At 65.8% G+C, this 192875-nt stretch carries 171 protein-coding genes and 1 pseudogene (1 of these 172 cut by a window edge); 87 read left to right on the top strand and 85 right to left on the bottom strand.

Annotation, left to right across the window (positions count from 1 at the left end):
- Positions 1-160: 160 nt before the first annotated feature.
- From WFK98_RS25665 to WFK98_RS25595, 15 genes are all read left to right on the top strand, one after another.
- On the top strand, positions 161-1624 hold the full coding sequence (locus WFK98_RS25665; protein WP_336802298.1) for a hypothetical protein: 1464 nt from the start codon (positions 161-163) through the stop codon (positions 1622-1624).
- Positions 1625-1635: 11 nt separating this feature from the next.
- Entirely contained in the window at positions 1636-2154 is a 519-nt protein-coding gene (locus WFK98_RS25660; protein ID WP_336802297.1) for a phage major tail tube protein, read from the top strand.
- Positions 2155-2174: 20 nt separating this feature from the next.
- A complete protein-coding gene (locus tag WFK98_RS25655; RefSeq protein ID WP_336802296.1) occupies positions 2175-2636 on the top strand; it encodes a hypothetical protein in 462 nt (153 codons plus the stop codon).
- Between the two features lie 138 nt (positions 2637-2774).
- On the top strand, positions 2775-4805 hold the full coding sequence (locus tag WFK98_RS25650) for a phage tail tape measure protein (RefSeq protein WP_336802295.1): 2031 nt from the start codon (positions 2775-2777) through the stop codon (positions 4803-4805).
- Between the two features lie 2 nt (positions 4806-4807).
- Positions 4808-5209, top strand: a complete 402-nt coding sequence (locus WFK98_RS25645; RefSeq protein WP_336802294.1) for a phage tail protein — start codon at positions 4808-4810, stop codon at positions 5207-5209.
- A complete protein-coding gene (locus WFK98_RS25640; RefSeq protein ID WP_336802293.1) occupies positions 5206-5433 on the top strand; it encodes a tail protein X in 228 nt (75 codons plus the stop codon). The genes WFK98_RS25645 and WFK98_RS25640 overlap by 4 nt, the downstream gene beginning before the upstream one ends.
- Entirely contained in the window at positions 5430-6419 is a 990-nt protein-coding gene (locus tag WFK98_RS25635; protein ID WP_336802292.1) for a phage late control D family protein, read from the top strand. Before WFK98_RS25640 ends, WFK98_RS25635 begins: the two co-directional genes overlap by 4 nt.
- Before the next feature lie 181 nt (positions 6420-6600).
- Positions 6601-7416 (top strand): DNA adenine methylase, encoded by an 816-nt coding sequence (locus tag WFK98_RS25630; protein ID WP_336802291.1) that lies wholly within the window; start codon positions 6601-6603, stop codon positions 7414-7416.
- Positions 7417-7615: 199 nt separating this feature from the next.
- Entirely contained in the window at positions 7616-8497 is an 882-nt protein-coding gene (locus WFK98_RS25625) for a carbohydrate ABC transporter permease (protein ID WP_336802290.1), read from the top strand.
- On the top strand, positions 8494-9321 hold the full coding sequence (locus WFK98_RS25620) for a carbohydrate ABC transporter permease (protein WP_336802289.1): 828 nt from the start codon (positions 8494-8496) through the stop codon (positions 9319-9321). Before WFK98_RS25625 ends, WFK98_RS25620 begins: the two co-directional genes overlap by 4 nt.
- Before the next feature lie 4 nt (positions 9322-9325).
- A complete protein-coding gene (locus WFK98_RS25615) occupies positions 9326-10111 on the top strand; it encodes an enoyl-CoA hydratase/isomerase family protein (protein WP_336802288.1) in 786 nt (261 codons plus the stop codon).
- A gap of 2 nt (positions 10112-10113) precedes the next feature.
- Positions 10114-10890: an SDR family NAD(P)-dependent oxidoreductase gene (locus WFK98_RS25610; RefSeq protein ID WP_266336975.1), complete on the top strand. Its 777-nt coding sequence runs from the start codon at positions 10114-10116 to the stop codon at positions 10888-10890.
- Positions 10891-10921: 31 nt separating this feature from the next.
- Positions 10922-12037 carry a hypothetical protein gene (locus WFK98_RS25605; RefSeq protein ID WP_336802287.1) on the top strand — a complete coding sequence of 372 codons (1116 nt, stop codon included), beginning with the start codon at positions 10922-10924 and terminating at the stop codon, positions 12035-12037.
- On the top strand, positions 12037-12948 hold the full coding sequence (locus WFK98_RS25600) for an SMP-30/gluconolactonase/LRE family protein (protein WP_336802286.1): 912 nt from the start codon (positions 12037-12039) through the stop codon (positions 12946-12948). The genes WFK98_RS25605 and WFK98_RS25600 overlap by 1 nt, the downstream gene beginning before the upstream one ends.
- Before the next feature lie 52 nt (positions 12949-13000).
- On the top strand, positions 13001-14206 hold the full coding sequence (locus WFK98_RS25595; protein ID WP_336802285.1) for a CaiB/BaiF CoA transferase family protein: 1206 nt from the start codon (positions 13001-13003) through the stop codon (positions 14204-14206).
- Between the two features lie 231 nt (positions 14207-14437).
- On the opposite strand, the gene WFK98_RS25590 is transcribed toward WFK98_RS25595, so the two are convergent.
- The 5 genes from WFK98_RS25590 to WFK98_RS25570 form a co-directional block, all read right to left on the bottom strand.
- Positions 14438-15250: a carbohydrate ABC transporter permease gene (locus tag WFK98_RS25590; protein WP_266336979.1), complete on the bottom strand. Its 813-nt coding sequence runs from the start codon at positions 15248-15250 to the stop codon at positions 14438-14440.
- A 12-nt stretch (positions 15251-15262) separates the two neighbouring features.
- Complete coding sequence (locus WFK98_RS25585) at positions 15263-16165, bottom strand: carbohydrate ABC transporter permease (RefSeq protein ID WP_336802284.1); 903 nt, start codon at positions 16163-16165, stop codon at positions 15263-15265.
- 143 nt (positions 16166-16308) lie between these two features.
- Positions 16309-17532, bottom strand: a complete 1224-nt coding sequence (locus WFK98_RS25580; RefSeq protein ID WP_266336981.1) for an ABC transporter substrate-binding protein — start codon at positions 17530-17532, stop codon at positions 16309-16311.
- A gap of 119 nt (positions 17533-17651) precedes the next feature.
- A complete protein-coding gene (locus WFK98_RS25575) occupies positions 17652-18521 on the bottom strand; it encodes a sugar phosphate isomerase/epimerase family protein (RefSeq protein WP_420909595.1) in 870 nt (289 codons plus the stop codon).
- A gap of 95 nt (positions 18522-18616) precedes the next feature.
- Positions 18617-19639, bottom strand: a complete 1023-nt coding sequence (locus tag WFK98_RS25570; RefSeq protein ID WP_336802283.1) for a Gfo/Idh/MocA family protein — start codon at positions 19637-19639, stop codon at positions 18617-18619.
- 235 nt (positions 19640-19874) lie between these two features.
- Here WFK98_RS25570 and WFK98_RS25565 point away from each other — a divergent pair, with 235 nt between their 5' ends.
- From WFK98_RS25565 to WFK98_RS25555, 3 genes are all read left to right on the top strand, one after another.
- Complete coding sequence (locus WFK98_RS25565; protein ID WP_336802282.1) at positions 19875-20906, top strand: LacI family DNA-binding transcriptional regulator; 1032 nt, start codon at positions 19875-19877, stop codon at positions 20904-20906.
- 87 nt (positions 20907-20993) lie between these two features.
- The gene (locus tag WFK98_RS25560; protein WP_336802281.1) at positions 20994-22214 is read left to right on the top strand and encodes a putative DNA modification/repair radical SAM protein; all 1221 of its coding nucleotides are present in this window, start codon (positions 20994-20996) and stop codon (positions 22212-22214) included.
- A gap of 2 nt (positions 22215-22216) precedes the next feature.
- Entirely contained in the window at positions 22217-23656 is a 1440-nt protein-coding gene (locus WFK98_RS25555; RefSeq protein ID WP_336802280.1) for a UdgX family uracil-DNA binding protein, read from the top strand.
- Here WFK98_RS25555 and WFK98_RS25550 read toward each other — a convergent pair whose 3' ends face one another.
- The 12 genes from WFK98_RS25550 to WFK98_RS25495 all read right to left on the bottom strand — a co-directional run bounded on the left by WFK98_RS25550 (position 23657) and on the right by WFK98_RS25495 (position 35324).
- Positions 23657-24433, bottom strand: coding sequence for an SDR family NAD(P)-dependent oxidoreductase (locus tag WFK98_RS25550; RefSeq protein WP_336802279.1), 777 nt, complete (start codon positions 24431-24433; stop codon positions 23657-23659).
- A 39-nt stretch (positions 24434-24472) separates the two neighbouring features.
- Positions 24473-25477 carry an ABC transporter ATP-binding protein gene (locus tag WFK98_RS25545; protein WP_336802278.1) on the bottom strand — a complete coding sequence of 335 codons (1005 nt, stop codon included), beginning with the start codon at positions 25475-25477 and terminating at the stop codon, positions 24473-24475.
- A gap of 21 nt (positions 25478-25498) precedes the next feature.
- Positions 25499-26329 (bottom strand): carbohydrate ABC transporter permease, encoded by an 831-nt coding sequence (locus WFK98_RS25540; RefSeq protein WP_266336989.1) that lies wholly within the window; start codon positions 26327-26329, stop codon positions 25499-25501.
- Between the two features lie 18 nt (positions 26330-26347).
- On the bottom strand, positions 26348-27220 hold the full coding sequence (locus WFK98_RS25535; RefSeq protein ID WP_336802277.1) for a carbohydrate ABC transporter permease: 873 nt from the start codon (positions 27218-27220) through the stop codon (positions 26348-26350).
- Between the two features lie 124 nt (positions 27221-27344).
- Complete coding sequence (locus WFK98_RS25530) at positions 27345-28658, bottom strand: ABC transporter substrate-binding protein (protein WP_336802276.1); 1314 nt, start codon at positions 28656-28658, stop codon at positions 27345-27347.
- Between the two features lie 264 nt (positions 28659-28922).
- A complete protein-coding gene (locus WFK98_RS25525; protein ID WP_336802275.1) occupies positions 28923-29879 on the bottom strand; it encodes a sugar-binding transcriptional regulator in 957 nt (318 codons plus the stop codon).
- Positions 29876-30550, bottom strand: a complete 675-nt coding sequence (locus tag WFK98_RS25520) for an HAD family hydrolase (protein ID WP_336802274.1) — start codon at positions 30548-30550, stop codon at positions 29876-29878. The genes WFK98_RS25525 and WFK98_RS25520 overlap by 4 nt, the downstream gene beginning before the upstream one ends.
- A 161-nt stretch (positions 30551-30711) precedes the next feature.
- Positions 30712-30894, bottom strand: coding sequence for a hypothetical protein (locus WFK98_RS25515; RefSeq protein WP_336802273.1), 183 nt, complete (start codon positions 30892-30894; stop codon positions 30712-30714).
- Between the two features lie 74 nt (positions 30895-30968).
- Positions 30969-31964, bottom strand: coding sequence for a GntR family transcriptional regulator (locus WFK98_RS25510; RefSeq protein ID WP_336802272.1), 996 nt, complete (start codon positions 31962-31964; stop codon positions 30969-30971).
- A gap of 17 nt (positions 31965-31981) precedes the next feature.
- Complete coding sequence (locus tag WFK98_RS25505) at positions 31982-33517, bottom strand: sugar ABC transporter ATP-binding protein (RefSeq protein ID WP_336802271.1); 1536 nt, start codon at positions 33515-33517, stop codon at positions 31982-31984.
- Between the two features lie 2 nt (positions 33518-33519).
- Positions 33520-34494: an ABC transporter permease gene (locus WFK98_RS25500; protein ID WP_336802270.1), complete on the bottom strand. Its 975-nt coding sequence runs from the start codon at positions 34492-34494 to the stop codon at positions 33520-33522.
- Positions 34491-35324 carry an ABC transporter permease gene (locus WFK98_RS25495; protein WP_336802269.1) on the bottom strand — a complete coding sequence of 278 codons (834 nt, stop codon included), beginning with the start codon at positions 35322-35324 and terminating at the stop codon, positions 34491-34493. The genes WFK98_RS25500 and WFK98_RS25495 overlap by 4 nt, the downstream gene beginning before the upstream one ends.
- Between WFK98_RS25495 and WFK98_RS25490 the strand changes: the two genes are divergently transcribed.
- Entirely contained in the window at positions 35323-35595 is a 273-nt protein-coding gene (locus WFK98_RS25490; RefSeq protein WP_336802268.1) for a hypothetical protein, read from the top strand. The genes WFK98_RS25495 and WFK98_RS25490 overlap by 2 nt on opposite strands.
- Positions 35596-35740: 145 nt before the next feature.
- Here the strand turns inward: WFK98_RS25490 and WFK98_RS25485 are convergent, their stop codons facing one another.
- The 3 genes from WFK98_RS25485 to WFK98_RS25475 all read right to left on the bottom strand — a co-directional run bounded on the left by WFK98_RS25485 (position 35741) and on the right by WFK98_RS25475 (position 38147).
- Positions 35741-36787: a substrate-binding domain-containing protein gene (locus WFK98_RS25485; protein WP_336802267.1), complete on the bottom strand. Its 1047-nt coding sequence runs from the start codon at positions 36785-36787 to the stop codon at positions 35741-35743.
- 286 nt (positions 36788-37073) lie between these two features.
- Positions 37074-37331, bottom strand: a complete 258-nt coding sequence (locus tag WFK98_RS25480; protein ID WP_336802266.1) for a hypothetical protein — start codon at positions 37329-37331, stop codon at positions 37074-37076.
- A 114-nt stretch (positions 37332-37445) separates the two neighbouring features.
- Positions 37446-38147: a hypothetical protein gene (locus tag WFK98_RS25475; protein WP_336802265.1), complete on the bottom strand. Its 702-nt coding sequence runs from the start codon at positions 38145-38147 to the stop codon at positions 37446-37448.
- 278 nt (positions 38148-38425) lie between these two features.
- On the opposite strand from WFK98_RS25475, the gene WFK98_RS25470 reads away from it, so the two are divergent.
- The 4 genes from WFK98_RS25470 (at position 38426) to WFK98_RS25455 (ending at position 42535) form a co-directional block, all read left to right on the top strand.
- Complete coding sequence (locus WFK98_RS25470) at positions 38426-39148, top strand: response regulator (RefSeq protein WP_336802264.1); 723 nt, start codon at positions 38426-38428, stop codon at positions 39146-39148.
- The gene (locus WFK98_RS25465) at positions 39145-40458 is read left to right on the top strand and encodes a sensor histidine kinase (RefSeq protein WP_336802263.1); all 1314 of its coding nucleotides are present in this window, start codon (positions 39145-39147) and stop codon (positions 40456-40458) included. The genes WFK98_RS25470 and WFK98_RS25465 overlap by 4 nt, the downstream gene beginning before the upstream one ends.
- A gap of 96 nt (positions 40459-40554) precedes the next feature.
- Positions 40555-41376: an inositol monophosphatase family protein gene (locus WFK98_RS25460; protein WP_336802262.1), complete on the top strand. Its 822-nt coding sequence runs from the start codon at positions 40555-40557 to the stop codon at positions 41374-41376.
- Positions 41377-41491: 115 nt separating this feature from the next.
- Entirely contained in the window at positions 41492-42535 is a 1044-nt protein-coding gene (locus WFK98_RS25455; protein WP_336802261.1) for a cupin domain-containing protein, read from the top strand.
- A 260-nt stretch (positions 42536-42795) separates the two neighbouring features.
- Here the strand turns inward: WFK98_RS25455 and WFK98_RS25450 are convergent, their stop codons facing one another.
- The 7 genes from WFK98_RS25450 to WFK98_RS25420 form a co-directional block, all read right to left on the bottom strand.
- Positions 42796-45234: a transketolase-like TK C-terminal-containing protein gene (locus tag WFK98_RS25450; protein ID WP_336802260.1), complete on the bottom strand. Its 2439-nt coding sequence runs from the start codon at positions 45232-45234 to the stop codon at positions 42796-42798.
- Between the two features lie 73 nt (positions 45235-45307).
- Positions 45308-46381 (bottom strand): ABC transporter ATP-binding protein, encoded by a 1074-nt coding sequence (locus WFK98_RS25445; RefSeq protein WP_336802259.1) that lies wholly within the window; start codon positions 46379-46381, stop codon positions 45308-45310.
- A gap of 12 nt (positions 46382-46393) precedes the next feature.
- Positions 46394-47230, bottom strand: a complete 837-nt coding sequence (locus WFK98_RS25440; RefSeq protein ID WP_266337008.1) for a carbohydrate ABC transporter permease — start codon at positions 47228-47230, stop codon at positions 46394-46396.
- Between the two features lie 3 nt (positions 47231-47233).
- On the bottom strand, positions 47234-48166 hold the full coding sequence (locus WFK98_RS25435) for a carbohydrate ABC transporter permease (RefSeq protein WP_266337009.1): 933 nt from the start codon (positions 48164-48166) through the stop codon (positions 47234-47236).
- A 226-nt stretch (positions 48167-48392) separates the two neighbouring features.
- Positions 48393-49655, bottom strand: coding sequence for an ABC transporter substrate-binding protein (locus tag WFK98_RS25430; protein ID WP_266337010.1), 1263 nt, complete (start codon positions 49653-49655; stop codon positions 48393-48395).
- 32 nt (positions 49656-49687) lie between these two features.
- On the bottom strand, positions 49688-50863 hold the full coding sequence (locus WFK98_RS25425) for a PLP-dependent transferase (protein WP_266337011.1): 1176 nt from the start codon (positions 50861-50863) through the stop codon (positions 49688-49690).
- Complete coding sequence (locus WFK98_RS25420; protein WP_266337012.1) at positions 50860-51606, bottom strand: FadR/GntR family transcriptional regulator; 747 nt, start codon at positions 51604-51606, stop codon at positions 50860-50862. The genes WFK98_RS25425 and WFK98_RS25420 overlap by 4 nt, the downstream gene beginning before the upstream one ends.
- Before the next feature lie 326 nt (positions 51607-51932).
- Between WFK98_RS25420 and WFK98_RS25415 the strand changes: the two genes are divergently transcribed.
- From WFK98_RS25415 to WFK98_RS25400, 4 genes are all read left to right on the top strand, one after another.
- Positions 51933-52211, top strand: coding sequence for a GNAT family N-acetyltransferase (locus WFK98_RS25415; RefSeq protein ID WP_266337013.1), 279 nt, complete (start codon positions 51933-51935; stop codon positions 52209-52211).
- Between the two features lie 28 nt (positions 52212-52239).
- A complete protein-coding gene (locus WFK98_RS25410) occupies positions 52240-53613 on the top strand; it encodes an FAD-containing oxidoreductase (protein ID WP_336802258.1) in 1374 nt (457 codons plus the stop codon).
- A gap of 197 nt (positions 53614-53810) precedes the next feature.
- Positions 53811-55742 carry an autotransporter assembly complex protein TamA gene (locus WFK98_RS25405; RefSeq protein ID WP_336802257.1) on the top strand — a complete coding sequence of 644 codons (1932 nt, stop codon included), beginning with the start codon at positions 53811-53813 and terminating at the stop codon, positions 55740-55742.
- Positions 55742-60052, top strand: a complete 4311-nt coding sequence (locus tag WFK98_RS25400; RefSeq protein ID WP_336802256.1) for a translocation/assembly module TamB domain-containing protein — start codon at positions 55742-55744, stop codon at positions 60050-60052. The genes WFK98_RS25405 and WFK98_RS25400 overlap by 1 nt, the downstream gene beginning before the upstream one ends.
- 381 nt (positions 60053-60433) lie before the next feature.
- Here WFK98_RS25400 and WFK98_RS25395 read toward each other — a convergent pair whose 3' ends face one another.
- The 7 genes from WFK98_RS25395 to WFK98_RS25365 form a co-directional block, all read right to left on the bottom strand.
- The gene (locus WFK98_RS25395; RefSeq protein ID WP_336802255.1) at positions 60434-61255 is read right to left on the bottom strand and encodes an SDR family NAD(P)-dependent oxidoreductase; all 822 of its coding nucleotides are present in this window, start codon (positions 61253-61255) and stop codon (positions 60434-60436) included.
- A gap of 50 nt (positions 61256-61305) precedes the next feature.
- The gene (locus tag WFK98_RS25390; RefSeq protein ID WP_336802254.1) at positions 61306-62289 is read right to left on the bottom strand and encodes a sugar phosphate isomerase/epimerase family protein; all 984 of its coding nucleotides are present in this window, start codon (positions 62287-62289) and stop codon (positions 61306-61308) included.
- 41 nt (positions 62290-62330) lie between these two features.
- Entirely contained in the window at positions 62331-63095 is a 765-nt protein-coding gene (locus WFK98_RS25385; RefSeq protein WP_266337019.1) for an SDR family NAD(P)-dependent oxidoreductase, read from the bottom strand.
- 44 nt (positions 63096-63139) lie between these two features.
- Positions 63140-64252: an ABC transporter ATP-binding protein gene (locus WFK98_RS25380; RefSeq protein WP_336802253.1), complete on the bottom strand. Its 1113-nt coding sequence runs from the start codon at positions 64250-64252 to the stop codon at positions 63140-63142.
- Positions 64253-64259: 7 nt separating this feature from the next.
- Complete coding sequence (locus WFK98_RS25375) at positions 64260-65162, bottom strand: carbohydrate ABC transporter permease (protein WP_266337021.1); 903 nt, start codon at positions 65160-65162, stop codon at positions 64260-64262.
- Positions 65155-66084 (bottom strand): carbohydrate ABC transporter permease, encoded by a 930-nt coding sequence (locus WFK98_RS25370; RefSeq protein WP_336802252.1) that lies wholly within the window; start codon positions 66082-66084, stop codon positions 65155-65157. The genes WFK98_RS25375 and WFK98_RS25370 overlap by 8 nt, the downstream gene beginning before the upstream one ends.
- Positions 66085-66154: 70 nt before the next feature.
- Positions 66155-67420: an ABC transporter substrate-binding protein gene (locus WFK98_RS25365; RefSeq protein WP_266337023.1), complete on the bottom strand. Its 1266-nt coding sequence runs from the start codon at positions 67418-67420 to the stop codon at positions 66155-66157.
- Between the two features lie 152 nt (positions 67421-67572).
- Between WFK98_RS25365 and WFK98_RS25360 the strand changes: the two genes are divergently transcribed.
- Together WFK98_RS25360 and WFK98_RS25355 are read left to right on the top strand one after the other, a co-directional pair.
- Positions 67573-68775: an ROK family transcriptional regulator gene (locus WFK98_RS25360; protein ID WP_336802251.1), complete on the top strand. Its 1203-nt coding sequence runs from the start codon at positions 67573-67575 to the stop codon at positions 68773-68775.
- A gap of 55 nt (positions 68776-68830) precedes the next feature.
- Entirely contained in the window at positions 68831-69946 is a 1116-nt protein-coding gene (locus tag WFK98_RS25355) for an ROK family transcriptional regulator (RefSeq protein ID WP_266337025.1), read from the top strand.
- On the opposite strand, the gene WFK98_RS25350 is transcribed toward WFK98_RS25355, so the two are convergent.
- From WFK98_RS25350 to WFK98_RS25325, 6 genes are all read right to left on the bottom strand, one after another.
- Entirely contained in the window at positions 69943-71247 is a 1305-nt protein-coding gene (locus tag WFK98_RS25350; protein ID WP_336802250.1) for an ROK family transcriptional regulator, read from the bottom strand. The genes WFK98_RS25355 and WFK98_RS25350 overlap by 4 nt on opposite strands.
- A gap of 62 nt (positions 71248-71309) precedes the next feature.
- Positions 71310-74333 (bottom strand): alpha-mannosidase, encoded by a 3024-nt coding sequence (locus WFK98_RS25345; RefSeq protein ID WP_336802249.1) that lies wholly within the window; start codon positions 74331-74333, stop codon positions 71310-71312.
- Positions 74334-74385: 52 nt separating this feature from the next.
- Positions 74386-75228: a carbohydrate ABC transporter permease gene (locus WFK98_RS25340; protein ID WP_266337028.1), complete on the bottom strand. Its 843-nt coding sequence runs from the start codon at positions 75226-75228 to the stop codon at positions 74386-74388.
- Positions 75225-76124 carry a carbohydrate ABC transporter permease gene (locus tag WFK98_RS25335; RefSeq protein WP_266337365.1) on the bottom strand — a complete coding sequence of 300 codons (900 nt, stop codon included), beginning with the start codon at positions 76122-76124 and terminating at the stop codon, positions 75225-75227. The genes WFK98_RS25340 and WFK98_RS25335 overlap by 4 nt, the downstream gene beginning before the upstream one ends.
- Before the next feature lie 130 nt (positions 76125-76254).
- Positions 76255-77553, bottom strand: coding sequence for an ABC transporter substrate-binding protein (locus tag WFK98_RS25330; RefSeq protein ID WP_336802248.1), 1299 nt, complete (start codon positions 77551-77553; stop codon positions 76255-76257).
- Between the two features lie 314 nt (positions 77554-77867).
- On the bottom strand, positions 77868-78725 hold the full coding sequence (locus tag WFK98_RS25325) for a LysR family transcriptional regulator (RefSeq protein ID WP_336802247.1): 858 nt from the start codon (positions 78723-78725) through the stop codon (positions 77868-77870).
- 145 nt (positions 78726-78870) lie between these two features.
- Between WFK98_RS25325 and WFK98_RS25320 the strand changes: the two genes are divergently transcribed.
- The gene (locus WFK98_RS25320; protein ID WP_336802246.1) at positions 78871-80412 is read left to right on the top strand and encodes an MFS transporter; all 1542 of its coding nucleotides are present in this window, start codon (positions 78871-78873) and stop codon (positions 80410-80412) included.
- A gap of 213 nt (positions 80413-80625) precedes the next feature.
- Here WFK98_RS25320 and WFK98_RS25315 read toward each other — a convergent pair whose 3' ends face one another.
- Positions 80626-81465 carry an SDR family NAD(P)-dependent oxidoreductase gene (locus WFK98_RS25315; RefSeq protein ID WP_336802245.1) on the bottom strand — a complete coding sequence of 280 codons (840 nt, stop codon included), beginning with the start codon at positions 81463-81465 and terminating at the stop codon, positions 80626-80628.
- Between the two features lie 183 nt (positions 81466-81648).
- On the opposite strand from WFK98_RS25315, the gene WFK98_RS25310 reads away from it, so the two are divergent.
- The 5 genes from WFK98_RS25310 to WFK98_RS25290 are packed head-to-tail and all read left to right on the top strand — an operon-like array spanning position 81649 to position 87168.
- Positions 81649-82662 (top strand): BMP family ABC transporter substrate-binding protein, encoded by a 1014-nt coding sequence (locus WFK98_RS25310; RefSeq protein ID WP_336802244.1) that lies wholly within the window; start codon positions 81649-81651, stop codon positions 82660-82662.
- A 17-nt stretch (positions 82663-82679) separates the two neighbouring features.
- The gene (locus tag WFK98_RS25305; RefSeq protein WP_336802243.1) at positions 82680-84170 is read left to right on the top strand and encodes an ABC transporter ATP-binding protein; all 1491 of its coding nucleotides are present in this window, start codon (positions 82680-82682) and stop codon (positions 84168-84170) included.
- A 49-nt stretch (positions 84171-84219) separates the two neighbouring features.
- Positions 84220-85248 carry an ABC transporter permease gene (locus WFK98_RS25300; RefSeq protein WP_336802242.1) on the top strand — a complete coding sequence of 343 codons (1029 nt, stop codon included), beginning with the start codon at positions 84220-84222 and terminating at the stop codon, positions 85246-85248.
- A complete protein-coding gene (locus WFK98_RS25295) occupies positions 85245-86174 on the top strand; it encodes an ABC transporter permease (RefSeq protein ID WP_336802241.1) in 930 nt (309 codons plus the stop codon). Before WFK98_RS25300 ends, WFK98_RS25295 begins: the two co-directional genes overlap by 4 nt.
- 40 nt (positions 86175-86214) lie before the next feature.
- On the top strand, positions 86215-87168 hold the full coding sequence (locus WFK98_RS25290) for a nucleoside hydrolase (protein ID WP_336802240.1): 954 nt from the start codon (positions 86215-86217) through the stop codon (positions 87166-87168).
- 164 nt (positions 87169-87332) lie between these two features.
- Here the strand turns inward: WFK98_RS25290 and WFK98_RS25285 are convergent, their stop codons facing one another.
- Positions 87333-88292 carry a bifunctional helix-turn-helix transcriptional regulator/GNAT family N-acetyltransferase gene (locus tag WFK98_RS25285; protein ID WP_336802239.1) on the bottom strand — a complete coding sequence of 320 codons (960 nt, stop codon included), beginning with the start codon at positions 88290-88292 and terminating at the stop codon, positions 87333-87335.
- A gap of 422 nt (positions 88293-88714) precedes the next feature.
- Here WFK98_RS25285 and WFK98_RS25280 point away from each other — a divergent pair, with 422 nt between their 5' ends.
- The 6 genes from WFK98_RS25280 (at position 88715) to WFK98_RS25255 (ending at position 94976) form a co-directional block, all read left to right on the top strand.
- Complete coding sequence (locus WFK98_RS25280; RefSeq protein ID WP_336802238.1) at positions 88715-89578, top strand: amidohydrolase family protein; 864 nt, start codon at positions 88715-88717, stop codon at positions 89576-89578.
- A complete protein-coding gene (locus WFK98_RS25275) occupies positions 89575-91101 on the top strand; it encodes a sugar ABC transporter ATP-binding protein (RefSeq protein ID WP_336802237.1) in 1527 nt (508 codons plus the stop codon). The genes WFK98_RS25280 and WFK98_RS25275 overlap by 4 nt, the downstream gene beginning before the upstream one ends.
- Positions 91098-92084: an ABC transporter permease gene (locus WFK98_RS25270; protein ID WP_336802236.1), complete on the top strand. Its 987-nt coding sequence runs from the start codon at positions 91098-91100 to the stop codon at positions 92082-92084. The genes WFK98_RS25275 and WFK98_RS25270 overlap by 4 nt, the downstream gene beginning before the upstream one ends.
- Positions 92081-93094 carry an ABC transporter permease gene (locus WFK98_RS25265; protein ID WP_336802235.1) on the top strand — a complete coding sequence of 338 codons (1014 nt, stop codon included), beginning with the start codon at positions 92081-92083 and terminating at the stop codon, positions 93092-93094. Before WFK98_RS25270 ends, WFK98_RS25265 begins: the two co-directional genes overlap by 4 nt.
- Positions 93095-93132: 38 nt before the next feature.
- Positions 93133-94134, top strand: coding sequence for a substrate-binding domain-containing protein (locus WFK98_RS25260; protein ID WP_336802234.1), 1002 nt, complete (start codon positions 93133-93135; stop codon positions 94132-94134).
- A 92-nt stretch (positions 94135-94226) separates the two neighbouring features.
- Positions 94227-94976 (top strand): SDR family NAD(P)-dependent oxidoreductase, encoded by a 750-nt coding sequence (locus WFK98_RS25255; protein WP_266337044.1) that lies wholly within the window; start codon positions 94227-94229, stop codon positions 94974-94976.
- A 159-nt stretch (positions 94977-95135) separates the two neighbouring features.
- Here WFK98_RS25255 and WFK98_RS25250 read toward each other — a convergent pair whose 3' ends face one another.
- Entirely contained in the window at positions 95136-96161 is a 1026-nt protein-coding gene (locus tag WFK98_RS25250; protein WP_336802233.1) for an aldo/keto reductase, read from the bottom strand.
- Positions 96162-96467: 306 nt separating this feature from the next.
- Here WFK98_RS25250 and WFK98_RS25245 point away from each other — a divergent pair, with 306 nt between their 5' ends.
- Entirely contained in the window at positions 96468-97505 is a 1038-nt protein-coding gene (locus WFK98_RS25245; RefSeq protein ID WP_336802232.1) for a LacI family DNA-binding transcriptional regulator, read from the top strand.
- Positions 97506-97507: 2 nt separating this feature from the next.
- On the opposite strand, the gene WFK98_RS25240 is transcribed toward WFK98_RS25245, so the two are convergent.
- The gene (locus WFK98_RS25240; RefSeq protein ID WP_336802231.1) at positions 97508-100372 is read right to left on the bottom strand and encodes an FAD-binding and (Fe-S)-binding domain-containing protein; all 2865 of its coding nucleotides are present in this window, start codon (positions 100370-100372) and stop codon (positions 97508-97510) included.
- A gap of 95 nt (positions 100373-100467) precedes the next feature.
- Between WFK98_RS25240 and WFK98_RS25235 the strand changes: the two genes are divergently transcribed.
- The 4 genes from WFK98_RS25235 to WFK98_RS25220 all read left to right on the top strand — a co-directional run bounded on the left by WFK98_RS25235 (position 100468) and on the right by WFK98_RS25220 (position 103927).
- Positions 100468-101355, top strand: a complete 888-nt coding sequence (locus tag WFK98_RS25235; RefSeq protein WP_336802230.1) for a LysR family transcriptional regulator — start codon at positions 100468-100470, stop codon at positions 101353-101355.
- 196 nt (positions 101356-101551) lie between these two features.
- Positions 101552-102745: an amidohydrolase family protein gene (locus WFK98_RS25230; protein WP_266337049.1), complete on the top strand. Its 1194-nt coding sequence runs from the start codon at positions 101552-101554 to the stop codon at positions 102743-102745.
- 31 nt (positions 102746-102776) lie between these two features.
- Positions 102777-103361 carry an amino acid synthesis family protein gene (locus WFK98_RS25225; protein ID WP_336802229.1) on the top strand — a complete coding sequence of 195 codons (585 nt, stop codon included), beginning with the start codon at positions 102777-102779 and terminating at the stop codon, positions 103359-103361.
- Positions 103358-103927, top strand: coding sequence for an amino acid synthesis family protein (locus WFK98_RS25220; RefSeq protein WP_266337051.1), 570 nt, complete (start codon positions 103358-103360; stop codon positions 103925-103927). Before WFK98_RS25225 ends, WFK98_RS25220 begins: the two co-directional genes overlap by 4 nt.
- Before the next feature lie 160 nt (positions 103928-104087).
- Here WFK98_RS25220 and WFK98_RS25215 read toward each other — a convergent pair whose 3' ends face one another.
- Positions 104088-105230: a CaiB/BaiF CoA transferase family protein gene (locus tag WFK98_RS25215; protein ID WP_266337052.1), complete on the bottom strand. Its 1143-nt coding sequence runs from the start codon at positions 105228-105230 to the stop codon at positions 104088-104090.
- Positions 105230-106408 carry an acyl-CoA dehydrogenase gene (locus WFK98_RS25210; RefSeq protein ID WP_336802303.1) on the bottom strand — a complete coding sequence of 393 codons (1179 nt, stop codon included), beginning with the start codon at positions 106406-106408 and terminating at the stop codon, positions 105230-105232. The genes WFK98_RS25215 and WFK98_RS25210 overlap by 1 nt, the downstream gene beginning before the upstream one ends.
- A 203-nt stretch (positions 106409-106611) precedes the next feature.
- On the opposite strand from WFK98_RS25210, the gene WFK98_RS25205 reads away from it, so the two are divergent.
- The gene (locus tag WFK98_RS25205; RefSeq protein ID WP_266337053.1) at positions 106612-107502 is read left to right on the top strand and encodes a LysR substrate-binding domain-containing protein; all 891 of its coding nucleotides are present in this window, start codon (positions 106612-106614) and stop codon (positions 107500-107502) included.
- A 4-nt stretch (positions 107503-107506) separates the two neighbouring features.
- On the opposite strand, the gene WFK98_RS25200 is transcribed toward WFK98_RS25205, so the two are convergent.
- Together WFK98_RS25200 and WFK98_RS25195 are read right to left on the bottom strand one after the other, a co-directional pair.
- The gene (locus WFK98_RS25200) at positions 107507-108022 is read right to left on the bottom strand and encodes a MarR family winged helix-turn-helix transcriptional regulator (RefSeq protein WP_277614103.1); all 516 of its coding nucleotides are present in this window, start codon (positions 108020-108022) and stop codon (positions 107507-107509) included.
- 39 nt (positions 108023-108061) lie between these two features.
- A complete protein-coding gene (locus WFK98_RS25195) occupies positions 108062-108694 on the bottom strand; it encodes a cysteine hydrolase family protein (RefSeq protein ID WP_266337054.1) in 633 nt (210 codons plus the stop codon).
- Positions 108695-108996: 302 nt separating this feature from the next.
- Here WFK98_RS25195 and WFK98_RS25190 point away from each other — a divergent pair, with 302 nt between their 5' ends.
- From WFK98_RS25190 to WFK98_RS25160, 7 genes are all read left to right on the top strand, one after another.
- Complete coding sequence (locus WFK98_RS25190; RefSeq protein WP_266337055.1) at positions 108997-110328, top strand: extracellular solute-binding protein; 1332 nt, start codon at positions 108997-108999, stop codon at positions 110326-110328.
- Between the two features lie 138 nt (positions 110329-110466).
- Positions 110467-111399, top strand: coding sequence for a sugar phosphate isomerase/epimerase family protein (locus tag WFK98_RS25185; RefSeq protein ID WP_336802228.1), 933 nt, complete (start codon positions 110467-110469; stop codon positions 111397-111399).
- Between the two features lie 104 nt (positions 111400-111503).
- Positions 111504-112349 carry a carbohydrate ABC transporter permease gene (locus tag WFK98_RS25180; RefSeq protein ID WP_442907479.1) on the top strand — a complete coding sequence of 282 codons (846 nt, stop codon included), beginning with the start codon at positions 111504-111506 and terminating at the stop codon, positions 112347-112349.
- A complete protein-coding gene (locus WFK98_RS25175) occupies positions 112349-113221 on the top strand; it encodes a carbohydrate ABC transporter permease (RefSeq protein WP_336802226.1) in 873 nt (290 codons plus the stop codon). The genes WFK98_RS25180 and WFK98_RS25175 overlap by 1 nt, the downstream gene beginning before the upstream one ends.
- A 2-nt stretch (positions 113222-113223) precedes the next feature.
- On the top strand, positions 113224-114309 hold the full coding sequence (locus WFK98_RS25170; RefSeq protein ID WP_336802225.1) for a Gfo/Idh/MocA family protein: 1086 nt from the start codon (positions 113224-113226) through the stop codon (positions 114307-114309).
- Positions 114309-115151, top strand: coding sequence for an NAD-dependent epimerase/dehydratase family protein (locus tag WFK98_RS25165; protein WP_336802224.1), 843 nt, complete (start codon positions 114309-114311; stop codon positions 115149-115151). The genes WFK98_RS25170 and WFK98_RS25165 overlap by 1 nt, the downstream gene beginning before the upstream one ends.
- A 13-nt stretch (positions 115152-115164) precedes the next feature.
- Positions 115165-115974, top strand: a complete 810-nt coding sequence (locus tag WFK98_RS25160) for an SDR family NAD(P)-dependent oxidoreductase (RefSeq protein WP_336802223.1) — start codon at positions 115165-115167, stop codon at positions 115972-115974.
- A gap of 106 nt (positions 115975-116080) precedes the next feature.
- Here WFK98_RS25160 and WFK98_RS25155 read toward each other — a convergent pair whose 3' ends face one another.
- Complete coding sequence (locus WFK98_RS25155; RefSeq protein WP_336802222.1) at positions 116081-119236, bottom strand: efflux RND transporter permease subunit; 3156 nt, start codon at positions 119234-119236, stop codon at positions 116081-116083.
- Entirely contained in the window at positions 119236-120315 is a 1080-nt protein-coding gene (locus WFK98_RS25150; RefSeq protein WP_336802221.1) for an efflux RND transporter periplasmic adaptor subunit, read from the bottom strand. Before WFK98_RS25150 ends, WFK98_RS25155 begins: the two co-directional genes overlap by 1 nt.
- Positions 120316-120483: 168 nt before the next feature.
- Here WFK98_RS25150 and WFK98_RS25145 point away from each other — a divergent pair, with 168 nt between their 5' ends.
- Positions 120484-121137, top strand: coding sequence for a TetR family transcriptional regulator (locus tag WFK98_RS25145; protein WP_336802220.1), 654 nt, complete (start codon positions 120484-120486; stop codon positions 121135-121137).
- Positions 121138-121152: 15 nt separating this feature from the next.
- Here the strand turns inward: WFK98_RS25145 and WFK98_RS25140 are convergent, their stop codons facing one another.
- The 5 genes from WFK98_RS25140 to WFK98_RS25120 form a co-directional block, all read right to left on the bottom strand.
- The gene (locus WFK98_RS25140) at positions 121153-121329 is read right to left on the bottom strand and encodes a hypothetical protein (RefSeq protein ID WP_266337064.1); all 177 of its coding nucleotides are present in this window, start codon (positions 121327-121329) and stop codon (positions 121153-121155) included.
- 109 nt (positions 121330-121438) lie between these two features.
- Positions 121439-122599, bottom strand: coding sequence for a glycosyltransferase family 4 protein (locus WFK98_RS25135; RefSeq protein WP_336802219.1), 1161 nt, complete (start codon positions 122597-122599; stop codon positions 121439-121441).
- Positions 122592-123881, bottom strand: coding sequence for a lipopolysaccharide biosynthesis protein (locus WFK98_RS25130; protein ID WP_336802218.1), 1290 nt, complete (start codon positions 123879-123881; stop codon positions 122592-122594). The genes WFK98_RS25135 and WFK98_RS25130 overlap by 8 nt, the downstream gene beginning before the upstream one ends.
- Entirely contained in the window at positions 123868-125022 is a 1155-nt protein-coding gene (locus tag WFK98_RS25125; protein ID WP_336802217.1) for a glycosyltransferase family 4 protein, read from the bottom strand. Before WFK98_RS25125 ends, WFK98_RS25130 begins: the two co-directional genes overlap by 14 nt.
- Positions 125022-126014 carry an NAD-dependent epimerase/dehydratase family protein gene (locus WFK98_RS25120; RefSeq protein ID WP_336802216.1) on the bottom strand — a complete coding sequence of 331 codons (993 nt, stop codon included), beginning with the start codon at positions 126012-126014 and terminating at the stop codon, positions 125022-125024. The genes WFK98_RS25125 and WFK98_RS25120 overlap by 1 nt, the downstream gene beginning before the upstream one ends.
- A 412-nt stretch (positions 126015-126426) precedes the next feature.
- Here WFK98_RS25120 and WFK98_RS25115 point away from each other — a divergent pair, with 412 nt between their 5' ends.
- The 3 genes from WFK98_RS25115 to WFK98_RS25105 are packed head-to-tail and all read left to right on the top strand — an operon-like array spanning position 126427 to position 130459.
- Positions 126427-127920: a GumC family protein gene (locus WFK98_RS25115; protein ID WP_336802215.1), complete on the top strand. Its 1494-nt coding sequence runs from the start codon at positions 126427-126429 to the stop codon at positions 127918-127920.
- A 45-nt stretch (positions 127921-127965) separates the two neighbouring features.
- Complete coding sequence (locus tag WFK98_RS25110; RefSeq protein WP_336802214.1) at positions 127966-129438, top strand: oligosaccharide flippase family protein; 1473 nt, start codon at positions 127966-127968, stop codon at positions 129436-129438.
- A gap of 4 nt (positions 129439-129442) precedes the next feature.
- Positions 129443-130459: an NAD-dependent epimerase/dehydratase family protein gene (locus WFK98_RS25105; protein WP_336802213.1), complete on the top strand. Its 1017-nt coding sequence runs from the start codon at positions 129443-129445 to the stop codon at positions 130457-130459.
- Here the strand turns inward: WFK98_RS25105 and WFK98_RS25100 are convergent.
- Both WFK98_RS25100 and WFK98_RS25095 read right to left on the bottom strand, forming a co-directional pair.
- Positions 130444-132099 (bottom strand): glycoside hydrolase family 44 protein, encoded by a 1656-nt coding sequence (locus WFK98_RS25100; protein WP_336802212.1) that lies wholly within the window; start codon positions 132097-132099, stop codon positions 130444-130446. The genes WFK98_RS25105 and WFK98_RS25100 overlap by 16 nt on opposite strands.
- Entirely contained in the window at positions 132096-133031 is a 936-nt protein-coding gene (locus tag WFK98_RS25095; RefSeq protein WP_336802211.1) for a glycosyltransferase family 2 protein, read from the bottom strand. The genes WFK98_RS25100 and WFK98_RS25095 overlap by 4 nt, the downstream gene beginning before the upstream one ends.
- Before the next feature lie 216 nt (positions 133032-133247).
- Here WFK98_RS25095 and WFK98_RS25090 point away from each other — a divergent pair, with 216 nt between their 5' ends.
- The gene (locus WFK98_RS25090) at positions 133248-134588 is read left to right on the top strand and encodes an O-antigen ligase family protein (RefSeq protein WP_336802210.1); all 1341 of its coding nucleotides are present in this window, start codon (positions 133248-133250) and stop codon (positions 134586-134588) included.
- A 101-nt stretch (positions 134589-134689) separates the two neighbouring features.
- On the top strand, positions 134690-135685 hold the full coding sequence (locus WFK98_RS25085; RefSeq protein WP_336802209.1) for a glycosyltransferase family 2 protein: 996 nt from the start codon (positions 134690-134692) through the stop codon (positions 135683-135685).
- On the opposite strand, the gene WFK98_RS25080 is transcribed toward WFK98_RS25085, so the two are convergent.
- The 3 genes from WFK98_RS25080 to WFK98_RS25070 form a co-directional block, all read right to left on the bottom strand.
- The gene (locus WFK98_RS25080; RefSeq protein ID WP_336802208.1) at positions 135643-136605 is read right to left on the bottom strand and encodes a DUF6492 family protein; all 963 of its coding nucleotides are present in this window, start codon (positions 136603-136605) and stop codon (positions 135643-135645) included. The genes WFK98_RS25085 and WFK98_RS25080 overlap by 43 nt on opposite strands.
- Entirely contained in the window at positions 136602-137762 is a 1161-nt protein-coding gene (locus WFK98_RS25075; protein ID WP_336802207.1) for a Gfo/Idh/MocA family protein, read from the bottom strand. Before WFK98_RS25075 ends, WFK98_RS25080 begins: the two co-directional genes overlap by 4 nt.
- A 103-nt stretch (positions 137763-137865) precedes the next feature.
- A complete protein-coding gene (locus WFK98_RS25070; RefSeq protein WP_336802206.1) occupies positions 137866-138363 on the bottom strand; it encodes a GAF domain-containing protein in 498 nt (165 codons plus the stop codon).
- 412 nt (positions 138364-138775) lie between these two features.
- On the opposite strand from WFK98_RS25070, the gene WFK98_RS25065 reads away from it, so the two are divergent.
- Complete coding sequence (locus WFK98_RS25065) at positions 138776-139873, top strand: linear amide C-N hydrolase (RefSeq protein WP_336802205.1); 1098 nt, start codon at positions 138776-138778, stop codon at positions 139871-139873.
- Between the two features lie 142 nt (positions 139874-140015).
- On the opposite strand, the gene WFK98_RS25060 is transcribed toward WFK98_RS25065, so the two are convergent.
- The 8 genes from WFK98_RS25060 to WFK98_RS25025 form a co-directional block, all read right to left on the bottom strand.
- Entirely contained in the window at positions 140016-141227 is a 1212-nt protein-coding gene (locus tag WFK98_RS25060) for an ROK family transcriptional regulator (protein ID WP_336802204.1), read from the bottom strand.
- 59 nt (positions 141228-141286) lie between these two features.
- Positions 141287-142054, bottom strand: coding sequence for an SDR family NAD(P)-dependent oxidoreductase (locus WFK98_RS25055; protein WP_336802203.1), 768 nt, complete (start codon positions 142052-142054; stop codon positions 141287-141289).
- Between the two features lie 24 nt (positions 142055-142078).
- Positions 142079-142906 carry an ATP-binding cassette domain-containing protein gene (locus tag WFK98_RS25050; RefSeq protein WP_336802202.1) on the bottom strand — a complete coding sequence of 276 codons (828 nt, stop codon included), beginning with the start codon at positions 142904-142906 and terminating at the stop codon, positions 142079-142081.
- Positions 142903-143952, bottom strand: a complete 1050-nt coding sequence (locus tag WFK98_RS25045) for an ABC transporter permease (protein ID WP_266337083.1) — start codon at positions 143950-143952, stop codon at positions 142903-142905. Before WFK98_RS25045 ends, WFK98_RS25050 begins: the two co-directional genes overlap by 4 nt.
- A 2-nt stretch (positions 143953-143954) precedes the next feature.
- Positions 143955-144920 carry a substrate-binding domain-containing protein gene (locus WFK98_RS25040; RefSeq protein WP_336802201.1) on the bottom strand — a complete coding sequence of 322 codons (966 nt, stop codon included), beginning with the start codon at positions 144918-144920 and terminating at the stop codon, positions 143955-143957.
- Positions 144921-144988: 68 nt separating this feature from the next.
- A complete protein-coding gene (locus WFK98_RS25035; RefSeq protein WP_336802200.1) occupies positions 144989-146656 on the bottom strand; it encodes a ribulokinase in 1668 nt (555 codons plus the stop codon).
- A 418-nt stretch (positions 146657-147074) separates the two neighbouring features.
- Positions 147075-147743, bottom strand: coding sequence for a response regulator (locus tag WFK98_RS25030; protein WP_266337369.1), 669 nt, complete (start codon positions 147741-147743; stop codon positions 147075-147077).
- Positions 147740-149962, bottom strand: coding sequence for a sensor histidine kinase (locus tag WFK98_RS25025; protein ID WP_336802199.1), 2223 nt, complete (start codon positions 149960-149962; stop codon positions 147740-147742). Before WFK98_RS25025 ends, WFK98_RS25030 begins: the two co-directional genes overlap by 4 nt.
- 509 nt (positions 149963-150471) lie before the next feature.
- On the opposite strand from WFK98_RS25025, the gene WFK98_RS25020 reads away from it, so the two are divergent.
- The 4 genes from WFK98_RS25020 (at position 150472) to WFK98_RS25005 (ending at position 152283) form a co-directional block, all read left to right on the top strand.
- The gene (locus WFK98_RS25020; protein ID WP_266337087.1) at positions 150472-150759 is read left to right on the top strand and encodes a hypothetical protein; all 288 of its coding nucleotides are present in this window, start codon (positions 150472-150474) and stop codon (positions 150757-150759) included.
- A gap of 87 nt (positions 150760-150846) precedes the next feature.
- Positions 150847-151614: a hypothetical protein gene (locus WFK98_RS25015; RefSeq protein ID WP_336802198.1), complete on the top strand. Its 768-nt coding sequence runs from the start codon at positions 150847-150849 to the stop codon at positions 151612-151614.
- Positions 151615-151667: 53 nt separating this feature from the next.
- Positions 151668-151826, top strand: coding sequence for a hypothetical protein (locus tag WFK98_RS25010; RefSeq protein ID WP_266337089.1), 159 nt, complete (start codon positions 151668-151670; stop codon positions 151824-151826).
- A 136-nt stretch (positions 151827-151962) separates the two neighbouring features.
- A complete protein-coding gene (locus WFK98_RS25005) occupies positions 151963-152283 on the top strand; it encodes a thermonuclease family protein (protein ID WP_336802197.1) in 321 nt (106 codons plus the stop codon).
- A 98-nt stretch (positions 152284-152381) separates the two neighbouring features.
- On the opposite strand, the gene WFK98_RS25000 is transcribed toward WFK98_RS25005, so the two are convergent.
- The 4 genes and pseudogenes from WFK98_RS25000 to WFK98_RS24985 all read right to left on the bottom strand — a co-directional run.
- Positions 152382-152921, bottom strand: coding sequence for a hypothetical protein (locus WFK98_RS25000; RefSeq protein WP_336802196.1), 540 nt, complete (start codon positions 152919-152921; stop codon positions 152382-152384).
- A 498-nt stretch (positions 152922-153419) separates the two neighbouring features.
- On the bottom strand, positions 153420-154418 hold the full coding sequence (locus WFK98_RS24995; RefSeq protein ID WP_336802195.1) for a HupE/UreJ family protein: 999 nt from the start codon (positions 154416-154418) through the stop codon (positions 153420-153422).
- Positions 154415-155266 (bottom strand): peptidylprolyl isomerase, encoded by an 852-nt coding sequence (locus tag WFK98_RS24990; RefSeq protein ID WP_336802194.1) that lies wholly within the window; start codon positions 155264-155266, stop codon positions 154415-154417. The genes WFK98_RS24995 and WFK98_RS24990 overlap by 4 nt, the downstream gene beginning before the upstream one ends.
- A gap of 197 nt (positions 155267-155463) precedes the next feature.
- Positions 155464-155970: pseudogene (locus tag WFK98_RS24985) on the bottom strand (DUF3604 domain-containing protein); the annotation flags it as partial.
- A gap of 548 nt (positions 155971-156518) precedes the next feature.
- On the opposite strand from WFK98_RS24985, the gene WFK98_RS24980 reads away from it, so the two are divergent.
- From WFK98_RS24980 to WFK98_RS24895, 18 genes are all read left to right on the top strand, one after another.
- Complete coding sequence (locus WFK98_RS24980; RefSeq protein WP_336802193.1) at positions 156519-157079, top strand: transcription termination/antitermination NusG family protein; 561 nt, start codon at positions 156519-156521, stop codon at positions 157077-157079.
- Positions 157080-157540: 461 nt separating this feature from the next.
- Positions 157541-158575 carry an NAD-dependent epimerase gene (locus tag WFK98_RS24975; protein WP_336802192.1) on the top strand — a complete coding sequence of 345 codons (1035 nt, stop codon included), beginning with the start codon at positions 157541-157543 and terminating at the stop codon, positions 158573-158575.
- A gap of 23 nt (positions 158576-158598) precedes the next feature.
- Positions 158599-160341: an ABC transporter ATP-binding protein gene (locus WFK98_RS24970; RefSeq protein WP_336802191.1), complete on the top strand. Its 1743-nt coding sequence runs from the start codon at positions 158599-158601 to the stop codon at positions 160339-160341.
- Positions 160338-161468 carry a hypothetical protein gene (locus tag WFK98_RS24965; RefSeq protein ID WP_336802190.1) on the top strand — a complete coding sequence of 377 codons (1131 nt, stop codon included), beginning with the start codon at positions 160338-160340 and terminating at the stop codon, positions 161466-161468. The genes WFK98_RS24970 and WFK98_RS24965 overlap by 4 nt, the downstream gene beginning before the upstream one ends.
- A gap of 7 nt (positions 161469-161475) precedes the next feature.
- Positions 161476-162279, top strand: a complete 804-nt coding sequence (locus WFK98_RS24960; protein ID WP_336802189.1) for a glycosyltransferase — start codon at positions 161476-161478, stop codon at positions 162277-162279.
- Positions 162279-163499, top strand: coding sequence for a hypothetical protein (locus tag WFK98_RS24955; RefSeq protein ID WP_336802188.1), 1221 nt, complete (start codon positions 162279-162281; stop codon positions 163497-163499). The genes WFK98_RS24960 and WFK98_RS24955 overlap by 1 nt, the downstream gene beginning before the upstream one ends.
- The gene (locus WFK98_RS24950) at positions 163496-164626 is read left to right on the top strand and encodes a glycosyltransferase family 4 protein (protein WP_336802187.1); all 1131 of its coding nucleotides are present in this window, start codon (positions 163496-163498) and stop codon (positions 164624-164626) included. The genes WFK98_RS24955 and WFK98_RS24950 overlap by 4 nt, the downstream gene beginning before the upstream one ends.
- A gap of 24 nt (positions 164627-164650) precedes the next feature.
- The gene (locus tag WFK98_RS24945; protein ID WP_336802186.1) at positions 164651-165241 is read left to right on the top strand and encodes a sugar transferase; all 591 of its coding nucleotides are present in this window, start codon (positions 164651-164653) and stop codon (positions 165239-165241) included.
- Positions 165238-165879 carry an acetyltransferase gene (locus WFK98_RS24940; RefSeq protein WP_336802185.1) on the top strand — a complete coding sequence of 214 codons (642 nt, stop codon included), beginning with the start codon at positions 165238-165240 and terminating at the stop codon, positions 165877-165879. The genes WFK98_RS24945 and WFK98_RS24940 overlap by 4 nt, the downstream gene beginning before the upstream one ends.
- A 3-nt stretch (positions 165880-165882) precedes the next feature.
- The gene (locus tag WFK98_RS24935) at positions 165883-167058 is read left to right on the top strand and encodes a DegT/DnrJ/EryC1/StrS family aminotransferase (RefSeq protein WP_336802184.1); all 1176 of its coding nucleotides are present in this window, start codon (positions 165883-165885) and stop codon (positions 167056-167058) included.
- 323 nt (positions 167059-167381) lie between these two features.
- The gene (locus WFK98_RS24930) at positions 167382-169310 is read left to right on the top strand and encodes a polysaccharide biosynthesis protein (RefSeq protein ID WP_336802183.1); all 1929 of its coding nucleotides are present in this window, start codon (positions 167382-167384) and stop codon (positions 169308-169310) included.
- A gap of 179 nt (positions 169311-169489) precedes the next feature.
- Complete coding sequence (locus WFK98_RS24925) at positions 169490-169969, top strand: hypothetical protein (RefSeq protein WP_336802182.1); 480 nt, start codon at positions 169490-169492, stop codon at positions 169967-169969.
- 82 nt (positions 169970-170051) lie between these two features.
- A complete protein-coding gene (locus tag WFK98_RS24920; RefSeq protein ID WP_336802181.1) occupies positions 170052-170885 on the top strand; it encodes a tyrosine-protein phosphatase in 834 nt (277 codons plus the stop codon).
- The gene (locus WFK98_RS24915; RefSeq protein WP_336802180.1) at positions 170875-171642 is read left to right on the top strand and encodes a polysaccharide biosynthesis/export family protein; all 768 of its coding nucleotides are present in this window, start codon (positions 170875-170877) and stop codon (positions 171640-171642) included. The genes WFK98_RS24920 and WFK98_RS24915 overlap by 11 nt, the downstream gene beginning before the upstream one ends.
- A gap of 38 nt (positions 171643-171680) precedes the next feature.
- On the top strand, positions 171681-174053 hold the full coding sequence (locus tag WFK98_RS24910; protein ID WP_336802179.1) for a GumC family protein: 2373 nt from the start codon (positions 171681-171683) through the stop codon (positions 174051-174053).
- A complete protein-coding gene (locus WFK98_RS24905; RefSeq protein WP_336802178.1) occupies positions 173941-175200 on the top strand; it encodes a tetratricopeptide repeat protein in 1260 nt (419 codons plus the stop codon). The genes WFK98_RS24910 and WFK98_RS24905 overlap by 113 nt, the downstream gene beginning before the upstream one ends.
- Positions 175181-176491, top strand: a complete 1311-nt coding sequence (locus tag WFK98_RS24900) for an O-antigen ligase family protein (protein WP_336802177.1) — start codon at positions 175181-175183, stop codon at positions 176489-176491. Before WFK98_RS24905 ends, WFK98_RS24900 begins: the two co-directional genes overlap by 20 nt.
- A 318-nt stretch (positions 176492-176809) precedes the next feature.
- Positions 176810-177079, top strand: a complete 270-nt coding sequence (locus WFK98_RS24895; RefSeq protein WP_336802176.1) for a DUF7662 domain-containing protein — start codon at positions 176810-176812, stop codon at positions 177077-177079.
- Between the two features lie 610 nt (positions 177080-177689).
- Here WFK98_RS24895 and galE read toward each other — a convergent pair.
- The 10 genes from galE to WFK98_RS24845 form a co-directional block, all read right to left on the bottom strand.
- The gene (gene galE, locus WFK98_RS24890) at positions 177690-178682 is read right to left on the bottom strand and encodes a UDP-glucose 4-epimerase GalE (RefSeq protein ID WP_336802175.1); all 993 of its coding nucleotides are present in this window, start codon (positions 178680-178682) and stop codon (positions 177690-177692) included.
- A 742-nt stretch (positions 178683-179424) separates the two neighbouring features.
- Positions 179425-179901 (bottom strand): MucR family transcriptional regulator, encoded by a 477-nt coding sequence (locus tag WFK98_RS24885; protein ID WP_336802174.1) that lies wholly within the window; start codon positions 179899-179901, stop codon positions 179425-179427.
- Positions 179902-180537: 636 nt separating this feature from the next.
- Complete coding sequence (locus WFK98_RS24880; RefSeq protein WP_336802173.1) at positions 180538-180777, bottom strand: hypothetical protein; 240 nt, start codon at positions 180775-180777, stop codon at positions 180538-180540.
- Between the two features lie 298 nt (positions 180778-181075).
- Positions 181076-181363 carry a DUF2293 domain-containing protein gene (locus WFK98_RS24875; protein ID WP_336802172.1) on the bottom strand — a complete coding sequence of 96 codons (288 nt, stop codon included), beginning with the start codon at positions 181361-181363 and terminating at the stop codon, positions 181076-181078.
- Positions 181364-181733: 370 nt separating this feature from the next.
- Positions 181734-182177, bottom strand: a complete 444-nt coding sequence (locus tag WFK98_RS24870; protein ID WP_336802171.1) for a hypothetical protein — start codon at positions 182175-182177, stop codon at positions 181734-181736.
- A gap of 708 nt (positions 182178-182885) precedes the next feature.
- On the bottom strand, positions 182886-183176 hold the full coding sequence (locus tag WFK98_RS24865; RefSeq protein WP_336802170.1) for a hypothetical protein: 291 nt from the start codon (positions 183174-183176) through the stop codon (positions 182886-182888).
- Entirely contained in the window at positions 183176-183358 is a 183-nt protein-coding gene (locus WFK98_RS24860) for a hypothetical protein (protein WP_336802169.1), read from the bottom strand. The genes WFK98_RS24865 and WFK98_RS24860 overlap by 1 nt, the downstream gene beginning before the upstream one ends.
- 190 nt (positions 183359-183548) lie before the next feature.
- Positions 183549-184085, bottom strand: coding sequence for a hypothetical protein (locus tag WFK98_RS24855; RefSeq protein WP_336802168.1), 537 nt, complete (start codon positions 184083-184085; stop codon positions 183549-183551).
- A 1072-nt stretch (positions 184086-185157) separates the two neighbouring features.
- The gene (locus tag WFK98_RS24850) at positions 185158-185514 is read right to left on the bottom strand and encodes a hypothetical protein (RefSeq protein WP_336802167.1); all 357 of its coding nucleotides are present in this window, start codon (positions 185512-185514) and stop codon (positions 185158-185160) included.
- A 71-nt stretch (positions 185515-185585) separates the two neighbouring features.
- On the bottom strand, positions 185586-185909 hold the full coding sequence (locus WFK98_RS24845) for a hypothetical protein (RefSeq protein ID WP_336802166.1): 324 nt from the start codon (positions 185907-185909) through the stop codon (positions 185586-185588).
- 473 nt (positions 185910-186382) lie between these two features.
- Here WFK98_RS24845 and WFK98_RS24840 point away from each other — a divergent pair, with 473 nt between their 5' ends.
- The 3 genes from WFK98_RS24840 to WFK98_RS24830 all read left to right on the top strand — a co-directional run bounded on the left by WFK98_RS24840 (position 186383) and on the right by WFK98_RS24830 (position 189711).
- A complete protein-coding gene (locus WFK98_RS24840; protein ID WP_336802165.1) occupies positions 186383-187609 on the top strand; it encodes a hypothetical protein in 1227 nt (408 codons plus the stop codon).
- A 462-nt stretch (positions 187610-188071) separates the two neighbouring features.
- The gene (locus tag WFK98_RS24835; RefSeq protein WP_336802164.1) at positions 188072-188386 is read left to right on the top strand and encodes a helix-turn-helix transcriptional regulator; all 315 of its coding nucleotides are present in this window, start codon (positions 188072-188074) and stop codon (positions 188384-188386) included.
- An 11-nt stretch (positions 188387-188397) separates the two neighbouring features.
- Positions 188398-189711, top strand: a complete 1314-nt coding sequence (locus tag WFK98_RS24830; protein ID WP_336802163.1) for a type II toxin-antitoxin system HipA family toxin — start codon at positions 188398-188400, stop codon at positions 189709-189711.
- Positions 189712-189780: 69 nt separating this feature from the next.
- Here the strand turns inward: WFK98_RS24830 and WFK98_RS24825 are convergent, their stop codons facing one another.
- Positions 189781-190206, bottom strand: coding sequence for a hypothetical protein (locus WFK98_RS24825; RefSeq protein WP_336802162.1), 426 nt, complete (start codon positions 190204-190206; stop codon positions 189781-189783).
- A gap of 415 nt (positions 190207-190621) precedes the next feature.
- On the opposite strand from WFK98_RS24825, the gene WFK98_RS24820 reads away from it, so the two are divergent.
- Entirely contained in the window at positions 190622-190906 is a 285-nt protein-coding gene (locus tag WFK98_RS24820; RefSeq protein ID WP_336802161.1) for a hypothetical protein, read from the top strand.
- A 144-nt stretch (positions 190907-191050) separates the two neighbouring features.
- On the opposite strand, the gene WFK98_RS24815 is transcribed toward WFK98_RS24820, so the two are convergent.
- Together WFK98_RS24815 and WFK98_RS24810 are read right to left on the bottom strand one after the other, a co-directional pair.
- A complete protein-coding gene (locus WFK98_RS24815; RefSeq protein WP_336802160.1) occupies positions 191051-192871 on the bottom strand; it encodes a DUF6538 domain-containing protein in 1821 nt (606 codons plus the stop codon).
- Positions 192868-192875: the final stretch of a DUF3604 domain-containing protein gene (locus WFK98_RS24810; protein ID WP_336802159.1), read on the bottom strand. 1477 nt of this gene lie beyond the right edge of the window; 8 of the gene's 1485 nt are visible here — the last part of the coding sequence; the start codon falls outside the window, past its right edge — the gene reads right to left on this strand; its stop codon occupies positions 192868-192870. Before WFK98_RS24810 ends, WFK98_RS24815 begins: the two co-directional genes overlap by 4 nt.

Here is a 192875-nt window from a genome sequence, read left to right as displayed (position 1 = left end):
GACGAGTGTATCAAGGGGCTCGACAAAAGCCCCTCGAACAGGTTTCATCAGCGCGTCGAAGCCCCTTTGAACCGATGCCCCGGAAGCTCTTCCGGGGCATTTTGCTTTTCCCGCACCGCCATTCTCAGCCGGACCTTTCCTCCGGCCGGGATCTTCGCTCATGGCGGCTCTGACCAAAAACCACGGCGTGCGCTTTATCGATGCGGGCGAAGATGCCCGCACGGTGGTCGTGCCTGATTTCTCCACCATCGGCCTTATCGGCCATGCCGAAGACGCGGACGAGACGCTCTTTCCGCTGAACAAGAACGTCCAGATCTTCGGCGACGAGGTTGAGAAGATCGAGAAGCTCGGCCTCATCGGCGATCTGCCACCGGCGATCGACGCGCTGCTGGCGGAGGGCATTAACCCCTCCGTGATCATCCGACGCGTCGCCAAGGAAACGACGGCCAATGCCCAGCTCGGCGCCATCATCGGCGATCCGTCGACCCGCACCGGGATCTGGGGTTTTCTCGACGCGAAGAGCGAGACCGGCGTTAAGCCCGGCCTCCTGGTCGCGCCGGGCTATACGGGGGCGATCCTGACCGGCGTGATGTCGGTCAATGTCACCGCTGGCGGAACCGGGTACGTCACGCCGCCTGCCGTTACCTTCGCCTGGACAGGCGCCACCGTGCTGCCCAAGGGCACGGCCGTGGTGAACGACGCCGGCGCCGTGACCGGCGTCACCATCACCGACGCCGGCTTCGGCGGAACCGGCTCACCGACGATCAGCTTCGGCGGCCCCGGCACGGGCGCGACCGCGACGGCCGTCACCGGTTCGATCGCCAACCCCGTCGCCAAGACGCTGTCGGCCATCGCCAAGCGCCTGCTGGCGATCGCCGTCATCGACGGCCCCAATCTCGGCCGTACCGAGGCCGCTCTCTGGGCCGAGAAGCTCAAGAGCGACGACGGCCGCTATCTCTACGCCGTCGACCCGGCGGTCCGGCGCTTCGAGGCCGGCGAGGATGGCGTCGAGAGCATTCTGACGCGCCCGAGCGCCATCTCGACGGCCGCGCTCTTCGCCAAGCGCGACCGGGCGCGCGGCGGTCCCTACTGGAGCCCGGAAAACCAGAGCTTCTCCGGCATCGTCGGCACGGCGCGGGCGGTCTCCTACTATGATGGCGAGGTCGACCACGACGCCAATTTCCTCGTCTCGGCCGGCGTCAACACCATCATCGAAGGCAAGGAGCTGTTCGGCTCCGAGACGCTGTCGAATGACACGAACTGGCGCTTCGTCAACAAGGTGCGGACCGAAAACGCGATCCGCGCGAGCCTCCCGGCGGCCGTCCGGAAGTGGCGCGGCGAGAACTTCACGGCGCACAACGCGCTGATGATCGTCAAGACGATCGAGTTCTTCCTGGACGAGCTCGTCAGCCTCGGCGTCGTCGTCGGCTACACCCGCTATTTCGATCGCGGGCTCAATCCGAACGCCAACATGCGCCAGGGCATCCTGCGGATCGAGCTGCCGCACGAGAACACGCCCATCATCTCCGACCTGCAGATCGGCATGCGGCCCTACATCGCCGCCTTCGACATCCTCGCCGAGGAGATCCAGCAGGCCCTCGGCACCCTCTCGATCGCGGCCTAAAGGAGGCTCCCATGGAATTCGTCCGCAAGGCCGGCAACCTCTACTGCGAGGGAACCAATCTCTGGCTCCAGCTCGCGTCCTACAAGCTCCCTTCGCCCAAGGTGAAGACGGAGAGCCATCAGCCCGGTGGCGGCATCATGGAGATCGAGGTTCCTGTCGGGGCCATCGATCCGCTCGCCCTGGGCTTCAATACCAAGTCGGCCGACCCGCGCATTCTGGGCGTGCCCGGCATGAGCCTGTCGGAATCACGGCTCTGGACGATCTACGAGGAGCTTGTCGACGAGCGTTCCGCCACCAAGCGTGAGCGCATCATCACGCTTCGGGGCGTTCTCAACGAGGCGAGCCCCGAGGAAATGGCCGGCCGTGGCCTCAAGGGCTACGAGCATTCGATCGGCTCGATCACTGACTATGAGGATGTGATCGAGGGATACGGAATCGTCGCCCGCTTCAACTACTGGCGCAACGAATGGCAGGGCTACGGGGTCAATTCTGACAACCGGTCCAACCAGATCCTGCGCATTTCCGGCTGACGCCAAAGAGGACCGAGCCTATGGAAGCACTCCCGCCGCCGATCGCCACGACGCCCGAGCTCACCCCGGTCCGGCCGCCGCCGGGCTCGCCCGACTTCAAGGGCTCGACCGGCGCTCCGACGTTGACAGCCCAGCCGCCGGAGGCCCCGTCGCAGGCGCCGCAGCCCATGACGGCGCTGGAGTTTCTGGATCCCGGCCGGCGGATCAAGACCGTCCCGCTCAAGCACCCGTTTCACTGGGATGGCAAGAAAGTCGGCAGCGTTTCGGTGCGGCGCCTCGCGACGGCCGAGGTCGCCAGCTGGCGCGAACGCGTCGCCGCCAACCAGGCGGACAGCTACGACCTCTACGCGATGATGACCGGCCTTCCTGCCCCGGTTCTGCGTGGGCTCGACAGCGACGATGGCGACGAAGTCCTGGCGGCAGCCTTCGATTTTTTGCCCCGCTGGCTCCAGCAGGAAGAGGCCGCATCGCCGGCGACCTAGCGCTTTGGCGCAGCTACGTCGCGGCCGTCAGCCGATCGCTCGCGACGCCCTACGCGCAGGCGCTGGACCTGCCCTGGGACGAGCTCCTCCTGCTGCACGCGGAAGTGCGGCGCATGGCCACCGAGGACGTAACCAGCCATGTCTAACCTCGACGTCGCATTGCGCATCAAGCTGCTGGCGAACACCGGCCCCGGCCGCAAACGCGCCATCAGCGACCTCCAGGGCATCAAGAAGGCGGCCGACAGCATCGGCAAGGGTCGCGGCGGCGGCAATCTTGAGGCCGGCCTCGACAAGGTCGAGCGCAAGGCGCGTCGTACGCGCAAGGCTGTCGCCGAGGTCGGCGATACGGCTGGCCGGGTCAAGCGCGTGGATCCCTCGACCAACATGGTCAAGGGGTTCGATGCGATTGAGCGGAAAGCGCGGCAGACGCGCCGTGTTATCGACAATGTCTCTCGCGCTGGTGCGGGCACCAATAGCCAAGTCCGCACGACTGGCGGCGCCTTCGATTTTCTGGCCGGAACCGCCGGTCGCGCCTTCACCGCACTGGCGGCTTTCGCCGCTCCGCTGGCCATCATCCGCGGTCTCTCGGACATTGAGGAAAAGCTGACCGCCGTCGAGCGGCGCTACGCCTCGATCGCCGTCACTGCTGAACAGCGGGATCCGGCCTATGTCGCCAAGATGCGAGCGAAGGACACCGAGGTCGGCAAACGCTATGGGCTGCGGCCGGAAGATATCTTGCCGATCCGAAACGATTACGCGGCCGCAGGCATCGATCCTACAGCCGCCGAAAAGCTGATTGATCCCTCGTCGCGGGCGATGAAGGCGATGGATGCCAGTCCCGGCAATATTTCTCAGACGGTCATTTCCGGCATTCAGAACCTTGGCATCACGCCGGAACAGATCCCGCTCTACCTGGACATGATCGCCAAGGGCACCAAGCTGGGGCGATTCGAAGCCGACAGCGTCGCGAAGTTCATGCCGACGTTCGCCTCGAACTATGCCAGCCTTGGCTATACCGGGCTTGATGCGGCCGCCGAGATCAACGCCATGGCGCAGGTGGTCCGAATGACCGCTCCGAGCGCCGATGCGGCCGGCACCAATCTGCAGAACTATCTCATGAAGCTCACCGCCCCGGATTCGGTGAAGAACTTCAAGGAGAAGGGCGTCGACATCGAGGCCATCATGAAGAAATCCCGCGCGAACGGGACGAGCTTCGTGGCGGACGCGCTTGCCAAGACCTGGGAGGTCACCAAGGGCGACACATTTTCGATCGGCGAGCTCTTCGGCGACATGCAGGCCAAGCAGGCGCTTGAGCCGCTCCTCCGGAACCGCGAGCTGTTGGAGCAGTGGAAAAAGATAATCCGGGAGGAATCGGGGGGCACCCTAGACGAGGATTGGAAGTTTCTGCGCGCGACGCCTGCCGAACGTCAGGCCCGCTACGAGGCGGTCGCGGGCCAAGGGTCGGACAAAGTCGCCCAGAGCACACAGCCCGCCATAACGTTCTGGAAGTGGCTGAAGGCCGAGTTGCTTAACCCTGGCGAAGCAGCGCGTCAGGACCGCCTCGACACCTACACCTCCGAGCAGAAGGCCGGCCTAGAGGCGCGTATCCAGAAGCTCGAAGCGGAGCGCAGCCAGATCTTCAACCAGATGGAGGCGGCGGCTCAGCCGGATCCTTTGACGGGTATGGTCGGCGGTCTCGGCGGCGGTGAGCCGCTTGGCCCGCTGCAGGACCGCCTCGGGAGCATCAATGACGAGCTGCAGCAGCTGAAGGGCGATCTCGACGCGCTGCGGACCATCGGCGAGGGGGTCGGCAACGCACTGGATCAGGGCCTGAAGGCCACCGCGCCCAAGTCCATCGACACGATGAATGGCATCGTCAACCAGCTGAAGAGCATCGGCGACGTGACCATATCGCCGACCGTCATTCCCCGCATGGGTGGACCGCTTCCGGCCACACCCGGCGGCGTCAACGTCGCGCCAATGTCGGTGAAGCCTTCCGGCAGCGCGCCACCTCCCGCAACGACCCTGAAACGCGGCGCGGCGCTCGGCGGAGGCCAAACGAACCACTTCCACATCGGCTCGACCGATCCCAAGGCGGCGGCGAATGAGATTGAGCGCAAGCTGGCGCGGCTCGGAAATAGCGCGGGCTTGCTAGTGGATACGGCCTGATCATGACGACACTCGCCTCCCTCGGTCCCCATGTCTTCCGGGTCGTCGGCCTGAACTTCAACCAGGTCGAAACGGCGACGGAAGCGGTATGGGCCGAGTTCGCGCGCTTCGGCCTGGCCGATGGCGCTCAGTTCACCGGCATGCGCCGTGCCAGCTCGACCATCCAGGGCGTGCTCTTCCCCGACGCGATCGGCGGCCTCTCCGACTACGATGCCATCCGGAATACCCAGCGCGCCGGCCGGCCGGTGCCGCTGATCCGTATGGGCCGCGCCTTTGCGGCCCGTGTGCTGGGCACTGTCACGATCGAGCGCGTCTCCGACCTGGAGGACTGGATTGGTCCGAGCGGCGCTCCCCAGCGCCTCGCATTCACCATCGACCTGAAGAGCTATGGGACCGGTTCATGAGTGATCGCTACACCGTCCGGCGCGATGGCCTCCGCCTCGACCAGGTCGCGCGCGAGGCGCTCGGGAGCTGGACCAACGGCATTGTCGAGGCGACCCTCGATCGCAATCCAGGCCTCGCTCTTCTGCCGACGATACTGCCGGTCGGCACCGTCATCGATCTGCCGCCCCGGCCGGCGGCCGACCCTGTTCGCAAGAAGGTGGCGAAGATCTGGGGCGAGGCATGACGCCGTTCCTCCAGATCCTCAAGGGCGGCGCCGATCTCATGCCTAGCATGGCGCCATATTTCATCCGCGCCACGATCACCGACGCGGTCGGCATCGAGAACGACACGCTGGAGATCGAGCTCGACGACGAAGGCGGCCAGATCCCGCTGCCGGCGGAAGATGACGAGCTCACCGTGCTCGCGGGCTACCGCGAAACGGGGGTCTCGCTGGCCGGCGTCTTCAAGGTTCAGGGATGGAGTGTGACCGGCGGCGGGGGCGACGCCGAGGTGTTCGCGATGACAGCTCGCGCGGCATCGCTGACTCAGAAGGGCAAGGCCGGCGGGAATCGGCATTGGGACCAGAAGACGCTGAAGGACGTCTTTGCCGATATCGCTGCTGACCTCGGACTGAGCCTGTCGATCGACCCGCTACTCGCATCACGCATCCTGCCGTGGCTTGCCCGCTGGGAGGCTTCGCCGATCGATTTCGCGACGCGATTGGCGGCCGAGCACGGCGCGGCTGTGAAGCCCGCCGGCGGCCGGCTTTCCGTCGTCGAACGAGGTAGCGGGCGTGGCGCCTCGGGCGCGCCGTTGCCCGTCATCCGCGTCAACAGGATCGGCTCTCTCGGCTGGCAGGCCGAAGGGGAGCCGCGACCGCGCTTCTCCGACGTTGTCGCGAGCTACCACGATCCAAAGGACGGCAAGCGCAAGACCATCAAGCACTCGACCGGGCGAAAGGGACCGGTCCACACCATCATCCATCCGCGTGCCAGCGAGGACGAGGCGAAGGAGGCCGCTGCGAGCAAGGCTCGCGATCTCACCATGCAGACCGGCTCAGCCAGTTTCACCGTGACCTACGATCCGGCCTATTCCGCCGGCGCCATTGTCGAAGCCAGCGGCTTCCGCGATGGCGTCGATGGCCGCTGGGTCTCGGAGACGATCGAAACCTCGTTCGAAAAAGACGGCGGCGCCATCAGCGTCATCAGCTGCAAGGCGCCGCCGGCATGAGAATGGAGAGCACCACACTTCGCTCCTCATGACCGAGGAGCGGGCGGTCTGAGGCGTCACCGCTTCAGACGACGGGTCCAGGCGCCAACCATGATCCCGTCCGACGCCAAAGAACTCAACGCCGCGCCCGCCGCTGCTGTGCACAGCCTGCGGAGCGTCGCAGATTCGGACCACTATCGATATGGAGTTTCCCGAGTTCCGCACCGTTGATCCGGTGCGACCCGTCGCCGGCTACATCGGCGGCAAGAAGCAGCTGGCCCGCCGCATCATCGGCGAGATTGAGGCCGTGCCGCATGTTCTCTACGCCGAGCCGTTCGTTGGCATGGGCGGCGTCTTCCTGCGCCGGCGGCTAGTCCCAAGGGCAGAGGTGATCAACGACGCGTCGGCCGACGTGGCGACCTTCTTCCGCATCCTGCAGCGGCACTTCCAGGCCTTCATGGACATGCTGAAATGGCAGGTGACGAGCCGGGCTGAATTCGAGCGCCTGGCGCGCCAGGATCCAGTCACGTTGACCGACCTGGAGCGCGCGGCGCGCTTCCTCTACCTGCAGCGCCTTTCCTTCGGCGGCAAGGTCGCCGGGCGGACCTTCGGCATCGATACGCAGGGACCGGCCCGGTTCGACGTGACCAAGCTCGCCTCGATGCTGGAGGCCGTGCATGAGCGGCTGGCGGGCGTCTGGATCGAGTGCTTGCCCTGGCAGGGCTTCATCGAAAGATGGGATCGGCCCGGCACGCTGTTCTATCTCGATCCGCCCTATCTTGGCACCGAGCATTTCTACGGCCGGGGTCTATTCGAGCGAGCCGAGCATGCCGAGCTCGCGGAGCGTTTGAAGAGGCTTCAAGGCCGCTTCATCTTGTCTTTGAACGATCATCCTGAGGTGCGGGATCTCTACGCTTGGGCGAAGCTGACGCCAGTCTCCCTCAGCTATCAGGCCGGCGGAGCCGATCACACTCGGCCTGTGAAGGAGCTGATCATTTCAGGCGTGGCGGGAGCGTGATATGAGGGCAAAACCAGCAGCCGGAATTGCTCTCATTTCAAGTGTCCACGATTCTCATTTCAAGTGTCCGGCTACACCGGCGGAGCAGGCCGTCTCACCCTCGCCCCGGCCCTCTCCCGCAAGCGGGAAAGGGAGAAGGCCGCCGCCGACGTTCCAGTCCCGCCGGCACACTCAAGAAAAACCCGGAAATGAATCTTCCATGATGAAACGCGATCGCTGGCTCACCTGGATCTTCGTGACGCCGGCCGTCCTGCTGGTCGCGGTGCTGATGTACTACCCGATGATCGGCACGGTCATTGAGAGCCTCTACTCGACCTCCTTCATCAACCCGACGCCGAAATTCGTCGGCCTCGCCGTCTACGGCAAGATCTTCGGCAGCGCCGATTTCGGCCAGATCGTCTGGAATTCCTGCGTCTGGACGCTCGCCGTCGTGGTGCTGCAGAACGGCTTCGGCTTCCTCTGCGCGCTGCTCCTGAACCAGAAGCTGCCGGGCCAGGGGCTGATGCGCTCGCTGATCCTGCTGCCCTGGGTGCTGCCCGGCGTCGTCGCCGCCATCCTGTGGCGCTTCATGTACGACCCGCAGCTCGGCCTTATCAATTCGTTCCTGATTTCCGCCGGCTTCGGCGACCAGGGCCTCGCCTGGCTCGCCGACTCGTCGACCGCCATGGCCGCCGCCGTCATCGCCGCCGTCTGGAAGGGCTTTCCGTTCTCGACCGTCGTCTTCCTGGCGGCGCTGCAGAATGTCGAGGCCGAGCAGATCGAGGCGGCGAAGATGGACGGCGCCAGCGCGCCGCGCCGGCTCTGGCACGTCGTGCTGCCGTCGATGCGCGAGGTGATTGCCATCAACTTCATCCTCACCACCATCCTGACCTTCAATTATTTCGACATGATCTGGGTACTGACCCGCGGCGGGCCGCAGAATTCGACGCATATCTTCCCGACCAAGATCTACGAGCTCGGCTTCGGCCAGTTCCGCTTCGGCGAGGCGGCCGGCTATGGCGTCGTCTCGATCGTCGTGCTGGCGCTCCTGATCACGCTCTACTTCATCACCCAGCGCGGCGGCCGGAGGGTCCAGGCATGACCCCCTCGCGTTCCTCCCGCCTGCTGCTCCTGTTGCTGCAGCTCGGCCTCTGCGTCGTCATCCTGCTGCCCTTCTTCTGGATGGTGTCGGTGTCGCTGAAGCCGGCGGCCGAACCCTTCGCGATCCCCGCCCGGCTCTGGCCGGAAAACCCGACCTTCGAGAACTACCTGACCGCGTTCCGGCCGGAGTTCCGCACCTACTTCCTGAATTCGGTCGTCGTCTCGCTGTCGACGGTAGTGATCACGGTGACGCTGGCGCTCTTCGCCGCCTATTCGTTCACGCGGACGCAGATGCGGCTGCTGTCGCTGCTGATGGTGCTCGTCATCGTGGCGCAGATGTTCCCGGCCAGCGCCATCATCATCCCGATCTACAAGATGATGAAGGCGGCCGACCTCCTGAACACCTACACCTCGCTGATCCTCGCCTATGTGACCGTGACGCTGCCGGTGGCGATCTGGATGCTGCGCGGCTTCCTCGCCCGGCTGCCGGTGGCGCTGGAGGAGGCGGCGGCGATCGACGGCGCCGGTCCGTTCCGGATCTTCTTCCTGATCATCCTGCCGCTCTGCAAGCCGGGCATCGTCGCCACCGCCGTGTTCGTGCTGATCGTCACTTGGCAGGAGTTTCTATTCGCGCTGTCCTTCACCTCGACCAAGGACATGCGCACGCTGCCCGTCGGCATGAACGACTTCATCGGCCAGTACGGCATCCGCTACGGCGAGCTGATGGCGAGCTCCGTGCTGATCTCGGTGCCGGTCATCGCCATCTTCTTCCTCCTTCAGCGCCAGTTCGTGGCCGGCCTCACCGCCGGCGCGGTGAAAGGCTGATCCGATGTCAGACCCGCTCGTTCTTCGCGACGACCTCGAGCCCGGCATCGTCCGGCTCACCTTCAACCGACCCGACAAGCTGAACGCGCTGTCGACGCCGCTGATGCGCGAATTCGAGGCGCATCTCGACGGCCTCGCCGCCGATCCCGCCGTGCGCGTGGTCATCCTCGCCGGCGCGGGTGAGAAGGCCTTCGTCGCCGGCGCCGACATCGCCGAATATCGCGGCAACCGCCGCGCCGAGTTCATCGCCTATCAGCTCGAAAGCCGGCGCATCTTCGACAAGCTCGAGGCATTGCCCAAGCCGACCATCGCGGCGATCCGCGGCTATGCGCTCGGCGGCGGCTTCGAGATCGCGCTCTGTTGCGACGTCATCCTCTGCGCGGCGAGCGCGCGCCTCGGCCTGCCGGAGGGGCTGCTCGGCCTGTCGCCCGGCGGCGGCGGCACGCAGCGCCTGACCCGCGCCGTCGGCCGGATCGTCGCTTCCGACATGATGCTCGCCGCCCGCCGCATCACCGGCGAACGCGCGTTCCAGCTCGGTCTCGCGGCCGAATGCGTCGCCGACGAGGCGCTGGCCGAGACGGTGCTCGGCCGTGCGCGCGCCATGCTCAAGGTGGCGCCGCTGGCCCAGGCCGAGATGAAGCGGCTGATCCGGCAGGGGCCCGACGCGGCGCTGCCGGTGGCGCAGGGCTTCGAGCAGGAAGTGCTGTTCCGCCTCTACGGCACGGCAGACGGCCAGGAGGGCATCGACGCCTTCCTCGACAAACGAGATCCGGTCTTCAAGGGAATATGACGATGCGTGGAAGCGAACTCTCCGGACGGGTTGCCGTCGTCACCGGCGCGGCCATGGGCATCGGCCGCGCCTCCGCCGAGGCCCTCGCGCGGGAAGGGGCTGCTGTGGTGGTGGCCGACATCGACGAGGAAGCGGGCGCCGCGACGGCGGCGGGCCTACGCGGCACCGGCGCCGAGGCGATCTTCGTGCGCACCGACGTCTCTGATATGGCCGACATGCAGGCGATGGCGGCGGCGGCGGTGAAGGCCTTCGGCGGCATCGACATCCTCGTCAACAACGCGGCGCGGGCGATCGGCGGCGTCGTCGACGAGATCGACGAGGACAGCTGGAACACGGTCATCACGACCAATCTCTCCAGCGTCTGGCGCGGCATGCGCGTCTGCGTCCCCGAGATGCGCAAGCGCGGCAAGGGCGCCGTCGTCAACATGTCGTCGGTGCAATCGCTCGCCGGCTTCAAGGGCTGGGCGGCCTATGCGGCGGCGAAGGGCGGCATCAACGCGCTGACCCAGCAGGCGGCGATCGACCTCGCCCCGCACGGCATCCGCGTCAACGCGGTGGCGCCCGGCACGATCATGACGCCGTTGAACGAGAAGATCTTCGCCACCCATCCCGATCCGCAGGGGCTGATCGCCAGCTGGAACAACGCCCACCCGCTCGGCCGTTTTGGAGAAGCGCCGGAAGTTGGCGAAGCGGTCTTGTTCCTGGCTAGCGATCGGGCTTCCTTCATCACGGGAGAAATCCTGCGCGTCGATGGCGGCCTCGTCGTCCGGGGCGAATGACGCGCGGCAATCATCACGGGAAGGAAGCGGAATGAACCCAAGCGATTTCCATACGATCGAGGCCAGGGGCGTCAAGGCGACGCTCGACCTGCGTGGCGGCCATGTCCGCGTCTTCGCGACCGAGCAGGACGGTCGGACGATCGAGCCGCTGCACACGGCTCCCTGGGTCGACGACAAGGCGATCTACGAGGACGAGAGCCTCGACGCCAATCTCCGCTTCCTTTCCGGCGACTTCTTCTGCGCGCCGTTCTCCGCCAGCGATGTCGAGCCGGCGCCGCCGCATGGCTGGCCGGGCAATTCGCGCTGGACGCTGCTCGGCGTCGAGGCGCATCCCGAGGGTGGCCAGGTCGCGCGCTACGAGCTCGACAAGCGTGTGCTGGGCGCGCGGCTGATCAAGGAATTCACCGTTCGCGACGGCCATCCCTTCCTCTATCAGCGCCATGTCTTCATCGGCGGCGAGGGCGCGATTCCCGTCGCCAATCACGGCATGACCCGCTTCGACGGCGGCGGCCGGCTGTCCTTCTCGCCCAAGCTCTTCGCCACCACGCCGGCGACCGCGATCGAGCCCGATCCGGCCAAGGGCCGCTCGCTGCTCGCCTATCCCGCGCGCTTCACCGACCTCGCCAAGGCGCCGCGCGCCGATGGCGGCACGGCGGACCTGACCGCCTATCCGTTCGGCTCGAAGCACGAGGACTTCCTGTCGCTGATCGAGGATCCGAACAATCCGCTCGGCTGGGCCGCCGCCATCCGCCCGGACAAGCGCGATATCTTCCTGACGCTGAAGAACCCGGCCGACTATCCGATCACCATGATGTGGTTCTCGAATGGCGGCCGCGACTATGCGCCGTGGAACGGTCGCCATGTCGGCGTGCTCGGCCTCGAGGAAGGCCGCACCTATGCCGGCCATGGCCACAAGGCGTCGATCAGCCCCAATCCGTGGACGGAAGAGGGCATCCCGACGGCGCTGACGCTCGACTCGGCCGGCGAGGTGGAGGTCCGCAACGTCATCGGTGGCGTGGCGCTGCCCGCCGGCTGGAGCCGGGTCGCCTCGGTCGTGGCGGGGGCAGCCGAACTGGTGCTGACCGACGATGCCGGCGGCAAGGCGACGGTGCCCTATGACGCCCAATTCCTGGCGCGGGGCGCCTGATGTCGGCGGCAGCCATCCAGCACGCCTTCTCGACCGGCGGGGCGACAGTCCTGCCGGCCGACCGCGCCAGCGTGCTGTTCGACGGGATCTTTTCCAGCCCCCGCCTGCAGCATCCCGAAGGGATCGCGGTCGGGCCGGATGGCTGGATCTGGGTCGGCAGCGAGAACGGCCAGATTCTCCGCATCGCGCCGGACGGGTCCGCCATCGAGGAGGTCGCCTCGACGGGCGGCTTCCTGCTCGGCCTCGCCTTTGACGGCGACCGGGCCCTGTTCGCCTGCGATTCCCGGCATAGCGCGGTGTTCCGTCTGGATCTCGCCGACCGTTCGCTGAAGCGATTTACGGCGCCCGGCATCCAGGTTCCGAACTATGCCGTGGTCGATCGGGCGCGCGGCCGGCTCTATGTTTCGGACACGCGCGCGCCGAGCGATCCGGGGCCGTCGATCTGGTCCTATGATCTCGACAGCGGCGTGGGCGCCGTCTGGCATGGCGGGCCGTTCGACCATGCCAACGGCATGGCGCTCTCGCCCGAGGGCGACGCGCTGTTCCTGTGCGAGACGTTCGCGCGCCGCGTCACCCGCATCGTCATCGCGGCGGACGGGTCGGCCGGTGCGGCGATGACCTGGTCGGATGATCTGCCCGGCCTCCCGGACGGGCTCGCCTTCGATGATCGCGGCGCGCTGTTCGTCAGCTGCTACGAGCCGTCGCGCGTGCTGCGCGTCGCGCCGGGTGGCGGCGCGGCCGAGGTCTATGTCGAGGACGCGACCGCGCACGTCCTCGCCCATCCGACCAATATCGCCTTCGACGGCGCGCGGATGTTCACGGCCAATCTCGGCCGCTGGCACGTCACGAAGATCGAAACGGACACGTCCGGCACGCCGCTCTGGCGCCGCTCGGCGATCGCGACCGACTAACCCTGGCCGTCCGCCGGGCGGGCGGCCAAACGACGAGTGTGAGGAACCGACCATGACCGCCGCCAAGGCTCTGCAGGACGTTACCGTCCTGGATCTCAGCCATCTCCTGCAGGGCCCCTTCGCCACCCAGCTGCTCGCCGACATGGGCGCGAACGTCATCAAGGTCGAGCGGCCGGGGCAGGGCGACCTGTTCCGCACGTTGACCTTCAACAATCGCTGGGTCGGCGGCACGGAGAGCCCGAACTTCCTCGCCTGGAACCGCAACAAGCGGTCGCTGGCGCTGGACCTGAAGGCGCCGGAAGCGAAGGAGATCCTCTACAAGATCGCCGAGACGGCCGATGTCGTGGTGCAGAATTTCCGCCCCGGCGTGCTGGAGCGGCTCGGCTTCGGCTATGCCGATTTCGCCAAGGTCAACCCGCGCATCATCTATTGCTCGGGCTCCGGCTATGGCGACAGCGGCCCGTATCTCGCGCGTCCCGGCCAGGACATGCTGATCCAGGGCCTGACCGGCATCGCGGCGGCGACCGGCCGTGGCGACGGCCCGCCGGTTCCCGTCGGCTCCGGCTTCTCCGACCAGGTTGGCGCCATGAACATGGTCTATGGCATTCTTTCCGCGCTCTACTGGCGCGAGCGCTCCGGCGAGGGGCAGGAGATCAAGGTCGATCTGCTGTCGGCTATGCTCGCCCATCAGGGCCAGGAAATGCTGATGGCGATGAACTTCCAGCAGGACTTCGTACGCCCGAAATCCGGCATCGGCCATCCCGGCATGGATGCGCCCTTCGGCGTCTATCCGACCCTGGACGGCTGGGTGACGGTGGCGATGAGCCCGTTCAAGCGCTTCGTTGGCGTGCTCGGCGACGACAGCCTGCTCGTCTACGACAACCCGAAGGACCTGTTCGACAAGCGCGACGAGATCTGGGGCAAGCTCGCGGCGCTGACCAAGGGCTGGACGACAGCGGAGCTGATGCAGGCGCTGCTCGCCGTCGACATCTGGTGCGGCGAGGTGAAGACGCATCTGCAGGCCGAGCAGGACCCGCAGGTCAAGCATATCGGCGCGATCACGAGCTACGAGCACCCGACCGCCGGCACGGTGAAGGTGGTGGCGCCGGCGGTGAAGATGTCGAAGACGCCGGCCGAAATCGAGCGCCCGGCGCCGCGCATCGGCGAGCACTCGCGCGAGATCCTCGGCGAGTTCGGATTTGATACGGCGACGGTCGATGGCTGGGTCGCGAAGGGTTCGGTCGCCGAGGCGAAATAGGGGGCGGTCAGGGGACCGTTCTCACCTCTCCCAGCGGGAGAGGTCGACGGCCGCAGGCCGGCGGGTGAGGGGATGCGATCTCTCCGGCCAAGCCTGAACCCCTCACCCGGAGCTTCGCTCCGACCTCTCCCTCATGGGAGAGGTGAGGCTGTGGTTTTCAGCCCCATCGCCGAGCCAAACAAAAAAAGGCCCCGCTCAGAACCCGAGCGGGGCCTCTTTGTTTGGGTGACCTTACTTCAGCGCGCCGGCGGTGAGGCCGCTGACGATCTTGCGCTGCAGCAGCATGAAGATGACCACGATCGGCGTCACGTAGATCACGGCATAGGTCATGATGCCGTTCCAGTCCGTCGTATTCGGGCCCATGAAGTTCATCAGGCCGACGGTGGCGGTCTGCAGCTCCTCCTGCGAGATCATCGTGCGCGAATAGACATACTCGCCGAAGGACTGCAGGAAGATTAGCACCGAGGTGACGAGGATGCCGTTGCGGGCGAGCGGCACGATGATGCGGAAGAAGGCGGTGATGCGCGATGCGCCGTCGACGCGGGCGGCTTCCTCGAGCTCCTTCGGGATCTGCATGAACGAGGTGCGGCAGAGCACGATGTAGAGCGGCAGCACCTTGGCAGTCTGGGCCAGCACGACCGCGAAGCGCGGCGTCGCGATCAGGCCGATCTGGTTGAACAGCACGAAGATCGGCGTCGCCATCAGCGACGGCGGCAGCACCTGCATCATCAGGATGAGGAACAGGACGATGTCCATCCAGACATTGCGGACGCGGGCGAGCGCATAGGCGCAGCCCGTGCCGAAGAAGGCGGCCAGCGCCGTGGTTCCCGTCGCGATCAGCAGCGAGTTCCACAGATAGGTGTCCATCTTCTTCTCGACGAACACCTTGGCGAAGTTGAACTGCGGGTCGCTCGGCCAGAAGCTGGGCGGGAAGGTGAAGGTCTCCGACGACGGCTTGAAGGCGGTCAGATACATCCAGTAGAGCGGGAACAGGTAGATCGCCAGGAAGCAGAGCGCGATGGCGAGGAGGACGTAGCGTTTCATGGGTCTCTCTCCTCAGGCCTGATGCTCTTGGCGCGTCGAGCGCACATACAGGAAGGCGACGACGATGACGAAGCCGAGCATCAGCACCGAGACGGCGCTGCCGGTGGCGATGTCGTAGTTCTGGAACGAAAGCTGCCACGACCAGTACTGCGCGACGTTCGACGAATTGGCCGGGCCGCCCTGGGTCAGCGAGGCGAACAAATCGAATTGCTGCAGCGTGAAGATGATGCCGAGCGACAGAACGGCGCCGATGGTCGAGCGCATCATCGGCAGCGTCATGTAGAAGAACCGCTTCCATGCGCCCGCGCCGTCGAGCGCCGCCGCCTCATACATGTCCTTCGGGATGCCGGCGAGGCCGACCGAGAGCAGGATCATGTTGAACGGAATGCCGAGCCAGATGTTGGCGAGGACGACCGAATAGAGCGACAGCGCCGGGGTCGACAGCCAGAAGATCTTTTCGTTGATCAGGCCCGACGACATAAGGAGGTAGTTCAGCACGCCGAAATCGCCGGCGAAGATCCACTTCCACACCGCGCCGGCGACGAGCGCCGGGATGATCCAGGCGGCGAGGAAAAGGCCGCGCAGATAGGTCGCGCCGATGAAATCCTGCTGGAAGAACAGCGCCAGGCCGAAGCCGATGGCGAGCTGGAAGATGATGCAGAGACCCACGAAGACCGCGGTGTTCCACATGATCGGCCAGAAATCGGGATTGGAGAACAGCGTGTCGTAGTTGGCGAGGCCGACAAAGGGGCGGATCAGCGAGGCGAGACTGAACATGTCCACCTCCTGGAACGACATCGCGATGTTGTAGACCAGCGGGAAGGCCGAGAAGACCAGCAGATAGGCCAGCGCCAGAAGGGCCAGCACGCCGTCGAAGCCTCGACCGTCGCGAACGCTGCGCAAAAGAGCTGACATCGGCTTGCTCCCAAAAGGACGAACTATGGTGAAACGCGGGGGAGCACCGGCCTCCGCAGGAAAAGGGCGGATCGCGGGCGCAGGAGGAAACGGGCCGGAGGCGCGGGACATGGTCCCGCCTCTCCGGCCCGGTATCAGCTCGATTACTTCTTGATGACGGCGTCGATCTTCGCCTGGGCCTCGGTGAGGGCCGTCTTGGCGTCGGTCTTGTGCGTCAGCGCCTGCTGGATCGCGGTCGAGATCGGCGTCGAGATCTTGGCCCAGTCAGGCGAGGGGCCGCGGGCGCGGGCGTTCTGCATCGATTCGACGAAGATCGCGTAGGCGGCCGGCCACTTCGGGTCCTTCACCTCGACCGGATAGGACGGGACGAAGCCGAACTCGTTCCAGACGCGCGGCATCTGCGAGTAGAGGTACTCGAGGAAGAGGAAGGCTTCCTTCGGGTGCTTGGTCTTGGCGAAGATGGCGTTGTTGCCCTCGCCGAGCGCGGAGGCCGGCTTGTCGCCGACGTTCCAGACCGGCAGCTTGGCGACGCGGAAGTCGAACTTGGCGTCCTTCGACATGCGCGGCAGCTCCCACGGACCGGAAATGCCCATGGCGGCGTTCTGCGCGTTGAAGGTGGCCATCGAATCGTACTGGCCGCGGATCAGCGTGTCCGGCGAGGCGATCTTCTCGTCGATGATCTTCTGCCAGAGCTCGAGCGCCTTCACCGCGCCGTCGGCGTCGATGTGGTCATAGTCCGCGCCGGCCGACTGGGCCCAGGGCAGGAACTGGAACGTGCCCTCTTCGTTGCCGTTCGCCGAGAAGGCGAGGCCGTAGACGTTCTTCGCCGGGTCGGTCAGCTTCTTGGCGGTCTCGTAGAGCTCCTGCCAGGTCTGCGGCGGCTTGTCCGGATCGAGGCCGGCGGCCTTGAACATGTCGGCGTTGTAGTAGAGCGCGAGGGTGTTGGAGCCGCGCGGCAGGCCGTAGATCTTGCCATCCCAGGTGATGGTCGAGAGCGGGCCGGGATAGATCTTCGAGGTGTCGACGATCTTCGAGTCGGCGAGGTACGGCGTGATGTCGAGCAGCGCGCCCTTCGACGACAGGAACTGCATGTTCGGATTGTCGACATAGCCGATGTCGGGGGTCGTGCCCGTCGCGACGGCGCGCATCATGTCGTTCGCCCAGTCGGCGAATTCGACGCGCTTGATGTTGATCTTGATGTCGGGATGCAGCTTCTGGAACTCGTCCGCCATCACGTAGACGTAGCCCGGGTCCGCCTGGCGATCGATCGTCCAGACGTTCAGCTCGACCGGCTCCGCCGCAGCGGCAGCGGTCAGGGCCATCATGCCCGCCGCGCTCAACAGGATCTTCTTCGCAATATTCGCCATCGGTTTCCTCCTTGGTGGCGATGTCTCGAACCCACGCTCCTCCTGCGTGGCGGGGCAGGGCCCCGGGGCAGTTCCCGCCGGCGTGCCGGCGGGGTTGGGAGTGTCCGGCCGCTGAGGGATCAGGCCGGATTGGCGATGAAGGAAAGGCCGCCGCGGGCTTCCTTCAGATAGTTCAGCGACTTGACCTGGCCAGTGATCTCGAGCTCGTTGCGGTAGACCGGGTCGTGCCAGCCTTCGATGTCGATGCAGCCCTTGTAGCCGGCGAGGCGCAGCTCGCTGATGACACGGGTCCAGTCGCTGTCGCCGAAGCCCGGCGAGCGCATCTGCACGAAGGGATGCTTGCCGAACACGCCGCTCTCGCGGATGACGTCCCAGCGGATGGTCGCGTCCTTGCCGTGGACGTGGAAAATCTTCGGCGCCCATTTGCGGATCTGCGGGATCGGGTCGATCAGATAGACCATCTGATGGCACGGCTCCCACTCGAGGCCGATATTGTCGTCCGGCGTCTCGTTGAAGATCAGTTCCCATGCGTCGGGATTGTGCGCGATGTTCCAGTCGCCGGTCGCCCAGTTGCCGTCCATGGCGCAGTTCTCGAAGGCGAGGCGGACGCCCTTGTCGGCGGCGCGCTTGGCCAGCTCGCTCCAGACCTGCTTGTAGCGCGGCAGGCTCTCCTCGATCGACTTGCCGCGGATGCGGCCGGTGAAGCCGGCGATCGTCTTGGCGCCGAACAGGTGCGCGTTGTCGATCAGCGTCTTCCAGCCTTCCAGCGTCTGCTGGTCGATGTCGGTGGTCTCGAGCGGATTGCCGAACATGCCGAGCGTGTCGATCTTCACGTCGGCGTCGCCGATCGCTTCCTTCAGCTCGGCGGCGAGCTTCGGAATGTCCTTGCCGCCGATGGTCTGCCAGAAGAACGGCTCGATCGACTCGAAGCCGAGCGGCAGGATCTGCCTGACGTAGGCGGCCGGATCGGGGAGGTTCCCCTTGATCATCGTACCGATGCGGATGTCGAGAAGCGGATTGGTCAAGGCATCAATTCCCTGGAGCGTTTAGGCCGTGCGTCGCGGGGGGCGCGGGCCAGCAAGGTTCAGATCGTGATTTCGACGCGGCGTCCGGTTTCGGCGCTTTCGATGGCGCCGAACACCATGGCGAGACTGTTGATGTTCTGGTGGCCGACCGTCTCCGGCTCCGGCCCGCCGCGCGTCGCGGCGATGAAATCCTGCATGACCCCAAGGTGGCCGCCGGTCCGGTCGGACTCTGCGAGTGGAGGAATCTCGCTGGCGGCCACCTCGGAAAACAGGCCGTCGATCGCCTGGCCGGCGACCTCGGCACGAATGTCCTGATGCCCGTCCCAGACGAGCGTTCCGCGGGTGCCGACGATGCGCCAGGCCGATTCCCAGCTGGTCATCAGCCCGTCGGCGCACCAGCTGCCGCGGTAGTTGAAGATGACGCCGTCGCCGAACTCGAAGATCGCCGCGGCCGAGGAGCCCTGCTTGTACCAGGAGTTCTTCGGGTTCCATTCGCGGCAATAGACGGCTTCCGGCACGTTGGCCGACATGAAGCGGGCGGCGTCGAAGGTGTGGATCGCCATGTCGAGCAGCAGCACGTGGTCCATCGTCTCGCGGAAGCCGCCGAAATGCGGCGCGAGGAAGAAATCGCAATGGATCGAGGTGACGTCGCCGATCGCGCCGGCCTCGATGGCGTTGCGGATGCGGCGCACGCCTTCGAGATAGCGGCGGTTCTGCACGACGACATGCAGCTTGCCGGCGGCCCTGGCGCGGGCGATCAGGTCGCGCGCTTGGTCGAGCGTCTCGGCCATCGGCTTTTCGGAGAGGACATGGCAGCCGGCGGCGAGCGCCGTCGAGACGATGTGATGGCGGGCGCCGGGGATGACGACGTCGAAGACGACATCCGGCTTGGCCTCGGCGATCAGGTCCTCGATGTTGGTGGCGATGACGATGTCGCCGAGCTCGAACTCGGCCGCGCGGGCACGGGCCGCGTCGGGATTGATGTCGGCGAGGCCGACGATCTGGAGGTTGTCGATGGTCTTCGCAGCGGCGAGCCAGGCACGGCTCATCGCTCCGCAACCGATCAGTACGGCACGTTGCATTCCGGTATTCCTCCCACGGCCAGTTCCTCGATCATTGCACCGCAAACGTTTACGGTGCGATGCAATAAGGCCGTAAACGTTTACGATGACACCAAATTGAGGTACGCTTGTCAAGCGCGGCAATCGTGGCAACCCGCGGTCGATGTTGATCGACCGGGTGCACGCGCCGGCTAAAATGATGTACGCAAGGCGTTCCGCGCGAGCGGATCGACCGGGCGAGGGAGGAGGCGCTCCGTTGAGCATCAAGGAACTGGCGCAGCAGCTGAACATCTCGATCGGCACGGTTTCGCGCGCCCTGAACGGCCGCGCCGACGTCAATCCGGAGACACGCAAGCGGGTGCTCGCCGCCGCCGACGCGATGGGTTATGTCGCCAACCAGTCCGGCCGCAGCCTGCGTCAGGGAACCACCAACGTCATCGGCTTCACCATCGAGACCAATGTCGAGACCAGGACGCAGGGCGACACCTTCTTCATGAGCGTCTTCGACGGCGTGCAGATGGTCTTCGCCCGCCACAAGCTCGACCTCGTCGTGCTGCCCTGTGCTTCCGAGGACGACCCGTTCGACCATGTCCGCCGCGTCGTCTCGCGCCAGTTCGCCGACGGCCTGATCCTCTCGGCGACCCAGCGCCAGGATCCGCGCATCGATTATCTGATCGATCGCGGCATTCCCTTCGTCACGCTCGGCCGCAGCCTGTCGGGCGGCGAGCATTCCTGGATCGACATGGATTTCGAGGGCATCGCGGCGCAATCGGTCGCCCGGCTCGTCGCCGGCGGCCATCGCCGCATCGCGCTCGCCAACACCGAGCGCGGCATCAATCTGAGCTTCGTCTTCGAGGAGGCCTACCGCGCCGCGCTCGCCGCGCACGGCATCGCCTACGATCCCGACATCGTCATCCGCGGCGAGATCACCGAGCTCGGCGGCTACCGGGTCTGCGACCGGCTGCTGGCGTTGCCGGAGCCGCCGACGGCCGTCGTGCTGGTCAATGAGAGCCTGGCGATGGGCTTCTATCGCCGCCTGCTCGATGCCGGCCTCACGCCGGGCCGCGACATGGCGATCATCGGGCTGCGCCAGAGCCCGCAGTCGCGCTTCCTGTCGCCGGCGCTGACCTGCTACCGGCTGTCGCTGCACGACGTCGGCGTCGAGCTGGCGCAATCGCTGCTCGCCACCATGCCCGCCTATCGCGACCATTATCCGCAGGGCGTCACGCAGAAGATCTGGCCGATGGAGCTGGTGCCGGGAGAGAGCGACCCGCCGCTGCGGACCTGACACCCTCCCTCCCGCGATCGGCGGCCCCCTTGCCGTCAACGGGTTGTCACCCTAGAACATATCATGAACATATGAGAGGTGGCGGCGATGGAATTGCTGGAAAAGCTCGGGATTCTGGCGGATGCGGCGAAGTATGACGCGTCCTGCGCCTCGAGCGGCACCGATACCAGGCACGCGGCCGCCGGCAAGGGCATCGGCTCGACCGAGGGCATGGGCATCTGCCATTCCTATGCGCCGGACGGTCGCTGCATCTCGCTCCTGAAGGTGCTCCTGACCAATGCCTGCAATTTCGATTGCCTCTATTGCGTCAACCGCGCCTCGTCCAACGTGCCGCGCGCCCGCTTCACCATCGCGGAAATCGTCAAGCTGACGCTCGATTTCTACCGCCGCAACTATATCGAAGGCCTGTTCCTCTCCTCCGGCATCATCCGCAATCCCGACTACACGATGGAGCAGGTGGTGGCGGTGGCGCGGTCGCTGCGGGTCGAGCACGGCTTCCAGGGCTACATCCACCTGAAGACGATTCCCGAGGCGAGCGAGGCGCTGATCACCGAGGCGGGGCTCTATGCCGATCGGCTGTCGATCAATGTCGAGCTGCCGACCGAGCAGGGGCTGGCGGCACTGGCGCCGGAAAAGAGCGTTCCCTCGATCCGCCGCACCATGGGACGGCTGCGGCTGAAGCTCGACGAGGCGAAATCGGAACAGCACCTGAAGCATGCGCGCCGCTTCGCGCCGGCCGGCCAGAGCACGCAGATGATCGTCGGCGCCGACGCATCGACCGACCGCTCGATCCTCGATCTCTCCGCCAATCTCTATGGCTCCTACAGGCTGAAGCGGGTCTATTACTCCGCCTTCAGCCCGATCCCCGATGCGAGCCGCAAGCTGCCGCCGGCCGCTCCGCCCCTGATGCGCGAGCATCGGCTCTACCAGGCCGACTGGCTGCTGCGCTTCTACGGCTTCGAGGTGTCGGAGATCGGCGGCCAGGGTGGCATGCTCGACCTCGATATCGACCCGAAGCTCGCCTGGGCGCTCGCCCATCGCGACCGCTTTCCCGTCGATCTCAACCGCGCCGGCCGCGAGGAGCTATTGCGCGTGCCGGGGCTCGGCGCCAAGACGGTGGAACGGCTCATCTCCGCCCGCCGCCATCGCACGCTGCGCAGCGACGACCTCGCCCGGCGGCGCCTGCCGCTCGCCAAGCTGATGCCCTTCGTCGTGCTCGGCGACCACAAGCCGTCCGGCCTGCTCGATTCGGAACACCTGCCCGCCTTGCTGCGGCCGAAACCGGTGCAGATGCAACTGCCGTTCTAGCCATGCACCGGATCGCGCTTGCAGGACCGACCGATTTCGAGGGCTGGCGTGATGCCGCGCGGCGGCTGGCGCGGCAGGGCGTCGATCCGGCCGAGGTGGTCTGGAGCGTGGCCGGCGAAAGCGTCGATCTCTTTGGCGCGGTGTCTTCAGAACCCACGGCAGCGCCGCCGGAAGGGCCGGCCTTCGCGGTGCCGCGCGGATTTCTCGATCTCGCCGAAACCGCGATCCTGCATGCGGATCCCGAACGTTTCGCGCTGCTCTACAAGATGCTTTGCCGGATAAGGACTGATCACGACGCGCTCGAGGACAGCGTCGATCCGCTCAATGTCCGTCTCAATAGCCTCGCCAGGGCGGTGCGGCGCGACATTCACAAGATGCATGCCTTCGTCCGCTTCCGCGCCGTCGAGACCGAGGCGGGCGAATGCTTCATCGCCTGGTTCGAGCCGGAACATCACATCGTTGAGGCGGCGGCGCCCTTCTTCGTCCGCCGCTTCGCCTCGATGCGCTGGTCGATCCTGACGCCGGAGCGCAGCGTGCATTGGGACGGCGAGGTCCTGCGCTTTTCGGAGGGCGTCGATCGCTCGGCCGCTCCCGGCGAGGACGCGCTGGAGGATCTCTGGCGGCGTTACTACGCGGCGATCTTCAATCCCGCCCGGCTGAAGGTGCAGGCGATGATGTCGGAGATGCCGCGGAAATACTGGCGCAACCTGCCCGAGGCCTCGCTCATTAAACCGCTGATCGACCAGGCGGAGCGAAGGAGCGCCGAGATGGTTCAGTCAGCCGCGACACCAGAAAATCCGAGACCGCAGCGGCCCGCGCCCGCTTCACCGGCCGAAGCGCCGGCGGCTGCCGGCTCGATTGAGGCGCTGCGCGACGAGGCGGCGGGCTGCCGGCGTTGCCCGCTCTGGGCGTCGGCGACGCAGACCGTCTTTGGCGAGGGGCCTGAGGACGCCGGGATCGTGTTTGTCGGTGAGCAGCCGGGCGATCAGGAGGATCTCGCCGGGCGCCCCTTCGTCGGGCCGGCCGGACAGGTCTTCGACGCCGCGCTGCGGGAGGCCGGCATCGACCGGACGCGCGTCTATGTCACCAATGCGGTGAAGCACTTCAAATTCGTGCCGCGCGGCAAGCGCCGGCTGCACCAGAAGCCTGATGTCGCTGACATCGTCGCCTGCCATGACTGGCTGGCGCAGGAACTGGCGATCCTCAGGCCGCGCCTGGTCGTCGCGCTCGGGCTGACGGCGGTGCGGAGCCTGACCGGAAAGACGATGACGCTGGCCTCGGCGCGCGAGCAGTTACTGACGACCCGGAACGGCGCGACGCTGCTGGCGACGATCCATCCGTCCTTCCTGCTGCGCCTGCCCGACCAAAACGAAAAAGCGCGCGAGTACGCGCGCTTTCTGGACGATCTCAAGCGGGTGGCCGCGTTGGCGCAATCGGCCTGACTACCAGCAGGTATAGCCGCCGTCGGCCGAGACGATCGAGCCGGTCATCAGGCTGGCCGCGTCGCTGGCGAGGAAATGCACGACCGAGGCGATCTCGTCGGTCTCGCCCATGCGGCCCATCGGCGTGCCGCCGAGCCAGGCTTCCGCCATCTGCGGGTTTTCCTTGAGGACGTTGGCGGCCAGCGGCGTGTTGATATAGGTCGGCGCCACGGCGTTGACGCGCACGCCGCGCGAGCCCCATTCGGCCGCCAGCGACTTGGTCAGGTGGTGCACGGCCGCCTTCGAGGCGTTGTAGGACGCCTGCTCCTGCGGCTTGTTGACGATCAGGCCGGACATCGAGCCGATATTGACGATCGAACCGCGGCCGGCTTTCAGCATGTGGTTGCCGAAGGCACGGCAGCACCAGTAGGTGCCGTTCAGGTTGACGTCGATGACGTTCAGCCAGAGTTCGTCGGCGACCGTCTCGGCCGGCACCATGCTGCGGGCGATGCCGGCATTGTTGACGAGGATGTCGATCCTGCCGTACCTGGCGACGACCTCGTCGGCGACCTGGTTGACGCGGGCCGAGTCGGTCACGTCCATCACCACCACGTCCACGTCATGGCCCTTGGCTTTCAGGGTGGCCTGGCCGGCCTTGGCGACCGCCTCGTCCCGGTCGGCGATGATCACCTTGGCGCCGGCTTCGGCCAGCGCCTCGACGGTAGCCAGGCCGATCGACTGGCCGCCGCCCGTCACGAGCGCGACCTTGCCGTCGAGCCGAAGCTTTTCGAAATACATTCTTTTCCTCCTGAGAATTCGCCGTGGGGCGACGTCAAGCTACTGAACGATCACCTTGCCGTCACGGTCGAACCGGTGGATATGCGTCGAATCCGGTGTGAGAAAAACGCGTTCGCCCGGCTTCAGCGCCAGTTCGCCGACCGCCCGCACGGTGATGTCGCCGATCTCCGGCACCGTCACGTAGAGGAAGGTGTCGCTGCCGACATGCTCGGCGACGCTGACGACGCCGTCCCACTCGCCCGATGTCTGCGAGGTCGCGACATGCTCCGGCCGGATGCCGATTGTCGTCGCGCCGCGCTTTTCCGCCGCCGCGCCGGTGACGAAGTTCATTTTCGGCGAGCCGATGAAGCCGGCGACGAACAGGTTGTGCGGATGCTCGTAGAGTTCGAGCGGCGAGCCGACCTGCTCGATCTGGCCGGCGTTCAGGACGACGATCTTGTCGGCGAGCGTCATCGCCTCGATCTGGTCGTGCGTCACGTAGATCGCCGTGGTGCCGAGCGAGTTCTGCAGCCGGGCGATCTCCAGCCGCATGTTTACACGCAATGCCGCATCCAAATTCGAGAGCGGCTCGTCGAACAGGAACGCCTTCGGTTCGCGCACGATGGCGCGGCCGATGGCGACGCGCTGGCGCTGGCCGCCGGAAAGCTGGCCCGGCCGGCGGTCGAGATAGGGGGTGAGGTTGAGCACCGCCGCCGCCGCCTCGACCTTCTGCGCGATCTCGGCCTTCGGCATCCCGGCCATCTTCAGCCCGAAGCCGATATTGCTGCGCACGCTCATATGCGGGTAGAGCGCGTAGGACTGGAACACCATGGACAGGCCGCGCTTCGCCGGCGGCAGGTCGACGACGTTGAGGCCGTCGATGCGGATGATGCCGCGCGTGACGTCCTCGAGCCCGGCGATCAGCCGCAGCAGGGTGGACTTGCCGCAGCCGGACGGGCCGACGAAGACGACGAACTCACCGTCCTCGACGGTCAGGTCGACATCCTTGATGACGTTGACGCTGCCGAAGGTCTTCTCGACGCCAACCAGTTCGATCTTGCCCATGGTGTTGTTCCCGTGACCGGATTACTTGACGGCGCCGAAGGTGAGACCGCGCACCAGCTGCTTCTGGCTGAACCAGCCGAGCACCATGATCGGCGCGATGGCGAGCGTGGAGGCGGCGGAGAGCTTGGCCCAGAACAGCCCTTCCGGGCTCGAATAGGAGGCGATGAACACGGTCAGCGGCGCCGCGTTGACGGTGGTCAGGTTCAGCGTCCAGAACGCCTCGTTCCAGGCGAGGATGATGTTGAGCAGCACGGTCGAGGCGATGCCGGGGATCGCCATCGGCGTCAGCACGTAGAGGAGCTCCTTGCCGATGGTGGCGCCGTCCATGCGCGCCGCCTCGAGGATGTCCTTCGGGATCTCCTTGAAATAGGTGTAGAGCATCCAGACGATGATCGGCAGGTTGGCCATGAACTCGATGAAGATCAGGCCGCCATGCGTGTCGAGCAGGCCGGTGTCGCGATAGATCAGGTAGATCGGCACCAGCACGCCGACCGGCGGCATCATCTTGGTCGAGAGCATCCAGAGCAGCGTGCTGCGCGTCCGCTTGGTCGGCGCGAAGGCCATCGCCCAGGCGGCGGGAATGCCGATCAGGAGCCCGAGCGCGGTCGAGCCGAGCGCCAGGATGATCGAGTTCATCGCGTGATGGATGTAGTCGCTGCGATGCTGGACGATGCCGTAGTTCTCGGTCGTCCAGTGGAAGAACAGGAATTGCGGTGGCGTCGAGAAGGCGTCGAGCTCGGTCTTGAAGCTGGTCAGCACCATCCAGAGAATCGGGAAGAAGATGATGAAGCCGGCGAGCCAGCCGCCAGCCGTGGCGGTGATCCTGCGGGTCGTCGTGATGCGTCTGGCCATGATCGAGCGTTCCGATGCTTAGGCGTCGAGGTTCTTGCCGATGAGGCGGACCAGGAAGATGGCGACAATGTTGGCGAGGACGACGGCAACGATGCCGCCGGCCGAGGCGCCGCCGACGTCGTATTGCAGCAGCGCCTGCGCATAGACGAGGAAGGCGATGTTGGTTGTCTGCAGGCCGGGTCCGCCGCCGGTTGTGACGAAGATCTCGGCGAAGACCGAGAGCAGGAAGATCGTCTCGATCAGGATGACGACGGTGATGGCGCGGGCGAGATGCGGCAGCGTCATGTAGATGAAGAAGGACAGCGCCGGCGTGCCGTCCATCTCGGCCGCCTCCTTCTGCTCCTCGTCCATCGACTGCAGCGCCGTCAGAAGGATCAGCGTGGCGAAGGGCAGCCATTGCCAGGCGACGATCAGGATGATCGAGAACAGCGGCACATTGGTGAACCAGTCGATCGGCTGCACGCCGATCAGCGTCGCGATCCAGGCGAACAGCCCGGAGACGGGATGCATCAGCAGGTTCTTCCAGACCAGCGCCGACACGGTCGGCATGACGAAGAACGGCGCGATCACCATCAGGCGGACGATGCCGCGGCCGAGGATCGGCTGGTCCATCAGAAGCGCCAGCAGCACGCCGCCGACCACCGTGATGACGAGCACCGAACCGACCAGGATCAGCGTGTTGAAGAGCGCCGTGAAGAAGGCGGGGTCGGTGAGGAAATACTGGTAGTTCAGCAGGCCGATGAAGCTTTCCTGGCCGGGGTCGAGCAGGTTGTAGCGCAGGAGCGAGAACCAGATCGTCATCGCCAGCGGCACGATCATCCAGAGGAACAGCAGGATGATCGACGGCGCCGAGAGGATGCGTCCGAGAGTAGTCGACTGCTTCGTGGCCACGGCCTTCGCCCTTGATCCGTTTCGATCTGCCCTAAAAAGGTCCACCCGGCCGAGGTCGGGTGGCAGTCCTTGGGAGGCCCGGAGCCCGGCCCGCGGAACGGGCCGGGCGAGCACGGAGCGCGGGCTACTTGATGTAGCCGGCCTTGGTCATTTCCCGGGTTGCGGTCGCCTGGGCGGCGGCGAGCGCCGCGTCGACCGTCGACGAACCGGCGAGCGCTGCGGAGAATTGCTGGCCGACCGCCGTGCCCAGCCCCTGGAATTCGGGGATGGCGACGAACTGCACGCCGGTATAGGGCACCGGCTTCACCGTCGGATGGTTCGGATCGGCCGAGTTGATCGAGTCGAGCGTCATCTTCGCGAAGGGCGCCGCCTTCTGGTATTCCGGATTGGCGTAGAGGGAGGCGCGCGTGCCGGGAGGCACGTTCGCCCAGCCTTCCTTCGAGGCGACGAGGTTCAGATAGTCCTTGCTGGTAGCCCAGCTGATGAACTTCTCCGCTGCGTCGGCCTTCTTCGAGCCGGCCGGCACCGCCAGCGACCAGGCCCACAGCCAGTTGGCGTTCTTGCCGAGGCCCGTATTCGGCGCGAGCGCGAAGCCGACTTTGTCGGCGACCTTCGAATCCTTCGGATTGGTCACGAAGGAGGCGGCGACGGTGGCGTCGATCCACATGCCGCACTTGCCGGAGTTGAACAGCGCTAGGTTCTCGTTGAAGCCGTTCGAGGCCGCTCCCGGCGGTCCAGCTTCCTTCATCAGGTTGACGTAGAAGTTCAGCGTGTTCTTCCATTCCGGCTGGTCGAACTGCGGCTGCCATTTCTCGTCGAACCAGCGGGCGCCGAACGAGTTCGACATGGCGGTCAGGAAGGCCATGTTCTCGCCCCAGCCGGCCTTGCCGCGCAGGCAGATGCCATAGACGCCATTATCCTTGTCGGTGATCTTCTTGGCGGCGTCGGCGACGAAGTCCCAGGTCGGCTGCTCGGGCATCTTCAGCCCGGCCTTGTCGAACAGGTCCTTGCGGTACATCACCATCGAGCTCTCGCCGTAGAACGGCGCCGCGTAGAGCTTGCCGTCGAGCGACAGGCCTGCGCGGATCGGCGGCAGCAGGTCATCGACGTCGTAGTTGGCGCCGAGATTGTCGAGCGGCACCAGCCAGCCCTTCTTGGCCCAGATCGGCACCTCGTAGGTGCCGATCGTCAGCACGTCGAACTGTCCGGCCTTGGTGGCGATGTCGGTCGTCACCTTCTGGCGCAGCGTGTTTTCTTCCAGCGTGACCCATTCGAGGTCGATGTCGGGGTTCTTCGCCTTGAAGTCGTCGGTCAGCGACTGCATGCGCACCATGTCGCCATTGTTGACGGTGGCGATGGTCAGCTTGGTGGCGGCCGCGGCCTGGCCGATGGCCAGGATGGAAGCTGCGCCGAGAAGGGCGCCGATCACAATTCTCATGTCATCCTCCCAGATGCGCTGCGAGCAATTGCTACAGCGATGATCATACGCTCAATCCGAAATTGCAGGCCTGTCAATGGCAATTCGTTGCCGCAGGGCAGCGAAGCCGGCTTGCCGTCGAGGGCGCCAAGCTGCCGCAGGGGAAGTTTCGGGAGGAATTTCAAAGGGCAGGCCGGATGCTGCGGTGCGGCATCGGCTGGATACGGTCCGGTCCGGGCCTGCCGGCGCCGCAACCCGCGAAGGCGGGGCGAAAGGCGGCCTTGCTCAGCCGAGATCGAGCAGGGTCTTCGCCGTCGTCTCGTTGGTGATCAGGCCGTTGATGATGCGGCCACGCAGCGCGGCATGGATCGCCAGCACCTTGCCGGGTCCCATGGCGCAGCCGACGACCAATCGGGTGGCCGGCACCTCGCGCGGCACGCTGGTCAGCCTATCATTGGTGCCGCCGGCGATGATCTGGCCCTGGGCATCAAAGGCCCAGCCGGTGACTTCGCCGACCGCGCCGAGCCGGTGCATTTCCTCGAGTTCCGAGGCCGAGATGAAGCCGTCGATGAAGAGCGGCGCATTCTCGTCCATCCGGCCGATGCCGACGAGCGAGACATCGGCCGCCTCCGCCAGTTCGCAGATGCGCCGCACCGGCTCCAGCCGCATCAACTGGTCGCGCTCGCCGCGCGTCGGCATGACGACGGGCAGCGGCATGGGGAAATGCGGGGCCTGGACGAGGTCGGAAAGGCGCGCCAGCACGTCGAAGAAGCTGGCCGAACCCTGCATCGAGATGTGGCCGACCAGCGAGACGAGGCGGTGCTGCGGGCAGGCGAGGCGGGGGATCTGCTCGACGGCGGCGCGGAGCGTTCGTCCGGTTCCGAGCGCCACGACGATCGGCTCGGTGGCGCGCAGGCGCTGCTCGAGGAAGTCGGCGGCCGCCTCGGCGATGCCGACGACGGCGTTCTCCGAGCCGGGGTCGGATGGCACGATCTGGCAGTGGCCGAGGCCGTAGCGCTCGGTCAGCCGTGCCTCCAGCTCCATGCAGGCGGCGATGGGATGATCGAGGCGGAAGGTGATCAGCCGCTCGGAAAGCGCCAGCGAGACAAGGCGCTGCGCCGTCGGCCGCGACACGTTGAGCTTCCGGGCGATCGCGTCCTGTGTGTTGCCGGCGATGAAGTAGAGCCAGCCCGCGCGGGCGGCGTCATCGAGGCGGGAGCGTTCCGGATCGGTGGCGGTCATGGCGGGATTGCTTCTGATAGATGCGGCAGGAGGTCCGCCATCCTCTCGACGATTCGGTCGGCGCCGGCGTCGAGCAGCATGCCGCCTGCTTCGCGCCCGGTATAGTGGCTGCCGCCGACAAATCCCCAGACCGTCATGCCGGCAGCCTTGCCGCCGATGACGCCGCTGACGCTGTCCTCGATGACGAGGGTCCGATCCGGCCGTGCGCCCATTTTCTCGGCGGCGAACAGGAAGAGGTCCGGCGCCGGCTTGCCGCGCGCGACCATCGTCGTGTTGAAGACATTGGCGTCGAAGAGCTCTCCAAGCTCGGTCAGGCCGAGCGACAGGCGGATGCGTTCCGGCGTGCTCGACGAGGCGATGCAGCGCGGCGTGCGGAGGCTGCGGAGCAGCCGGGTCGCATCGGGCATGACCCGCAGCGCGGTCCGGTAACGGGCGATGAGGAGCGCATTGAGCTCGGCGGGGAAGCTTGCCGGCAAGGGGTGGCCGGTGCGGCGCTGGTAGTCCGTCTCGACGACGCTGAAGCTTCGGCCGAGGAAGCGCTCGAATACCTCGTTCAGATCCAGTTCGACGCCGTGCCGGGCGAGGGTCTCCCGCAGGCAGCCGCAGGCGATGATTTCGCTGTCGACGAGAACCCCGTCGAGATCGAAGACGACCATTTGGAACGCCGACACGACCCTGCCTGCCTTGGCTCGAGAGCGGAGGCTTGCAGCAGAGCATTAAATCTCATGGAGAGCAATTGTTCATTGAAAATGCGGCGGCAGGCCGGAATCGGGGGCATTCGGGCCCGCCGCCTCGGACCGGCGCGGTGTGCAGGCGCACCGGTCCGAACCGATCAGCTGTCGCGGCCAGGGCGCGGTGGCGCGCCGGATGGCGGCGCCTTGGCGGGATCGGGCCGCGCGGGGTCATGCGGCTCCGCCTGCTTGCCGGGATCGTCGCCCTGGATATCGGGGGGGCGGTGCGGGTTGCCGAAGCTGCTGTTGCCGCCGGGCTTGTCCTTGTCATAGGGCGTCGACATGGCATGTCTCCTTGGTTTCCCTGCGGGGAAAACACGCGGGCGCGGTCCGGGTTCCCGCCCGGCCGGCGAAAGCCTCAGCCGACGGCGATGAGGAAGGGAACGGGCCGCAGCGGCGCCAGCCGGTCGCCATTCGCCAGCCGCTCCTTGTTGGGGCCGAGCGAACGGCGCAGATGCTGCTCCAGCGCCCGCTGGGCCCGGGCCGGTTCGCCGGCGATCAGGCAATCGAACACGGCGAGGTGCTCGGCCAGCATCTCCTCGGCGTCGGGCAGGATCTGGTAGGTGTCGTGCATGGCGATCAGCGGCAGCTGGCTGCGGTGGATCGCCTCGCGCAGCTGGCTGTTGGCGCAGCGCTGGACGGTGTCGACATGCAAGTCGTGCTCCAGCCGTTCCAGAAGCTCGGCCGAGCGCTTGCCGGACTGCACGGCGCGGATGCGCTCGCGCTTGGCGACGAGGTCGCGGCGGTGCAGCGTCGGCCAGGCCTGCTCCAGCGCCAGCGGTTCGAGCAGCCAGCGCATTTCAAAGTGCTCGTGCATCCGCTCCGGCGTCAGCGGTCCCGCATACCAGCGCTGGTTGCTGTCCTGGGTGACGAGGCCGGCGCGGTCGAGCGCCGTCAGCACCTCGTGCGCCACCGTCCGGCTGACGCCGTAATGCTCGGCCAGCAGGCTCTCGTTGAGCTGGAAGCGGCCATAGGGCAGGCAGCAGGCGACGATGTGCTCGACCTCGGGATAGATCGTCGCGCGGCGGTTGCGCGCCGTCGGCTGCAGGGCGCGGGCATCTGGCAGGACGAGGCCGGCCTCGACCAGGTCGAGGCGGAGCGGCGTCGCGCTGTCATCGGCGCCGATCATCAGGCCGCGGCCGCCGAAGCGCGTCACCAGGCCCTCGTCCTCGAGCCGCCGCAGCGCCGCGCCGGCGGGGATGCGGCTGGAGCGGAACGCCCGCGCCAGCGCCGTCTCGCCGACCACCAGCCCGGCCGGCAGCGTGCCGTCGACGATCTGCCGGCGCAGCGCCCGGTAGATCACCTCGTAGAGCGGCAGCCCGGCCTCGTCGGCCTGCGCATCGGCCGGCATCATCGCCTGTCCCTCTCAGTTCAAGCGTGCGCCGCGCCGGCGGCCACCGGCGACGTCTCCTCGCCCGCATGGATGAAGCCCATGATCTCGCGGCTCATCGGCTCGTAGCGATGCGAGTTCTCGATCGTGCCGGCGAGGGTGAAGTCGCGCATCACCAGGATGCGATCGGCCAGCGTGATCATCTCCGGCATGTCGCTGGAGATCAGCAGTACCGAAAGCCCCTCGCGGGTGATCTCGCCGATCAGCTCGTGGATCGCCGTCTTGGTTTTGATGTCGATGCCGACCGTCGGCTCGTCGATGATCAGGATCTCGACGCCTGCCGCCAGCCACTTGGCGATCGACACCTTCTGCTGATTGCCGCCGGACAATTTGCCGACGGCCTGCTCGATCGAGGGCGTCTTGACCTCCAGCTTTTCCACCAGCGGGTGGACCAGCTTGCGCTCGGTCGCGCGGGTGACGAGGCCGAGGACGGAAGCGATCCGCCGCCAGACGGTGATCGCGACATTGGAGCGGATCGGATGGGCGAGGATCAGCCCTTCCGCCTTGCGGTCCTCGGAGATGTAGCCGAGGCGGTGGCGGCGGATGGCGGTCGGCACGTCGGGTATCGTGACGGGCTGGCCGTTCAGCCGCAGTTCGCCCGAAACGACCTTGCCGTCGCCGATCAGCGCCCGTGCCAGCTCGGTGCGGCCGGCGCCGACGAGGCCGTAGAGGCCGAGGATCTCGCCCTTGTGCAGGCGGAAGCTGACTCCCCTGTGGCCGAAGGAGGTGGTGACGTCCTTCGCCTCCATCACCACCTTCGAGCGGTCGACGTCGCGCGCGCCCATTTCGGCGACGCGTTCCTCGCGGCCGATCATGGCGGAGACGATCTTGCCGCGGTTCATGCTGGCGATCGGCTCGCCAGCTGCGGCGACGCGGCCGTCGCGCAGCACAGTGACGCGGTCGGAGATCGCCATCACCTCTTCGAGCTTGTGCGATACGAAGACGATCGCCTTGCCCTCCGCGCGCAGGCGCCGCACCACGGCGAACAGCGCGTCGGCCTCGTGGCCGGTGATCGAGGCGGTCGGCTCGTCGAGCAGCAACACCTGCGCTTCCAGCGACAGCGCTTTGGCGATCTCGACGATCTGCATCTGCGCGACCGAGAGATGGCGAACCTCGGTGCGGGTGTCGATCGTGGGATCGATCATGTCGAGGAATTTTCGCGCCTCGGCATGGACTCGGTCGAAGTCGATGACGCCGTTTCGGGTGGGCGGCCGCTCGATCATGATGTTCTCGCCGACGGTGAAGCGCGGGATCAGGTTGCGCTCCTGGTGCACGGCCGAGATGCCGGCGGCGATGGCGTCGCGCGGCGAGGTGAAGTCGACCGGCTTGCCGTCGACGAGCAGGCGGCCGCGATCCGGCCGGTACAGACCGGTGATGATCTTGATCAGCGTCGACTTGCCGGCGCCGTTCTCGCCCATCAGGGCGTGGGTCTCGCCGGGCAGGATCTCGAACGAGACCTCGTCGAGCGCGGTGACGCCGGGAAAGTCCTTGCCGATGCCTTCGATGGTGAGCCGCATGATCAGGCGCCTCCCGCGCGGACGGCGCGCAGCCGGTTGAGGCCGACGGCGGCGAGGATCAGGGCGCCGAGCAGGAACTGCACCCAGTAGGGATCGACCTTGGCCAGCACCATGCCGTTCTGGATGATGACGATCAGCACCACGGCGAGCGCCGTGGCGGCGACCGAGATGTGGCCGCCCGTCAGCGCCGCGCCGCCGATGATCGGCGCCGCGAACGACATCAGCAGCCAGTCGGCGCCGATGGTTGGCTGCGCCGAACCGAGCTGCGCCACGGCGAGGATTGCGGCAGCGCCGGCGAGCAGGCCGGACAGGGTGTGCGCCATGACGATGACGCGGTCGCGCGGGATACCGGAAAGCTCGGCCGCCTGCGGGTTGCCGCCGACGGCGAGCAGTTGCCGGCCGGGCACGGTGCGGGCCAGGAAGAAGGCGAGCGCGATGGCGATCAGGACCGGCGGCAGCAGCAGGTAGGGCAGCGCGTAGAAGCGCTCGGTGCCGAAGGCGACGAAGCTTGCCGGCAGATTGTAGAACGGGATCGACTCGGTGATGCCCAGGTTGATGCCGGTGAAGGCCGAGGCCGTGGCGAGCGTGATGATGAAGCCGTTGATGCCGGTGCGGACCGTCAGCAGGCCGTTGATCAGGCCGCCGGCGGCGCCGATGGCGAGGCCGCAGAGGACGGCGACGGGAACCGGGAAGCCCCACTTCTCCATCATGCCGCCGACGGCGATGGCGACGAGGCCGCCGAGCGCGCCGACCGACAGGTTCATCTGGCCGACGGCGAGCGTCAGCATCTGCGCGAAGGCGACGATCAGCACGACGCAGAACGAGCGCAGCATCACATAGAGATTGAATTCGGTCAGGAAGGCCGGCGACAGCACGGCGAGCGTGACCAGGCCGATGGCGATGGCGACGGCGAGCGCCGACCATTCATTGGCGAGGAAGCGTTGGCCGAAGGTCGTGTTGCGGGTCATGGTGCTCATGCGCTTTTTCCTGACGCGCGGCGGCCGGCATCCTTGCGGCCCAGGCTGCGACGTTCGGCATAGATGCCGCGATAGCGGTCCAGCATGACGGCGGCGAGCAGGATCAGGCCGAGGAAGAGCTGGAGCCAGAAATTGCCGACCTGCATGACGAGCAGGCCGGAGCGGATGGTGGTGACGAGGAAGGCGCCGAGAATGGTGCCGACCACGGAGACATAGCCGCCGGCCAGCAGCGTGCCGCCCAGCACTGGCGCGAGGAACGAAGGCAGCAGCCAGTCCTGGCCGATCGACGGCATGGCGGCGCCGAGGCGGATCACCAGCATCAGGCCGGCCGATGCGGCGAGCGCGCCCGACAGGGTGTGGGCGATGATGATGGCGCGGCCGACCGGCACGCCGGAAAGCTCGGCCGCGCGGGCGTTGGCGCCGGCGGCGAGGATCTCGCGGCCAAGCGCCGTGAAGCGGAACAGCACGACGAGGGCGGCGCCGAGACCGAGCGCGATGAACAGCAGCGGCGAGATGAACTTCCAGCGCATGCGGCCGAAGGCGGCGATCTCCGGCGGCAGCACATTGAAGGTCTGCGCCTTGGAGAGGATCAGCATGGCGCCGAGGAACAGGCTGGCGCTGGCAAGCGTGATGATAAAGGAATTGACGCCGGAGCGGACGATGACGAAGCCGTTCAGCCAGCCGAGGAAGGCGCCGAGCAGCAGCGCCAGCGCCATGGCGACCGGGATTGGCAGGCCGAGCGTCTGCATCATGTAGCCCGACGCCATCACCGCACAGACGCCGATCGAGCCGATGGCGAGATTCATGCCGCCGGTGGCGAGCACCACCATGGTCGAGAAGCCGATGACGACGTCGACGGCGAGCGAACGCGACAGCGCGAACAGGTTGAACGACGAGACGAAGCCGGGCGCGAGGCTGGGTGAACAACACCCAGAACAGCACGATGATGGCGGCGAGGCCGATCAGGTTCGACTGTTCCGCCAGCCAGGAAGGCCGGGCGCGGGAATCGGAGGAAACGGCAAGGGTCATGGTGAAGCCATGTGTGAGGTGGCCACTTCACCTCTCCTACAGGGAGAGGTCGACGGCGCAGCCGGCGGGTGAGGGGTTGGGACGTCTCCGGAGAGGACGTATTCCCTCACCCGGACCTTCGGTCCGACCTCTCCCCATGGGAGAGGTGAATCAACCCGGCGCCGGCCGTGAATCCGGCAGCACGCGGGTCGGCCTTGAGGCCGACCCGCGGAACCGCTTACTTGCAGGTGAGATACTTGTCCTTGAAGGTGGACTGGATCTCGCCCGTGATCTTCTTCAGGTCGTCCTTGTAGGTGCCGACATTGTCGTTCGAGATCAGAAGCGTGCCCGAGTCGATGAAGTGCTCGGTCTGCGGCGTCTTGATCCACGGCGCGTCGGCCTTGACCGTGCAGGTGCCACTGGCGATCAGGTCAAGCACATAGGCGCCGACATAGCCCTGGCCATACGGGTTCTGCGCCATCGTGCCGGCGACGAAGCCGTCCTTGATGCCGTCGAGGACGATCTGGTCGTCATCGATGCCGACCAGCTTGATGCGCTTGTCGCCGAGATTGCGCAGCGACTTGGCGGCGACCACCGACGGGATGTAGGCGGTCGAGACCATGCCGTCGATCTCGTCCTTCTGGGCGCCGAGCAGGGCGTTGATCTTCTGGTCGGCCGCTTCCTGCGCATCGGTGTCGGTGATGTGCTGGACGATGGTGACCGCGCCGTTGGTTTCCTTGACGGCCTTCTCGACCGCGTCCATGCGCAGCTTGGTGTTCGGATCGACGAGCAGGCCGGCGAGATGCACGATCTTGCCCTTGCCGCCCATCGCCTTGATCAGCGCCTGAGTGCCGAGATAGGCCGAGTTGAAGACGTCGGTGCCGAGGCAGAACGACATCTTGGTCGGGTCCTGCGCGCAGCCGGCAAGCGCCGCGGCCGGGATGTTGTTCGCGGTGAGTTCCTCGACGGTCTGGTTGATGCCGACGGCGTCGCCCGGGAAAATGCCGAACGCGGTGTAGCCCTGGGTGACCAGGCTCTCGACCAGTTCGGTCTGCAGGTTCAGCTTCCACTCGGCCGGAACCTTGAAGTCGACGGCGGCGATGCCGAAGTCCTTCGCCGCGTCCTTGCCGGCCTGTTCCCAGGGGGCGAAGTACGGATGCGGGCCGCCCGGAATGAGCGCGATCTTGTTGTCGGAAGCATGCGCGGCGCCGGCGGCGAGCCCGAGCAGGGCGGCGGCAAGCATCGGCAGGACGCGCGAGCGCGCGCCACGGTGGCGTTGATTCATGATGTCCTCCCTCGGCGACAGCGCGGCCTGCTCCTCCAGTCCACGTTCGCGGAAGCGATGTAAGCACGAACGCATATCGCGTGCAATATGCCGTGCGTGGGGAGGCTTCCCGGGCGGCTTCCGGGTCTTGGGGCGGCATAAAAAATGGCCCCGCCCCTGGGGTTCAGGGCGGGGCCGCATTGGGGAGGTCAGATTTGGAAGTCAGTTTCAGTTCGTCAACGCGGCAATCCGGAAAGCGTTCCCGGACGTGGGCGGCCAGGGCGCGTGCGGAGCGCCCGTTCGCCGATCAGTTGCTGGCGGGATGCGGGTTGAAGGCGCCGAGGCCCTCGCTGCCCTGGTGGGCGACGCCGATGACCTGGCCCGGCACGACGCCGAGAAGCTGGCTGCCATTGGCGAAATGGTAGGTCTGGCCGCCCTGCAGGGTCAGCGTTCCGGACGAGGCGTTGACATTGATCACGGTGCCTTCGGTCTCCTCGGCGGCGATCGCGGCGGCGCCGGAGGCGAGGAAGGCAAGGGAAGCGGCAGCGAGGATAAGCTTGCGCATTTGGTATTCTCTTTGTTGGACGTTCGTTCGGGCAGGTTCGGACGCGGCGCGAACCACCGGGGGGAGTGGTTCGCGTTCTGTCCGCGTCCGTGGGGGGCGAGGTTCGGTGTCGGGTTACTCGGCCGGGCCCGCGTCCGGGCCGGCGTCCGGGCCGCCGTCGTCAGGCGCGTCATTGCCGCCTGGGCCGGGGCCGTTCATGTCGTCGGGGCCGCCCTGCGGGCCGCCGCGATCCATCGGGCCGTGGCCGCCGTGCGGACCATGGCCGTGCGGGCCGCGACCGGGGCCGCCCGGCCCCATCGGCGGACCGAAGCGCAGATCGGCGTTGGCGAGCTTGGTCAGCTGCTCGGGGGTCAGCTTGGCCTTGAGCGCGTCGATCGCCTTCGACAGCTCGGCAGCCTTGGCGGCGCGGTCGGTTACGTTCTGGATCAGCCGTTCCTCGCGGGCGAAGGGGGCCGGCTCCGCATTGGCGTCGGGGACGACGGCCGGGCGAGCCGGCGGCTGGAACATGGCCAGCAGTGCGTTGGTATAGTCGCGCCAGGCGTCATGCTGGTCGGCGCGGATGCCGATCAGCGTCTCGGCCGCGTTGAGGTTCTGGGCGAGCCACATCTGCATCCGCTCGCCGCGCGGACCGCGACGGCCCTGTTCGCGACCGTGATCGCGGCCATGCGGACCGCGGCGCATATCGGGCTGGCCGCGTTCGGAATCCGAAGCCTGGGCGACCTGCTCGTTCTTGGCCGGCACCTGGGCCTGCGTGGCGGCGATCGCCGAGACGCTGGCGACCGTGACGACGGCGAAAGCTGCGAGAGCGCGTTTCATGGATGTCCTCCAATTGGGTTGCTGAACGCAGGCCGAAACTAGGAAGCCGCCGTTTCCTCGCTAGGTCGTTTCGTTGCCGAGCATGTCCCGCTTCGGCATTCTTGTTACAAACTGTTGCTGCCGGGCGCTTTGTGACGATCGGTTACGAAAATCTCGCCCCGGGCGGGAATCGAGCCGGTACAGCTTCTGGCAACGCGAGATAGCGCGCTGGCGGACAATGTCCCGCCGGCCCCATGGACAGGTTCGAGAGAGAACGCTTCAAGAGACGGGACGACGAGATGCCAAACCCGCCGCACATACTGGTCGTCGACGACGATCTTGAAATCCGCCGGCTGCTCGGCCGCTATCTCGACGGCCAGGGCCTGCGCGTCACGCTGGCCGCCGACAAGCGTGAGCTGGAAGAAAAGCTCGCCACCCAGCAGATCGACCTGATCGTGCTCGACGTCATGCTGCCGGACGGTTCCGGCCTCGATATCTGCCGCCAGTTGCGCGATCGCAAGCCGCATATCCCGATCATCCTGCTGACGGCGTTGAAGGAGGATGTAGACCGCATCATCGGGCTCGAGATCGGCGCCGACGACTATCGCGGCAAGCCGTTCAACCCGCGCGAGCTTCTGGCGCGCATCCGCGCCGTGCTGCGCCGTTCGGGCGAGATGGTCGAGACGGCGACGGCGACCGCCAGCTATGGCTTCGCCGGCTTCGTCGTGTCGCCGGCGACGCGCGCCGTGGTCGATCCGGATGGCGCCGAGATCGCGCTGACCGGCGCGGAGTTCGACCTGCTGATCGTCTTTCTCGACCGTCCCGGCCGCGTGCTGTCGCGCGAGCAACTGCTCGATCTGACCCAGGGTCGCGAGGCGGATCCGCTCGACCGCTCGATCGACGTGCTGATGAGCCGGCTGCGCCGCAAGCTCGGCGACGACGGCAAGTTCCAGATCTTCAAGACCGTGCGCAATGGCGGCTACCAGCTGGCGGTCAAGGTCGAGACGGAGGCGCCGGCGTGAATTCGCTCCGTCTCAAGATCGGCCTGCTCGTCATCGGCGCCATCGTTGCCGTCGTCGGCCTCGCCACGCTCGTCGCCGTCAGCGTCATCGGCCGGCCGGGGCCGGAGCGCTCGCTCGGCCCGGCGGCGATCCAGATCGACCTGATCGCCCAACTGGTCGAGCGCCATCCCGAGGATTTTCGCGAAGGCGAGGTGCAGCGCGGCACGATGCGCGGCAAGGATCTCGGCCTGCGCATCCGCGAGAAGCCGGCGCGCGGTCCCGAGCATGAGGGGCTGACGCAGGCGCTGCGCGAGGTGCTGGTGCATATCGGCCGCCCGCGCGACGTGATCGTGACGCAGCCCAGGCCGCACGCGCCGCCGATCGTCTCGATACCGATCGACGACCTCGGCTACATCGCCGTGCCGCTCTCCAACACGGCGCCGCCGCAGGCTGGCTGGGTCATCCTGATCGGCTGGATGCTGGCGATCATCGTCGGCGCCGCCGGCATCGCGCTGGTGATCGCCTACCGCCTGACCCGGCCGCTGCAGATGATCGAATCGGCGATTGCCTCCGTCGGACCGGATGGCGTGCTGCCGCCGCTGCCGGAGACCGGCTCGGCCGAGACGCGCGCCACCGCTGGGGCGCTCAATCGCCTTTCGGCCCGGCTGAAAAGCGCGATGGAGAGCCGGATGCGCCTCGTCGCGGCGGCGGGCCACGACCTCAGGACGCCGATGACGCGGATGCGGCTCCGCGCCGAATTCCTCGACGACGACGAGCGCCAGAACTGGCTGAACGACCTCGACGAGCTCGACCGGATCGCCGACAGCGCCATCCGCCTCGTGCGCGAGGAAGTGGAGGCGGGCGGCCACGAGCCCTTGAAGCTCGACGAATTCGTCCGCCGCCTCGCTACCGAGCTGGCCGTGCAGGGCCAACGGATCGAGGTCGGCGTGCTGGAAAAGGCCGAGGTGGCGGCCGCGCCGCTGGCGCTGACGCGGGCGCTGCGCAACCTGATGATCAACGCGGCGACGCATGGCGGCGGCGGCACGATCAGCGTGCTGCGGCTGAGCGACGTCGCGATGATCCGCATCGTCGACCATGGGCCGGGCATTCCGCCCGAGATGATCGAGCGCGCTTTCGAGCCGTTTTTCAGGGTCGATCCGGCCCGCCGCCAGTCGGTTCCCGGCGCCGGTCTCGGCCTCGCCATCGCCAAGGAAATCGTCGAGCGTCTCGGCGGGCGGATCGTCATCCGCAATGGCGATGGCGGCGGGCTGGTGCAGGAAATCAGCCTGCCGCTGGTGGTCGCGCCGACGAAGATGGATGCGCCGGTCTAGAGCCGCTTCGCGCGGAGCGGATTCAGCCTGTTGCATCCGCTTCATGGGCCTGTGCTACCGTTCGGGCGGAACCACGCCTGAACGGACCCAATCACAGTGACCCTTTCGATCGAAGACCGCACCGCCCGCTTCACCCTGGCCCAGGAGATCGCGCGCGAGGCGGGCGCGCTGGCGCTCGGCTATTTCGAGCGCCTCTCGACGCTTGCCGTCGAATTCAAGCATGGCGGCCAGGATGTCGTCAGCATCGCCGACCGTGAGGTCGAGGTTCTGATTCGCGCCCGCATCGCCGAGGCCTTCCCGGAGGATGGCGTGCTCGGCGAGGAGGATGGTCTCGTCGAGGGCAAGTCCGGCGTGCTCTGGGTGGTCGATCCGATCGACGGCACCAGCCCGTTCCTGAACGGCCTGTCGCACTGGTGCGTGTCGATCGCCGTCGCCTTCGCCGGCGAGGCCGAGATCGGCGTCATCTACGCGCCGGTCAGCGACGAGTTCTTCGCCGGCGCCAGGGGTCTCGGCGCCTTCCTGAACGGCGCGCCGATCGCGGTGGCGCCGACGCGTTCCATCGAGGACGGCCTGCTCGGCTTCGGCAGCAATCACCGCATTCCGCCGGAAGATGTCGGCCGCTTCGTCACCGTTCTGCTGGAAGCCGGCGGCATGTTCTATCGCAACGGTTCCGGCGCGCTGATGCTCGCCTATGTCGCCTGCGGCCGGCTCGTCGGCTACTACGAGCAGCATATCAATTCCTGGGATTGCCTGGCCGGGCTCTGCCTGATCAAGGAGGCCGGCGGCTGGCACAACGACTTCCTCGCCGGGGAGGGCATGCTCGAGGGCAACCGCATCGCCGGCGGCGCGCCGCAGATGAAGGCCGGCCTCGTCGCCCTGCTGGAAAAGGCCGGTGCCTCGACCGAGACGATCGCCTGAATCGCGAGCCGCCGCGCAGGCTCGCTGGCCGGCGCGGCGTCTCTGGTCAAGGCGGCCGCCGCATCCTATTGGTGTAGGCACGCTTCGGTTTCCCTGCACCTCCAAGGAGTCGCCTGTGGTCGAAACGACATTGTCCTTCAAATACCGTCTCGAAAAGGAGACGCCGCGGCTGGGGCCGGGCGGCGTCACGCGCGGCGCTTCCGTGCACGAGTTTCCGGCGAGCGTCGGCATTGCCGGCGTGTCGATGCGGCTGGAGCCGGGCAGCATGCGCGAGCTGCACTGGCATGCCAACGCCGCCGAATGGGGCTATGTCGTTTCCGGCAATTGCCGCACCACGCTGATGCGCCCCGACGGCAGCTCGGCGATCGACACCTTCGCGCCCGGCGATGTCTGGTATTTCCCGCGCGGCTGGGGCCATTCGATCCAGGGGATAGGGCCGGGCGAGTGCCATTTCATCCTGATCTTCGACAATGGCGACTTCTCCGAGGACCACACCTTCTCGATCACCGACTGGCTATCGCGCACGCCGCCCGACGTGGTGGCGCAGAGCCTTGGCATCTCGCTGGAGGACGTGGCGAAGCTGCCGAAGGGCGAGGCCTATTTCGCCCAGGGCCCGGTGCCTGACGACGCCTCGTTCATCTCGGCGCCGCGCAAGGAACCGGAGCTGGTCACCGTCCATCGCTATCCTCTGATGGCGCAGGTGCCGCGCCGGGTGCCGGGCGGCGGCGTGCAGCGCACGGTGACGGTCGACGAGTTCCCGATCTCGACGACCATGGCGGGCTCGGTGCTGGAGATCCAGCCGGGCGCGCTGCGCGAGCTGCACTGGCATCCGAACGCCGACGAGTGGCAGTATTTCATCGAGGGCACAGCCGAGATGGCGGTGTTCCTGGCCGAGGGCAATGCGGTCATCGAGCAGTACGAGGCCGGCGATATCGGCTATGCGCCGATGGGGTCGGGCCACTACATCAAGAATACCGGCCCCGGCGTGCTCCGTGTGCTGATCGGCTTCAACAGCCCGAAATATGAATCGAACGAGCTGTCGACCTGGCTCGCGACCAATCCGCCGGCTGTGCTCTCGACCAATCTGGGCCTGCCGGCCGAGACGGTGGCGAAGCTGCCGAAGGAAGAGCACTTCTTCGTGCCGAAGCGCGCCGACTGACGCGGTTTTCCGAGGCGTCGGTCGGAGAGACCGGCGCCGTTCCGCACCCCACGCTCGCCGTCATCCCGGACGCAGCGAAGCGGAGATCCGGGATCCATTCAGCCGGGTTGCCGCCTCTTCACCTCTCTCAGGGGGAGAGGTCGGACCGCAGGTCCGGGTGAGGGGCTACGCCCTCTCCCGGATGGGTCCCTAGGCATTCACCCGCCGCACTTCGTGCGTCGACCTCTCCCGGTGGGAGAGGTGAAAGCGGGTTTTCCCTCCTACACGCCCGGCCCCGAGGCCTCGCGCAGGTAGCGGACCGGCCGCTCCGGCGCGAGCGCCAGGGCGGCGCGGACGATCGCCTGCGCGTCGATGCCGTGGTGGCGGTAGAGATCGGCGATGGTGCCGGTCTGGCCGAAATGCTCGACGCCGAGCGAACGAGTGCGGTGGCCGCCGACCGAGCCGAGCCAGCCGAGAGTCGCCGGATGGCCGTCGAGCACCGTGACCAGCGAGCAATGATGCGGCAGGTCGGCGAACAGCCGTTCGACATGCGACTTGGCATGGACGAGGCCGCGCTCGCGGGCACGGCCCGCCGCCGTCCAGCCGGCGTTCAGCCGGTCGGCCGAGGTGATGGCGAGCAGGCCGATGTCGCGGCGGTCCTCGGCGAGCAACCCGGTCGCCTCGATCGCCTCGGGCGCGACGGCTCCGGTATAGGCGATGACGACCTCGGCGTTCGGGCCGGGCTTCCTGAGCCAGTAGGCGCCGTCGACGATGGCGCGTGACAGTTCCTCGTCGATGGTGCGGGTCGGCTGTTCGAGCGGCCGGGTCGACAGGCGCAGATAGATCGAGCCGCCGGTCTGGTCGCGCAGCCAGGTGCGCTCGTCCGGGTCGCCCTCGCCATTGCGCTGGATGTAGTCGAAGCCGAAGCGGAGGATGGTGGCGAGCTCGTCGACGAAGGCCGGCTCGAAGGCGGCCAGGCCGTCCTGCGCCATGCCGATCAGCGGCGTGCCGATCGACTGGTGCGCGCCGCCTTCCGGCGCCAGCGTGATGCCGGACGGCGTGGCGACGAGGATGAAGCGCGCATCCTGGTAGCAGGCATAGTTCAGCGCGTCGGCGCCGCGATAGATGAACGGGTCATAGAGGGTGCCGATCGGCAGCAGCCGCTCGCCATTGATCGAATGGCTGAGGCCGAGCGCCGAGAGCATGAGAAACAGGTTCATCTCGGCGATGCCGAGTTCGAGATGCTGGCCCGACGGCGAGAATTCCCAGTTGAAGGTCGAGGGAATGCGTTCCGACTTGAAGGTGTCGGCCATGTTCTCGAGCGCGAACAGGCCGCGCCGGTTGACCCAGGGACCGAGATTGGTCGAGACGGTGACGTCCGGCGAGGTGGTGACGATGCGGTTGGCAAAGTCGGAATCCTCGCGCGAGATCTCGTTCAGGATCTGGCCGAAGCCGGCCTGGGTCGAGAGCTCCTTGCCGCCGACGCCGGGTGCCGGCAGTACGGCCGGCACGTCGATATGCGGCGCGACGGAAGCCGGCTTGCGCTGGTTGAACGGCACGGCGTCGAGGAAGGCTTGCAGCTTGGCAGGCTCGGCCGAAAGGCCTTCAAAGTTCTCCCATTCATGGCCCGGACGGACGTTCATCGCGGTGCGGAACGCGTCCATCTGGGTCGGGTTCATCAACCCGGCATGATTGTCCTTGTGGCCGGCGAGCGGCAGGCCGAAGCCCTTGATCGTGTAGGCGATGAAGCAGGTCGGCCGGTCATGCTGGCCTGCCTTGGCGAAGGCGTCGAGCAGCGTCGGCAGGTCGTGGCCGGCGAGGTTGGTCATCAGCCGGGCGAGTTCCGCGTCGCTGCGCGCCTCGATCAGCCTTGTCACCGGGCCCTGATCACCGATCTCGTCGAGGAGGCGCTTGCGCCACGCCGCGCCGCCCTGGAAGCAGAGCGCCGAATAGAGCTGGTTCGGGCAATTGTCGATCCAGTCGCGCAGGCGCTCGCCGCCCGGCTCCTGGAAGGCGGCTTCCAGCAGCACGCCATACTTCAGGACGACGACATCCCAGCCGAAGTTCTGGAAGATTGCCTCGAAGCGCTGCCAGAGGCCCTCGCGGACCACGGCGTCGAGGCTCTGACGGTTGTAGTCGACGATCCACCAGGTGTTGCGCAGGCCGTGCTTCCAGCCTTCGAGCAGGGCTTCGAAGATGTTGCCCTCGTCCATCTCGGCGTCGCCGACGAGCGCGATCATCCGGCCTTCGGGATGCTCGCCGCTCCAGCCCTTGGCGCGGACATAGTCCTGCACCAGCGAGGAAAACAGCGTCTGGGCCACGCCGAGGCCGACCGAGCCGGTCGAGAAATCGACGCCGTCAATGTCCTTGGTGCGCGACGGGTAGCTTTGGGCGCCCTTGTAGCCGCGAAAGTTTTCCAGCTTTTCGCGCGTCTGGCGGCCGAGCAGATACTGGATCGCGTGGAAGATCGGGCTCGCATGCGGCTTGACCGCGACGCGGTCCTGCGGGCGCAGCACGTCGAGATAGAGCGCCGTCATGATCGTCGCCAGCGAGGCCGAGGAGGCCTGGTGGCCGCCCACCTTGATCCCTTCCGCATTGTCGCGGAGGTGGTTGGCGTTATGGATGGTCCACGCCGCCAGCCAGAGGATCTTCTTCTCCAGCTCCGCCAGCATGGCGAGGCGGTCCGGGGTTGGCGAAGACGGGGTAGGGGCGGTCGGCATGGACGATCCTCCATCGATCCAGAAATTCAGAATGGACCGGGCCGTTCGCCCGGTCCAGTGTCGCGTGCAGGGATCAGCCGATCCGCGATCCGCTCGCCGTATCGAACAGGTGGATGCGTTCGACCGGGAACTGGACATGCACGGTGTCGCCGCGCTCGGCGAGGCCGCGCTCCAGCGAGAACGCCTTGACGTCGCTGCCGAAGGCGCTGGCGTGCAGGATGGTGCCGAAGCCGGTGGGTTCGACCAGGTCGATCGTCGCGGCGATGCCGCCGGGAAGATCCTTGCCGACCAGAACATGCTCGGGACGGATGCCGAGCGTCACCTTGGTGCCGTCGGCCGTCGGCGCCGCGCCGGCGAGCGGAACGACGACGCCCTGCGCCAGCTCGACGCTGCCGCCATTGGCGGCGCGATAGACGCCCTCGAACATGTTCATCGCCGGCGAGCCCATGAAGCCGGCGACGAACAGATTGGCCGGACGGTCATAGAGGTCGAGCGGGCTGCCGACCTGCTGCACGATGCCGGCGTTCATGGCGACGATGCGGTCGGCCAGCGTCATCGCCTCGATCTGGTCATGGGTGACGTAGATCGAGGTGGCGCCGAGGTCCTGGTGCATCTTCTTGATCTCGCCGCGCATGTGCTCGCGCAGTCGCGCGTCGAGATTGGAGAGCGGCTCGTCGAACAGGAACGCCTTGGGCTGGCGCACGATGGCGCGGCCCATGGCGACGCGCTGGCGCTGGCCGCCGGAGAGCGCCTTCGGCCGGCGCTCCATCAGCGGTGTCAGGCTGAGCTTCTCGGCGGCGCCGGAGATCGCCTTGGCGATCTTGTCCTGCGCGATCTTCCGAAGGCGCAGGCTGTAGCTCATGTTGCCGGCGACGGTCATGTGCGGATAGAGCGCGTAGGACTGGAACACCATGGCGATGTCGCGGTCCTTCGGGTCGAGATTGTTGACGACCTTGCCGCCGATCTTGATCTCACCGGAGGAGATGTCCTCGAGGCCGGCGATCATCCGCAGCAGGGTGGACTTGCCGCAGCCGGACGGGCCGACCAGCACGACGAACTCGCCGTCCTTGATGGTCAGGTCGACGCCGTGCAGGATCTTGACGTTGCCATAGGCCTTGCGGACGTCGGTGATATCGATGGATGCCATTGCGATGCTCCGTCAGCCCTTGACCGCGCCGGCCGTGAGGCCCTGCACGAGGTAGCGCTGGATGAGAAGGAAGAAGAGACAGGCGGGGATCAGGGCGAGCACGCCCGCGGCCATCATCTGTCCGAAATCGACCGAGAACTTCGAGACGAAGCTGAGCAGGCCGACCGGGAAGGTGCTGGCGTCGACGCCCGAGATCAGCATCAGCGCGAACAGAAGCTCGCTCCACGCCGCCGTGAACACGAAGCCCAGCGTCGCTGCCATGCCCGGCAGCGTCAGCGGCAGGATGATCTGGCGGAACGCCATGAAGCGGGTGGCGCCGTCGATCATCGCGGCTTCCTCGAGATCCTTCGGGATGCCGTCGAAGAAGGACTGCATCAGGAAGGTCGCGAACGGCACGTTGAAGGCGACATAGACCAGGATCAGGCCGGAGAGGCTGTTGGTCAGGCCGAGCGGCGACAGCATCTTGAAGATCGGCGCGATCAGCATGACGAGCGGGAACATCTGCGTCAGAAGCATCAGTCCGACGATCCAGATCTTGCCGCGGAAGGTGAAGCGCGACAGCGCATAGCCGCCGATCGAGGACAGGATGGTGACGATGAAGGCGGTCGACACCGACACGATCATCGAGTTGCGGAAGAACAGCGGGAAGTCGCTGTGCGTCAGCACGAAGGCGAAGTGGTCGAGCGTCGCCCGCGACGGCCACATCTTGACGCCCTCTGAATAGAGAAGGTCGTTGGGCGTGACCGAGACCTTGACCAGCCAGAACAGCGGGAACAGGGCGAAGGCGATGTAGACGAGGATGGCGAGCCGATGGGCGACCGTCATGCCGATGCGCTTGGAGCTGGTCATGGTCTAGCGCTCCTTGAGCAGCGTCTGGCGCAGGAACACGATCAGCAGCGAATAGACCATCAGCAGCAGCAGAAGCACCATTGCGATGGCCGAGGCATAGCCGAAATCGAGCCTGCGGAAGGCCTGGGTGAAGATGTAGCTGGCGACGATCTGGGTCTTGTCGGCCGGGCCGCCATTGGTCATCACGACGATCAGGTCGGCGAAATTGGCGATCCAGATCGTGCGCAGCATGACGGTGATGGCGATGGTCGGCGCCAGGAAGGGCAGGGTGATCGAGCGGAAGCGCTGGAAGGGCGTCGCGCCGTCGATGGCCGCCGCCTCATAGAGGTCGCGCGGGATCGACTGCAGCGCCGCGAGCAGCGTGATCGCGAAGAACGGGATGCCCCACCAGACATTGGCGATGATCGGTCCCCACATGGCGAGGTCCGGATCCGACAGGATGTTGTTGGGGGCGCTCAGGATGCCGAGCGCATAGAGCCAGTGCGGGATCGGGCCGACGACCGGATTGAACATCCAGGCCCAGTTCAGGCCGGACAGGAAGCTCGGCACGGCCCAGGGCAGGAAGCAGAGCGCCTGGGCGAGGCCGCGGCCATAGAAGGGCTTGTCGAGCAGCAGCGCCAGGATCAGGCCGAAGGCGAACTGCAGCGCCACCGAATAGCCGGTCCAGTAGACGGTGTTCTTCAGCGCCAGCCAGAAGGTCTTGTCCTTGGCGAGCGCCCGGAAATGATCGAGGCCGATGAAGCCGCCGGAGAACGGATCGAGCAACGTCATGTCGCGGAAGGCGTAGGAGATGCCGATCGCGAGCGGCACCAGCATGACCGTGACGATCAGGATCAGCGCCGGGGCGGAATAGAGATAGGGCTCGCTCGCATTGGCGAGCCGCCGCAAGAACGGTCGTCGATCTCGCCCATACGGGGCGCTCACGGCCTCTGTCATCGGAAGTCGATCCCTTTGGTCTCGTCGCAGCCTGCTGGACCTCTCTTGGTGGAGGTCGCAGTCGCGGAAATGGGTTTCGGGAGGCGCATGTCGCCCCGGCGAGGGGGGAGCCCCTCCCGCAACCGTGTCTGCCGGGTGCCGGCCTTCCCGCGCGGGGAAGGCCGGTCCGACGGTCGTGCAGGGCCCGGGCCTCAGGCCCGGACGGATGCCGGCAGTGCTGCTCGCCTTACTTGGTGGCGAGGAACTTCTGCTGGCTCTTGGTCAGGTAGTCGGCCCACTGCTGGCCCAGCTCCTCCGGCGTGATCTCGCCGAGCAGCGCCTGCTGGCTGGTCTTGATCACGAGCGAGTCCTTGAAGAAGGCGAACTCGGGCAGGTAGGTCGGCATGACAGTCGGGACGACGTCCTTGTCCGAGAGCTCGGCGAACCAGCCCTTGAACTGCTCGCTGGCATAGAACGGATCGGTCTCGGCCGACTTGCGGGCCGGGAGCGCGCCGGTCTTCTTGTTCCAGGCGATGTTGCCTTCCTTGCCCTCGAGCGTCGCGAGCAGCTTCCAGGCCGCGTCCTTGTTCTCGCTGGTCGAGAACATCGACCAGCCGGCATAGCCGATGGTCGGGAAGGTCTTGCCATTCTCGCCCTTCGGCATGGTCATGATGCCGTAGTCTTCCGGCTTCATGCGCTCGGCGATGGCGATGAGGGCGTCCGGATCCTGATCGAGCATCGCGCAGGTGCCGGAGTAGAAGCCGGCGACGATCTCGTTGAAGCCCCAGTTGACGCTGTCCTTCGGAGCATAGCCCTTCTTGTACAGATCGGTGAAGAAGGTGAGGCCCTTGACCCAGCCGGCGTCGGCGAAGGTCGACGTGCCGTCTTCCTTGAAGAAGGTGTTGTCGCCATTGGCGGTGGCGCCGAACATGACCCAGCCGTTCAGGCCGCCGGGGCCGCCGCGCATGCAGTAGCCGGCCTTGCCCGGCAGCGCGGAGACCTTCTTGGCGGCCTCCTCGAACTCGGCCAGCGTCTTCGGCACGTCGGTGACGCCGGCTTCCTGGAACAGCTTCTTGTTGTAGAACATCGCGCGCAGATAGAAGCCGTAGGGCAGCATGTAGGCGGTGTTCTTGACCGAGCGGCCGAGCTCGAGCGCGCGGTCGTTCAGGTCGGCGCTCTCATCCCACTTGGCAAGGTAGGGCTCGAGGTTCTCCAGCATGCCGCGGTTGGCATAGAGGGAGAGCCAGGTGTCCGGCATCTCCATGACGTCGGGCGTCTCGCCGGCCGCGACCATGGTGGCGAACTTCTCGAAGGCCTGGCCCCACGGCAGCGAGATGATCTCGACCGTCGTGCCGGGATTGGCTTCCTCGAACGTCTTGACGATGCCCTTCAGCGTCTCGGTGCGCTCGGGGCTGGTGATCACCTCGACCAGCTTCAGCTTGGTGTCGGCGAGCGCCGACCCGGCGAGCAGCGCCGTCATCACGGCGGCTGCGGCGATCTTCTTGAACATTATTGGTCTCCCTCTTCTTGTTAACTGCAGTCTTACGCAAGCCGGGCGGAATCGATGGCCGCGGCGAGATCGTTCCAGAGCGCGTCGGCCCCCTCGAGGCCGACATGCAGGCGAACCATGTTGGCGCTGACGCCGAAATCGATCGCCGAGTTGGGACCGGCGGCCTGTACCCGCACGACCTGCGCCGGCACGACGAGGCTCTCATGGCCGCCCCAGCTGACGCCGATCTTGAACAGGCTGAGCGCGTCGGTGAACTTGGCGATGTCGACGGCGCCCTCGCGGAAGGTGAACGAGAACAGGCCCGACGTGCCGGACAGGCCGGCCGGCAGCTGGTTGCCGAGGCCGGGATGCTCGACCGAGGCAACGGCGTCGTGATCGAGCAGGCGGCGCGCGACATGCAGGGCGGCGGCTTCATGCGCCTTCATGCGGATCGGCAGGGTGCGCAGGCCGCGGATGAGCAGCCAGGCGTCGAACGGCGACAGCTTGCCGCCGAGATAGGGCAGCGTGCCGGAGCGGATCCTGCCGATCATCTCCTTCGAGCCGACGACGACGCCGGCGACGACGTCGCTGTGGCCGCCGAGATATTTCGAGGCCGAGTGCAGCACGAGATCGACGCCGAGCTTGATCGGCTGCTGGAAGACGGGCGAGGCCCAGCTATTGTCGATCGCGGTGATGACGCCGTGGCGCTTGGCCATGGCCGCCAGCGACTGGACGTCGTGCGTTTCCATCGTCCAGCTGGTCGGGCTCTCCATGTAGAAGAGCGTGGCGCCCGGCAGCGCAGCCTCGACCGCCGCCTCGTCGCGGCCGTCGACATAGGTGACGGAGACGCCGTAGCGCGACAGCAGCGTCTCGAACAGGCGGTAGGCGTCCGGATAGACATGGCGGACGCAGACGACGCGGTCGCCCGGCTTGACGAAGGTGATCACGGTCGACGAGATCGCCGCCATGCCGCTGCCGAAGGCGAGGCCGTCTTCGGCGCCTTCCATCGCGGCAACCTTCTCCTCGAAGATGCGGACGGTCGGGTTCAGGCCGCGGCTGTAGGTCGGGCGGACCTTCAGGCCCTTATAGGTCTGCTCCATCTCGGCATAGGACGAGAAGGTGAAGAGCGAGGTCTGGACGATCGGCGGCACCACCGCCTCATAGGCGTTGACGTCGTCATGCGCGGCGACGAGGGAGGCGAGGTCGAAGGCCGCTGTACTGTCGTTCATTTCTGTACCTTGTCGGATTGTGGGGCGGTGTCCTGCGACATCTCCCGAATGTCTTCCTCGACGATCTCCAGGATCGTCAGGGTCTCTCGGCGGGCGCGCTCGGCGTCCTGCGCCGCGATCGCTTCGAACAGCGTGCGGTGATAGGGGAAGGAGCGGCCGGCGAAGTCCGGCCGGTCGAACGGCTTCGACCAGAAGCGCTCGAACGCCTCGCGCATCTGTTCCAGCAGCTGGCCGAACATCGGATTGTGCGAGGCGTCATAGACGGAGAGGTGGAAGGCGAGGTCGTACTTGCCCGAGGTGCCCTCGGCGAGATGCACCTTTTCCATCGCCACCAGCCTGTCCTCGATGATTTCGAGATCGGCCTTCGAGCGCCGCAGCGCCGCCAGCGCGCCGGCCTCGGCTTCCAGCCCGCGCCGGATGTCGAGCGTCGACAGCAGGCCCTCGCGCAGCGTGCCGGCATCAATCGACAGCGGCATATGGATGGTGTCGGAGGAGATGCCGCGCAGCAGGTAGGTGCCGCTGCCCTTGCGCGATTCCATCACGCCCAGCGCCTGGAACTGGCGGATCACCTCGCGGACGGTCGAGCGTCCGACGGCCAGCGACTGCATCAGTTCGCGCTCGGTCGGCAGGCGTTCCCCCGGCCGCAGGCCCGACTGGGCGATGTAGTCGGCCAGCGCTGTCATGACGGTCTTGGCGCGATCGGAAGCGGGGAGCGGCGACAGGCCGGGAACGGAAAGCGTCATGCCCGCACCCGACGGGGTGCGAGGTACGCAGCATCAAGAAACCGGCTCGCCTGAATCACGCGATCGTCCCCGTTGCGCCGCCCGGAGGCGATCCAAATTGGTCTGACATCTGATCATTTCTACAAGCGCGCCGTTTCGTCAAGAGCCGCATTTTCGGCAGTTTGATGCCTGTTTGGGCAGCGCATTCGGATCTGCAACCCTGCGGTGTCGCGGCCGGCGAGCACAAAATTCCGGCTTTGCCGGCAAAACTGCGTGAATCTGCGGCTTCTGGCGGGGGCCCGGACCTGCTAGCCTCTGCCCGCGCATTTTGCGCCGGGCGGGCGACCATGAGTGACAAGCCGAAGCTTCTCATCACGCCGACGCGGTTCGAGATGGAGGTCGACGGTCATGTCGCCTTCATTCTCTACCGGATGCAGGGCGACGTCATCGAACTCGTCCACACCGAGGTGCCGCCGGAACTGGCGGGGCGCGGCATCGGCACGAAGCTGGTGCGCGCCGTGCTCGACGACATCCGCGCGCGCGGCGCCAAGCTGCATCCGCTCTGCCCCTTCGTGCACGCCTATATCGCCCGCCATTCCGAATATGCCGATCTCGTCACCGACTGAAGCCGAAGCCAGCCGACCGGAGATACGCATGCCCGCCTACGACGCCATCATCATCGGCACCGGCCAGGCCGGTTCCCCGCTTGCCGGCCGGCTGACCGACGCCGGCATGAAGGTCGCCATCGTCGAGCGCAACCTGTTCGGCGGCACCTGCGTCAACACCGGCTGTACGCCGACCAAGACGCTGGTCGCCAGCGCCAAGACGGCGCAGATGGCGCGGCGCGCCGCCGAATACGGCGTCCTCCTCGACGGGCCGGTCAGGATCGACATGAAGAAGGTCAAGGCGCGCGCCGACGCCGTCTCCGGCGCCTCGCGCGACGGCATCGGCAAGTGGCTGGAAGGCATGGCGAACTGCACGGTCTTTCGAGGCCATGCGCGCTTCGTCGACCGCAACAGCGTCCGGGTTGGCGACGACGTGCTGACGGCCGACAGGATCTTCATCAATGTCGGCGGCCGCGCCATCCTGCCGGCCATACCGGGCCTCGCGGAGGTGCCGCACCTGACCAACAGCACGATCATGGATCTCGACGTCGTCCCCGAGCATCTGCTGATTCTCGGCGGCAGCTATGTCGGGCTCGAATTCGCGCAGATCTATCGCCGGTTCGGCGCGAAAGTGACCGTGTTCGAGCCCGGGCCGCGCCTGATTCGCCGCGAGGACGAGGATATTTCGCGCGCAGTGGCGGATATTCTGGCGGCGGAGGGCATCGACGTCATCGTCGGCGCGGCGAACCTCGCCGTCGGCCGCTCGGGAGGCGGCATCGTCGTCAGCCATGACGGCTCGAACGGCCTCAAGGCGGTTTCAGGCTCGCATCTTCTGGTCGCCACCGGACGGCGTCCGAACACCGACGACCTCGACGCCGACAAGGCCGGCATCGCGCTGGACGCGCATGGCTACATCATCGTCGACGACGCGCTCCGCACCACTGTCGACGGCATCTGGGCGCTGGGCGATTGCAACGGCCGCGGCGCCTTCACCCATACCGCCTACAATGATTTCGAGATCGTCGCCGCCAATCTGCTCGACGACGACCCCCGCCGCGTCACCGACCGCATTCCCGTCTACGCGCTCTATGTCGATCCGCCGCTCGGCCGGGTCGGGCTGACCGAGACGGAGGCGAAGAAGACCGGCCGGCGCCTGCTCGTCTCGACGCGGCCGATGACCCGCGTCAGCCGGGCCATCGAAAAGGGTGAAACCCAGGGTTTCATGAAGATCGTGGCCGATGCCGACAGCGGCGAGATCCTGGGCGCGGCCCTGCTCGGCACGGGCTGCGACGAGGTCGTGCACTCGCTGATCGACGTCATGTATGCCCGCCGGCCTTACCAGCAGGTGCGCCGCGGCGTCCATATCCACCCGACCGTGTCGGAGCTCCTGCCGACCATGCTGGCCGAATTCCGGCCCGCCTGACGCTGCAGCCGGCGGCCTTTCCAGCGGTTGCATAAATCGCGTCTTGCGAACGCACGGTGGTGGCGTGACGGCGCATGTATGGTAAATGTTAAGGATAGTCTCATAGAGACAGGAGCGTAGTGGCCGCGTAGCGTACCGGCGATGTGTAGGGTGCAATACCGTTGACAGTCTCTCCTTTCTCGCCGCGCGGGAAGCGCATGCGGCGCGGGTTGCACCGGACCCTGGCCTCGACGCTCGTTCTCGTCCTGGTCGGCTCCAGCGCCGGCTACGCGCAGGAGAGCGGCTTCTTCGACGGCATCCGTTCCTTCTTCGGCAAGACCAAGGAAGAGCCGGTCGCCGACGCGGTTCCCTACAAGCCGACCGTCAACGTCATCGACGCGCCGCGCGCGCTGCGCAAGGCGGTCACGGCCGCCTCCAACCTCCAGTCGATGCGGAAGTCGCCGCCGTCCGGCGCCGCCGGCCTGCTCCGTCGCGCCCGCGCCGACATCGACCAGATCACCGCCGCGCTCTACGCCAATGGCTACTATGCCGGCACCATCCACATCACCATCGCCGGCCGTGAGCTCGACGCGCCCGACATCTTGCAGGCGATCGAGGCGGCCCGCCCGGCCGGCCCCGTTCCCGTCCAGGTCGACGTCACGCCCGGCCCGCTGTTCCATTTCGGCGAGATCACGCTGGTCGACGCCGACCATCACCGGCCGCTGGCGATGGCGCCGACGCTGAAGAGCCTGCGCATCCTGCCCGGCGAAGAGGCGAAGTCGACCACCATCCTCGACGCCGAGGGCCGGATCACCGACTTTTATCGCAAGGAAGGCCACGCCTTCGCCAAGGTGGTCGACAAGGACGTCGTCGCCGACCACGCCAGCAACCTGGTCAATGTCACCTATGTCGTCAGCCCCGGCCCGGCGGTCGCCTTCGGCCAGGTCACGGTTTCCGGAACCGAGAAGGTCCGACCCTCCTTCGTGCAGGAGCGGGTGCGCATCATTCCGGGCGAGATGTTCTCGCCGCAGCGCCTTGCCGACACGCGAAAGTCCCTGCTGAAATACGAGGCCTTCTCCGGTGTTCGCATCCGCGAGGGCGACAAGCTCGACGCCAATGGCCGCCTGCCGGTCGATGTCGAGGTGACCGAGCGCAAGCCGCGCTATGTCGGCTTCGGCGCCAAATACTCCTCGACCGACGGTTCGTCGATCAACGCCTTCTGGGGCCATCGCAACCTGTTCGGCGGCGCCGAGACCCTGCGTCTTGATGGTCAGGTTTCGTGGTTTGGCGGCAATTCCAGCGCCGTGCCGGATGCCAATCCGCTCGGCTACCGTTTCGCCGCGACCTTCGGCAAGCCCGGCATCCTGACGCCGATCGACGACCTCGTCGCCCAGGCGGCGGTGCTGCGCGAGGTGACCGACGCCTACGTCCGCGAGGCGGCGACGCTAACCGCCGGCGTGCGCCGCAATTACACCGACCAGTTCTCTGTGCAGGTCGGTCTCGATCTCGAGCAGTCGCACACGCAGGATTCGACCGGCACGCGCGACGACACCATCGTCGGCATACCGATCGACGTCGCCTACGACACCACCGACAATGCGCTCGATCCCTCCAAGGGCATCCGCGCCTCCGGTACGTTCGAGCCCTTCGCCTATCTCGGCCAGGCCAGCGCCGGGCCTATGATGTTCAAGGGCTCGCTCTCGGCCTATCGCGCCTTCGACGAGGACAAGCGCTACATCTTCGCCGGCAAGATCTCGGCCGGCACGATCTTCGGCGCCGACCTGCTCGACGTGCCGCCGCAGCGCCGCTTCTATGTCGGCGGCGGCGGTTCGCTGCGCGGCTACGACTATCAGTCGGCGAGCCCGCGCAACGCCCAGGGCGACATCATCGGCGGCTTGAGCTTCGTCACCGCTTCGGTCGAGGCGCGCGTCAAGGTCACCGACACCATCGGCATCGTGCCGTTCGTCGATATCGGCTCGGCGTCGGAGGGCTCGGTGCCCGACCTGAACGACCTTCGCTATTCCGCCGGTCTCGGTCTGCGCTATTATACCGGCATTGGCCCTGTCCGGCTCGATGTGGCGATCCCGCTCAATCCCGAGCCAGACGATGCCGGCTACGGCATCTATATCAGCCTTGGACAATCGTTCTGATGCCCCGCGCCCTCACCATCCTGCGCTGGTTCGGCGTCGGTTTCATAGCCGTCCTGATCACGCTCGTCGCCCTGTTCGGCTTCCTGCAGACCGGCCCCGGCCTGCGGACGCTGGAAAATCTCGGCAGCCGGCTCGCCAGCAGCGACGGCCTGACGGTCAAGATCGAGGGCCTGTCCGGCTTCGTGCCGTCCGACATGACCATTGCGCGGATCTCTGCCGCAGACGCCACCGGTCCGTTCGCCGAGGTCGAGAATCTGCATCTCGCTTGGCATCCGCTGTCGCTGCTTTCCGGCAAGGTCTCGATCGCCGATCTCGCCGCCGATCGCGTCTCCGTCTCGCGTACGCCCGTGCTGCCGCCTCCGCCGCCGAAGCCCGCCGGCAGCAGCAGCGGCATTCCGTTCATCCGCGTCGCGCTCGACCGGCTTGATATCGCCAGGATCGAGCTCGGCGAGCCGGTGCTCGGCATGGCGGCGACCCTCAATCTGCAGGCCTCGGCCCGTCTGGTCGACCCCGCGGAGGGCCTGTCGCTCGATTTCGCGGTGCTGCGCGAGGATGCGCCCGGCGAGATCAAGGGCCGCGCCCGCTACGCCCCGGGCGACGGTACGGATTCGCTCTATCTCGACGTGACGGCGAGCGAGCCGGCCGGCGGCCTGGTCGCCCGGCTGGCGCAGATCGAGGGCCTTCCGGCGCTCTCGCTCTCCGTCAAGGGCAACGCCCCGCTCGACAACTGGAATGGCAGCATCGCGCTCGACGCCGGCGCCACCGGCCATCTCGGCGGCACCGCCGCCATCAAGCAGGTCGATAACGGCCGCCGCATCATGCTCGATCTCGCCGGCGACGTGGCCGGCCTGGTGCCGGCTACGGTGCGGCCGCTCTTCGCCGACCAGACCACGCTGATGGGCTCGGCTATCGTCGAGCCGGAGGGCCGCATTGCCATCGAAGGGCTGAATGCTACCGCTGCCGGCTTCGGCCTGGCGCTGGTCGGCAAGCTCGACACGACGGCCAAGACAGCCGACGTGAAGCTCGATCTCGTCGGCGGCGATCCCTCCCGCTTCGCCGCCTTCGCGCCCGGCGTCACCTGGTCCGGCTGGCGTCTGAATGCGGCGGTGACGGGCGCTTTCGCGACGCCCTCCGTCGACGCGACCCTCACCGCCAGCGACCTTTCCGGCGCCGGCTATGGCGCGCGCGACCTGCAGGTCGTCGCCAAGACGACGCCGGCGACCGGCGGCGGTCTCGCCTTCACCGTGGATGGCAGCGCCGGTGGCCTGTCGGCCGAGGATCCCAAGGTTTCCGCAGCACTCGGCCAGACGGCGAAGCTCTCGGCCGCCGGTTCGCTCGGCGACGCCGGCCCCGTGCTGACCGACGCCAAGGTGACGCTGGAACCGCTCGACCTCGCCTTCACCGGCTCGGCCGCGCCCAAATCCGTCCAGGGCGCGCTGCGTCTCGAGCGCTTGAACCTCGCCGCCTTCTCCGGTCTCGCCGGCCGGCCGCTTTTCGGCAGCGCCGTGCTCGACGCCAAGATCGACGCCGATCCGTCGACCCGCCGCATCGCGCTCGACCTCGACGGCACGTCCCGGTCGATCCATACCGGCATCGCCCCGGTCGACGACTTCTTCGCCGGCGACAGCCGGGTCAATGGTTCGGTGTCGCTGGCCGAGGACGGCCGCATCGCCGTCAACGGGCTGACGCTCGCCGCCAAGGGCCTCGACGTCGCCGTCGATGGCGGCATCGAGAAATCCGCCGCCGACCTGACGGCGCGTGTGAAGCTCGCCGACCTGAAGGCGCTCGATCCGCGCGTCTCCGGCGCCGCCAATGCCGATCTCCGCTTCACCGGCGGTCTCGACGCGCTCGGCCTGGCCGGCAAGGTCGCGATCCCGTCCGGCGTCGCGATGGACAAGCCGATCGAGAATCTGACGCTTTCCGTCGATCTGACCGACCTGACGGGCCGCCCCGGCGGCACGATCGCGCTCGACGGCAAGCTCGCCGGCAAGCCCGCCAAGGGCGGCGCCAAGCTGACCTCGCTCGCCGATGGCGGCCGTCGCCTCGACGATCTCGACCTCGCGATCGGCGGCGTTCGCGCCAAGGGCGCCGCGGCGCTCGCCGCATCCGGCCTCGTGGACGGCAAGATCACCATCGCCGCCTCCAACCTCGCCGATCTCTCGGCGCTGATCCTGACCGACATCGCCGGCCGCCTCGACGCGACCGTCGTGCTCGACGCCTCGAACGGCGCCCAGCGCGTCGCCGTCGATGCGAAGGCGGAGGGCGTCGAGGTCGCCGGCAACCGCGTCGACCGGGCCGACATCAATGCCCGCATCGTCGATCTCTCCGGCACGCCGGTGATCGACGGCAAGGCGGTTCTCGCCGGCGTCCGCGCCGGCGGCCAGGTCATCGAAAGCGCGACCGTGACGGCGAAGAGCGCCGGCACGGCCACCGACGTGACGCTCGACACGGCGCTGCTCGGTTCCAGCATCAATGCCAAGGCGCGGATCGCGCCGGCAGGCGGCGACACCAACATCCGCCTCGACGCGTTGAAGATCGCGCGCGCCGGCACCAATGTGACGCTGTCGGCGCCTGCCAACATTACCATCGCCAAGGGCGGCGTCTCGATCGACAAGCTGGCGCTGGTGACCGGCGACGGTCGCGCTACCGTCAGCGGCAAGGCCGGCGAGACGCTCGATCTCAATGTCGACCTGCGCAACCTGCCGCTGTCGCTCGCTTCGCTGGCCGCGCCGACGCTCGACATGAAGGGGTCGCTGAGCGGCTCGGCGCGCGTCACCGGCAAGGCTTCCGTCCCCGCCGGCGAGTATGATCTCAAGATCGCCAAGCTCACCAATGCCGACATCGCCAAGGCAGGCCTTGGCCCGTTCGACATTTCCGCGCGCGGAAGACTGGGCGGCGGCCGGGTCGGCGTCGAGGCGACGATCAACGCGCCCTCCGTCTCCGGCCTGACGATCAACGGCTCGGTGCCGATCGCCGGCGGCGACATGGACCTGAAGATCAAGGGCGCCATCGACCTCGCCATCGCCAATACGGCGCTTGCCACCTCGGGCGGCAATCTGCGCGGCAAGGCTGTGATCGACGCGGCGCTCGGCGGCCCGACCTCGGCGCCGCGCGCGTCGGGCAACGTGCGGGTCTCGGGCGCCAGCTACAATGACTCGTTGAACGGCATCTCGCTCTCCAACATCGAGGCGGTGCTGACCGGCTCGGACCGGGCCGTCAACGTCACCTCCTTCACGGCGCAGACCGTCCAGGGCGGGCGCATCGTCGGCAAGGGCAATATCGCGCTCGACCCGGCGCAGGGCTTCCCGGCCGCCATCGAGGTGACGCTGCAGAAGGCGACGCTGGTCAATAGCGACCTGATGCGACTGGTCTCCGACGGCAAGATCACCGTGCAGGGCCCGGTCGCGACACGGCCGAAGATCGTCGGCCAGATCAATGTCCGCAGCCTCGACATCAACATCGCCGATGTGCCGTCCGGCGGGCTGGATCCGCTCTCCGTCCGCCATGTCAATGCCGGCAAGCAGACGGCGGCGAAGGGCGGCATCCGCGCCAAGGCGCAGGCTCGCGCTGCAGCAACGGCCAAGAAGAAGACGCAGCCTGCCAGCCCCTTCGTCGCCGATCTCGACCTGCGAGTCTCGGCCCCGAACGGCGTGTTCGTGCGCGGCATGGGCATGGACGCCGAATTCGGCGGCGACCTGACGCTTCGCGGCACGACGGCCGACATGGTGACGATGGGCGGCTTCACGCTGAAGCGCGGCCGCTTCAGCGTCGTCGGCCGCCAGCTCACCTTCACCGAGGGCACGATCACCTTCAACGGCAGCCTCGATCCGGAGCTGAACCTCAAGGCCGACACGTCCGGCGGCGACGTCACGGCGAGCATCGTCATCGGCGGCAATGCCTCGGCGCCCGAGGTGAGCTTCACCTCGACGCCGACCCTGCCGCAGGACGAGGTGATCGCCCGGCTGCTGTTCGGCCGCTCGATCAGCACGCTGACGGCCGGCCAGGCGTTGCAGGTGGCGCAGACCGTTGCGCAGTTCTCCGGCGGCGGCCCCGGCGTGGTCGATTCGATTCGTCGCTCGCTCGGCGTCGACACGTTGAGCATCGGTACGGATTCAACCGGCAAGGGCGGCCAGATCGGCGCCGGCAAGCGGCTGAACGACAAGATCTATGTCGGCGTCCAGCAGGGCACGACGCCGGATTCGAGCAAGGTCACGGTCGATGTCGACCTGACCCGCAACATCCGCATCCAGGGCGCGGCCGGCGCCGACGGCTCCAACGAACTCGGCATCGGCGCGCAGTGGGATTATTGAGGGGCTTTTTCACCTCTCGCCGAGGGAGAGGTCGACGCCCGGAAGGGCGGCGGGTGAGGGGTTGCGGCCTTACCGGATAGGCTTGCTACCCATCCAATCCTCCGCCGTCATCCCTGCGAAAGCAGGGATTCATGCCGGCGCTGCGTCGGAGCTTTGCGTGATGAGGCCTCGGCCGAATGGATCCCGGCTCGGAGGCCGGGATGACGTCGAGCGTGCGGGCGGCGGCGGTGCGTTTTTGCCCGCGAAGAAACCCTCACCCCAGCCCTCTCCCGCTCGCGGGAGAGGGGGGCTTGCCCGCGCTGGCCTTTCAACCTCCAGCGTCGATGCGAGACGCCGGCCGAAACCCTCGCCCGCTTGCGGGAGAGGGCAGGGTGAAGGTGCTTAGCCCGGGAACAGCGTCAGGCCGCCGTCGACGCGGATCACCTGGCCGTTGATGAACTTCGAGCCATTGCCGGCGAGGAAGGCGACGGCGTCGGCGATCTCGGACGGCTCGGCGTAGCGGTTGAACGACTTGCCGGAGGAATCCATCTTGGCGGGGTCGACGACGCGGGTCGCCTGGAAGCGGGCCGACTTGGTCGGGCCGGGGCTGACGGCGTTGATGCGCACGCCTTCCTCGTAGAGCTCCTTGGCGAGGCAGCGCGTGTAGTGCACGACGGCCGCCTTCAGCGTCGAATAGACCACCTCCGGCGAACAGCCCATATGAGCCGCCGCCGAGGCGATGTTGATGACCGAGCCGCTGCCCGCGGCTACCATCGGCGGCACGAAGGCCTGGCAGACCAGCATCGTGCCGATCAGATTGTTGTTGGTGAGGACGGTGATGTCCTCGAACGAGATGTGGAGCGCGTCGTTCGGCTTCGGCTTGTTGCCGGAAGCGCCGATGTCGCCGCCGGCGCAATTGACCAGCACGTTGACGGTGCCGAGCTTGGCCTCGATCTCTTCCTTCATCTTGCTGACGGCGGCGGGGTCGCCGATATTGCCGGTGACGGCGACGGTGCGCACGCCATGCTTGGCGATCTGTTCCGCGACCTCGCCGAGATCCTTCGCCTCGCCATACTTGGCCGGTCCCGTCCATTCGAGGTCGTGGATGGCGACGTCGGCGCCGAGGCTCGCCAGCTTCTCGGCCATGGTGCGGCCGAGGCCGCGGCCCGAGCCGGTGACGAAGATGACCTTGCCGGATAGTTCTCTGCTTGTTTCCTGGCTCATTCGCGAGCTCCTTCTGGATCTTGTGTTCGAAGTGACGAGTTGGAAATCGGTCAGCGCATGACGCCGAGGGCCTGCATGTTGGCGACGCTCCTGCGGATCATGTCGAGCTCGTACTGGACCAGCGCGCCGTCCTCGCCGCGCTCCCAGGGGGTGCGGTAGTCGGCGTCGTCGGGAAGCCGGTTGCGTCGCGCCGCCTGCAGGCAGGCGGCGAGCGAGCGGGCCGAGCGCGGCGGATAGCCGTTCCACCAGTCCGCCGTCAGCAGCCGCACATGGCGGACGTCGAGCGCGCCCGGCTCCAGCACGGCGGTCAGCTTCGGATGATGCTCGGCCAGGATCGCCAGCACCTCGGCGAACGGCACGACACCGTCGCCAATCGCGCAGCGGACGAGGCGAAAGCCCTCGTCGGTGAACTGGACGTTGTAGTCCTTGAGATGGACGTGCCGGACCCAGGGCGCGATGCGGCGGGTGAAGTCGAGCGGAGCCTCGCCGACCGGCAGCGTGTTGCCGGTGTCATAGCAGAGCCCGACGCCGCCCTCGACCTCCTCGCAGAAGCCGACCAACTCGTCGCTGGTGAAATCCTGGTGGTTCTCGATCACCAGCGTCCGGCCCTCGGCCGCCGCCCGCGGCGCATAGAGCGCGAGCGCGGCATGCACGCCGCGCACCAGCTCGTGCCATTTGTCGCCCCAGGCGTTGCGGTCGCCGCACAGCACCGAGGTCAGGCAGACGCGGATCAATTTGGCGTCCAGCCGCTCGGCCGAGCGGAAGGCGCTGTCGAGCGGGCCCTGGTTCAGCCCGCTGCTGATCACCGGCGTCATGCCGAGCGCGGCGAGCCGGGCCTTCAGCGCCGCGACCTCGCCGTCGTCGAGGCGGGCGATCCACGGCTCGAAGATCTCCAGCGTCTTCGCGCCCAGTTCCTCGGCGAGCTCGATGAAGCCCTCCAGCCCGCGCCCGTCCGGATTGGCGCGCGGCGTGCCGTGTCCCTGCAGGCCGAGATAATAGGTCAAACCATAGGGATTCAGTCCGACTTGCAGCATGGCGCTTCCGATCCGGCGATGGGGGAGAAGGGGCGTGGCCGTCAGATCAGGCCGCCGTCGACGATGATGGATTGCTTGGTGATCATCCGGCTGTCGTCGGCGCCGAGGAACAGCACGGTGCGGGCGATCTCGTCGCCGTGCAGCACGGTGCGGATGCATTGGCGGCTGACCAGCGCATCGACGCTTTCCGGCGTCTTGTACCAGAGCGCGTATTGCTTCTCGGTCATCACCGCGCCGGGTTCGATCGCGTTGACGCGGATGTTGTCGGCGCCGAAGGCGCGCGCCAGGCTGCGCGTCAGGCCGAGCACGGCCGCCTTGGCGGTGGTGTAGGCCGGCATGTTCGGCGCGCCGCCGCGCCAGGCGATCGACGAGAAGTTGATGATCGAGCCATAGCCGAGCGCCCGCATCTGCGGCCGCACCGCCTGCGCGGTAAAGAATTGCGGGCGCAGATTGATCGACTGCGCCCAGTCCCAATATTCCTCCGTCACGGCGTCGATCTCGTGCCGGTCGTCATTCGCCGCGTTGTTGACGAGGACGCCGATCGGCCCGAGCCTGCGCCCGACCTCGGCGACCGCCGCCTGGGTCGCGCCGATGTCGGCGAGGTCGCAGCGGAGGAAGAGCGGCTGGTGCGCCGCGCCGCCGAGTTCGTCGGCGAGCGCGCGGCCCGCCTCCTCCTGGATGTCGACGAAGGCGACCCTGGCGCCGGTTCCGGCAAAGGCGCGGACGATGTCGGCGCCGATGCCGGAGGCCCCGCCGGTGACGAAGACGACGCGCCCGGAAAGGCTGGGGTAATTCGCGAAGGTCATGGAAGGCTGGCTCGTCGGAAGCTTCTGGTCGGATGCGGTTCTTGTCAGATCAGAGTCTTGGTGGCCGGGTCGAACAGGCAGGCATGCGACATGTCGATGCCGAGCGTGATCGTCTCGCCCATGCGCGGCGCCTCGTCGGGGTCGAACCGGCCGACCACCTCCAGTTCGCCGAAGCGCATGAAGCCGATCGTCTCGGCGCCGGTCGGCTCGACCATCTCGACGGGGGCATCGACCTTGGCGACCGACGGCTTGGAAGACTTCAGCTCCGGCGAATAGCGGAAGATGTGTTCGGGGCGGACGCCGAGGATGACGTTGCGGCCGGCGATCCGTCCGGCGACGCCCTCCTGCAGCGCCAGCGTCGCGGTGCCGCCGCCCGCCGCCCTGAAGGCGACGGCCGGCCTGCCGTCCGCGTCGGTGGTGATCTCGGCCGGGATGAAGTTCATGGCGGGCGAGCCCATGAAGCCGGCGACGAACATGTTGGCCGGCCGGTCATAGACCGCCTGCGGCTCGTCGAACTGCTGCACCTGGCCCTGGTGCATGACGGCGATGCGCGAGGCGAGCGTCATCGCCTCGACCTGGTCGTGCGTGACATAGATCGTCGTCTTGCCGACGCGGTGGTGCAGCTTCTTGATCTCGGTGCGCATGTCGACGCGCAGCTTGGCGTCGAGGTTGGAGAGCGGCTCGTCGAACAGGAAAAGCTTCGGGTCGCGGACCAGGGCGCGGCCCATGGCGACGCGCTGGCGCTGGCCGCCGGAAAGCTGGCCCGGCTTGCGGTTCAGGAGCGGCTCGATCTGCAGCAGCGCCGCGACCCGCTTCACCGCCTCGTCGCGCTGCGGCTTCGGCACGCCGCGGCTCTCCATGCCGAAGGTGATGTTCTCCCGCACGGTCATGGTCGGATAGAGCGCGTAGGACTGGAACACCATGGCGATGTCGCGGTCCTTCGGCGCCACCGAATTGACCAGCCGCTCGCCGATGCGGATCTCGCCGCTCGAGACGGTCTCCAGCCCGGCGATCATGGCGAGCAGGGTCGACTTGCCGCATCCGGACGGGCCGACCAGCGCGATGAACTCGCCCGCCTTGGCCTCGATGTTGATGCCCTTCAGGACTTCCACGGCCCCGAAGTTCTTGCGCAGGTTGCGGATGGTCAGGGACGACATGCTGGCCTCACTTGATTGCGCCTTGGGTCAGGCCACGGACGAAATATTTGCCGCCGAAGAAGTAGACGAGCAGCGGCGGCAGGGCGCCGATCAGAACGGCGGCGCTCATCACGTCATAGGCGCGGACATTGGTGCCGCTCGCCGTCAGCGCGACGAGGGCGGCGGTGATCGGCTGTTCGCGGCCGGAGGTGAAGACGACGCCGAAGAGATATTCGTTCCAGATGCCGGTGAACTGCCAGATCACGGTGACGATCAGGATCGGCGGCGACAGCGGCAGGATGATCTTGCGGAAGATCCGCCAGAAGCCGGCGCCGTCGATGCGCGCCGCCTTGATCAGGTCGTCCGGGATCGAGACGTAGTAGTTGCGGCAGAACAGGGTGGTGAACGAGATGCCCTGGATGACGTGGACCAGGATCAGCCCGTAGGTCGAGTTGGTCAGGCCGAGCTTGCCGAGGATGAAGGCCCAGGGCATCAGCGCGATCTGGCCGGGCATGAACACGCCGAGCAGCATCAGCGTGAACAAAGTCTCCGAACCGCGAAAACGCCATTTCGACAGCACGTAGCCGTTGAGCGCGCCGAGCGCCGTCGACAGGATCGTCGCCGGCACCGCCATCCAGAGCGAGTTCAGGAAGTTGCGCCGCATGCCCTCGCAGGTGCCGCCGATGCAATAGGTGCTCCAGGCGTCGGCCCAGGCGGTCAGCTGGAAGCTGCGCGGGAAGGCGATCAGGCCGTTCTGCGCGATCTCGGGCTGCTCGCGGAACGAGTTGAAGACGAGGATGACCAGCGGCGCCAGGTAGATCAGGGCGAAGAAGGTCAGGAGCGCGTAGATGATGGTGCGGCTGACGAAGTGCCGGCGGCCGGCGATCGCCGCCTCGCGGTCATGCACCGCGGCGATGGTGGCGTCAGTCATGGCGGCTCTCCTTGCGGCGGCGCCAGACGACGTAGAGCGAGTAGGGCACCAGCACCACCGCCAGCGCCGCCAGCATCATCATCGCCGCCGCCGCGCCTTCGCCGATCTGGCCGCGCTGGAACATCAGGTCGTAGACATAGATGGCCGGGAAGGTGGTCGAGATGCCGGGGCCGCCGCGCGTCAGCGCCGCGACGAGATCGAAGGTCTTGATGGCGAACTGGATCTGGATCACCGCCACCGCCAGGAAGATCGGCGCGATCACCGGCAGGATCACCTTGCGATAGGTGCGGAAGGTCGAGGCGCCGTCGATCTGCGCCGCCTTGACGAGGTCGGGATCGACCGATCGGAGGCCGGCGAGGAAGAGCGCCATGGCGAAGCCGGAGCTCTGCCAGATGCCGGTGATGATGATGGCGTAGATCGCTGTGTTGCGGTCGGAGGCGAGGGCGAAGTTGAAATCGGTCCAGCCGAGGCTGCGGACCAGCATCTGGATGCCGTCGACGGGATTGTAGAGCCAGCTCCACACCGTGCCGGTGACGATGAACGAGACGGCGAGCGGATAGAGGAAGATCGTCCGCCACATCGCCTCGCCGCGCACGCGCTGGTCGATCAGGATGGCGAGCAGCAGGCCGATGGCCATGGCGCCGACGATGTAGAAGGCGGAGAACAGGAACAGGTTGCTGTAGGCGATGTTCCAGCGCCGGTTGCTCCACAGCGCGGCATAGTTGTTGAGGCCGACGAAATCGTAGCTCGGCAGCAAGGACGAGTTGGACAGCGAGATGTACAGCGTCCAGAGCGTGAAGACGAAGATGTAGACGAAGGACGCCGCGAGAGACGGCACGAGTACAAGTACGGGCGAAGCCTTGGTCAGGCGCTCGCGCCATGTCGGCCCGACCTGGCCGCCATCCACTTCTGCTGTCGACATTGCTGACCCTGCCAATCGGAACGAAGGGGCCGGGCGCGCCGCCATGGCGCCGCGCCCGGAGACGGGTTCGTTACAGCTGGGCCTCGACAGCGTCCGCGATGGCAGTCGCGGCCTGTTCCGGCGTCATGGCGGGGGTGTTCACGAACTCGGTGACCTGGTCCATGATCGCGCCGCGCAGCTTCTGCGGGATGGTCATGTTGTGGGCCATCGAGCGCACCAGGGTGCCGGCTTCGATCGACGCCTGCAGGTCCTTCAGCGACAGCTGCTGGCAGGGGTTGAAGCCGTTCGACAGGTCGACGTCCATGCGGGCCGGGATCGAACCCTTGGCCTGGTTGAACGCGGTCTGGAACTCGGGCGACAGGATCGTCTTGGCGAGCAGCTGCTGGCCGGCGATGTAGTCGGGGTCGGTCTGCTTGAAGAAGACGACCGAGTCCGAGTTCAGGATGAAGCCGGGCTTGCCCCAGTCGGTCGGCGCCTGGCTGCAGGTATAGTCCGTGCCTTCCTTGAAGCCGGCCGCGGTCAGCAGGCCGATGGTCCAGTCGCCCATGATGTGGAAGGCGGCGTCGCCGCGGCCGACCATCGCCGACATGGTGTCCCAATCACGGCCGACCATGCCGGGATCCATGTATTTCGACGTCATCAGGCGGAGCTGGGTCAGCGCCTTGACCATGCCTTCGCTGCGCAGGGCGTCGACGTCGCCTTCGACGAAGGCTTTGCGATAGAGGTCGATATCTTGGCCGTAGACGACCACTTCGAACACGGTCGAATCGGTCCAGTCGGCGGTCGAATGGGCGATGCAGATCTTGCCGGCCGCGACCACCTTCTCGCAGGCGGCGTTGAACTCGGCCCAGGTCTTCGGCACCGCGTCGACGCCGGCTTCCTTCAGCACCTTCGGCGACGACCATAGCCAGTTGATGCGGTGGATGTTCATCGGCGCGGCGACCCAGTTGCCGGTCGGCTTCATCACCGCGATCAGTTCGGGGGCGACGACCTTTTCCCAGCCCTCGGCATTGGCGAGGTCATCGAGATTGGCGGTCATGCCGGTGGCGTTCCACTCGGCGATCTCCGGCCCCTTGAGCTGGACGGCCGGAGGCGCGTTGCCGGCGATCACGTCGGCGCGCAGCTTGGCGAGGGTGTTGGCCGTGTGGCCGGCGATCGAGGTCTGTTCCCACTTGCCGCCGGCGGCGGTGTACATTTCGCCGAGCTTGGCGACGGCGGCGGCATCGGAGCCGGTCGCCCATTGATGCAGCAGGTTCGTCTTGGGTTCGGCAAGAGCCGTACCGCTCAGGAGAGCGAAGGACAAAAGTCCAGCGCTCACCTTCCAAGTGAAGGTCATGGTTCCTCTCCCTAGGTGTCGCGCCCGATACTTACGACCGGTTTGCGCAGGTACTTGTTTTTGTGGCTTTCAGTCCGTCTCCCCGTGATCTGACGCCCTATTTGTTCTAGGTTGAACTTATTAGGCTGTCAACGCGCCGGCAAAATCCGAGAATGATTGAAGATAGACTAAAATCTCTTCTGGATGACCCTGCGGATGGCACGCCTTCGGCGCGGATCGTCCGCCTCCTGAGCGAGCGCGGCACGTTGAGCGCGACCGAGATCGCGCGGCTGACCGGCCTCGCCAAATCGACCGTGTCGATGACGCTCGCGGGGCTGCGCCGCTCCGACATCGTCATCGAGAGCGACCATGGCGAGACGGTCCGCGGTGCCGGTGTCGGGCGGCCGGCGACGGCGCTGACGCTCAATCCGAAGGTCGGCACCTGCGTCGGCGTGCTGTTCGGGCTGGAGGCGATCCAGCTGATCGTCGCCGACGTCTCGCACCGGGTGATCTCCGACCGCAAGATCCAGATCGAGCCGGACTATTCGCCGTCGGAGGCGGCGGCGGTGACGCGGCGGCTGGTCGACGAGGCCTATGAGGAGCACGGGCTCGCGCCGGAGGGGAGGCTCGGCGTCGGCGTCGCAGTCGCCGGCCCGATCAATCCGATCGACGGCAAGGTGCTGCGCGCGAGCGGCGTGCCGACCTGGGCCGGCACCGACATACGCGCCGCCTTCGGCCCCGTCCTGAAGAGCCCGATCTTCGCCGACAACGAGAGCAATTGCGCCGCGATCGCCGAGATGATGTGGGGCGCGGCGATCGGCGCCGAGGACTTCGTCTTCTTCAAGATCGATCTCGGCGTCGGCGGCGCCATCGTCAATCGCGGCCGCGTCATCACGGGAATTGCGGGCGGCGCCGGCGAATTTGGCCACATGATCATCGATCCCTCGGGTCCGCTCTGCCGGTGCGGCAATCGCGGTTGTCTGGAGCTCTATGCCAGCGCCCGCGATGCCGTGACTTTGGCCGAGCGGCGGCTGGGGAGGCCGGTCGGTATCGACGGGCTGGTGGCGCTGGCGCGGGAAGGCGACGAGGACAGCCGGCGCAAGATCGTCGCGATGGGGGAGGCGGCGGGCAAGGGGCTTGCGATCATCGGCACCGCGCTCAATCCCGGGCTGGTCGTGCTCGGCGGTCAGTTGTCGCGCGCGGGCGAGATGCTGCTCGGGCCGTTGTCGGAGAGCTATGAGCGCCACACGCTGGTGAAGCGGGCCGGCGTCGCGCCGGAAGCGCGGACACGCTTCGTCACCGGCGTCTTCACCGACAACGATGCCTGCCTCGGCGCCGTCGGCCTTGTGCTGCGTCATCACGGCCGACTGGGCTGAAACCGGAAAAGCCGGGTGGAATCCGGCGCGCTTCGTGCGAAAACGGATCATGCCGATGGATCGTACCCCCACCACGCCGCTTAGAACCCGCCTCGCGCCTGCCGCCGAACGGGCGGGCCACCAGCCGGCCGGGCAGAATCTGGTGCACGCCGCCGACCACAATCTGCGCGTGACGCTGGAGGCGCTGCGCCGGAACGGGCCGATGAGCCGGCTCGAGCTCGCCAGCCTGACGGGGCTGACCGTTCCCGGCATCACCAACATCGTTCGCCGGCTCGTCGCCGACGGCCTGGTCCGCGAGGATCCCGAGGAAGGCGCGCGCGCCAATCGCTTCGGTCTGGTCGCCGAGGGGGCGGTGGCGCTCGGCATCGATGTCGCTGAAGAGATCGCGCGCCTCGTCGTGATCGATCTCGCCGGCCATGTCGTGCTGCGTGACGAGCGGCCGGTGGCGGAGGGCGACTCTGCCGAGACGGCTCGGGTGATCGTCGAGCTCGCATCGGCCGCGCTGGAGCGCCTTGCCGAGCGGACGACCGCGCGGGTGATGGGCGTCGGGCTGACGGCGCTTGATTGTGCCGAGGCGGTGCGGACGGCGCTGGCGCCGCTGCCCGTCATCGTCGAGGCGGACACGATCGCGGCGGCGCTCGGCGAGCGCCAGTTCGGCGCGGCGGCGGCGTCCGACAGCTTCGTCTACGTCCTGCTCGGCCGTTCGGCGCGGGCCGGCATGATCATCGGCGGCTCGGTCTTCAATGGCGTCGACCAGAAGGCCGGGCGGGTCGGCGCGATGCGAACCGGCGAGGACGGACGGGTGCTCGACGAGGCGGCCTCGACGGCGGCTTTGCGCGGGCTGGAGGGGGAGGGCCCCGACCACCCCGCAGTCGCGCGCTGGATCGAGGACGCGAGCGACCATTTGATGGATTCGATCATCGCGATCTCGGCTTTCATCGCGCCGCGCGTCATCTTCATCGGCGGGCGGTTGCCGCCGGCCTGGATCGACGCGCTGGTGCGCCGGCTCGGCGCGCGACGGCAGGAACGGATGATCGAGCCGACCCAGCCCTACTGGCTGCCGGAACTGGCGCGCGGCTCGCTGGACGAGATGGCGGTGCTGACCGGCATCGCCGCCATGCCGTTCCTGGAATTCCTGCTGCCGGATCCGCGCCGGCCGTTCCGGCCCTAGGGGCGTTCGGGCTCGGCCGGGACGATGCTGCGCAGATAGGGGCGGTCGGGCCTCGTATCGTCGCTGCGCAGCGGCGAGCGGGTCAATTGCGCGGGATCGGCGGATTCGAGCCGCAGCGCATGTGACAGCGGCATGGTCGCGGCGCCGAGCGCCGCCGCATCCTCCGATCCGGCGGCGCGGTGGATGCGCGGTGTCGGCCGGAGGTCGCGCGACAGCGCCTCGCGGACATAGCCGAGCAGCTCGTCGATGATCGTCACCGGAATGCGGCCGCCGATCAGCACGGCGTCGGGATTGATCAGGAGGCCGATGTCGATCGCGGCTTCGGCGATGTGTCCGGCCGCCATCCTGAGCCAGGCGGTCAGGAGGCGCTTGCCGCGCGCGTCCAGCGTCAGCAGGTCCTGCGGCCGCTCGACGGCGATGCCGTGGCTGGCGAGGTAATCATAGAGGATGAACAGCGACACCACCTGGCCAAGCGGCTGCACGCGCTGGCCGGCCGGCGCGTCCGGCAGCGCCACGGGCAGCCAGCCGATCTCGCCGCTGATGCCGGTGGTGCCGTGATAGCAGGCGCCATCGAGCACGAGGCCGCCGCCGAGGCCGGAGCCGAAGAAGATGTAGAAGAAGCTGCGGATCTCGACGCCGAGGCCATAGGTCAGCTCGCCGATCGCCGCCGCCGTGGCGTCGTTGTCGATCAGGATCGGATGATCTGTGATGCGGGCGAAGCGATCGCGCACGTCGACGCTGCGCCAGCTCCGGTAGGCCTCCGGCATGCCGATGAAGGGGATTTCGCCGAGCCAGTCGGGGAAGGCGACGCCGATGCCGGCAAGCCGCGTTTCATCGATGGCGTGGCGGCGGCGAAACGTCTTCAGCGCCTCCTTCATCTCGGCGAAGAACTCGTCCGGCAGCATGTAGCGGGTTTCGCGATGGATGCGGTCGCGCACCGTGCCGACGGCGTCGACGGCGACGATCGTCAGGTGGTCGCGGCCGAGGCCGACGCCGACGGCGAAGCAGCCTTCCGGGTTGATCTCGAGCTCGATCGCCGGCTGGCCGCGCATGCCGTAGCGCCGCCGCGCCTCGACCACCAGGCCGTCGTCGATCAGCTTCTCGGTGATGCGGGCGACCGCCTGCTTGGAGAGGCCGGTGCGGGCGGCGAGCTCGGTGCGCGAGATCGGCGCCTGCCAGCGGATGGTCCGCAAGATGACGGCCTGGTTATGGCTTGCCGCCAGGCCGGAGTTGGAGCCGGCGAGATCGCCCGGAGTCTTCAGGGATTTCATCAGGATGTCGGAGCCGCCGGGGGAGATCATGGTTGATCGTCCGCCGGCGGATAGAGAGCAAGGGAGGCTTGCTTGTCAAGGATGGCCGTGGCCTACCTCTGCTTGAGAAGCCAGCTGCGGACCTCGAACGGCTTCAGGTCCGGTCCGGCGGCGCGATCGACGGCCTCTTCGAGGATGTTGACCGGGCCGGAGAGCAGCCAGCCGTCCTTCGGCACGATCTCGAAGCGGCCGCGACCGCCGGCCGGCTCGTAGACGCGCAGCACCAGCGCGTTGCCGTCTTCGCTCGCCTTGAGGCCGCCGAGGCCGGCGGCGATGCCGGAGACGGCGATCGGCGCCTGCGTGCCGGTCGCGACGTTCGACGCGCGGGTCGCCAGCAGCGGCTGGTTCAGGTCGAGCGCTTCCTCGCGCACGCCGCCCTCGTTCCAGGATCCGGCATGCGGCATCAGCGAATAGACGAAGCTCTGCTCGCCTTCGTCCGCCAGCGGATCGGGGTAGATCGGCGCGCGCAGCAGGCTGAGGCCGAGCAGGTTGCCCTTGATGCTGTGGCCATACTTGCCGTTGTTGAGCAGCGCCACGCCGAACCCCGGCTCCGACAGGTCCGCGAAGCGATGCGCCGGCACCTCGAAGCGGGCCTCGTCCCACGACGTGTTGTTGTGGGTGGAGCGGCGGACGACGCCGAAGGCGCATTCGAAGGTGGCGAAGTCGGAACGCACGTCGACCGGGGTCTGGGTGCGCAGCAGGACGCGGCGGTCGTGCCAGTCGAGATCGGTCTTGATGTCGAGGCGCGGCGCGTTGGCCCAGAGCTGCAGCGTCTGGGTGATCGTCGAGTCGCGGAACTTCCGCACAATCCGGATCGCGGCGCGGTGCGGCGTGTCCTCGACCACCTCGAAGCTCTCGAAGGAGGTCAGTTCCAGGCCGTGGGCGGCGTAATCGTCCTCGAGGTCCCAGGCATCCCAGTTGCGGGGCTTGTCCATCGGATAGACCCAGAGCTGGTTGCCGCGTCCCGCCAGCGCCTCGCGCCCGTTGCGCTTGTCATAGAGGCTGGCGAGCGTGCCGTCCGGGTTGAGCGTGACGCGGATCAGGCTGTTTTCCAGCTTCTGCTTCGAGACGCTGAGGCCGGCGGTCGGCGCCAGGTTCTCGTCGCCGATGACGCTGATGCCCAGCGCCGGCACGGTCGCGTCGAGCGCGATCGGCTTGCCGTCGACCTCGACGCGGACCGGGCGGCCATGCAGGTCGGGATTGACGACGACGAGCGCGTTCCGGGCGTCGCCCTTCGGCAGCCGGCCGACCAGCGCGGCGAGGCCATCCTTCTGAGCGGCAAGGCCGGTCGCGAGCGCCTCGCCGAGTTCGCGCTCGGCATCCTCGTAGATCTCGCGGATGCCGGAGCCGGGCAGGATGTCGTGGAACTCGTTCTTGAGCACCTTGCGCCAGGCGTTTTCCAGGCTTTCCGGCCGGGCGCCGCCCAGCAGGTTGGCGAGCGAGGCCACCGTCTCGGCGGTGATCAGCGCGCGCTCTGCATGGCGGTGCAGGCGCTTGGTGTGGCTCTGCGTCGTCAGCGTGGCGCGGTGCAGCTCGAGGTAGATCTCGCCCTGCCAGACCGGCACTTCGGAAGCGGGGACCGCGTGCATGCGGGCGAACACGTCCTCGACGCGGACCGGCTTCAGCGAGGGCACGGCCGGGAAGTCGGCGAGCTGGGCCTGCCGCTCCAGCATCTCCGGCGTCACGCCGCCGCCGCCATCGCCATAGCCGACCGCGAGCAGGCTCTCGTCATGGATGGCCTTGCCGCGGAAATTGCCCCAGGTGCCGAGGATCGCCTCCGGCTCGGTCGAGCCGTTATAGCCGCGCACCGGGTTGTCGAAGGTGTGGGCGAGCACGCGGCTGCCGTCGAGGCCTTCCCATTGGAACAGGTCATGCGGGAATTTGTTGGTCTCCGACCAGTTCACCTTGATGGTGAAGAAGGAGTCCATGCCGCCCTGCTGCAGCAGCTGCGGCAGCGCCGGCGAGAAGCCGAAGCAGTCCGGCAGCCAGCAGACGCGGTGGCGGACGCCGAACTTCTCCTCGAAATAGCGCTGGCCGTAGAGGATCTGGCGCACGAAGCTCTCACCGGTCGGCATGTTGGTGTCGGGCTCGACCCACATGCCGCCGATGGTTTCCCACTGGCCGCTCTTCACCGCGGCCTGGATCTCCTTGAAGAGGGCGGGGTCGTCTTCCTCGATCTGCGCGTAATAGGCGGCGGTCGACTGGTTGAAGACGAAGTCGGGGAAGCGCTCCATCAGGCGCAGCGCCGTGTTGAAGGTGCGGCGCGCCTTGCGGCGGGTCTCGTCATAGGGCCAGAGCCAGGCGAGATCGATATGGGCATGGCCGGTGATGCCGAGATTGCCCTGCTGCGGATAGCGCGCCTTCAGGCCCTTCAGCCTGTCGCGCAGGTCGTTCAGCGCGCGCTGGACGCTGGCGCGGTGATCCTGGCGCAGGCCTTCCGGATTGGCCTTGAGCGGCGGCAGCTGCCAGATCTTCTGCTGGCCGTGCTGCGGCGCCGTGCGGGCGACATAGTCCTGCGTCGCCGACGGCCAGTCGAGCGCCGCGAAGGTCTGCTCGGCGGCGGTGATCAGGTGCGGCACCACCTCATGGTCGCCGAGGGAGTGCGAGGCCTCCGACACCTGGCGCAGCAGCAAGGCGAGCTCGTGCACCGGCTGGTCGATCCAGGCGAGATGCGCCCGCGTCAGGCGCGGCTCGCGCACCGGCTCGCCGAAGGGCAGGCGGGCGACGGCGTCGACATGGATCCTGAAGCGGCGGCCGGGGACGGGGAATTCCTGGTGGAACGGGTCGAGGCCGAAGCGCTTTTCGGCGCCGTCACCCTCGGGCGTCAGCGTGATCAGGCTCTCGCCGCCGACATCGATCAGCAGGCGCGTATCCTCGAGCGACCAGTGGTCGGGTATCGCGGCGGCGGCGTCGAAGGTGACGGTGCCGTCCTTCTTGGGCCAGAAGCCGCCCATCGCGATCGGCGCGCCGTTGAACTGCCAGCCATCGACCGCCACAGTCTCGCGCTCGCGCCAGAACCCCAGTTCCTCGACGCGCACGTCGATGCGGGCGAGCCGCTGCTGGAGGGTCAGGGACATGGGGAATTCTCCGTCTCAGATAGGGATATGGGGGAAATCGGTCGGATCGGGGTCAGCCTTTGACGGCGCCGGCGGTGAGCGCGCCGACGATCATGCGCTGCAGAAGGAGGAAGGCGACGATCGCCGGCACGACGGCGACGAGACACGCGGCGGCGAGCACCTGGGTGGTCGAGGCGTTGGAGGTGCCGGAGAAGTTGAAGATCGCGACCGAGATCGGCAGCTGCGCGTCCTTGTTCAGAAGCAGGAACGGGATCAGGAACTGCGACCAGTTCAGGATCACGATCAGGATGAAGGCGGAGGCGAGGCCGGGGGCGGCGAGCGGCAGCGTGATGCGCCAGAAGGTGCCGAAGCGGCTGCAGCCATCTATTGCCGCGGCTTCCTCGAGCGATTTCGGGATGTTGTCGATCGCGCTCTTCACCAGCCAGGTGCACATCGGCACGCTGACGGCGATGTAGACCATGGTGACGCCGAAGTGGCTGTTGATGAGGCCGAGCGCGCTCATGTAGCGGTAGAGCGGCACGAGGATCACCAGCGGCGAGATCATCTGGAAGGCGAGGATGACCATCATCAGCGCCGACTTGCCGGAAAACCAGAAGCGCGAGAACGCATAGGCCGCCGGCGCCGCAACCAGCAGGCAGCCGAGCCCGCCCAGCGCCGACAGCTTCAGCCCGTTCCAGAGATAGAGCAGGAAGGTCGGGTCGGAGAGGATCTGGGCGAAATTGTCGAGCGTCGGCCGCTTCGGGATGAAGCGGCTGGCGCCGAGGAAGACTTCCTGCCGCGTCCGGAGCGACAGCGACAGCAGCCAGGCGAGCGGCGTCAGGAAGAAGGCGGCGATCAGGATCGCCGACAGATAGGTCAGGGCGTCGCCCCATTTCTCGCGAGCTTCGGCGGTCATTCGGAGGCCTCCCGGCGTGGCAGGAACGACGCGTAGACGAGCGCCAGGACAAGGCTGATCACCAGCATCAGCACGGACAGCACGCTGCCGCCGGCGAGGTCGTAGTTGCGGAACACCGTGTTGAAGGTGAACAGCGACAGCACCTCGGTGGCGCGGCCGGGGCCGCCGCCGGTAAGCGAGATGATCGCGTCGAAGGTGTTGAGGGTCTGGATCGTCACGAGGATCGAATTGACCAGGATGGCGGCGCGCAGCTGCGGCAGCGTGATGAAGCGCAGCTTCTGGCTGCTGCTGGCGCCGTCGACGCTGGCGGCCTCGTAGAGCGTCGGATCGATCGCCTTCAGCGCCGCGTAGAACACGATCATCGAGAAGGCGGTGCCGCGCCAGACATTCGAGATGACGGCCGACAGCATGGCGATGTTCGGATCCGAGAGCCAGGCGACCGGCGAGATGTGCATCATCCGCAGCACGCTGTTGATGGCGCCGAACGGCGCCTCGCTGAACAGCATCTGCCAGATCAGGCCGTTGGCGATGCCGGGGATGACCCAGGCGATCAGCACGATGGTCCGGAGCGCCACCATGCCCCTGAGCTTGCGGCGCTCGCCGCGCATGACGATGAGCGCGATGGCGAGGCCGAGCACCTGCTGGCCGATGACGCTGGCGAAGGTGAAGACGAAGGTGGTCTTGAGAATGTCGAAGAGCGACGGGTTCCCGAGCATCGCGGCGAGCGTCGTCAGCGTGTAGCGCTCGTCGCCGCCGACGAGGCTGGCATTGGTGAGCGCCAGGCGGAACACGTCGAGGATCGGGTAGAGGTAGAAGACGCCCAGCATCACCGCGACGGGCACGAGCCAGGTGAAGGGGTTGGCTTCGAGGCGGCGCCAGAGGCCGGGGCCGGCCATGGGGCGTTGCGCGGCGCCCAAGGCGCCCGCCGTTGTCGTCGGCATGTGGTTGCTCCCTGAACTCCCCCGAGAACGCGGGGGGAAAGGGCCCTGCCCTGAGGGAGGGGCAGGGCCCGTTGCCAAGTACCGGTCAGAGGCGGGCGTAGGCGGCCTGGACTGCGGTATTGGCGGCGTCGAGAGCCGCTTCCGGCGTCTTGGTGCCGGAGAGGACGTCACCCATCATGATCTGGATCTGGTTCGAGATCTCCGGGTAGATCGGCACGCCCGGACGGGCCTGTCCGTTGACGAGCGCCTTGGCGAAGGTCTCGTTCGCCTCGGTCTTGAAGACGTCGTACTTGCCGTAAAGGGCGGCGGCGGTCGGCAGCTGCTGCTGCAGCGCGTTGCCGGGGCCCGCATAGATCTCCTTGATCACGGCCGCGCACATGGCGACCTTTTCCGGATCGTTGGAGAAGGCGCCGAAGGTCCAGCCGCCGGTGCCGGTCGAGCGCTGGTCGGCGGTCGGGCCGGGGATCTCCGAGAAGGTCCACTTGGCGAACTCTTCCGGCTCCAGCGTGTTCTTGAGCTGACCGTACTGCCAGTTGCCGCCGATGAAGAGCGCCGCCGTGCCGGCCGCAGCCGCCGCGTTGAACTCGTCATAGTTGACGATGGTGGCGACACGCTTCGGCGCCGCGCCGGAATCGACCAGGTCCTTGAAGTAGTTGACGGCCTTCAGGAACTTCTCGCGGTTCTCGCCCTCGGCGAAGATCGGCTTGCCCTTGTCGTCGACGAGCTTGCCGCCCTGGGCCCAGAAATTGGCGAGCCAGTCGAAGGTGGTGCCTTCCCAGCGGCCGCCATTGAACAGCACGCCTTCGCCGCCCTTTTCCTTCGAGGCGATGGCGGCGGCCTTGAGCTCGGCCCAGTCCTTCGGCGCGTCGGGAACGATCTCCTTGTTCCGGTAGAGCACGCGCAGGTCGGTGTTCCACCACCAGGCGTAGATCTTGCCGTCCGGGCCGGTGATGCCTTCGCGGATGAACGGGAACAGGTCGGCGACTTCTTCCTTGGTGAAGTATTCGTCGAGCGGCTTCAGCACGTTGGCGCCCTTGAACAGGGCGAGAACGAAGCTGTCGACGGCGGCGCAGTCGGGGCCGTTGCCGGACTTCGCCTGCTCGAGCATGCGGGCCTGTTCCTGGCCGATATTGTCGGACATGCGCTCGAGGTCGATGCGCCAGCCCGGGTGGCGCTGGATGAAGTCGCCGAACAGCTTCTGGTAGCCCTCGGCCCAGACCGGATCGGTGCTGGTCGGGCCGTCATTGGTCAGGCGCAGCGTGAAGGACTTGGGCGCATCGGCGGGGCCGACGCGGTCCTTGGTGACGAGATTGTCGGCATGGGCAGAGACGGCGACGAACGCGGCGGCGGATGCCAGCAACGCGGTGCAAAGGCGCAGGCGCATCTTGAAATCTCCCGTGGGTGTTTCCTCGAACGGACGGCTGTTCGCGCCGTCTCTTTTCTCTCGGTCCGCTTCTCATGCGGGCGGCCAAGACGAATTAAATCACATCGATTTTATGCCGACAAGAGGGCTCGCGATGCGCGGCTACGCCTTCGGGGCAGGGTGGGATGAGCGTGCATAACTGCCGGTGAGTTATGGTCAAGCTGCTGTGTTGATTCGTGTTTTCAGATCGAGCGCACGCGCGTGCGCCATCGGCGACCGCATCGGGCGATAGCGCGCCAGCGTGCATCGGGAAGAATATTTCCCGGTGGTCGGGCTCAGCCCGCCGTGACGCGATGCTCGCGGAACGCGGCGGCGAGCGTGCGCAGCGCCCCGCGCGACTTGGCGTCGGTCAGCGTCGAATGCAGTACGATTTCGGAAGGTGGCAGATCCGGCAGGCCGAAACGCTGGCCGATCTCGACGGTCCCGGCCGGCGCCAGCCGGCAGGAGAACGCGCCGATGGCGAGCCCGGCCGAAACCGCAGCCGTCACCATCGATGAACTGCCGCCGAGAAACACCTCGGTCCAAGGAATACTCCGGGCGTCGAGGGCGCGGGTGGCGATGTCGCGCACGCCGCAGGAGGGGGCCAGCGCCGCGAGCCGCACCGGCTCGCCCTGCCGGTGTTCGAACTGCGGCACGGCGAACCAGCCGAAATGCTCCGGCCCGAGCACCTCGCCGTCGCGGCGGTCGTCCTCGCGGCGGATGATGGCGGCGTCGAGCTCGCCGCGGTCGAAGGCGTCGAGCAGGGTGCGCGAATTGTCGAGCCTGACCTCGATGGTCAGGCCGGGATCATGCGCGTTGAGCCGCGCCAGCAGCGTCGGCACTTCCGGGCCGGCGACATGCGCGGCGATGCCGAGCGTGAAGCGGCGGCGGCAATCGGTGAGGCCGGCGACGGCGCGCTCATGCGCGGCCAGGAAGTCACGGGCGCCGTCGAGAAACAGCGCGCCCTGGGCGGAAAGGCGCACCGAGCGCGGCGTCCGCTCGATCAGGCGCTGGCCGATCCGGTCCTCGAGCCGCTTCAGCTTGACGCTGATCGCCCCCTGCGTCGTCCCCAGCGCCTCCGCTGCGCGGGTAAAACTCTGGAAGTCGGCGATGGCGACGAAGGCCTGAACCGACTCGACATCGAGGATGGTCATGGCAGGCATCCGGCTTTGTTGTCTCTGAAATAGTTATCCATCCGGTTCTGTAATCGTCAAGCGCCCGCTAAGGTCCGGCCCGAATCCCCGCGTCGCGACCCGGCCCTCCCGCCGCAGCCGTTGCGCCCTGTCGAAAGCCGGAACCATGATCCAAGATCCGTCCCCGTCGCGGCGCAGCCTCGTCGCGCTCGCCGCCGTCTGCCTGTCCTCGCTGATGTTCGGGCTGGAGATCTCAAGCGTGCCGGCGATCCTGCCGACGCTGGAGCAGGTGATGCATGCCGATTTCATCGAGCTGCAGTGGATCATGAACGCCTACACCATCGCGGTGACGACGGTGCTGATGGCGACGGGCACGCTCGCCGACCGCTATGGCCGCAAGCGCATCTTCCTGATCGGCATCGCCGCCTTCAGCCTCGCCTCGCTGATCTGCGGCCTGACGACAAGCGTCTCGGTGCTGATCGTCGCCCGCTTCGTCCAGGGCTTGAGCGGCGGCGTCATGCTGATCTGCCAGGTGGCGGTGCTGTCGCACCAGTTTCGCGACGGCCGGGCGCGCGGCATGGCGTTCGGCTGGTGGGGCATCGTCTTCGGCATCGGCCTCGGCTTCGGGCCGATCGTCGGCGGCGCCATCGTCGCGGTCTGGAGCTGGGAATGGGTGTTCCTCGTCCATGTCGCGCTCGGCCTCGTCACGCTCGGGCTGGCGCTTGCCGGTGTCGAGGAATCGCGCGATCCCGAGGCGACGCATCTCGATCTCGCGGGCATCCTGACGCTGTCGGTCGCCGTGTTCGCGCTCGCCTTCTTCATCACGCAGGGCCCCGATCTCGGCTTTGCCAGCCCGTCGGCGCTGGCGATCCTCGCCGTGGCGATCGCGAGCTTCCTCGGCTTTCTCGTCGCCGAGAGGCGCAGCCCGCGGCCGATGTTCGATTTCTCGGTGTTCCGCATCCGCCCGTTCTCCGGCGCGGTGATCGGCTCGGCTGCGATGAATGTCAGCTTCTGGCCGTTCATGATCTACCTGCCGATCTGGTTCCAGGCCGGCCTCGGCTATGACAGCGTCGCCGCCGGCACGGCGCTGCTCGCCTACACGCTGCCGACCCTCGTCGTGCCGCCCTTGGCCGAACAGCTGTCGTTGCGCTATCGCGCCGGCCTCGTCATCCCCGCCGGCCTCTTCCTGATCGGCGCCGGCTTCCTGGCGATGAAGTGGGGTAGCGGCGCCGAGGCGGCGAGCTGGCTCACCATGCTGCCCGGCTGCGTGCTGGCCGGCATCGGCCTCGGCTTCACCAACACGCCCGTCACCAACACGACGACCGGATCGGTCGCCGCCAACCGGGCCGGCATGGCCTCGGGCATCGACATGAGCGCGCGGATGATCTCGCTCGCCATCAACATCGCGCTGATGGGCTTTTTGCTGGTCGAGGGCGTCCGCGCCTCGCTCAAGGCGGCGTTGCCGGCGGGCATTGATCCGGCGGCGCTTCGCCGGTTGGCGCAGGAGGTCGCGGCGGGAACGGCGATCCCGCCCGAAAGCGGCGTGTCCGCAGCGGTCGTGCATCAGGCGCTGACCGACGGCTTCGGCTGGATCCTGCTCTATGGCGGCATCGCCGTCTGGCTGCTGGCGCTCGCGAGCTATCTTGTCTTCGGGCGCGGCAGGGCGGACGAGGCGCCGTCCTGCGCGACGGGGCCGGCTAGGCCCTGAGGGGTTCGCGTGGAAAAGGCCCTCACCCCAGCCCTCTCCCGTACGCGGGAGAGGGGGCTCGCTTGCGCCTGCCCGTCATGCCGCGCAGCTGATGAAGATCGCAGCCCAAAAGCCCTCGCCCGCTTGCGGGAGAGGGTTGGGTGAGGGGCTTGCTTGCGTCGCCTCAGCTGGGATGGCGGCGAGGTGGCGAACCGGCCTTGTTTCGAACCCGCCTCAGTAGGGCGTCTCGCCGGCGTCGGCGTTGACGGCCTGGCCGCGCACGAGAATGGCGTCGTCGCCCAGCAGGAACGAGGTGACGCGCGCCACCTCGACCGGCTGCAGATGGCGCACCAGCTGCGCCGACAGCATCTTGTCGAAGATCGCCGGCGCCGGCTCGGCGGTGAATTCCGAATAGGCTTCCGAGACTTCCTTCAGCATCGGCGTCGCCACGCCGCCGGGGCAGACGCAGTTGACGTTGATGTCATAGGGCGCGAGCGCTTCCGACAGCATGCGGGTCATCGAGATGACGCCGGCCTTCGAGGCGCTGTAGGCGAGCGATTCGACATGGCCCTTCTTGCCCGCCTCCGAGGCGATCGAGACGATCGCGCCCTGGATGTCGTGCTCGATCATGTGGGCCGCGACGAGCCGCGAAATGTCATAGGCGCCGAACAGGTTGATCTCGAACTGCCTCTGCCAGTCTGAGCGCGAGATGGCGAGCGGGTCTGAATGCAGCACGATCGCTGCGCAGTTGACGAGGCCGTCGACGCGTCCGAGCAGGTCGATCGCCTTGGCGACGCCGTCCGCGACCGAGGCTTCGGAGGCGACGTCCATCGCGATGCCGAAGCAGCCGCCGGCCGCCCCGCCCAACGCCTCGACGGTTGTGTCGACATTGTCCTGGCGGAGGTCGGCGATGACGACGCGCGCTTCCTGCGCGATCAGCAGCTCGGCGATGGCGCGGCCGATGCCGCCCGAGCCGCCGGTGACGATGAAGCCCTTGCCGGCATGCACGGGGAACACCCGGCTCTTGCGCAGCGGAAGCGCCTTGTCGGGGCGGCGGGTCACGTATTTCGACATCGGCAATCCAATCGTCGGCAAGGGGCGGCCGCCCATGCACAGGGCTGGGACGGGGCAAGTCACTGGGACAGCTAGGCTATCACCTGCGCGGAGAATAGGCAGGATCCCGGGGTGGTCAATCGCAGTTGTGGCGTCTGGAACGAGTCGATATCTTCCCGCCATTCCACATTGAGGAGATGCGAGATGAGGCTTCGGGGTCTTTTGGCTGGCGCGGCTGCGCTGATGGCAGTGTCGGCGGCCAACGCGCAGGACGCGAAGCCGCTCGTCGTCTTCGTCTCGCCCAATCCGGTCGGCGTCAACGACTTTCTGAAGCTCGCCAAGGCCGGCACCGAGAAGGCCGCCGAGGCCAATGGCGCCACCGCCAAGGTTTATGAGAGCACCGACCCGACCACCATCCGCCAGAACCTCGACGCCGCCGCCAGGGAAGGCGCCAAGGTGATCGTCGCCGTCGGCTTCGAGTTCAACGACGTGCTGCCGGAAGTGGCGAAGGCCTATCCGGACACCAAGTTCCTGCTCGTCGACAGCTGCCCGCAGACGCCGGTCGCCAACATCCACTGCTCGGTCTTCCGCGAATATGAGGCGGTCTTCCTCGCCGGCGCCGAGGCGGCGCTCACCAGCGAGACCGGCAAGGTCGGCGCCATCGGCGCGCTCGATATCCCCTTCATCCATCGCTACACCGACCCCTTCAACGAGGGCGCCAAGCATGTGAAGCCGGAGATCGAGATCGCCCCGTCGCTCTGGATCGGTGGCAACAATCCGTTCTCGGATCCTGCCCGCGGCCAGCAGCGCGCCAGCGTCATGGTCTCCGACAATGTCGATCGCGTCATGGCGGCCGGCGCCGGCTCGAATGGCGGCATCTTCAAGGCTATGGAAGACCTGCCGGGCGCGGCGGCCTTCGGCGTCGACACCAACCAGTGCCCGCAGGCGCCCGGCCTGATCATGGACAACGTCCAGAAGCGCACCGACACGGTCATCGAGAAGGGCGTCGCCGGCCTGTTCAAGGGCGACCAGCCGGCCTTCGCCACCTACGGCCTCGCCGAAGGCGGCATGACGCTGACCAGCCTGGAGCCGGGCCTCGACGCTTCGGGCTGCCTGATCGCCAAGCTGCCGGATGTCGTCGCCAAGGTGAAGGCGCTGCGCGACGAGGTCGTTGCCGGAACGGTGAAGGTCGCCGATCCGATGCAGCTCGCCAAGTAAGGCGGTTACACTTCGGTATGTCGACGATCGAGCTCGAAGCCAGAAGCATCGTCAAGCGCTACGGGCCTCTCGTCGCCAATGATCATATCGACCTCTCCGTCCTGCGCGGAGAGGTCCACGCCGTGATGGGCGAGAACGGCGCCGGCAAGTCGACGCTGATGTCGATCCTCTACGGCATGCAGGCGCCCGACTCCGGCCAGATCCTCCTGCGCGGCGCGGAGATGCACTACCGCTCGGCGCTGGACGCGATCGGCGCCGGCATGGGCATGGTCCACCAGGCGTTCAAGCTGTTCAATTCGCTGACCGTCTGGGAAAACGTCGTCTATGGCATGGAGCCGACCCGCTTCGGCTTCATCGACCGGCGCGAGGCGGCGAAGCGGGTGGCGATCCTCGCCGAACGCTACCGCCTGCGGGTCGATCCGAACGCCGTCGTCGGCCAGCTCTCGGTCGGCGTGCGCCAGCGCGTCGAGATCCTGAAGGCGCTTTATCGCGACGCCCGCGTGCTGATCCTCGACGAGCCGACCGCCGTGCTGACGCCGCAGGAGCGCGATGGTCTGTTCGACATCATCCGCAACCTGACCGCTGACGACCGCACCATCCTGTTCGTCACCCACAAGCTGCACGAGGTGATGGCGATCACCGACCGCGTCACTGTGCTGCGCGACGGTAAGGTGGTCGACCGCATGGTGACGTCGGAAACCTCGGCCCGCGAGATCATCCGCGCCATGACCGGCCGCGCCGTCAACCTGACGGTCGAGAAGCGTCCCGCCACGCCGGGCGCCGTCGTGCTCGCGGCGCGCGGCCTGACCGTCGCCACCGATGGCGGCAAGCCGGTGGTCGATCATGTCGATCTCGCGATCCGCGCCGGCGAGATCGTCGGCATCGCCGGCGTCGCCGGCAATGGCCAGACCGAGCTGATCGAGGCGCTGACCGGCCTGCGCATCCCCGATGGCGGCAGCGTCGCCATCAACGGCGCCGACGTCACCCGCGCCGATGTCGAGCGCCACCGCGACGCCGGCCTCGCCTATATCCCGGAAGATCGCGCCACGACCGGCACCGCGCTCGCCGCCTCCGCCGCCGACAATCTCGCCATGGGTTTTCAGGCGAAGCCGCCGCTTTCGAATGGCCGCCTGCTCGACGCCGGCGCCGTCACCGCCCATGCGAAAAGGCTGATCGAGCGCTTCGGCGTCAAGATCGGCTCGGAGCAGCTCGCCGTCGGCACGCTGTCGGGCGGCAATCTGCAGAAGGTGGTGGTCGCGCGCGAGCTTTCGCATGCAGCCCCCCTGCTGATCGCCGAGCAGCCGACGCGCGGCGTCGATGTCGGCGCCATCGAGTTCATTCATGGCCAGCTGGTCGCCGAGCGCGATCGCGGCAGCGCCGTGCTTCTGGTCTCGGCCGAGCTGACCGAGATCCTGGCGCTCTCCGACCGCGTGCTGGTGATGTTCGACGGCCGCATCCTGGCCGAATTGCCGCGGACCAGGCCGACGAGGAAACGCTCGGCTTGCTGATGGCCGGCCGCGTCGGCGAAGCCAGGCCGACCGACGGATCGGAGGCCGCATGAGCGAGCGCAGCCTGCGGGACATCCGCTTCCCCCGCATCCCGGCCGTGCCGCTGGCGATCGGCATCGGCATTCTGATCGGCGGCCTGCTGGTGCTGGCCTCGGGCGGCGACCCAATCGCCGCCTATCGCGAGATCGTCATCGGTGCCCTGGCACCGTCGAACTGGCCGAACACGCTGAACTGGGCGGTGCCGCTGGTCGGCATGACGCTGGTGGCGGCGCTGCCGCTGCGCGGCGGCATGGTCAATCTCGGCGGCGACGGCCAACTGGTGATCGGCGGGCTCGTGGCGGCGCTGGCCGCGCTCTACCTGCCGTTGCCCGGGCCGCTGCTGATCGCAGCCAGCATCCTCTGCGCCATGATCGCGTCCGGCCTTTACGCCTCGCTCGCCGCCTGGGGCGAGACGCGCTTCGGCATTCCGATGCTGATCTCGACCTTGCTGCTCTCCTATCCGGCGATCGGCATCGCCTCCTATCTCGTCGGCTTCCCGCTGCGCGACATGGCGACCGGCCTCGCCCAGACCCGGATGATCCCGGATGCGGCGCGGCTTCCCGTCATCTCCGGCCCGCTCAATATCGGCCTGGTCCTGATGGCGATCGTCGCCATCGCCGTCGTCTTCTATGACCGCCGCACGGTGGGCGGCTACGAACTGCGCATGCGCGGGCTGAATGCCAAGTTCGCCGGCTATGGCGGCGTCCGCCTCGCATCGCAGCAGGTGCGCGTGATGTTTGCGAGCGGCGCCATCGCCGGCCTCGTCGGCGCCATCCTCGTGCTCGGCTCGCTCTATCGCTACCAGGATGGCGCGCTGCTGACGCCGGGCTACACCTGGTCCGGCCTGATGGCAGCCCTCTTGGCCGGTGGCGCGCCGCTCGGCGCGATCTGCGCTGGCCTGTTTTTCGCGGGCCTGCAGACGGGCGGCTTCGCCATGCAGCGCGAGACGGCGATCCCGCGCGTTCTGACCATGATCCTGCAGTCCGTCATCATCCTGTTCCTGGCGATCCGCCACGGCGTCGGCAGGAAGTCGTCATGAGCCTGATGAGCTTCATTACCCCGTCGCTGGTCAATTCGGCGGTCCAGTCGATCACGCCGATCCTGCTGGCGGCGCTCGCGGGCACGCTCTGCGGCCGCGTCGGCGTCTTCAACATGGCGATGGAGGGCCAGCTTCTGGTCGGCGCGTTTGCCGCCGTCGTCGGCTCCTACGCCACCGGCAGCGCGCTCGGCGGCGTGCTGTTCGCCATTGTCTTCACCGTGCTGTTCTCGCTGATCCTCGCTTATGGCGCGACGGTGTTCAAAGGCGATAGCGTCGTCATCTGCATCGGCATGAACCTGCTCGCCTCGGGCCTCACCGCCTATCTTCTGCGGCAGATGTTCGGCGTATCCGGCACCTTCTCCGATCCCGGCATCGTCGGCCTGACCAAGATCCGCATCGACGCGATCAACACCATCCCCTGGATCGGCTGGATCTTCTCGCGCCAGACGGCGATCACCTGGCTCGCCTGGATCCTGACCGCCGCCGTGACGATCATGATGTTCCGCACGCCGCTCGGCCTGCGCCTGCGCGGCGTCGGCGAGGATGCGAGCGCCGCCGGCACCATGGGCATCGACGTCACGCGCTACCGCGTGGCTACCGTCCTCTTCGCCGGCGGTTTGACCGGCCTCGGCGGCGCCCAGCTCTCGCTCGGCACGGTCAGCATCTTCTCCGAGGACATGAGCGCCGGCCGTGGCTGGATCGCCGTCGTCGCCGTCATGCTCGGCCGCAATCATCCGCTCTGGGCAGCGCTCGCCTGCGTGCTGTTCGGCGTCGCCGACGCGCTCTCCGTTCGCCTGCAGAGCCAGGGCCTGCCCAACCAGCTGACCGACGTCGTGCCCTATGTCGTGACGCTGCTGGCGCTGGCGCTCAGTCACCGCAAGCGGCTGAAGCGCCGCGCCGCCGAGACGATCACCGCGCACGCCTGATCCCTCGCGTGCCCCTTCCAAGCTTTCAAGGAACTTCGCCATGACCGAAACCTGCCGCATGATCCTCGATGTCGACACCGGCGTCGACGACGCCATGGCGATCTTCTACGCGGTCCGCCGCCCGGGCATCAGGCTCGAGGCGCTGACCACCACCTTCGGCAACACCGACACGGTGATCGCGACCGAGAACACGCTGAAGATCCTGGAGCTGCTCGACCGTCCCGAGATCCCGGTGGCGCAGGGCGTCGGCCGCTCGCTGATCCGCCCCTACAAGCGCATGGCCGATCACATCCACGGCTCCAACGCGCTCGGCGATGTCGAACTGCCGGCGCCGAAGATCAAGGCGACCGACGAGCACGCCGCCGACCTGATGATCCGCATGATCAAGGAGAATCCCGGCGAGATCACGCTCTGCCCGGTCGGCCCGATCACCAATGTCGCGCTCGCCATCACCAAGGCGCCCGAGATCGCCAAGCTGGTGAAGCAGATCGTCGTCATGGGGTCGACGGTGCTGCATCCGGGCATCCATGGCCCGATCGCGCCGATGGTCGACGCCAATTTCGCCAATGACCCGGAAGCCGCGCACATCGTGCTGCAGGCCGGCGCGAATGTGACGCTGGTCGGCATGGACGTCACCATGACGACGCTGCTCTCGACCGAGATGATGAACGAGATCAGCCGAGAGGGCGATCACGCGGCGCAGACGCTGATGAAGATCACGTCCTTCTATGTCGACGCCTACAAGACGATGTATCCGGGCATCCAGGGCTGCGGCCTGCACGATCCGCTGGCGGTCGCCGTCGCCGAGGATCCGACGCTGGTCGGGCTGGAGCGCATGTATGTCGACATCGAGCTGAACGGCGAGCTGACGCGCGGCTCGACGGTCGCCGACCGTCGCCGCACCGCGATCCCGTTCCACAACGCCAATGTCGCCATGACCGTCGACCGCGCCCGCTTCGAGGCCGATTTCATGGCGCTGATGAAGGGCCGCTGAGGGGGCCGTTGCCCTGAACGACTGCTGTCACCTCTCCCATGGGGAGAGGTCGACGGCCGCAGGCCGGCGGGTGAGGGGTTCAGCCCCATCCGGAAAGGCCTCAACCCCTCACCCGGCTCTTCGAGCCGACCTCTCCCCATGGGAGAGGTGAGGGGCGGTCAGCCCTACGCCTCCGAACTCGGCCTCCGCCGCGAAAACTGCTGCTCGGTGGCTTCGACGCCCCATTGCGTGCCGCGCTCTTCCTTCGCGAGTTCGAAGCCATGCGCCTCGTAGAGCCGGCGGGCCGCGTCCAGGCCTTTCAGCGTCCAGAGCTGCGTGGCGGCAAAGCCGGCCTTGTCGCAGAAGGCGACGGCCTCGCCGAGCAGGCGGCGACCGACACCGCCGCCACGGCAGCCCTCGTCGAGGATGAACCAGCGCAGATGCGCCTGGTTGTCGCCGAGGTCCTCGCCGTCGATGGCGATCGAGCCGATGATGCGGCCATGGCGCAGCGCCGCCCAGGCCTGGTTGCGCGGATTGCCGAGCCGGCCGGCGAATTCGGCGGCGCCCGCCGCGACCGTGCTTTCGAAGAACTGTCCGAAGCTCCAATGCCGCGAGTAATGCGCGGCATGCATCTCGGCCACGCGGCCGATCCATCCCGGCCGGTAGCCGGTGACGATCTCGATGGGCGCATCGGCGGGTTCCCCGACGTCCGGATGCCGGGCGGCCAGCCCGCGTGCATAGGCGGAGAGCCCCTGCGCCACGGCCTGATGCTCGGCCGGGTTCAGCTGCCCGAGGGCGGCCATGACCTGATCGCGGGCGAAGGCATGGATCCCGGCAACGGTTTGCGTACCCTTCGCGGTCAGGACCAGCGGCTTGATGCGGCCATCCCCGGCGCCGGCCGCCTCCATCAGTTCGCCGGCGCCGACGAGCTTGCCGACCATCCGGCTGATGCTGGATTTTTCCAGCCGCAGCACCTGCACGAGCTGGGCGGCGGTCATCGAACCCCGGCGCTCGATTTCCAGCAACGCATGCACGGCGGACGCCGAATAGGCGGTTCCGGCGAGCGTCGGATCCATGAAGCCGAGCTCGCGGACGATGCGGCGCGAGGCGGAACGGATTTCATCGACCAGGACGGCAGTGGACACGCGGGAACCCCGTTGTGATTATAGTTGCATTATACAACTATATGCCCAGTTCCTGTCCAGCGGCTCGTTCGCCGGGATGGGCCTGTATCGGCTGTCGGCGCGGCTTGCGATTCACGATGAGCAACGTTTCCATTTATCGCCGAAGTCCTGCTCCGTTTTCGCCAAGGCGCATTTTTAGGCGGAAGCGGAGGCGTATGAACGGTTTGTTGGATATCCGCGCAAACAGGGGAGTTTGAAATCCCTGTTGTGTATGACGAATGTCGCTTGACGTGCGCGGCATGGCATGTTGACGTTTACATGAGGAAAGGGCGCTGGGTGGAGGCGCCTTTGCGGCATTGAGGAATGCCGTTGGACGGGGAGGGGAAGCGCGTGCGCAAGGACGGCGGAGCTATTGTCGTGGCCATTCGGGCGAGAGGCATCTGATGCCGCGCGGTCCGATTGTCGATACGCATCTCCATCTCTGGGATCCGAAGAAGCTGCGCTATGCCTGGCTTGACGGCAATCCCGTGCTCGATCAGGCTTATGGGCTCGACCGCTATGCGGCAGCGACCGAAGGGCTCGATGTCGAGGCCATGGTGTTCCTGCAGTGCGAGGTCGATACCGCCCAGTACGAGCGGGAGGCCGAGTGGGTCGCCGGTCTCGCCAAAATCGATCCGCGTATAAAAGGCATGGTGGCTTGGGCGCCGCTGGAGAAGGGCCGCGCCGCCGCGGCCGATGTCGAGCGTCTGGCGCGGCACGACATCCTGCGCGGCATCCGCCGCATCATCCAGTTCGAGCCCGATCTCGATTTCTGCGTGCGGCCGGATTTCATCGAGGGCGTGCGCACGCTCGCCGATTTCGGCCTCTCCTTCGACATCTGCGTCGATCACCGGCACATGGCGAACGTGCTGAAATTAGCGGCTGAGATCCCGGAAGTGCCGATGATCCTCGATCACATCGGCAAGCCGGCGATCAAGGACGGGGTGATGGAGCCGTGGGCGAGCCAGATGCGCGAACTGGCGAAGCTCCCGCATGTCAGCTGCAAGATCTCCGGCGTCGCCACCGAGGCGGACCACGCCAACTGGACCGGGGACGAGCTGAAGCGCTACGTCCAGGTCGCCATCGACGCCTTCGGCTTCGACCGCGTGATGTTCGGCGGCGACTGGCCGGTCGCCGTGCAGGCGATCGAGTATCGTCGCTGGGTCGCCATCCTCGACGATGTGCTCGCTTCCGCTACCGACGTCGAGCGTCAGAAGTTCTGGCGCGACAATGCCGTCCGCTTCTATCGCCTGGAGACGGCTCGATGACGAATGCTGCGCCGCTCGTTTCCGCGCGCGGCATTTCCAAGTCCTTCGGCGGCGTCGAGGTGCTGCGCAACGTCGATCTCGACCTGATGCCGGGCGAAGTGCATGCCCTGCTCGGCGAGAACGGCGCCGGCAAGTCGACCTTCGCCAAGATCCTGGCCGGCGTGCACCGGCCGACGCGCGGCACGATCGAGCTCGGCGGCAAGCCGGTCGAGATCGGCTCGCCGATCGGCGCCCAGCGCCTCGGCATCACGCTGATCCACCAGGAGCCGATCTCGTTCCCGGATCTGTCGGTCGCGGAAAACCTCGTCATCGGCCAGGTCGGGGCCAAGCCGCTCGGCCGCGTCCGCTGGGCCGAGCTGGCGAAGGAAGCCCGCCGGCTGATGGGCCTCCTGAACGTGCCGATCGACGTCACCGTGCCGATGCGCGGCTTGTCGATCGCGGACCAGCAGATGGTCGAGATCGCCCGCGCGCTCGCTTCCGACAGCCGGCTGATCATCATGGACGAGCCGACTGCGGCGCTGACGCCAAAGGAGGTCGAGACGCTGTTCACGATCGTCCGCCGGCTGCGCGAAGAGGGCCGCACGATCATCTTCATCTCGCATCGCCTCGAAGAGGTGCGCGCCATCTGCGACCGCGTCACCATCTTCCGCGATGGCGACAAGATCGAGACGGCGACGACGGCGAGCCTCAGCGATGCTGACATCATCCGCCGCATGATCGGCCGCCCCGTGGCGGATTACCTGCATCGCGGTACCAGCCATGTCGGCGAGGTGGCGCTCTCGGTGCGCAACCTGACGCTGCCGGGTCGGTTCGAGAACATCTCCTTTGACATCCGCAAGGGCGAGATCGTCGGCCTTGGCGGACTGGTCGGCGCCGGCCGAACCGACGTGGCGCGCGCGGTCTTCGGCGTGGCGCCGGCGACCTCGGGCGTCATCGAGATCGACGGCAAGCCGGTTTCGATCAAGGAGCCGACCGACGCGATCGGCCTCGGCATCGCGCTGGTCTCGGAAGACCGCGCCATCGCCGGCATCTTCCGCTCGCTGCCGGTCGAGACCAACATCACCGCCGCTGTGCCGAAGCGGATCGCGCCCAGGGGCATCATCCGCCGCGCGGTCGAGAAAGCGCTGGCGAAGCAGTCGGTCGACAAGCTCTCGATCCGGCTTGCTTCCGTGCGCCAGCCGATCGGCGAGCTTTCGGGCGGCAACCAGCAGAAGGCGATCCTCGCCCGCTGGCTGCTGGCAGAGCCGGATATCCTCATTCTCGACGAGCCGACGCGCGGCATCGACATCGGCGTCAAGGCCGAGTTCTACGACATGATCGGCGCGCTCGCCGCCGGCGGCCGCGCCATCCTGCTGATTTCCTCCGAACTTCCCGAGTTGCTCGCCTTGTCCGATCGCATCCTCGTCATGTCCGAAGGCAAGCTGACCGCCGATATCCCGCGCGCCGAGGCGAGCCAGGAGACAATCATGCACGCGGCCGTGCCGCGTTCCGGCCGCCACACGGTTTCGGGAGCGGCGGCATGAACGCAATTGCCCACCTGTTCCGTGCCCGCGAGGCCGGCATCCTCGTCATGCTCGTGCTGTTCGTGGCTGTCGTCAGCCTGATCCAGCCGCGCTTCTTCTCGGTCGAGACGCTGCGCATCGTCCTGCTCGCCGTGCCGCTGATCCTAGTCGCGGCGATGGGCCAGATGATGGTTCTCGTCGCCCGCCACGTCGATCTCTCGATCGGCTCGATCCTCGGCTTCTCCGCCATCGCCGCCGGCATGATTTTTCGCGATCGCCCGGAGCTGCCGCTGTTCGTCGGCTTTGCCGTCGGCGTGTTGTCGGGCGCGGCGCTCGGTTTCGTCAACGGCCTCGTCGTGACGGTGTTCCGCCTGCCGTCGATCATCGTCACGCTCGGCACGCTCAGCCTCTATCGCGGCCTGCTGTTCATCCTGTCCGGCTCGAAGCAGATCGACCCGAACGACATTCCCGAGCCGCTGATCCGCATGGCGCAGACCTCGCCGATCGACATTCCGTGGATCGTCATCATCGCCTTCGGCGTCGCCTTCGCCACCTGGCTGTTCCTGACCTACAGCCAGATCGGCCGCCAGATCTACGCAATCGGCTCCAATCCGGTGGCAGCCCCCCTGCGCGGCATCCGCGTCATGCCGGTGACGATCCTCGTCTTCACGCTCTCGGGCGCGCTCGCCGGCCTCGCCGGCCTGATCTATGCGGCGCGCTTCGGCTATGTGAATCCCGGCATCACCGGCGTCGGCTTCGAGTTCACCGTCATCGCAGCGGTGGTCATCGGCGGCGTCTCGATCAATGGCGGCGTCGGATCGGTGCTCGGCACCGTGCTCGGCGTGCTGCTGCTCGGCTCCGCCCAGGTGGCGCTGCCGATTCTCGGCGTCTCCGGCTTCTGGCAGAACGCCATCTATGGAGGCATCATCCTGATCGCCCTCGTCATCGACCGCACCGTCCGCCAGGGCGGGCTGCGCGGCCTGCTTGCCCGAGGTGGCGCATGACTTCCGTCGACAAGACTTCCGCCGCCCCTGGGCGCGTCATCGTTCGCGAGGCGGCCGCGGCCCGGCCGCGCTGGCAGGTCTGGCTGATCCGGCCGGAAGTGGTGACGCTGCTGCTGCTCGTCATCGCCGCCATCGTGGCGACCCGGCTGTCGCCCTTCTTCGCCGATCTCGGCTTCATCCTGGAAAGCTCGACCTATTACATCGAGTTCGCCATCGTGGCGCTGGTGCTGACCATCGTCATCATCTCCGGCGAGATCGACCTTTCGCCGGCCGCCCAGATGGCGCTGTCCGCCTGCCTGTTCGGCACCGCCTTCAAGGCGGGCGCGCCGATCCCGGTCGCGATCGGCGTCAGCCTGCTGTCCGGCCTGGTGATGGGCCTCTTCAACGGCTTCTTCGTCACCGTGCTGCGGCTGCCCTCGATCATCGTCACCATCGGCACGTTGATTCTCTATCGGGGGTTGGCGCAGGTCTTGGCCGGCGACAAGTCGATCAGCGGCTTCCCGTCATGGTTCGTCGGCATCGATTACCGCATGGTCGGCATCGTGCCGGTGCCGGTCCTGATCTTCATCGCCGCCTCGATCCTGCTCGGCCTCTTCCTCGGCATCACCATCTATGGCCGCCAGATCTACCAGATCGGCACCAGCGAGATCGCCGCCATCCATGCCGGCATCCGCGTCCGCCGGATCAAGATGGGCCTGTTCATCGCCTCGGGGCTCACGAGCTCGATCGCCGGCCTGATGGTCGCCTCGCGCCTCGGCTCGGTCCGTTACGACCTCGCCACCGGCGGCGAGCTGACCATGGTGCTGATCGTCATGCTCGGCGGCACCTACATCTTCGGCGGCAGAGGCTCGATCCTCGGAACGTTCCTCGCCGCCTGGCTGCTGGTCATCATCGCCACCGGCATGACCGTCGCCAACATCGCCATCAATGCGCAGCTCACCGTCATGGGCCTGCTGCTCATCGTCTCGATCATCGCGACCAACGCGATCTATGCCCGTAGCCAGCGCTAACGGGAAGTTGACACAGCACTAACAGGGAGGAACTGAAGATGCTGAGAAGAAACCTGATGCTCGCCGTCGCGCTCGGTGCGACGCTTCTGTCCGGCGCGGCCCAGGCCGCCGACCCGGTCTCGATCGTCTACATCCCGAAGAACACGGGCAATCCGTACTTCGATTCGATCATCAAGGGCTTCGAGGACGGCTGCAAGACGCTCGGCTGCGACTTCACCACCGTCGCCCCGGCCTCGGCCGAGGCCACCTCGCAGATCCCGTTCGTCACCGCGCAGATCCAGCGCGGCGTCAACGTCGTCGCGATCTCGCCCAACAGCCCCGATGCGCTGAACCAGGTGTTCGACCGCGCCCGCGGCAAGGGCACGATCATCCTGTCGGTCAATTCCGACATGCCGGGCAACGAGGCGCACCGCGACGCCGCCATCCTGCCGGTCGATTTTACCAAGACCGGCCCGTCGCAGGTCGAACTGCTCGGCAAGCAGATCGGCTATGAGGGCGAGATCGCCATTCTCTCGGCCACCACCGACGCACCGGACCAGAACGTCTGGATCGCTGCGATGAAGGAAACCCTCGAGAAGGATCCGAAATACGCCAAGATGAAGCTGGTCACGATCGCTTACGGCGATGACGATCCGCAGAAGTCGACCACCGAGACCGAGGCGCTGCTCGCCAACTACCCGAACCTGAAGGGCATCATCTCGCCCACCACGGTCGGCGTCGCGGCCGCCGCCCAGGTCGTCGAGACGGCCAAGAAGGCCGACAAGGTCAAGGTCGTCGGTCTCGGCACGCCGAACCAGATGCGCCGCTTCATCGAAAACGGCACGGTCGAGGCGTTCCAGCTCTGGAGCCCCTACAACCAGGGCCTGCTCGCCGCCAACTTCGCCGTCGGCGTCAAGAACGGCTCGATCAAGAACGAGGCAGGCACGGTGTTCGAAGTGCCGGGCCTCGGCAAGGTGACCGTCGAGAAGGACAGCGTGATCAAGACGCAGGCCGACCTGACCACCTTCGACAAGAGCAACATCGCCGACTTCAACTTCTGATCCTTCGGCCGATCCCTCGTGCCCGCGACGCGCCTCAAGCCGTCGCGGGCATTTTCTTGCCGATCCCCGTGCGCGGACCTTCGGAGACCATCATGAACCGTTATGATTTCGACAATCGCGTCGCCGTCGTCACCGGCGGCGGCCAGGGCATCGGCCGTGAGGTCGCCGAGCGCATCCTCGCCGGCGGCGGCAAGGTCTCGATCTGGGACCGCGATGCCGCGCTGCTCGAAAAGACCGTCGCCGAACTCGGCGCGGATGTCGCGGAAGGCCGCGTCGTCGACATCGGCGATCTCGCCTCGGTCGAAAGCGCGACGCGGGCGACGATCGCGGCGCAGGGCCGGATCGACATCCTGATCAACAATGCCGCGATCGTCGGCCCCAACATGCCGACCTGGGAATATCCGCCTGAGGCCTTCATCGACGTCGTGCATGTCGGCCTGACCGGCACCTTCCATTGCTGCCGGTCGGTGGTGCCGCACATGATCGAGCGGAACTATGGCCGCATCGTCAATCTAAGCTCGATCGCCGGCAAGGAGGGCAATCCCAATGCGGTCGCCTATTCCGCCACCAAGGCGGCGGTGCTGGCGCTGACGAAATCACTCGGCAAGGAATTGGCGGGCAAGGACATTTCGGTCAATGCCGTGACGCCCGCGATTGCGAAGACGGCCGGCGCAATGGGCCAGTCGCCCGAACACATCGCCTATATCCTGGCGAAGATTCCACGCGGGAGAATGCTGGAGCTTTCGGAAGCCGCCTCGATGATCTGCTTCCTGGCGTCGGAGGAAAACTCCTTCACCACCGGCGCCACCTTCGATCTCTCCGGCGGCCGCGCGACCTACTGAGGCGACGCTCCGGCTTTCCCTCTCCCGCGAGCGGGAGAGGGAAGGGTGAGGGGCTTGCTTCTTCTGGCTTCGTTGGGGTGGGGCGGATCTTCGCGAAGACCCTCACCCCAGCCCTGTCCCGTGAACGGGAGAGGGAGCCCGCCTGAGTCAGGCGACGCCCTACGGCGTCGGAGCGTCGGCGCGGATCAGGCCTTCGTGCTTCAGTTCAGCCCAGAGATCGGTCGGGATGTCGAGGCGGACCAGGTCGAGATTGGTCGTCACCTGTTCCGGCTTGAAGGCGCCTGGAATGACCGAGGTGATGGCCGGATGGTGCAGCGGGAACTGCAGGGCCGCCGCCGGTAGCGGCACGTTGTGGCGCTGGCAGACCTCGGCGATGCGGCGGGCCTTCTCCAGCACCTCCGGCGTCGGATCGAAATAATTGTACTTGGCGCCCGGCACCGGACCGGTGGCGTAGAGGCCGGACGAGAACACGCCGCCGATGATGATGCCGACGCCGCGCTCGACGCAGAGCGGCAGTTCTTCCGTCAGCGTCTCCTGTTCGCCCAGCGTGTAACGCAGCGCCAGCAGGAAGAAGTCCATGTCGAACAGTTCGAGGAAGCGCGGGATCAGGCCGAGTTCATTGATGCCGGCGCCGATCGCGCCGATGTGGCCGGCAGCCTTGAGATCGGCGAGTGCCCGAAAACCGCCATTGGCGAGCTGGGCGAAGCCGGCCTGCACCATCGCTTCGGAGCCGCGATGCCACCAGTCGAGATCGTGGATCACCAGCGTGTCGACCCGGTTCATGCCGAGGCGCTGCAGGCTGTCCTCATAGGCGCGCATGACGCCATCATAGCTGTAGTCGAAATAGTGATCGAAATGCAGGCCACCGGACCAGAAGCCGGTATCGAACTCGTCCGGCTTCCGGAGCGGCGCGCGCAGGATACGGCCGACCTTGGTCGAGAGGATCAGCTCGCCGCGCTCCTGCTTGTACAGGAAGCGGCCGACGCGGTGCTCGCTCTGCCCGCGGCCATACCAGGGCGCGGTGTCGAAGTAGCGGACGCCCGCGTCCCATGCCGATTTCAGCGTCGTCTCGGCATCGGCGTCCGATACCTTGGTGAACAGCTCGCCGAGCGGCGCGGCGCCGAAGCCGATCTGCGGCAGCATCACGTCGGTGCGGCCGAGTTGGCGGCGCTTGAATGGATCCATCGTCTCTCTCCCTTTCGCGGCCCCGCCTGCCGAGCCTGACCGCGCCTCACGCCTCGTATCGGCCTGGGGCAGTCATGCGTCATCCTCCCGGAGCAGGCGAGTCGACCCATAGAATGGCAGGATTGTGTGAACGTCAACACGGGCGCTGGGGCGTGGATCCGATATCCATCAATTCACATCAATCGGTGTGATATTCCTTGCTTGTCCTTGGGGGCGATGGCAGCTTGTCGGGACGAGGAAACGCGCATGGGGTCGCCCGATCCATGCCCCTGATCCGCAAGAAGACAGGGTAGGGATGTAAACGTTATGTCAGGGAAACTACCGGGTGGCCGACGCCAGCCGACCATTCACGAAGTGGCGGCGACGGCCGGCGTCTCGATTGGAACCGTGTCGCGGGTCGCGAGCGAAAGCCCGCGCGTGGCGCCGGAGACGCGGGCCCGCGTGCTGGCGGCGATGGCCGAGCTCGGCTACCAGCCGAACGCCGCGGCGCGCGCCATGCGCACCAACCAGACCATGACGATCGGCTTCCTGATTCCTGACATGACCAACCAGGTGTTCGCCCGCGTCGCGCAGGGTGCGGAGACCGTGCTGGCGCCTGAGGGCTACATGCTGTTCGCCTTTTCGTCGAACCGCTCGCCGGCGCGCGAGATCGAGTTCCTGCAGGCCGCCCGCCAGCGCCAGATGGACGGGCTGATCGTGACGCTGTCGGACGAGACGGCAACCGGGACGATCGAGGAGATCGGCCGCATGGGCGTTCCGGTGGTGGTGCTCGATCGCGAGATCCCGGTCGAGGCCGACGTCGTCTATAGCGAGCACATGCAGCCGATCGAGACGGTGGTCGAGCAATTGCTGCAGCTCGGCCATAGGCGTATCGGCCTGATCACCGCTTCGCACAATATCCGTCCCGGCCGCGACCGCGTCGCCGGCTTCAAGCGCGCGCTGGAAAAGGCCGGCGTGCCGATCGACGAATGGCTGATCCGCGCGCGGACGCAGAGCGCCGAGCGCGGCATGGCCGAGACGCATGACCTTCTGACCGGCGCCAATCCGCCGACCGCCATCCTCGCCGCCGGCAGCGACATCTTCTATGGCGCGCTGAAGGCGGTTCGCCTGCTCGGCCTGTCGATCCCGGACGACATTTCCTTCGTCGGCGCCGACGACGCGCTGCTCGGCGAGTTGGTCTATCCGCCGATTACCGTCATCGACCGCGATATGGTCGATGTCGGGAGGCAGGCGGCGGGCCTGCTGCTCGAGCGGCTGAAAGGGCTCGACGTGCCGCCGCGCCGGATCATGCTCGGCAGCGACGTGCTGCTGCGCAGTTCGATTGCCGCGCCCAAAATTCGCTGACCTCAGGCGGCCCTCAGGCCGGCGGCGATCGCGGCCATCGGATGCGACGCCTTCGTCTCCGACAGGCGACCGACCTGGCAGCGGCAGGAAAAGCCGGTGGCGAGCACGGATGTTTCGTCGGCGAGCGCCGGCGCCCACGAGGCGTCGAACAGCGCCCGGCTCACCGCCTGCTGGCGCTGCTCGTGCCCGAACAGGCCCGACATGCCGCAGCAGCCGGTCTGTGTCGGCCGCACCGCGAGGCCGACAGCCGCGAACACTTCCTGCCATTGCTTGAGCGCCTGCGGGACCGCCGAGGCCTCGGTGCAATGGACCATCAGCTTAGGCGCGCGCGCGCTCGATGATGCCTTCGGCCAGGGATCGCCGGCCGTGAGGCGCTGGCGCAGGAATTCCTGCACCAGCAGTACCTGCGGCATGGAAGGCGCCACCTCGCGGAACTCGCTGCGGGTCATCAGCACGAAGGCGGGATCGACGCCGATCATCGGGCGACCGGTCTTCTCCAGTTCGTTGAGCGCCGCGATCTGTCGGCTGGCCAGTCGCGTGAAGCGCTTGCGCATGCCCTTCACATGCGCCGCCTTGGAGCCGGGCGGCAGCGTCACGATGACCGGCCGGTAGCCGAGCGCCGCTAGCCCGTCGCAGACCGCGGCGACCGCTTCCGTGTCGAAGGTGGCGGTGAACGCATCCTCCAGCACCAGCACGACCTCTTCGTGGGTCGGGATCGCATCGTCGTGGCGGAAGACGGGATGACCGAGCTGGCGGAGCCCTCGTGCGGAAATCGTCGGCAGGTCGACGAAGCCGAGCAGCGGCGCCGCCAGCCGGTAGGCCAGCGGGGCCAGGCGGCGGGCGAGCGGCCGCGTCGCCGCGATGAACGGCGCCAGCGCCTCGACGGCCGCGGCGGCGTGGTCGCGCAGCGGCCGGCGCCGCGTTGCGTGATAGGCTTCGAGGAAGCGCGATTTCAGCATCGGGATGCTGACATGGGCCGGGCAGGCGCTGCCGCATGCGTTGCAGCCGAGGCAGCTGTCGAGCGCGGCATGGGCGTCGGCCGCGATCTTGTCGCGTTCGGCTTCGCCGGCCGCCTCGGCCTGGCGCCAGCGCCGCACGATCTCGGCGCGCCCCTTGGGCGACTGCGTGAGGTCGCGCGTCGCCTTGAAGGACGGGCAGATCGGCACCGTCTTGCTGTAGTTGAGGCAGGAGGCGTTGCCGTTGCAGTGGAAGGCCGGTTCGAACGGCAGGTCGGCCGGTGCGTTGCCCCGGCGGAACGGCATGTCGACGATGCCGATCGGCCGGCGTGAGACGGTGACAAGCTTGCCGGGATTGAAGCGCTCCTGCGGGTCGAAGGCGTGCTTGATCCGCTGCAGGGCGGCATAGGCGACCGGGCCGACATAGTCCGGCAGGTAGGCGCCGCGAATGCCCTTGCCGTGCTCGCCCCAGAAGATGCCGCCATGCCGCGTGCAGAGCGCGTAGACGGCGTCGGAGATGGCCTTGAAGGTCGCCTGGTCGGCCTTGTCGTCGAGGTCGAGGGCCGGGCGGACATGCAGGCAGCCGACATCGATATGGCCATAGATGCCATAGCGCAGGTCGTGCTCCTTCATGATCGCGTCGAAGCCCTCGACGAAGGCGACGAGGTTTTCGACCGGAACGACGCAATCCTCGACGAATGCGACCGGGCGGCGGGCACCCTCGCGCTTTCCGAGCAGGCCGACGGCGGCGGCTCGGGTCGACCACAGCCTGGCGCTGTCGGCGGCGTCGCGGGCGCAATAGCTGCCGATGACGCCGGGAAGCGTCGCCGCGTCGGCGGTCAGCCTGCCGACGGCGGCGTCGAGCGCATTCGCGTCCTCGCCGACGAACTCGACGAACAGGTAGGAGATGCGGTCGTCCGCCTCGCCGCGGATGGCGGGCGGCAGGCTGTCCATCAGGCCGGCTTCGCGGGCGAGCCGCTGCACCCAGTCGTCCATGATCTCGATCGCCAGCGGCTCGTGGCGGAGCAGCGGCGTTCCGGCGGCCAGCGCGGCGGCGAAATGGTCGAAGCCGATGACGACGAGGCGCTTGTGCCGCGGCAGCGGCGTCAGCTTCAGGCGGATGCGGGTCGCCAGCCCCAGCGTGCCCTCGGCGCCGAGCAGCAGCCGCCACCATTCGAGCCGGTCCGGCGCCGGGCGGGCGCGCTCAAGGTCGTAGCCGGTGAAGCGCCGTGAGATCCGTGGCGTGTTCTCGATCAGCGCGTCGCGGCCGGCGTCGCAGGCCGCCGCCACCGCCTCCAGCATCGGCGCGGCCCAGTCGGGCGGGGCGGCGAGGCTGTCGAGGACGCGGCCGCCATCGACGACCAGTTCGAGGCCGAGCACGTTGTCGCTGGTCTTGCCGTAGATGCGCGAGCCCTTGCCAGAGGCGTCTGTGCTGATCATGCCGCCGATGGTGCAGCGGTTCGAGGTCGAGGTGTTGGGCGCGAAGAACAGGCCAGTATGGGCGATCGCGGCATTCAGTTCGTCGAGCACGATGCCCGGCTCGACCTCGACCCAGCTCTCGGCCTCGTTCAGCGCCAGGATGCGTGTCATGAAGCGCTGGAAATTGACGATGATGCCGCGGTTCAGGCTCTGGCCGTTGGTGCCGGTGCCGCCGCCGCGCGCGGTGATCGGCATGCGGCGGAACTCGTCTCGGTCGGCGATCGCCAGCAGGGTGGCGACATCGGCGGCGTCGCGCGGCGCGACGATCAGGTCGGGCTCGATCTCGTAGACGCTGTTGTCGGTCGACATGGCGGCGCGGGCGGCATGGTCGTGCGCGATCTCGCCGCGAAAGCCGGCGGCGCGGAGCGCGGCGTCGAAGCTGGTGAAGGACGCGACGGCCGGGGGCGCGGCCGCGAGGGCGGTTCGGGACATGGGAAGGCCTTTCGAGAGCCGCCATTGAACCATGCCGCCGGCCTTCGTAACATTGGAATGAAATGAAGAAACATTCGAAAATTTCGAACATTGGAATGCGCCACTTCCGCGCCGCGCTGGCGCTGGCCGAGGCGCAGTCCTTCACGCGCGCCGCCGACATGCTGGGGATCGTGCCCTCCGCTCTCACCGAGACGATCAAGCAGATCGAGGCGGATGGCGGCGTCCGCCTGTTCGACCGCGACGCGCGGCCGGTGACGCCGACCGAGGCGGGTCGGGAATTCCTCGTCGCCGCGCGCCGCGTCGTCTCCGATTTCGAGGCGGCGCTGCACGATTTGCGCCGGGTCGGCGGCGTCGAGCGTGGCGCGGTGACCGTGGCGGCGGCGCCTTCCGTCGTGCTGTTCCATCTCGCGCCGGCGCTGACGCGCTTCCGCGCCGCGCATCCGGCCGTCGAGGTCACGGTACATGACGACATCGCTGAGCGGGTCGGTTCGCTGGTGCTGGAGCGGGTGGCGGATTTCGGCATCGCCGAGCCCTGGCACGTCACCGATCAGCTTTCCTACGAACCGTTCCATGTCGATCCGTTCGTGCTGGTCTGCCATCGCGATCATCCGCTCGCCGGGCGCGCCGCCGTCGATCTCGCCGAAATCCCGGCCGGCGAGGTGATCTCGCTCGATCAGCATACCGGCACCGGCAAGCTGATCGCGGCCGCGCCCGAAATCCCGCCCGCCTTCCGCGCCGGGCCGCTCAGGGCACATGGCACGATCGCGCAGCTGACGATGATCTCGCAGGGCATGGGCGTGGCGCTGATGCCGAAGCTCGCCGCCTCTGTGCTGCAGAGCCCGGCGGTGCGCCGGGTGGGCTTGCGCGACGTCTCTTTGCGCCGCACGCTCTGCATCGTCACCAGGGCCCGGATCGGGCTCTCGCCAGCGGCTGAGGCGCTGCTCGATTGCCTCCGGCCGCTCGGATCGATCGATCAGGACTGATTTTTCGAAGAATGGGCGTCGGCGAGGACGAAATCGCCGCGATCGCGTCCTTCAATTCCGTCCGTCCTCGTTCAAAGCGGAGCAAGGAAGGTCTTGTTGTTAATGGAGATTGAGCTCGGATTATTGTTTGAACTCATATGAATTTCCGTGTAGTGGACGAAGGCTGCCTGACCAAATGCACGCATGGAGAAGCGCGATGTCCCACGATCCCGTCTCGGCGCAGCCGAAGGGCAAGCTCGTCATTCGCAACATCGGATTGGTGCTGAGCGGCGCCATGGAGAATCCGATCCTCGATGCGGATACGATCATTGCCGTCGACGGCAAGATCGCGGCCATCGGACGCGCCAAGGATCTCGACGTGGACCAGGCCGATCAGGTGATCGACGCCAACCAGGCGGTCGTGGCGCCGGGCCTGATCGACAGCCATGTCCATCCCGTCGCGGGTGACTGGACGCCGCGCCAGAGCCAGCTGAACTGGATCGACAGCACCATGCATGGTGGCGTGACCACCATGATCTCGGCCGGTGAGGTGCATACGCCCGGCCGTCCGACCGATATCGTCGGCCTGAAGGCGCTCGCCATCGCCGCGCAGCGTACCTTCACCGCCTTCCGTCCCGGCGGCGTCAAGATCCATGCCGGCGCGCCGATCATCGAGCAGGGCATGGTCGAGCAGGATTTCAAGGACCTCGCCGACGCAGGCGTGCGTCTTCTGGGCGAGATCGGCCTCGGCAGCGTCAAGGATGGCGAAACGGCCGGCAAGATGGTCGCCTGGGCGCGCAAATACGGCATCCAGTCGACCATCCACACCGGCGGCCCCTCCGTTCCGGGCTCGGGCCTGATCGGCGCCGACGTGGTTCTGGCGGCCGGCACCGACGTCGTCGGCCACATCAATGGCGGCCACACCGCGCTGCCGGATCGCGAGATCCGCTGCATCTGCGAGGGCTGCAAGGCCGGCCTCGAGATCGTTCACAACGGCAATGAGCGCGCGGCGCTGTTCGCGCTGCGCACGGCGCGCGAGATGGGTGAGATGGAGCGCGTCATCCTCGGCACCGACGGCCCCGCCGGCTCGGGCGTGCAGCCGCTCGGCATCCTCCGCATGGTGTCGCTGCTCTCCTCGCTCGGCGATGTGCCGGCCGAGATCGCGATCTGCTTCGCCACCGGCAACACGGCGCGCATGCGCAGCCTCGACTGCGGCCTGATCGAAGTCGGCCGTCCCGCCGATTTCGTCTTCCTCGCCAAGGCGATGCATTCGGCCGGCCGCGACATGCTCGACAGCATCCAGCTCGGCGACCTGCCGGGCGTCGGCATGATCGTCATCGACGGCATCGTCCGCTCCGGCCGCAGCCGCAACACGCCGCCGGCCGAGCGCCTGCCCTTCGTCTGCAACTGATCCACGCGTCCGCCCACCCCAGGAGCTTCACATGACCGATGTCGTCGTCCGGAAATTCCTTCTCCGCATCGAGGAGATCTTTCACGAGGGCGGACCCGTTTCCGCCAATCCGCCGCGTCGCGGCACGATCATGGCGGTCATCAAGAACCCCTATGCCGGCCGTTATGTCGAAGACATCACCGGCCTGATGGAAGACCTGAAGCCGCTCGGTCTGCAGATGTCGAAGCGCCTGCTCGAAGCGCTGGGCGGCGATGCCTCCGCGATCGAGGGCTATGGCAAGGGCGCCATCGTCGGCGAGGGCGGCGAACTCGAGCACGGCGCTCTCTGGCACGTCCCCGGCGGCTACGCCATGCGCGAACTGCTCGGCGAAGCCAAGGCGATCGTCCCCTCGACCAAGAAGGTCGGCGGCGTCGGCGCGGCGATCGACATTCCGATCACCCATGTCAACGCCTCCTATGTCCGCAGCCATTTCGACGCGATCGAGGTCAACGTCCCCGACGCGCCGCGTGCCGACGAGATGGTCGTGATCCTCGCCATGACCACGGGCTCGCGCGTGCATGCACGCGTCGGCGGCCTGGCCGTGGCAGACATCAAGGGCGAGGACGGCCTGCGATGAGCCGCGTGATCCGCAAGATCGTCACGACGCTCGAGGAGACCCTGATCGAGGGCGATGTTGTTCTGCCGGCCCCGACCCGCAAGGTCTCGGCCGTGGCCGTCGTCTCGAACTCGGCCTCTGGCCACTATGTCGAGAATCTCGATGAGCTGATCGCGCTTGGCGAGGAACTGGGCGACCTGCTGCCGCGCCGCGCCGTAGCCCTGCTCGGTATCCCCGGCGATCAGGTCGAGAGCTTCGGCAAGGCGGTCATCGTCGGCGCCGAGGGCGAGTTCGAGCATGCCGCCGCCATCATGCACCCGAAGCTCGGCGCGCCCTTCCGCGCCGTGCTCGGCAAGGGCGACGCGCTGATCCCGTCGGCCAAGAAGCGTGCCAAGATCGGCGCCGTCATCGACGTGCCGCTCGGTCACAAGGACCATGCGCGCGTGCGCAGCCATTTCGATGCGATGGAGATCCGCATTCCGGATGCGCCGCGCGCCAACGAGATGGTCGTCGCGATCGCGATCACCGATTCCGGCCGGCCGCTCGCCCGTGTCGGCGGCCTGCGCAAGGAAGACATCGGCCAGTAGGCTGGTCTGGCATAGCCTCCATGGTCAGGGGTCGCTGCGCGAGCAGCGGCCCTTTTTTGTTGTGCGGGAGCTTGGGGCGGATGTTGCCCGCAGACCCTCGCCCGCTTGCGGGAGAGGGTTGGGTGAGGGGCTTGCCTTGATGCTCACCGAGCCGTTCGCCTCACGCCTTGGCGGCGATCTCCGCCCGGATTTCGTCGCCATGCTCGTCGAGGCGCGGCGAGCGCTTCGACAGCGCCAGCTCGCCGCCCGACATGGTGATCGGCGTGCGCACGCCGGGAATGCCGTCGACATTGATCCGCATGCCGCGCGCCAGCACCTGCGCGTCGGTGAAGACGTCCTCCAGCGTGTTGATCGGTCCGGCCGGCACATGCGCCACCGCGAGCTTCGCCAGCAGCGCGTCGCGCGGCCACTTTGCCAGCTCGGCGCCGATCGCCTCGGTCAGCGCGACGCGGTTGGCGACGCGGCTCGCATTGGTGAGAAAGCGCGCATCCGTCGCCAGTTCAGGCCGGCCGATCACCTCGGCGAAGCGGGCGAACTGGCCGTCATTGCCGACGGCGAGGATCAGGTGGCCGTCGGCGACCGCGAAGGTCTGGTAGGGCGCGATGTTGGGGTGCGCATTGCCGAGGCGGCGCGGCGGCTTGCCGGTGGCGAGGAAATTCATCGCCTGGTTGGCGAGCACGCCCACCGAGGTGTCGAGCAGCGCCATGTCGATGTGCTGGCCGAGCCCGGTGCGCTCGCGCTGCGCCAGCGCCGCCTGGATGGCGATGACGCTGTAGAGGCCGGTGAAGATGTCGGAAAACGCCACGCCGATCTTCTGCGGCTCACCTTTGGGGTCGCCGGTCAGGTCCATGATCCCTGCCATGCCCTGAATGAGAAAGTCGTAGCCGGCCCGCTCTCGATAGGGGCCGGTCTGGCCAAAGCCGGTGATCGAGCAATAGACGAGGCGGGGATTGATCGTCTTCAGGCTCTCATAGTCGAGCCCGTATTTGACGAGGCCGCCGACCTTGAAGTTCTCGATCACGACATCGGCGTCGCGGATCAGCGCCCGCACCATTTCGACGCCTTCCGGCGTGCGGAAATCGGCGGCGATCGAACGCTTTCCCCGGTTGCAGGCGTGGAAATAGGCCGCTGATTTCTCGCCGCCATCCTCGATGAAGGGCGGGCCCCAGGTGCGCGTGTCGTCGCCCTCGGGGCTTTCGACCTTGATCACGTCGGCGCCGAGATCGGCCAGCGTCTGGCCGGCCCAGGGGCCGGCCAGGATGCGCGCCAGCTCGATGACTTTCAGTCCCTCGAGCGGCTGCATCAGAAGAAGGCCTGGATGCCGGTCTGGGCGCGGCCGAGAATCAGCGCGTGCACGTCGTGCGTGCCCTCATAGGTGTTGACCGTCTCAAGGTTCTGGGCGTGGCGCATGACGTGATATTCGATCTGGATGCCGTTGCCGCCATGCATGTCGCGGGCCTGGCGGGCGATGTCGAGCGCCTTGCCGCAATTGTTGCGCTTGACCAGCGAGACCATCTCGGGCGCCGCCTGGCCTTCGTCGAACAGCCGGCCGACGCGCAGCGACGCCTGCAGCCCGAGCGCGATCTCGGTCTGCATGTCGGCAAGCTTCTTCTGGAAAAGCTGCATGCCGGCAAGCGGCTTGCCGAACTGCTTGCGGTCGAGGCCGTACTGGCGGGCGCGGAACCAGCAATCCTCGGCGGCGCCAAGCACGCCCCAGGAAATGCCGTAGCGGGCGCGGTTCAGGCAGCCGAACGGCCCCTTCAGCCCGGCGACGTTCGGCAACAGCGCGTCTTCCGGCACTTCGACGTTGCTCATGACGATCTCGCCGGTGATCGAGGCGCGCAGCGAAAGCTTGCCGCCGATCTTCGGCGCCGAAAGGCCCTTCATGCCCTTTTCGAGGATGAAGCCGCGGATGGCGCCGTCATGCGCCTCGGACTTCGCCCAGACGACGAAGACGTCGGCGATCGGCGAGTTGGAGATCCACGTCTTGGCGCCGTTGAGGACATAGCCGCCCTCGGTCTTCTTCGCCGTCGTGATCATGCCGGCCGGATCGGAGCCGGCGTCGGGCTCGGTCAGGCCGAAGCAGCCGATCCATTCGCCGGTCGCGAGCCTCGGCAGGTACTTCTGCCGCTGTGCCTCGCTGCCATAGGCGTAGATCGGGTACATCACCAGCGACGACTGCACGCTCATCATCGAGCGATAGCCCGAATCGATGCGCTCGACCTCGCGCGCCACCAGGCCGTAGGCGACATAGGAAGCGCCGACGCCGCCATATTCGGCCGGCACGGTGACGCCGAGCAGGCCGGTCTCGCCCATCTCGCGGAAGATCTCGGGATCGGTCCGTTCGTCGAGATAGGCCTTTTCGACGCGCGGCAGCAGGCGATCGGCGGCGAAGGCCTTGGCCGTGTCGCGGATCATCCGCTCTTCGTCCGTCAGTTGCGCTTCGAAATGAAACGGGTCGTCCCAGACGAAGCGCGACAGAGCGGGCTGGTCCTTCGGCTTCAGGGTCGGCTTCTGTTCGGACATGGTTCTCACCTCTGGCGGTTTGGCGGACGGCGCGCGGCCTGCGGCAGGGCGCGCCTCCGGAAGGATCGCCGTGAAACTAGCAAATCCCTGCGCGCCGCGATAACAAGCCTTTCCGTGAAGTTGATGAGCGTGGCTCATAGGAGTTCGGGAGGAAATCCATGCGCGAAGGCTATATCCCGACGATTTCCGAGCTGCAGGCCTTCTCCGCCTGCGCGCGGCTCGGCACGACGACGCGCGCGGCGCAGGCGCTGAACCTGACCCAGAGCGCCGTCAGCCGCTCGGTCGGGACGCTGGAGGAGCGGCTCGGCGTGCGGCTTTTCCTGCGCGTGAAGCAGCGGCTGATCCTTTCCGACGCCGGCCGCGCGCTCAACCGCGAATCGGACCGCCTGCTTGACGAGTTGCGCCAGGCGGCGATGACGGTGATGGCGTTCGGCGGCCATGCCGACGTGCTGCGTCTCGCCGTGCTGCCGACCTTCGGCTCGACCTGGCTGGTGCCGCGGCTCGCCGCCTATCGGGCGATCGCGCCGGATCTCACCTTCGACATTTCGGCGCGGCTGGAGGCGGTGGATTTCGAGGCGGACGGCTTCGATGCCGCGATCCAGCGCGGCGACCATCGCCCCGGCGGCGCCCATGCCGACGTGCTGATGCCGGAAGAACTGGTGGTGCTCGCGGCGCCGGCGCTGCTCGGCGGCCGGCGTGTGCTGCCGGACGAGGAACTCTCGCGCATGCCGCTGCTGCAGCAATCGACCCGGCCGACGCTCTGGCTCGACTGGTTCCGGGACGCCGGCCTCGACAGCCGCACCATCCTGCGCGGCGCCCGCTTCCAGCATTTCGACATGGTCGTGCATGCGGCGGTCGCCGGTCTCGGCGTCGCGCTGGTTCCCGAGGTGGTGGCGCGGACGGCGCTGGCGGCGGGCGACCTGGTGCTGGCGTCCGAGCGGCGGCTGACCGGCGACCAGCCCTATACGCTGATCTATCCGCACCGCAGCCAGCAGAGGGAAGGCTTCATGCGCTTCCGCGACTGGCTGCTGCGGCAGGTCGATCGGTAGGCGGTCAGTCCTCGCTGATCCGCTGCAGGAGTTCCAGCAGCAGGGCCTGTTCGGCGGCGGAAAGTGGCGCCAGCAGCCGGTTGCCGGCCTCGTTGCTCTTGGCGAGCCGGTCGAGCGTGTAGTCGACGCCCTTGTTCGTCAGCGTGATGATCACCATCCGCTGGTCGGTGCTCGACGTGCCCCTCGTCACCAGCCCGAGCTTGCGCAATTTGCGCACGACGAGGCTGATCGTCGAGGGATCCATCGCCGTCAGGCGGCCGAGATGGTTCTGCGAGACCTCGCCATGGCGCAGGATGGTGGCCAGCGCCGCGAACTGGGTCGGCGTCAGATCCTCGCCCGCCATGACCTGCTGGAAGCAGGTCGTGGCGCGCTGATGGACCTTGCGGATGATATGGGCCGGGTGGTGGTCGAGATCGTAGCCGGTTTCCGCGATCCGTTCCGCGATCTCCGACCGGCTGTAGCTCTTGCCTGCGGCGGGCTCGTCGCCGCCCACGCCGTCCTGGCTCGTTTCTTCAATCAAAAGGTGTAGCCCCTTGCCGCGCTGTCGTTAAGACAAGCCTTAAACCTGACGCAGCGCAAGGCCGTCCTTCAGCGAAGCAACCACGTCGGCTGCGTTAGTCACAATACCGAAATGGGTGGCGATGTCGTAGAGCGAACTCTCCTGTTCGCGCGGGCCGGTTGCGGCGCAGCAATCCTGCGGAACGACGACGTCGTAGCCGATGAAGAAGGCGTCGTGGACCGTCGAGCGGACGCAGATGTTGGTGACCACGCCGAACACCACGACCTGGGTGATCTGCATGTCCTTCAGCGTCATGTCGAGGTCGGTCTGGAAGAAGGCCGAATAGCGGCGCTTGATGATGTGGATCTCGTCGTCGCGGGCGCCCAGATCCTCGATGATCTCCGTGCCCCAGGTGCCCTCGACGCAATGCGGGGTGCGCTTCACCCATTCGCGGTCGCGGCGCATGTTGGCGCGGTGGACGTCATGCACCCAGAAGACCGGGGCGCCGACGGCGCGGGCGGCCTCGATCACTTCGAGCTGCTGCGGCACCAGAGTCTCGTAGCCCGGCAGCACCATCGCGCCGCCCGGCTTGCAGAATTCGTTGATCATGTCGACGACGATGACCGCCGTGCGCGCCGGGTCGAGCGTCAGCGTCTCGCCATGGCGATGATCCGAGAAAACGTCAGCACTCATATGATCCTCCATGTCGGCAACGCGGTGTCGTCCGCCTCCTGGCGGCGGTCCATCACGCCCTCAATGCTCCAAACTTTATTTGGCTAGTAAGTATATTAGCAGCGCGATGTCAACCGGATCAAGCGAGGTGCCCGCCTGCCCCAAATTTGATCTACGTGACTGATTTCGATGCAGTTTTTGAAAATGAGTAGCGCCCTTCAAGGTGCATTGACAAAGGCCCGGATTCGATCTGATTATTGTATGACTATCAATGAATGGAGGGGTCGAGGGGACCGTTCTCGTCATTGATCGGAGGGACTTCCATGCTCATTCGCAAGCTAACCGTTTCGCGCCTGATGCTAGCCAGCGCCATGACCGTCCTGGCAGCCATGTCTCCGTCGATGGCCAGCGCCGAGGGGATCACCCTCAAGGTGTTCGGCGGCTCGGCGCTCAACAAGCTGGCCCCGCGCCAGACGCCCGACGTCCAGAAAGCCATTCAGGACAAGGTGATCGCCGGCTTCCTGGCCGAGCATCCCGAGGTCAAGGCGGTCGAGTGGGACGCCCAGGGCCCGCAGGCCAATGACGTGCAGCGCCTGATGACGGCGCGCCTTGCCAATCAGGAAATGGACCTGATCGCCTGCTCGGCCTTCTACACCAACGGCGCCTATGTCCGCCGTGGCCTGGTTCGTCCGATCACCAAGGAAATCGAGGCGTTTTCCGCCAATCTCGACCAGCCGGCGATCGGCGCCTTCACGGTGCGCGGCGAAGTCTACGCTGTTCCGATCACGACGATGTCGACCTCGACCATCTTCTACAACAAGAAGCTGTTCGCCGATCTCGGCATTCCGGTCCCGCCGACCTATGAGGACCTGAAGGCCGCGGCGCCGAAGCTTGCCGCCGCCGGCGTCATTCCGCTGCTGCACCAGGGCTCGAACACGCCGATGTGGCCGATGTGGTACTTCGAGACCTTCGCCCAGTCCTCGGGCGACCCGATCGGCCGCACCACGGCGATCCTCGACGGCAAGGCCAAGTTCAACGATCCCGACGGCGTGGCCGCCTTCGCGCTGCTGAAGCAGTGGGTCGATGACGGCATCCTCTCGAAGGACTCCCTCGCCGTCGACCAGGACGGCATGCGCTCGGCCTTCGCCAGCGGCAAGAGCGCCATGTATTACGGCGGCACCTGGGAAGTTCCCTCGCTCCAGGAGAGCGTGAAGGACTTCGAATGGGGCGTGTTCGCCTTCCCGAAGATGCCAGGCACCCCGGGCGAGCCGAAGCATGGCGGCGGCGCCGACAACGGCATGTGCATGTCGGCGACGATCGCGCCGGAGAAGGTCGACGCTGCCGTCGCCTTCATGGGCTACCTGACCAAGCCGGAGGTTGCGACGCTCTATCTCGAGCCCGAGCAGCCGCTCGCGACCTCGGTCAAGGGCGTGCCGGTCGTCGAGGACGCCTATGCCAAGGACCTGCGCGCCAGCGCCTTCCCGAACACGGTCAAGTTCCTCGACTGGGTCTGGCCGGCGGAAATCGCGACGGCCGTCTCGTCGTCGATCGCCGGCGTCGTCGGCGGCCAGCTGACGCCGCAGCAGGCGGCCGACGCCGTGCAGGCCGTCTATGACGACCTCGTTGCCCAGGGCAACTGGCCGCCGCAGGACTAAGTCCGCCCCACGCAGCAGAGAGCCCCGGTTTCGGCTTGAAGCCGGGGCTTTCGCAGGTTGACCGGCGCTTTCGCGCCGGCGTGGCCGCGGCTTTCGCACGGGCCGTTGCCGGAACGGATCATCGACAAGGACGAGACCATGACCCCCCTGAGCTCGAAGCCGCAGCGCTTCTCCATCGGCTACCACCTCAACAGCTGGGACCTCGAGGGCCTGCCGCTGCAGCCGGCCCTGAAGTTCCTGGCCGAGCAGGGCTTCGGCTGGTTCGAGATCCTGGCGTTCACCAGCCTTTCCGACCAGTTCGCCCGCAAGTACATGCAGCTCGGGCACCAGGCGCCGATGGGCGTCACCACCGACACCGACATCCTGCGCCGCTACGCGATCCTGTCGAAGGCGCAGAGCGAGCTCGGCATTCGCCTGTCGTCGCTCTACGTCAATGCGGTGTTCACCAATCCGGTCGCCTGGGAATATGAGCGCGACGTGCTGCTGTCGCTCGCCCGCCTGCTCAAGGGCTTCGGCTCGCCCGTGCTGGTGCTGGGCGGCGGACCGTCGGTCGCTTCCGGCAATGCGCATGAGGCGCAGGACTACCGCGATTTCGCCCGCTCGCTCGAGGACATCGGCCGTCGCACCAAGGATCTCGGCATCGATACGGTCTATCATCCGCATCTCGACACCTTCGTCGAGAACCGCGAGCAGCTCGACCGCCTGATGGACGTGCTCGACACCTCCGTCGCCGGCCTCTGCATCGACCCGGCCCATTTGGCGCAGACCTATTCCGACCCGGTCGACGCGGTGAAGACCTACATCTCCGCCGTTCGTTACATGCATCTGAAGGACACCAAGGTCGATCCGTCCCTGAAGGGTTATGATCGCTACGCCGCCTTCTGCGAGCTCGGCGCCGGCGTCGTCGACCTGAAGGGCCTCGTCAAGGTGCTGCTCGACGCGGAATATGCCGGCCTCGCCATCGTCGAGCTCGACGCGTCGCAGAAGACGGCCGAGCAGAGCACGCTCGAGAGCATCGACTATCTGAAGAACACGCTCGGCCTCGTGCTGACCCCCGGCGGCGCGGCGTAGCGATGGCGAACCTGTCGGCAATTTCTGGTGAGAGCGTGCGGGTCGTCCCGCGCGCTTCCCTGGCGAGGCGCCTGGGCCGCAGCGATGGCTTTGTCGCGGCGATGATGATCTTGCCGGCAGCCATCCTTTTCGCGCTGTTTTTCCTCTGGCCGTTTTTCAACGGCCTTTGGCTCAGCTTCCATCGCTGGGACGGCTTTTCGCCGCCGCGCTTCATCGGGGCGGCGAATTATCTGCGACTGACCAAGGACGCCATCTTCCTCGGCGCGCTGAAGAACAGCTTCATCTTCGTGATCCTGAGCCTGCTGCTGAAGAACGGGCTCGGCCTCGCGCTGGCGCTGCTGCTGAACCGGGTCACCTTCGCGCGCGCCTTCATCCGCGCCTCGGTCTTCGTGCCGGTGACGATCTCCTTCGTCGCCGCGGGCCTGCTCTGGTCGTGGATCTACAATCCCGTCTTCGGCCTGCTCAATGCCGGGCTCGATCTCGTCGGCCTCGCCTCGCTGAAGCGCAGCTGGCTCGGCGACGCGAACACGGCGCTCTATGCCGTCATCGCCGTCGACGTCTGGAAGTGGCTCGGCTTCCACGCCGTCATCTATCTCGCCGGCCTGCAAACGATCCCGTCCGAGCTCTACGAGGCGGCGCGGGTCGACGGCGCCAGCGCCTGGCGCCGCTTCTGGCACATCACGCTGCCGCTTATGGTGCCGGTGGTCTTCATCAATTCCATCCTGAGCCTCTCCGGCGCCTTCGTCCGCAATTTCGATATCGTGCATGTCCTCACCCAGGGCGGACCCAACCACGCCACCGAGGTGGTGATCACGGCCATGGTCAAGGCGGCTTTCAACGAGAGCCAGATGGGCTATGCCGCCGCCATGGGCTACGCGCTGTTCGTCCTCGTCGGCGGGCTCTGTGCGGCGCTCGTCTACTGGCTCGGTCGCACGAGGTTCAAGGTCTGATGGCTACGTCCCCCGCCCACGCCGCGCAACCGGTCGCGCCGCTCTCCTTCGCGCAGGTGCTCGAGCGGCTCGGCATCTCTGCCGCGCTGGTGATCGTGCTGTTCCAGACGCTCTATCCGCTGCTCTGGGTGCTGTTCGGTTCGTTGAAGACCAAGTCCGAGCTGATCAACAATGTCTGGGGGCCGCCCTCCAGCCTGGTCTTCGACAACTACATCCAGGCCTGGAAGATGGCCGACATGGGGACGCGCATCTTCAACAGCGTCACTGTGACGGTGCTGTCGCTGGCGATCCTCCTCGTTGTCGTGACGCCCTGCAGCTATGCGCTGGCGCGGCTGCGCTTCCCCGGCCGCAACCTGATCACCGGCCTCGTCGTCGGCTCGATGCTGGTGCCGCCGCAGGTGCTGGCGATCCCGCTCTTCATGGTGGCGCGCGACCTCGGCATCATCAACTCGACCATCGGCATCTGCTTCATCTACGCCGCGTCGATCATGCCGCTGTCGATCTTCATCATGCGCAGCTTCTTCATGTCGCTGCCGTTCGATCTCGAGGACGCCGCCCGCGTCGACGGGGCAGGGCGGGTGACGATCCTGTTCAGGATCATGCTGCCGCTGGCGCGTCCGGGCATGGCGCTGATCATCATCTTCGGCTTCATCGAGGTCTGGAACGACTTCTTCCTGGCTTTCCTGCTGCTCAGGCAGCCGGACGTACAGACCATCCCGCTCGGGCTGGTCAACTTCTTCCAGCAGTACGACTCCCTGTGGAATCTCTATTTCGCAGCGTTGATGATCACCACCCTGCCGGTGATCGCCCTGTTCGTGCTCATGCAGCGGCAGTTTATTGCCGGCCTGACCGCCGGCGCAGTGAAGGCCTGAGAATGACAAAGCGCAAGATCGGTGTCGGCGTTGTCGGCTGCGGCGAGATCGCCCAGCTCATGCATCTGCCGATCATCAAGGAACTGCCGGAGCTGGAGATCGCGGCGCTCTGCGATCTTTCCCGCCAGGTCGTCGACAGTCTCGGCGACGCCTATGGCGTGGCCGGCCGCTACACCGACCATCGCGACCTGATCAACGATCCGGCCGTCGACGTCGTCGTGATCTGCACCTACGACCACGGTCCGATCATCGAGGACGTGATCGCCGCCGGAAAGCACTTCACCGTCGAGAAGCCGCTCGCCTTCACGGCCGAGGAAGCCGCGCCGCTCATCGAGAAGGCGAAGGCCAGGGGCGTCATCGGCCTGGTTGGCTACATGAAGCTCCATGATCCCGGCTATGTGCTCGGCATCGAGCGGATGGCCTCGATCGAGGCGCTGAAGCAGATCCACGTCCATAATTTCGCCGGCCGCTTCGACCGCTACCAGGACCTCTACACACAGGTTCGCGGCACCGATGTCGATCCGGCCAGCCTCGCCGCCGGTCGCGAAGCCGCCGACGCCCGCATCGAGGCCTCGCTCGGCGCCGATCATGCCGGCTACAAGAATCTCTATCTGATGCTCCTGATGCTCGGCAGCCATAACCTCGCCGTGCTGCGCGGCGCCTTTGGCGTCGCCGAGAGCGTCGAATATGCCAAGGCGATCGATCCCAACCACATCTTCGCGCTCTTGAATTTCGCCAATGGCGTCCCCTGTGTGTTCGAGGTTTCGTTCGGCGCGCAGTATGAGTGGTGGGACGAATGGATCGCCGCCTATGGCAAGCATGACGAAGTCCGCGTCGACTTCCAGAACCCCTATGTCCGCAACACGGCCGCGACCGTCACCATCCGCGAACCGCGCGGCAACGGCCCGTCCGAGGTGGTTATCCCCGGCAAGCCGGACACCGCGTTCCGCCAGCAGTGGCTGCACTTCATCGATTGCCTGCATAGTGGTGCGGCGCCGCGCACCAGCCTGGAGGGCGGCCTCGAGGACCTGAAGCTGGCGCAGGCGATCATCCGGGCGCTGCCGGCCTGCCCGAAAGAGGTGAAGTGATGCGGATTGTCATCACCGGCTCCAGCGGCCTGCTCGGCCGGCATGTCGCGGCGGCCGCGGTCGCCGCCGGCCATGACGTGCTGGGCATCGACACCGTGCCGCCGCCGGGCGAGGGCGGCTGGCGCCACGTCACCGCCGACCTGACCGATCTCGGCGTGGCGCTGCAACTCGTGCGTGACGCCGACGCCGTCTTCCACATCGCCGCCATCCCGCGCCCGACGGGGCGCGCCGCGGCCGAAGTGTTCCAGACCAACATGGCGCTGGCCTACAACGTCATCGAGGCGGCAGTCCTTTCGGGCGCGCGCCGCTTCGTCTACGCCTCGTCCTTCAGCATTTTCGGCTATCCGTTCTTCACCACCTGGCCGGAGCAGCAATACTTGCCGATCGACGATGCCCACCCCGTCGGCCCGCAGGACGCCTATGGCCTGTCGAAGTGGCTCGGCGAGGAGATGGTGCAGGCGGCGGTGCGCCGCGACGCCTTCACCGCCGTCAGCCTGCGCATGCCCTGGGTGCAGACGCCGGAGAGTTTCGCCGGCCAGATCGGGCCGCGCCGCGCCTCGGGCGATGCTGGCCGGGACCTCTGGTCCTATATCGACGCGCGCGACGCGGCGGCCGCTTTCCTGCTGGCGCTCGAAGCGCCGGTCGAGGGCCATGCCCGCGTCATGATCAGCGCCGCCGACAGCTACATGGACGAGCCGACGGCGGAACTAGCCGAGCGCGCCTTCCCGAACGTGAAGCGCAATCCGATGCCGGGCTTCGCCAGCACCTTCGACCTCGACAATGCGCGGAAGACGTTGGGCTATGAGCCCCGCCATTCCTGGCGCGACTATCCGAAAGCATGATTGGAGACCGTCAATGACGCGGTTCGTGGACAAGATCGTTGTGGTGACGGGCGGCGCGGGCGCCATCGGACAGGCGGCCGTGCGCCGCTTCCTCGCCGAGGGCGCGGCGGGCGTCGCCATCCTCGATCAGGACGGCGGACGCGCCGAGGCGCTGGTGGCCGAACTCGGCGACAAGGCGTTCGCGGTCGCCGCCGACGTCACGGAGCCGGCGGCCGTCGACCAGGCGCTTGCCGCCGTCGTCGCCCGTTTCGGCCGCATCGACGTGCTGTTCAACAATGCCGGCATCTCCGGCACGCCAGCGCCGGTCTATGACCTGCCGCTGGAGGAATGGGACCGGGTGATCCGGATCAACCTGCGCGGCATCTTCATCGTCCAGCAGGCCGTCGTCCGCATCATGATCGCGCAGAAGCAGGGCGGCGCCATCGTCAACATGGGCTCGTCCATGGCGGGCTGGGACGTGCTGCCGGGCGGCTCGCCCTATACGGCCAGCAAGCACGCCGTCGTCGGCCTGACCAAGGTCGCGGCGCTCGACTGCGCCGCCTATGGCATCCGCATCAATGCGATCTGCCCGGGCGTGATCCAGACGACGCTGGGCGTCCCGGCGGCCGACCAGGCGGCCTTCGAGGCGAGCACCAAGCGCTTCTCCGACCGCATCCCGCTGCGCCGCATCGGCCAGCCGGAGGACGTCGCGGCGGCGGTCGCCTTCCTCGCCAGCGACGACGCCCGTCATGTCACCGGCGTCGACTGGTTGATCGATGGCGGCCAGACGCTGCTGAGCTGGGCCAATGCCCCGGACGCCTATGCGTTCCCGCGCCTGATCTAGGCGCCGGCGTCACGCCTTTGGCGTGGCTTCGGGACGGACAAGAAAAAGGGGGCGACGCCGGTCTGGCGTCGCCCCTTTCGTTTGGGCGGTGCCGAGGCCTGGGGCCTCAGGCGGGTTCCTGGCGGGCGGCCGGCGCCGGTGCGGCCGGGGGCGTCGTCGTCGCCTCCGCTTTCTTGTCCTTGCCGCCACCGATCAGCCGGTAGAACAGCGGGATGAAGAAGGTGGCGATGAAGGTCGCCGCCAGCATGCCGCCGATGACGCCGGTGCCGATCGAATGGCGGCTGGCGGAGCCGGCGCCCGTCGAGATCGCCAGCGGCACCACGCCGAGGATGAAGGCCAGCGACGTCATGATGATCGGGCGGAAGCGCAGGCGCGCCGCCTCGAGCGCGGCGTCGAAGGCGCTCATGCCCTCCTCGCGCTTGATCACGGCGAACTCGACGATCAGGATCGCGTTCTTCGCCGCCAGACCGATCAGGGTGACCAGACCGATCTGGAAGTAGACGTCGTTGCTGAGCCCGCGCAGCCAGATGGCGAGGAACGCACCGAACAGCGCGAACGGCACCGCCAGGATGACGGCGAGCGGCAGCGACCAGCGCTCATACTGGGCGGCGAGGATCAGGAACACCATGATGATGCCGAAGATCAGCGCCTGCTGGCCGGTGCCGCCGGTGGCGATTTCCTGGTAGGCGGAGCCCGTCCAGGCGACGGTGTAGTTCGGCGGCAGCGCTTCCGCCGCCACTTCGCGGATGGCTGCCAGCGCCTGGCCGGACGAGTAGCCCGGTGCAGGATTGCCCATCACCTTGGCGGCGGGGAAGTTGTTGAAGCGCTCCAGCAGGTCCGGTCCGATCGTCCGTTCGACATGCACGAGCGCGTCGAGCGGGATCATGCTGCCGCCGTCGGCGCGGACGAAGACCTGGCGCAGGTCCTCCGGCTTCTCGCGGAAGTTCGCCTCCGACTGCAGCTTGACCTGGAAATTGCGGCCATAGAGCGTGAAGTCGTTGACGTACAGGCTGCCGAAGGTCGCCTGCATGGTGGCGAAGATCGAGGTCAACGGCACGCCGAGGGCCTTGGCCTTCTCGCGGTCGACATTGATCTTGTACTGCGGGACGTTGGTCGCAAGCGTCGTGCGGACGCCGGCGAGCTCCGGACGCTTGGCGGCGGCCTCGACCAGCGCCTGGGTCGTCGCCAGCAATTGCGGGGTTCCGGCGCCGGCGCGGTCCTGCACGTACAGCTCGAAGCCGCCCGTCGTGCTCAGGCCCTGGATCGGCGGCGGGTTGAAGGCGAGAACCATGCCGTCCTGGATACCGGCGTTCATGCCCATCACCTGGCCGGGCATGGCGCGCGCGTCGAGATCCGGGGTCTTCCGCTCTTCCCAGTCCTTCAGCTTGACGAAGGCGGCGCCGGCGCTTGGCGACTGCGAGCCCGCGAGCAGGTCGAAGCCGGAGAAGGCGAGCACGCTCTGCACGGCCGGGTGCTTCGACACATTGTCGTTCACGGTCGACATGACGTCGGCGGTGCGCGACAGGGCCGCGGCCGGCGGCAGGATGCCGACCGTCAGGATGACGCCCTGATCTTCTTCCGGCACGAGCGCGCCGGGGATCTTCATGGCGAGATAGCCCATGGCGCCGATCATGACGGCGAACAGCGTCACGCCGAGCAGGGCCCGCTTCAGGAAGAAGCGCACGCCGGCCGTATAGCCGCGCGTCAGCCGGTCGAAGAAGCGGTTGAACAGGCGGAACGGCAGGATCGGCTCGTGATGGCCCGGCTTCAGCAGCAGGGCGCAGAGCGCCGGCGTCAGCGTCAGGGCGACGATGCCGGAGAGGGTAACGGAGACGGCGATGGTGATCGCGAACTGGCGATACATTTCGCCCGCCAGGCCGCCCATGAACGCCACCGGCACGAACACCGAGACGAGCACCAGCACGATGGCGATGACGGGACCCGTCACTTCGCCCATCGCCTTGATGGTAGCCTCGCGCGGCGGCAGCTTTTCCGTCGTCATGATGCGCTCGACGTTCTCGAGCACGACGATGGCGTCGTCGACGACGATGCCGATCGCGAGCACGAGGCCGAACAGCGTCAGCAGGTTGATCGAGAAGCCGAGCAGATACATGCCCGCGAAGGTGCCAAGGATGGACACCGGCACGGCGATCAGCGGAATCAGCGTCGCCCGCCAGTTCTGCAGGAAGACGAAGACGACCACCACCACGAGGATCAGCGCCTCGATGAAGGTCTTGATCACCTCGTCGATCGAGGCCTGCACGAACAGGGTCGTGTCATAGGGGATCCTGTAGCTGACGCCTTCCGGCATCCGCGTCTGGATCTCGTCCAGCTTGGCCTTGACCGCCTCGATCGTGTTGAGCGCGTTGGCGCCCGGCTGCAGGTAGATGCCGATCGGCACGGTCGGCTGGCCGTCCAGGATGGCCTTGAAGCCATAGTCCTGGGCGCCGAGGTCGATGCGCGCGACGTCGCGCAGCCGCAGCGTCGAGCCGTTCGAATCCGAGCGCAGGATGATGTTGCCGAAGGCCTCGGGGTCGGGCAGGCGGCCATCGGTGGTGACGGCGTAGGAATAGGTCAGCTGGCCCGCGGTCGGCGGATCGCCGACGCGGCCGGCGGCGTATTGCTGGTTCTGCTCGCGGACGGCGGTGGCGACGTCGTCGGTCGTCAGGCCGAACTGCGCCAGCTTGTCCGGGCGCAGCCAGATGCGCATGGCGTAGTTTTCGCGGCTGAACAGGTTCGCCTCGCCGACGCCCGGCGTGCGCTTCAGCTCGTCGATGACGTTGAGCAGCGCGTAGTTGGCCAGGTAGACGGAGTCGTATTGCGGGTTGTTCGAGGTCAGCGCGATGACCGCGAGGATCGAGCTCGACTGCTTGTTGACCGTGACGCCGAGCCGCTGCACTTCCGACGGCAGCGCCGAGAGGGCGCGCTGCACGCGGTTGTTGACGTTGATCGTCGCCTGGTCGGCGTCGGTCCCGGTGGCGAAGGTCACGATCAGCCGCATCGAGCCGGAGCCCGAGTTGATCGACTGCATGTAGAGCATGTCCTCGACGCCGTTGATCTGCTCTTCGAGTGGCGCCGCGACCGTCTGTGTCAGCACGTCGGCGCTGGCGCCGGGATAGGTGGCGTTGACGACCACCTGCGGCGGCGTCAGTTCCGGATACTGGGCGATCGGCAGCGCGCGCATGGCGAGGATGCCCGCCAGCACGATGACGATCGAGATGACGGCCGCGAAGACGGGCCGGTCGACGAAGAAGCGGTTCATCAGTTCGCCTGCGCTGTCTGGACGATCGTCTTGGCGGCCGCGACCGGCGCCCCCGGACGGACCTTGATGACGCCGGAGGTGACGACCTGGTCACCGGACTTGAGGCCGGCGGTCACGACCCAGCCGCCCTCGACCGACTGGCCGAGCGTCACCGGCGCCATGGCGGCGACGCCCTTGTCGTCCACGGTGTAGACGAACTTGCCCTGCGGCCCCTGCAGCACGGCAATTTCGGGGATGACGATCGCCTGCGGCAGCGACATGCCGCTGATGGTCACGCGCACGAACTGGCCGGGGATCAGGCGGAAGTCCGGATTGGCGAACACGGCGCGCGAGCGGATCGTGCCGGTCTGCGTGTCGATGCTGGCCGAGGTGAAGTCGATCTCGCCGGTCTTCTCGTAGGCGGAGCCGTCGCCGAAGGTGATGCTGGCGATCAGCTTGTTGCCGGCGGTCGGATGCTTGTGCGCCTCGGCGATCTCGCGGATCTCGGCGGCATTCGCATCGGTGAAGGAGAAGTTCACATAGACCGGGTCGAGCTGGGTGATCGTCGTCAGCAGGCTGTCGGTGCTGCCGACGCCGATCAGGCTGCCTTCCGGCACGACGTCGAGGCTGGTGACGCCGTCGATCGGCGCGCGCACCGTCGCATAGTCGAGATTGATCTGGGCGGCCTTCAGCTGCGCCCTGGCCGCGGCGACGGATGCCTCGGCGAGCTCGACCGCCGAAAGGGCGTCGTCGCGGGTCTTCTGCGAGCCAACCTGGCGGCTGAACAGCTCGACGGCGCGGACCTTGTCGCGGTTCGCCTGGGCCAGCTGCGCCTCGGCGGTCTGCAACTGCGCCTCGGCCTTGGCGACCTCTGCCTCATAGGTCTTGGGATCGACGCGGAACAGCACGTCGCCGGCCTTCACCCGCGCGCCCTCGACATAGGCCCGCTCCATCAGGATGCCGCCGACCTGGGCGCGCACCTGGACTTCGCGAAACGCCGAGACGCGGCCGGCATAGCTGTAGCTGATCGGCACTTCGCGCGCGTTGAGCGTGGTGAGCTCGACGCTAGGCGGCGGCGGGGCGGCCGGCGCCTGTGCCATGGCCGTCGCGGGTAGCGCCAGGAGGCTGGCGCCGAGGAAGAGCGTTGATAGGGTTTGGCGGGCGAAGGAGGCCAAGCGCATGGTTTTGCACCGCAAATATGGGATGTCTGGATCTATTGCAGTACAGCATATATACCTGCATCGCTGTATGTAAAGGAAGCTTGCTAAGTGAGGCGAACAAAATCTCAGTCTGAGGAAACTCGGCAACGCATCCTGGATGCTGCGGAAACCGTGTTCATCGAGATCGGCGTCGCGGGTGCCTCGCTGGAGCGGATTGCGGCGGAAGCCGGCGTGACGCGCGGCGCGATCTACTGGCATTTCGCCAACAAGCAGGAGCTCCTGACCGCGATTTTCGCCCGCGCATACGACCAGCATGTCAATGAGCTGGCGCGGACTTTCGAGCACGCCTCCGACCCGCTGCGGGCGGTTCTCGACTGGGCGCTCAGCGTGATTGAGCTGTTCGGCACTGACGAGCACACGCGCACCGTCTACAGGATCACCGTCACGCGCTGCGAATATCTAAGCGAGATGCAGGAGGCCTATACCCTGCAGCGCTCCATGCACGACACCATGGTCGAGAATTTCCGTCTCGCCTTCGAGCGGGCCTCCGAGGCCGGCCAGCTGGCGCCAGGATGGACGGCGACGACGGCATCGACGACGCTGCACTGCTTCATGTCGGGCCTGCTCGACAACTGGCTCCGCTTTGATTTCGACGCCGAGGTAGCCAAGACCCTGCGGATGGCGCTGGAGAGCCTGGTGGAAAGCTTCCGCCGCGATGCCGCCTGTCCGCAGCAGGTGGCGCTTTCAAAGGCGCGCGGATGATCCACCAGGGTGGGCTCAGCCGATGAAGAGCCTGCCGATCGCCCACCAGATCAGGATGCTGGCGGCGATGATGCCGGCATAGACGAGCGCGCGCGTCACCACCCGGAGCATGACCCGCCAGCCGGGCTGAAGCGCGTCGCGCTCCTTTGCCTCGGCGGCGTTTCTCGGATGGTCGGGGATCTGGCTGCTCATCGGTGACGGCTTCCCGTGACGGGCAGCGGCGATTCGCGGCACGCTTCCGTAGAGGTAGACGAGAGATCCGCTTCGCGAAAGGGCCGCCGTCGCCGCGGCCGGTTGCGGTCTATTCGCCCTGCGCCAGCAGACCTTCGTAGAGCCGCGCGAGGCGCTCCGAGCCGGCGGGCCGGAGATACTGCCGCTTGATCCAGGCTTCCCCCTGCACGGCGAGGCGATCGCGCATCGCCTCGTCGCCGAGGAGCGTTCGGATGGCGTCGGCATAGAGCTTCGGCTCAAACCGCTCGATCAGGCGTCCGTTGACGCCGTCGATCACTACCTCGTCCGTTCCGCGGATCTTTGAGGCGACGACAGGCAGGCCGCAATAGAGCGCCTCGATCGGCGCGATCGGCAGGCCCTCCCAGAGCGAGGGCTGGACATAGAGCCGCGCCGAGAGGAAGGCGCGTAGAACGTCGCGACGGGGCAGCGCGCCGGACAGCACGATCTGGTCGCGGGCCGGGCTCACGGCGACGCGCGCCCGCACCGCCGCCTCCAGTTCGCCGCCGCAGATCATGCGAAGGCGGATGCCGGTCGTGCGCAAGGCTTCCATGATCTCGATCATGAAGAACGGGTTCTTCTGCTGGTGGGCCCGTCCGGCGAAGACGAGGTCGAACCGCTCCTCCGTCGCCGTCAGGCCATCGAAATCGGCGGGGTCGATGCCGTTGGCGATGACGGTAGCCTTCGGATCCCTGCGGGGGAGGATCTCCTCGTTGGCCGCGCGGCTCTGGTCGCCGGCCGATACGAAGACGACCGCCGCGGCGCGCGCCGCGATCCGCCTCTCGGCCAGCCGGCTGAGCTGGCGGAGCGGGAACGGCTTCCGGACGTGGTGGAACCCATGCACCGTGTAGACGAGCGGGCCGATATGGCGCAGCGCCGGGAAGCAGAAAGGGAGTGCTGCGCGCGCGCCATGAGCGTGGACGATGTCGGGCCGGGTCGCCTCGACCGGCCGCGCCAGGCGGCGGGCGATGCGCGGGTCGAGCCGCGAGGTGAAGAAGTCGAGCCCATGCGTGCGGATGCCGGCCGCCTTCGCCTGCTCCATCACGGCGGAGCCGGGCGCCGTGACCAGCGCCACGTCCCATCGTCCCGTGGCGAGCAGGTCGCGGCAGAGGCCGAGCACGGCGGTTCCGCCACCGCCGGCGCTGCCGTCGGGCAGGATGTGCAGGATGCGGCGGCGCGGCGATCCTTCCGAGCGGGCGCTCCCATCCGTTTCCCGCGGCAGCGGCTCAGCCATGACGCGGCTCCATCGGGCTTGCCCTGTCGCGTCCCGCGAGGGCGGCTGCGCGGGCGGCGAGCAGCAGCGTGGAAGCCAGCACCATGGCGAGGCCGCCGCCTAGGAGCCCGAACCGGGGCAGCAGCAGCAGGCTGAACAGCAAGGCGGCCAGCGCCCCGCCAATATTGATCCAGGCCAGAGATCGGTCGAGTCCGCGGCTGTAGAGTCCGTAGTTGAGCGCGTCCGCCAGCAGCCGGATCACCGTCGAGGCGAGCATGAGCGCCAGCAGCCGCGCATCGATCGGCAGGGCAGTACGGGTCGCAGGCGGCAGGGCGTGAACGGCGACGGCATAGACGAGGATCGCAAGTGGCGCGCCGATTGCCGCGACGCGGACGGACAGATCGCGGAGCTCCCGACGCCACTTCCCTTCGCCGCCCGTGCGGTAGGCCGTGACCAGTACGGGCAGGGAGACCTGTATGGTCGCGGCCGTCACCAGCACGTGGATGGCGTTGGCGATCGCCCAGTGCAGCACGAAGATGCCGGTGGCGTGAAGATCGAGCCGCGAATGGACGACGTAGCGGTCGAGATAGGCCATGCCGGCGATGCCGAGATCATTCAGGTAGATCAGCCCGCTGCCGCGCAGCCGCGCCAGGATCCAAGCCGTGTCGACGCGATGACGGGAAATCGCCGCGAGCGGCCAGTCGCGGGCGACGGACAGCAGCGTGCCGAAATTCGCGACGAGCGCGAGCGTCCAGCAGAGCAGCACGAAATCGAGGCTGCGCAGCCCCGGGAAGGCGATGCCAAGCCCGGCCGCAGGCAGAACCCAGAGGCCCGAGCGGATGAAGAGCAGCCAGTTGGCGGCGAGCGGCCTTCCCAGGCTGATCAGGGCGAGATGAAGGTCGAAGGCGATCGTCTCGAGGAACAGGATCGCGGCGATCCAGGGCAGCGAATCCGGCACGGCGATCCCGCCTGCCACCATCAGCGCCGCGACGATGGCGCCGGCGGCCGTCAGGCTCGCGATGGTGAGGAGAGGGCGGTCGCGGACCAGCCGCCCGGCCTGGAGGGGCGGGCGGCCGACGATCTCGCGGCCGAGGAAATAGGTCACGCCCCAGCCGAGCACGACCGGCGCCAGCGCTGCCGCGCCCTGGATCAGCCCGAACTGGCCGACCGCGCCGATGCCGAGATAGCGCGCGAGATAGACGACCAGTCCGAGCCGCATCGCCAGCCCTGCCGCCCGCAGGGTCAGATTGGCGGCGGGAAGCAACAGCGGGTGACGACCGAGGGCGACGCTAGCCGACGGCATGGGAGTCGGCCGGTGATGGAGAGGACGCGGCTTCGGACCGCGCGGGAGACAGGGCAGGCTCCCAGCCGACCTGTCGTTCCAGCCGCTCGGCGATCCACGACCAGTCGAGGTCCGCCGCAAAGCGGAGGCCGGCTTCGGAATAGGCCGCCCACTGGCCAAGGATGGCCCGTGCGGCGTCTGCCAGGGCGGCCGGCGCCGGCTCGGCGACGAGGCCGCATCGGGCGGCGCGCACGATGTCGCTGGCGCCGTTGCCGGGATAGCCGGCGGTCAGTACCGGCAGGCCGCTGGCCATCGCCTCGGCGACGACGCGCGGAAAGCCCTCGCGCTGGCTGACGATGGCGAAAAGCTCGTGCTCCGCCAGGAGCTTCGCCTTGTCCTCGTCGCTGACGGGCCCGGCAAGGGCTATGTCGCCCCCCACCGGCGACGCCGCGATCACGGCTTTCAAGGACGCCAGCCCCGGCCCGTCGCCGGCGATGGTGAGGCGCCCGGCATAGCCCCCCTGCCTGAGTTGCTCGAAGGCGGAGACCAGAAGCGGCAGGTTCTTGTGCTCGACGATGCGGCCGAGCGAGAGGATCCCGCTGCGCATCCGGGCAGGCGCGGAGTGGTATTCCCCGAGCCGCAAGCCGCTCGTCAGGACGAGGAACGGCCGCTCCGATGTCGTTTCGATAGCCGTGGCGACGACGTCGCTGATCGCGGCGTTGTGGCCGGAGAGACGCGGGAGCCAGCGCTGTACGGTTGCATAGAAGCGCCCGTTGCGAACCTCGCACCAGTGCAGGACGGTCCTTCGTCGAAGCCGGCGTGGCAGTGTCACGGCATGCAGCAGCGGCCATTGGTTGAGCACGACGAGATCATAGTCGTCGTCCCGCAGCCGGCGTCGAGTCCAGAACGCGTAGCGGAAGATCGTCGGCCAGGCGCGCTTCATCCAGGCTCGCGGCGGCGAACGGTAGGCAGGGTCCGAAGGAAACCGGTGCACAGCAATGCCGTCGAGCGTCTCCTCGGCCGGCAATCCGGCCGCGTGGCCGATGCAGAACACCTCGACCCGATGGCCGCGGTCGGCAAGCGCGCGGCCGAGCCCTTCGAAGAAGAGCTCCTGCCCGCCGATGGAGGGCGGATAGAGTTCGGTCAGGAGCGCGATCCGCATCAGGTGGCTCCGCTCGCGGCTGCTGCCGGTCCGAACAGGCGCGGGCTGATGTCGGGATGGCGCCACAGATCCTGCACTGCGTCCTGCAGCGTGCGCCTGGGCCGCCAGCCGAAACGTTGTTGGATCCGGCCGATATCGGCGGCGAGGAAGGGCCGGTCGACGGCGCGGGCGCGGACCGGATCCGACACGATGTCGAAATCGAAACCGGCCGCCTGCCGCAGATGGTCGAGAATCTCGGCGACGGAATGCTGGCGCGAGGTGCCGAGATTGACCGGCACTGTCTCGCCCGGCGCGACATGGCCCGCCAGCGCCAGCGCCGCGAAGCCAGCGGCGGCATCCTCGACATGGATGTAGTCGCGCTTCGGCCAGATGTTGCCGAGCCGGACCTCGCGCCGTCCCGCCTTCAGCTGCAGCGTGATTTCCGGCAGCAGGTGCGGATTGGTTTCGCCCGAGCCGACGACGTTGAACAGGCGGGTGGCGATGCCGGCGAGTTCCCGGCTGCGGGCGAAATGCTGCAGATATTGCTCGGCCTGCAGCTTGGTCAGTCCGTAGACGTCGCTCGGCTCAAGGCTGGAAGCATCCTCGCGATGCGGCGCCTCGTCGGGCCTGTAGACCGCGCCGCTGCTCGCCAGCACGAAGCGGCAGCCTTTCGGCGCGGCGGCGAGGAGATTGACCGTGCCGGCGACATTGACCGTGACCGCCGTCAGCGGATCGCGCTCGCATTGCGGGATGAAATGGATCGCGGCGAGATGGAGGATCACCTCGGGCCGGAACGCCTCCATGACCCGCTGGACCTGGTCCTGGTCGCGGACATCGCCCTCGACCAATTCGATCCGTTCGAGCTCGGAGGCCGTGAACCGGTCGCGGCCGAAGCGGAGCGCGTCATAGACGAGGACATTGTGGCCGGCGGAGAGCAGGCGGACGAGAGGCCGTCCGACGAAGCCGGAACCGCCCGTGATCAGGATGCGACTGCGATGACCTGTCATTGCCATGGTCCCCCCGGCATCGCGTTCCCGGAGCGGACCTGTCCCGATCCGTCCCCAGGAAGCGATGCGAAACTGGCTTGCGGTCGTTCGTCTGGTCTGCGGCTGGTGTCCTCTGCCCCCTTATGGCGGATGCACCAGATGGATCGGCATGCAACAGAAGATGGCCCATGATGTCATGAAACAGACCCGGTTGTCGAATTGTGGTCGGCGTCACCTGCACGGTGTGGATGCATCGCCGGAAACGGGCGTGCCGGCTGAACCGAATATTAATCGGCAGACGCCTAGGCTCGCTTCTCGTCATCGCCGTTCCCCCGGGAGCGGGCGATAGTCCGTATCTTCATGCTGGAGGGCGCGGAGGCCGTTCGACGACCTTCTCGTCCCGCCGTGACTTGTGAATCGAGAGGAAGTCGGCGCGTTCATGGCTGACGGTCCCCGCACCCTCGGAACCGCCAACGGGGCTTCGCCAAGCGAAGCGGGGCCCTGGCCGCTGGCGCTTGCCGTGCTGGCGGCCTCGTTCCGTCGCGGGGTGTGGTGGATCCTGCTCGCCGGCGTCGTGTTCGGTTGCCTCGGCTTCGTCGCCAAGTCCTTCCTGCCGCAGCGCTATTCCGCCACGGCGCAGTTCCTGCTCGATCCGCGCGGATTGCCGGTGTTTCCGGGCGATGTCGCGACGGCACAGTTCGACGCCAACAGCCAGATCGGCGTCGTCGAGAGCCAGATGCGCGTCCTGACCTCGGAACGCGTGCTCTCGAAGATCCTGCGCGACGAGAGCCTGATGAGCGAGCTGTCGCCGGAGGAAGACGACGCGGAGGAGGGCGTGACGCCGACCGAGCCGATGCCGCTCCGGCCGAGCCTGGACTCGGATGGCGCCAATGCCGCCGCCCTCGCGGCGCTGCAGCGCTCGATCTCGGTGCAGCGCGCGGAGCGTAGCTTCGTCATCGACGTCACGGCCACGGCGCGCACGCCGGCCGCGGCGGCGCGTCTCGCCAACGCCGTGGTCAAGGCTTATGTCGAGGAGGATGCGGCGAACCGTTCCGCCGCCGCCCGTCGTCTGACCGAAGAACTGACGTCGCGCCTCGACGCCTTGCGCAAGCGGCTGAGCGACGCCGAGTTCAAGGCAAACGCCTTTCGGATCGACAACGGCCTGATCAGCACCGGCGACCGGCTGGTGGTGGAGCAGAAGCTCGCCGATGCCGTCAACGCGGTGAGCGCCGCGCAAATCCGCCTCGACCAGGCGACCGCGCGCGCGGCCCAACTCGATTCCTCCGGCGGCGAGCTTTCCATGCTCGGCGCCAACGACGACACGCGCTCGCTGACCCTGCTGATCGAGCGGCAGAACGCGGCGCAGGAGGATCTCGCCGCGCTCGCCGCTCGGCTTGGCGACCGTCATCCGGCACTGACGGAAGCGCGCGGTCGAGTGGAGGAGATCCGCCGGCGCATCCGTCTTGAGCTCGATCGCATCCGCCTCGCCGCCCGCGCCGATCTCGAGCGCGCCCGGACCACGCAGCAGGCCGTCGCCCGCTCCGTCGCCTCGCTCTCCGACGCCGTTGCCAAAACGCAGCAGGCGAAGATCGAGATGCGCACGCTGGAGCAGGAGGTCGAGACCAATCGCGCTCTGCTCGAATCCTTCAAGACTCGCGCCCTGCAGGCGAGTGAATTCGGCCAGATCGACCCCGGCGCGGTCCGCGTCGTTTCGGTCGCGCAGCCGCCGCCGACGAAGAAGTCGCTGGCCGGCCGGATCGTCTGGGGCGTTTTCGGCGCCGCCCTCGGCATGATGCTCGTCGCCGCCTGGATCACGCTCCGCGCGATGTGGCGGCTCGGCTCGATTTCGGCGGTGCTGCCGCGCATCGATGCCGCCCGGATTTCGTCCGGCCGGCCACGCGGGCCTTCCGACGAGATCGTGCTACCGTCCTGACCCGATGAACCCGCGCCCCCAAAATCCGAGAATGCGAGCCCGCGGATGAGCCAGGACAGATCCCGGGCCCCGCGCCTGCTGGGCTGGATCGGCTGGGCCGGCGCCGATGCGATCGGCCGGCTCGCCCTGCTGACGGGCAGCACCGTCATTCTCTCACGCATGCTGGAGCCGCGCGATTTCGGCGTCAGCGCGCTGGTGCTGACGATCGTCGCGGTGGCTTCCGTCTGCGTCGGCGCGCCGTTCGAGGAGGCGCTGGCACAGAGGCGCGCCTTGCGCCGCTCGCATCTCGGCGCCGCGCTCGCCGTCGCCTTCCTCGTGGCGCTCGGGCTGTTTCTTCTCTCCATCGCAGGCGGCTTCTGGCTCGGCCGGGCCTATGGCGAGCCGGAGATGCGCGTGCTGCTGCCGGTCGCGATGCTGTCGATCTTCTTCAGCGGCCATTCGGATATCGCGACGGCGCTGGCGCGGCGGCTGCATCGCTTCAACGATGTGGCTATCGCGACGCTCGGCGGCCACGCGATCGGCATCGCGCTTTCGCTGGCGATCGCCTTCGCCGGCGGTGGCATCTGGGCGCTGATCGCCCAGCGCCTGCTCGTCGTCGTCGCCCGCGCCATCCTGCTGCAATGGCGGCTCGGCTTCCTGATCCTGCCGCGCTGGTCGATCGAGCATCTCGGCCATATCGGCCGTTTCGCCCGGATCTCTTTCTTCGACCGGCTGGCCGACAACCTCACCTATCTCGCCTTCAACAATGTCGTCGGCGCGCTCTACGGCGTCACCGTGCTCGGCTATGTCAACATGGCGATGCGGCTGATCGAGCCGATCCGCGGCGCGATCGTCGCGACGTCGCACAACCTGGCCTTTTCCTATTTCGCCGGCGCCAGCTCCGATCCGCGCCGGCTGCGCGACCGGGTCGAGCCGGTCGTCGCCAATGCCGCCTTCGTCATCGCGCCGCTTTTCGTCGGCATGGCGGCGGTGACGCCGATCCTGCTGCCCATCGTCGCCGGGCCGGGCTGGGACGGGGCGATCGACATCGCGATCTTTCTCGCGGTCGGGGCCGCCATCCTGCTGCCGGCGCGGCTCGTCTATACGGCGCTTTCGGCCAGCGCGCGGCCGGAATTCAGCCTGATCGGTTCGCTGTCCGGCTTCGGCGCGACCCTGCTGCTCCTCGTCGTGGCCAGCCCGCTCGGGCCGGTCAGCGTCGGCCTGTCACGGCTCGTCGGCGATACGTTCCAGTCGGCGCTGGCGATCGGCCTGCCGGCGCGCAACCTCGCCTGGCCGCGGCGGGAGCGCTTCCGGGCGCTGCTGCCGGCCTGGGGGCTTTCCGGCGCGATGGGGGCGATCGTCGTCGGCGTGGGCTTCGCGCTGGATGGCGTCAATCGGCCGCTCGCGCTGGTTATTTCGGTCACGACCGGCGTTGTCTGCTATGCGGTGCTCCTGGCCGTCTTCGCCCGTCCGGCATTCCGGAACCTGCTGGCGATCGTCCGGCCATCCGCCCGCATCGCCCCCAGCGTGGAGTCCTGATCCGATGACCGTCTTCCCCGATACGCGCCGTTCCGCCCTCGTGACCGGGGCGACGGGCTTCATCGGGGCGGCGGTCACGGCCCATATGGCGGCGGGCGGCTACACCGTCCGCGCCGGCACCCGGCGGTCGCCCTCCAGCGCGGTCTCGCCGGAAGGCATCGTGCCGACGCCCTGCGATCTCGACGATCTCGCGCAGACGCGCGGCGCCGTGGCGGATGTCGAACTCGTAGTGCACGCCGCCTATGGCGACGAGGCGGCGATGGTGGCGCAATGCCGGACGCTGCTTCAGGCGATGACTGAGGCGAACGTGCCGGCGCTCGTCTATTTCAGCTCGATCGCTGTCTATGGCGACCGCACCGGCGTGATCGATGAATCCATGTCGGCGACCGGTTCGCTCGGCGCCTATGCCCGCGCGAAGATCGAATGCGAGGCGCTGGTGGCCGCCTGGGCGCGTGATCCGGGCGATCCGCGGCGGCGTGTGCTGATCTTGCGGCCCGGCATCGTCTACGGCACCGGCAGCCGCTTCTGGACCGACAAGCTGGCGGAGCGGATCGTCGCCGGCGCCTGGGGCAATTTCGGCCGCGCCGGCGATGGCCCCGCGCCGCTCGTGCATGTCGACGATATCGGCGCGCTGGTGGCCGAGGCCGGGCACGCGCTGCTGGCCGGCGCCGCCATCGGCTGGCCGTCCATCTTGGTGCTGACCGTCGTCGGCCCGGAAACCCCGTCCTGGAATGACTATTTCGAAGCCTTGGCGCAGCGGATCGGCGCGCCCAGGTTGCCGTTGCTCGGCGGCATGCGGCTGGGGCTGCGGCAGTTGACGGCGGTGGCGGCGAAGATCGGCCGTCGCGTCGGGCTGGCGGGATCGAAGCGGGCGGCCTTGGCGCCGACCCGCGCCGAGATGGCGATTTTCGGTCGCGACGCCGTCTACAGCACGCGGGCTGCGACGGATCTCGGCCTTGCGTCCCGCATCGGTCTCGACGAGGGCCTGGCGCGGACGGTGTTTCCTCAGGCGAAGCTGTAGCGACGCGCCGATCGGGCCGGCAGGAGCACCTGCAAGCCGCCGTCGACGTGGATCGGGATTTCGGTCAAGGCCGTTGTGCCAGGGTTGGCCGCATCGAAGCCGTGGACAGACAGGCAATCCGGCTCTTCCCGCGCTTCGAAGCGCAGATCCACCGTGGCCATGGCCTCCGACTTGTTGATGACGATCAGCTGCAGCCCCGGCTGGCCGGTCTCGAAGGTCGAGGCGTAGGCGACGACATCCGGCGTGCCTTCGACGGTCAGGCCGTGCGATCGGTCGCCAAAGCGCCGGCCGGTCGCATCCGTCGTCCGGAACAGCCGATAGGCGTCGCCGAGCGTCCCGTCGAGGCTGCCCCAATGCGTGGCGAACGAGACGCCCTGCTGGCCGAAGCGGCCGAGCACGTCGGCGAGCGCCAACCCGGAGGCGATTTGCCCGGCGCCGCCATAGTTGAACTCGGTCACGGCAAGGTCGGTGCCGGGAAAGACGTGATCGGCGATGCGCCGGAGGCTCGGCAGCAGCGGCAGGCCGACTTCGCGATCGCTGCCGCCATCGGCCAGCGCCCGCACCACCCAGCTATCCTCGCGAAAGCCGGCTTCGGTCAGCGAGCGCGGCGCCTGCAGCAGCGCCTCGGCGAGCGCCGGGTCCTCGCTGCGGAACAGGTCGCCGCGGTTGCTGTAGGGATACCAGTGGACGTCGAGCGCATCGAGCAGGCGGATACCGTCCTGTTCGGACGCCGTGCGGAAGGCATCGAGATAGGCGGCGAGGAAGCTGCCATGCTGGCGGTAGTCGTTCCAGTCGGGCGCGTCCTGGAACGAGACCATCTCGGACGCGCCCCAGCTGACGGGGCCGAACACGCGGGCCGCCGGGTCGGCCCGCTTGATCGCGCGCGCCGCCGCCAGCGAGCGCTCGAGAAAGGCGCGGATGGTCGGCTTGGCGGTGACGACGCGCGGATGCGTCTCCGCCCAGAGGCCGGGTTCGTTGTCGAGCGCATAGGCATGGATGCCGCGCTCGCTGTCGGCGCCACCATAGCGCGCCACCAAGCGGGCGAGGAGCTGCGGGATGTCGGCGACGGCGGGCACGACGGGATCGCCGGCCTTGGCGCCGGGGTCCCAGCGCGTCGGCACGAAACGGGGCGATGGGGCGCTCGCCTCCGGCGGTACGGGACCGTCGAAATCGGCGGCGACATAGCCGGCGAGCGGCACGGTGACGAGGCTCTTCGCGCCCATGGCGAGCGAGGTCTCGTGCATCGTCTCGATCAGCCGGGCCGGCTTGCCCCATTGCGGCCGGTCGATGCCAAGCGCGTCGAGCAGGAACGGGCCGTTGGCCTGATGGTAGTCCTTGCCGGAATTCGCCGCGTTGTTGACCCAGTTATAGGTCGTCATGAGATTGCCGCCGAGCCGGCGCGCGGTGACGCCGGCGGCCCGGTCGAGCTGGGCGGAGGGCTCACCGCCATCCATGGTGCCGATTTCGTTGGAGCCGTAGATCAACGGGCTGATCGGCGTGCCCGTCCCGCCATCGGCGATCCGCACCATCCAGCGACCGCCGGACTGGGCTCGTGCCGGCAAAGCACCGATGAACCCCGCCGCGAGGCTGCCGGCGAGCACGGAGCGCCGCGTCGGCCCCGCCCGACGGCGAGCGCTCACGAGACCAGGCCCGATCCGTAGAGGGCAGGGCGGAAGCGCTGCATCCACAGCACCTTGCCGAGACCGCCGCGCACCTTGACCCGTGCCTTTTCAGACCGAACCTTGTCGAACGGCGCTGTGACGACCGCGGCGATGCCGTGCAGGACGATCTGCGCCATGCCGGCGCACATCCAGAAGGCGATGCGGCTCCATTCGGCCGGCTGCGCCTTGTGATGCGTCAACACGCGGATCTGGCCGCTCAGGAACTTGCGCTTGCGGACATAGGCCCAGTTCAGCCGGCGTTCCGGCACCCACTCCGTGACATCAGCCTTCTCCGACCAGGCAAAGCGCTTGCCCTCGTCGACGAGGCGCTTCAGCAGCAGCGTGTCCTCGCCGCCGGTCTCGTTCAGACTGGTGTCGAACGGGCCGCCATCGCCCTGCAGGCAGCTCTCGCGATCGAACATCGAATTGTTGGTGCCGAGATAGGGAGCGAGATCGGTGACGTCCTCGCCATCCGTTCGATCGAACTGGCGCGAGAAATAGGGCGCGAGCGGGCCGATCTTGCGGCCACCCTCGGCCTTCGCCGTGACCGGACCGAACACGGCGCTGGCGCCGCTGCGACGCGCCGTCTCGACGTGCCGGCTCAGCCAGGTCTCGGATGCCTGTTCGTCATCGTCGAGGAAGGCGACCCAGCGCCCCTGCGCGGCGGTGACCCCGGCATTGCGTGCATTGGCGACGCCGGGCACGGGCATGGAAATATAGCGCACCGGCCAGTTGGCGCCGGGCGCGATCGTTTCGACCAGGGCGCCGGCATTGCCGTCGGCGGAATTGTCGACCACCAGAATCTCGATATCGAGATCGGCGAGGTCCGTCTGCGCGAGTGCGCTGGCGACGGCGCGCTGCAGCGCCTTCGGCCGGTTCAAGGTGGGAATGACGATGGAAACGCTGCCCACCCGGAAACTTTCTCGCGCTGGATGAAAAAGACGTCCGGCAGGCGGGAACGCATGCCGTAGGACGATCTTTACTGTTGGTCACTGATCCTACGAAACTATGATAGCAAGGCAAGCGGATGGTCACGGCATTCCAACTTGCCGCACCGTCCGTCGGGGCGGCGCGGCAGGGATAGGATGCGTGCCCGCGACCGAACTTCGCAGCCGGGAAATATGCGCATGAGCGATGCTCCGATGCCGGTCGGCCGGCCCGCATCGACGGATGTGGGCGTCGTCGCCGTCTCAATCGCCGGCTGGCTGCATGGCGTGTTGCTGGCGGGCTTCATGCTCTACACCTTCGTCGGCACGCGCCCCTTCGCGGACGCCTCCGTGGCCGAGCGAGTCGAGGGCAGCCCGCTTGATCGCCTCGCCGTCTTCGGCCTCTTCCTGCTCGCGCTCGTCACCCTCGTCGTGCATCACCGGGCGACGTTATCGCTGTTCGTCCGCAACCTGCCGCTGGTCGCGTTCACCGGCTTCTGCTTCGCCAGCATGCTGTGGTCGGACTATCCGGGGCTGACTTTGCGGCGGGCGCTGCTGCTCGTTTTCCTGACCACGATCGCGGCCGGGATTGCGGCGAGCCTCCAGGATCTTCGCCGTTTTCACAGCTGGTGGTTCATCGGCCTGACCGGCGTCATGCTGCTCAACCTGATCGGTACGGCGCTCTGGCCCGGCGTCGCGATCACCGATATCGGCGTGCGCGGCCTCTACACGCAGAAGAACGTCGCCGGCCTGGTGGCGATGATCACCGTCATCTGCGGCGTGACCTGGATGCTGGGCGTGACCCGTTCCCGCTCCGTCGGTCTCGGCCTCCTGATGCTGCTGCCGGCGCTGCTTTTCCTCGTCATCACGAAGTCCAAGACGTCGATCGGCCTCACCGGCGTCGCGGTGATGGCGATCGCCGTGTTCGCCTGCGCCGAGTGGCTGGGCGCGCGCTTCGTGCTGCTGATGATTGCGCTGGGGTTCCTTGTCGTCACCGCGCTGCTCGGCCTGTTCGCCGTCTATGACTTCGATGTCGACGCGCTGCTGACCGCGACATTGGGCGACGCCTCCTTCACCGGCCGCGACGAACTCTGGGCCTTCGCGCTGCGCTCGGCGCAGGAGCGCTTCTGGCTCGGCCATGGCTATGGCGCGTTCTGGGATGTCGGCCTCGCCGCAGATCCGCTGCAGCGGCTGGAGCCCGGCACCTGGCTCGGTGACGTCGAGATCGGCACGATCAACCAGGCGCATAACGGCTATCTGGAGCTTTGGCTGCATGTCGGCCTGCCGGCGACGATCGCCGCAGCGCTGATCGTGGCGGCGGGTGTGGTGTCGGGCATGGCGCAGGCGATCGCCGGCCCGTTGTCACGATCCTCCCGCGCCGCCATCGGCTTCCTGACGATGCTGCTGCTGCTCTATCTGCTGCACAACCTGACCGAGGCGACGCTGTTCATGCGCGGTTCGGTGTTCTCGAACATCGCCGTGCTCTGCCTGTTCGTACTGTCGCGCGGCCGCGATTTCGCAGTCCGCAGTGGCCGCGCCTAGCGGGTTGGACTAGAGCGTTTTCAAGCGAAGTGGATACCGGTTCGCGTGAAGAAAACGCGACCCCACAAAGAGTCGGGCGCAAACGGGCAGGGGCGACGGGTTTGGACAGGACGAGGACGAGCGAGGCGGAGGCGATCGATCTCTCGATCATCATCTGCACCTATCGGCGCGAGGAGCTTCTCGGCAAGGCCCTGGCGAGCATCCGTGCGCAGGCCGTGCCGGCCGGGACCACGCTCACCGTCGTGGTCGCCGACAACAGCGATGACGGATCGGCGGAGTCGGTGGTGGCGGCGGCCGATGCGGCGAGCCCGTTCGAGGTCCGCTATGTCGAGGCCCATCCCGCCAACATCTCGGTCGCGCGCAATGCCGGCATCCGTGCCACCACCTCGCCGGTCATCGCCTTCATCGATGACGACGAGGAACTGGCGCCGGGCTGGCTGGAGGGAGTTGTCGCCGGGCTGCGGCAGCATCCGCACGACGTGTTCTTCGGCGGCGTCGATCCGCTGTTCGAGGCGCCTGAACGCGTCACCCCCGCGATCCACACGCTGTTCTCGCGCCAGATCGAGGCGCCGTCCGGCCAGGATGTCGTGGCTCTCGGCAGGCGCAGCGAGCGCGTCATCACGGTCGCGACCTGCAACTCGATCTTCCGCCGCGCCACGACGCTTTCCGATGCCGAGCCATTCAATCCGCGCTTCGGCCATGCCGGCGGCGAGGATCTCGATCTCTTCTGCCGGCTGCAGGCGCGCGGGCGCCGCTTCGGCTGGCTGCCGGCGGCGCGGGTGTCGGAATTCGTGCCGGCCTCGCGCTGCGATCCCGGCTATCTCCGCCGCCGCTTCTTCGCCGGCGGGCAGGTCTATGCCGAAGCGGTCGCCGGCAACAGCACGTCGCCGGTCGCAACCCGCTGGTGGCTGCGGGCGAAGGCGCTGGTGCAACTGGGGCTGCTGGCCTTGCGCTATCCGCTCCTTCGCCGAAAGGGACCGGCGGCCGAGGCCGATTTCCGCTATCGCTGGGCCGGCGTGCTCGGCAAGCTGTCGCTCGGCAGCCTCTATCCCGTCTACCGCGAGACCGATGCAGGCAAGCGGTCGACGGCTTCCTGATCCTGCTCGGCGGCCAGCGCGGCGACCTGGTCGAAGATCGCCTGTCGCTTGGTCATCGACGTGTCGATGGTCGACTGGATCAGGCAGGTGACGTGCTCGGGTCGCAGCGAGCGGATGAAGGATTCCTCGTCCTCGGCGCCGGCGAATTCGTCACCCCAGCGCGAGTGGCAGAGCGTGAAGGCTTCCGGCATCAGCCCGGCCGCGTCGAGCCCGACCACCTTGTCAGCATAGACGCCATAGAGGACATATTCGGCGAAATGCGGCGTGCGGGCGAGGACGATGCGCCAGTCGCGCCCAGCGATCTGTTCGATCCGCTCGATCATGCCGCGAATGACGGAGCGCCGCCAGACGACGAAGGGGTTGATGTATTCGGCGCCGTAATAGCGGCTGGCGGGCAGGCCGAGCAGCTTTCCCGCCGTCTCCTGCCAGACGCGATGCGTTTCGAGATCGACCATGTCCGGATTGCGATAGATCCGCACCCTGCCGTCGCGGGCGAGGTGCTCGAGCTTCAGCGGCCGGATGAAGACGTTGTCGCTGTCGATATGGGCGACGATCTCGGCCGAGGCATTGGCGGTCGCGGCGATCTTCATGATCTGCTGCGCGATCCAGCCGCGCACCAGCGGGCTGTAGGGCGTCACATACATGTTGCGGCGGGGGAGGCGCAGCCGCCGCCGCCATTCCGGTCCGGGAAGCGGCAGCTTGCGGAACCAGCGCGGCAGCAGGTCTTCCTGCGCCGCGACGGTGCGGCGATCCGAGGCCAGGTCGATGAAAAGGGGCAGGTCGGCGCGCGGCACGTAGAGGCTGTGCGGGATCGAGGCCGGCACGAAGCGGTCGATGCTCTCGCACAGCATCCGGCAGACGTCGAGATCGCCACGGAACGAGCAGGTGATCAGATTGGCTTCGGCGGCGAGACCGGTCATCGGGCCCACTCCATCGGCTCGATCGGCGCGAAGCGCGATTGCACGCGGGCAGGGCGGTCGAAGCGCTCGGGATATTGCAGCATCTCGGTCACCTCGGTGATGTGCACGGCGAAGTCTTCATCAAGCCGCGACGGACGACCGTCACGGATCGCCGCCGCGAGCTCCGCCGGCCCGCGCAGGAAATCCATCGTCGGCTTGCCGCGACCGCCCTTGAACGGCACCTTGCGCGCCATCGGCAGGCGCTTGCCGAGGCCGCCGCCGAGACGCCGCTCGATCAGCCGCGCGATTCGGCCTTCCCCGGGCCGGCGCAGGATCACCGGCGAGGCATAGTCCCAGGGCTCCCTGATCTCCAGCGTGCCCGTCTCGCCGATGATCCGCATGCGGTGGTCATAGGGCGCGACGATCGAATTGGTAAGCCGCGCGACGACGCCGTTTTCATATTCGATGCAGCCGACGGAGAAGTCGGGCGCCGGATGGGCGAGCGGCGGCGTGGTCTGCTTGTCGGGCACCAGCAGCGCCGCGAAGGAAGTCACGCGCGTCGCCGCGCCGAACATGGCGCCGAAGATCGTCAACGCGTAGCCGGCATGCTCATAGGTGCAGCCGGTCTCGAATTCGCCGCGACCCGGCCAGGGCTTGCCGCTGCGGCTCAGCCAGTCGCCATAATGGGTGCGGTGGATCATGCCGTCGTCGAGCTCGGCATAGGCGAGCAGCGCCTTGCCGATCGCCCCGGCGCGGACCGCCGCCCAGGCCGTCTGCAGGCTTTCGCCGAGCAGGTTGCAGGGCGCGGAGGCGAGCCGGACGCCGGCCGCCCGCGCGCGGTCGCGCAGCGCCGATGCCTCGGTCGCGGTCATCGCCAGCGGCTTTTCCGAATAGACGTGCTTGCCGGCGGCAATCGCCGCCTCGGTGACGGCGGCGTGGCTCTCCGGGTCGGTCAGGTTCAGCACGATCGAGCAGGCAGGGTCGGCCAGCACCGCGTCGAGCGAGGCATAGGCATGGTCGCCCCAAGTCGCCTTGTAGGCGGCAAGGCGCTGTGCATCGCGGTCATAGGCGCCGGTCAGGCGCAGCGTGCCGTCATGCAGCGACAGGCATTGCCGGTAGGAATCGGCGACATAGCCGCAGCCGATGATCGCGATTCCCGTCGTCTGCCCTGCCGTCATGCGTCTTTCCCCGTCCCCCGGGCCTGCCCCGATCGTCGGCGCGGCGCTGTCCAGACCGTGTTTCTAGACGGCGCCGCTTTCCGGCTGGTTACCCCGAGACGGTTCAGCCCAGCAGGCTGGCGAGATAGCGCGCGACGAGGCGCTCGACGCCGGCCTGGTCGTCGGCGTCGAAGCGGCCGGCGCGCGGGCTGTCGAGATCGAGCACGCCCAGCACCTTCCCGTCGCGGATCAGCGGCACCACCAGTTCCGATTGCGAGGCCGCGTCGCAGGCGATGTGGCCGGGAAACGCATGCACGTCCGGCACCAGGACTGTCTCGCGCTTCGCCACGGCCGTGCCGCAGACGCCCTTGCCGATCGGGATGCGGACGCAGGCGGGCTTGCCCTGGAACGGACCGACGACGAGGACGTCCGTCCCTTCGGGAAGGAAATAGAACCCGGCCCAGTTCAGCTCCGGCATCGCCAGGTAGAGCAGCGCCGACATGTTGGCGGCGTTGGCGATCGGGTCATGCTCGCCTTCGAACAGCGAAGCCAGCTGCTGGTCGAGGTCGCGGTAGAAGCCGGGCTTGTCGGCAGGGTCGACGGTGGGTGTCAGGTCGAACATCGGTATCTCGCGCAGTTTTGCCGGGTCGCATTGCCAAAGGCGGTCGCCGGCCTCCGACACTGGCTATAGGACGGGGCGACGGCTTTGGCTCGAAAAATCGCAAGGGAACCCGCGAGATACGACCGTGGCCGCCGCGCCGCCGCCGTCCGCGAATGTTGACGGGCGTCGCCCGAAGCCCGTAAGTGGCGGTGGAGGATCTGGTTGTGCCCAGGCAGACATGCGTCGATTCGCGTGTGTTCCCCACGGCCGGTCGATGGTCCTCCGACGCGGTTCGATCCTACCGAGAGATGCGCCCATTGCCGTGCCCCTGCTCCGACACTCTCCCTTGCGCAGTCAGGCCGTCACCGTGATCCGGTAAAGTCCGGTCGTCCGTTCCCGTTTCGCCCTGAACTCACAGGAGGAGTCTTCTGTCATGAAGAAGCGTCTCTCTCGATACGCGGCTCTCGCCATGTCGGCCGCCATGCTGATGCCGACCCTGACCGGTCTCGCCGACGCCTGCACGCGCACTCTGTTCGTCGGTGACGGCAACATGGTCGCGACGGGCCGCAACATGGATTGGAGAGAGGACATGTTCTCCAATCTGTGGGCGTTCCCGGCCGGCATCGAGCGCAATGGCGAATCGGGTCCGCAGTCGCTGAAGTGGACGGCCAAGTACGGCAGCGTCATCACCTCCGGCTACGAGGCCGGCTCCACGGACGGCATGAACGAGAAGGGTCTCGTCGCCAACATCCTCTATCTGGCGGAATCGCAGTATCCGAAGCCGGTCGAGGGGCGTCCGTTCCTCTCCATCTCGCTGTGGGCCCAGTACGTGCTCGACAATTTCGCGACCGTGGACGAGGCGGTCGAGCATCTGCGCACCGAGCCGTTCAACCTGCTGGCGCCGGAGCTGCCAAACGGCTCGCCGGCTGCCCTCCATCTCGCCATCTCGGACTCGACAGGCGATTCCGCCATCTTCGAATACCTCGATGGCAAGTTGCGGATCCATCACGGCAAGCAATACAAGGTGATGACCAATTCGCCGGCTTACGACAAGCAGCTGGCGCTGAACGAATACTGGGAAGAAATCGGCGGCCTGACCTTCCTGCCGGGCACCAACCGAGCCGCGGACCGCTTCGCCCGCGCCTCTTTCCTGCTCGGCGCGATCCCGAAGCAGGCGGATCCCAACTACATCAAGAGCGTTCCCGGACAGTCGTTCGATTTCCAGGCCGTCGCCAGCGTCATGGGCGTGCAGCGCGCCGTCAGCGTGCCGCTCGGCATCACCACGCCGGACCAGCCGAACATCTCCTCGACCATCTGGCGTTCGATCTCGGACCAGAAAAACCTGATCTACTACTTCGACTCCGCCACGCGTCCGAACACCTTCTGGGTGTCGCTGGGCCAGCTCGACCTGAAGCCGGGCGCGCCCATCAAGAAGCTGACGATCCAGAACGGTGAAGTCTTCTCGGGTGAAGTTGCGGCCGAGTTCAAGCCGGCCAAGCCCTTCCACTTCCTGCCGGGCAATCCGGAGTAACCGATACCGCTATCCGCGTCGCGCCCGGCCCTGCTGCCGGCGCGACGCGATCGACCTGGCTTCCTCGCCGGTGGCGAGGGAGCGCCTTGGGCAATCCAAGTCTGCGACGTTCGCCCCCATCGGGTCGCAATCCCTGTCTGAGCTACTGTGCCAGCGAGCGGACGTATCTGACGATCACCTGCTCGATCGCCTCGGGGCGCAGCACGGTGTCGATGGCGAGCTGGGCGGCGCCGAGGATGCCGGCGCTGCCGTCCGACTTGGCGCGGACGATGCGCAACTCACGCGTGGCAAGCGGCAGCGAGCGCTCGGAGACGAGCTGGCGCACACCGGCGAGCAGGTATTCGTCGGCTCCGGCAAGCGTGCCGCCGATGACGATGACGCTCGGATTGAGCACGCTGACGACGTCGGCGGTAACCTCGCCGAGAACGCGTCCCGCCTCGCGCACCGAATGGATCGCTTCCGGCAGGCTCTTCTGCACGAGAGCGACGATGTCGCGCGCATTGTGGGCGTCATAGCCCTTTTCGCGCAGGTCGCGCGCCAACGCCCAGCCGGCGGCGCGCGCCTCGACGCAGCCGAGCTTGCCGCAGCGGCAGAGCGGCGGGTTGTCCGAGTTCAGCTGGATGTGGCCGATGTCGCCGGCGGCGCCCTGGGCGCCGCGGTAGAGCCGGCCGTCGGCGATGATGCCGCTGCCGATGCCGGTGCCGGCCTTGATGTAGAGGAGCTGCTCGACTTCCGGCCAGAACCGGCGCGATTCCGACAGCGTCATCAGGTTCACGTCGTTTTCGACGACGACCGGCGCGCCGAGGCGCGAGCCGAGCCAGGAGCGGATGTCGAAATCGTCCCAGCCGGTCATGATCGACGGGCCGAAGACGCGGCCGGCTCCGAAATCGACCGGCGCCGGCAGGCAGAGCCCGACGCCGAGCACGTCCTCGGCGGGGCGGCCGATCTGTTGCAGGAGGGCCTGGAACTGGTCGACGATCGTCTGCAGGACCGGCGGCGGGCCGCCGCGCAGATCGATGGCGTAGGTCGATTCCGCCAGGATCGACGGTTCGAGCGTGGTGACCGTCGTCCGCAGGATGCTCTCGCCGACATCGGCGGCAAGGATGACGCCGAAGCCGGTGTTGAGCTCCAGCATGCGGGTAGGCCGCCCGCCGCTCGGCAGCGTCCGGGCGGCCTCGTCGACGAGGCCGGCCGCGATCAGCGCATTGAGCCGCTGGGTGACCGTCGTGCGGGAGAGCCCGGTCCGCTCGATCAGCTCGGCGCGGGACTGGGCTCGGCCCGACGCGATCAGGGATAGAAGGGGCGCGGCGCTGGCCGCGAGCCCGATATCGATCCTGTCCGATTGGTCCTTCACGGGGCGGGTGCTTCTCTTGGAAGGCCGCGGAAGGACCGCGGGCATTGCGTCCTCCTCGGCTACCAGAGTGTGTAGCCGCCGTCGACGACGAAAACCGATCCGGTGACGAAGGTCGAGGCGTCGCTCGCAAGCAGCAGCGCCATCGGCGCGATCTCGTCCGGCGTGGCGTAGCGCTGCATCGGCACCTCGTCGCGCCAGTAATGCGCGTAGTCCTCGTATTCGGTGCTGGCGATCTCGGTCTTCACATAGCCGGGCGCGATCGCATTGACGCGCACGCCGGCCTTGGCCCATTCGGCCGCGAGCGATTTCGTCAGGTGATGCACGGCCGCCTTGGAGATGCCGTAGGGCGAATGCCATTGCGGACGGTTGATGATGAAGCCGGAGATCGAGCCGATATTGATGATCGAGCCGGCGCCGCGCTTGACCATCTGGTTGCCGACCACCTGGCTCGCCTTCCAGACGGCGTCGAGATTGATCGAGAACAGGCGCTGCCATTCGTCGTCGGAGAGCGTCAGCGCGTCGGCATGGAAGCCGATGCCGGCATTGTTGACGAGCGCGTCGATCGGGCCGAGCTCGCGCGTCACCGTCTCGACCATCGCCTCGAGGTCGTCTCGGCTGGCGACGTCGGTCTTCACGGCGATCGCGGGCACGCCGAGCTTGCGGAGCTCGGCGAGCGTCTCCTCGCTCTTCGCCTCGTCGCGGGCTGCGATGGCGATCGCCGAGCCGGCCTCGGCCAGGCCGATGGCGATCGCCTTGCCGATGCCGCGATTGCCGCCGGTGACGACGGAGACCTTGCCCCGCATCGAGAACTTGTCGAGGATTGACATGGGTGTGACTCTCTCCTGGTTGGTTCAGTGGCTGGCCGGGCTCGTGGCGCCGGTCGCGATCAGGCTCGATTGCACCTTGTCCGGGGGCAGGGCGCCCGTCATCACCGCCACGACGTCGCTCATCGACGTCGTCTTTGGGCTGACGACCACGGCGCGCCGGCCGAGCCGGTGGATATGGATGCGGTCGGCGATCTGGAAGACGTCCGGCATCGAGTGGCTGATCAGGACGACCGAGAGGCCCTGGTCGCGCACCCGCGTGATCAGGTTCAGCACCTGGTTGGTCTCGCGCACGCCGAGCGCCGCGGTCGGTTCGTCGAGAATGACGACCCGCTTGCCCCAGGCCGCGGCGCGGGCGACCGCGACCGCCTGGCGCTGGCCGCCGGAGAGCGTCTCGACCTTCTGGTTGATCGACTGGATGCGGATGCCGAGGTTCTTCATGTGGTCGGCAGCCTGCTTCCGCATGCCCGACTTGTCGAGCTGGCGCAGGATCCGCCCGCTCAGGCCGGGCTTGCGCAGTTCGCGACCGAGGAACAGGTTCTGCGCGATGTTGAGCTGCGTCGCCACCGCGAGCTCCTGGTAGACGGTCTCGATGCCGGCGAGGCGCGCGCTCAGCGGGTTCTTGAAGTGAACCGGCTTGCCGTCGACGAAGACCGAGCCGGAATCGGGGATGGTCGCCCCGGTCAGCACCTTGATCAGGCTGGACTTGCCGGCGCCGTTGTCGCCGACGACGGCGAGGATTTCGCCCTTCGCCAGTTCGAAGTCGGCGCCGTCGAGCGCAACGACATGGCCGTAGCGCTTGGTCAGGCCGACCGCCTGCATGACGAGTCCGGTGGACGGTTCGAACGTGGTCATCCGCGCTTCCCCCTGCCGAGATACTGGTCGGCGCCGACGGCGAGAATGACCAGGAAGCCGGTGGCGATCTGCTGGTAGAGCGAGTCGATGCCGGCCTGGGTCAGGCCGTTCTTCAGCACCACGACGATCAGCGCGCCGACGAAGGTGCCGGCGACGCCGCCACGGCCGCCGAACAGGCTGGTGCCGCCGATCACCACGGCGGTGATGCTGTCGAGATTGGCGATCTGGTAGCCGCTCGGATCGGCGATCGGCGTGCGGCCGAGCGCCTGCCAGCCGGCGAAGGCGTAGAAGACGCCGGCCAGCGCGTAGACACTGAAGATGACGCCGTTGACGTTGACGCCGTTCAGGCGCGCGGCGGCCGGCGAATTGCCGATCGCGTAGACGCGGACGCCCCAGGCGGTCTGGTTCAGCGCATAGGCGAGGATCAGCGTCAGCGCGATCCAGAGCATGCTGCCATAGGTGATCGTGACCAGGCCCCAGCTCGGGCCCTCGCCGAGAATGGTCATGAAGTCGGACGAGATCGGATAGCTGCGCGACTGCGTGTAGAGGCGGGCCGCCGCCGTCAGGATGGTGAACATGCCGAGTGTGGCGATGAACGGCGGCAGGCGGAAGCGGGTGATGATGAGGCCGTTGATCGCGGCGGCGACGACGCAGACGGCGAGGCCGACGAGCATGCCGAGCATCGGGTCGCCGCCGGCGGCGAGGCTGCCCGCGACCACCATGCCCAGCACCATGATGGCGCCGTTGGCGAGGTCGATGCCGGAGACGAGGATGATCAGCGTCTGGCCGAGCGCCAGCGTGCCGACGACGACCGATTGCTGGAAGATCAGCGACAGGTTGCCGGGATTGAGGAAGGTCGATGTCGTGACGGAGAACACGACGAGGATCAGGATGAGCGCGATGAGCGGTCCGGTGACCGGATAAGCGAAGAGGGCATGGGACGTGCGGCGCAGCCCGGCGAGGAAGCCGGCAGGGGGTGACCCTGCCGTCTCCGCGTCGACGCGTGCCTGTCCGGTATCCAAGCGAGCCCGGTCAGACCGTTCCATTCTTACTCTCCCCAGCAGTTTTCCAGGCCCCACTTGGAGTCCTTGGATTCGATGCCATCGACCGGGTTGTCGGTGATGAGGATGGTGCCGGAATTGTTGATGCCGGTCGGCTTGGCGCCGCCGTTGACGGCGGTGACGATGGCGTCGACGGCGAGCTGGCCCATGTTGGACGGGAACTGCATCACGGTGGCGCCGATGGTGCCGTCGGCGACGCTGCGCACGCCCGAGCAGCTGCCGTCGATCGAGGTCAGGACGATGTCCTTCTTCGCCTTCTTGATGGCCAGGAACGCGCCCTGCGCCGCCGGCTCGTTGATGGTGTAGACGGCGTTGATGTCGGGATGGGCCGAAAGCAGGTTTTCCATCGACGACTGGCCGGTCTCGACATTCGCCTGGGTCAGCGCCGTGCCGGCGATCTCGGGCGAGGTCTCGGTCAGGCCGAAGCCCTTCAGGAAGCCGTCATGGCGGGCCTTGGCGGTCTTGTCGGAGAGGTCGTAGTCGAGCATGGCGACGCGGGCCGGTGTGCTCCCGAGCCGGGCCTTCGCCCATTTGCCGATCAGCTCGCCGGCGGCGAGGTTGTCGGTCTCATAAGAGGCGTCGGCCGCGGTCGCGGGCTCGAGCGAGGTGTTGGTGGTGACGACGATGATGCCGGCATCGCGCGCCTTCTGGACGATCTTGACCAGGGCGGAGGCGTTGGCGGGGTCGAGAACGATGCCCTTCACGCCGCGATTGATCATGTTCTCGATCGCCGCGAGCTGGGTCGCCGAATCGCCGGCGACGCTCGATTCCGCTGTCATCGTCTCGAGGCCGTGCTTCTTGGCGGCGTCGACGCCGGCCTGCTGCAGCTTGGCGAAGAACGGGTTGGCGAGCTGCTGCTCGACGATGCCGATCAGGAAGCCCTTCTCCTCGGCGCCGGCGGCGGACGCGAGCGCGACGGTCGCGGTAAGCGCGAGGGCGGCTGGCATGGCCATGGACCGGATCGTCCGGGTGCTTGTCTTCAACATAGTCCTGGTCTCCTCCAAACCTGGTTTTTGTCGACTTAGGCGCGAGCCCGGGACGGGCCGGCCTCGGGCTGGGATCCCGTTGGCGCCGCGGCGCCGTCCGGGCCCTGGCTCGGATACCGCGGCGTTCCCGGCGAGCCGTCCGGAATGCCACCCGCCTGCCCGAGCGCGCGCATGGACCGACGGATCTGGTCGTCGGCGGCGAGCTGGCGATACTGGTCGTAGAGAACCGCGTAGAGCGCGGCATGTTCTGGATCGGGGCGATAGCGGTCGAAGCGGCTGGCGCCGAACCGCGCCGCGCCCTCGGTGAAGCTTGAAACGACGCCGGCCGCGACCGCGCCATGGATCGCCGCGCCGACGGCGGTAGGGTTGGCGATGTCGGGAATCTCGATCTCGCGATCGAGCACGTCCGCCATGATCTGCAGCAGAAGCGGGTTCCGGCGCGACAGGCCACTCGTCATGATGACGCGCTCGATCGGCAGGCCGCCGGCGGCGAGATGATCGAAGATCGAGCGTGCGCCGTAGCAGAGCGCTTCGAGCAGGGCGCGGTAGATCTGCGCCGCGCTGGTCGAGAGGTTGAGGCCGACGAGCAGTCCGCTCAGGCTCGAATCGGCGAAGGGAACGCGGTTGCCGCTCCACCAGTCGAGCGCGACCAGCCGGCCTTCTCCGGGCGCGAGGCCGGCGGCGCTCTCGTCATAGATGCGGAAGCTCTCGGCCGTGTCGGCACCGCGCGGAAAGGTCTTCACAAACCAGCCGAGCGTGTCGCCGAAGCCGGCCTGGCCCGCCTCGTAGCAGCAGAGATTGGGAAGGGCGGCGCCGTCGGCGACGCCCTCTATGCCGGCGGGAAGCGCGCGCGCCCTGTCGCCAAGCAGGAGATAGGCGGCCGAGGTGCCGAGCGCGCTGACGAGCGTGCCGGCCACCGTGCCGCCCACGGCGGGAAGCACGACATGCGAATCGATCACCGCGACGGCCACGACGGCGTCGCCGCGGATGCCGGTCCGCTGCTGCCATTCCGGCGTCAACAGCCCGGCCGGAGTGCCGACCGGCAGCGGGGGCGACAGGCGGTCGGCAAGCCCTGCCACGACATTGCTCGGGTAGCCACCGGCGGCCGAGAACTGGGCCTTGTAGGCCGCGAAATCGAGGCTGCGCGCTTCGAGGCCGGTCAGCTGCCAGACGAGCCAGTCGCCGGCCTCGATGAAACGGTCGGCCTGCTGCCAGATCGCCGGTGCCTCGGCCTCGATCTGCGCCGCCTTGGCCAGCAGCCATTCGCCGGAGAGCCGACCGCCGAAATTCTCCAGATAGGCGCCGCCGCGAACATTGAAGAGATCGGCATAGGGCTGCGCCGCCGCATGCTTCCAAAGCTTCACATAGGCGTGCGGCTCGCTCGGATGCAGGACGGACAGCGCCGTGCCGTCGGCACGCGCCGGCAGCGGCGTGCTGGCGGTGAAGCCGATGCCGATGCCGGCAATGGCATGGTCGCGGCCAATGGTCGAGAGGATGGCCTCCGCCGCCTCCAGATAGTCCGTGGCGTTCTGCAGCGCATAGGCAGGAGGCAGTGGCGTCCCGTCCGGCAGTGCCGAGGTCATCACGCCGTGGCGGTAGGCATGGGTGTGGGTGGCTTCCTGGGCGCCCGTCGCCGCGTTGATCCGCACGCCGCGCGCCGATTCCGTTCCGAAGTCCAGGCCCAGGAGATAAAGGTCAGCCACGGTTCACCACGTCTCGTCGATGCGCGGCGGAGCCGCAGATCGGGACGGAGCGCCGATCGTGACGTCCTCCTCCCTAGGGACTCATAAATGTCCAGACGTGAACATAAGTCAATTCAGTTATGTATATTTTTAGACCTATATAAATCCAGCTTCGCCGTCGAACCTCGCTATCGCCTTGATATCAAGGAGGTTTTCCCGCGCGTTCCGGTTGAGGGGACTGCGTGGATGTCGATCGCCGGCCGGACGACTTCCCAAGGCCTCGTCGACATGGCGAAGCGAGGCACTCCGGCAGCCGGGCCACGGCTTGACGGCTGTGGCGGAAGAGGGAGGGGGATAGCGCTCGCTTCCGAGGCTGTCTGCGCCATTGGCTGACAGACCCGGTTCAGGCGGGGGCGGGTTTCGCGAAAGTATTTGGCCGTCAGCACAGCCGGCGTCGAACCGCCTCGCGCGTTGCTTCCGCCCGCGTGGAAATGCTCAGCTTCTGGTAGATCACCTTGACGTAGCCCGCGACGGTCTGCGGCCTCAGCCCCATCCGCTCCGCCGTCTCGGCAACCGTCAGGCCCCGCGCCAGGAGGGTCAGTGTTTCGGTCTCGCGGGGGGTGAGGCCCGCCTCGTCGCCGCTCTTGGAAGGCGGCGCGCGGAAATGGGCGAGCAGGCGATGGGCGACCGATGGCGAAAGCGAAGGCTCGCCCCGATCGATCCGGCGCAGGATGCCAATCAGGAGGTCCGCCTCCTCGTCCTTCAGCACATAGCCGCGCGCGCCGGCGGCGATGGCCTCGAAGATATGCGCGTCGTCGTCGTAGATGGTAGCGATCACCGGCATGACATCAGGCCAAGCTTCCACCAGCTTTCGCACCAGGTCGATGCCGGAGCCGTCCGGCAAGCCAAGATCGATCAGCGCCAGATCGAATCCCGGCACGCCGGAGCCCTGCCGTTCCGCGAGCCATGCCAGGGCTTCGGCCCGGCGAGCGAAAGCAACCACGCCGATTCCCGGAAAGGCGGCCGTCAACACGCCAAGCAGCCAGTCGCGGCTTCGCGGCTGGTCCTCGACCAGCAGGCACAATCTTGCCGTGGTTGTTTCCATCATGTCGGCCAAGGTAGATCGCCCCGTGGCTCTGTCACCCCCTGTTTAGAGGTTGACGAAGCGGCTGCGAGACCGAGTGGCATCGAAAGGCTGATTTCGGTTCCCCCCGGGCCGGACCGGATATCGATCTGCCCGCCGACGTCGATCAGGCGCCGCTTCAGATTGCGCAGGCCGAAGCCCTGGGTTTCACCGGCAAGCGCGGCTTCCGGCATGCCGTCGCCATCGTCGCGGACCACGGCGTCGAGCCGGTCGACACCGGCCGAGATCCGAACCTGCAGCGTCGTGGCCCGGGCATGGCGGATAACATTGCTGACCACCTCGCGGAAGGCGGAGGTGATCGCCTTGTTCCGGCGATAGTCCAGCAGGCATTCTTCGTCTGGCTCTTCGGAAAGCGGCCAGTCGAGGCGGATATCGGTCGCTTCCAGCCGCCGTGCGGTTTCGTGGCGGACCTCGCTGAGCAGCCGCTCCAGCGAGACCTGCTCGCCGGTCATGCCGCTGACGATGGCGCGGATATCCGACATGGCCGCCTGCAGGGTCGGTCGCAGGCGCTGGTCGGCCATGTGCAGTCCGGTCAGGAGACGCGCTCCGACATCGTCGTGCAGGTCGCGCGCAATCCGGGTTCGTTCCTCGCGCACGCCCTGGTCATAGGCCCGGCGGGCGGCGATCATTTCCTCGACCAGGCGATGGAGCGCCTTGGCCATTTCCAGGTCGTTGCTGTCGAAAAGCCGGCTGCCCTTGCCGGCGTAGCCAAGCGCCAGCGCTTCGCCGCCCAGCGGGGAGGGGATGGCGAGGATGCGGCCGTCATCGCGGATCTCCGCGACGTCGGCCCTGGCGCCGGAGATCTCGAGCGGATCGAACTGCGCTGCCAGCGCATCGCGCCAATGCGCTGCCTGCTCGGACGGCCGGATGGCGAAAGCGACCTGGTTGGCGCCGCGGATCAGACGCATGTTGTCCCGGTCGCGTCGACGTTCCGCCAGCCGCATCAGGCGTCCGCGTACCGGCATCCAGGCGAGCGCGACGAGCAGGACGGCGATCGAGAGCGTCCATTGCTCGCCGGCCCAATAGACCAGCGCCATGTCGGCGACAAGGATCAAGAGCAGCACGATGACGGCGCGGACGACATGGACCGTCCAGTTGCCGAGATCGAACATGCGATAGCGCGTGATGGCGACGGCGAGCGCGAAATAGAACAGCAGGAACGCGGTCATGGCGATGGCGTCGCCGAGCAGGGGCGGCGACCCCATCAGGAGCGGTATGAAATTGACGGCCGTGAACAGCCCCGCGCTGAGGACCAGCGCCGTGCCGATCCAGGCGACCGATGCGCGATGGACCGGGTCCCTGCGGGATATCCACGCCTGTATCAGGACGAGCACGAAGGTCAGGACAACAAGGGCGACCATCGCGATCAGCTGCGTACCGAACACATCTGTCCACGCATCGTAGAGGCCCGCGACGCCCAGCCCGCCCATCAGCAGCGCCAGACCCGCAATGGCGATCCGGGGCACGATCGGAAGCGGATAGACACCGAAGATCGAGACCAGGGCCCAGCTGAAGACCAGTGCCGAGATATGATTGACCTGCAGCAGGTACTTCATCCCCCAGCCGGGCGTGGCAATACTGCTCTCGACGGTGAGGGCGATGGTGAGCGAGGCCGTCCAGAGGGACGCGCCGCTGATCGCAAACAGCTGTGCCGTCAGTTCGCGCGGGCGCAACACCAGCACCCACAGGCCGATGATCAGGGAGAGAAAGCCGACGCCGAGCGCGATCCAGGAATCGAGCTGGAGGTGAAAGCCGCGGGACGGAACCGTGAAAACCGACAGCACGCGCCCATCCGGCAATTGCAGCGTGACGCCAGCTTCGCGCAGCAGCGCCGAGGTCTGGTCACGCCGCGCGAACATGGCGGTATTCTCGGCCGGCGTTCCGCGCGGCTCCAATTCGCCGATCAGTTCGCGGAGCGGCAGTTCCAGCCGGATCTGACCGGCTTGATCGACAAAGCGGGCGGTCCCTTCGCGCATCCCTGCTGCGAGGCCGTCAACCACCACGCGGCCGCCCTGTCCATGGCGTGCCTGGACGTTGGCGCTCGGCAGAATGCCGACCAGGCCGCCGAAAAACGCGGTTATCAGCAGGCTCGCTACTGCGAGCAGAGAAAAGATCGTCGTCGGGCGGTGCCGAATGACCGCCCGCAACTCCGAACCGATTGGCATCGACAGGCCCAGCCCCATCACGCGCTTCCTCGGGCGAAGGATGCATCCGCCCGATAGCGCGCTGTTCGATCAATGTGGTTTCGTCAGAACACTGACGGAAGAAGGCAGATGTAGAGACATGCACCAGCGGCGATGCTAGCGGATGGCTCTTCATTCCGCTACGTCCGGCTGAGGTGGTCTCCTTCATCGGGGGCGGTCCTGCGCGCCCGCGAGAGGGAGCCCCGGGCGATGAAGGGTCTATCGCGGCCGAAGCCCTGAGCGAGGCCGGATCGGTCCGAACGGGACGTGGATTCGACCGCCAAATTGTGACCCGCCATCCCCCTGAACAGGGGCTGTCAAGCAACGCGGTCCCATGCACGGTGATGCCCTGGCTGACCTGCCGGCTCTAGAACGCAGCGCCCCAGGGGATGGGAAGGCCGCGTGTAGCCGCGCAGCATCCAAACGGGGGTCTACAAAGAATGCCTTGCAACCTGAATCCATTGGTTCGTTCCGCTGCGGCGCTTGCCCTGCTTGCGGCGTCTGTCGGCATGGCGTCGGCATGCAACCGTGGCCGAGACGCCTGCTCCTTCATCCTGTCGAACCAGACGAGCTACACGCTCCATTCGTTCTGGGCGTCGCCGACGCGCGTGAAGAAATGGGAAGACGATATACTCGGTCGCCAGACGCTCAGCGCCGGCAGCGAGGCGAATGTCAATCTTTCGGATCGTCGCCGGGACTGCATCTATGATTTCAAGTTTCGTTTCGCCGACGGCGACGAGGTGACGCGTGAGCGGATCAATATCTGCGAACTCGGTCGCTACACGCTCAACGACTGACCCCGAGGGGATGCTTGCCGAGCGGCCCGGCTCTGCCGGACCCCGGCTTTCGTCTTGTTGGCCGGCAAGCATCGGCGTGCACGTCCCATGAAATCGATCCTGGCGCTTCTTGTCGCTCTCCTGGCGGCGACCGCGGCTCAAGCCTCCCAAGCCGGGGAGCTTCGCGCGACCTATGGCGATATCGTCACGCCGGATTCGGAGTTGCGGAAGGTTCTGGGCGAGTTGCGCGGGATCGCGGCCACCGGCAGCGAGAAGAACATTCCGCTGGTCGAGGCCTATTTCGCGGTCGGAACCAAGACCTTCTCGCGTGGGCTGGACCCGTTCGAGCGCTGGAGGCCGGGTCCGAAGCTTGCGCGCGACTATCTCGAGGGCATGGCGAATGTGATGGTGGAGCAGGGCGAGTTCGCGGCCGGCCAGCCGGTGCCCGACTACCGGCTGACGGCCATGACGCTTCTCGCCTCTCTCATTTCCGAAGACGCCACCTTTGGGAGGCTGCGCGAGGCGCCCGGCGCGACGTGCACTCCGCCCGCCTACAAGGTGGACGTCAAGGCGGTGCGCGCCTTCGCCAGGCGCTTCGACCTCGACGCCCATAGTCTGTATTTCTTTGCTGATGAACGTCTTCTGGCGAAGGCGCCCGGGAGCCGGCGCGGCGAACGCGTGCCGGCGAACACGCTGCTGATATCCGACTATGATCCCGACACGCCCGACGGCTGGACGCGCGCCCAGACCGCCGGTGGCGTGAAGGGGTATCTGAAGGATGGCGATGATCCGCTCGGGCTTTCGCAGAGCCATGTCTGCTTTGCAAAGGTGAAGGACAAGTATCGCATCACCGCGATCTTCGGCTACGGGCTCTGATCGCCCGAGCCGAGACGGCAGCCAATCGACACGACCGAACCAACGGACCCGCCATGATCCGACTGCTTCTCGTCCTGCTGCTGGCCGTTTCGACCAGCGGCTGCGTTTCGCGCATGCTCAACGAGCGAGACGATGCCTACTGCAAGTCCAAGGGGACCACGCCTGGATCGCAAGCCTATTTCCAGTGCCGTCTGCAAAAGGCCGTCCGCTAGCGGCGGCGACCAGCGAATCTCCTCGATACGACCCGCATACGCTTTTCCAGGGCCCGCCTGCATGCTTTCCCGAACCGTCCTGACACTCGCGGCCCTGCTGCTGGGTTCCAGTCCGCTTTTCGCTGCGGAGGGGCGCATGGCGGGCGACGATATCGTGATGATTCATGGGCAGAGGCTCGTCCTGCACGGTGTCGATCTGCCGTCTGCGGACGCGGTCTGCACGACATCGGGTGGCCGCAAGTGGCCATGTGGACGGCATGTTCGCGAAGAATTGGCCCGGGCGGCAGCGCTGGACGAGGTCGTCTGCCGCCCTGCGGAGCGAGAAACGGCAATATGCCGGATCGGCGGCATCGATATCGGAGCGCTGCTGGTGAAGGAAGGGCTCGCCCGGGCTTCCGGCGACTATCAGGCTCTCGAGGATCGGGCGCGCGCCGCGAAAGTCGGCATCTGGGAATGATCCTCCGGGAAGCGGGACGTCCCGCCATGCATGATCCGCCAGCACAAGGCACATCTTCCCGCGCGATAGCCAAGGCCGGGCGCGAGCCGCCTGGCTATTCAGTCGATGATGCGCTTGTCGAGTTCGTTCGCGAAGGCGGACATTGCGGCCATGCCGTCGAAGGCGCGGACGGGCAGGATGAGGACGCGGCCGCCCGCATGGACGAACAGGTGCGTGAGCGTCTGGATGACGGGGCCGATCGTCTCGGACGCGAACACCGAGATCACGCCCTGCTCCTGCCACTCCAGACGGTCGACATGGTCCAGCATTGTCACGGCAACGGGACGGGGCAGACGCCGCGCCGCCTTGACATACGCCCAGGCGGTCATGGCGGCCGTCGCCAGACCAAATTGAATGGCGACGCAGGCGAGCAGGATTGCCCAGAACCGCAAGCTGCCTTCGCCGCCCACCCAGCCCTCGGGGAGGAAAGCCACAGCCATTCCGCCCGAGCCAGCCCAGAGAAAGAGCAGGATGCGGCGCCAGCCCATGATTTCTCGGGGAAGCGTCTCGTAGGCCAGGGCGTCGGCGCGCGTCAGCATGAAGGCGTAGCGCCTTGTCGGCTGGGGCGGGTCGGAACGCAATTCGCCACGAGATTCCATGCCCCATCACTCTGCCGTACGTATGGTCTCTCTTGAATATTTCAGATAATGAATAATCATAGATAGTTCATAGCGAAAAATATAACTCATTATGTCTAATATTTAAGTAATTATCTATTGGATCTATTGATTTTAATCGAGATATTCAAGCGCCGAGACGCAAGAAAAAGCCGGCGGGAGGAGCGCAGGCTCGAGGCGAGGGCGATTGCGCCTGATTGCTGAAAGAACATTTGGTCAGGAATGCTGGCGGAGCGATTGGGGCTACTGTCGAACCTTCTCCACCTCGCTCTTCGTTCATGACCATCGGTTCAACGGACGTCGCATTCGACCCAGAACTGCGCGCCACACGCGACTACGGCCGCGCGCTCCAGTAACGATGGGCCGGATACCGCGCAGAGGCTTCGCGGCATTTGATCCCCGTCGATAGTCCTGGCGCATCCCGCGACGGGGAATTGGCGTGCAAACGGGGGGCGCCTGGATGAGATTTGACCGTCGGCATCAGAATGCGTAGAGGCGTTCGAGCATCCAGAATGCGGCCATGCTGCCGATCGCGTAGCTGGCGACGCGGTTTGTCCAAAGGCTGGCAGTCAGGACGTGGGGCAGCAGGCGCCGGGCTATCCAGCCAAGCGTGAGCACGACCCCGATGAAGATCAGCTGACCGGTTTCGACACCGATATTGAACGACAGCAGCGCCATCGGGATGTCGCCTCGCGGCAGGCCGATTTCGCGCAGGGCGCCGGCGAAACCCAGACCGTGCACGAGGCCGAAGCCGAAGGAGACCAGCGCGGGAAATCGCACCGCGAGTTGGTCGCGTCGCTCGGCCGGCTTGGCAAGCTCCCAGGCGAGGAAAACGATCGACAGCGCGATCACGACCTCGACCGGTGCCGAGGGCAGGTCGAGCCAGCCCATGGTCGCGGCGGCAAGCGTGATGCTGTGCGCGAGGGTGAAGGCGGTGACCGCCCAGAGCAGGCGGCGCGGGTCCCGCACGAGCAGCAGCAGCGCCAGAACGAACAGCAGGTGGTCGACCCCTTCCAGGATATGGGTCACGCCGAGCGAGACATAGCTTGTAAAGACCTCGAGGCGGCCGGGGTCCTCGGGCACGGTAAAGTCGGGTGCGCCCGAGGTCAGGCGTTGCGTCACCGCCTTGCCCGGCGCCGTCTCGTAGCGGACCAGGGTGTCGGTGCGGGTATTTTCCAGCCCCTTGATGCGGATCTGCCCGCCGGCCAGACCGCCGGGACACGTCGCGACATAGGCGGTGCTCCAGCCGCGCCCGTCGAAATGCGGTTCCGGCGGGGCGTCGGCGGTGCAATTCGTCGGCAGTTCAGGCGTGATGGCCATCGGCCTGCCACCCAGATCGGGCATCCGCCAGGTGACGCGCCAGCGATCTCCGCCCATCGCCGACAACTCGAGGTAGCCGGGATCCAGGGCATGTGCCAAAGCCGATATGGGGTGCAGGAGCAGCATCAGAAGAACAAGCAAGGCGGCGCGAGGCGTCATGGTTGGGCCTCGTCGGGGATCTCGGGCAGCTCGAGCCGGTAGCGTTGCAAGAGCTTGGCGAGGTAGTCATCGCGCAGCTTGCGGGCTTCGTCGGCGCGCCATTCGGCCAGCACGCGATCATGCACCTGCGCAAGCGGGGGCAGAACTCCCGCCTGGCGTTTCTCGAGCCGTACGAGATGCGCGCCATAGCCGCTTTGCAGAGGGCCGGACCAATGGTCCAGCGGCAGGGCCGCGATGCGGTTGCCGAAGCCCTTGCCGAAGACGCGCTCGACCGCGGGCGCGGCCATGCCCTCGACCTCGGGCGGGAGCAGGCTCGAATTGTTCAGCGCGCCGGGGTCGGCGCCCTGTTCAAGCTGCGCCTTCGTCGCCGCGACCTCCTCCGGTCTGGCATTTGCGGGCAGCAGGACCTGCGTGAAGCTCAGCTCTCCGTCATGGCTGAAACGCGCGGCATTGGCCTGGTAATAGGCGGCAAGTGTGGTCTCGTCCGGGGTAAGCGCGGCGGCCGGGGCCTCGGCCAGGTATTCGATCTTGTTGCGCAGCCGGTTGCGGATCATCGCATCGCCCTGATCGAGGCCGAGGGCCAGGGCCTCGCGCACCGAGGCTTCCTCGATGGCCCAGTCGCGGATCAGGCTACGCAGCTCTTCAGGGGTCGGGGCGCGATGCCGGGTGGTGACGAAATCCAGCGTCAGCCGCTGCGCGTCGCTCGCCCCGAGCCGCAGCACGTCATCGGGCGCGGGGCGCTCGGAGGCCGGATTCCGGAGGTTGTAATAGCCGAAGGCAAGCCCTCCCAGCAGGAAGAAATGCAAGAGCGGCGAGGCGAGCAGCGCCCGAATTCTGGTCTTCGGCATCTTCCCTCAGCCTTCCGCCCCGCCCTGCAGGGCCTGCGCCACGCGGCACAGCCGAGCCGCGGCAAGTTCGGCGATCTCGGGTTTTCGCCGAGATCGCCCATGCCCATCATGGTGCCCGCATCGACAATCCGGACGAGGCAGCTAACGGCGCCTTGCTCGATGGTGCCCGCGCCGAGACTGCCTCGACCGCCGCGTCGTCACTTGGCCGGGCCGTACCAGATCGGCGAGCTATAGGCGCGCTCGTTCACGGTCATCGGCACGTCATCGGTGAACTTCGCGTCCTTGAAATAGGCCGCGTCATAGGCCGTCCAGCGCGGCGTCGGGATCTCGAGCACCCGGGCATAGTAGAAGGCCTTGAGCGCCGGGTCGAAATCGGGATCGGTCCAGACGGTGATCAGCTCGGGCGCGCCGATCGTGTTTGTGAAGGTCGCCTTCTTCACATCGACCGTGTTGCCGACCGAGGGCAGCTTGCCATCCGCGCCCGGCTTGCGGTCGCCCGACCAGGCCACGTCATAGATCTTTTCCTGCATCTCGCCCGCGGCATCGAGCCAGCCCTTGATGATCTGGATGCGGTCGAGATTGCCCGAGAAGGGGTCCTTCAGCGCCGCGACCAGGAAATTGGGCGCTGCTGCGCCTTCGGGCGCGGGCATCAGGTCGCTGCCCATGGGAACACCCTTGCCGTAGCCGATATTGGCTGGGGTCCGTCCCGCCCCAGCCAGTCAGAAGAAATCGCAGAAATCAGCCATTTTCAAATGTGTGAATCGTAGCAGATCGTAGCAGGCTTTCGTTGCTACGATGGAGCGCGGCAGAAAGTATCAATGCGCTGTGTGAATCCCTCATCATCTGATTATGGACTACGCGCCGGGTGCGTGGTGCGCAGACCACAGATGGCGCTCTTTCGGCGTAGGTTGGGCTATCGTGAATGGCTCAGAGATCGATACGTTTGGGCGCGTTGTGAGGTCGCCGTTTTTGCGGCCAGTTACATCGCTTGATGGACTGCCGCTCAGTTGGCTGCGGGCTAGCCAATTTCTGCCCGTCTCCCAACTCGACGAAACAGCGGATTGGTGTCACTTCGGCAACACCTCTGCCAGCGTCCTGGTCTGACTGCGGAATTGGACCATCAAGACGATCTCACCGAGGGTTGCCCTTGCGTGAGGGTGTTACCCGCGCTTGTGGGTATGCCGCATTTGTGCCATTCACTCGCTGACCGAACCTGTCGTCCCTAGGCAGAAAGTTTTTTGTTGGGCTAGCGATGCCGCAGTTAGGCAAAGTGCAAAATAAGGCTCCTGCGGAGTTTCGGCGACCACACCCAGGTGGCCGGCGCTGGTATGTTGCGGCTGCACAGCCGGGACGCGAAGATTTGGCGCAGCTGCATCTCGGCCGCCAGGGCTTTGTCTCCTGGCTGCCAAGGCAGCGTCGTATGGTACGGCACGCGCGCAAGACAATTGAAAAGTCTGTCGCTTTCTTTCCTGGATATGTTTTCGTTTCGCTGGATGTCGCCACTGAGCGTTGGCGCTCGATTAACTCGACTGTTGGTGGCCGTTCGTTGGTCATGCAGGGTGGGCGACCGATGGCCTGCCCGTCTGGATTGATCGAGGGACTGCAGCTGATGTCGGACGCCTCGGGAGTTGTGAACGAGCAGCCGATGTTGACTGAAGGCAGTCATGTGCGCGTGCTCGTCGGGCCCTTCGCTGAAATGCTCGGAACGCTGACCCGCATCGAGGGGGCAGGGCGCGTTCGAGTGCTTCTGGAGTTGATGCAAAGCCAGATTGCGGTCCAGATGGACGCCCGGGATCTGACGCCTGCGTCTTGATCGCCAGCGCTGGTTCGTTGCGCTGCAGCATTGTTGAATTATTGATAACAAAATCACTTGATTTAATCGCTTTGATAAGTGATCGCTATCGTCAGCTCGCGGGTGTTTCACCCGGGAGTGCGGTAGCTATGCGCTTGCGTCGTGATCTCGATGTGAGCAGCGAAGCGCTCCGCGATGTGTCGCGCACTATGTGTCAAACGTGCACGGAATTCGGCATTCGCGGAGCGGCGAGTTGTCTAAGCTACTCGGCACGGCGGCCGGAAGGTTTTGGCGATAGCCAATCGGATCTTTTAGGGGGACATTCTTGGGATCTGGACCATGCAAAATCGCGGTAAGAGGACTCGACCATGTCGGTGTACCACTAGTCTTTGGGTTTGGAACCAGGCCCTCACCAAGGACAATTCGGTGATCTGCGACCTCGTCAAGGGCGATCCTAGATCGATGGCGGATGGGGCGTTCTGATGAAAGTCCTGGTTACCGGTAGCGCTGGCTCTATCGGTTTTCACGTCGCCAGGCGCCTTCTGGAGCGTGGCGACGATGTCGTCGGCTTCGATGTCGTGAATGACTACGACGATCCCGAACTAAAAGAGACGCGGCTGCGGAAGCTGCAGGAGACGAGCGGGCAGACCAATTCGGGCTTCCACTTCGTCCGCGCCAATCTGGCGGATGGGACGGCGGTCAGTCGCTGTTTCAGCGACCACAGGGTTGACCGGGTGATCCACCTCGCCGCTCAGGCTGGCGTTCGCTATAGCCTCGAAAATCCGCACGCTTATGTCGAAAGCAATATCGTCGGCTTCACCAATATCCTCGAAGCGTGCAGGCAAGCGAATGTCACGCATCTGACCTACGCCAGCACTTCCAGCGTCTATGGCGCCAATACGGACATGCCGTTCTCGGAGAGCAAGGGCGTCGACCATCCGCTGCAGTTCTACGCGGCTACGAAGCGCGCCAATGAGCTGATGGCGCATTCCTACATTCATTTGTTCCGGCTCCCGACAACAGGGCTGCGCTTTTTTACCGTTTATGGCCCTTGGGGCCGGCCGGATATGGCGCTTTTCCTGTTTACCAAGAGCATTCTCGCCGGCGAGCCGATCCGCCTCTTCAACAATGGCAACCACACGCGCGATTTCACCTATGTGGGCGATATCGTCGAGGGCGTCATCCGCGCCAGCGACCAGCCTGCCGCACCTAGCCCCGCCTGGAATAGCGACGCGCCCGATCCCGCCACCAGCAATGCCCCGTATCGGATCTTCAACATCGGCAACAATGATCCGGTAAAGCTCACCGAATATGTCGGCGCATTGGAGGAGGCGCTCGGCCTCAAGGCGACCATCGAGCTGCTGCCGCTGCAGCCGGGCGACGTGCCGGACACCTTTGCCGATGTCTCGGCGCTTCAGGCCGCCGTCGGGTACAAGCCAGCGACCCCTGTCCGCGACGGCGTCCGCGCCTTTGTCGACTGGTATCTTTCCTACTACGAGGGTGACCCACGCCCGTGAAGTCCCGTTCCATGATCGGTTCGTTGCGTGAGATATTCGCGCATGTTTCGCCGCAGCGTCGCCGCCAGCTCGTGCCGGTGCTCGCGCTGATGCTCGCCGGCGCCCTGGCCGAGCTTGTATCGATAGGCGCCATCCTCCCCTTCCTGGCGCTCGTCGCCGATCCGCAGAAGGCGATGGCCGTCGGTCCCTTGCGCAGCGTGCTGGAAAGCTTCGGGCTCGACACACCGATGCGCGTCGTCACGGCCGCGGCAATCCTGTTCGCGCTCTCTGCCATCCTCGCCGGCGCCGTGCGTCTTCTGTTGGTCTGGGTCAGCCAGCGCTATGTCTTCGGCATCGCCAAGGAGCTCGGCGTTGCCGTCTATAGCCGCACCCTGCACCAGCCCTATGCCTATCATACCGGCCAGAACAGCAGCGAGACCCTGGCCGCGCTCAACAAGGCGCAGCTGGTCAGCACGCAGTTGCTCGTGCCGCTGATGCAGGCGGCGAGCGCAGCGGTTATCGCGATCTTCATCCTCGCCGGCCTGCTGTTCATCGATCCGGTCGTGGCGCTCGGCTCGGGCCTCGGCTTCGGCGCGATCTACCTGCTGGTGATCGTGACGACGCGGCGTGTGATGCGGCGCAACGGCCGGATCGTCGCCAAGGCTCAGGGCGAGCGGCTGCAAGCAGCGGGCGAGGGGCTTGGCGGCATCCGCGATGTGCTGCTCGATCGCTCGCAGGACGTATTCATTGGGCGCTTCGAGGAAGTCGAGGCCCGGCTTCGCGCGGCGCAGGCGACAAACAACTTCATTGCCCAGACGCCGCGCTTTATCGTTGAGGGGCTGGGCGTGGTGCTGATCGCCGGTTTGGCGCTGCTGCTCAGTCTTCGCGATGGGGGCCTCATCGCCGCGATCCCGCTGCTCGGTGCGCTGGCGCTCGGTGCGCAGCGACTGGTGCCGCTGATGCAGCAGATCTATGCGGGCTGGAGCGCCTCGCTCACCAACGGCGCCATGCTGTACGACATTCTCGACATTCTACGTCTCCCCAATGCGCCGCAGTTCGCGCTCCCTCGCAGCCGCGATAGACAGCCTTTCTCGCAGGCTATCGTGCTGGAGAATGTCGCCTTCCGCTATCCCTCCGCCGATCGGCCGGCGCTGGAGACTGTCAGCCTCACCATCCAGAAGGGGGCGCGTGTAGGGATCATCGGCAAGACGGGCAGCGGCAAGTCGACCCTCATGGACTTAGTCCTCGGGCTGCTATCGCCCAGCCAAGGGCGCATCCTCGTCGACGGCGTGGAACTTACCGATGCCGACCGCGCCGCCTGGCAGGAGCAGATCGCCCATGTGCCGCAGGCGATCTACTTGGCCGATGCGACGATCGCCGAAAACATCGCCTTCGGCGTGCCGAAGCACGAGATCGACCGCATCCGCGTCGAGAGCGCAGCCCGCCAGGCCGAGTTGACGGATGTCATCCAGCGCCTGCCCCAAGGATATGACACCTTTGTCGGCGAACGCGGCATCCGCCTCTCCGGCGGCCAACGCCAGCGCATCGGCATTGCCCGGGCGCTATACAAGCAGGCAACCGTGCTGGTATTCGACGAGGCGACGAGCGCACTCGACAACGATACAGAGGCGGCAATCGTGCAGGGCATCGGCGCCCTGTCGCGTGATCTGACAATCCTCATGGTAGCGCACCGTCTGTCTACCCTTTCGCGATGCGACGCGATCATCGAGCTCGAGGCTGGTCAACTGGTGTCCCCTTCGAACTCTGTCGTCCTGTTCGCGCGATGAGCCAGTCATGCTCAGTCGTTTTCATCGGCAGCGAGAAGTCCGTCTTTGTCGGGAGAACCGCGGACGAACTTCGGAAACGCGACGTTCTGGTTTCGGTCATAGACCCGTATGGCGATTCCGAGGTTGGTCAGGGGAGTCTGGCCCGCAGTCTTGTAGGCGCCGTTGGAAATGCCATCCGCCTGAAGCGGAAGCTGCTGGCCTTGCCGCGCCATGACGCGGTGATCATTCACTCACTCGGGCGAGGACTGCTGTTCCAAATCCATCTCGCGCGCGGCGCAGCCACCAGAGTGATTGGCCTCGCTTATGGAAGCGACATCTTGCGGCGCAATCGCCGCTACGACCCCTTGCTGGGGGCGGGCCTGAAGCGGTTGACTGTCGTCGCGGCCACAAACTCGAACGTGATCGAGGAAATCGAGAGGGCGTTCGTGGGTCTGGCGAATCGGCGCGTGCTGCGTTTCGGCCTGCCCGTATTGGAAGCGATCGATGGGCTGGAAGATCCGGACCAAGATGTAGCCGGCTTTCGACGGGCAGCGGGCTTGCCAGCCGGCAAGACCATTGTTTCCTTGGGCTACAGCGCGGCGCCGGGCCAACGCCAGCTGGATCTGGTCAACTTTTTCGGAGCGAGGCACGCGGTTCTGCAGCACCTCGCCTTCGTCGTTCCTGTTCAGTACGGCAGCCGGGATATGCCCGCTAAGGTGATCTCTGCCTGCGATGGATACAATTCTTTGGCTGGTCGGATATTTTTCATTCCGATCACCGAGTTTTACGATTCACACCAATCGGCTCTGCTTCGGATGTCGACCGACATTCTTATCAATCACTCGATATCCGATGCCTTCAGCGGCACGGTGCAGGAGGTTCTATACTGCGGGAACTGTGTTCTCGCCGCCGATGTCCTGCCATATGGCGACATGCCGGGGAGCGAGGCCGGCATATTGAGCTATGATCGGCTGGAGACAGCGCTTCCCTGGTTGGAACCGCAGCATATTGTGGCCTGGAAGGGGCGGGCGGCGGCGCGTCTGGCCGAGACCAAACGGGAAATCGCCGCGACCAGTTCGTGGGATGCGGTAATCCAGGACTGGATTGGTTTGATCTCAGGCGATCAACCTGCCGCCGACTTGGGCTGATTCCGGAGTGGTCCAGATATCCGTCATCATCCCGACCTATCGGCGCCCGGTTCTGCTGCGGCGCGCGATCGCCTCCGTGCTCAGTCAAGATTTCACGGATATCGAAGTGATCGTCGTCAATGACGATCCCGATCTGGCTCCGGATGTGCTCTCCCACGATCCGCGCGTAAGAATCCTTCAGAATGCGCGTAGCAAGGGCGCCTGTGGCGCGCGAAACACCGGGATCTTCGCAGCCTCGGGACGCTGGGTGACTGGACTAGATGACGACGATCAGTTCCAGCCTGGGCGCCTCACAAGCCTGTTGCAAGCCTATGGGCCGGGTACGAGTTTCGTCTCCTCGAATATCGCTATCGACGATGGCAGGACCGTCAGCACGTATTTTGGCTGCGCCAGAACAATCGGATTCCAGGATTTGCTCTGGGGCAATTGCGTGGGGTCGCAGGTCCTGACCGAACGGAGCAAGCTGCTCGACGTCGGCGGCTTCGACGAAGGGCTCGAGTCGGGGCAGGACTGGGATCTCTGGCTGCGGCTTACGAAGCGATGGGGTGTCGGACGGCGCATTGGGGAGGCTCTCTACCTGCAGCATGTCGAGCACGGTGGCGTTCGGATCAGCACGGGGCCGAGGCGTTTGCAGGGACTTCATGACCTCTATCGCAAATTCGAGCCGGAAATGAACGCGTCTCAGAGATTGTGGAACCGGATCCAACTCCGACGCTTCGCCGGTAAGGCCTGGATCGGGCTATTTCTGGTTTCGATCGCCGACATGCGTTGCGCCAATCACTATAAGAACATGTTGTTAAAGCGTTGGTAGTGGGCACCCTGACCTCGACTGGCCTTAGCTTGCCGTTGCGGCGGCTTGCCGATGCTACGCGCACAGATGTTCTGTTTCTAGCAGCCTACATATTGATCAAGCCGGTCTATCTGTGGAGCTCCGGCCTTCCACAAATTTCGGACCTGGTTCTGCTGCTCTACTTGCCGTTTGTTGTTATGCGCATCCTGCCGGGCTTCAAGTATTTTCAGCCGCTTTTATATTTCGTTGTCTGGTCTATGGTGGTCAATGCGCTGTGGTTTGGCTACAGCTATGACGATACCTTTATTCTTCCTGTATTTTACATTGCGTATAATGCAATCGTGTTTCTGTTCTTCTTTTTTGTTGCCAGCCAGGGGCCGGCCGAGCGGCGCCTCCTGTCCGTCGCGCTGGCGGTATCGCTGGTCCTGCAATTGGGCTACGCTCTCGCCGTGGGCGGCGACAGTCGCCAGTCAGGTTCGTTCAACGATCCCAACCAGCTCTGCTACTGGGTTGCCCTGACATGCGGCATGTTTCTCATCTGCCGCGATGCTTGCCGGCGGCTGGGGCTCTTGGATGTGGCGATCCTTCTGGCGTCGATCTTTCTCGGGGTCCTGAGCGTCTCACGGAGCGGCCTGGCGTCGATCCTGCTGGTGACAGCGCCGGTGCTTTTCTGCTGGGCCAATCGCAACAAGCTGGTTGCGATGATGCTCCTGGTGGTTCTGATCGGCTTGACGGTGCTGTTCATGAACGATCTCACCGCCATGCTGGCCAGGATGAGTTCGCTGGACCTGATCCGCAGCCGCACTGACGCGATGCGGCAGGGGGGTGGGGCGACCGAATGGGAAGTTCGCGGCTATGCCCGCATGGTCGAGTATTGGCACTATATGCTGATCGGCGCAGGCGAGGGCGGCTACAGGCGGTTCACGATGGCGGATATCGCGCTCGAAGTTCACTCGACTTTCGGCGGTGTGCTGTTCAACTTTGGAATCGTCGGGCTGTCCTTGGTCCTGTATTTCCTTGGCAAGATTTATGCCAGTGCCGAGACGCAGTATCGAGCCATGCTGCTGGCGCCGATCATCTACGGCTTTTTCCAGAACGGTTTTCGCTTTTCGTTCTTCTGGGGCTTCCTCGCCGTTCTCGCAGCGTCGGGACCCAAGGGTATGGCCAGAAGTCGGGTCATTCGCACCCGCGCAAAACCGGGCTGGCAGGTCCCCATGAGCACCGGCCGAACCTTTCCTTGATCCGCGATCCCGTGCCGGCCACCGTCCTGTTCGTCTTCAATTTCGCGGATTCGATCTTCGATTTCCGCGGAAACCTGATCGAGACCTGCGTCGACCGCGGGTATCGCGTCGTCGTACTCGCCCCCGATATCTCGGGCAATGTGCTGGTGCGGCTTCAGGCATTGGGCATTATTGTCCGGGATTTGCCGATGCAACGGACGGGGCTCAATCCTTGGCGAGACGCGCGGACGTTCTTCGCCATACGTGCCATGGTTCGCCAGACCAGGGCGGACGTTGTGCTGCTCTATACGATCAAGCCGATCATCTGGGGCTCGATCGCCAGTTGGACAGCAGGCGTACGCCGGATCCTTCCGGTGGTCACTGGTCTTGGCTATGCCTTCACGGGTGGGCAAGGCCGGCGCCGGAAGCTGGCAGGCACGGTCGCAGCCTGGCTTTACCGCCTCGCATTGCCTTGTGCATCGACCATTCTGTTTCTCAATCCGGATGATCGGGAGCTTTTCTGGCGGCGCGGGCTGCTTTCCGGCAAGGCGAGGACGGTGGTTTTGAACGGCGAGGGCATCGACCTTGCTGAGTTCGCCGTCCGGTTTCTCCCGCAGCGCGTGTCCTTCCTGATGATCGCGCGGCTGCTTGGCGACAAGGGCATTCGCGAGTTCGGCGCGGCGGCGCGGATCCTCAAGGCGCGCCATCCCGATACGCCGATCCGGCTCGTCGGCTATCTCGATCAATCGCCGGACTCGATCACCCAGGCTGAGCTTGATGAAATCATTGCTTCCGGCGTCGAGTTCATCGGCAGGCTTGACGATGTGCGGCCGGCGATCGCGGAAAGCAGTGTCTATGTCTTGCCTTCCTACCGGGAAGGGACGCCGCGCTCGACGCTGGAGGCGATGGCGATGGGGCGGGCGGTCGTGACCACCGACGCGCCGGGTTGTCGCGAGACGGTGGTCGAGGGCGTCAACGGCTACCTCGTGCCGCCGCGCGACGCGGTCGCACTCGCCGCTGCAATGGAAAAGTTCATCCTGGACCCAGGTCTCGCGGCGCGCATGGGGGCGGAATCGCGGCGCATCGCGGAGGAGAAATATGACGTGAACCTCGTCAATGCGGAGATCATGCGCCATGCAGGCCTCTAGGCAGAGCGCAGGCGCGCCGACGTGTTGAAGCGCGGTCTCGATATCGTTGCGGCGCTGGTAGCGTTGCTTCTTCTCGCGCCCGTGCTTCTGGTGATCGGATGTCTTGTCCGTCAGAAGCTGGGCAGTCCAATTCTGTTTCGTCAGGTGCGCCCCGGCCGCGAGGGACGTCCGTTTCGGATGCTGAAGTTCCGCACCATGCTCGATGCGACCGACGCGCGGGGCCGGCCTCTGCCGGATCCGGAGCGGCTTACATCGTTCGGGCGGCTGCTGCGCTCGACCAGCCTCGATGAATTGCCGGAACTCTGGAACGTGCTGAAGGGCGATATGAGCCTGGTCGGGCCGCGACCGCTGCTGATGGAATATCTGCCGCTCTATTCGCCAGAGCAGGCGCGGCGTCACGAGGTTCGTCCTGGCATTACCGGCTGGGCGCAGGTGAATGGCCGCAATTCATTGAGTTGGGAGGAGAAGTTCGCGCTCGACGTCTGGTATGTCGACAATCGCAGCCTTTGGCTCGATGTGAAGATCCTCTGGATGACCGTGGCCAAGGTGGTCCGGCGCGACGGCATCAGCGCCGCGGGCGAGGCAACCATGGCTCCGTTCGAGGGGCGGCGATGAGCGGGCTCCAGACAAAGGGGCGCCTGCTCCTGCTGGGAGCCGGAGGGCATGGGCGCGTCGTCGCGGATATTGCCGAGGCGAGCGGCTGGCAGGACGTGTCCTTCCTGGACGATCGCTGGCCGCAACTCGCACAGAACCTCGCCTGGTCCGTGATCGGGAAAGTCGACGAGGGGATCGAGAGCCTCGGCGGGGCAGCGGCATTCGTGACGATCGGCGACAACCGGTCTCGACTTCGTCTTCTCCGCCGGCTCATGGCGACAGGGGCGACGATTCCGGTGCTGGTGCATCCGTCCGCGGTTGTCAGTCGCCACGCAGTGCTCGGGGCCGGATCGGTCGTCATGCCCAATGCGGTGGTGAACGCGGGGGCGGTCATTGGCGATGGCGTGATCGTGAACACGGGGGCGACCATCGACCATGACTGCCGATTGGCGGACGGGGTTCACGTTTCGCCGGGAGCCCATCTGGCGGGCGGAGTCTCGGTCGGTGAGGCGAGTTGGGTCGGCATTGGCGCCGCCGTTCGCGAGAGTATCCGGATCGGAGCCGGGGTGATGATCGGCGCAGGTGCTGCCGTCGTCTCGGATATCCCGGATCTGCAGATTGCAACAGGCGTTCCCGCGCGCGGGCGCAGCAGGAGCTAAGGCGTGCTCAATACATCCTTTTCCCCTTGGCCCTCCTTCTCCGACGAGGAGGGGGACCTCGTCCGCGGCGTGCTCCTTTCCAACCGGGTCAACTATTGGACCGGCGAGCATGGCCGAAAGTTTGAGCAGGAGTTCGCGGCCTGGTGCGGCAGCCAATATGCCGTGGTGGTCGCCAACGGCACGGTTGCGATCGACCTAGCCTGGATCGCGCTCGGCATCAAGCCCGGCGATGAGATCGTCGTGACGTCGAGGACGTTTCTGGCTTCGGCTTCGTCGATCGTCAATGCCGGCGCCGTTCCTGTCTTCGCCGACGTGGATCCCGACAGCCAGAACATAACCGCCGAGACGGTCGAGCGCGTGCTGAGCCCTCGCACCAAAGCTATTCTTGCCGTGCATCTGGCGGGATGGCCTTGCGAGATGGACGGGTTGCGGGAACTGGCGACGGCGCGTGGGCTCTATCTGGTGGAGGACTGCGCCCAGGCCCATGGAGCGCACTATCAGGGCAAGTCGGTCGGTTCGCTGGGAGACATCGCGGCCTGGTCCTTCTGCCAGGACAAGATCATGACCACCGCCGGCGAGGGCGGCATGGTGACCACTGACAATCCCGAGTGGTGGTCGCGCATGTGGTCCTACAAGGATCATGGAAAGTCATGGGAGGCCGTCTATCAGCGCCAGCACGCGCCGGGTTTCCGTTGGCTTCACGAGAGTTTCGGCACGAATTGGCGGCTTCCCGAGATCCAGTCCGCGATCGGCCGGTTCCAGTTGAAGCAGATGGATGGCTGGCGCGCCGCGCGGACGCGGAACGCGGAAGCGATCCTGAGCGCCGCGCGATCATCGGCAGTGTTTCGGGTGCCCGTCCTGCCCAACCATGTCGAGCATGGCTGGTACAAGTGCTACGCTTTCCTTCGCCCCGAGAGTCTGAAGTCGGACTGGTCAAGGGACCGCATCATCTCCGAGATCGTTGCGCGCGGCGTGCCCTGCTATTCCGGGTCGTGCTCGGAGATCTATCGCGAGAAGGCGTTTGATGGAACTGGTTGGCGTCCGGCTCAGCCCCTTCCGGTTGCGCACGGCCTTGGCGAAACCAGCCTCATGTTTCTTGTTCATCCGACCCTGACGTCGGATGAGATTGAAAAGACGCAATCTGTGATTGCCGAGGTCGGCGCGTTGGCGCTGCGCTAGGGCGCTCCTGGCACCAATAGTCTGCGGGTAGGCGGTTTTCCGAGCCTGCCTGGATCTAAACTGAACAGTCATTTCCGATGGGGAAAGACTGCTCCGCAGGATGTCGATCTGTCCGGAAGTATCTTCCAATATTGATCTAGCGCGAGCGCATCGCTCCAGTCCAAGGTAAAAAGCAATCCAGCTATATGGATCACTCGCATGGCATCGTCTTTTGTGCCAGAGGTCGAATAGTGTCTCGAATACAAGCATTGCATCCCCTTGATTTTCTACATGAGCGAGCACGTGGCCTGTCTCGCCCACAAAAGCAATTGATCATTGCTGCGATGGACCTGGTCCTCATCGGCGTTTCGCTATGGGCGGCGTCCGCTGTTCGGCTGGGCGGGGTTTGGCCGGATGAAGTGTGGGGGCAGGGGTGGCCGCTGCTGGTGGTGCTGCCGCCGATCGGCGTCACGCTGTTCCATGGACTGGGCCTCTACCGGTTCGTTCTGCGCTCGCTGGGACGGCATGACGTCATCCGGATCGCGCAGGCTTGTTTCCTGCTGTCGCTGATCCTGGCGGCGTTCGGCTTCTTCGACTTCGAGTTGTTCCTACCCCGCTCGACACCAATCATCTTCGCGTTGTTGCTGGCCTTCCTGATGGTAGTCGGTCGGGGCGCGGCCAGAAGCTACTATCAGTTGCTCCGTGAGCGCGGCTTCCAGAAGCGACCTGTTATTGTCTACGGAGCAGGGGAGAGCGGTATGCAGCTCGTCGCCGCGCTCAATGCTGGACGCGAGTTCCGGCCCGTCGCCTTTCTTGATGACGACAAGGGCCTGCAGGGGCGGTTCATAGCTGGGCGACGCGTTCATGCGCCGGGCGATGTCGAGGCCCTTTCGAAAAAGTTTGCCGCGTCCGACGTGTTTCTTGCCCTGCCGTCCGTGTCGCGGGCACGGCGCAAGGAGATAGTAAGCTTTCTGTCGCAGCACCCTGTCCGGGTCCAGACCATCCCTTCGATGGTTGAACTGGCGGCTGGCTTCGAGAACATCGACCGGCTGCGCGAAGTGGGCATCCATGAGTTGCTCAATCGCGATGCGGTCGACCCAATGAGCGCGCTGTTTTCCTCGGTTCGCGGCAAATCCGTGCTGGTCACGGGCGCCGGAGGATCGATCGGCTCGGAACTGTGCCGGCAGATCCTGGCGATGCAGCCGTCGCGAATCGTGCTGTTCGAGATTTCCGAGCCTGCGCTCTACTCGATCGAAATCGAACTGCGCGAGTTGGCTGCGGAACTAGATGTCGAACTCATTGCGACTCTGGGGTCCGTCTGCGACGAGGCCCGACTCTATCAAGTCATGCTGACCCATGAGGTCGAGACGATCTATCACGCGGCGGCGTACAAGCACGTTCCATTGGTCGAAGCTAACCCGCTGGAGGGCATCCGCAACAATATCTTTGGGACGAGGGCAATCGCTCGAGTCGCCGCAGCTTGCCGTATCGACAGGGTGATCCTGGTCTCGACGGACAAGGCGGTCCGGCCAACCAGCGTCATGGGCGCGACCAAGCGGATGGCGGAGATGGTGCTTCAGCACGCACAGGCGCAATCCGCTCAGACAGTCTATTGCATGGTGCGATTCGGAAATGTCATGGGGTCTTCCGGCTCGGTGATTCCGCTCTTCCAGAAGCAGATCGCTGCGGGGGGCCCTGTTACGGTGACGCATCCTGAGGTCATCCGCTACTTTATGACCATTCCGGAGGCGGCCCAATTGGTCGTGCAGGCCGGCAGTTTGGGCAAGGGCGGCGACGTGTTCCTCCTCGATATGGGAGAGCCTGTTGCGATTCTCGATCTGGCCAGGCGCATGATTCATTTGTCCGGGCTCGAGGTCAAAGACGCTGCGACACCGCATGGTGACATCGAGATCGCCTTCACGGGGTTGCGGCCCGGCGAGAAGCTGTTCGAGGAACTGCTGGTCTCTGGTGATGTGCTTTCAACGTCACACCCCAAAATAATGCGCTCGTTGGACGGTGCGGCGGATTTTGGCGATCTGGACGAGGTGCTCTCGGAGCTGGAGAACGCTGTTCTCAATCACGATGTTCAGTCTGCACTACGCGTGTTGCAGCGCACCGTCGAGGGGTTCATTTCAGAATATGCTCCGCCTAACCTGCCAGATAATCTTGTTGGAGCTGATGTCATCGACCTGAGTATTTCCAGTTCTCGTGCCATTATTCCGGATAGTGCTTTAGCGGGAGCTGATTATAGATCGGATTTGCGGTCTTCCTAAATGATTATCTTGGGGTATATCTGGTTGTCTTCTTGCGATCTTCATCGTTGCTCGCGGTTTAGCGCCAAAGTTGTACTCCGCATTGTGCGGCCGCTCTTGATTTGCACGGGTGGCGTCGTTAAGGTGACGTTGACTGCGCTGGCGTGCGATAAGCTAGCCATACTGTTGAGAGGATGCCGATGTCTGCAGCAAGGCTTTTCGCCACTGGTGTGATCGCTATGGCGGCAATTTCGGGGATGTCGGTGTCTGGTGCACAGGCGCTTTCTGCCGGTGAGTGCGGCTGCTTTGCTGAATCGGCGTCTCACGCGGCGGTTCTCACGTCGGCGGCCGGGCGGGTTGTGGTTTCCGGAAGTGCTGCGCCTCGGATTGGTGTCTCGGGTCAGAAGCTGTCTGTCGGCGAGCGAGTCGCTGCCGGTGCGAATAGCGAGGCTAAGGTGTCTCTCGGTTCGTGCCGCCTGGCGGTGAGTTCCGGGCAGGAGCTGCTCGTTCAGCGGGTTGATGGCGGTATTTGTGCCTTCGTGCCGGGTTCTCCGGCCTCGGGAATGGCTGCAAAGGCAAGCATTCCGACCGTGCCGTTGATTATCGGCGGAACGGCCATTGTGGCCGGTGCCGTTGCCCTTGCGGTTTCTTCCGGCGATGATTCTCCCGCCAGCCCCTGATAGTCGTTGGATCTGACGAGATTATTTTGTATCTGGTCGGTGTGACGGTGGGCGTGAGTCTCGACTGGCCGGGGCTTTGCCTGTGATTGATCTTCATACTCATATTCTTCCGTCATGCGATGACGGCTCGTCAGATGTCGCGACTTCTATCGCTATGGCGCGTATGGCTGTGGCCGATGGCGTTCGCGTCATGGCATGTACGCCGCACATCATGCCGGGCCTCTATCACAACGACGGTGAGGGCATCTCGCGCAGGACTATGGCTCTGCAGTCGGTTCTCGATGAGGCCGGTGTGGAGCTGCGCCTTGTGACTGGGGCGGACATCCATGTCGTTCCGGATCTGGTGCAGAAACTGGCGACGGGTTTTGCCCCGACGTTGGCTGGCTCCCGCTATTTCCTTCTGGAGCCGCCGCATCACGTGCTGCCACCTCGATTTCCCGAGTTTGTGCAGAGTTTGATCGCAGCTGGCTATACGCCCATTCTGACCCATCCAGAGCGGCTGACTTGGATCCAGGCGCATTACGGCGTCCTGGAGCGGGTGAATGCGATGGGCGTTCTGCTCCAGATTACGGCGGGTTCCTTGACGGGGAACTTTGGTGCTTCGGCACGGAAGTTGGCGGAACGAATGCTCGGAGAGGGGCGCGTCGATCTTTTTGCAAGTGATGCGCACAATCTGAAGGGGCGGCCGCCAATTCTGTCCAAGGCGTTTTTGGCGGTTGAGGCTTCCTTCGGACGGGAAGAAGCGAGCCGGATGTTCGTCGAGACACCTGCGCGCATTCTTGCCAACGAGCTTGTTGAGCCTGTCGGTCGGTCGAATGCGGCGAGTGGAGCGACGCAAAAGCGGGCGAGCGGTGTGGGGCGGCTGTTTGGCAATTCGATTCGACGAATATTGGGGGGCGGGCGCAATGATGGCTAAGCCGCGACTGCGTCACTACGGAGCCCTTGCGGCGGTCGCGTGGTTGGCTGGCTGCACCGTGGGCGGGACCGATTCACCGCAGGCCCGCCTGACGACTCCTGTCACATCCTCGCCTGCGGCAGTCTCGACCGGTGGTGCCGCTGGTGCCTTGCGCCAGGTTCCTGAGCTGCCGGCGCCGCCTGCTACGGTTGGAGGAACCGAGCAACCCGTTGCCGTGGGCGACACTCTGGACATCTCGGTCTTCCAAGTGCCGGATCTTTCGCGTCCGGCCCAGGTGGACAGCACCGGGCGGATTACCTTGCCGCTTGTCGGCACCTTGCCGGTGGCTGGAAAGCCGTTGCGCGCCGTGGAGGCGGAAATCACCCGTGCCTATGGCACGAACTATCTTCAGAACCCTCAGATCACAGTTTCGGTTAAGGACTCGGTTTCGCAACGGGTCACCGTTGACGGAGAGGTGGTTCGGTCCGGTGTCTACCCGTTGCCGCAGACAGCGTCGTTGCTGGACGCGATTGCGCTTGGAGGCGGACTCAGCAAGATCGCGGACGCCAACAAAGTCTATGTCTATCGCGACATCAATGGCCAGAAGCTGGTCGCTAACTACAACGTGGCGGATATACGCGCCGGACAGCGCAGCGATCCACGGCTCTACGGCGGGGATGTCGTCGTTGTCTTTAGTTCCGGAAGCAAGATCGCCATGCAGAACCTGAAGGAAGCCCTCGGCGTGGCGACGCCGATTGCGCGTCTTGCGATTCCGTAGAACCATGCAGCGAGATTTGACGAGACGGGGCCACATCGATGGATGACCGGCGTAACGCGGTCCTGGACCGCGACGGGGTTGCGAGCCTTCCTGCGACGGAATTCTACAACGGCCCGGGATATGGTCCACGGCTTTATGGCTATCCGGAAGCGGAGGAACCGGCTGGCTTCGATCCGCTGCGCCTGCTGTTCTATGTGGTTGAGTATCGCTGGCTGATCGCCATCCTGCTCGCTGTTGGTCTGGTGTCCGGTCTGACCATCACGATGATGCAGACGCCGAAATACCAAGCGACGGCTCGTTTAGAGGTCCAGATTCCGTCGGCGCGCGTGTTCCAGGATATGGAGCTTGTTTCGGAATCCTCTGATATCCGGGCCTTCCTGACGGCGCGGGAGCGCCTCAAAAGCCGTGCCCTCGCGCAGCGCGTCGTTCTCGGCCTGGGTCTGTCGGAACGTGTCGGTTTCCTTTTTCCGGCACCGGATTTCGCGATCGGCAATATCTTCCGCCGCGCCTTTGGCGGCGGAGCCTCAGAAGCGCTCGACGATTATACGCCGGAAGAACGGGAAGAGATCGCCATTCGCCGGGTCGTAGACAACCTCACGGTCGATCTGGTCACCAATACTAGCCTGCTCTCGATCAACTATCGCGATCAGGATCGGCGAACGGCGCAGGAGATCGCCAACCAGGTTGCGCAGAGCTATATCGACCAGCGCGTCGACCAGACAGGCGCGACCTCAGAGTTGGCGCGCCAGTTTATCCAGGACCAGGTCGGGCAGGTAAAGACTAAGCTTCAGGCGTCCGAACAGGAACTGGTGGATTACGCCAAGGAAGCCGGCATTACCGTGACCGGCGCGGAAGGGTCGCTGATCGAGAGCAGCATGCAGGCGATCAACGCCTCGCTGTCCAAAGCGGTCGAGGAGCGTCTGAACCAGGAACGTCTCGTCCAGCAGATTGATGCCGGCAGGGGCGCGAGCCTGGAGCAGGTGCTTGTCAGCGAGGGTTTGCAGAAGCTGCGTGGCGAAATTGCCGCGCGAAGCGCCGAATACCAGCAGAAGCTTGGAACATTCAAGCCCGGTTTCCCGGAAATGGTGCAGTTGCAGGCGCAGATCCGAGAATTGCGCAAGCAGTATGATGACGGCGTGGCTATCATCACGGATGGCGTGCGCCTGAAGCTGGACGATGCCGTTTCACGCGAAGCGGACTTGAAGAAGAAGCTGGCCGAGATGCAGGCCGAACAGGCGGCGTATCAGGACAAGAACATTCGCTACACCATTCTGAAACGCGAGGTCGATTCCAATCGGGCGCAGTATCAAAGCTTGATTGGCAAGCTGAATGAAGCAGGTGTCGCCTCGGAACTGCGCCAGCAGAACGCTGTAATTGTCGATCTTGCGCCGCTGCCACGTTCGCCGGTGTCGCCGCGGCTGTCGATCAATCTGGCGATTGCGATCATGCTGTTCGCCGCGCTGGCGGCAGCAATTATCTACGTGTTGGAACTGCTCAACAACACCTTCGTCAATCCCGATCAGGTCGAGAAGGAACTGCAGCTACCCGTCATGGGGGTGCTGCCTGAGGTGGACACAGAGCTTCTTGCCGCGAGCATCGCGGATCCCACGTCTGGCCTGTCAGAGGCTTACCGTAGCCTGCGGACCGCCATTCAGTTTTCCGGCGCGGATGGAGCACCGAAGACCCTGGTGGTCACATCGTCCGACCCCTCCGAGGGGAAGTCGACCACTGTCTTTAAGCTGGCCAAGGACTTTGGCGTGCTGGGCCAGAAGGTGTTGGTCATCGACGGCGATCTGCGCAAGCCGAACGTCCATCGCCAGTTCAGCATCGACAACACGCTGGGCCTGAGCAACCTGCTGACCAACACCGTGCGCGCCGAGGATCTGCCCGGCGTCGTGCGCCAGACCAAGGAAGAGAACGTCTGGGCCATCACCTCCGGGACAATCCCCCCCAACCCGGCGGATCTGCTTTCTTCGCAACGCATGGCCCAGTTGATTGAGCGGATGTCGCAGCGCTTCGATCTGGTGCTTATCGATGCGCCGCCCGTCGTCGGCTTGTCGGACGCGCCTATCCTGTCACGGCTTGCACACGGCACCCTGCTGGTTGTCTGCGCCAACAAGGTAACGCGCAAGTCGGCCAAGAATGCGCTCAAGCGGTTGAAGTCTGCCGGCGCCCAAGTCGTTGGCGCCGCGCTTTCAAGGTTTAGCGTCGGCAAGTTCGACTATAGCTACGCTTATCGCTACATGAATTATCACTATTACAACTATGGCGGCGAGACGCCGAAGTTGGAGGGGCAGAGTGGCGACGGCAAGCCTGAAACGCAACAGCCGGCTACTCGGCATCGCAGTCTGGTCAACCGCGGCCGCGCTATGCTTGCTCGTCTTGGGCGACGGCTTAAGCCGGTCGGTTGAGACTTCTGCACCACAATCCGCTCTGCGGCTGAATCCCTGGAATGCCGATGCGCGTGTCGCGTCGGTCTCCAACGCTCTCAACGCACAGGGGTCGTCGTCTCCCGATCTAGCGGAAGTTGCCGACGACGCCAGACGTGGCCTCTGGCTGGCGCCGGTCGATGCGCGCTTCCGTTCCCTGCTTGGCGAGGTGCGCCGGCGGCAGGGCGACCGTGTGGCGGCTCAGCAGCTCTTCATTGAAGCTCAGACGGTCTCGCCGACCGAGTTGCACGCCCTTGGACAGTTGATCCTGGCTGCGGGCGAGCGCGGTGATGTTTCCGAAGCGGTGCGCCTACTAGACGTTTTGCTGCGGCGCTGGCCCGACGAACTCAAGACCATAGAGCCGGCGCTACCGAGCCTGCTCGCTAGCGCGGAAGGGCAACAGGCTGTGCTCAATGTTTTGCAGCACGCTCCGCCCTGGCGCAGTCGCTTCGTGGCGGCGCTGGCGCGAAACGACGCTGGCCTTCCTTCGGCCTCGCAACTTATTCTCGACCTCGCCGAGTCCGCAGCTCCACCGACGTCTGGTGAAATCAGTACGGTAGTCAACGGCTTCCTACGCGCCAAGCGCTACGACGATGCGCATCGGCTATTCCTGCTGACCCTGTCAGAAGCCGATTTCGGCCGCGCTGGCCTGGTGCATAATGGCCGTTTTGATGCCGCGGCCAGCCCATCTCCGTTCAATTGGCAGTTTGCCTCAACCTCGGCAGCGGAGGTGCGGCTCGATGGTGCGCCGCCTTTTGCGGGTGCCGGAGTGCGGTTTCTCAACAAACCCGCGCGCGACATCCGTCTTCGCCAGACCGTGTTGCTCGGGCCGGGCCGCTACCGTTTGGCCGTAGAAACCTCAGGCGGTAGCCTGGTCGCGCCGCGCGGGCTCTATTGGTCTGTTCGTTGTCTCGCGCCAAGCCGCGAAATCGTCCGCATTGATGTGCCCCCGGGCACCTACCGTGATCGTTTGATTTCGACCGAGTTCGAGGTCGACGACTGCGCGGCACAGAGTGTCGAACTGCGGTCCGGCCTCGTCGCGGATAGCTGGGTCTATCGCTACTCCGGCCGCGTCACCTTCCATAGCCTGGGCATCGAGAGAATTGACCGTGCAGCGTCTGGCTACTGAGTGGCGCAAATATGCGTTGGGCACCGTGATGGTGCTGGCGATGATGCTTGGCGGCGGTGCCGCCTCGGGCCTCTGGACGGATTCGGTTCTCGAGGCGATCATCCTGTTGGTGTCGGCAAGCGTTTTGGCCGATCCGAATGGCGAGCCGATCGACCGGCGCCTGTTCTGGCTGGTGGCGGCTGTTGCCTGCGCCGTACTGCTACAATTGATTCCGTTGCCGGCTCTGCTGTCTGAGGCTGTCCGGCCTCTGCTCCTGAGGCGTGCCACCGAGGGCGGCATTGCTTTCTCACCGATCAGCACCGATCTGGGACGAACGCTCGGTTGCCTGCTCTACGTCTCCGCCCTTACGTCGCTTTTTCTCGCCATGCTCCGTATCAGGGGTGAGTGCCTGCATGGCCTTCTGCCCTTCTTTCTGACTGGTGTAGCGCTCAATCTGGTGGTGGCAGCCATCCAGTATGGCGCCTCGTCGCGGGTCGAGATCGCGACGGCGCTACCCTTCACGGTGACCGCCGGCGTCTTTGCCAACCGCAATCACCTTGCTTCGCTGCTCTACGCGTCGCTACCTTTCCTGATCTACCTGGCAACCTTCCGCGGCAAGGGCGTCATCGCGGGCATTTCCATGCTTTGCGTTTTGCTGATCCTGCTTGCTGCGGGCTCGCGCGCGGGAGCTCTTATCGGTGTCGCGGTCATGGTGCTGTCTACCCTGTTCCTCAGCCTGCGCTCGCGGGTGGGTCTTGGTGCGATCGCCGGGTTGGTGGCTAGTCTCGGCGTCTATGCGATGGGTTCCTGGACCTTGCTTGAGAACAGAGGTATCGAGGACCTGAGCCGCATGCAAATGGCACGCACCACGCTCGAAGGGATCGTTGACAACTGGTTGTTGGGGGTCGGCTTCGGGACGTTCGCTCGCGCCTATCCGATCTACCAGGACACGTCGGAAATCGTCCGGAACTACGTGAACCATGCCCACAACGATTTCCTGGAGCTGATTTTCGAGGGAGGTCTTCTCTCCGTCATCCTGCTGCTCGCCTACCTCGCCCTTGTCGTATGGCAGGTTGCCTCGGTCCGCTACAACTTGTTCCAGAAGGCCGCCGCGCTGAGCATTCTTTTCATTCTGGTGCATTCGGCGGTCGACTACCCCCTTAGAACGCTGGCAGTCGCGGTGCCGTTTATCTACTTCAACGCACTGCTATTCCACCTTGGCATCCGTCCCAAGGACCGCAAATCGGTTCGTCGCGTCAGGGTTCGTCATAATGGTCGGGAAATCCAAGTCCCAATCGAGGCACCGCAATAGGCATTCGGCGCTTTCACGAAACCGAGCGGCAAGGTAACTATGGGGGCTCGTCCCTTCGACCTGCGGCAGGGCAAGTGCCAAGAGCGCTGTACAAGGCGCGTAAGCGATTTACGCAAGGGAATTTCGTCCACTATGTTTGCAGTTCTAGTAAATTGTTTCGTATAGCGGAATAATATAGAGGTGTATGTGGATATGTGAGCCGTTTTTTAGGGGAGGCAAGTGATGTGGCGATAAGTATCAGGGTCTCACGGCGAGATGGACCAATAGTTGACGTATGCGCGCCGGGGTTAGGGGGGCGGGGGCGATGTGGATCGAGGGATGAGTAAGTACGATGCATTGCGGGATTTTCTCGCGGAGCAGGTCCAAGGATGCATCAAGCTAAGCCTTGATGAGATCAATCTTATCGTGTCACTCCCCAATTCGGCGCGACGTTACGCCTCTTGGTGGGCCAACGAGGATCCAGAGGCCACTGGTCACGTCCAGTGCAAAGCATGGCTGGCGGCAGGCTATGAGGCCAAGCCGAATTTGCAGGCCGGGGCCGTGCAGTTCAGCAAATTCAGGCTCAGAGTTCCACTCACTCGGCCGTGATGGTGTTTCATCATGAAAAGGACCCTAAGCTCTGGTTCGGTTTGCTCGAATAGCTTCGGAGTTCCGCTAGGTGGAACTTGGTTTCGGAAGTGGCCGTCGATGGTTAGGTGAAGAAATTCTCGCCGATGCGATGACCGTGGCTCTGCCGGCTCGAAGCGGCCGAGTTCCCTGAAGTCAATATGGATCGGTTCGCCCGGCGCGCACATTGATGGCCGGGCATCGGTTCGGCGAGCGCCAGGGCTGCGATGCGAGGAGCCCTGGGCAACGCTGCGTCCGGTTGATCGTGGCCGGTGAAACGCTGAAATCGCGGACGATCTGCTAGCCAGTGAAGCGCTGCCGGCGCAGCCCTCTTGCGGCGGCATCGGACGATAACGGCTATGGGTCCGCAGTGATCGGTCCCGCAGCCCAGCGACGCCTTCGGCCTCGAAGAGGGATAGGCATTTGCGCATGGCCTTGCCAGACCGTGGTCGCAGGGGCGCCAGCGGACACCGCCAGGCCAGATGCCAGCTGCAACAGCTCCCGCTCTCGATCCTTCCTCTGAAGGCTTGAAGCGTTGCAGCTCAATCTTCCTTGGGGGGGGCGGATGAACAACCTAATTGTGGGTCACCGCTCAGTCGCGCCGGTTGCGCCTACCGAGCGCCTCCTCCCAGGCCAGCGCCGTCGCAACGCATTGGTCGAGATCGTCATGCATGGGCGTCCAGCCAAGCGTGATGCGCGCACGTGTCGAATTTGCGACCACGGCGGGAACATCGCCGGCGCGACGACCGCGCTCGATGACCGGAAAATCCCGGCCCGAGACGCGCCGGACAGCCGCCAGCACCTCGCGCACCGAATAGCCGTGGCCATAGCCGCAATTGGCGACCAGACTGTCGCCGCCGGCGCGCAGATAGGCGAGCGCATCGGCATGGGCGTTGGCGAGGTCGGCGACGTGGATGTAGTCGCGCACGCAGGTGCCGTCCGGCGTGTCGTAGTCCGTGCCGTAGAGCTCGATCCCGTCGCGCTTGCCGAGCGCCGTCTCGCAGGCGACCTTGATCAGGTGGGTCGCGCCCCTGGTCGACTGGCCCGTGCGGCCACGCGGATCGGCGCCGGCGACGTTGAAATAGCGCAGCGCCACATAGCGGAAATCATGCGCCCGCGCCGCGTCCTGCAGCATCATCTCGGTCATCAGCTTGGACCGGCCATAAGGCGATTGCGGCACGGTCGCCGCCGATTCCAGCACCGGATCGGTGCCGGTGTCGCCATAGACGGCGGCGGTCGAGGAGAAGATGAAGTGGCGCACGCCCGCGCGGATCACCGCCGCCATCAGCGCGCGGGATTTGACGGTGTTGTTCAGATAGTAGCCGAGCGGATCGGCGACCGAATCCGGCACGACGATCGAACCGGCGAAGTGGATCACCGCGTCGATCGCGTGTTCGGCGACCAAGCGCTCGACCAGCGCCTCGTCGGCGATGTCGCCCTCGACGAAGACGGCTTCCGGCGCCACGGCCCATTGAAAGCCGGTGGACAGGCGGTCGAGTACGACCACCGCCTCACCAGCGTCAACAAGACGCCACACCATATGGCTACCGATATAGCCGGCTCCGCCAGTCACCAAGACAGCCACTTCAAAACTCCAAGCAGATTCGGGAGATAGATAAGGGTGAGTGCGGAGCACTTAGCACGCTCTTCTTCTGATCAACAAGTTGGGAACCATTTAGCCAAAACTGATCAATCCAACGGGTTAGGCATCGCGATTCTAGTGGGTAAACTCAAAACCCGTTCCTGCACCAGCGCGGTGACCATCTGCCGGGGACGTAGTCCTGCGCGTTCCCTGTCCAGGAGGCGACGCTGGATCTTTTTCTCAAGCGTCTATAGGTGAAGTTGGCATTCGAGGCGGCGGAGCCCGTCCCGTCCTCTATCTTCCGGGGCATTGCTAAGTTTGCCATGGCATCCGATGCTCCTTTGAGCATCGGATGCCGCCAGGCCACTTCGACGTGTTCACCTTCTCGCCCGCGCTTTGGTGGCGCTGGCGGCCGATATCAGTGACAATGTCTATTATAGCCGTAAGCGTGTGCTTAAGCCTCGGTGCGAGTCGCAACGTTTGGGCCCGAGTATCCTGCCGATAGAAAGGTGCGAAACGCGGTCTTCACCAGCGGACTGTGGAATCCTGCCTTCTGAGCGCATGAAGCCGTCCACACTTAATCAAAGTGGAGTCGTGCTTGATGCCTCACAGCCCTTCACCGCATCCCACTGGGTGATGCAGTTGCCTTCCGCGGCGGATCTCTGCCGAGTGGAGTGGCGAGATCGGTAGCATAGCCTCCCGCCAACAGTGCTCGTGAGGGCTCGAAATCCTATTCGGCTCGCTTTTAGGGCGTTGGCTTGGCCTGCGGCTTGGCCCACCTTGATCTTGCACTTGTCCCGAGACCTCCGGAGACCGCCCAAGCTGAGCGGACAACGCTGTAGGCTGGGGCTACCATCGGATAGTCGGCCGGCAGATTCCATTTCTCGCGATACTGGTCAGGCGTCATCCCATAGGCGCTTCGAAGATGCTTTTTTAGTGTCCTGAAGCCCCTGCCATTCTCCAGGCAGTAGATAAGCTCTGGGGTGACCGAATCTGCAATCGGGAGGGCGGGTACTGGCGCCGAGGATGTATATTCACTGACGACCCGGCTTGAAGTTGGAGCCCGGAGACCGCGCTTCAAAGCTCGAAGGGCAGCATGGACATCCCCGATCAAGGCAGGTAGGGCCTTTGTGCTGAGGCTGTTGTAGGATACAAAGCTAGCAACAACGTCGGCGGTTAAAGCAAGCAGCGACTCGTCGTCGTGATCGATAGCTTTGTTCATTATATCCCCCAGCAGTGAGCTCGTTCTGTCTATCGCAGCGGGCTAAGTCTTGTCGTTCAATATCTGAGTGGCCCCGTCAAAAAGTGTCTTTCACGGGGGCTGCTTGGGCAGCATACGCTGATTGCCCAAGCGACAGTCGGGGGGGGGGGGGGACATTAGGGGGGGGCGCTACGCATCGGCGGAGTGCTGATGTCGGAACCGGGAGCCCTTAACGCGGCAGATCTTAGTGCCGAGGCGAGATGAATGCGAGCGAGCGACTGTGTTGAATTGCAGGGTATCAAGTCGCTCTTTAAGGTGGATTCTGGCGCGACTTCCGTGGCTCACCCCAGAGAGGGCATGGTCTCCGGCCGGATTTGGGCCCAAGCGACTGTTCTGTCTTAGGAAATCGTCACCGCTGGCACATGCTCTCCTACCACCTTAACGTTCTCAGGGTTTCGAGCTTGGCTGTGACTGCCGCCCTGGTAGCTCCCAGGACGGCTCAAATCCAACTTACAAGGAGAGCCGGGGAGGCCGCTTGTCACTGACTGCGCTCCGCGAGTTCACCTGCGTGTGCCCATGCTGCTCCTTGGGATTGAGCGCTGGGCAGCAATCGCATCCTTGCAACGGCTCTGATCAGCCTGCACCCCACTCGTCGTATCAGCCTGCTAGAACCCGGATCCTCCGGTGCATTGTTGCGGTGATTTCCGGCACGCTGCCGCCGTAGATCTCCCGCAAGGCTGCCAGCCAGCCGCGCTCTGCTTCTGTCTCTTGAGCCGTACCGAAAGTTTCTTCCAGTTGGCTGAAAAACTCTTCATTGAACCATGTCCGAAGCGCAAGGATGAAGAGCTGATTGCGGTCGCAGTCAAGAATTTCTGCGAGAGGCTTGATCATATCCAAGGGCACTTTGCGCTCTCCTCTGATAAAGGCGTAGATCATGTCTGAGGTTTTGAAACCGCATAGGAGTGCAATTTCCTGGTAGCTATAGCAGGACCTATTTGCATGTTCTTCAATATATCGCGCGATAGGTGTCTGTTGTGCAGGAGTCATATTGTTTTCTCAAATATCACTACGTCTATAATGTAGTTAATATGTTAGTGGGTTGCTTTTGGGTTCGCTCGTTCAGTGAGAGATCCGGATTTCGATCTACATGCGGATCTAGAAGCGAGGTGCCCGGATATCGTTTGATGGGGTTGGGCTATGGAGTTGGCCTTCTGCGCCAAATCGCTAGCATCGCTTGGATCCGCGGCCCCACTAGGGTGCGAGCATCTGTCCGATCGATTCCTTCCAGAAGCAGCCTATCGTAGTCTGTCATGTGGTGGCGAAGGTAGTTCTGCATCATGATGCCGACCTCCCTGCCTATGGTGGGGCCCTTCCGTCTTTTGCGGGCGATCTCGGCGGCGAAGAACTCGACCGCAAATTCAGGGCAGCCCGGGTGATGAGCTCTTATGTGCTCCGCTACGGACAGTTTGGTGAATTTGGGCATCTCGTGGCTCCTCGTTGAAGAGTGAGCTCACAAATAGTCAGATCCAACCTGATGTAAGCAAATGCTTACTCGATAGCGTCTTGGGGATAAGGGCTTGGCAGCTCAGGCTCCCCTCGATCGTAGAGGGCCGGTATATCGTCCGTACCTTGAGTTGTTACTGCTGGTCGAGGAGGATGTGAGCTCCAGTTGTCACTTGGATAGCTGCCGCGAGAGCTTCACATGCCTTGCGGGAGGCGTTCAGGGCGGTGGGGGGCAAATAGGCAGCCTCGGAGCGTCGCTCAGTCGAAAGTGTGAGGGGCCGGAGGGCGGCATGCTCCCTAGAGGGCGAGATGCGGCGGCTGAGCGCCGCATCTCTGATGGCCTTTCGAGTTCAGGTGAAGGCGAGGGGCTCGATCATCTTGCCGAGGGTGCGGCGGATGTCGTCCACCTCTGACTTGTTTTCCGGACCGTCGTTCATCATTTCCAGATGGAACCGCAGCCGGTCGAGAACCGCGATCGCCGCGTTGCGGTTTCCGCGGAGCAGGCGCTGTTCGTCGGTCAATTCATCCCAGTCGTCGTAGTCTACCAGGATGGTTCCATTCCCATCTCGATCGATTGAGCAGCCATTCGCGTCGCAATGGCTATAGTGGGAGGCCACCTTTCGGTGAAACGCTGCCTTCTCCGGGTTGCCCTTTTCAAGGTCCCTTGCGAGGATTTCAAAGAATTCGCGGATCGGCAATGTCAGGCCCGACAAGCCAGTCTCTTTTTCAATCGCTTCCGGGTAAGGGAAGGCGTAGCAATCCGCGTTGCGGTGGGGTGTCAAAACATTCGCCATGTCAGTTGTCCTCCAGAATCGAGGTCCGGCGACAAGCCGGCCCCGTTGTAGTTCCCGGTTGTGGTGGATGGCGCGAAGAGCTCTTGGCAAAGGCTGCACCCCTTGAGGTCGATCTGTTGATCGTAGTTTCAATATATCGGGAGTTCCCTTGGACTGTCGGAGACAAATGTGCTTTCGGAGCAACATTGCGAGGCGCTAGATTGGCTGGTAACGGCCACGCTTCCTATGTTCTAAAACTCTTGTGAGGCTTGCTCGTGCCTGGCCTGTTGTCGTCTGGTGGACCTGAACGACATGGTCCTGGCAGATGGGGCCGGAATAGTTTGGTGGGCCGCAAGCCGTCCACGTCCGGGGATCGCAGGAGGGGGCTGTACTCGTGTCAAGCCATGATAGCCAGGCGCTTGGGGCGGTATACGACCCGCCGATGCGGCCATCGGCGGGTCTGCTTGCCCGGACTGGTGAAACAGAGGCCGGAGAGCAATAGCGCGCAAATGTTCGGGGTCGACCATTCGCTGCTACACCTCCCAGTTGCAGTTGATTTGCCGATTTGTCAATCCGTCGATTGCAGGTGATTTTCCTGTCGTGGCGAGTGTCAGGCGTCGCGTAGTTCAACGCGAGGCCTCGATGCTCGAGAGGGACGTCGGAAGCCCGATATTCGGCACTCCATCGTTCGGCTAGGGGCCGCAGTGGTGAGCGGCGGACCCTATCGGGCTAGCGGGCCGGATTGTCGCTGCGCTCAAGCCAAACGATGTTGTCTCTAATTGGCGAGGGGGTGCTGAAGGCTGCTTCCCCGTCGTCGACAATGGCCATGGCCGACGACGCCTTCGTGTTCAGTTCTAAGCGGTCAAGCGTCGCCAGGATTTCATCTACGACCCCCGTCGCCAGTTCGTATGGGTCAATCGCATCAGGGGCCTCTGCCGCGTCATCAATCATGAATCCGACGACAGCGATAAGTTCGTCGCGCGGGCTCATATTGACCGGCTGAGCGGGAATGATCGCCACTATACCGCCTCCTGCTCGGCCTTCGCCGCCTTCAAAACAATCCGGTGAAGATCTGCCTTCGTCGCTTTTTCTATGGCGAGGTCAAGCAGCTGAGCGGTGACAGAGGCATTGAATGTCGGCGCGGACGCATAGCGTTCCCGCGTCTGCTGAACAAACGCCGTATGCTGGGTCTTCAGGGCCATCACGCAGTTTCCACCGTCATGCGAAGATTGCCGTCGACGTCAACCTGTCGACGTTCGTGACGGTTTGTCGCTGTTGGTGCGCTTGTGTTAGTGTGCTTTCTCATCGCTTGATCCTTCTGTTTGCGATGTCTCTGGGGCGGACCGGCTGTGCGCGGCGTCGAAACTTTGCACGGCCGTCTGCGGCCTTGGGCTAAATGCCCTTTACCTTCCACTGCGGGAAGGTCCGCCGAACCTGCTTATCAAGCTGGTCCAGCATCTTCTGAAGCCGAACGATGTCGGCCAGTGCTCCTTTCTTTACCGCCAGGTCGGAGAGGTCTGCCTGTTCGATTTCCGCGATCCTGGCCTTTAGCTTCTCGCGCTTGTAGCTGTTGATCACGAGGGCGAAGCTTGATGCGGCGGCGAGCAGGTCATCCACGAGGCACTCCGCGCGCCCTATGGAGCCTTCAAATCCGGCGTAGTGGCTTTCCTCCGGGCTATCCTTCCAGACCAGCTCAACCTCGCCATCTGCTGAGCACGGGCCGCTGTCGTCGTCGAAACCCGGAATAGTGATCCGAGAAGCGTCGAGATGGAACGTGCCGGAGTCCCAATCGCCGTAACCTTCCGTCCTCTTAAGCCACTCGAAGAATGGCTCCTGAAGGAAGGGGTAGGTGCTGTCAGGCTGCAGGCGTTCCTGCTCGCGCTGCCGCTCAATCTGTCGTTGTTTCCGTTGTAGCGCTGTAAGGGCCATGTGTCGCCTCCCGTGAATGTGAAAATAGAATTCACGATCGCGCTTGTCAAGAAGTTTTGGTGGGGTACTGACGCGTCTTCGCGTGTCGCGGACTGGGGCGTATGACGAGGAGGATTGGGGACCGCCCGGAGATGATGGCAAGGAGGGGCGCGCTGCGGCTTCCCTCCTTCCTCGATCCCAGTCATTTAGCTGGTCGTCGGCTATGCGTTTGAAATTCGAGACTGCTATCCGGTCTCCGCTGTCGGCATCGACGGTTTAGGTCTGTGGTTGCCCTATCGAGCGCCGTATGGGGTGGAATCGGGCTCGTCCTCTCGAATAGCTATCCGGCCTGACTGGGCCTGCAGTCGTCACGCACGCGTCTAAAGATTTGTCGATCGCGTTTATTTTTTAAGCGCAAGAATGCTCGCTCGGCTTATCTGGATCGAGCTAGGAAATGCCCTTGGTTATCCCTGAATATGATTCACGCCGACGCTCATGTTGACGATTGTCGGAAAAACGCGAAATCAGGGCCGAAGTGTCAACATAATGTAAACTATTGGTTATGTTTGGTCCTTGTTTCTTGCCGCTTTGTTGACAGGAAGGTCCATTCGAGGAGTCCAGATCGTCTATCCGGGGGCGATTTGAAGCCTCTAAGTTTACATTATGTTGTCAGGTTTACGATCGATGGAAACTTGCGGGTTGGCGGCCCGAGATATGGGAGGTTAGGAATCCTGAATCTGGTGGGCGCAAAATGCATCCCCTTCAAGCTCGTCGTTTTTTCCTAGGACTTCATCTCCTTCGCCCGGTCCGCACGACAGGCAGTCGGATTGGCGGTACAGCTCGCGAGGAAGAGACGAGCACTTGGTGGGGGGGCGAGGCTTCGATGACATCCAGACTGGTGGGGGCATTGAACCGAATCAATCGATCTCAGTCTCGCCGACAACCACCACCATGTCTGATCCTGCGAGGGACTCTCTGGTGATTCCAGGTGGTCAATTCATCCTATTGCCCCGTTGGAAGTCGCTTGCCGGAATGTCTGAGACGGAGGGGGCGGAGCTCACTTCGTATTTTCGATGTGACGTGATGTGATGACTTACTCGTCACCCATATATTTTCTGAGAAGGTCTCTGATCAGTGGCGATACGTTCGCGCGATAGCGGTCGCAGGCTTCCGTCCACTGTTTGGGCGACGCCCTGCGAGGGTCCCCTGCGGTACGGATGACTTCCTCCAGAACCATGTCGTATATTTCGATCGCTCGTTCCTTCGACAGTTTGTGGGGCGCCGTGAAGAGCAGTCTCGGTATGGCGTAGGTCGCGTATCCCGGTGTGCCGACGATTGATTTTCCGGTCATCACGACGCAACGGCTGTTCATGATGTGATGTTGAGTCATCTGGGCTTGCAGTGAATCTGCCTTTGAGAAGCCCCAGGACGGATCATAGAAATCGTCCAAGGGGCGCACCTTTCCTGCGGCGGCTCCCGCCGTATGCGTGGTGACGAGGACGAGGGCCGCTAGAAGGGCTTTCACTTGGCTGCGCGCCCTAAGTGGCCCTGACGATCTTCAGCGCTTAGGTCGCGGACGTGCTCAAGACCGAAAATCTGGTTCTCCAGCCTCGCAATGCGTTCGATCGTGGAGGAGGGCCGCAATACTTCCATCTCCGCAGCTGTTCGAATCAGCTTCTGCTGCTCGGCGCGAAGAATGGCGATGGCGTTCTCGGATTCGGGCAGGTGACGGCGAGCAGGGGACATGTGCGCTCCACAACCATGACGATCGTTCATGTCTAGCAGATGTGCGGTCGCTGAGAAGGGGCGCCCGATGGCTATTGATTGCCGCTTGCGGGCTTTCATCGGTTTGTATCGATGCGGGGTGACCCGGAAGGGGACCTAAGGCGGGCGTCGGTAAGGGCCGGCAGTGGGGCCCGTCATTGGCGTGCTCAGGAATCGGCAGGGGCACTCACTGGCAGGAAGCATTGCCTGGGCTGTTGCCTGCCTCATGGCGCAGGGGAAGGGTCTCAGTGACTCTTAAAACGCATTGGTGAGGGCGCGTGGGCTGCGATCTGGTCTTGGGGCGCGGTAGTTCCGCCTCGGGCGTTCGGGAGCCTCTCATTGTCCGGCCGGATAGGAGGCGCTGTAGGCCTACTTGCGGTCGCTTATGGTGCCTATGGAGCCGGCTACGACGGGCGGCCGCCGGGAAGATTGCGAACCGAGAACGCTAGGGAGGCGACCTGTTCAAGCCGATCGCCGCGTCTCCGGATGATCTTGTCTCTTATCGAGCTTCTGGAATAGGGAGGGGCCCTGCCGATAGACGACCGAGAAGCCCATTGACGACCGTAGTGAACCTCGTCGCGATCAAGTCTCGCAAATTGCTGGGCCAGCTTGCCTACCGGAAGATTCCTGTATCGAAAGTGCAGCGACGGCTTGTTGGGCGGTATGCGCTGGAGCCTGAGATCGATCTGGGGGACTTCACCTGCCGTGCGGTGATCGATTGGATTTCGATCCGCCTGTGGCTGGGACGCGAGACGCAGCATCAATGGCTCCAGCGAGATGTCGAGGCTGCCCTGGGGGAGAGATGCTACATTGAGCCTCTCGATAAGAGGTCGGGTGGGGTATCGGATCTGTTCGAGTTCCGGGTTCAAGAGCCAGACTTGGTGAAGGTCCGAAGGCTCTGTCGAACCTTCTACGGCAAGTATGACCTTCAAATGCCACCGGTCGTGAGTGAGATGGAGATCAGTGTCGATTTCACTCCCAAGCATCCGGGCGATCTCGCTCGGGCCCAGCTCTTCACCGCTCTCACTCGCCATTTCCAGCCAAGCCGGGATGTGATGGGCCATCGGAGGGACCGACCACGCTTCACGTTCGGGCGGGGCGCAAACGATACGGTCGGTGTCATTGGGCGTCCCAGATCCGGGAGTGGCGACAAGGACCACTTCCTGATCTCGTCGACCACGGATCGCCAGGCTTTCGTGGATGCGACCTACTACGTTGGCGCAGAGGATTCCGATATGCGGTGGCGTATCATGGACAAGGTTTTGGATCGTCAGAATAGGGCGGCGGGCACCAGTCTTGTTCTGGGTGACAAGATGAAGCGGGTCCGGATCGAGGTGACGCTCGGTCGCCCAGAGGTCGCTGCTCTGGGCATCGATTTTCTCGACGACTTGAAAGGGTTTCGAATCACGAGGCTCCAGGCGAAGGCGTTTGCGTTTGTGCTTCCTACCTTCCTGGATCCCGCCCGGGCGAGGCCAAGCGTGCGGACTGCGGCGCATGTGTGGAACGACCGGCAGCGTATGGAGAAGTTCCTGAATGCTGGGGCTATTGGATTGAAGGCGATGGACGCGGCGCTCGACCGACGGATGAAGGCGCTGCGGCGGGCGTCTCAGGGTGATCTTGCCAAAAAGGGCTTGAAGCTGAAGGCACCTCCGCGGATCGGAGTTGGTTCATCCGGAACGTTCGTTTCTTATGAGGCGATGAACGAGCGGGTAGGGATGGCGCTTCGGCATTTGCGAGAACGTGTCGCCGCTGCCTTTTCCGTCCCCGACAAGGATCTGTGAGGAAAAGGGCATATGTGCATGGGAAAGATGCTTGGATATCGCACCAGCAAGTAATTAGGTCGGGGCTGAGGCTTATTGGCGAGAGCCTTGGCGTGGTGTTGCTTTCCTAACCCTTCTACCGGCTTCTTTTCGTGGCCGGCGGTAGGAAAAAGTTGTCATATCGGCCCCCCTATGTCTGGAAAGTATCCCTAGCTAGGGCCGTACTGTCCGTTCTTGGCTGACGATTATAGGCTGTCGAGCCCCAGGGCTCAGTCGCCTCTTGGGGCGTTTTTGCGTTTGACGCGTGCCCAGGCTGGATGCGCGATTGCCTAGCCAATCCGTTAGGCCGACCGACATCAATTTACGACCCTATATTTGCATCGACGATATATGATCATATATGAAATTTGGTGATATAAGATCGTATATTGATTGCCTCGATATATGTTAATATATTGGCGCTGTTCACGTGGGAGCAAAAGGATGCGGATCAGAACTTCCCGGGATATCGGCATTCTGATCAGGGAGGCCCGCAAGCGGCGAGGGCTGTCCCAGGCTGCCTTGGCCAAGATGATCAATACCACCCAAACGTGGGTCTCTTGGATCGAAAATGGCAAGCCTAGCGCCGAGATTGGAAATGTGCTGCTGGTTCTCACCACGCTCGGTGTTGAGATGAACTTCGACCTGCCGCGTTCCTCCTCGCCGCCCGCGCTGTCTGACGGCGACGATCATGATCACCCTCCAGCAGGTGATCGGCATGACGGCGATGAAGACGACGTGCCACCCTACACGCTCTGAGGGCAATGATCATGGTGACGAAGCCCATCGACACGCTGGACGTCTACATCTCTGGTCGCAGGGTAGGGGAGTTGTACTACCTGCCGGGTGGCAGGCTTTCGTTCGTCTATGACGACAGGTGGATGAGTGGCCGGATCGCGATTCCTCTGTCGCTCTCAATGCCCACGATCACACAGGTCTATGACGGCAAGGTAGTCGAGGCATTCCTGTGGGGCCTTCTGCCCGACAACGAGCACACTCTCGCCAGGTGGGCCCAGAGGTTCCAGGTCTCGGCACGGAATCCTTTCGCCTTGCTCAAGAACGTTGGCCGAGATTGCGCAGGGGCTGTGCAGTTTCTGCCCCATGGTGACAAGATATCTCGAGGAGAGGACGTGGAACTCCTCACCAACGAGCAGCTTGGCGATCGTCTGCGTGACCTGCGCCGCGATGGATCCGCGACGCGAAGGATTGGCGATCCTGGTCAGTTCAGCCTAGCCGGCGCCCAGGCCAAGACTGCCTTTCACTTTGATAGGGGGACGGCCCAATGGGGGGTGCCTCTGGGAGATACTCCCACAACGCACATCTTCAAGCCCCCCATGCCGCACCTTCATGGGCACACAGAGAACGAGCATTTCTGCCTGCGGCTCGCGCGAATGCTAGGCATGGATGCCGCGCATAGCCAAGTTCTCGAGTTTGCGGGTGAAAAGGCAATCGTGGTCGAGCGCTACGACCGCAGATATGTCGATGGGAAAACCATCCGTATTCACCAGGAGGACATGTGCCAGGCGCTCTCTGTCCTGCCGACGCTCAAATATGAGAGCCAGGGCGGCCCTGGCATTGTGCCGATCTCCAATATGGTGCTGGCGGCGTCCAGGGATCCGGTCGGCGACAGGCAGGCTTTCATGGTGGCCAATGTATTCAACTGGGCAATCGGCGGCACCGACGCGCATGCAAAGAACTATTCGATGCTCCTCGGCGCGCAGGGCGAGGCACGTCTCGCCCCATTGTACGACATATCGAGCATCCTTCCGCATCTCGGCGAGGGGGAAATCCAAGCCGAAATGCGAGATCTGAAGCTGGCTATGAGGATCGACAAGTCCTACGAGCTCGACGGCATTATGCCCCGATACTGGGAGCGTTGTGCATCATCGGCGAAGGTAAGCAGCGAATTTACGATCCGCACGGTTCGCAGCCAGCTCGCGGTCATTCCTGACATGGCATCCGCTTGTGCTACCGCGATGCGGGCGGAGGGGATCACCCACGAAATCGTCGATCGTCTCCTCGACACGATCGCTTCGCGTGCCAGCCGCCTGGCAAAAGTCTATGGGGAAGAGCTGGCCGACTAGACGACTTGTTTGCGGACGCCACTCTTTGCCAAGGCTGGCGACGCGGAGCGGCAGCCCCCCTGTCGCCGGTCACTGCTGCATCGGGCTTGCGGGGAGCCATCGGACCTCGCCCGTATCGAGCAGGCGGTTGAGGACTGCTATCGCCTGCTCGACGCTCACATCCATCAGGGCTATCTCCTCTGGCAGATCGAAAAACAGGTCGCTCGCCTGGTCGCGGGTCAATCCGAGGAAATCGGTGGCCACCGTCTCGATCGTCTCCGCGTCGGTGGCGGCGATGGCCTCCTGGACCGTGACACCTGTTGCCATGAGGTAGCAGTGTCCGGCGATGCATGCGACGGTGCCGGGCCTAGAGGAGCTGTCGCCAAGTGGACTCGTGCTGACATCCTTGACCCCAACATAAGTATCCATACTGAAACCGACTCTCTCTTTTCCGATGCAGAGGCCGTCATGCGCTAGTCGCTGGATCAGTCGTTCAATGTTGTGTTCATTTAACAATGTAAGCTCCTGTGCTGTATTTATTCTATTAGAATACAGCTATTCTCGTTGGAGCTCGCGAGGGTAGTTGCGCTGCCTATGATGACCTTTCGGGCCCCGGAGGCGACGGCATCCAACAAAAGCAGCCGATCACAGCCGCAATCATCGCCTGAATAGGTGCCGCGACAACGACGCCCGGAAAGGCGACAGCGTTGATGATCTCGATGCGTCGTTTCAGCAGCCCTCGACAATCGAGCATAGCCTTGTTCGATTCACGTAGTGCCGATACAGGCTGTACGGCCTTCCCCGCGAGCGTGCATAGGATCAAAATCCCCCCCCCCCCGTCAGTGTCCGCGCTATTCTGTCCGAATGATCGCCAATTGCTGGTGGAACCGTGGTCAGTAGGTTTGACGCGATGCGTGAGTTGGAAGTCCGAATGAAGAGCTGGCAGCTGAAAAGACACAAAGCACGAATCGCTCGACAGGCTGGTCCCCGTTGGGTCAAAAGTCGCATGACTGGCAACCGCGCCACGGTCGAAATTGAACTCAGTGCTGACGTCATTGAGTGGATTATGGCCTTGGCAAGTCTTTTGAAGGCCGAAGGCTGTGACAATCCGCGCCGTAAGCTTGGTCGCCTCAAAGGCAAAGGAAGCTTGTCGCTTGAGCAAGCCCTCGCCCCGCTGGCTGCCGAAGAGCTTAAGGAGTGGGAAGGGGGAGATTGAAGCTACTGCTCGATCCCGTGCCATTGGTGGGGAATGTTGGAATCGAAAATGGTTGCGAAACAGTGCACGCGCCCGCTGCCCAATGATGACGACGCGATTTGAGCACTTGGCCGTCCGCCTTCCGCCGCCCTATGCAAGCCTCAGTTATGCCCTGTAGAGGTGAGAAAGGTCGAGGCCCGGAAAGGCGACAGCGTTGATGATCTCGACGCGTCGTTTCAAGCTTCCCTCGACAATCGAGCCATAGCCGCGTGTGGTGGCTCCCTTCTGGTCGGCATGGCCGAGGATGAAGTTGTACTCAGTATCGAGGTAGCCCGCCCGACGGCACGCGTCGGCCAGGCCATGCCGGAAGGAATGGAAGTTCACGCTCCGATCCTCCTTCACGCCTATTCGCTTCACATAGCGCCGATACCAACTCGACGGCCTTCCGCTGATATGGCCGCGAGCGTCAGGCAGGATTTCCGGAAAGAGGCGCGGGGAGGCGCTTGCGGCCGCGCGAGCGTGGAAATCGAGAAAACCAAGCCGTTCCAATTCAGGATGAACCGGGATCACGCGTTGAGATGTCTTTGTCTTGACCGACTTGGCCGGGTCGCCTTCCCTGGTGATGATGATCACCGGGTGACCGTGCATCTTACGCACGTCGTCCGTCAGAAGCTGCGCCAACTCGCCGAGCCGTGCACCGGTAAATAACGCGAGCAACGGCAGCCAGTGCCGCCAGTCATCTGCCGTCCGATTGCCGGGGAGGTAGTCCTTCTCATCCGAAAGAAATCCCGAATAAATCGGGCTTTTGAAAATGCTGGCTAGTTCCTGCTCGCTATAGGAGCGGACCGGCCGTGCATCCTTGTCCAGCTTGTCGTGCATTCCTGTCGTCGGGTTGATGTCGATGACGCCACGCCGGACCAGCCAGTTGCAGAAGCTTCCCAGCGCTGACAGGTACTTGTTCATCGTCTGCTTCGAAATCGTCGGGCGCTGCCGCTCCTGGTTCAGCGCAACGACTCTCCGGATGGGCAGCCCGCGGAATTCGGAGATCTCCGCCGCCTTGACCGGAAACTGGCGTAACAGATCGTGCCACTCGCGAACGGCCTTCTTGTCAATGCCGGAAGCGGGATAGCCCTTCGGCAGGCTATCGGCAAAAATCGCGACACACTTCCGGCTGTAGTCGAGGGTGTCAGCCTTGATGTTGTTCGGGTTTGCTTTCGCGTAGATATCGAATTGCCCCATGATCGTCTCGCTCGGTTCAATCCGGCGCTTCATGGCAGGCTTGACGAGGGCGTCTTTGATCTCACCGGACCAGTCGCCGCGATCGCGCTCGACAGAGCGGGTGAGTGCCTCGATCTCGGCGCGTACGATGCCTTGCGAGAGGCGCCGGTAGTCGATGCTCGATGGGTCGGCGATGAGTTGCCGCTTCTCGATTTCTCGTCGGACGACGGGCGCTACGGATTTGGTTTCTGCGCGGGCAGCGTCTTGTCGGAGCTGTTGAAGTCGTGCTTCGCGCTGTCTGGCGTCGAGTTCGTGCCTGTCTCGGAAAGTCTCCAGTATCCGATATGCACCGATATCCTCGGAGCCGAATTCCGAGGCGAGGATCGCCCAAATCTCATCGAGATCTTCCTCCGTCGGCAACTCCATCCGGAAGCGTTCGTCAGCTTCAACCAGCGCGATATAGCGTTCCCAGATGACCTCATCGATATCGCTGGGTTCGATCGTTCTTCGATCGCGGATCGTCTGCCACTCGGCGTCGAGCTCGTCGAGGACTGCGCGCGCGAGGCGTTTTGCCTCCTGCGGATCGGTCGTCCGGAGGGAGCGATGGATCTCTTTTTTGCCGATCACAGACTGAAGCTCGCGAGGAACAAATGCCCTCACGTGGTAGGTGGCCCCCCGCCGGATGATGTTGTTCGCTACGCTCAAATCAGCCCCGACTTTGCTACGATCCGAAGGGCCTTCGTAGCAGTCGATCGTAGCAAAATTCAATGGC

Origin of the sequence: Kaistia sp. MMO-174 (assembly GCF_037147815.1) — a bacterium.
GTDB classification, from domain to species: Bacteria; Pseudomonadota; Alphaproteobacteria; order Rhizobiales; family Kaistiaceae; genus Kaistia; species Kaistia nematophila.
This window is presented reverse-complemented; position numbering and strand designations above follow the sequence as displayed.

What these genes read in the sequence shown, in the direction of transcription:
- WFK98_RS25665 (WP_336802298.1), top strand. Translation starts at nt 161, where the DNA reads ATGGCGGCTCTGACCAAAAACCACGGCGTGCGCTTTATCGATGCGGGC.
- WFK98_RS25660 (WP_336802297.1), top strand. Translation starts at nt 1,636, where the DNA reads ATGGAATTCGTCCGCAAGGCCGGCAACCTCTACTGCGAGGGAACCAAT.
- WFK98_RS25655 (WP_336802296.1), top strand. Translation starts at nt 2,175, where the DNA reads ATGGAAGCACTCCCGCCGCCGATCGCCACGACGCCCGAGCTCACCCCG.
- WFK98_RS25650 (WP_336802295.1), top strand. Translation starts at nt 2,775, where the DNA reads ATGTCTAACCTCGACGTCGCATTGCGCATCAAGCTGCTGGCGAACACC.
- WFK98_RS25645 (WP_336802294.1), top strand. Translation starts at nt 4,808, where the DNA reads ATGACGACACTCGCCTCCCTCGGTCCCCATGTCTTCCGGGTCGTCGGC.
- WFK98_RS25640 (WP_336802293.1), top strand. Translation starts at nt 5,206, where the DNA reads ATGAGTGATCGCTACACCGTCCGGCGCGATGGCCTCCGCCTCGACCAG.
- WFK98_RS25635 (WP_336802292.1), top strand. Translation starts at nt 5,430, where the DNA reads ATGACGCCGTTCCTCCAGATCCTCAAGGGCGGCGCCGATCTCATGCCT.
- WFK98_RS25630 (WP_336802291.1), top strand. Translation starts at nt 6,601, where the DNA reads ATGGAGTTTCCCGAGTTCCGCACCGTTGATCCGGTGCGACCCGTCGCC.
- WFK98_RS25625 (WP_336802290.1), top strand. Translation starts at nt 7,616, where the DNA reads ATGATGAAACGCGATCGCTGGCTCACCTGGATCTTCGTGACGCCGGCC.
- WFK98_RS25620 (WP_336802289.1), top strand. Translation starts at nt 8,494, where the DNA reads ATGACCCCCTCGCGTTCCTCCCGCCTGCTGCTCCTGTTGCTGCAGCTC.
- WFK98_RS25615 (WP_336802288.1), top strand. Translation starts at nt 9,326, where the DNA reads ATGTCAGACCCGCTCGTTCTTCGCGACGACCTCGAGCCCGGCATCGTC.
- WFK98_RS25610 (WP_266336975.1), top strand. Translation starts at nt 10,114, where the DNA reads ATGCGTGGAAGCGAACTCTCCGGACGGGTTGCCGTCGTCACCGGCGCG.
- WFK98_RS25605 (WP_336802287.1), top strand. Translation starts at nt 10,922, where the DNA reads ATGAACCCAAGCGATTTCCATACGATCGAGGCCAGGGGCGTCAAGGCG.
- WFK98_RS25600 (WP_336802286.1), top strand. Translation starts at nt 12,037, where the DNA reads ATGTCGGCGGCAGCCATCCAGCACGCCTTCTCGACCGGCGGGGCGACA.
- WFK98_RS25595 (WP_336802285.1), top strand. Translation starts at nt 13,001, where the DNA reads ATGACCGCCGCCAAGGCTCTGCAGGACGTTACCGTCCTGGATCTCAGC.
- WFK98_RS25590 (WP_266336979.1), bottom strand. Translation starts at nt 15,250, where the DNA reads ATGAAACGCTACGTCCTCCTCGCCATCGCGCTCTGCTTCCTGGCGATC.
- WFK98_RS25585 (WP_336802284.1), bottom strand. Translation starts at nt 16,165, where the DNA reads ATGTCAGCTCTTTTGCGCAGCGTTCGCGACGGTCGAGGCTTCGACGGC.
- WFK98_RS25580 (WP_266336981.1), bottom strand. Translation starts at nt 17,532, where the DNA reads ATGGCGAATATTGCGAAGAAGATCCTGTTGAGCGCGGCGGGCATGATG.
- WFK98_RS25575 (WP_420909595.1), bottom strand. Translation starts at nt 18,521, where the DNA reads ATGATCAAGGGGAACCTCCCCGATCCGGCCGCCTACGTCAGGCAGATC.
- WFK98_RS25570 (WP_336802283.1), bottom strand. Translation starts at nt 19,639, where the DNA reads ATGCAACGTGCCGTACTGATCGGTTGCGGAGCGATGAGCCGTGCCTGG.
- WFK98_RS25560 (WP_336802281.1), top strand. Translation starts at nt 20,994, where the DNA reads ATGGAATTGCTGGAAAAGCTCGGGATTCTGGCGGATGCGGCGAAGTAT.
- WFK98_RS25555 (WP_336802280.1), top strand. Translation starts at nt 22,217, where the DNA reads ATGCACCGGATCGCGCTTGCAGGACCGACCGATTTCGAGGGCTGGCGT.
- WFK98_RS25550 (WP_336802279.1), bottom strand. Translation starts at nt 24,433, where the DNA reads ATGTATTTCGAAAAGCTTCGGCTCGACGGCAAGGTCGCGCTCGTGACG.
- WFK98_RS25545 (WP_336802278.1), bottom strand. Translation starts at nt 25,477, where the DNA reads ATGGGCAAGATCGAACTGGTTGGCGTCGAGAAGACCTTCGGCAGCGTC.
- WFK98_RS25540 (WP_266336989.1), bottom strand. Translation starts at nt 26,329, where the DNA reads ATGGCCAGACGCATCACGACGACCCGCAGGATCACCGCCACGGCTGGC.
- WFK98_RS25530 (WP_336802276.1), bottom strand. Translation starts at nt 28,658, where the DNA reads ATGAGAATTGTGATCGGCGCCCTTCTCGGCGCAGCTTCCATCCTGGCC.
- WFK98_RS25525 (WP_336802275.1), bottom strand. Translation starts at nt 29,879, where the DNA reads ATGACCGCCACCGATCCGGAACGCTCCCGCCTCGATGACGCCGCCCGC.
- WFK98_RS25515 (WP_336802273.1), bottom strand. Translation starts at nt 30,894, where the DNA reads ATGTCGACGCCCTATGACAAGGACAAGCCCGGCGGCAACAGCAGCTTC.
- WFK98_RS25510 (WP_336802272.1), bottom strand. Translation starts at nt 31,964, where the DNA reads ATGATGCCGGCCGATGCGCAGGCCGACGAGGCCGGGCTGCCGCTCTAC.
- WFK98_RS25505 (WP_336802271.1), bottom strand. Translation starts at nt 33,517, where the DNA reads ATGCGGCTCACCATCGAAGGCATCGGCAAGGACTTTCCCGGCGTCACC.
- WFK98_RS25500 (WP_336802270.1), bottom strand. Translation starts at nt 34,494, where the DNA reads ATGAGCACCATGACCCGCAACACGACCTTCGGCCAACGCTTCCTCGCC.
- WFK98_RS25490 (WP_336802268.1), top strand. Translation starts at nt 35,323, where the DNA reads ATGGTCGAGAAGCCGATGACGACGTCGACGGCGAGCGAACGCGACAGC.
- WFK98_RS25495 (WP_336802269.1), bottom strand. Translation starts at nt 35,324, where the DNA reads ATGGTGGTGCTCGCCACCGGCGGCATGAATCTCGCCATCGGCTCGATC.
- WFK98_RS25485 (WP_336802267.1), bottom strand. Translation starts at nt 36,787, where the DNA reads ATGAATCAACGCCACCGTGGCGCGCGCTCGCGCGTCCTGCCGATGCTT.
- WFK98_RS25480 (WP_336802266.1), bottom strand. Translation starts at nt 37,331, where the DNA reads ATGCGCAAGCTTATCCTCGCTGCCGCTTCCCTTGCCTTCCTCGCCTCC.
- WFK98_RS25475 (WP_336802265.1), bottom strand. Translation starts at nt 38,147, where the DNA reads ATGAAACGCGCTCTCGCAGCTTTCGCCGTCGTCACGGTCGCCAGCGTC.
- WFK98_RS25470 (WP_336802264.1), top strand. Translation starts at nt 38,426, where the DNA reads ATGCCAAACCCGCCGCACATACTGGTCGTCGACGACGATCTTGAAATC.
- WFK98_RS25450 (WP_336802260.1), bottom strand. Translation starts at nt 45,234, where the DNA reads ATGCCGACCGCCCCTACCCCGTCTTCGCCAACCCCGGACCGCCTCGCC.
- WFK98_RS25445 (WP_336802259.1), bottom strand. Translation starts at nt 46,381, where the DNA reads ATGGCATCCATCGATATCACCGACGTCCGCAAGGCCTATGGCAACGTC.
- WFK98_RS25440 (WP_266337008.1), bottom strand. Translation starts at nt 47,230, where the DNA reads ATGACCAGCTCCAAGCGCATCGGCATGACGGTCGCCCATCGGCTCGCC.
- WFK98_RS25435 (WP_266337009.1), bottom strand. Translation starts at nt 48,166, where the DNA reads ATGACAGAGGCCGTGAGCGCCCCGTATGGGCGAGATCGACGACCGTTC.
- WFK98_RS25430 (WP_266337010.1), bottom strand. Translation starts at nt 49,655, where the DNA reads ATGTTCAAGAAGATCGCCGCAGCCGCCGTGATGACGGCGCTGCTCGCC.
- WFK98_RS25425 (WP_266337011.1), bottom strand. Translation starts at nt 50,863, where the DNA reads ATGAACGACAGTACAGCGGCCTTCGACCTCGCCTCCCTCGTCGCCGCG.
- WFK98_RS25420 (WP_266337012.1), bottom strand. Translation starts at nt 51,606, where the DNA reads ATGACGCTTTCCGTTCCCGGCCTGTCGCCGCTCCCCGCTTCCGATCGC.
- WFK98_RS25415 (WP_266337013.1), top strand. Translation starts at nt 51,933, where the DNA reads ATGAGTGACAAGCCGAAGCTTCTCATCACGCCGACGCGGTTCGAGATG.
- WFK98_RS25410 (WP_336802258.1), top strand. Translation starts at nt 52,240, where the DNA reads ATGCCCGCCTACGACGCCATCATCATCGGCACCGGCCAGGCCGGTTCC.
- WFK98_RS25405 (WP_336802257.1), top strand. Translation starts at nt 53,811, where the DNA reads ATGCGGCGCGGGTTGCACCGGACCCTGGCCTCGACGCTCGTTCTCGTC.
- WFK98_RS25400 (WP_336802256.1), top strand. Translation starts at nt 55,742, where the DNA reads ATGCCCCGCGCCCTCACCATCCTGCGCTGGTTCGGCGTCGGTTTCATA.
- WFK98_RS25395 (WP_336802255.1), bottom strand. Translation starts at nt 61,255, where the DNA reads ATGAGCCAGGAAACAAGCAGAGAACTATCCGGCAAGGTCATCTTCGTC.
- WFK98_RS25390 (WP_336802254.1), bottom strand. Translation starts at nt 62,289, where the DNA reads ATGCTGCAAGTCGGACTGAATCCCTATGGTTTGACCTATTATCTCGGC.
- WFK98_RS25385 (WP_266337019.1), bottom strand. Translation starts at nt 63,095, where the DNA reads ATGACCTTCGCGAATTACCCCAGCCTTTCCGGGCGCGTCGTCTTCGTC.
- WFK98_RS25380 (WP_336802253.1), bottom strand. Translation starts at nt 64,252, where the DNA reads ATGTCGTCCCTGACCATCCGCAACCTGCGCAAGAACTTCGGGGCCGTG.
- WFK98_RS25375 (WP_266337021.1), bottom strand. Translation starts at nt 65,162, where the DNA reads ATGACTGACGCCACCATCGCCGCGGTGCATGACCGCGAGGCGGCGATC.
- WFK98_RS25370 (WP_336802252.1), bottom strand. Translation starts at nt 66,084, where the DNA reads ATGTCGACAGCAGAAGTGGATGGCGGCCAGGTCGGGCCGACATGGCGC.
- WFK98_RS25365 (WP_266337023.1), bottom strand. Translation starts at nt 67,420, where the DNA reads ATGACCTTCACTTGGAAGGTGAGCGCTGGACTTTTGTCCTTCGCTCTC.
- WFK98_RS25360 (WP_336802251.1), top strand. Translation starts at nt 67,573, where the DNA reads ATGATTGAAGATAGACTAAAATCTCTTCTGGATGACCCTGCGGATGGC.
- WFK98_RS25355 (WP_266337025.1), top strand. Translation starts at nt 68,831, where the DNA reads ATGGATCGTACCCCCACCACGCCGCTTAGAACCCGCCTCGCGCCTGCC.
- WFK98_RS25350 (WP_336802250.1), bottom strand. Translation starts at nt 71,247, where the DNA reads ATGATCTCCCCCGGCGGCTCCGACATCCTGATGAAATCCCTGAAGACT.
- WFK98_RS25345 (WP_336802249.1), bottom strand. Translation starts at nt 74,333, where the DNA reads ATGTCCCTGACCCTCCAGCAGCGGCTCGCCCGCATCGACGTGCGCGTC.
- WFK98_RS25340 (WP_266337028.1), bottom strand. Translation starts at nt 75,228, where the DNA reads ATGACCGCCGAAGCTCGCGAGAAATGGGGCGACGCCCTGACCTATCTG.
- WFK98_RS25335 (WP_266337365.1), bottom strand. Translation starts at nt 76,124, where the DNA reads ATGGCCGGCCCCGGCCTCTGGCGCCGCCTCGAAGCCAACCCCTTCACC.
- WFK98_RS25330 (WP_336802248.1), bottom strand. Translation starts at nt 77,553, where the DNA reads ATGCGCCTGCGCCTTTGCACCGCGTTGCTGGCATCCGCCGCCGCGTTC.
- WFK98_RS25325 (WP_336802247.1), bottom strand. Translation starts at nt 78,725, where the DNA reads ATGACCATCCTCGATGTCGAGTCGGTTCAGGCCTTCGTCGCCATCGCC.
- WFK98_RS25320 (WP_336802246.1), top strand. Translation starts at nt 78,871, where the DNA reads ATGATCCAAGATCCGTCCCCGTCGCGGCGCAGCCTCGTCGCGCTCGCC.
- WFK98_RS25315 (WP_336802245.1), bottom strand. Translation starts at nt 81,465, where the DNA reads ATGTCGAAATACGTGACCCGCCGCCCCGACAAGGCGCTTCCGCTGCGC.
- WFK98_RS25310 (WP_336802244.1), top strand. Translation starts at nt 81,649, where the DNA reads ATGAGGCTTCGGGGTCTTTTGGCTGGCGCGGCTGCGCTGATGGCAGTG.
- WFK98_RS25305 (WP_336802243.1), top strand. Translation starts at nt 82,680, where the DNA reads ATGTCGACGATCGAGCTCGAAGCCAGAAGCATCGTCAAGCGCTACGGG.
- WFK98_RS25300 (WP_336802242.1), top strand. Translation starts at nt 84,220, where the DNA reads ATGAGCGAGCGCAGCCTGCGGGACATCCGCTTCCCCCGCATCCCGGCC.
- WFK98_RS25295 (WP_336802241.1), top strand. Translation starts at nt 85,245, where the DNA reads ATGAGCCTGATGAGCTTCATTACCCCGTCGCTGGTCAATTCGGCGGTC.
- WFK98_RS25290 (WP_336802240.1), top strand. Translation starts at nt 86,215, where the DNA reads ATGACCGAAACCTGCCGCATGATCCTCGATGTCGACACCGGCGTCGAC.
- WFK98_RS25280 (WP_336802238.1), top strand. Translation starts at nt 88,715, where the DNA reads ATGCCGCGCGGTCCGATTGTCGATACGCATCTCCATCTCTGGGATCCG.
- WFK98_RS25275 (WP_336802237.1), top strand. Translation starts at nt 89,575, where the DNA reads ATGACGAATGCTGCGCCGCTCGTTTCCGCGCGCGGCATTTCCAAGTCC.
- WFK98_RS25270 (WP_336802236.1), top strand. Translation starts at nt 91,098, where the DNA reads ATGAACGCAATTGCCCACCTGTTCCGTGCCCGCGAGGCCGGCATCCTC.
- WFK98_RS25265 (WP_336802235.1), top strand. Translation starts at nt 92,081, where the DNA reads ATGACTTCCGTCGACAAGACTTCCGCCGCCCCTGGGCGCGTCATCGTT.
- WFK98_RS25260 (WP_336802234.1), top strand. Translation starts at nt 93,133, where the DNA reads ATGCTGAGAAGAAACCTGATGCTCGCCGTCGCGCTCGGTGCGACGCTT.
- WFK98_RS25255 (WP_266337044.1), top strand. Translation starts at nt 94,227, where the DNA reads ATGAACCGTTATGATTTCGACAATCGCGTCGCCGTCGTCACCGGCGGC.
- WFK98_RS25250 (WP_336802233.1), bottom strand. Translation starts at nt 96,161, where the DNA reads ATGGATCCATTCAAGCGCCGCCAACTCGGCCGCACCGACGTGATGCTG.
- WFK98_RS25245 (WP_336802232.1), top strand. Translation starts at nt 96,468, where the DNA reads ATGTCAGGGAAACTACCGGGTGGCCGACGCCAGCCGACCATTCACGAA.
- WFK98_RS25240 (WP_336802231.1), bottom strand. Translation starts at nt 100,372, where the DNA reads ATGTCCCGAACCGCCCTCGCGGCCGCGCCCCCGGCCGTCGCGTCCTTC.
- WFK98_RS25235 (WP_336802230.1), top strand. Translation starts at nt 100,468, where the DNA reads ATGCGCCACTTCCGCGCCGCGCTGGCGCTGGCCGAGGCGCAGTCCTTC.
- WFK98_RS25230 (WP_266337049.1), top strand. Translation starts at nt 101,552, where the DNA reads ATGTCCCACGATCCCGTCTCGGCGCAGCCGAAGGGCAAGCTCGTCATT.
- WFK98_RS25225 (WP_336802229.1), top strand. Translation starts at nt 102,777, where the DNA reads ATGACCGATGTCGTCGTCCGGAAATTCCTTCTCCGCATCGAGGAGATC.
- WFK98_RS25220 (WP_266337051.1), top strand. Translation starts at nt 103,358, where the DNA reads ATGAGCCGCGTGATCCGCAAGATCGTCACGACGCTCGAGGAGACCCTG.
- WFK98_RS25215 (WP_266337052.1), bottom strand. Translation starts at nt 105,230, where the DNA reads ATGCAGCCGCTCGAGGGACTGAAAGTCATCGAGCTGGCGCGCATCCTG.
- WFK98_RS25205 (WP_266337053.1), top strand. Translation starts at nt 106,612, where the DNA reads ATGCGCGAAGGCTATATCCCGACGATTTCCGAGCTGCAGGCCTTCTCC.
- WFK98_RS25195 (WP_266337054.1), bottom strand. Translation starts at nt 108,694, where the DNA reads ATGAGTGCTGACGTTTTCTCGGATCATCGCCATGGCGAGACGCTGACG.
- WFK98_RS25190 (WP_266337055.1), top strand. Translation starts at nt 108,997, where the DNA reads ATGCTCATTCGCAAGCTAACCGTTTCGCGCCTGATGCTAGCCAGCGCC.
- WFK98_RS25185 (WP_336802228.1), top strand. Translation starts at nt 110,467, where the DNA reads ATGACCCCCCTGAGCTCGAAGCCGCAGCGCTTCTCCATCGGCTACCAC.
- WFK98_RS25180 (WP_442907479.1), top strand. Translation starts at nt 111,504, where the DNA reads ATGATCTTGCCGGCAGCCATCCTTTTCGCGCTGTTTTTCCTCTGGCCG.
- WFK98_RS25175 (WP_336802226.1), top strand. Translation starts at nt 112,349, where the DNA reads ATGGCTACGTCCCCCGCCCACGCCGCGCAACCGGTCGCGCCGCTCTCC.
- WFK98_RS25170 (WP_336802225.1), top strand. Translation starts at nt 113,224, where the DNA reads ATGACAAAGCGCAAGATCGGTGTCGGCGTTGTCGGCTGCGGCGAGATC.
- WFK98_RS25165 (WP_336802224.1), top strand. Translation starts at nt 114,309, where the DNA reads ATGCGGATTGTCATCACCGGCTCCAGCGGCCTGCTCGGCCGGCATGTC.
- WFK98_RS25160 (WP_336802223.1), top strand. Translation starts at nt 115,165, where the DNA reads ATGACGCGGTTCGTGGACAAGATCGTTGTGGTGACGGGCGGCGCGGGC.
- WFK98_RS25155 (WP_336802222.1), bottom strand. Translation starts at nt 119,236, where the DNA reads ATGAACCGCTTCTTCGTCGACCGGCCCGTCTTCGCGGCCGTCATCTCG.
- WFK98_RS25150 (WP_336802221.1), bottom strand. Translation starts at nt 120,315, where the DNA reads ATGGCACAGGCGCCGGCCGCCCCGCCGCCGCCTAGCGTCGAGCTCACC.
- WFK98_RS25140 (WP_266337064.1), bottom strand. Translation starts at nt 121,329, where the DNA reads ATGAGCAGCCAGATCCCCGACCATCCGAGAAACGCCGCCGAGGCAAAG.
- WFK98_RS25135 (WP_336802219.1), bottom strand. Translation starts at nt 122,599, where the DNA reads ATGGCTGAGCCGCTGCCGCGGGAAACGGATGGGAGCGCCCGCTCGGAA.
- WFK98_RS25130 (WP_336802218.1), bottom strand. Translation starts at nt 123,881, where the DNA reads ATGCCGTCGGCTAGCGTCGCCCTCGGTCGTCACCCGCTGTTGCTTCCC.
- WFK98_RS25125 (WP_336802217.1), bottom strand. Translation starts at nt 125,022, where the DNA reads ATGCGGATCGCGCTCCTGACCGAACTCTATCCGCCCTCCATCGGCGGG.
- WFK98_RS25120 (WP_336802216.1), bottom strand. Translation starts at nt 126,014, where the DNA reads ATGGCAATGACAGGTCATCGCAGTCGCATCCTGATCACGGGCGGTTCC.
- WFK98_RS25115 (WP_336802215.1), top strand. Translation starts at nt 126,427, where the DNA reads ATGGCTGACGGTCCCCGCACCCTCGGAACCGCCAACGGGGCTTCGCCA.
- WFK98_RS25110 (WP_336802214.1), top strand. Translation starts at nt 127,966, where the DNA reads ATGAGCCAGGACAGATCCCGGGCCCCGCGCCTGCTGGGCTGGATCGGC.
- WFK98_RS25105 (WP_336802213.1), top strand. Translation starts at nt 129,443, where the DNA reads ATGACCGTCTTCCCCGATACGCGCCGTTCCGCCCTCGTGACCGGGGCG.
- WFK98_RS25090 (WP_336802210.1), top strand. Translation starts at nt 133,248, where the DNA reads ATGAGCGATGCTCCGATGCCGGTCGGCCGGCCCGCATCGACGGATGTG.
- WFK98_RS25080 (WP_336802208.1), bottom strand. Translation starts at nt 136,605, where the DNA reads ATGACCGGTCTCGCCGCCGAAGCCAATCTGATCACCTGCTCGTTCCGT.
- WFK98_RS25075 (WP_336802207.1), bottom strand. Translation starts at nt 137,762, where the DNA reads ATGACGGCAGGGCAGACGACGGGAATCGCGATCATCGGCTGCGGCTAT.
- WFK98_RS25070 (WP_336802206.1), bottom strand. Translation starts at nt 138,363, where the DNA reads ATGTTCGACCTGACACCCACCGTCGACCCTGCCGACAAGCCCGGCTTC.
- WFK98_RS25065 (WP_336802205.1), top strand. Translation starts at nt 138,776, where the DNA reads ATGAAGAAGCGTCTCTCTCGATACGCGGCTCTCGCCATGTCGGCCGCC.
- WFK98_RS25055 (WP_336802203.1), bottom strand. Translation starts at nt 142,054, where the DNA reads ATGTCAATCCTCGACAAGTTCTCGATGCGGGGCAAGGTCTCCGTCGTC.
- WFK98_RS25050 (WP_336802202.1), bottom strand. Translation starts at nt 142,906, where the DNA reads ATGACCACGTTCGAACCGTCCACCGGACTCGTCATGCAGGCGGTCGGC.
- WFK98_RS25045 (WP_266337083.1), bottom strand. Translation starts at nt 143,952, where the DNA reads ATGGAACGGTCTGACCGGGCTCGCTTGGATACCGGACAGGCACGCGTC.
- WFK98_RS25040 (WP_336802201.1), bottom strand. Translation starts at nt 144,920, where the DNA reads ATGGCCATGCCAGCCGCCCTCGCGCTTACCGCGACCGTCGCGCTCGCG.
- WFK98_RS25030 (WP_266337369.1), bottom strand. Translation starts at nt 147,743, where the DNA reads ATGATGGAAACAACCACGGCAAGATTGTGCCTGCTGGTCGAGGACCAG.
- WFK98_RS25025 (WP_336802199.1), bottom strand. Translation starts at nt 149,962, where the DNA reads ATGGGGCTGGGCCTGTCGATGCCAATCGGTTCGGAGTTGCGGGCGGTC.
- WFK98_RS25020 (WP_266337087.1), top strand. Translation starts at nt 150,472, where the DNA reads ATGGCGTCGGCATGCAACCGTGGCCGAGACGCCTGCTCCTTCATCCTG.
- WFK98_RS25015 (WP_336802198.1), top strand. Translation starts at nt 150,847, where the DNA reads ATGAAATCGATCCTGGCGCTTCTTGTCGCTCTCCTGGCGGCGACCGCG.
- WFK98_RS25010 (WP_266337089.1), top strand. Translation starts at nt 151,668, where the DNA reads ATGATCCGACTGCTTCTCGTCCTGCTGCTGGCCGTTTCGACCAGCGGC.
- WFK98_RS25005 (WP_336802197.1), top strand. Translation starts at nt 151,963, where the DNA reads ATGGCGGGCGACGATATCGTGATGATTCATGGGCAGAGGCTCGTCCTG.
- WFK98_RS25000 (WP_336802196.1), bottom strand. Translation starts at nt 152,921, where the DNA reads ATGGAATCTCGTGGCGAATTGCGTTCCGACCCGCCCCAGCCGACAAGG.
- WFK98_RS24995 (WP_336802195.1), bottom strand. Translation starts at nt 154,418, where the DNA reads ATGACGCCTCGCGCCGCCTTGCTTGTTCTTCTGATGCTGCTCCTGCAC.
- WFK98_RS24990 (WP_336802194.1), bottom strand. Translation starts at nt 155,266, where the DNA reads ATGCCGAAGACCAGAATTCGGGCGCTGCTCGCCTCGCCGCTCTTGCAT.
- WFK98_RS24980 (WP_336802193.1), top strand. Translation starts at nt 156,519, where the DNA reads ATGCCGCAGTTAGGCAAAGTGCAAAATAAGGCTCCTGCGGAGTTTCGG.
- WFK98_RS24975 (WP_336802192.1), top strand. Translation starts at nt 157,541, where the DNA reads ATGAAAGTCCTGGTTACCGGTAGCGCTGGCTCTATCGGTTTTCACGTC.
- WFK98_RS24965 (WP_336802190.1), top strand. Translation starts at nt 160,338, where the DNA reads ATGAGCCAGTCATGCTCAGTCGTTTTCATCGGCAGCGAGAAGTCCGTC.
- WFK98_RS24940 (WP_336802185.1), top strand. Translation starts at nt 165,238, where the DNA reads ATGAGCGGGCTCCAGACAAAGGGGCGCCTGCTCCTGCTGGGAGCCGGA.
- WFK98_RS24930 (WP_336802183.1), top strand. Translation starts at nt 167,382, where the DNA reads ATGGACCTGGTCCTCATCGGCGTTTCGCTATGGGCGGCGTCCGCTGTT.
- WFK98_RS24925 (WP_336802182.1), top strand. Translation starts at nt 169,490, where the DNA reads ATGTCTGCAGCAAGGCTTTTCGCCACTGGTGTGATCGCTATGGCGGCA.
- WFK98_RS24915 (WP_336802180.1), top strand. Translation starts at nt 170,875, where the DNA reads ATGATGGCTAAGCCGCGACTGCGTCACTACGGAGCCCTTGCGGCGGTC.
- WFK98_RS24910 (WP_336802179.1), top strand. Translation starts at nt 171,681, where the DNA reads ATGGATGACCGGCGTAACGCGGTCCTGGACCGCGACGGGGTTGCGAGC.
- WFK98_RS24895 (WP_336802176.1), top strand. Translation starts at nt 176,810, where the DNA reads ATGAGTAAGTACGATGCATTGCGGGATTTTCTCGCGGAGCAGGTCCAA.
- WFK98_RS24885 (WP_336802174.1), bottom strand. Translation starts at nt 179,901, where the DNA reads ATGAACAAAGCTATCGATCACGACGACGAGTCGCTGCTTGCTTTAACC.
- WFK98_RS24875 (WP_336802172.1), bottom strand. Translation starts at nt 181,363, where the DNA reads ATGCCCAAATTCACCAAACTGTCCGTAGCGGAGCACATAAGAGCTCAT.
- WFK98_RS24870 (WP_336802171.1), bottom strand. Translation starts at nt 182,177, where the DNA reads ATGGCGAATGTTTTGACACCCCACCGCAACGCGGATTGCTACGCCTTC.
- WFK98_RS24860 (WP_336802169.1), bottom strand. Translation starts at nt 183,358, where the DNA reads ATGGCCCTGAAGACCCAGCATACGGCGTTTGTTCAGCAGACGCGGGAA.
- WFK98_RS24855 (WP_336802168.1), bottom strand. Translation starts at nt 184,085, where the DNA reads ATGGCCCTTACAGCGCTACAACGGAAACAACGACAGATTGAGCGGCAG.
- WFK98_RS24845 (WP_336802166.1), bottom strand. Translation starts at nt 185,909, where the DNA reads ATGAAAGCCCGCAAGCGGCAATCAATAGCCATCGGGCGCCCCTTCTCA.
- WFK98_RS24835 (WP_336802164.1), top strand. Translation starts at nt 188,072, where the DNA reads ATGCGGATCAGAACTTCCCGGGATATCGGCATTCTGATCAGGGAGGCC.
- WFK98_RS24830 (WP_336802163.1), top strand. Translation starts at nt 188,398, where the DNA reads ATGGTGACGAAGCCCATCGACACGCTGGACGTCTACATCTCTGGTCGC.
- WFK98_RS24820 (WP_336802161.1), top strand. Translation starts at nt 190,622, where the DNA reads ATGAAGAGCTGGCAGCTGAAAAGACACAAAGCACGAATCGCTCGACAG.